The sequence below is a fragment of the Nostoc sp. LEGE 12454 genome, from assembly GCF_056620565.1.
This window is the reverse complement of the sequence record NZ_JBWQXL010000005.1, coordinates 1-230686: the sequence shown is the minus strand read 5'-3', so window position 1 is coordinate 230686 and position 230686 is coordinate 1. Positions and strand designations below refer to the sequence as shown.

Genomic DNA, 230686 nt, shown 5'->3' with positions numbered 1-230686 from the left:
GCCACAGCCGAGTCATCATATCCAGCAGCATAGAGGTATTTTCCATCGGGGCTGACAGTAATGGAAGAGACACCACCAAGCCCATCGACACTACTGATACCATCTTTTTGAACTTCTACAAAACTTAGTTTGCCTGTGGTTGTATCCCGCTCAAACACAGCTACAGCCGAGTCATCATATCCAGCAGCATAGAGGTATTTTCCATCGGGGCTGACGGTGAGGGATTTAGCACCAGCAAGTCCATCGACACCATTTGTATCATCTTTTTGAACTTCTACAAAACTCAGTGCGCCTGTGGTTGTATCCCGCTCAAACACAGCAACAGCCGAGTCATCATATCCAGCAGCATACAGGAATTTGCCATCGGGGCTGACGGTGAGGGATTCAGCACCACCAAGCCCATCGACACCATTTGTATCATCTTTTTGAACTTCTACGAAACTCAGTGCGCCTGTGGTTGTATCCCGCTTAAATACCGCTATCGCCGAGTCACTATATCCAGATGCATACAGAAATTTTCCATCGGGGCTGACGATGAGGGATTTAGCACCAGCAAGCCCATCGACACCATTTGTATCATCTTTTTGAACTTCTACAAAACTCAGTGCGCCTGTGGTTGTATCCCGCTTAAATACCGCTACAGCTGAGTCACTATATCCAGATGCATACAGGAATTTTCCATCGGGGCTGACTGTGAGAGATTCAGCACCAGCAAGCCCATCGACACCATTTGTATCATCTTTTTGAACTTCTACAAAACTCAGTGCGCCTGTGGTTGTATCCCGCTCAAATACCGCTACAGCCGAGTCATCATATCCAGTAGCATAGAGGAATTTTCCATCGGAGCTGATGGTGAGGGATTTAGCACCAGCAAGTCCATCAACACCATTTGTATCATCTTTTTGAACTTCTACAAAATTCAGGATTTTCTGCGTCATATTTCCCTTGAGATTGCAAAATAGTTTGTAAAAGTAATATTCTTTTCTAGCAAAGACAAGAATGTACTATATAGCTTATTGTCTGATTTTTATTAAAGCCTCAGTATATATACTAAGTAATTTTCAGCTTTTAACTGATGTAAGGGCTTTATTGGCGATTGAATTTATACATACAGCAGTTCTCTTTTGCATGAGGTACAAAGTCACTAGTTTTGAGGCAGGAGGCAGAAGGCAGTTCTTGCTGGAGGGAGAAGAATAATTTGATTTGTGAATCCTTGGTTCTGTACCTCATTTAGTTGCAAAGTGCTGTATATAGTTGAAGTTATTATCTGCAAATAAAACAACCCCATCCCGGAAGCGAGATGAGGTTGAAAGCTATAACTATTTCTGCAAATTTAGATGTCTACAATAGCTCGATCTATACAAGCCCTCATCTTTTCAGATAGAGTTCGGACATGGGGTTCTCTAAAAATAGAGTCGTGGTTTCCTGGAACATTTTGAATATCCAAACCTCCTAAGACCATTTCACTCCAACCCATTTGGGGGTCAACCTCCCGTTTTTCCAATGCAACGCGCTCTTCTGCTCGGAATACAGTGACTCGACCTGGATAAGCTTTTAGAACGTATTCTCTGGCTGCCTGTTTATTGGCTTCTTCGATTGTTAATTTACGGTAGTTATAAGGTACAGTCCGCCAGATTCTTAAGGAAAATTTAAAGATCAATTTTCGGAACTTTTCTTGAAGTTTATACTTCAGCCAAGAGCTTTTGTTCCTGATTTGCTCAAGCACGTAATTAGTCCCAAGTTTTGTCAGGTTGTCCCAATGCTGAGAAACTCGCTTTTCTAACGGCGCTTGTTTAATATAATTTGGCCCTGTGGTATCAAATAAAGCTAACAGAGCTACTTTTTGACCTTGCTTTACGAGTTGTTGAGCTATTTCCCAAGCTACTAGTCCACCAAAGGAGGAACCACCCAAAAAATAAGGGCCTTCAGGTTGAATAGTTTGTATCTCTTTGATGTAATGAGCCGCCATTTCTGTAAGCTTGGTAAAGGGAGCTTCTTTCCCACTTAATCCTCGTGCTTGTAGTGCATAAAATGGCTGATTTTCACCTAAATGAATTGATAAATCTCGGTAGTAGAGGACACTTAAACCAATTGCATGGATGCAAAAGAGAGGTGGCTTAGAACCGTTGGGTTGCATTGGTACTAGTGATGACCAAGGCATCGGTTTTTCTGAGTTGGTACTAGTATTACTCTCAACCTGATTATGGCTTTCTGGCAAAAATCCTTGCTGGCGAATAAAATTAGTTAATTGCTCAATGGTTGAAGATTGCAAGAGAATAGCTAAAGGCAGATTTAGACCAAATGTCTTTTCAATCTGAGAAAACAGGTGTACTGCAAGTAGTGAGTTTCCACCCAAATCAAAAAAGTTGTCTTTTATGCCAATGGGATGAATACCTAAAATATTTTCCCAGATTTTAGTTAACTGAAGTTGTAATGGATCTTCTGCTGTGGCAAATATTTTTTCTATTTTAGAATTAGTTGGATTCAGCCCAGATAAGGCTTGGCGATCGATTTCCCCATTAGCATTTAATGGCAGAGAATCGACTATGAAAAAAGCAGAAGGCAACAAATGTTCAGGTAACTTTTGCTGGAGAAAACTCAGCAGTTGCTCACTTCCAAAAGTTTCTCCTTGTTTGGGGACAACATAAGCAACTAAACTTTTATCCCCAAAAACATCTTCTTTGGCAATCACCACAGTTTTCTGAACGCCTGGATATTGACCTAAAATTGTTTCAATTTCAGCCAACTCAATGCGAAAGCTGCTAATTTTTACCTGATTGTCTAAGCGGCCCAAAAACTCAATGTTGCCGTCACTTAAGTAGCGTCCTAAGTCACCACTTCTGTAAAGGTATGCTCCAGATTCGCTGCTAAAGGGATTGGGGATAAATTTCTCAGATGTTAATTCGGGACGATTAAAGTAGCCTTGCGTAACACCGATACCGCTGATGTAGATTTCACCAGTCACGCCAATAGGGAGGAGTTGCGATCGCCGATCGAGGATGTAGATTTGAGTATTGGCGATCGCTTTTCCTATGGGAATTTCTGACCGAGTGTTACTGGATTCGGTGGCAGTTTCCGGATCGTAAACTGTGGCGGTTAAAGTTGTTTCTAGCGATCCATAAGCATTCAGCCAGCGTACTTGCTTGCCAACTTTTTCTACCCAAGTTAGATAAGCCTGGCGTGAAACTTTTTCACCACCAACTATGACTAAGCGCAAGCTGGCTGGTAAAGTTTGTGGAGATATAGATGGCTCTTTAATTAACTCATACCAAAAAGCAGTAGGTAAATTGACAACGGTAATCTGTTGTTGAGCAATGAATGGGAAAAACTGCGTCGTCGAGTTTTGTAGCTCTTGAGGCTGGAGAATTGCAGTAGCACCAGTAATCCAACTGGGGAAAAGTGATTCAATGAAAGTATCGCAGCTGATACTAGGTATGAGTAGTAGGCGATCGCTCTGAGTCAACTCCCAAGTTTGGCTTATTGCCAAGCTGTGGCTGACAAGATTATGGTGGGTAATAGCTATACCGTTGGGTTTTCCATTGCAGCCGGACACATACATTACACAGGCGAGAGTCCGATCTGTGCCATAACTTTCTGGATTTTCAGTCACGTGTACGGCAATAACTTTCCAATCACTATCCAAACAGATAGCTTGTGCTTGATGCTCAGAGAGTTTCTCAACTAATGAGCTTTGGGTTAACACCAAAGATATTTGGGCATCTTCTAAAATGACAGCCAGACCATCTTGCCCAGATGTCGGAGCGATGGGTACGTAAGTTCCACCGACTTTCAAAATACCCAACAGCCCCACAATCATCTCCAGGGAAGGCTCTAGATAAAGACCGATGAGTACCCCAGATTCTACCCCTAAAGTTTGCAAATAGTAGGCTAGTTGATTTGCCCGCTGATTAAGTTCGTGATAAGTTAATTGCTGATTTTTAAAACTTACTGCAATATTATTTGGAGTTCTTTTAGCTTGAGTTTCAAACCAGTGATGGATACAAGTATGCTGGGGATAATCAGCTTGTTTGCTATTCCACTCAACTAACAATTGATGTTGTTCAGGTGCTGTCAACAGGGGTAATTCAGCAATCGGGCGATCGGGATTAGCAACAATACCTTCGAGTAAAGTTTTGAAGTGTCCTAACATCCGCTCTATTGTACTAGCATCAAACATCTCGGCATTGTAATCAAATACCATGCCCAGACCATTATCTTGTTCCCGCAAGACCAATGTCAGATCGTATTTGGTTTTGCCATGATAGATGTAGCCAAATAGAGAAGTGATAGTCAAATCAGGTAGTTGCACTGATGCCATGCCACGACCATTCGACCAAGGAGGATTGAGGGAAAATTTTACCTGGAACAGAGGCGAACTATTGCGACTTCGCTGTTCTGGTTTAAGTTCTTCAATTAGCTTTTCAAAGGGTAGGTCTTGATGGGTGTAAGCCTCTAAACAATCCTTACGCACTCGGTCTAATAATTCTCGGAAAGTTGGGTTGCCTGCAAAGTTACTCCGCAATACAAGAGTATTAGAAAAAAATCCAATCAGCCCCTCAGTTTCAACTTGTCCTCGACCTGCACTTGCAAAGTTAATTAGTAGGTCTTCTTGTCCAGAATAACGGTAGAGCAATAGCTCGAATGCTGCCAGTAGAGTCATGAACAGGGTGACACCCCATTTTTGACTCATGTCTGTTAGGGCATGGTTCAGTGACTTTGATAGCAGCAGGGCAGCGCGATCGCCTCGATAGGTTTGCACTCCTTGAGGACGGGGGCGATCGTAAGGTAACTCAATGATCGGTAAATTGCCTTCTAGCTTTTGCTTCCAGTAGTTTACCTGTGACTCTAAAACCTCTCCCTGGAGCCATTGATATTGCCAATTGGTAAAATCAGCATACTGCACTGGTAAGGGAGTTAAAGGGGAAACCTGGCCTGCTGATAATGCTTTATAGATGGTAATCAGGTCTTGATAGAACAGATCGGATGAAGCTCCATCACAAACTATGCAGTGCATATTCCAAATTAGCAGATGTTCGCGATCGCTTAATCGCAGCAGTAACACCCGTAAAATTGGCCCATTGCCTAAATCAAAGGGTTGATGAGCTTCTTTAGTTGCCAGTAGGTGAGCTTCCGCTTCTCGTTGTTCATCTGGTACTTGCCGCAAGTCAATTATTGGCAATGTCAAGGAAACATCGGTGGCGATGACTTGAGTGGGCTTTCCATTGACTGCTGGAAAAGTTGTCCGCAGAACTTCATGGCGACGAACGACTTCTCTTAAACTTTCCTCTAAGACAGCAACATTCAGATTCCCCGTAAAACGCACGACAACTGGCATATTATTTGAGGAACTATCAGGTTCAAACTGATGGAGGAACCATATCCGTTGCTGACCAAAGGAAAGCGGCAAGTTGCCATTCCGTTCACAAGCGACAATTGGGGGAATCTGTGAACTGGCGGCTGTGTTAATTTTTCGGAGAAAGTTGATGATTTCGGCTTTTTGAGTCTTTAACTCGGTTAGCAATTCCGGTGTGAGACTATCTTTTGCAGCCCGATAGCGTAAGCGATCGCCTTCTAGCCAAAGTCTGACATCGCGCTGACGTAGCTCAGATAGTAGTTCATCTAATGTTTTCATAGCTCACCTTCCTCGTAATCATCAGCTGTTTCACTCTCAGCAGCCTGAACACCTTGGGTTGCCCACCGCAGAGTCTCCACTCGTTCAGCCAAATCTGCTACTGTTGGTAATTCAAATAAATTGGACATCAGAATTTCTGCTTGCAAGGCTTGACGGACTCGAGAAACCACTTGAATTCCTAGTAGAGAATATCCACCCAATTCAAAAAAGTTGTCGTTAATCCCAACCTGTTTGACATTAAGAACCTGCGCCCAGATATCTGCAATCTGCTGTTCAATGGGAGTGCGAGGCGCTACATAATTCGCCTCTAGTTCCGGGCGGGAAGCATCTGGTTTTGGCAATGCCTTGCGATCGACTTTGCCATTGGGGGTTAACGGCATAGCTTCTAGTGCCATAAAGATTGTTGGCACCATAAAGTCAGGAAGTTGTTGTTTCAAAAATCGACGCAATTGCGAAATTACTTCCAAGCTATCTTGACCAGTTTCGGCAACAATATAACCGACTAAACTAGTTTCATTAGGAATGTCTTCTCGAACAATTACAACAGCTTCTTTTACTGCTGGATGTTGCAGGAGTGCGGTTTCAATTTCACCCAATTCTATGCGGAAACCACGCAATTTTACCTGATAGTCGATACGACCCAAGTATTCAATATGTCCATCTGGTAAATAACGAGCCAAATCTCCAGTTTTGTATAAGCGCGATTCAGGGTTTGGGCTGAAGGGGTTAGAAATAAATCTTTCAGCAGTAAGTTCGGGACGATTCAGATATCCTCTTGCTAGTCCTTCGCCACCAATATACAACTCACCTGATATACCAATGGGAACGGGTTGTAAATGGGAGTCTAAAATGTAGATTTGCGTATTAGCTAGAGGGCAACCAATGCCTATTGGTTTATTTGCCAGTGTCACCTTGTAGCCTGTTGACCAAATCGTTGTTTCTGTGGGCCCGTACAGGTTCCACAGACAAGCTCCCTTCGGTAATAATTGATTTGCGAGGTCTCTAGGTAAGGCTTCACCTGTGGAAATCATCTTCAGTTGAGGACTACCTTGCCATCCGGCTGCCAGTAATAGCCGCCAAGTAACTGGTGTCGGTTGCATAAAGGTTGCCTTGGAGGTGGTTAGGGCTTTTAACAGTTGTGTACCATCAGCCGCAACTTCACGACTCACCAACACCAACTTCGCACCTACAGACAGGGGTAGAAAAATTTCTGAAACGGCAATATCAAAGGATAGGCTAGTAACAGAGAGGAGAGTATCCTCAGCAGTTAAACCGGGTTCTTTAGCGATCGCATTCAGGAGATTAACAGCGCTCTGATGTTGAATTTGAACGCCTTTCGGTTGACCTGTCGAGCCAGATGTATAGATGACGTAGGCTAAGTTATTGCAAGTGACGTTATGTGTTGGGTTATCTAACCCATAATTTATAGATTGCCAGTTGCTATCAAGGCAAACAATCTCTGCTTGATGGTTTGGTAGCCCCGACTTTAGCTTCTCTTGCGTTAGTAGCACTGACACCTGAGCATCTTGCAGCATGAAAGCTAAACGTTCTTGAGGATAAGCATAATCTAATGGTACATAAGCTCCCCCGGCTTTGAGAATGCCTAAAACTCCTACAACCATTTCCAAGCTGCGCTCGACACACAGACCAACCAGAACTTCTGAACCGACTCCTAAGCTTTGGAGATAATGGGCTAGCTGATTGGCTCGCTGATTCAGTTCGCGGTAGCTAATTTGTTCATTTTCAAAAACTACAGCGATCGCATCTGGAGTCTTTTCCACTTGAGTTTCAAACAGCTGATGAATGCAGATATTTTGGGGATAAACTGTTTGAGTATTGTTCCATGTTGCTAATAACTGTTGCTCAACTGCTGGCAAAATTGGCAATTTAGCAATAATTTGATTAGGGTTAGCAACTATGCCCAACAACAAAGTTTCAAATTCTGCCATCCGGCGGCAGATAGTATCAGCGTCAAATAAATTAGTGTTGTACTGGCATTCCAGAATAAGTTCACCATCCGATTCCGTAGCATTGATAAACAGTTCAAAATTCTCGAATGCGCGGGGATTGGAGAAAAATTCTACCTCTAAATCGACAAAGGGAAGTCGAGCGTTGTCTAAAGCTTGATCGACATTAAATACAATCGGTACTAAGGGAATACGGCTGGAATCCCGTGGTAATACTAATTTTTTGACCAGACTGCCAAAAGTAAATTGTTGATGGTCATAAGCATCTAAGACAGCCGATCGCCGCGTTTGCAAGTAATCGCTGAAAGATTTTTCGCCATTAATCTGGCTACGCAATGGTAGTAAATTTACACAGTGACCTACAAGATTATATTGCCCCAAAGCAGCTTGTCCGGCGGCTGGAATACCTACAACTAAATCATTTTGTCCTGTCAAACGGTGCAACCAGACCTCGAATCCTCCCAGGATCGTAGTCATAAAGCTACAACCAAGTTTTGTTCCTAATTGTTTCAGGTTGGCAACTAATTCGGGACTTAAATGCCAATCTTCACGGGCAGCATTAAAGGTTCTGAGTGGTGGACGGGGGCGATCGCTAGGAAAATCCAGTACAGGTACAGAGTCAGCGAATTGTTGTAACCAGTATTGTTCTGTGGCGATCGCTTCTGGACTATCCGCCTCTTCTTCCTGCAAAATCGCATATTCACTTAAATAGTCTGGTTCTTCTAATTCAGGAACAATACCCTGTTGCAAGCCAGAATAAAGTTTACCCAAATCTGGCATCAGCACCGCCCAAGACCAACCATCACAAATAATATGATGGGCTGTCAAAATAGCTAGATGCTCCTGCTGTTGCAATTTGACAATTTTTGCCCGAAATAGAGGCCCATGTTCCAAATCAAAAGGTTGCTCTACCTCTTGTCGCAAGATACTAGCTAATTTTTCCTGTTGTTCCTGTGGTTCTACGTTAGACAGTTCAATAATAGGGATTTCAATTTGCCGAGAAGCAACAATGCAGAGTGTATTGCCATCGGTGCTAAAAGTTGTCCGTAGTGCTTCATGACGTTGTACTAACTTTTCCACCGCAGATTGGAAAAGTTTGACATCAAGTTCGCCTTTTAGTCGCAGAGATTGAGACTCATTATAAGCACAATTAGCAGCATCGCCCATTTGCACAGAAGCCCAAATTTCTTTTTGTGATTCTGTGGCGGGGGCGGTTAGAAGTAATTCTCCATTTGCAAATGGATCAAAATCAACCGCAGTTAATGTTGATTGGTAATCTACAGGTGATAAGGTCATAAAACTCTATTATTTTCTCAGTTTATTGAATGTGGATAAATCTCAATCTTTTTTAAATTACTGACTTTAAATACATTGTTTAGCCAAGATTGTAGATTTTAAATAATTACGCGCTGGTACTTCTACAAATCTATATGTCAATGATGCAGCCAATAAGACAATCATAAGAAATACTCCTAAAGATGTCAACGATTGATATTCTGTGAATTCTTTGCCAAAAACATCATGAAATTTATAAAACCAGAAGAATTTTAACAATTCTTGAACAAACCAATGAACCATATAAATTGAGTAAGATATAGTGCCGACATATAGCATTAACTGTGAATTGAGAAACTTTGATATTAGACTTTTGTTGTTGATAGATACAGATAAAATCAGTAGAGAAAAAGCTGGTAAAATTAGCCAATCATGAATGTTACGAAAATGATGCCAGTAGTAATGCATAATCAAAATTATCCAAGTTATAGCTATAATTGCCAGGAAATTAAGATTAAAATACTTTTTATAATTCCCTCTATGATAAATTTTGTAAGTTATAATACCAAGGATGCATTCTAGCCCACATCTAGCTATCGAAGGTATGCCAATAATAGTATCTAAATTTCCACGGGTAAAGGTGATTAGTAGTAATAAGCAAAAGAGAGTAGAACTATAAATTATTAAATCAATTTTGGATTTATTTCTTAATAAAAGTAATAATAAAGTTGGAAATATGCAGTAAATAAAAAACTCCACACTTATTGACCAAGCTGGCTCATTCCAATAGGTATTACACCATAATAAAGGTGGGCACTTTATGTCAAATGCTTGGAGAAGAAAAATATTGGAAAAAAGAGCCGTTAAGTTAAATTTACCAGTAAAAACAGAAGTGTTTAGGAAAAGTAATTTTACAACCTCTAATCCAACAAATAGAGAAATAATAAATATATGCAGAGGATAAATTCTAGCAAAACGCGAGAATAAATATGAACGATAGTTTTTTAAACTGACTTTTAGACAAAAAGTCTCTGCATAAACGTGGGTCATAATAAAACCACTTAGAATAAAGAAAAAGTCAACCCATAAATATCCATTTTGAAAAAAATTAGTATAGGCTGATAAAGTTGAACCTGTTTTCGGTAAACCGTAGTAAGAAAAATGGTGTATAACAACAACCAAGGCTGCAATACCGCGTAAAGAAGTGAGCGATTTGATGTGTTTATACATTGAGATTTTTGGTTTTAGTTTCTACCTATAGCAATCCTATTTGAATTGTGAAAATTATTTTGATAATCAGATGCGTACTTGCTTTATGTTGGCTACATAAAGGATGTAACAAGCGCTTAATATGTATAAAAACAAGCTACGCGAAGTATCTAAAAGAAAAGATTTCACAAATGATTTAGAATTGCTATAGAACACCGATTCAGTATTCAGGCTAATTAATAATTAGTCATTTGAGAAAAATTAGATTTTTTTCACAATCTTGTCGATAAATTGTTTTAACTTTCCCTCAATAGATTTGAGTTTTAATACACCAGAGCGCAGGATCGTAAATTTACTTTTCGGTCGGCGATCGGATAGAAGACCCAGAGCAAAAATTTTGATCCGGTCTTTCAAAGCAGATTTATCTGGTGGAGTGGGTTTTAATCCCAGTCTCCGTAAGTAGCTGTTGACTTGATATATTCTGGCTTTGAGATCGTAAGGTCGCAGATAAAAGAGGATACTCAAAGCTACAGAGACATTATTACCATTTTTAGCCCAATGGGGTGCCAATATCGGATGATGGAGTCCCTTGCCTGGTTGCAAATGGTAAACCTTTGCTTCACTTTGATTCTCCTCTTTATAATTTGCTACGTTCAGGTCGCCTACATAAAATTTTTCAATTTCCTCTTCGCTCAGTACAGAGCGATCGCTTTGATTGAAGAGGCTCATATCTTTCTCGCCCTGAATTTGAAACAGGAAATTCAACTCACTATCGATATGGTAAGGTGTAATAGAATTTGGGGAACCAATAAAGATGTAAGCACCTAGCCACGTCATCTGCTTTCGAAGGGGTTTACCTGTAAGAGTTTCGAGTTCAGTGATAATCTGGTTAACCAAGGCAGCATATTCTGGGTCTACTTGAACATCTTCAAGCATCACCCAAGAATCCGATTCACCAATATGTGCGATCGCCTCGTTAATTTGCTTGATTCCAGGTCGCTGATTCCACTTTTGCTCAACAGGGACTTTGCTGATATAAGACTGGATTTTATTTGTTCTACCCTGACTTAGCATGGTATTTGCAAGCTCAACTAAGCGCGGGATCTCAAATAAAGGATGTCCTGCAAGGTTATGCGAAAACATGAAGTGAGAAGAGTTGAAGTTTTCCCGGAAGTTTGAAACATCAGTTTCAATGATTTGTTCAGGAAGCTTCGGATCGGACTTAATAGAACTTGGTTCAAGTAAATTATCAACTGACATACAAAAATGGATGAGTATTTACTATTTGCAAAAATTACTAACGCTTACTACACTTGATTTTTGAAAGCACTTCAGAAAACACTTGCGACTTGTAAATATTTCCCAGGACGCTCGGTATCGGGGATATACCAAGCGGGGTTTCCTTGGGGATCTCGTCCTAATTTGGCATCAGGTTGTGGAGGACGATTACGTAAACTGTTATTGGTTTCGCGGTTTGTTACTTCTATGGGTGGTGCAGACAAAAAGCCAGCAGACTGCATTTCGGCAATACTTTCTTTAAAGGCTGCCATTACGAAAGCCAGATCGGCTTCAGAATGGGCTGTCGTCAAGAAGCAAGGACGGTGATCCCAAGTATGCACTCCCTTATCCCGCAGCAAGTAAAACAGTAAATCTCCGTAGGGAAACTCTGGTAAAGACTTCACCATGAACAAAGAGCCGAAATTATAAGCTGTAAACGGAGCCTGAACTTGCTGGAAATAGCCCATAAGTTCCGCTACAAACTTATCGGTTCTGGCATTGAGATTTTGCTGCAAGCTGGGGCCATTCTGTTTTAAATGCTGAAGTACTGCTTTAGCGGCTGCTAGTGCTAAAGGATGGCGGACGAAAGTACCGGCGAAGTAAGTCACGCCTACTTCTGGAACGGAGTCATCGCCAAACTGCCAAAACCCACCATCCAAAGCATCCATATATTGTGATTTGCCAGCAATGACTCCAATTGGTAGCCCACCGCCCACAATCTTACCGTAGGTTGCTATGTCTGCCTTGATACCGAAATGCGCTTGAGCGCCACCTGGATGAATTCTGAATCCGGTAACGATTTCATCAAAAATCAGGGCAATACCAGCTTCTTCCGTAAAATCACGCAATTGCTGGAGGAATTCTTTAGGCTGGTATTCAGGGCGGCGGCTTTGCACAGATTCCACCATCACTGCTGCTAACTCATCAGCCCGACTTCTGAGGATTTCTAGAGACTCAGGTGAATCGTAGTCCACTACCAAAATGTTCTCTACCATTTCCGGTGGGATACCAGGGGCAGCGGGAATTGACCGGAGTTTCTTTGTACCCCGAACAATTACTTCATCCAAAATACCGTGATAAGCTCCAGAAAAGATAGCAATCAAGTTACGCCCTGTGATGGTGCGTGCCATCCGCATCGCTCCCAGAACCGCTTCCGAACCTGTGTTGCAAAAGGCTGCTCGGTCAAAGTTGGTCAACTCACACATCAGCTTTGCCACTTCTCCAACTAAGGGAGTTTGCGGCCCAATTTCCATGCCGAGTTTGAGTTGTGCTTCAATTGCCTCGGTAATGAAAGGTGGCGACCAACCAAACAAATTCAACCCAAAGCCATTGCTTAAATCGACATATTCATTACCATCAACATCCCAAAGTTTAGAACCTGAAGAACGAGACGCCACGATGGGGTAAACCATCTCTTTCATCGTCGGGTTAAACCCAGAAACAGTTCTGGGATCTGCTAAGTAAGGGCGATGAGTTTGAGTATATTCTTTGGATTTTTGAGTCCGTTTTGTATATCTTTGGATAATTTTGTCTAGATGAGTGCGTTGTTGCACTGTCAAAGTTTTAGTCTGGGTCTTTTCAATTCGAGCAGCCGCACCAAATGCCTTTTTAGCACCATTTGACTCTGTTTCTACTGATGCTGATTCTTTGCTGGTTTGGGTTGGCGGGACAGATACAGCATTTTGTGGCTTGACACCATTATTTTGAGATGTCGCCGCAGGTACAACTGGGATTGTTACAGATTGACTGCTATTACCCAATAGCGCCAATTGCTGGCTCATAATTTGTAGCTGCTGATTAATTACATTTTCTAGGATGCTACTAGATGCAGCAGGTTGAGGGGAAATCTTAGGTGCAGATCCATTCGATCCATTTGTATGAACTTCATGAACTACCAAAGTGCTTGTAGGTGTAGGTTCTGGCAATGGGGCTTCTGGAACGATATCTGCAACGGTTTCTGTTAATCCTAATGCGGATAAAGTTTCGGCAGACAAGGCTGAATTGATAAAGTCGGCCAGTGTTCCTAAATTGGGGTAAATTTCTAGTAACTGTCTAAGTGTGACTTTGACTTGAAATTTTTTCTTTAACGCTAGCCCGACTTGTGTCAGAGATAAGGAATCTAATCCCATTTCTAAAAATGTTATCGAGTCGTCAACACTAGCAATTTCCAATCCTGAAGTTTCTTCGATAATTTCTTTGAGCAGGGGAATAAGCTTTTGCTGAGGGGATGTTGTCATAATTTGGGTCTTTTCTAATAATTGAGGATTTAAAAGTTTGGGAGTTGCTGCACGATTGGGATGAGGTGGAGGATCGATCCAGAAGCGTTGGCGTTCAAAGGGATAAGTAGGTAGAGGAATTCGTTGTCGCGTTTCCCTTTGATAGAAGTTGCTCCAGTCAATAGATACTCCTGCTAACCACAGTTGTCCTACTGCCTTGAGTAATGCCGTCCATTCGGCTTCGTTCTCGGCGTTATCACCCAGAGAAGGAATCGCTATCTGTTGTTTAATATCTTTTGCTTGTTGGCGGGCTAAGGTCGTAGTTGTGATTCGCGGCCCTACCTCTAACAGTAGGCGTTCTGGCTGCTGCCATAGAGTTTGTACGCCCTCTGCAAATCGCACAGTCTGACGCAGATGTGTAGCCCAATACATCGGATCGGTTGCTTGCTGGGCTGTAATCCAGTCGGCGGTAACTGTGGAAACAAAGGGAATTTGAGGTGGTGATAATTTAACTTTCCCAACTACCTCAGCAAAGGGGTGAATGATGCTATCCATCATTGGGGAGTGGAAAGCGTGGGAAGTGTGTAAATGGCGACAGATAACTTCTTCGCTTTCTAGTTGTTTTTGCAGAGATGCGATCGCCTCTGTGGGGCCAGAAACTACACACAGAGAAGGGCCATTAATTGCAGCGATCGCTAGTTCTGGACTCAATCGCGGCTCTACCTCTCTGGCTGGTAGGCGCACTGAAAGCATAGCCCCTGCTGGTAACTCCCACATTAAGCGACCGCGAGTTGCAACCAACATCAGCGCATCTTCTAAGGTGAATACACCCGCAATACAGGCGGCGACAAATTCACCAATACTGTGACCAATCATCGCTTGGGGTTTGACTCCCCAACTTTGCCATAGTTGCGCTAAAGCGTATTCAATGACGAATAGTGCTGGTTGGGTAAAGCAGGTTTGTCGCAATGAGATAGCCGCAGTTTCGCGTAGGCGTAGCCCGCCGTAGGCATCGCTCGGTGCTGGATAGATGATTTCTCGTAAATCCCTGCCCAGCATAGGCTTAAGCATTTCAGCACATTCATCTACTGCTTCCTGGAATACAGGTTCGTGGTTATAGAGATTCAGTCCCATGTTCACATATTGCGATCCTTGTCCGGGGAACATGAAGACAACGCCTGGATTGCGGATTTCTATGTGACGGGTATTTACTTGATTTGAATCTAAAGATTGGAGGGCTGCGATCGCATCTGTAATATCGTGACAAACTACACTACGTCGGTAGTTAAAAGCTTTGCGCCCTCGCTGTAGGGTATAAGCTACATCAGCTAAGTTAATTTCGGCATTGTATTGTAAATGCTGCTGTAAATTCGCGGTTGCAGCCTCTAAAGCTTTACTAGTTTTTGCCGAGAGTAACAATAGCTGCTGTGGGCGAGAAGATCCGGAACTTTGGATTTGTGGCGCTTCTTCTAGCACAATATGAGCATTAGTCCCGCCGACACCAAAAGAACTCACACCGGCTCGTCGCGGAGTTTCACCCTCCGACCATTCAGCTAGTTTGGTATTTACATAGAAAGGGCTGTTGGCAAGGTCAATCTTGGGATTGGGAGCCTCAAAATTTAAACTAGGTGGAATCTTTTTATAATGCAGGGCGAGAGCGGTTTTAATTAACCCTGCTACTCCAGCCGCCGCAACTAAATGTCCAACATTGCTTTTAAGAGAGCCGATCGCACAAAATTGTTTAGCATCTGTATGCACCCGGAATGCTTGTGTCAGCGCTTCAATTTCAATCGGGTCGCCTAAAGGTGTAGCTGTGCCGTGAGCTTCAATATAAGAGATGGTTTCTGGGTGAAAGTTAGCGTAAGCTTGCGCCATTGCAATAGCTTCTGCTTGTCCGTCTACACTGGGAGCCGTAAAGCTTACCTTATCAGCGCCGTCATTATTGATACCAGAACCTCGAATTACAGCATAGATGCGATCGCCATCATTGAGTGCATCTTCTAAACGCTTGAGGACAACTACTCCTGCGCCATTATTGAACATTGTGCCCTGAGCGCTGGCATCAAAAGGACGACAATGCCCATCTCCAGAGAGCATACTGCCTTCTTGTGCCACATAACCGCTGTTTTGGGGTGTAGTCATAGATATACCACCAGACAAAGCCAAATCGCACTGATAGCTGGTTAAGGCTTGACAAGCTTGAATGACTGCTACCAAAGAAGTGGAACAGGCTGTATTGACGCTGACGGCTGGGCCTTTGAGGTTGAGTTTGTAAGCAGCACGGGTGGTTAAAAAGTCTTTTTCATTGGCTAACATCGTTTGGAACTCACCGATGCGATCGACAATTTCCATACGACCAGCAATATGGTTAGCAAAATAAGTATTTTGACCGCAACCACCGTATAAACCAATCAAACCCTCAAAAGACTCTGATTCATAACCAGCATTTTCTAGGGCTTCATAAACCAACTCTAGGAATACTCTAGCCTGTGGGTCCATAACCACAGCTTCAAGTGGATTAATGCCAAAGAAAGCGGCATCAAAGGTTTCTCCCCCAGGAATTATCCCTCTAGCTTTTACATAGCTAGGATCTTTGCAAAGGTTAGGATCGATACTAGGGTCTAGTTCTTCATCTTGAAAGAAAGTCGTTGATTCTAATCCCTCGCACAGATTGCGCCAAAATTCATCGACATTTCCAGCGCCAGGAAATCTTCCTACCATACCAATAATGGCAATACCATCACTAGGATCTTGGTTATCGGATGCTTGCATATTTACCATTGCTTAAACACCTTGTTGATGATTACGGCGACGAGCACGAGCTGCTTGTTGGCGTTGGGCGCGATTTTGCAGCTTGTCAGAAGACGGTTGGCTGTTCTGGTTTGAATCCAAATAGTTTGCTAAAGAGCCAATTGTTGAATACTGAAATAACTTCACAGCGGGTAGCTCAATACCAAGTTCCTGTTTTACTCGCGCAGCAACTTGGAGAATTGAGATTGAAGTTGCTCCCAAATCAAAGAAATTATCATCAATCCCAACGCGATCGATTTTCAGCAATTCGGATAAAATACCTGCAAGCAGACGCTCTAAATCGGTTTGCGCAGCAATGTACGCTTGTTCCAGTTGCGGACGTTCTCTACTTGGTGCTGGCAATTTATGTCTATCTACTTTGCCATTTGCAGTCAAAGGCAATGACTCTAACATCACAAATGCTGATGGCACCATGTAATTAGGTAGCCGCTGTTGTAAGAAATCACGTAATTTATTGTGCGTATATCCACTGTTATAGTGAGGAACAATATAAGCCGTTAACTGTTTTTCACCTGCTTCATCCTGACGAGCTAAGACGACAATTTCCCGAACGTCAGGATGTTGTGCAATTTCTCGCTCAATTTCCCCTAGTTCAATTCGGAAACCGCGAATTTTTACCTGATTGTCAATCCGACCTAAGAACTCGATATTGCCATCTGGAAGATAACGAGCTAAATCTCCAGTTTTGTAAAGGCGCGTTGCTAAATTGCCATCAAATGAGTGAGAAATGAATTTTTCGGCAGTTATATCTGGGCGATTTAAATAGCCTCTAGCTAACCCATCACCACCAATGTATAATTCACCAGCTTCTCCAATTGATACTGATTGGAGGTTGTTATCTAATATATAAACTTGGGTGTTAGCAATTGGGCGACCAATAGGAATAGAGACATCAGGTTGCAGTGGGGCTGTTATCGGATGGCAGCAGGTAAAAGTTGTATTCTCAGTTGGCCCATAACCATTAATTAGTTGACAGTTCTCTACTGTTTGGAGAAACTTCTGCACATGGGGAACAGATAAGACATCACCACCCGCTAAAAGTTGATGTAAGGATTTTAAAGCATCAATTTTTTCATCCACTATCAGGTGAAATAAACCGGCTGTCAGCCAAAGAGTAGTAATTTGGTATTGCTGAATAATCTGCCCTAATTCTTCTAAAGATGGTGTATTAGGAGGGTAAATTACTAGTTGTCCACCATTAAGTAAACAACCCCAAATTTCAAAAGTGGAAGCATCGAAGGAAATAGGAGCAAGTTGCAGAATTACTTCTTCAGGTGTGAGTTGAGCATAATTAGTTTCTTTGACTAACCTAACTACACCACGATGGATAACGCTAACACCTTTGGGTGTACCTGTAGAACCTGATGTATACATGACATAAGCCAAGTTATCAGCAGTGACACTAGTGCTTAAGTTATCTTTTTTATTTAGGGCGATTGTATTCCAATCTGCATCTAGGCAAATTACAAGTGCTGTGTGAATAGGTAATTTGGCAACTAGTTCTTTTTGAGTTAATAGTACAGATACCTGGGTATCTGACAGCATGAAAGCTAAACGTTCTTGTGGATACCCTGGATCTAATGGTACATAAGCTCCACCTGCTTTAAGGATAGCTAAGAGTGCTACAACCATTTCTAAGGAGCGCTCTATGCAGATTCCTACAAGAATTTCTGTTCTTACCCCTAATGATTGTAGATGTTTTGCTAGTTGATTAGCACGATTATTCAAATCTCTATAGGTAAGATGCTGATTATTAAAAATTAGTGCTACAGCATCAGGTGTTTTTTCTACTTGTGCTTCAAACAACTGATGAATAGACGTTTTTTGAGGATAATCAGTTTGAGTATGATTCCACTTTATTAGTAAGTTATTTTCAGATTCTTTCAAAATAGGTAATGTTAAATTATCTCGTTCTAAGTTGTTTTCTGATGATGAAGGTTGACCATTAGTCATCAGTAATTCATTTTTATTTTGAGCCAATGAATTAGTTATTAGTTTCATTTTTCAATTGAAGCAAAAATATTTATATCAATGAATAACAAGGAATTGGGTGGATTTAAATTTAAGATGAGATGTTTATTTTCCGTATTTAGATAAACAGATACAATAAAAAGTTTAAAAGTGTTTTTATATGTTTGACTCCTAGTGTTTTCACGTAGGATTTATGGTTACATTGTTAGCCTTAAATTTATATTAAAAGCTAATTTGACAAAAAATTATGCCGCAATCCTACAATATTTGTGTGAAAGGGCACTAACTCTAAGATTTAGTTCTCTCATTCTGACCTATTTCCTCCAAATCGCAGTTATTTCCAGTACATCTTCATTGAAAATTAAAACTTTAGAGATGTTTGCAATGGGAATATTAACTGTACGCAGGCTTATTTTGAGATAACAAGAAGAATTAATACCTTGAGGAACAAGGAATACTGCGATTTTAGCAACTGATAAGTAATGTAAACTCTTCGAGGTAGGTTGGACTCCAGCGAAACGAGAATAGGGTGAGCATTACAATGCCCACCCCACAATAACCAACTATTTGCTGTAGTCTACGTAATTGAAAATCGCTGTTTTAACTGATAGTTATTTCTGCCGTGCTGCACTAGGTCAACAGACTAAGCCACAACACTAGCAGAGAAAGCGAAGTCATTTGCTGTCAGGTTAGTTGAGGTAATTTGTAGTAATGAAGCTAACTCTGTATTTCCGATTTTTACGATAGTGTCAGCACCCTGTTGCAATAGGGTTAGAGCACTAAACTGAGTGACACCAATCCCGCCCAGCCCGATTTTATCAATACCGATCGCAAAATCAGTCACAATGTTTTTACTGGTTGGCAGACTGGCGTTAGCAATCCAGAATTGATCGACACCAGCACCACCATTCAGGCTATTACCACCTTGCTGACCAGCAAATAGCACATCATCACCATCACCACCAGAGAGCGAATCATTCACACTGGAGAAGAGTTTGTCATCTCCAGAGCCAGCGTAGAGACGGTGATTGCTACCTTGACTCTTGAGGGTGTCGTTACCTGAGCCACCAAAGGATAATTGACGCGAACCTTCAACTACTGTCAAAGTATCATTACCTGCTGCCCCAAGTAAATTATTAGTACCATTGGCTTCTACTACGGTAACTTCGTCATCACCAGCACCACCATCAGCATTAGAGTTGTTAGCAGGGCCATTTGCGCCAATTAAGACTCGATCGTTACCGTCTCCTGTGGACACCGAGGAGTCACTACCGACTACCACAGTGTCTTCACCGTTTCCAGTCTGAATTGTGTTACCTTTAGTACCCTTTACAAAGTCTGCTCCATCACCTGTGAATAAGGTTTGAGTTGGCTGAACGGTAATATCATCGCTGGTAGTGGAGCCAAAATTAATTTCTTCAGCTTGAGGTTGACCTAAACCAGGAGCAAGGTTAAGGGGCTTCTCTAACTTCAGTTGTAGAATCTCATTGTTGTCTATGACAGGATTTTGAGGATCGTTTCCAGGACGACCTGTAGAGAAGGGATAGTTGTTGTCATTGGCTACCAAAATGGTGTTTTTGTCAACAACCAGAACATTTTCAATGGTTTGGAATGGGAAGTCGAAGGTGGTCTTACCATCCCCATTCAGGTCGTTGGGGTCTTGGATATTTAACAAGTCTGCAACTTCTTCTTTAGCGACATAGCCATTAGAATCTGTTTTAGACAAGTCTATTTTGTAGATCCTCTTAAATTTAGCCGCAGCCCCCTGATTGTTATCCCGTTCAATGACTAGGTACTCATTATCATTAATGACTGCTAAATCCCCGATCGCATTTGACGGATTATCCAATCTGTAGTACCGTAACCGATCGCTGTATTTGTGGCTAGCAAGATCGAATTCGTTAATCCGCAAAGCACCAAGAGTATCGCCTTGAACCGTACCCTCTAGCAGCATATAGAGTTTGGTTTTGCTGGCGTTGATTGCTCCGCCTTCAAAACCTTTGGAACTAGCTAAGTTAGCAAAAGCATCTCCTGAAAGTACATCTGGGTTTTGTGGCGATCGCACTATATTATATTGAGGATCGTCTCTGAGGCGATCGCGTACTTCATCGGCGATATCTGGGAAATCTGAGAAGAGTGCATCTACCCCTAATTGATAGAACTGCTGAATTTCTAGTGCTAGCTTGCCTTTGTAATCTGCTGCTAAGTATTGATCTTCCGCCCGAAAGGTGTAAGGATGAACCTGCAATCCTGCATTGTGAGCATCTTGAACTAATGTAGAGGGAGGTAATGTTGTCTTATCAGCATCATTAACCGCTCCATCTCCATTCACATCATCGGCTTTGCCATCACCATTAGCATCAGTACCTTTGACGCTAACAATCATCCGCTTCCAAGGGCCAATGCCATCGGCATAAGTGGCAACTTCAGCCAAGCCTTCTGGTGTTCGCAAGTCGCCATAAGTCCGAGTGTCACCACTGACTTTCAAATCATAAGGCTGACTCTCGATTATCTTGCCGTTGATGTCAATGTCACTGGCATCTAGAAGTTGGACAAGTGGAATATCAACCCCTGCCACAGGCATGATCCGATCGTGCAGTTCTTTGAGATTACTCACTTCAAAGGACTGGATGAAGATACGATTGGGGTCAGTAAAGTTATTTGCCTTCAGCGCATCAATTAGTAACTGACTGATGTTTCTGTTAACTTTTTCTGTAGTGCCGACATAGGTGGCTTCATTGGCCAAATAGGTCGGATGCTTAGTTTCAGGGTAGATGCCAATTTTGTTACCTGTCTCGGCTTCTACTTGCTTAACCAAGTTGATGACTTCCGTGAAGGTAGGAATTTCAAATCGATCGTCAAAGGAATGATCGCGGAAAGGTAGACGTTCTTCTGCTCGTAGAGTCTTGATTTCAGCTAAGGTGAAGTCTTCAGCAAACCAACCTGTAATTGTGTTTCCATCTAAACTTACCGTTTTCTTGCGATCGGCAAACTCTGGATGTTCGTAAACATCTGTGGTTGTGTTGCTGAAATTGACAGTGCTATCAGCGTTCAAAACTGCTAAAGCAGGCTCATGGCGAGCAATTAGCACACCATCTTTTGTAACTACTAAGTCAGGCTCAATAAAATCAGCACCGCGCTCAATTGCCTGTTTATAAGACTCCAAGGTGTGTTCTGGACGATAGCCACTTGCACCTCTATGACCAATCACTTGAGGTGCTTCTCCATCTAAAGTCTTGAATTGCTCGGGTGTCGCAATGGGAGCTTCTAATAACTTACCAGTGGCATCAAAATGTAGCAGATAGGGGCCAAACTCATCTCCAACCCAGATTGTCCCGTCTTTATCAAAGACGAATGACTCTACATCAAAGTCTGCACCAGTCAGTAATCTTCCAGTAGTTCCCTCGTTAACTATTTCAAAAGGAACTTTATTGTTAGGGTCAGACAGTTGAATGTAATCTAAAACTTTAACGCTGCCATCGCCATTTTCTGTTCCCTTAAAATTTGGGTCTAGACGGTTGATCCGCAACAGAAAGTCTTCACTATTATCTTTGCTACCGTAACCATTGTCTGATAGGAAGTAGAAAGAGTTGCTGTTAGCAAATTGAACACCACTGAAACCCTGTATTGGCTGTCCTGGAAACGGCCCAGTTCTGCCGTTAGCGGAAATATCTTTACCAGAAGCTGGCCCATCACTAAAGGTATCAGCAGGTAAAGAAGCAAAACCGACTAACTCAACTTTTGGCTTTATTGAAGCAAACATCGTTTGGTATATGTGGGTTTGATCGTTTAAACCCGCAATTCCTGTAATATCAGATCCGTAGGCGTTATAACCTTTACCTACCAAGCTATTTAACACTTTAGAACCAGCACCTTGGTAGTAAACAGGTACCGGACGGTTAGTGTGAGTTCCCCAACCATACTTGACATTGGGATCAGACCCCCAGTAATGTCCAACTTCTGCTGGAGTATCCAAATTGGTTAATGCTTCAGCACCTTGATTTTTTACTAAAGTCGGAAAATTACCGTCGAGAGTTAGGTAGTGATCGTGGTCAGCCGTAACGATTAGTAGGTTTTCATCCCAACCACCATTGTTATCGATCCAGTCAATCGTAGATCCGACTGCTTTATCAAAGTCCAACACAGTGCCGATCAGGTTGTCCATGTTGTTATCATGGGCAGACCAATCGATATCGCCACCTTCAACCATTAACCAGAAACCATCGGGGTCTTTACCCAATACATCTAATGCAGCACTTGTCAAGTCATTGAGAGTTGGGTTTTCGTTAACCTCTTTGGCAATGAAAGATGCATCCGTCTCTCCGGGAAGCAATGGACGCGTGGTGTCCACTTTGGTGTTATCACCTTGGTTAGTGAAAACGCTGAACATATCTAAACCAGTGGTGCTGTAGTCGCCGTTGGCAGAACTTACAGGCAAGTTACCATTTTGACCACGCGCACCGTACAGCCCGAAGAGGCGATCGCCTTTTTCTGGATCGATTGTTGCCGCAGTTTCAGCTAGTTTCTGGGCGGCATTCTCACCCCGCTCTAAAAAGGTGTAATCGTAGAGGTTGTTTGTTGGTTTAGTGCTAAGTTCTGTGTAGGTAGATTGGCTAATGTATTCATTGCTCGTATTCGGCTCAACCCCTGCTGGTAATAAGTCTCCAGGAGCAGAGAGTGGGTGTCCACCACCAAGTAATACTGTTGGTTGATAGACACGGAGTTGCTGTTGCAAGATGTTGTCTAATGCCGGATAATCAGCATCATACTTGCTGCGACGGTTAACGTTGGCAGCAGCTGCACCAGGTGTTGCATGGTCAATGGGAACTGAAGTTACCAAACCAGTGGATTTACCAACTTGGTTTGCAGTTTTGAGAATTGTTTCTAGAGGATTCTCGAAAATATCAACGGCAATAGCGTTGTTGTAGCTCTTGACTCCAGTGTATAGAGTTGTCGCGGTATTTGCAGAGTCAGGATAGCTGTACTTAATATATTCAGGGTCATTACCGGGAGTCCAAGGGTTCACACCACCTCTGGTAGGGTCATAACCTACTAGGTTCCCAACAGCACCATCACCGACCTTTGCACCACCTGTTGGGGTATTGCCTGGGTTAAAAGTTGGATCGAAGGTGAAACCAGGGCGAACCTGGCTCTCTCCTGTAATCGGATTAGTACCGTCAAGGGCTGAATTACCAGTGCTAAAAACTCTATTACTATCGGCGATCGTTGTCCCGTATGTGGTTGCCAAACCGTAGCCTTGGAGTGTTTGAAAGTTGAGTCCTTGACCCTTACCTTGTGTATAAAAATCACTCAGATTAGCACCTGTCTTACCATTTTGAATCTCTTTGTAGATGGACGCAGCACGAGCCATTTCCCAGCCCATACCATCCCCAATCATAATGATGACGTTCTTAGCCATGAAAGAGAATCTCCCTGTGTTTAATTGTTGAGATGGTCTTGGCTCTAGTGGAATCAAAAAAGTAATATGGTGAGGAAAAACTAATAGTTTTAGGCTTCAAAGATGTAATTGACTTGTAAGCTTGTTGAATCTTAACTATTAAATGTAGACTACCCCTACAATTGATATTTCACTAGAGCATTTTGGTATCAAAATTAACGATTAAAATTGCATATTAATTAACATACATACCCAAAGTTGTGAAAAAATTGTGGACTGGTTAAGAAATCTTGTATTGCCATTTTTTAGCTAATATGTTATGTACAAAATCATGCATAGTTTTAATGATGTAAAAAAGTTTTTTGCGTCAGATACTCATTTATTTCTAATCTTTATCTTTAGACACTTTCGCAATAATTAAATACAGCTTCATTAACTTTGACTGTGTAATGAAGCTGTAAAAATCACGTTATGCAAACAAGCTAAACTACACTAGCAGAGAAAACGAAGTCATTTGCTGTGAGGCTAGTTGATTTAATTCCAACTAATGAAGCCAATTCTGTATTTCCAGTTTTAACTAAGGTGTCACGACCCTGTTGCAATAGGGTTAAAGCACTAAATTGAGTGACACTAATACCACCAATTCCAATCACATCAATTCCTGGGGTAAAGTCAGTGACGATATTCTTGCTATTTGGCAGACTGCCATTAGCAATCCAGAATTGGTCAGTATCAGCACCACCACTCAGGCTATTACTACCCTGTTGACCAGCAAATAGCACATCATCACCATCGCCACCAAACAGAGAGTCATTGACATTAGAGAAGAGTTTGTCATCTCCAGAACCACCGTAGAGACGGTTATTGCTACCGTTACTCGTTAGGGTGTCGTTACCTGAGCCACCGAATAATGATTGACGAGAACCTTCAATTACTGTGAGAGTATCATCACCTGTTGCCCCAAACAAATTATTACTACCACTGGCTTCTACGACGGTAATAACATCATCACCACTGCCACCGTCGGCACTGGTATTTTGAGCCGGGCCATTTTGACCAATAAATATGCGATCGCTACCATCTTCCCCGGAAACTGAAGAGTTATTCCCTGCAAGCACTATGTCATCTCCGTTTCCAGCCAGAATTGTGTTACCTTCAGCACCTTCTACAAAGTCTGCTCCATCACCTGCATTCAGGTTGCCATTTGCTGCAAACCCTTGGAAATACAACCCAGAAAAACCACCCAAGAAAATATCTTGATTTTCAGAGGTCGTACCTAACTTTGGTAGGTTTTCAAATTCATAGATAGTCAACTTGGGTTGGGCAACAGGGTTGCGGGGATCGTAACTAGTGGTGTCGATATTTAAAGAATTGGGGAAGGCATTGGCAATATTTTCCCAAGGCACCAGCTTAAAGTTAGAGTTGACGTTTTCGCCATCGATGGTCTTGGCTGGGTCATTGGAGCCATCTTGAGTAACAAATAAACCAAATGGGAAGTTAGGCCCCAGTGGCACATTAATTACATCAGCCCCATCTGACTCTTGCACGCTGTCAATTGACCCATTGTTACCAATGGCAAAGTTACCCACGTATTCGTTGTTACCTTCACGTGTGTAGGCAACAAAAGTGCTATCGCCTTGACTCGATGCTAGCAGGTAGCCTGTGCCGTTTTTGCCGTAATAAATAGTCAACCCTTCGGCATCATCGCTAAGGTGAGAACCACCCTCAAAACGAACGCGATCGATCGGCTTGCCTGTTGTGCCACCGTCCGGTTCTGCCTGGAATTTCCAGATGCCCACATCTTCTTGGGCGATGTAGAGAAAGCCGGTTTCTTGGTCAACCACCATCCCCTCTGTTTGGGGAGAACGCCCTTCTGCGGTAGGCGAGGGGATGGTGAACTCCCGCACTAATTCCGCTCCAATTTTGCCATTTCCTTTGTCAATCAATTTGAATTGAGCTATGTCTCCAGTTTGGCGGCGACTGGTAAAGACATAGTAATCATTAGTTACAGCGCTACGGTATAAGGTAACTCCGTAAGAACTGCGAGTTGATGCGGAATAGGGAGGTTCAAAAGGTGATGTTTGAAAGATTGTACCAATATTGCTATCGGTGATATCTTCCAAGTATTGTCCGGGGGTGGTGGGGTTGGGGTTGATTTTGAAGATTGCTAGTTTATCATTGTTGCGATCGCTAGCTACGGCAATATCAACAGATTGATTGCCTAATTTGAAACCGTATTGCAAGTCAATATTGTTGTAGCGAATGCTACCAGGATTAACGGTTTGCAACAAATTACCAGACAAGTCATAAACCCGCAGTCCAGCATTTTTGACTGAGGTTAATACTAGGCTCTCGGAAGCATTTGTGGCGTTCACATAGATAGCAGGATCGTCAGCATCAGCACGTCGATCTACTGGTAGGGTTTCATCGTCCAATAAATCGGGACGAGTTTCTAATCTGGGTGCAGCAGTTGGAACTAAGTCTGCATCTAACGTGAGAATTTGGGTAAATTGGCTTTGGTTGAAGTTGTTATCACTTACCAGCACAATCGACTGGCTACCATCTGCTAGTTTGGGGCCAAAGGTAATACCCTCGATGTTATCTGTACCGTTAGGCAAGTTTAAGTCATTTAAATTCAACAGCAGTCGTTTTTGAGCAGGTGCGATCGCTGCTAGTTGTTTAGCACTCAAATTATTGAGAGAATCGTAGAAACTAATGTCAGTTGCACCTTGCAAAGAAACTTCGTAGATTTTAATGGTGTTGCCTACACCTTGGGCAAAGGAACGTTCTAAGGCTAGTAGTGTGCCACGATTATCTATTGCTAATAAATCTGTCAAACCATTGTCAGCCGAGCCTGTGCTAGGGTTGGGTAGTTGAGCGATCGCATCAGTAATATAAAGGTATTCTTTTTCTGGTTGTCCAGTAACCAGATTATATTGCAGAATCCGGGAAGGGCTGCCACTGGTGAGCGAGGCCTTTAATCCATCTTGGGACAGCGCGTTTTCAGTCGCAGTGAATAAGGTTTTCTCGTCGGGTGTAATGGTGAGGCTTTCAAAGGCTAAGTTATTGTAAACACCTGATGTCTGCGTATTGCCGACATCGATAACACCATTGCCGTTGGTGTCTTCTAGCACTGGCAGGAACTTTTTGGGGACAAATAGCGATCGCACTTCTTGCCCTGTGGTCAGCGAAAACTCTTTAATAAAGGGATTGGTAACGCGACCAGCAGCAGGGTTGACTTCGCCCTCGGAAGAGATAAAGACTGTACCATTGTTGGTTAAAGCAATGCCTTCTGTGTCGAGGCTGTTGGTTGCAAAAAAGTTGCCGTTGATATCTTTTAGGGGCGTAACATTAGTAAAATTCACCCCGGAATCGGTGGCAGTGAAGGTATAAAAACGCGCAGGGGCAACTTGGGAGCGATCGTCTGAGATTGCATAGTAGCGGTTGTTAACTGTATCGTAGGTGACACCAGAAAGTCCCCCTAATGGAGTCGGTGTTCCGTTCACAGTTCCCGCCGCGCCAGCAGGAATAAAGCCTGTGGTAAAAGTACTCTGCCCCACAAATCTTACATTGGGAATGGTTTTAACTGGTTCCGTTGCTCCGGTTTGCACATCTGCGAACACCAAGCGATGGTCAGAACTGGGGAAGGGAAAAGTACCTACCAAAGGAAACGTTGAATCAGTATTTAGAGACCAAAATACTCCTGAGTTGGCAATTGTCAGGTTAGCTGAGGGTAGCACGTAGTCAGTCCGCAGGTTTCCGGGAGTGTTATCAGCAAAGTCTGCGGTGTCAAAGCTAGGATTACCCTTTTGGCTAGCGTTTGCACCAGCTTGTAAGTCTGCTTGTTGGCGCGCACCCAGACTGGTGGGAGCATTATTTTTAGGGAGATTAAACCGAGCCACGCTAGGGTCATGATCGCTATCCTGGTCGGCAAACTCTGAGTTGATGTGAACTACATCATAACCATCCAGCTTGTTGAGCAAGTTGTTACTAACTAAAACGTGGTCAAGGGTTTGGGCGTTACCTTCAAAGTTGTAGGTGTAACGCTCATTTTGCGGCAGAGTTTCAATTAAGGAAGTCAATCCAGCGCTTTCTAGGGTGTTGACGGGGTTGGAAAATTCAAAGTCATTTAAGTCACCCGCCACTACTACATTGGCATTGGGGGCGATCGCTAAAATAGACTCGACAAAGTTTTTCACCACGGTAGCTTGTTGGTGGCGTTGGGTTTCACTAGCGAGAGTTGGTGGTTGATTCGGGCCAAATAATGGTTGGTCGCCACCTTTAGAATTAAAGTGGTTGCCAATTACATAAATATTTTCACCGTTGAAAGTAAATTCACCTACTAACGGCTTACGACTGCTAGTAAAGGCGGAGTTGGTGGGGTCGATTAAACCAGGACTATAAGAAACTGTAGGAACACCAGAGACATTGGTAACTGTGGTGCTGGTAGTGGAAGTACCACCAGGGCGATTTACAAAGCTGACACGATTAGGATTAAACAAGAAACCTACCCGGATATTTCCACCAGGTTCACCGCCGTTCGTATCGTCTACTGGGTTAATTTGGCGATATTGATACGTGGGGCCACCAGCAGATGTAATTGTATCAATTAACTTTTGGAAGGTAGTGCTGGCATTAACGACGCTATCATTTGTTGCACCATTATTGTCCTGAATTTCTTCGAGACTAATGATATCTGGTGATTTCAGGTTATTGACAATGCGGCTGGCAAGGTTGTTAAACTTGGTTGCACCATCGGCGGGGTCAAGGTTTTCGACGTTGAAGGTAGCAACTGTTAGTTGGTCAGTGGTGGGAGTTAAATTAGTAACTTCCTTGGTCAGCGTGTTGGAAGTCACTGTCACTGAGGTGGGCAGAACTTCGTAGTTGCTGAAACTATAATCAACCACACCCGTAATCGTGCTGAATGTCGCACCGACGTTAACCTGCGGTGAGCTACCAGAAGTAAACAGGGCATCATCAATTTGGATACGCTCTGGATTGAAATCATTGGAACTAATCGCGACACCACCGCGTGCTGTGCGTCCGGTGGCATTAACGCCATTGTCTGCCAGTAACCAAATCTCCCCAAAAGAATTAGTCGGGCTAACTGCTACAGGATTATTTACCTGTACTCGCATTGCTTCCAAACTTTCGTAGAAATCAATGCCATCCTGGGCGGGGTCAAAGGTGGTCGTTCCAGTTTCGATATTACCAGTAGTATCGTTATCAATTACCGATGTTGGAATGGTTCTGCCGCCATTACCCAAAATTGTGGCAGATGGTAAAGCATTGCCGCTGGAGAGTTTGGCAATCGTGGGGCTAATAATTTCAGTAGTAGTCAGGTTGGCGCTGGTAGCACCACCAGGACGGAACTCGCTCACCGTACCGTCAACTAGTACAGAGTCGCCCACTTGCACAGTTGGTGCTGATGAGGTGAAAACAAAAATACCTTCCGAGGTGCGATCGTCGCTATCTGGGTTGGGGTCTTGCAAATAAAAGCCATTAGATTTTAGGACTGTGACAATTCCCCCTACATCAGCGACTTTTTGCCCGTTTAGCCCAGAGATGTGAGATGCGCCCTGGATGTCGTGAATGCGAGGAGTAAAGACTACAGCGCCGAGTGTAATGGTATCGGTGCGGAACTTTTTGAAATTGTTCTCTGATAAATCTTTGGCTGCTGTACCGTCGTTGTAGAGAATGCTGTTGCCAATAGATGATGCGCGACTAGTGCCGTCAATAGCACTAAAGCGAACTACAGTACCAGTGGCAATTGTCTGAGATCCCGTATTCCATACAAAGGAAGATTCAGCGTTACCAATAGCGGTTGGACTCGAAGCTGTGCCGTCACTAAAATAAATAGTTGTATTCGGGTCTATGTCTACAAATGTGACAATAGACCAGCCATTTCCATCGGCATTGAAAGAGATAAAAGCAATATCGCCTTGTGTCAAAGCCATTAATAACGTCTCCTTCAATTTATTTTTTATTATTTTAGAACCGCCTGAAAAACCAATATTCAGGAATAATTTGCAAACGTAATCAAGTCACATTGATAATCGCAATATCACTATCAAAAAAATATTTTGTAGTAAAAAAAGCTACGTAATTCACTAGTATTAATCCATATTCAGCAACCTCAAGTTATCTCAGTAACGTTAAGAAACCGCTAGCAAAAGGTTAAAACAACAAATATTTAGTGGTGAATTGCTTTCAGAATATACTGCTGAATTTAGCTCCCCGACTTATTCAAGAAGTCGAGTGGACAACAATTTTACGCCCATAAAAAAAGGCGGACAAGATGTCCGCCCCACAATAGGTAGTTGGATATTTTTTATTTGAAAGTCATTTTGTATTAAAAGCCACTCTTGCTTACCGGAATTTACCAGGGCTTAAACGAACACCGTTAGGTTGAGACTGACGACGAATTGCTACTCCACTCCGCAAATTGTTTCCAGTACCACCATCTTGACGATCGAGGAAAGGTTTTAGATTAATTGCACTTCTAGATGAACTCACCCGATTATTGCCACCGCCTAGAAGTGTGCGTCCTAAATTATATAATTCGTTGCTTCCACTACTGCGATCGCCATAAGTGTTAACGGCTATAGTCTGTTGTCCACTGTCAGCAGTAGTCAAGTTCTGAAAAATGCTATTGCGGATAACAACAGGATCTTTTCCACGGGGGACTGTCAGCACAATTCTACAGGTTGGATTAGCTTCAGTTGTGACGCAGACAGTATTTTCGTTATTTTCTACGGATGTCTGAAGTTCTTGTAAACCATCTGGGCGATAAAGTTCCAAACGACTGGCAATTGCTGTACAACGCCTTTGTGCGTCCCAACCACCACCTAAAGCCGCAGGTGCTGCCCAAGCAAAAAATTGTCCTGGTTGACTTTGTGGCTGATACATGACGGTGTACTGTCCATTATAAGTTTGACAGGTAAACCGAGTTGTACCATCAGCGGAGGGTGAAGGTGGTACACCTGTGGATGTGTCTATTGGCACTGGTGCTGATGTGCCACCTGATGGTACTGTTGGTACTACTACACCATCGCCATTAGAATCATATTGCGCCATTGCTGCCGAATTGCCCAGACACAAAGATAAGCCAAGACCGCCCAAAGATATCAACCGCAGCATTTGTGATGACATAAATCATCCTCCAGGAGAAATAAGTAGGGAATTGATAGTTTAAGTGACGAATAATTCTGGCTTTTGATTCAGCAAAAACCTATTTTTTTCCTCTCGTGCTTTTTTTTGTGCGATTAGCTTTTTCACCCGTGCTTGAATTTCTGTATGATGCCCCACTCCTCGATCGGCGTAACGGTTGTAGCACTTATTTGCTTAAACTAAGTCACTCAAATACTTGAAAATTTTATTTGTATATGCTAAGGCAAATTATTTGGATCGATACCTTGAGATTGTAGATAGGCAATTAGCCGTTCTTTTTGCTGGCGTTCCTGTTCGATTTGTTCCACTGCCCAAAGTAACAAATTACCTCCCTCATCCCACCAGCGCAACCAATAACCAGTTCTGGCTTCTTTTGTTCCTTGCCAAGTTCCCAGAAATAAACCCATTGAATCAATCCAATGACGACCATTTTCATCAGGTTGCTTTAACTCGTAGCGCCTGTTTTCGAGTTGGTAAAATTCTAATAAACCACCATTTGGGTCAAAGATTATGTAAATTGGGACTTGAAGAATCTGCTCGTAAAAAAACCATTTTCCTGGTGGATAGGTTCGTTTAAAAGAGTATTCTCCACCCTCAGTGTCAGAGAGAAATTCCATCACAATTGCTGGAATATTTCCATCTAAATTAGGTGTATAGCTTTTGCGTTCTCCTAAAACCTGATTTACCGATCGCACATAAACCCAGTCGGGTGCTTTAGCAACAAATTGTCCGTTTACCGTCGCACAAAGTCCAAAATTTGAGGCTATTAACATCTGCGGTTGGATGAAACCACTTATCTCAAGGCTTTCGCGCAAAGCCCCAGCCAATAGTGGCTGACCTGTATTTTCCACTGGTTCATCCTCTAGGTGAAAATCTGCGGGCAATGCTTCCCAAGATATTACCAATTCTGTTGAAGATTTAGCTTCACCGAGTTGGGTTGCCATAAACACCCCTTTTTATTGATTTGTCTTTATTTTATGGCTGACCAGTGGTTTGTTGCTGACCAGGCGATAAAAAAAGTTAGGATGCAGAGAAAATATGTTATTGATTTGAGCGATACAGCAACGAACTGTGATGCTTGGTCGCGCTTGGTGTTCGCCTTTGGGAGAAGACTCGCTAACGCACTTCTTTGACAATATAATACACTCGCCGTTTGGGATACATAAAACACAAAAAACCCCGGCTAATTTAGCCGAGGTAAAGTCGAGAAGTGAGATTAACGATGAGATACAGCGATACTGAAATCAAAAAATCTTAGCTAACACTCAAACCAACCAAAACTAAAGCGGTGACGATTAAAGTTGCAAAAAGACCCTGTAAAACGTATTTACGTTGTTCCCAAATTGCTGGGTACTCAGCGTAGTACATCTTGGGTTCTGCTGCGTAGTTGTTGAGAATGCCGTCTTCGTTAGTGGTGGTGTACATAGTTTTTTCTTTTCTTTGTTTTGTTATCTTATGTAACTAAATATAACAGTTTTGTTACAAATTGTTAACATGACTTGACAAATAAATACTGATGATAGATAGGCATAAAACTGACTTATCAGCATACCGCTGCGTTTAAGATACGTAAAAAACAAAAAACCCCGGCGAAACTAACCGGGGTAGCAGAGAGAAGTATGAATGACGATGAGATACAGCGATACTGAAATCAAAAAATCTTAGCTAACGCTAAAACCAACCAAAACTAAAGCGGTGACGATTAAAGTTGCAAAAAGACTTTGTAAAACGTATTTACGTTGTTCCCAAATTGCTGGGTACTCAGCGTAGTACATCTTGGGTTCTGCTGCGTAGTTGTTGAGAATGCCTTCTTCGTTAGTGGTGGTATACATGGTTTTTTCTTTTCTTTGTTTTGTTATCTTATGTAACTAAATATAACAGTTTCGTTACAAATCGTCAATAAGACTTGACAAAAAAAGACTGATGATAGATATAAAGCTAACTTATCTGCGATCGCGGATTCTGGCAAAGTGATTCGAGTCTGCCAACACCGGATGTCTCTTAACTCGTCGCTGCGCGTCTTTTTTTTAACTTGATTGCAATAAAAAACCCCCAGTAAATTGGGGGCATAAATTGTACTTGTGTGAAAAAGTCGGGCTAGACGTTTCTGAGGCTGCTAACCTTCCTTCGACTTGGCTGTGTCGGTGGCTCCAAATCAAGAGCGATCAAATCCTATAGCTGATTTGCTCTTTCTGCCTCCTTCAATTTTTAAGATTCCCTAAATATCTAACCCAACTACCATGAAGTCAGGCGGGTGTTCAACATTAAACTGGTAATATATCTCTCGTCGCTCTTGGGCTGGAAGAGTTAACAGCCATTCTAAAATCCCCATTTCACCGAGTTGAATTTGTGGGTTGCTGCGACTGAGGCGTACTTTAATTTGCTCGTTGCGGCTAACTGGCAATTGTTCAGTTAATTTTAGATTTACTTCTTTCTCTAGTAAGTTAGTAACAATCAACCGATAACTATAAGTAATCCGGCGCTGGTTGCTAATTAATCTTTTATCTACCAGGCGCTCAACTAAGTCGCGCTCAATTTTTAAACCTTCGTCAATTCCTAAGTTCAGTTTAAACTCTTGCCCTGGTGCAATATTTTCTAACTGAGTTGTCCCAATAAAAACGTTGTCGCGGAAAATATTCGCTTTGCCTGGTAACAAAGTCGCACCGTTGGGACTATTTTTCACATTCGCTTGTAGATAAGCAAAGCTTACCAAGCGCGGCATTGCTACATAATCGAAGCTACAAGGATAATCATCGTTGAAAATTGTAGTTTTATGGGGTGCGCCATCACTGGGAATATTACCACCACCATTCAGTTTAAAGGTAACTACACTTCCTTCTTTAGATACTTCTGCTGTAACGGTTTCTGCTAGGATAAGACTATCATCGGCAACTTCTTCTTGTTCTTGCCAATCAGCTCTGGCAGCAGAAGCAGGTGGTTCTGGTATGGTAGGTAGTAGTGGTGGCTCGGCAGCAAATCGTCTTCGCACTCTTCGGGGAAGTGGTGTATCAATATACCAGGGTTCAAGTTTGGGTGGAAGCGTACCTAATCCCGGTTTAGCGGTAGAAAGGGTGAGATTTGCACCAATCCAATCTTCGCCAGTGCTTTGAGTGATTTCTGCAAGGTAGCTCAAATGCACAATATCGCTGGTAGTGGTAAAGCGTAAGTCATAAAGCGGATTCCAGCTAGCGCGATTTACAATGTAGGATACCTCTAATTCAAATTCGCCTTCACCCGCGACTTCAACGGCTACAACTAAGCTAAAACTCTCTTTAGGATGGGGCGTTTGGATTATTTGTAATGAGGTCTGGAGTGCTTGCAGTTGTTTGTCTAATTCCTGCTGTTGAGTTTTGCACTCTCCAGATGCGATCGCATATTCACTATACTGGCTTCCGAGAAAGTTGAGGAAATCCAAAGTTTCGCTGAGACTGAGATTTTTCCGAGACAAACTCTGTGAAAAGGGTTCTTCTGTTTTTTCGCGTAAGCCGGCGATAAAACTAGATTGCAATGCTAAAGCATCCACCTGAGCTTCTAGGTGGCGTTTTTCTGCTTCTAATTGCTGAATTTGCCTGGTCAAATGTGCTACTCGTTCCGCTACAGGTTCAGTAGTGTAGATGCGATCGCTACTAACTCCCACCAAGCGCACCCCTACCGTACCTGTACCGCTAACCCGAACAGACTCAGTTTCTAGAGTCATTGGCACTGGGGTAATTACTAATTCCTGTTCAATTCCTGTTAAATCAACTACACCTCGTCGTGTAACCAATGCTCTGTCAGCATACACGGTAACAGCTACAATCTCGCTTTGTACTGTTTTGCGCCAAGATGGTATTTCCGGGTTAACCACTGCCAGTTTTCCCCCATTTTTAATGATTCTGCTGGTTAATTGTCAATGTTTCCCGGTCTAACAGTCAACCCCTTTAGAGAATTCGTAATTCATAATTACGAACTACGAATTACGAATTCTCTTATCCATGAATTGGTTCAAACGTGTTATGAGCGGTATCAGTTTTTTGCTCAACAAAATTCTTTGCCGCAGCTAGTAGATACTCATAATAGGCACGAGCGACGATAGATAGCTGCTTGCCAGATGGGTAAACCATGTACCAATGCCGCTGAATGGGGAAGTGCTGCACATCTAAAATGCTGAACTCTGAAGCGTCTGATAGTAAGGTATGACGGGATAAAACAGAAATTCCTAAACCACCTGCGATCGCTTGTTTAATTGCTTCGTTACTTCCCAATTCTAGCTTGACTTTTACTACTACCCCTTCTTCTTCAAAGAGCTTTTGGACGGCGCGACGAGTTCCTGAACCTGGTTCCCGCATAATAAAAGGTTCGTTAGACAGGCGTTGTATAGGAATATTTTTTTCTTTGGATAAAGGATGATTAGTCGGTGCAAAGACTATCAAAGGATTTTCTAGAAATGGTTCACAAGTCACATCTATATTGTCTGGAATTTGACTCATAATATATAAGTCATCCAAATTTTGACTCATCCGTTCTAAAATTTGCTCGTGATTTGTTACTTGCAGCGAGATATCAATCCCTGGATAAAGTTCGCAAAACGGCCCTAACAAACGTGGGATAAAATATTTTGCTGTTGTAATTACTGCCAAACGTAATTGTCCCTGTTTTAGCCCTTTTAAATCTGCCACCTTCATTTCATACTGGGCTATATTGTGAAAAATCTGCCGACAAGTAGCAAATAATTCCCGTCCTGCTTCCGTCAGATACAATCGCTTCCCGACTTGCTCAAATAATGGCAAACCTACCGATTTTGTTAGTTGCTTGATCTGCATAGAAACGGTAGGTTGGGTGAGAAACAATTCCTCAGCAGCACGAGTAAAGCTACTGTGCCGTGCCGCCGCCTCGAACACCTTTAACTGGTGCAGCGTCGCTTGGTTCAAGGGTGATTCTCCTATATATAGCGATTAATAGATATAAGACTAGTATTGCTGAACACTGGCAAATGATATAGTGATGCTCACAGAAAGTTACGAGTTTTATCATAGATAAAACTCTATTACTTATATTAAAAGAAAGGTATTTTATTTATGGATTGAAAAAGCTATTATTCAGAATAGCTAAAGCGTAAGATGCCTTCTATCTAAACGATGAATGCTGAATGATGATTTTACAAAATTCATCTATCATCATTCATCATTCCATAATTCTTCTTGAACTTTTGTCGGTAGCTTGGTTAAGTCTGGTAATCTTAGTACCTCAATTTCCGCAACTTGTTCTTTAATATTCACTGGCAAGTTTAACGGTTCGCGTTCTTCTATCCAGCAGCTTGCTAATGGCAAAGTTAACTCCATTTCGTCCAGCGGTCGAGGAATTACCATCACTGCATTCAATTCCCCAATGCGTTCTGCTTCAAACATTCCCGCTTCCACTGCTACTGCCACATTTGCTACAGAACCACGAATAATTGCTGTACACAAACCCCCACCAATTTTTTCATAAGCTGCTAAATGAACATCAGCAGCTTTGAGCATCGCATCACATGCTCCTACCATCGCGGGAAATCCTCGCGTTTCTACTAAACCAATAGCTTGGTTACTCAGACGGCTGGAATTGCCCTCTTGCATTAATTTAGTGAAACGAGTTGTAATGGGAAGCACTATATCTAGGTTGGGATAAGGTCGGGGAATCACCAAACTAGAAATCAACTGACCAAACTGTTCAGCTGTTTGCACGCCAGATTCTACCGCTAGACGCACGTCAGCAATGCCACCACGGACGATCGCAGTACAATAACCACCACCAATTTTTTCATACCCAACCAGGTGAACTCCCGCTGATTTCAGCATCATATCGGCCGTCCCAACGATCGCCGGAAAGCTGCGGGTAGAAACTAAACCCAAAGCAGTATCTTGAAAGGTTTCTTGACTACTTGCTCCCTGAATGCTACGAATCGACCGTTGATTATATGTTTCCATGATGAATTCTCCAAAATACGGAAAAAGCCGACAACTTACAATTAACACTTACTCTGACTAATCGTCAGGGTTTGGGTCGTTCAAGGATTGTCTATGAGGAAACAATGTAGTCAACAGTCTGCTTATGCTCCCTTGTCCATAAATTTGAGTCCCAAAACCATTAGGAGATTCTACAGCAGGCTGACTAGAGTCTGAATGATGTTCTGTTGACTCTTGGGATTCCCCCAAGTTGGAGTCAGTATCATTGGTCGGTTCCTCCACGGGAGGTGGCTGACTTTCGGGAGTGGCGGGAGATTTAAAATAAGAAATCGACTTGTTTTGTTTAAAATCTACAAAAGCCGAAGCTGAGAAGTTAGTTGAGGAAATTACCTTTTCCTGAACTCCACCAGAGCTATTTTCCTCTTCCTTTGATGGTGTATTTGTAGTAGAAGTTGGGTTATTTGTAGATGCTTCTAGCTGTTTTGTTGGCTCAATCTGCCGACTAGTGTCTCCTAAAATTGAACCGGGTGGTACTACTTGTTCGGGTTCAACCGAATAGTTAAAAACTGTAGTCGCTGAACCAATACAAGCATTTGCGCCAATTTTGCCTTTGCCAATCATCAAAAAACCGGCTCCCAGGTTTGCACCTGCTTCTACTTCTAGAGTGCCTTCATGGACTTGGAGAATTGCTCCCATGCCAATACAGACCCCTGGCCCAATGACGATATTGCTGTTTACAGCCGCTTGGAGGATTACTCCAGGTGCAAGTACCGCGCTTGGATGAATAGTCACCTCACCACTAATGTAAGTATCAAAGTTATTGCTGAGGCGCAGTAGCGGCACAGACATGGAAATTTTAACCTCGGAAGCCGGATGTAGTTCTGAGTGGTGAGTGGTGAGTGCTGAGTGCTAAGTAATTAGTATGTTCTAAAATCTGAGTTTACAGTTGGTGTGACTGGTGTCTTTAAAGTGTTAACTCAGCACTCAGCACTACTATGGTCGTTGAATAATCGTTTCTAATACGCGACGCTTGGCTTTGGGGTCAACACCAATTAAGCGCACATATTCCCCTTGGTATTCGCCGAGTTGTCTTTCTACGGCGGCGATCGCTTCTCTTTCTGAGGAGGCCTGAATTTGACCAGTACTAGTCCAGGAACCTGTACGGAACCGTCGTTGATCTACGTGTTCAATGCTAATTTTTGAGCCGCTAGCCAATAATTGCCGGAGTTGGTCTACTACTTCACTACTCAAGCGGGTAGCAGTAGCTGTGGTTGTGGCTGTAGCAGTAGTAGAGGATGCACTGCTAGTATATGATTTCTGACCGCCAGAGGAGGCTACTTGACCATTTGGACGTTGGATAATGGTTTCTAATACCCGCCGTTTGGCTTTCGGGTCAATACCAATTAAGCGTACATATTCCCCTGGATATTCGCCGAGTTGTCCTTCTACGGCTGCGATCGCTTCTCTTTCTGAGGAGGCTTGAATTTGACCGGTACTAGTCCAAGAACCTGTACGGAAGCGGCGCTCATCTACGTGTTCGAGGCTAATTTTTGAGCCACCAGCCAATAAGTGCCGGAGTTGGTCTACTACTTCAGAACTCAAGCGGTTGCTGCCAGCTGTTCCCGAAGTAGAAGGTGCTGTATTACTAGTAAATGATTTCTGACTACCAGAGGAGGTTACTTGACCATTTGGACGTTGAATAATGGTCTCTAATACCCGCCGTTTGGCTTTGGTGTCAATACCGATTAAACGTACATACTCGCCTTGATGGCTTGCTATACATTCTTCCAAAGCGGAGATGACTTGATTTGTAGAAGTTGCATCAATTGGCGTGCAACTAGTCCAGGAACCAGTGCGGAAACGACGCTCATCTACGTGTTCCATGCCAATTTTGTAACCACCTGCCAAGAGTTGGCGGATTTGCTCTAGAGTTTCGCCACTGACTTTGCCACTGCTAGAACCGTTACCATTACCATTACTGCTGCTGTAGCTTTGCTGGCTGTAACTGCTATTGCCACGACTAGCCGGAGCTTTAAAGCTGGTAGCTGGTTTTGCATCATCATCGGGACGTTGAATGATGGCTTCAAGCACACGCCGTCTATCTTTGTCAATGCCAAACAGCCTGACATACTCGCCGCTATGCTCATTTACACAGCTTTCTAATGCTGCGATCGCTTCACCGAGCGATCTCGGTTCGATTGGTTGGCAACTAGTCCAAGAACCCGTGCGGAAACGTCTTTGGTCTACGTGCTCCGTACCAATTTTATACCCTTGCCCCAATAGATACCGTAACTGATCTATTGTTTCTGCACCCAAGCTATTGCTCGACACTTCACTACTCCTTTCCAACTCTAAAACAGTAATACCATTACCTGTATAAGATTTAGCGTTCTCATCCCGGATGGGTGCTATACATTTAGTATCCGCAGCACAGAGATAACCAGCTCGTAATGCCTGATTAATCCCAACCACATGATGAGCAAATTCTTTATCCTGATCTTGCACATCTGGCAAGCGATCGGCTTGCTGCTGGCTGGTAATTACCGCTCCTGAAGGTACATACTTACCAGAGGGAATCTCTACGTCTTGAATCAAAGCGTGCATCATTACGATGCAACCTGCACCCACCCTGGCATTAAACACCGTAGAGCGAAAGCCAATGAAGGAATTATCACCTACATAAGCTGGCCCGTGAATTAGAGCCATGTGGGTAATGCAAGCGTTTTTACCAATCCATACTGAGTATTTATTTTGGTCATCGCCAATTACTCGGCCTTGCTCCAACCCATGAATGACAACACCATCTTGAATATTGGTGTTTTCACCCAGATAAAAAGGTGTGCCTTCATCCGCTCTAATCGTAGTCCCCGGAGCAACGATTACATTTGCACCTATTCGTACATCCCCAATCAGATTGGAGAATGAATGTACAAAAGCAGTTTCATGGATTTTGGGTTCAGCTAAATTCCTTGACCACGGGGTTGGGGGTGCCGCCGTGCTGCGGACTGCCATCGCGAGATTCCTCCTGTATTGTCATTTGTCAGTTGTCATTTGTCATTTGTCTTTTGTCATTTTTCGATAGCTAATGACTACTACTTCTCTATGAGAGGTTGCGCCAACGGCTTCGCTCAGTACAAGTGACTAATGACCAATGACTAATGACTAATGACTATCGATATTGATCTTTTTTGCTGTAAATTAGGCGATCTTCAACGTGAATGGTATCTATGATCGCCACTACTACTGCATCTAATGGACGCTGTTCATTTCCAAGTACTTGACGAGCAGCACTGCCACGACTGACAAGTACCCACTCATCTACTCCTGCTCCCACACTATCTGCTGCTACCTCATATTGTGGCAGGATGTTTCCGTCTTCATCCACTAATTGTAACAACAGTAGTTTTACACCTCTAAGACTTGGATCTTTTTGGGTGCTAACTACTGTGCCGCGAACTTTGGCAACTTGCATTACAAATTACGGTCTTCTACCAAAAGGACGAATTGCATTCACATTTTCCCGGAACTGCTCTACGTCTTCGGTATAACGAATTGGGAGGACGTATTCCAAGTTTTCGTGAGGACGAGCAATGATATGAGTAGACAACACTTGTCCGCCGTTGACTCGCTTTACAGATTCAACTCCTGCGGCCACAGAAGCTTGCACTTCCGAAACGTCACCCCGAACAATTACCGTCACCCGACCACTACCGATTTTTTCATAACCTACTAAAGTGACGCGGGCAGCTTTCACCATTGCATCAGCAGCTTCCACTACTGCTGGAAAGCCCAGCGTTTCAACCATTCCCACTGCAATTGACATTAGTTTTAATCCCTATTTCAAAGTTTTTAGCCTTGGACAAAAGTGATGCTCAATTAGACAAAGAGCGTTAATTACTTTGTTTAAACAGCTTTTAAGTACGGAATTGTTCCACCGCTTCTGTGTAACGTATCGGTAAGACGTATTCCAGGTTTTCGTGAGGACGAGCAATGATGTGAGTGGATAACACTTCACCACCAAAGACTCTTTTTGCCGCTTCAACCCCAGCTGCTACGGAAGCTTGCACTTCCGATACATCTCCCCGAACTATCACGGTGACGCGAGCGCTACCAATTTTTTCATACCCTACTAAGGTGACACGGGCGGCTTTCACCATCGCATCAGCAGCTTCCACCACTGCTGGAAAGCCCTTCGTTTCAATCATTCCAACTGCAATTGGCATCGCAGAACTCCTACAAAATTAATGCAATCTGTACTGTCGTTTGAATTTTTTGACGGGGAGAGCCTGATCTTATAGCTAAGAAAACACTTCCAAATTAAGCATAGGAAAGCTTGGCGTTCCTGGCAATATAAATTACTATAATAGTTTATGATAAGAAAGTTTTAAAAAACTTAACAAAAAGTTATCTAGGCTTCTGAGCAATTAAAGTTTACAGATTCCTTGAGCAGGCACTTATGCTTTATAATTTCTTTATCACATTTACAAAACGACATTCATAACCAGGGCTAATCCTATCCGATCAAAGGTAAGCAACGGCTGTATGTTTTACTGTATCTATCTTTTCTCAAATATTTCTAAGTGTACAATGACTAGGTGAAACATATATAAGTTTTTTAAATATATCGTATAAATTACTTTGGTTAGAGTAGAAATACAAATGTAAAAAGGTCAGTGATATTAAGGCAAGTAAATGCTTTTGCTTATGTAAAGTTATATTTTACTTATATTTAATAGGGTAGCATTAAGTAAAAGTACTTCTGGAAGTTCAGTTAAAATAATAGTAAAAAACATCGATAATTTTGGTAAATTAATTTTATTAAATAAACGATTGTTTGGAATTTTTTTAAAATAAAGGCTGAGTCATCAAGGGAAATTTAAATGGAGCAATTTCTATTTTCAACAAGTTGGTTTGTGCCTTTGTATAGCTTATCAGGCGCAATTTTGACATTGCCGTGGGGAATAGGAATAATTAAGCGAACAGGGCCAAGACCTGCGGCATACTTCAACTTGTTGACGACCGTTTTAGCTTTTTTCCATAGCCTGTTTGTATTTAAAAATATCTGGGATAGAGAACCAGAACACTTACTAATCAATTGGTTCAAAGTAGCAGATTTAGACTTATCTTTTTCCTTAGAACTATCGCCAGTTAGCATTGGGGCAACAGTTTTAATTACAGGGTTAAGCTTACTGGCACAAGTTTACGCTTTGGGTTACATGGAAAAGGACTGGTCGTTGGCACGTTTTTTTGCGCTGCTGGGATTCTTTGAAGCGGCGCTTAGTGGTCTAGCAATTAGTGATTCTTTGTTTCTCAGCTATGCCCTATTGGAAGTCCTGACGCTTTCGACTTACTTGCTGGTGGGTTTCTGGTACGCTCAACCACTAGTAGTAACGGCGGCGCGGGATGCATTTTGGACTAAACGGGTAGGAGACTTGTTGTTGCTGATGGCTGTAGTGACACTTTCTACCTTAGCCGGGAGTTTGAACTTTTCTGATTTATATGAGTGGGCGCAAACAGCTAATTTAAGTCCAATGACATCGACACTGCTAGGGTTGGCACTAATTGCTGGGCCTGCTGGTAAATGTGCGCAATTTCCACTACACCTGTGGTTAGATGAGGCAATGGAAGGGCCCAACCCCGCCTCGGTAATGCGGAACTCTCTAGTTGTAGCAGGTGGCGCTTATTTACTGTATAGATTTCAACCATTATTAGCGCTGTCGCCAGTTGCCTTGAATGCTTTGGTAGTCATGGGTACAGTAACGGCGATTGGAGCGACATTAGTATCCATAGCTCAAATTGACATTAAGCGATCGCTATCTCATTCCACCAGTGCATACATGGGATTAGTATTTTTAGCAGTGGGGTTACAGCAAGGAGGTGTAGCCTTGATGTTGCTGTTAGCTCATGCGATCGCTAAAGCATTATTATTCATGAGTTCTGGTTCAGTCATCTTGACTACCCAAAGCCAAGACTTAACAGAAATGGGCGGTTTGTGGTCGCGGATGCCAGCCACCACCACTGCCTTTGTGGTCGGTTCAGCCGGGATGGTAACACTCCTTCCCTTGGGAAGTTTCTGGGCAATGCTAGCGTGGGCTGACGGTTTTGTGAGTATTAGCCCTTGGGTAATTGGGGTTCTAATATTAGTCAATGGTTTGACAGCATTGAATTTGACGAGAGTATTTAGATTAGTCTTTTGGGGTAAACCGCAACAAAAGACCCGTCGCACCCCAGAAGTTGGTTGGCAGATGGCCTTACCAATGGTGTTTCTGACAGTGCTGACTCTGATTCTACCTCTGATGCTACAGCAATGGTACTTACTACCAGATTGGGAAAGTATTAATTGGTATGTGGTGTTAGCCTTGTTTAGTTCTACCGTAGCAGGGGTAGGTTTAGGGTGTACAGTTTATCTGCACAAAGCTTGGTCAAGATCCAGAATCTTGGCGTGGAGATTTCTACAAGACCTGTTAGGTTATGATTTTTATATCGACCGAGTTTATTTTGTAACCGTGGTAAGTGTAGTAGGACTGCTATCTAAAATTTCTGCTTGGAGCGATCGCTACTTGGTTGACGGTTTTGTAAACTTGGTTGGGTTTGCGACCATTTTCGGCGGACAAACCTTAAAGTACAGCATTTCTGGGCAATCTCAGGGCTATATGTTGACCATCCTAGCAGTTGTCAGCGTCCTGGGTTTTTTCATCAGTTGGTCATTGGGTTTATTAGATAAATTGCCTTTTTAAGAGTGCTGAGTGCTGAGTTAAGGAGTTAAAAATTTATTATTTTCTCCCTGCTCCCCAGTCACTGAGCGTAGCCGAAGTGCTGCTCCCCTGCTTCCCCTGCTCCCCTTACCTAAAGTCTATGCTTAGTGTTTTAATTCTAGTGCCGTTAATCGGCGCAGCTTTAATTGGTTTCTCCCCCTCAAGCATTAGTGGAAAATTCGCTCGTGTGGTGGCTTTGGTCTTTGCCATTATCGCTTTGTTGTGGACAATCGTATTAGTAAGTCAGTTCCATCCAGGAGAAATTACTCAACAGTTTGCTGAGTCTGTCCCTTGGGTAGATGCTTTAGGGTTAAACTATAACCTTGGGATAGATGGTTTATCTTTGCCATTGCTGGTTTTAAATGGATTGTTAACTGCCATTGCCATCTACAGCAGCGATGAATCGCTACAGCGCCCTAAATTTTATTACTCTTTGGTACTATTATTAAGCACTGGGGTGACAGGAGCCTTTCTAGCACAGGATTTACTGTTATTTTTCCTGTTTTACGAATTGGAACTAATTCCACTGTATTTGTTGATAGCTATTTGGGGTGGCGCCAAACGCGGTTATGCTGCGACTAAATTTCTTATTTATACAGCCGTTTCGGGAATCCTGCTCTTAGCAAGTTTCCTCGGTATGGTTTGGCTGAGTGGTTCCTCTAACTTTGCACTAGCAACCTTGAACGCGACAACTTTACCTCTAGGAACACAGCTTTTATTGCTAGCGGGAATTTTGATCGGTTTTGGAATTAAAATTCCTTTGGTTCCCTTTCATACTTGGTTGCCAGATGCTCACGTTGAAGCTTCTACACCGATTTCCGTGCTATTGGCTGGGGTGCTGTTGAAGTTGGGAACTTACGGCTTACTGCGATTTGGTATGAACTTGTTACCAGAAGCTTGGGCTTATGTGGCTCCTTGGTTGGCGACTTGGGCAGTAGTGAGTGTACTGTATGGTTCATCCTGTGCGATCGCCCAAAGCGATATGAAAAAAATGGTAGCATACAGCTCCATTGGACACATGGGTTACGTGCTTTTAGCGGCGGCGGCGGCCACACCTTTAAGTGTATTGGGTGCTGTGATGCAAATGATTAGCCACGGCTTGATTTCGGCAATGCTGTTTTTGCTGGTAGGGGTTGTGTATAAAAAAGCTGGAAGCCGTGATTTAGAAATCATCCAAGGATTACTGAACCCAGAACGGGGTATGCCAGTAATTGGTAGCTTGATGATTGTCGGAGTCATGGCCAGCGCTGGTATACCAGGAATGCTAGGGTTTATTTCCGAATTCGTAGTTTATCGGGGAAGTTTTCCAGTTTTTCCAGTGCAAACCCTGTTATGTATGCTTGGTACTGGTTTAACAGCAGTTTACTTCTTAATTCTTGTCAACCGCGCCTTTTTTGGACGCCTGTCTGCATCAGTTACCAACTTACCACGTGTGTATTGGAGCGATCGCATCCCAGCTGCAATTTTAGCTGTGCTGATTGTGATTTTTGGCATTCAACCTGGTTGGTTAGTGCGTTGGACTGAACCAACAATTACAGCAATGGTAAATACTCAAAACATAGTATTAGCAGTGTCTTTAGATAAAGCAATGGGGAATGGGGAGTAGGGAATGGGGAATTGGGAATGGGGAATGGGGAAAAGTTTTCCCAATGCCCAATGCCCAATGCCCAATGCCCAATGCCCAATGCCCCAATCCCTAAACTTTTTGGAGAGATGGCAATGGTAACTATTAAAAAAAAAGCTACTCACAATCCCTTAGCTGAGTATATTGAACGCTTACAAAAAGGAGATGCATTAGTCCCCGATAGTCCAGAGAATGTGCTGGAAGTTGTGGGTATTCTTAAAAGCTATGGGGTAGTTTTAGATGCTTACTCAAAAAATCTTAACTATATTGCCGAACATCAGTTTTTAGTATTTTTCCCATTTTTTAAATACTTTAATGGAGAGGTTTCTTTTCAGAAATTATTCCGTCACTGGTGGCACGATCGAATTAATTTTGAATATGCCGAATATTGCATGAAAGGCATGATGTGGCACGGTGGCGGCGGACTAGATACTTATTTAGATACACAAGAATTTCAAGAAAGAGCGCAAGCCGTTATTGCCGCAAAATTTAAAAATAATCCCTTTATTCTGGGTATTAACCAGCTGTTTCCAGATTTCTTAACAGAACAGTTGCGTGTCTCTGCTTATTACACCGGTTTAGGTCAATTCTGGCGAGTCATGGCTGATATGTTCCTCAATTTATCAGACCGCTATGACCGAGGCGAAATTAAATCGATTCCCCAAGTTGTAGAACACATTAAAGCCGGGTTAGTGGCAAATGCATCAAACCCAATTACCTATGCTGTCAAAATTCGAGGTAAGGTCTATGACATCATTCCCAAAAGCGTTGGTTTGACCTTCTTAGCAGATACAGCAATACCTTATGTAGAAGCAGTATTCTTCCGAGGAACTCCTTTCCACGGTACTGTTTCATACAATGCCCAAGGATATCAAATTCCCCCAGATCAAAGTCGATTTCAATATGGTGCATTGTATGCCGATCCTTTGCCCATCGGCGGCGCGGGTATTCCTCCTACCTTGTTGATGCAAGATATGCGTCATTATCTTCCAGAATATTTGCACGAAATTTATCGTCGCAGTCTTCGGGGTGAAGATGATTTGCGAGTTCAAATTTGTATGAGTTTCCAAAAATCGATGTTTTGCGTGACGACAGCAACGATTTTGGGACTGATGCCTCATCCTTTAGATAGTAAAGATCCAAATGAACAAAAAGGTAATCGAGTTTATTTAGAGAAGTGGATGAGTCGGTTACAAACTTCGCGGTTGCTGGATGTGAATAAATGACGGATGATTCCACCATTACTCACGAGGCATTCAAGCAATTCGAGCGCGACAAATTTTCTCTTGTAGCTCAAGAATACGATCGCGCGTTAGCGAAGCTCACCGGAGGTATCGCTGTTGTGACTTCTCAGGTAGATGAAGCCATCTTGGATGCCGTCGGAGCTAAGTCTGGTATTCGATTGCTGGATGTGGCTTGCGGAACTGGCTGGCTTAGTGCCGCAGCACTAAAGCGGCAGGCTATAGTCACAGGATTAGACTTTGCAGAGAAGATGGTGGCCATTGCCAGAGAGCGATGTCCTCAAGGGTCATTCCATCATGGGGATGCTGAGAACCTAACTTTCGAGCCGGGCCAGTTTGAGGTGGTGGTTTGTAACTTGGGTATTCTCCATTTCCCAAACCCAGAACAAGCGATCGCTGAATCCTTTCGCGTACTCAAACCGGGAGGGCGTTATGCTTTCACCTGCTGGACACCGCCAACGCGCAATCCGTTTATGGCTCTGATACTGGGTTCGGTGCAGACTTATGGCAGCATGGATGTGGATTTACCTTCTGGGCCTCCCCTATTTCGCTTTGGCGATCGCACTGAATGCGAAATGGTTTTAAGCGCCGAGGGATTCACTCAGGTGTCTGTCACAGAACTGCCCATCAAGTGGACTTTCTCTACACCTGAAGATGTGATGCCAAAGATTGTTGTAAGTTCGGCACGTCTGGGGTCGATGTTGGCAATGCAAAGCGATGAGCAACGGCGCAATATTGAAAACGCAATTATCGAGGGAGCCTCAAAGTATGTCACAGAAAATGGTGTGGAAATTCCCGCTTATGTAATGTTGGCTGTAGGTCATAAACCATAAGCTAGAACAACTTTTTTGAAATTGCTTGAATCCGATTAATTTAGCAATTTTTTAAGTGTTTTTCCATGACAAAATTTATCAGTTTTTGCCCTCTACGCTCTACTTCTTGCTTGTTGATAACAATAAATCCCTGACTCTTAAAAAAAGGTTTAGCTGTAATACTGGCTTCTGTAAATAACTTTTCCACCCCTAAAGACTGTGCTTTTAATTCAATCTGTTCTAAGATTTTCTTGCCAACACCTTTCCTTTGAAAATCTTTATGACAATAGAAACGGTCAATATGACCATTAGCCTCTAATTCTCCAAAACCAATAATTTTGTCTTGTTCTTCTGCGACATAGGTAAACTTACTTCCTAAACTTTTAATCCAAACTTCAATATCCATATTTGCTGGTGCCCAAGCATCTACTTGTTCTTGTGTGTAATCGTGAATATTCACCTCATGAATAGTCTCGTAGAACAATTTCATAATTTCTTTGGTATCAGATATTTCGTATATTCTTATTTTCATAAAGAAGGTAATTAATCACAAATAACTTTACTATAAATATTAGCCAATTAGGTTACAAACTTCGCGGTTGATAAGCTGTTGTGCTTTTAATTTGCACTTTGAGGCAGCAGAGGGGCTTCAGGTGCAGAGGAGAGGGTTTGCAGGTTTTACCTAAAAGATGATAATGCAACTTGTATGCGCGACAGCTTAGATGTGAATAAGTAGTTGATTTTTGATCAATATTATGCTTCTGGTTCAACACCGAGCGATCGCAATTGAGCAGTCAAGCGATCGGCTCTTTCCTCGCCAGTCAACAACAAATTACCTTGCAAATCCCACCAGCGTAGCCAAGGTAATTCCATATTGTAATATTGTCCCTGCCAAATTCCTAACTCAACTCCTAAAGGATGTATAGGATAATGTCCCCGTTCATTTGCAGTTAATAACTGATATTGTCCACCAATTAATTCATAAACTTCCACGCTGGCTTTATTCACTTCATAAATGCCGTAGAAGGGAGGACGAATCACCTGCTCATAAATCCAAAATTTTCCCTTCCAAGGAGTTTTGTCTCGCTCCTCACTACCATCGCCAGAGACAAATTCTAATGCAATTAATGGGGCAATAAACTCTCGCCAGAGTACATAAGACCTGCGCGTTTGCCCATTTAGAGTAGGTGGTACATTCCCTACATAAAACCAGTCGGGAGCTTCTGCGCCTTTTTCTGGGGGGTCAGTAATGCGCCAGTAGATACCGCTATCTTGACCAATACAGTATTGCCCATCAGGATGACGTTTTTGCAATATCGGTTTAATCGAGTCGGTTAGGAGAATGCTTTGGGGATGTTCCTGAAAGTTTTTCACGAAAGTACCGTCAGACTCAGGAAGTTGTGTATGGTCTGGGAACGGGGTGAGGGCGGTGGATGGATCGGTTGCAGAGGTCATAAGGCTACCTTTGCAGGAGTAAGGGTTGTTTTTTAGTTTAACAGTGGAAAGGGAAATGCCTGCGGTAGTCTACATCAACGCTCTCTAAATATTCTCTACCCATAAAAGATTACTTGCGTAGCTACTGGTTTTCAGTGCGTTGTAAAATTTTTCATCTGCTGTCACCATCTGGCATTGTTGCGTAATGGCAAGAGCTAAGTATAAACTGTCATACACTGCGCGATCGCTCTGAATGGCAATATCTAAAGCAAGTGGCATCAATGGCTGAGATAAGTACACCTCTACAGGAACTGCATTTAAATCTGTTAATGTTTGTCTTGCATTTTCAGCAGTGTCTTCACCGCGACGGACTCGTTTCCACAAGACATTTCCCACTTCTGGGAAGAAAAAATCTGGAACTAAGAAAGTATGGTTACTTGCTACTAAACGCCTAGCTGCATGAGAGTAGACTTCGGGGATGAACCACTTGATAGCAATGCTAGCATCTAAAACATACTGACTCACCGTTCTCTGTCCTCGCGGATAAGTTCAGTACTATCACTAAAAATTTTTCCTGTATATCTAACTTGAGAGCGTGCTATAGCTTCTCTGGCTTTTTCCATGTCGCCGCCAGTGTGATAGTGTGTCGCTTTTTCAGCCGCTTGTTGTAGGATCTGCTTTAATTCCTCTTGCAAAGACCTACCGTGTTGTTTGGCAAGAGTTTCTAGCTTTTCTAGAATAATGGGATCTAAATCTTCAACTAAGATTTGAGCCATAATTTCGTGGTAGTTTTTCGCTACTTTTATTCGAGATTTGAAATTAGTTTAGCAAGTATAGACGCAAAGAGTCTTATCCTGAGACATAAGGCTATTTGTGTAAAGTTAGGCTCCGGTTATTCAGGCTTTGTTATGTGAAAATTAATACAAATATTTTGGGAGTTGCAAAGATGGCTTGGGCAGCAGGTAATCAATTGCAAGGTGGTAAATATACTATTGAAAAAGAATTGGGAAGGGGGCGGTTTGGTATTACTTATTTGGTAAGAAACAGGAATAGCGATCGCCAAGTCATTAAAACCTTAAATGATGATTTACTAAATTCCCTGAACCAGTTGGAACGCGGACGACTGGAAACAATGTTTTGGCAAGAAGCGGTAAAACTTACTCAATGTAAACACAAACATATTGTGCAGGTTGCAGAACCGTTCAAAGAAGGAGAACACTGGTGTCTGGTAATGGAGTATGTAGATGGTGTCAGTTTAGCTGACCGTCGCCAACAAATACTTTCTGAAACAGAGGCTTTACGCTACATTCAACAAATTGGAGAAGCGCTGATTAAAGTACATGAAAATCGGTTGATTCATCGAGATGTGCATCCAGGAAATATCTTTTTGCGAGTGCGAGAAGGACAACCTGAAGCGGTGCTGATTGATTTTGGTTTAGCTCTGGATTTTGACCACATCTTAACCACAAGCCGAACCAAAGAAACTTCTGAGGGATTTACACCGCCTGAGCTTTACGCTCAACACACTAAACCAACTGGGGCGTATAGCGATATTTATTCTCTAGCAGCAACTCTCTATGTGCTTTTGACTGGAAAAACACCAGTCAGTGCGCTCAAACGTAAGGTAGACAACGCTCGTTTAGTAGCTCCGAAAGAACACAATCCTCAGATTAGCGATCGCACAAACCGAGCAATTTTAACAGGTATGAAGCTAAATCCTACAGAGCGATCGCAATCGATGCGGGAATGGCTCGATTCTTTGGGGTTAACTGAGGAAAACTCGCAGCCTTTAGTAATTGTACCACCTAACACTAACCCAAATTGGGAGCGAAACATCCAGTTTTGGGGAGTGGTGATAGCTGCGATCGCAGCAATTGGAACCTTACTTTCAGGCATAGTTGGTTGGATTCCTATTTTCCACCCATCTCCGTCTTCCAATCCACCATCACTGTCGCCCAGTCCGTCATCTAGCAAAACACCGTAGAATTAGCTAAACTCTCATTAAAACGCTTGCATTAAAGTAATTTTTTACTTAGAGGTATTCATGCCCTGGATAGCAGGACAACAATTGCAAAGTGGCAAATATGTAATTGGGCAAGTCCTGGGACAGGGGGGATTTGGGATTACTTATAAGGCTTTGCATGTTGAACTAAATCAGACAGTTGTAATTAAGACACCTAATGAATATCTCAGCCACGATCCGGAATATGAAAAGTACATAGAGAGATTTATCCAAGAAGGACGGATACTCGCACGCTTATCAGAAGACCCTCATCCTCACATTGTGGGAGTGATTGATTTGTTTCGGGAAGGTGCTACCCACTGTTTAGTGATGGACTTTGTTGAGGGAGAAAATTTGTTTGAGGCAGTCAAGCGTAGGGGGGCTTTATCAGAAGCAGAGATTCTACCGTGCATCTGCCAGATTGGGGAAGCTTTGAGCGTAGTGCATCAAGCAGGGTTAGTACACCGAGATGCCCACCCTGGAAATATTATGTTGCGGAGAAATGGCAGAGCAGTTTTAATTGACTTTGGAATTGCTAAAGAACTTTTGCCTAAAACCTTGAGTTCAAAGGGCATTGCAGGTAATGAGGGGTTTGCGCCCTATGAGCAGATGAGTAGAGGCAGTCGGGAGCTAACCGTCGATGTCTACTGTCTAGCTGCCACACTGTATTATGCGGTCACGTGTCAGCGCCCAACAACCTCTTTGGCTCGCAAGCTCGATAATGCTTCCCTGAAATCACCTAAACAAATTAATCCAAGCATCAGCGATCAATTAAATAAAGCAATTCTCAAGGGTATGGCACTGGAGGCAAAAGACCGCCCTCAGTCGATGCAGGCATGGTTGGCAATGCTAGAAGCATTAAAACCGACACCTCTACCTCCAGTTAAGCCAATTTATAAAAGAGAATTTGTTCGTCTCAAAGCCGAGTCAAAGGTACTTTGGGGCTGGTTGGGTGGTTCATTATTAGTACTTTATGGATTGATAGGCTATCTCATAACCGTACCTAATACTTCATTATGGGCTGTACTTGGGATTGTGTTTGCGGCTGTAGCTGTGGCTTGGGCTGGAGCTATCGCTGTGGATAGGGCTGGGGGTGGGGTTGTGGCAATGATTGGAACTGTGACGTTGATTGGGGCTGTGGTTGGTGCTATAGCTGTGGTTTGGGCTGGAGCGGGATCTGTGGCTGTGGTTGGTGCTATAGCTGTGGTTGTGGCTTGGGCTGGAGCTTGGGCGGAGAATGAGGCTTGGGCTGAGGCTGTGCCTGTAGGAGTTGCTGGGGCTGGAGCTTTGACTTTAGCTGGGGTTTTAGCTAGTACTGGTGCTGGGTTTTTGGCGGTTGCAGTACCTTTTTTTGTGTCTGTTGTTGTCAGTACATCAGGAAATGAATTACGAAAATTCTTTAGCAAGTTTCAAACTTGTATGATTTTGGTTGTCACTTCTAGTCTAGGCTTGGGTTTGGGATGGTTAGGACGTTGGATCTTTAACGCAGGCTCATAGCTTGATCAAGCTCCAAAAGCTAAGTAGCAAAGGATTTTGTAGCAATTTTTTGGGGTAGAGAAGCGATGTCTAAGGACAAGCCGCTACGCGTCTACGCACCTTTCACCTCATACCAAAATATTAAATTTCCCGCCTCAATACCAAACGCTGGTTTTAAGAGCGTTGTTATGGAAGATAAGCTAGGAAAATAAACTGATATCTACATTAAAATAGTCCGCCAACGCTTCTGCTTGAGTTTTACTAATGGTGCGATCGCGAAGCGTCTCCGTTCGCGCAGCGTCCCGAAGGGAAGGAGAATCGCCATTAACAATTTGCAAGGCAATTTCCAATGAACCAATTACCTCAGCTAATGCTTCGGTTGTAGTATCGCGTGCGTCCATTAGATGTACTAACATCGAATTGGGTGTACCTTGGAGAATTGGGTAATGGGTTTCTTCAACGATGTTTGACGACAACCTGCTATACGTCTACGGAATATTTCTAAACTCAAGCGATCGCTATTTAAATGTTATCTTTTTTCTATTGGTTCACCACCTAACCAAAAATCTCCCGAATTCAATTCGGGAGAGTGTCAAAAAACCCAAATGTATTGTCTTTATCAAATAACAACCTCTTGCTTAGGCTTCCGCACTGGACGCTTGCGTTCGCTGCGACGAACGCCCCCTGCCATTTTGTACTCATCGCTATTCTTGCCATACTTTGCAGCTACGCTGACTAACACATGTTCTGTTAGTTCCATCAGCGACTTTTCGGCTAATTCTAAAGCTCCCTGAGTTAGATCCACGGTGGAGAGGCTGGAGTTATAAACTTCCAACTTGTCCTGTGTTTTTTTGATGGCGGCAGCAAAGGTGTCAATAGTGACTCCATTACCTAAATCTAAGGTGGGATTAATCGATTTCAAACCCGCAATCCGACGCTGTGCTCTATCAAGTACTTTAGATCCACGTTTTGGACGTGACATAAATAACTTTCCTTTTCTTAATCATGCACTAGGATAAAAACTGACTTCTATCCTTGTCTTTACACCATTAGGATAAATAAAATTGGGGTGATTGACACCCGCAATATTCAGTATTGTTTAACCTATTTAGTACAAAAAAGCGTTAGATTTATTCCGTGAATTTATTGAGATTTATCCGAATTCAAGAAACGATCGCCCGAATTCAAGAAACGACCGCCCGAATTCAAGAAACGACCGCCCGAATTCAAGAAACGATCGCCCGAATTCAATAAACAATCGCCCGAATTCAAGAAACGATCGCCCGAATTCAAGAAACGATCGCCCGAATTCAAGAAACGACCGCCCGAATTCAAGAAACGATCGCCCGAATTCAAGAAACGACTGCCCGAATTTAATATCGCGCTTCTCGCTTGATTGCAATATCGAACTCCTATTTAATTTTTGCGAAGTTCGGTGCGCCTTTATCTCGCTTCGCTGATGAAGATTCCCTGCGATCGCCCTGATATCCTCACAAACCGCTATGCGTCTACGGAATATTTTTAAACTCAAGCGATCGCTGCTCACCAAAGCGATGGGTATTTTTTTAGTAGGAAGTCCCTTATTCTCTTAAGCATTATCATTATATAGTACAAGTATACTAACTAGCTGCTAAAATGCTTTAAAAGTCAGCTAGCCTTGCTTGAGGTAGTATGAAAAAAATCCCAGACACGGACAAAAAGCCCATTTTGCTGTTCCAGCCTACATTTGTAACTACTGCTATAGTGCCACTGCAACCCCAAGAAAAAAAAATCATCAGTGAACGGGAGCGTTTTATAACACAAGTCGAACGCATCAATCAGATGGCGGAAGAGTTAGAAGCAGCGATATTAGAGTTGAAAGCGATCGCTAACACAATGAATACTCAAAAACGTTACCCACTCATGATAAAGGAGATATGCAAAAATATTTGTCAGTATTTCGCAGTTAGCATCCCTTGGGTGAAACGAAAGTCTGACGAATCATTTGTTTTGACAACGCGAAAAGTTGATTTATTCCGAGCCGAAAGGGAAGCTGCACTGCTAGCAGAGCAACTTCGTCAGCAAACCAAAAAAAGATTAGCATCGCAGCGACACAGAAAAAACAAGAATGGGGCTGAAGCTGACACAAAACGCTTCTTCAAAAAGGTATTAGTCAACAAATCTTAAAATTATCAACATTCAACGGCATCTCACCCTTGAGGTTGTAACAGTTATGCTGATTGAAGTGGCAGAAGGAATTTCTTCCTCAAAATTGCTAGATATAGCCGTAGCCACATAGGTTAGGACAATGTTGATTGCTAAAACCTTTGATTTCACTGGGTTTATACTCAGCACTCAGCACGGGCTAAACGCCCCGCTACCGCTAACAGCACTTTGCTATACTACACTGCCATTATTTCTTTGCAACCATAGTTGGTGACAAAGAAACAAAGCCGCCCTAATATTTGCACTTCCGTAAAACCAGAGTGTAACATCAGGGACAATCAATCAGCGCCCAGAAGAGGTAAAAAGAAGGTGTTAAAGACACTTTTAGTAATTGCCATTGGTTTTTTACCGTCCCTGTTTTCCCTGTGGATGATCCGTAGAACCCAGCGATCGCGCTTGCGGATGAGGCAAGCAGCCATGAATTTTCCAGTGGCACAGGGACGGCACAACGTCAGACCTGTGGAAGGCGATCGCTATTATTTAGAAGGCGTGGGTTATCTGATTGGCGATATCAGCTGCAAGTTTAATGCTCGGTCTGGCTACATCCGCTGTGCTATCAACCCCGAAGGCCCGTGTAACGGTTGCCGTCACTACGAACCTAGAGAATTAACTGGTAATGAAAAAAGCACTTAAGATTCCTCACTCAATACTTAACCCACCTAAAATTACCTGGTTAACACACAGGCTCTGACGTGGATAGTTTTCCAGCGACTTTATAGCACTAAAACCAGGTAATGATAAAATCATTACTAATTATAATAATTTGTATTTACAAGCACTTTGAATATTTCTGTTTGCATGGTGAAATAAGAATGATTTAATAGAATTCGTGCAAAAGTGTAAATCTGCATAATTTTGTTTGCAGATTATAAACTTTACTATTAACTCTTGCCGAATATCTCATAACTAGATGATTATCCAACGATGAACAACGCGATCGCTCGGACAACAGCATTATTATCAACTTGTGCTTTGCTACTAACAGGCTGTGGTGGTGGCACTACCACAGTGACAAATTCTCCTACTAATAGTCCAAACAGTACCCCAAATAACACTGCAACCAATACCCCAGCAACAACGGCTACATTATCAAGTGCTATTCCTATTGGTATTGGTGTTGCCCAAACTAGCAATGTAGCATTACTGGGTCAAGAGCAAGTCGCTGGAGCCAAACTTGCTCAGAAGTATTTCAATAGTAAAGGTGGTGTTAATGGCACACCAATTAAATTAGTTTTTCAAGATACTAGCGGTGATGAAGCAGGAGCAATTAACGCTTTTCAAACTCTAATTAATAAAGATAAAGTTATTGGAATTGTCGGGCCAACTTTGTCACAGCAAGCCTTTAGTGCAGATCCGATTGGCGAACGGGCAAAAGTACCAATTATTGGACCATCAAATACTGCTAAAAATATTCCCGAAATTGGTGATTACGTTGCCCGTGTTTCTGCACCAGTTTCCATCGTTGCACCTAATTCAGTGAAAGCGGCACTTAAGCAAAATCCCCAACTGAAAAAAGTCGCAGTTTTCTACGCCCAAAATGATGCATTTAGCAAGTCAGAAACGGAAATATTTCAGCAAACAGTTAAGGATCAAGGACTGGAATTGGTAACAGTGCAAAAATTCCAAACCAGCGATACAGATTTTCAAAGTCAAGCAACCAATGCAATTAATCTCAAACCAGATTTGGTAATTATTTCTGGCTTGGCTGCTGATGGTGGTAATTTAGTTAGGCAATTGCGGGAACTGGGTTATAAAGGCTTAATTGTCGGTGGAAATGGTCTAAACACATCGAATTTATTGCCAGTTTGTAAAGCATTTTGTGATGGGGTATTGATTGCTCAAGCCTACAGTCCAGAACATCCAGGTGAAATTAACGCGGCGTTTCGTAAAGCCTATATTGAAGAATATAAAAAAGAACCACCCCAATTTAGCGCCCAAGCTTTTGCAGCAGTGCAGGTTTATGTCGAAGCACTCCAATCTTTAGATAAAAAGAGCAAAATCAACAAACTACAGCTACCAGAATTACGGACGCAGTTAAACAAACAAATACTTGAAGGAGCATACAATACACCATTAGGTGAAATTGGTTTTACTCCCACAGGTGAAGTTGTGCAAAAAGATTTCTATGTTGCTCAAATCAAAATGGAAAAAGATGGAAGTCAAGGTAAATTCACATTTCTAAAATAGCTGCTCCATGAATATCAATCTCTTTTTGCAGCAATTATTAAATGGGTTATCCATTGGCAGCGTCTATGCAATTTTTGCCTTGGGATATACCTTGGTTTATTCTATTTTAGGCATTATTAATTTAGCTCATGGCGCGATTTTTACCTTGGGTGCATATTTCACTTATGCACTTATGGGTGGGAACTTTGGATTTAATGGCTTACTGGCTAATGCAGTCTTGCCGATAAAATTACCATTTGCTATAGCCTTGATTTTAGGAAGCACCTTAGCAGGATTGGTAGGGGTAGTGATGGAACGCGTTGCTTTTCAACCTTTGCGGCGTCAAGGCTCCGATCCTTTGCTAACTGTTGTTTCCAGCTTGGGGGTAGCAGTGGTAATTGTGAATTTAATTCAATATTTAGTAGGTGCGGAAAGTTATACATACCCCGCAAATACTTATGGTAATTTGCCACCTGCGATTAACTTTGGTAGTCCAGAAAACCCAATTCCGATTCGTAGTGTTCAGGTGGTAATTTTTACTGTGTCAGTGGTAATTGTGGCAATTCTTACCTATTTTATCAATCGGACTAAATATGGTAAGGCAATGCAAGCGATCGCAGAAGATCCAACTACAGCTAGTTTGTTAGGAATTAATAGCGATCGCTTTATCATCCTAACATTCTTCATCAGCAGTTTTTTAGCAGGATTAGCAGGAACTTTAGTTGCTTCTAGTGTTAGTATTGCAGGGCCATATTTCGGCATTGCTTTTGGTTTGCGGGGTTTAGCAGTAATTGTTTTAGGTGGTTTAGGTAGTATTCCTGGTGCGGTGGTAGGGGGTTTGTTAATTGGATTAGTTGAGGCGTTTGTCCCTGCTGATTATTCTGGATATAAAGACGCAGTAGCCTTTGCAATTTTGTTTATCATGCTATTAGTTAGACCTCAAGGTTTGCTAGGACGGCGGTTTATTCAGAAAGTTTAAAGAGATGTAGAGCCATGAAAACATATACTAAACAAAAGTTAACTTTTGACCAATTTTTAGAACAGTGTCCAGAGTCAGGTTTATATGAACTTGTGGATGGAGAAATTGTAGAAGTGCGTGCAACCAGAAATCATGATGATGTCGCTGACTTTACGGCTGACTCTTTCAAAGATGAAATTAAACGTCTAAATCTTAATTACGTAGTAAAAAACACAGCAGTCTTTAAAACTATAACTGCTAATGGCATAGAACAAGGGCGCAAGCCTGATGTAAGTGTCATAGATAAAGATAAATGGCGCTCAAATCGTTCTGCTTATGCTGCACTTGAAGAACCTATCCAATTAGCTGTAGAAGTGACATCAACTAATTGGGAAGATGACTACATTGATAAATTAGATGAATATCAACGCTTAGGTATTACAGAATATTGGATTGTGGATTATTTAGCAATTGGGCTAAGAGAGTATTTGGGAAACCCAAAAGTTCCGGCTGTGTTTGTTTTTCTATTAGATGCTGAGGGTAAATACCAATGCACACATTTTAGAGGCTCAGAAAGAATTGTGTCACGAACTTTTCCTGAACTGACGCTGACAGCAGAGCAAATATTAACAGCTTAATAGTTGATAAAAGCGATAGTTTGATTAAGTTTAATCAAAATATATTAAATAAAATGGCTGATTTTTTCGCTACTTACGCTTCTTTGATTGTCTCTATGGTATTAGGGGCGCTATTAGGATTATCGCTTTACTTACCGCTAATGACAGGACAATTGTCTTTAGCTAGTCCAGGATTTTATGCTTTAGGTGGGTATATTGCAGCAATTTTATCTACCAAAGTTTTTACATCTAGCAGTAGTTTATTTCCCATTCCATTATTGTTATTGGAGATGTTAACTGCGGGTGTAATTTCTGGTTTATTAGGTGTAATAATAGGAATTCCAGCATTGAGATTGCGAGGAATTTATTTAGCGATCGCAACTATCGCTTTTGTGGAAGTTCTGCGCGTCATCTCCCTCAATTTAGATATTACAGGTGGTGCTGTTGGAATTTTTGGCATCCCTCAACCTTTCCAAACACAACTTGAATATTTATGGATTGCTTTGCCATTACTATTAATTAGTATGGTGCTACTTTATCGTTTAGAACGCATCCGCGTCGGCAGGGCTTTTATCGCGATCCGCGAAGATGAATTAGCTGCGGGTGCAATGGGAATCGATCCCACTTATTATAAAGTTTTGGCGTTTACATTGGGGGCTATGCTTGCAGGAGTTGTAGGTGCAATTAGCGCTCACTTCCTCAATACCTGGAATGCTCGTCAAGGTACTTTTGATGCCAGTATTATATATTTAACTTTTGTTTTAATTGGTGGTTCGAGAACTTTTTTAGGCCCGGTAATTGGAGGTATGGTATTTACAGCTTTACCAGAGATTCTGCGAAGCCTGGCTGATACTGGTGGTTTACCTAATTGGTTAGCACAGTTTTTGCGAGATGGTAGATTAATTATTTTTGGCTTTTTAATAGTAATAGGTACAATCTTTTTCCCCCAAGGGCTAATTACTCCAGATATTTTTCAAAGAAAAAAACGAACCGCCAAGCACGCAAAGGGCGCAAAGCAATAAGAGTTTCAGAGAATTATTGCGTAAGTCTTATAATTCATAATAATATGCGAAAATGTCACATAGCATTCCAGTAGCTAACAGCAATATTGTCTTAGAAGCAAGAGCATTAACTCGCCGCTTTGGTGGTTTAGTGGCGGTAAATAATGTATCTTTTAGTGTAAATCAACATGAGATTTTTGGACTAATTGGCCCTAATGGTGCTGGCAAAACAACACTGTTTAATTTGATTACTGCCTTTATTCCACCTTCTGGCGGTAAATTAATTTATCAAGGTACGGAAATTTCTCAACTGCGTCCTCATCAAATTGCTGCTTTAGGTATCGCCCGTACCTTCCAAAATATCCGCTTGTTTGGGGAATTATCGGCGTTAGAAAATGCGATCGTTGCCCGACATTTACACACTAAAAGTAATATGATTACAGGTGTTTTGGGATTACCACCAGCGCCTCGCGAAGAGCTAAAAACTAAGCAAAAAGCTTTAGATTTATTAGATTTGGTGGGATTAAGCGATCGCGCTGACGAAAAAGCCAAAAACTTTGCTTACGGCGATCAGCGTCGGCTAGAAATTGCCCGTGCTTTAGCATTAGAACCGCAAATTTTGCTTCTCGACGAACCGGCGGCGGGAATGAACCCCAACGAAAAGCAGCAATTAAGTGAATTTATTCGCAGTCTGCGCAATGACTTTAATTTGACGATTGTCCTTATAGAACACCATGTACCATTGGTTATGGGTTTGTGCGATCGCATTGCTGTATTAGATTTTGGTCAATTAATTGCCTTGGGTGAACCATCTGTAGTCAGAAACGATCCGGCTGTAATTGAAGCTTATTTGGGAAATGAATGAATTTATGTAGACAAAATTACCACAAATTCTTCTAAAGAACTCACAGCGATCGCGCTATCCATTAAATTTTCTAATTGCTCCACATTCTTGCCCTCAAGCCTTATTTCTGCCTCATGGGGAATTTCACCAAAGCGTTGTTCCAATACCCGGATTAGCTGCCGTAGCGCACCCTGCTGAATACCTCTTTGCTCAATTTCCTGATACCAAGGCGATTCTCGCAATACTGCCATATCCCACCTCATGATTTGTTGCACTAAAGGCGTGTCTAACACAAAGCTAGCAAAAAATGCCAGCAATGATTCTAATTGGTTCAACTGTGCATCTGCTCGTAGCGCCTGTAATGCGCGTTGCACAACTGATACCTCTCCCCCTCCTCGGAGGATTGGCACAAAGGGTAACAACGATGGTAGTGGTTGCTGAAACACTATTTCAACATCGATTTCCCACAAATTGATCGTGCGATAATCTTGGATAGCACGTAATCCCAAAAATTCCTGCTCGTAACTACTGACAATAGTTAAGCTGGATGAGGGCGGTAAAATATTGATCAGTACTGGGTAAGTTGGCAATCGGTAGCGTTCTTGTGCCAAGGCAGCGTAGGCTCTCATCCGTAGAGGCATCTGTGCCGTGTAACGCAACTGTAGTTCATTTAGTATTAGAAAATCTCCGTGAGTAGCACTGTATGCTTTCACTAACACATCTGTTTCGCGGCTAATCCAGTGAAACTCAGAGCCGAGAATTTCTCTCGCCACGACTTCAGGACGCTGTGTCACCCACTTTACCCATGCATCGGGAGCTAAATTAATTAGTCCTTTGCTACCAATATCTGCTACTTTTGCCACTGGACGCTTGATATCTTTATCAGTAATTAATGGTACATCATAAAGATTGCGGTATTATGGCGTTGGTTTGAAGTTGAAGCAATGTCTACGCACTGTTTTAAGAAATGTATGATTGATGTATCTTAGATTTTGAATCAACATTTCTGGATGTAAACCGCCCATGAAAGCCGATAGTAACCCAAACTATACAATTTTAGATGTTCAAGAACTTGATGTTAATTATGGCGGCATCCAAGCTTTAAAAAAAATTAATTTAATTATTCAAAAAGGCGAGGTAGTTACTCTAATTGGTGCTAATGGTGCTGGGAAAACTACCACACTCCGCGCTATATCTAAAGTAGTTAATCCTAAGAGTGGCGTAATTATCTATAATGGACATAATATTACTCGTCGCCAAACTCACGAAGTTGTACAACTTGGTATCGCCCATTGTCCTGAAGGACGCAGAGTATTAGCGCGGCAAACTGTATTTGATAATTTACTTTTGGGTGCTTATATTCGCTCCAATCAAGCCGAGATCAAAGCCGATATTCAACGCCAATTTGAGCTATTTCCCCGCTTGTCACAAAGACGCAATCAGCTAGCAGGAACCCTCAGCGGTGGCGAACAACAAATGTTAGCGATCGCTCGTGCTGTCATGAGTAAACCACAACTTTTACTTTTAGACGAGCCTAGCTTAGGTTTAGCACCTGCGATCGTCCGGGAAATCTTCTCGATTATTGAAAATCTTCGGGCTACAGGTGTGACTATTTTGTTAGTTGAACAAAACGCGAATTTAGCGCTGCAAATTGCCGATCGCGGTTATGTTCTAGAAGCTGGTTCTATTACCTTAACAGGGGCAGCATCAGAATTGATTAGTGATGAGCGAGTTAAAAAAGCTTATTTAGGATAAATATTATATTGATGTTTACATTATTTCCTTTTATTTCCCGAAACTCTATTGTTGTAACACCGAGAGAGTACCTTCTAGAATCACACTGAGCGGTGCAGTTAGTTCGCGAAGTAGACGTTCATCATTGGCATCAAAGGGGCTACCTCCTAGTTTATTAGTCAACACAACCACTGCAAAAACCAAGTGTTTGCTATTGAACATGGGTAAGCAAAGAATATTACAAGTATGATATCCAGTTGCTCGATCGATTTCTCTATAGAACTGAGGATTTTGCTGAACATCAGTTATATTTACACTCTCACCAGTTGTGGCAACATAACCACTAATACTAGCATTCATCGGTAGGAAAATTTCTACCGCTTCTTCATTTTCACTCCGGGAAACCTTAGACCAAAGCTGGTTTTTTTCCCGATCGACCACAAAGATAGTTGCTCGATCCGCACCCATAATTTGGGCAATTTTCCAGGCTAACGCCCTAATCACTTCCTCAATATTTGCTTTTAGCATTTGCTCGCTGAGAATATTCATTGCTTGCAAAACTTGTTCAAATTCTTCTTTGAGCTTCTGAAGTAAACTCAAAAACTGAGGGATTGTTAATTCTTCGAGCGTGCGGCTCAATTCCTCTTTTTTCGCTTTAACTAATGAGGTCGTTGTACTCTCAATGTCTAGAATTGCTTGCTCTGTAGGCGAGGCTAAACGGCCATCTTCTAAATGAACAATGCGATCGGCAATATCTAAAATCCGGTTGTCATGGGTTACTAGCAAAATGGTACAATTTTGCTGCTTTGCCAGTTTTTGCATTAGTTCCACCACATCTCGACCACTGGCTTTGTCTAGCGCTGCTGTTGGTTCATCTGCCAAAATCAGTTGGGGTCGGTTTACCAAAGCCCGCGCGATCGCCACTCGTTGTTTTTGTCCGCCCGATAACTGGTGCGGATAAGAATGAATCTGCTTTTGCAGTCCCACTTGCTCTAATATTGCTTGCGATCGCTCTTGCGCTTCTTCCATTGCGATCGCATCATTCAGCACCAAAGACATTTGCACATTTTGGTTTGCGGTTAGGGAACCTAGCAAATTATGAGCTTGGAAAATGAATCCTATCTGTTTGCGGACATTTTCCAGTAACCGATTACTCACTCCGCTTAACTCCTGTCCTAGTACTTGAAGGCTACCTTCCTGAACAGAACGCAATCCCCCAATTAAAGTCAGCAGTGTTGTTTTCCCAGACCCGGAGGGGCCGGACATAATCACAATTTCTCCAGGATAAATCTTTAGGGAAATATCAAATAATATTTGTTTGCGTAATTGACCCTTTCCATAATAATGATTGGTGTTTTTGATTTGAATAATTGGTTGGGTAGACATCAGTTTAAATCAACATCTATTCAAAATTTTTATTAATAAATATCAGCCGGATCTATCTTTTGCAGCTTTCTGGTTGCTATCAATCCAGAAATAACACACATTAAAACCGTTAAACATAGCACAAAGCTGATAACGTTAAAATTCATCTCTAATTGCAGCCCTGTAGCTGTAGTAATTAACTGATAAAAAATAAAGCTTAAGCAAAAACCCGGAAAAAAACCAAAAAAGGAAAGAATGATAGATTGGAGAAAAACAATACTAACAAGATAAAAATTAGAATGGCCAATGGCTTTCAAAGTGCCATATTGAGGTAGATTATCTGCAACATTACTATAGATAATGTTGTAAACTACGACAATACCAACCACAAAACCGATGATTGTTCCTAGTCCAAAAATAGCCCCAATTCCAGATGATTGCGTCCAATAATCTAGTTCTTTGGCAATAAAATGTTGTTTTGTGTAAACAACTATATCAGATGGTAAAGATTGATTCAAAAACTTTTCTAGGCGATCGCTATTCGTTCCTGGAGTCACTTTGATTAGACCAATATCAACGTCATTAAGCGATGAACGAAGCTTGGAATCAATGCCAGAAGGTCTAGTTGCAAAGATTCTTAGAAAATTAAGATCGCTGATAATTAAATTACCATCAGTTACAAAGTCAGCACCCAGTTCAAAGGTTCCAATTACTTTGACTTGGACACCAGAAAGCTCAGTTGTCAAACCCGGTTGCATAGAACCATAATCTTTGCGAGACTTGCTATCGGCCAATAGAGTGTTGGGCATTTTCAGGGCGAGTTCAGCCGCTTGAATCTCAGGTAAGAGAAAAACAGGATCGTCTAGATTAAATGCAAACACTCGGATAGACCTCTCCTCAGCAGTTCCAAAACGTCTCCAACTACCAAGAGTCATATAAAGTGGATAAGCTGCTGCAACGCCTTCAAATTGTCTAGCTTGATATAATCGACTTCGATTAAAAGTTTCGTCAATAACGGTAACATAGCGTCGCTGACTGAGCATGATTAAATCAGCATTGAATACCTGAATAAACGCAACGTTACTATTCAACATTGCATTCTGAAATCCGAGTTGGGAAAACATCAGAAAAACCGCAAACGCGATCGCAGCTAATGCTGTGAAAAACTGCGATCGTTGCTGGAGTAGGTTGCGCCAAGAAAGGGACAACTTAAAGAAGGCAACTCGAACCTTTTTCCTAGAAAACATCAGCGGGATCTGCAACTAACACTTTGCGAGCAACAACCAGTCCAGACGCACTACATGTCACAATCGTCAGAGCAAACACGAATAACATCCGACTAACAGTCATGGCGACTGGTAGTCTTGTGGCAATAAAAATGGCATGGTACATACCCAAAGCCAGAAGGCAACCGGGAATAAACCCCAACGTCGCCAGGACGATCGCTTGCTGAATAACCACCGTCAACAAATGCAGATTAGTATATCCAATGGCTTTTAAGGTTGCGTACTCATGCAAGCGTTCACTGACATCAGAACTCAGGACTTGATACACAATGGCAGTCGCAACTAGAAAAGCCATAATCACGGCAACACCAATGATATAACCGAGCGAAGTAGACTTAATCCAATATTCCCGATCTCTGGACATCGCTTCCTGACGACTGAATACTTTAATCGTTGCTGGCATAATTTGGCGCAAGTTTTGCACCACTTCATCAACATTTACACCAGGCTCAACTTTCAGCAAACCCAGACTTATATCATCCAGCGATCGCCCCGGATTAAGACGAATAAAATTTTGATCGCTAACAATCGCAGTACCATCAGCACGAATGCTGTTATTTAAGCTAAACAGCCCCACAATCTCAACTTGTCGTCTGCTCAGTTCACTTTTGAGACCCACTTCTCTCGGCCCAAATTCAGAACGTGAGAGGCTATTCATTAACAAGGTATCTTGGCGTTGCAGAGCTGGTAAAGACTGATAAACTTCTGGCACGCGAAACACAGCATCTCGATAATTAAACCCCAAAACCAAAAGCGCTCGTATTCGCTTTGTTTCTACATTGCGCCACGAGCCAAATGCCAGATAAAGTGGTCTGGCAGCAGCAACGCCATTCATCCCTCCCGCCTGATACAAATAACGTCGGGAAAAGGGTGGAACATAGGTGGACTCCGGCGACTTGGATGAAATCAATACAATGTCAAAATCGAGGCTCTCGTAGAGAAGCGTCGCTGCCTTCATCACTCCGCTAAAGGTTCCAAGTTGCATAAATACTAAGGAAACTGCAAAGCTGATGGCTGAAACTCCCACGCCTAAGCGAACTTTACTCTGCATTAAGTTACGCCATGCCAACGGGGGCCCTTTCCAGTGTTTGCGGTGCTGACGTTTAGTCACATTCCCTGACTCCTGATAATTTAGACATCTGCAAAAATTGTTAAAGTCTAAGTTCCCTGTTCTCTTTTGAAAAACGTTTAGCGAATTAATTTAAATCAATCTCAGTATCTACTTGCAGATTACTTAGATCGGAGACAAGTTTGCTTCGATCTAAGCGGATTTTCACTTCTACCACTCGGACATCTGATTTTGCTGTCGGATCGTCCCCAATAATGTCGTTTTTGAACACCAGTTGACCAATTTTTGTGACAGTGCCAGTCATTTTTTCTTCAAAAACCGGACTGGTAATCGTTGCTCGCTGTCCGACCTTAATCAACTTAACGTCTGTTTCAAACACCTCTGCTACTACATACATATTACGTGTGTTGCCCAGAGCGAGAAGGCCGCGATCGGAAATCACTTCCCCAGCCTGGGTGTTAATCTTCAGGACTTGACCGTTTTTAGGCGCACGGATAATAGTTTGCTCTAACTGTGCCTGGGCCAGTTTTAAATTTTGGATGGCTGAAGTCAACCCACTATGGCTAGCGACTCGCTTTAAATTCATCTCTGAGCGTTTGAGGTTCTCTTGAGCTACTTTGATATCCTCTGTGCGGGCCGTGGTTAATTGAGCTAACTTGGCTCTGACTTGACTTAAATTCTCCTGCGTTTGTGCAACCAGTAACTTCCTAATCTCATAATCTTCTTTAGGAACTGCACCTTCAGCATAAAGTTTTGCATAGCGATCGCGGATGAGAATTGCTTGATGCAACTCTGCTTGCGATCGGCGAATAGCAGCCTCTTGAGAGCTAATTTCTTGCAAACGAGGAGTAGAAATCTGATTAATCTGTGCTTGTGCCTGACTAATCTCAATTTTATTGAGGGAGCTATCTGTTTGTATCTGTTTTTGCACCTCCTCTAACTGGCTAGCAACCAAATTTCGTTTAGCCAGCATTTCTTGGTGACTTTTAAGATAAGCCAAAACTTGTCCGGCTTTAACCCAATCACCCTCAGAAACTTTTAATTTATCAATCTGTGCCCCCACCGGAACTGCAACCTTGGTAATCTCCCCCTCTGGTTCCAACCGTCCCAATGCCAAGACTTTTGTTTTTTCAGGGGGCAACGATAACGAAGATGACGAGGCCTTGTTAGCGGATGACTGGCTAGATACTTTAAACAGAAAAACGTATCCAGCCCCGATACTTAAGGCCAGTAGACCAGCAAAGATACTAAGATTGCGAGCAGTAACAGTAGGGGTCATCATAAGTAGTAAAAGTTACCAGTTCTTATTCGTTCTTCAAGTTCAGCCCCGATCGCTGAATTTCGCTTTTAAGTTCGTCTACAGATTGCTTGAGATTCAGAATTTCTTCAGATGTCTGTTCTTTAACTCCCCGTATTTGTTCTTCAGTGGTCATCACAATCCCAGCTTCCTGTTCCTGGAGCATTTCTTGTAAAAAGATGCTGAGAATTCCTCTAATCGGTTGCCACAACTGATGCCACCGTTTTTTGTCTTCTTGCAGCAGTTGAATGTATGTATCGAAGCTGTGAGGGAAAGGAATACCTCCCATAAATTCTGCTGCTCCCCCAAAATTCAGAGAGACACCGTGATTTCCCAGTCCGATTACGTGATGAACTTCTCCCACATGTTCGTAATTGCCTAAGTAAAGTTCCCCCACTCTTAAGCCATTGCCAGCAACCATACTTAAAGGGAAAGGAAGGCTAAAGGGTACCAGGGTAAACGGATCGAGTTGATTTTCGACGCGGTAACTAAATCCTTCTCCTAATTGTTCGTTGTAGTAATTGGCAAAATGCTGATTGCCAACTTTTACAGATCCAAAGGTGTATACTTTGACTCGTAAAGCTGACTCTCCTAAAGAACTAAAACGGCGTTTTAAGAACAGAGCGCCGAGTTGAGCTAAACCACCGCCCAAACTATGGCCCCCTACGTAAACCTCAAGGCGGCTGACGTTTTTAGGTATCTTAGATATAGAATTCAAGCTAGCACCAGCCTTGCGACTATTCGAGAATTCACTTACTTCTCTAGAGATGTCTTCAAAGTTCAAGAGTTCATCGCGGGCAAAACTCCAGGCTCGATTCAGGTTGCCGATCGCATCATAAGAGAAGACTTCCGAAATTAGTTTTTTTAATCGACGCTCAAAGGCCAGTCCGAATCGGATTCCTCCAGCCGCAGCAATGGCATGGGCAATGGCAATTTGTTTGCCAGGATTCAAGGTTTGAAATATCTCAAAATCTTGAGCATTAATTTGACCTAAGAGAACCTGAAAAAAGGCAGCAAGTTCATCTTTGATGGCTTCAAATCCTTCAAAAAATCCCCGTGCAACTTTGACTCGCGTATCTGGTAGAGAACCATAGTTAATTAATGACCAATTGAGATCGGTCAAAATATCCGTTAATTCAATTTGACCGCGATCGGTAACAATAGAGCCTCGAAAAATCACCGCAAATTGATTACTTTCTTCTCGTTTAAAAATGAAACCTCGGATATTATTTTCATTATTCTGCAAGCTATGAACTAATTTCCAGCCTTCATTCTTATACAGAGAGTTATAGATATCTTGGACTTCGGCATCTTCAACAGAGCCTCCTCCGACTTGAAATATTTCATAACTTCGTTTGGAGAACTTAGCCATTAAAATCGCTTCATCAAAGCTAAAACCACTGCGAAGCTTTAAAGGTATACTCATAATAAGTAGGTCGGTGTGAATATTGATGATTGGAATCGGGCAGAAGCCAGCTAGGCTAAAGGCAGAAGGAAAAAGAGTTTAAGGTATTTCATTTTTCTTTACATAGTTTGGTTTTTTGAAGTCGTTCTACTTATGTTTGAATTTTATCCTCTGAATATAGATAGGGACTTGATAGGATAATATCAGTTAGTGCTGTTTTATAACTATCAGTAATAAAATTGGAAAATTTGGTTATTATTTATTTTTATAAATCTCCTGACAGTATTATCAAGCTAATAGAAGACTGCTAGAAAAGGCAAAATCTACAACACCTCCATCTTTTGAACCTGCACGCGATCGAGACAAGCTTTTAGCTTTTCGGCAAGTACCTCTACATGGGGTGGGAGAACTAAATTCAGATGGTTTCCCGAAATTTGATGAATTTCAACTCCGCCGATTGCTAGATCGCCCCAGCCAAGGGTTGCGTCTTGGGGATTTTTTCCAGTTTGTTTGCTCGTCCGAAAGAGTGTAACTTTACCTGGATAAGGTTGCGGCTTGTATTTGAGGAGGGCTGAGTTGTTAGCTTGCATGACTTGGAATAGCCGTCGCGCAGCTGGTTGAAAAAGCTTACTCAGCCTGGACTGGTGGGCGACAACCTTAGCTATACTTCCTGGCTCAACCAAAAAATGCAATGGCTTTGAGGTCTTAGTTCCAATCTGTTGGGTGAGTTGTCGTTCTTCGACAGCAGTCAGAAAATGATCCACTGTTTCATCCAGATAAGGGCCAAGATTGCGAAGCACGGAATTCACCAGAAATTTAGCCATCTGGAAGAAATTCTGAGTGCGATTGTCGCAAAAAGCGGGAGTATCAATCAGTGCTAGTAAGACAATGGTCTGCCCTGCTTGCTGTAGCTGTTGGGCCATTTCAAATGCCACCAACGCACCAAAAGACCAACCTCCTAAACAATAGGGGCCTTCTGGCTGCACCTGTTGTATACCGTGGATGTACTCAGTAGCAATGTCTTCTATACAATCTTTTGATTTGCCTTCGCCAGTAATCCCCGCAGATTGTAGCCCATAGAAAGGTTGCTCTTGACCCAATAACTCTGCCAGGTCGGAATAAACGGAAGCGACACCCATCACCGGATGAATGCAGAAGAAGGGTAGCTTTTCACCTTGCTGCTGAGAATTGACTCCAGTCAATTGTCTGAGAATTTGAGCAGCGAGATTTCTGATGGTCACACCTTCGAGAAACTTGACCACAGGAACATTCACCCCTAGATCGACTTCGATTTGATGTTTAATCTCGATTGCAGCCAAAGAGTCGAGGCCTAGCTGATGCAAGGGTTGTTGGGGATGGAGTTTCGCCAAGTCAACTTTCAGTCCCCTTGCTAGTTTTGCTTGAATGTAAGACTCTAAGTGCTGCTGTCTTTCTCTGGGAGCGATCGCTAACAGTTCTGCTGCTGTGAGTTTATATTCGCTATCGCCGCCATCCCATTGGGGCAAGATGTCAGCAGCAATGATGTCCAAATTCCCTGTTTGAAATCCATTGCGGCAAGCAGTACGGGAAATCTTACCACTTGAAGTTTTGGGAATGCTGGCAGTCTTGAGCAGCAACACTGCATAAACTGATAACTCATGAACCTGTGACACCGCTTGGCGAATTGCCGCGATCGCTTCATTTGGATTGAGCTTTCTTAAGTAGGTTCGCTCGATTTCTTGAGCAACGACGATTCTTTCTTCTCCTTCTACCTCAATGGCAAACACTGCTCCACAGCCTTTTCTGAGAGCCGAATGACTTTCCTGCACCGTCAGTTCAATGTCTTGAGGATAGTAATTGCAACCTCGAATCACAATTAAATCCTTGAGTCGTCCGGTAACAAATAATTCACCATTATGCAAAAATCCCAGGTCGCCCGTTCGCAGAAACGAACCCCCGCCTGTATCGTCTAAACAGGCATAGAATGTTTCTTGCGTCTCTTGGGGTTTCTGCCAGTAGCCTTGAGCAATACTCGCTCCTGTAACCCAAATTTCTCCAACTGTACCATCTGGACATCTCTTGAAAGATTGCGGATTGGCGATCGCAATTGTTTGACCTAACCCCGTCCTCCCCTGCCCAACAATCTTGATACTATTCTGCTGTTGCTCTGCACACAGCGCAACTTGGTTTTGTTCGAGAGCAGCACTTTCTACATTACACACCGTTGGGTAGCACTCTTTTACCCCTCCGGAAATCAACAATGTGCCTTCAGCCATCCCATAGCAAGGATAAAAAGCTTCAGGGCGAAAGCCATAAGGCTCAAACTTGGTAGCAAATCGCTCTAGTGTTTGGGCACGAACTGGTTCGGCACCATTGAAAGCAACTTTCCAACTACTCAGATCAAGACCTACTAATTGTTCTGGCTGAATCTTCTGCACGCACAAGTCATAGGCAAAATTCGGCCCGCCGCTAATCGTCGCTTGATAGCGGGAAATTGCTTCTAACCAACGATAGGGCTTCTGCAAAAATGCAACGGGCGACATCAAAATTATTGAAGAACCGACGTAGAGGGGTTGGAGGATGCCGCCGATTAAGCCCATATCATGATAAGGGGGCAGCCAGGATACGCCTAAGTGGTTGGGAGCAGTTTGGAAAAGCTGATGAATCAGTTCTAAATTGTGTAGTAAGTTGCCATGACTGACCATAACCCCCTTCGGCGTACCGGTTGAGCCAGAGGTGTATTGCAAAAATGCGATCGCGTTTGGATCGAGTACGAGTTCGTGCCATAACTCTGCTTGCTGATTAGAAATTGTGTCTGTAGTTAAAATCTGTTTTGTGGTCAGGTCTGGATGATGCGTAAACTGAGTAGCGATGGTAGCGAGTAGGGAGGTTGTAGTTAGGGCAACCCTAGCCTGGGCATCTGCCATAATTGCCATCAGCCTAGAGATGGACTGATTTTGTCGAGGCGGATAAGCAGGAACGGCGATCGCACCAGCATATAAGCAGCCAAAGAAGGCGGTAATGAAATCAAGACCAGGCGGGTAGAGAAGCAGGACACGTTCATGCTTGGCACTGACAGTTTGCAGTTGCACCGCGATCGCTCGTGCCGATAGATCCAGTTCTCGATATGTGAGATTAATTACTTCCTGTTCTCCATCCACCACAAAACTATAGGCGAGGCGATCGGGCTGTTGTTCGGCGCGATAACGCGTCAACTCTACTAAATTTTTGATTGACAAACTGGATGTTAACAATTCATTGAATGCCATATTCAGCCCTCTCCAAAACCCGATCTGCTTTTGCTTGTACTCGTCTCAATACCGAACTGAGGCTAAAGTGTTAACTCCTCTATTTCCTCAACAAAATTAGCAATCTGAATAGTTGGGATCAAATTTTTCAAGATTAGTTGTTCGTGGCAAGCTTGAGCTAATTCCGCAATGCTAGGACTAGCAATAAACTGTTCGATTGGCAGTTCAATCTTTAAATTGGTGACAATGTGATTTCTCAGACTCACAGCCATTAGAGAATCGATGCCCATACTACTAAGTGGCTTTTGGACATCAAGGTGAACAGGCTCACACTCTAAGGCTTGGAGAATTTGTGCTTGAATATAAGTGCTTAATAAATCGGTGCGTTGGCTATTTGCCGCTACTGACCATTGCTTGATAATATCAACCCCAGAGTCGTTGAATATAACCGCACTAGAGGCTTGGGCAGTATTAGATTCTCCTAATCTATCTTGCCGTGAGGCTTCTGATTCCTGCCAGTAACGCTGTCGTTGCCACGGATAGGACGGCAAACGCACAAAACAACCACCATTAGGATAAAGAGCGTTCCAATCAATTGCATCTTCCAGGGTATAGCGCTCTGCTAAGGAATTCAGCATTTGAGCGCATTCACTACCAGAATTTTCCTCTACTCTACTGCTTTTTTGTGGCTCTACATAGCCTGAAAACATGGAGGGACGGCTTTCTTGTGTGAGAAAACCCACTAAATGCTCGGCAAGTTGTTTCTTAGAATCAACCACCATTGCCAAACGGTGGGAGTGATGGCTGCGGCGCAAACTAGTTGTGTAGCAAATGTCTGCCAAGGAAATTCCGGCGCTAGAATCCTGCGTTAAAAACTCAATATAAGCTTTAGCAAAGGCTTTCAGAGCCTCTGGGCTACGAGCTGACATTAAAAACAGTTGTGGTTGGTTAGCGATCGCAATATCACTTGGCAAGGATTCTACACCTTGCATAATCACATGAACATTCGTGCCCCCCAGGCCAAAACCATTCACACTGACGATCGGTGGTTGATTATCCTTATTTGTTAGTGGTTCTAAGGATTGTGGCACCCGCAACCGTAGTTCTTGCCAAGGAATTTTGGGATTGGGGGTTTGAAAATGGAGATTGGGTGGAATCTGACGATGGTTAACCGCCAACGCAGCTTTAATGAGTCCGCCAATGCCGGCAGCCGCTTCCATGTGTCCAATATTTGTTTTCACAGATCCGATGGCGCATTCATTGCCCAAAGAGCGATCGCTGCCGATGACAGCCCCGATCGCTTTGGCTTCAATCTCATCCCCCATCGGCGAACCGGAACCTTGAGTTTCTACATACTGCACCTGCTGAGGGAGAATTCCTGCCCGCTGATAGGCTTTTTGCATGACTGCCTGCTGCGCCAAAGCTTCGGGGGCTGTAAAACTGCTGCCGCGACCATTCTGGCTGACAGCACTGCTGCGGATCGTTGCATAAATAGCATCACCGTCAGCGAGGGCATGGGATAGCGACTTCAGAACAACAACCCCCACCCCTTCAGCCCGAACAAAACCATCTGCTGCGGCATCAAAACTCTTGCAACGGCCATCCGCAGACAGCAAAAATGCCTTACTCATGGCGATGCTGATTTCTGGCTTAAACATGACATTGACCCCACCTGCTAGGGCAAGGCTACATTCCCCATTCCAGAGACTAGAGCAAGCAAAGTGAACGGCGACTAATGATGAGGCACACCCAGCGTCAATCGGCAGACTGGGGCCTGTGAAGTCAAAGCAGTAGGAAATGCGATTTGGTACCAAGTTGAGGTTTGAGCTAACTATACTATGGGCATTAATCGCATCGCGATTGCGCTCATCCATTTGAATGTAACTGTAATCCCGGTTAAGCACCCCAATAAAAACTCCGGTATCACTGCCAGCCAGATGTTCCGGCACTTGTCCAGCATCCTCCAATGCCTCCCACGCCGTTTCTAACAAGAGTCGTTGTTGAGGGTCAATCCGAGCCGCCTCAGCGCCGGAAATCCCAAAGAATTTGGCATCAAACTGGTCTATTTGGTCGAGAAACCCACCCCAACGGCTGTACATTTTACCTGGTTCTACCGGATCGGGATGATAAAATTTGTTGACGTTCCAGCGATCGCTAGGGATTTCTGTAATCCCATCCCCGCTATGACGCAACAGGTTCCAGAAGCTAGCTGGGCTTTGGACACCTCCAGGAAAGCGACAACCAATACCAACGATCGCGATCGGTTCTTGATTCATATCCCACTCACTCGCCGATGAATTTCAGGCAAAAGCTGAACGCCAGATTCAAAATCAATAGCTCTGGCACCCAAGTAAAACACGTACATTGTCGTCAGCCAGTTGGTAAATTCCTGCTTAGAACCTAAGTGCCGCTCCAGATTCAGCATAATCCAGCCCATCTGCGACCAGGTTTGGTAACAGGTTGAGCAATCGGGATGTTCGCTGGTGCAGCATGTCCTGGTTGATTTGCCATCAGGATTGTAAGCACGAAAGTGAAGATTATAGGGTTTCCCATTTTTGAATCGGGCTGCATTCTCTGGGCGATTTTCACTAATGCTAGGACAGACATCATAGCCCCAGGTTTCGTCATACATTTGCCCTGTAGTAAATACTTGATTCATGTACGAGGTCATCAAGATGCGATCGGGATAGCGGGCAATCATTCGGTCGATTTCATGACGCACATCTGCAAACCCTTGTTCATTATCATAAACACCTCCTAATCCTGCCTTATCCCCGTAAAAGTTAAACATTACGCAATTGCCGTTTTCGACACATTGTTCAACAACCCGTTCGATTTCATGGGCGTTACCAGCGGTCGTTGTGTAGTACCAAAACGCTCTGCGATCGTCTTTGTAATTTTTGAGAGCCTTGCTGAAAACATCTAATTTGCCTCCTCCCCGCAGCTTTTTATCGGTTTCGCGATCGCCCCAAAGCGAAACACCAATAGCTGTATTTTCAAATCCCTCATAAGGAATTTTGATCGTTCCGTTTGTGACAACAATCATCCAAAAATTTTGCGCCAGCTTTCGCAATCGATCCAGCACTAGGGTAGGCTCACCCCCAACTGCCGTAATGTAATTGGTGCCCCTAGCTTTTTCTTGTGCAATTAATGCCTCAAATTCAGCATCATCTTTGGGTGCTGCATTTTGATCCAGGTCGTCAGTGAAAAAACAACAACCCTCACACCGCAGATTACATAGATGAGTTAAGTCTACGGAGATTCCTTTAATGGCACCCGCTTTTCTAATCTGTGCGAACAGGTGATACAGAAAGGGGTCTTCTAAATACTCCATTAAGGGATCTTGTACCTCAGTTTCTATTACCTGAGTAGCCATAGCAATTTATTTCCTTTGCGAAAAACTGACCAATATAGAAACGAATCGATCGTCAGTGATTAACAATTTGCTCGTTGATGAATTTCAGGCAAAAGCTGCACACCGGATTCAAAGTCAACCATGCGACACATCAGGTAAAACAGGTATGTTGTAGTGAGCCAGTTAGTAAATTCTTGTTTGGAACCGAGGTGTTGTTCCAAATTGATCGCGATCCAACCAATCTGCGCCCAAGTTTGGTAACAGGTTGAGCAATCCTGATTATCACCTGTGCAACAACGCCGAGTTGATTTCAGATCGGGATTATAAGCGCGATAATGGGGGTTATAACGTTTGCCATTTTTAATGCGGTTTTGATTAATTTCATGATCCACAGTGAGACTGGTGCAAACCTCATAACCCCAGGTTTCATCGTAAAGTTGCCGCGTGGTAAACACGTTGCTCATGTACGATGTCATGAAAATCTTGTCAGGGTAGCGGGCGATCGCTTTGTCAATTTCACGTCGCACATCTGCAAACCCTAGATTGCGATCGTAAACTCCTCTTAAGTTCATGCGATCGCTGTAAAAGTTAAACACGACGCGATTACCGTTGGCTACGCACTGCTCGACAACGCTAGCGATTTCATGGGCGTTACCCGGTGTGGTAGTGTAATACCAAATAGCACGCGGATCGTCTTTGTAGTTTTTTAAAGCTTTGCTGAAAACATCGAGTTTGCCACCCCCTCGGAGTGTCTTGTCAGTTTCGCGATCGCCCCAAAGAGAGATAGCGATCGGCATTGTTTCAAATCCCTCATAAGGGATTTTGATCAGGGCGTTGGTCACAACCATTAACCGAAAATTCTGGTAAAGCTTCTGCAATCGCTCTAGCATCAGGCTGGGTTCTCCCCCAACCACTGTAATAAAATTTGTTCCTCTGCCCTTTTCTTGGGCAATAAATGCATCAAATTCGGCTTCATCTTTAGGTGCTTTGAATTGATCCAATTCATCTAAAAAGAAATAGCATCCCTGACACCGAAGATTGCACGCATGGGTTAAATCAACTGATATCCCTCTAATTTGTTCAGCTTTTCTGATTTGTTTAAAAAGGTGATTTAAAAACGGATCTTCCAAGTATTCAATTAATGAATCTTGAACATCGGACTCGACAACTTGAGTAACCATTTCCACCTGCTTTTATAAAAAGGATTGGGGACTGTCTAAAGAGCAGAAAATCGTCCTTGCTTCAATCCCACGTTTTTAAGCGTGGGTTCATCCTGACTTGAAAAAGGGTGTAGGGTGTAGGGTGTGGGGTGTGGGGTGTAGGGGATATTCCTTTTTCATGCATGGTTGTGAAAATTGTTTCATTGAGACTGCCTCCTTCACCAACCGCCCTTTTATTGCGTAACTTTAACTTCTTGAGAAGCTTCGTCTTTAAACTTGGCAAACAGTTCCACCAAGTCATCGATTGTCTTAAAGCTAGAAACTTCTGTTCTAGGAATTTTAATTTTGAGTTCTCGCATACAAGCAGAAACAATTTCTACACCGTCAAGACTGCTGGCTCCATATTCTCCGATGGTTTTATGCGGATCTATTTCAACATTTTCCAGTCCATCTACGTTGAGCTTGATATGTTTAATTACGACATTTAATACTTGCTCTCGATCCATGATGTTTTGTCTCCTATATTGAAAATCAAAAAAAATCTAGGATAAATAGGCCGCTTCGATGTGTGCTAATGTACCTGGAACCCCAAAACAGATTTTGTGCATTAGGTGTTCGCGGGACAATGCTGCTTGGAGAGCTTGACGCCGAGGCAATGACAAGGTGTCTTTTACCATCTCCAAAACATGTCTGGGTTTTTCAGCGATTCTCCGTGCCATATCTAAGGCTAAAGTCATAACTTCTTCAGTTGGAACTATGTAGTTAAATAAACCTCGTCCCTTGAGTTCTTTGCCTTTGTAGAGCTTGGCGGTAAGGAGCATCTCGCTAGCAAAGTGATGTCCAACCATTGCAGGTAAGACAGATGAGATACCCATTCCAGGAGTAAATCCCAAATCTGTAAAATTAACTCCGTACCGACTGTTTTCGGATGCGATCGCCATATCGCAGTAGAGTGCTAACGCTAGTCCACCTCCCACAGCATGACCCTGCAAAGCTGCAATAATTGGTACGGGAAAGCTAAGTAGTTGGTTGGGCAGTGATAAATCTTTGACATCTGCATTGCCACTCACAACTTGTTTGATGGTGTCCAAGCTTGCTCCCGCACAGAAGACATCCGATCGCCCACTCAAAATCAAGACTTTCAGGCTCGGTTTTGTCGCTAGATGAGTCAGGGCTGTCATTAATTCATCACACAGTTCTTCGCTCAAACGATTTTCGTTTTCAGGGTCATCGATTTGCAGTTGGAAGATGCCGTCTTCTAGGTTGCCGAGCAAAACTTTAGACATGGGTTTTTCCCCTGTACTTTTGAAACCAAGGTGGCGAGAATCCCTCGGTGAAACTTTCAATTCCTTCTAAGGTCTCCGGTTGTGCTAACCATGAAACAAGTTGATTAAGAGCAATATTGGTTTGTCGCTGCAAATCTGACCCATAAAGTTGTTCAAAATATTGTTTACTTGCAGCGATCGCTTCTGGAGAAGAACGAAACAGCCGTTGTAATTGTCGGTTCAAGGTAGTAGCCATGCCTTCAGTTGCCACTTCATCTACTAACCCAAATGCTTTGGCTTCTAGGCTGTTAATTCCCCGACTGCTGAGGGTTAAATACTTAAGCTGTGCTATGGTCAGACGACGCAGTAAGAAGGGTGCAATCAGAGCCGGAATCATTCCAATGATGACTTCTGGCAACATCAATATTACGTTCTCGTTGGCAATGACCAGATCGCAAGCCGCAACTAAACCTAGTCCTCCACCTGTAACATTACTTTCAACGCAGGCGATTACAGGCAAGTGGGAATGACAAATTAATTGCAGACAATTTATAAAGGCTTGAAACAGTTCTATTTGAGGTTTTCCTCCCTGCTGTAATATCCATTCCAAGTCAAGTCCTTTGCAGAAGTCAGTTCCCTCAGCCCGAAGCACGATCGCCCGACAAGATGAATCGGCGATCGCAGCTTGTAACGCTTGACTAAGTTGATTAATTAAAGATGGATTGAGTACATTACCTGTTTGGGGCTGCACCAAGGCAATCTGGGCAACTCCTGAATCGATTTTATAGCGGATGGTCTCTACTATTAACTCCATTTATATTGCCTATAGTAATTTTCAACATTGCTTAACACAAGTAAACCTCGGCCTTTATAGCGTTTTTCATAGCGTTCATCTAAATAGTTTTCTAAGTTAAAGTCTCGGCGATCGCTATATTTTTCACGGGTCAATTCACTAGCTTCATAATCTGCAACAGATAAACGAAGTCGCTGATTAAGATGTTCGTCAATGTTGAGCGATCGGACAATTTCAGTTGCAGCCTTTCCAATAGTGGCGCTGTAGAATTCTGCTTGGCAGCCACCACCATAGGCAAATAGGGAAATGCGATCGCCCGGACTCAGATCCTTGGCGTAATTTAAAAGACTTAACAAACAAATGAAATTGGAACCCCCATACGAACTACCAATTTGTTGAGCAAAGTGTATACTCTCTGCAACTTTTGATTGAAAACTTAACTTAGCAGCCGCTTTCCCTACCGCTTCAAATCGGTTGAGTATGGTGCGATGTGCCTGAAACGTCATTGCTGGAAAGGGTGCATGATAAATGTGTTTTTTGAAATCAGCATCATAGTCTACAGAACCCACGATTTGCTCGTAGTGACTGAATGCTCCCTCCAAAGCATCTAAATAAGAGTAAAGACTCGTTTCACTTTTGATTACTTCGATGTTGAAAGTGGGGCGCAGGTAGTCAGAAATCTCCTTTGTCCAGTAACCCGCCTTATCCAATTCAATTTCGAGAATTTGTGGATTAGTACTAACGAGCATCGCTACTGCACCACCTCCGCAGATAAATTCCTGGTCAGTATTGAGCGTGACGCTGCTGAAGTCCGTGTTAATTACCAATGCTTTTTTCCCAGGTCTAGCCCCTGAAGCTACCCACGAAGCGGCCATTTTGAATGCCGCAGTGCCACCGTAACAGGCATGTTTCACCTCGAAGTTACGGCAATTAGGAGACAAATTACAAAACCGATGTACCCAGGTGGACAGGGATTTGCCACAATCAACCGCAGATTCTGTACCAACAATTAGTAGTTCAATGTCTTCTAGGTCTTGAGGTGATAAGAGTTGTTTGGCTGCATTCACCGCCAGAGTAATAGCATCTTCATAGACTGGATAAACCGATCGCGTTTTGCACATTAAACTATCGGCAATCTGCTGAAAGTTTTTACCACGCGCTTCGGCAAGATCGGCAATATCTAGATAGAACTGCCCTGAGTACAGATTGAGTTTCTCGATTCCTATAGGCATAGAATGTTGGCTAATTGCTGACAGGGAACAGTGGGATATTTTTTATTTGGGATTCCCTCAAAGGGAGTCAATCCAACAGCGTTGACGCTGGAAAGGATAAGTGGGCAGAGCAACTCGTTGTCTGGGAGAATCTCTATGAAATTCTGCCCAATTAATGTTTATACCCTTCATGTATAAGGTAGCTAGGCTGTCGAGGAGCGATCGCCAGTCATCATGCCCTTGTCTTAAAGAAGACAACCAAGCGGCAGTATTTTTAGGTAGACAGCGCTTACCCATACTTGCCAGAGTATCTGTTGGCCCAATCTCCAGGAAAATCTCATACCCTGCCTCTGCTAAGGTCTGGATACCTCCATCGAAACGCACGGGCGATCGCAGTTGGGAGCGCCAGTAGTTGGCATCTAGTACCCCTGGCTCGAATTCTCCCGAGAGATGAGAGATAAACGGTAGACAAGGGCGATGAAACTGCATTTTCCTCAAAGTCTGCTCAAAGGCATTTTGGATGGGGTCTACTAAGGGTGAGTGAAATGCGTGGGCAACATTCAACTCGCGAGTCATAATGAAATCCGATTCCAGACGGGCGATTGCTGCTGAAACCGCTTGTCTATCCCCCGCAATCACAGTTTGGCTGGGGCCGTTAAAGGCAGCAATGGCAACAGCATCTTGGTATGATGCGATCGCCTCTTCTACAATCTCCTTAGCTGCAAACACCGCCACCATTTGCCCTTCTCTGGGCTGTGTTGCCATCAGTCGTCCGGGTTCGGCGCTCAAGTACAGTCCTTCCTCCAAGCTGAATACACCTGTCACACAAGCAGCTACATACTCTCCGACGCTATGACCCATCACCGCATCGGGTTCAATTCCCCATGACTGCCACAATTTCACTAAGGCATACTCTACGGCAAATAGAGCAGGTTGGGCATAGGCAGTTTCATCTAGAAGATAAGGCGCTGAGTTTCTTTCCCCTAATGGATACAGTACTTCCAGCAGTGGCCGATCCAAATAAGAGCGTAAGATGCGATCGCAATCATCTAAGGCGGCACGGAAAATAGGTTGGCTGTTGTAAAGTTCCCATCCCATACCAACGTATTGCGAACCCTGTCCAGCAAACAAAAATGCAATCTTCGGTCTATTCTCCGGCTGTAGCCGTCCTGTTGTCTGTTTGCTAGTGGCGAATGTCCTCAGTTGGGAGATTAAATGAGGTAAATCGCCTGATGAAATGATGGCATGACGATAGTTAAAATGTGACCGACCGATATTAGTTGTAAAACAGATATCAGGAATCGATTGAGAAGCATGGTTTTCTAAACTATCTGCATAGTAACTTGCTAGTTCCCGTAACGCTATCTCAGTTTTTGCCGAAAGCGTCAACAGCGATTTGATATGTGAAGCTACTCCCTGCCCCTCTGCCCCCCTGCCCCTCTGCTCCCCTGCCCCTCTGCTCCCCTGCCCCCCTGCCCCTCTGCCCTCCTCTGCTGCTTCCAGTACTACATGAGCATTAGTGCCGCCAAAGCCAAAGGAATTAACGCCAGCAAACCGAGGCTTGATATCTATCGGACGAGCGATTGTAGGAATCAAGAATGGTGTTGACTTGATGTCAATATGAGGATTGATGGTTTTGAAATGGGGATGAGGGGGAATTGCTCCTTGTTGCAAACAGAGGACAGTTTTGATGAATGCGGCAATTCCACCAGCAGCTTCTAGATTGCCAATATTAGTTTTCACAGAACCAAGTCCGCAGGGTTGGTCAAGGGTTCGCCCCTGTCCTAGTACCCCTAAGATTGCTTGTAGCTCAATGGCATCACCCATTGGAGTACCCGTACCATGTGCCTCAACATAATCAATTTCATGGGATGCCACCTTCGCATTTGCCAGTGCTTGCCGAATCACTGCTTGTTGAGCCAATCCATTTGGTGCTGTTAGGCCAACACTGCGACCGTTGTGATTCACGGCGCTTCCCCGCAGTAACGCTAGAATGCGATCGCCATCTTTAACTGCATCTGAAAGACGCTTCAGGATAACTACTCCACATCCTTCTCCTCGGACGTAGCCATCGGCTGTAGCATCAAAGCTTTTGCAACGTCCATCAGATGACATCATTCCAGCCTGAGAAAAGGTAATATTCACCTCCGGTAACAACATAATATTCACACCGCCCACCAATGCGAGATTTGACTCTCGATGCCGCAGACTTAGGCAAGCGGTATGAATGGCAACCAGGGACGACGAACAAGCAGTGTCGATTGTGACGCTAGGGCCTCGCACATCCAAAAAGTAGGACAGGCGATTTGCCGCCATACTATTGGCAATTCCAGTTCCGGCTCTAGTGGGAATTGCGGTCATGGCTTTGTAATAATCACAAGTGGCAATTCCCACAAACACACCAGTCTGAGAACCAGCTAATTGTAAGGGGTCGTATCCAGCGTTTTCTAATGCCTCCCAACTTACTTCCAATAGCAGTCGTTGTTGGGGGTCAATACTAGCTGCTTCGCTTACGGAAATTCCGAAAAAGGCAGGATCGAATTGATTGATATTTGCTAAAAAGCCACCCCAACGGGTGTTAGTTTTGTCATAACTACTTAGATCGGGATCGTAGTAAGCATCTACATCCCAGCGATCGCTAGGGACTTCGGCGATCGCATCACCACCATTTTTGCATAACAGCCATAACTCCTCTGGAGAGTTAACTCCTCCAGGAAAGCGGCAACCAATACCGATAACTGCAATGTGTTCAGTTGCAGCATGTTCGAGGGTATTGAGCTTTGCTTGTAGGGCCGATAGCTCCAGCAATGCGCTCTGCATCAATTGTCCATAATCTCTGGTTTCTGAAGGACGACTCATAGCAGTTTTCCCTCTCTGATTGATGCTAGTTTTGCAGCCAGCAAATCTGCAATTTCGTCAAGCGATTGGTCGGGTGATGACAATTTCACTCTCTTTTGTAATGATTCTTGCAGTGAGGCTTGTTGCTCTAAATCTGAGTTAGAGGCTGATTCTTGTGGTTCTAAGAGCGACAACACTTGCGTTTCTATATAATTTGCCAACGCTGCCACCGTCGGATAATCAAATAGTGTGGTTGGGGAAAGGGAACAGCCTAAACTATTTTGCAATTGCTCTTTCAACTCCGTAGCAGTTAATGAATCCATCCCTAATTCAAAGAACCCTTGCTGCAAACCGATGGAATGGGGTTGCTTTAAGCCTAAAACTTTGGCTACTAGTGAGCGGACATGAGCTACTAATTCCTCCTGTCGCACTCGTACAGGCTTGGTTACTAGCGATTGGAGAAATGTTGATTGTGGCGTGTTGATGGTGGCAGCAATGGGCGATGGAAGATGATTGTGGTTAACTGGGTTATTGCTGCTTATGCTCTGAGCCAGGATGACAATCTGTTGGAATGAATCGCCGATCGCTTCGCAATCAGGCGCAAGATGCACAGCCTCTTGAAACCCACAATCAGACAACAATTCCAGCCAGTCAGTCACTGCTAACAAAGGGTAGAATGGTCGCAGATCGTAGTCTGAGAATTTCCACCACCCTGGCGTTAATCCAAAGACCAAATCTAACCAGCGTCGGGGACTTGTTCCCTCTAGCAACACTAATAATCCTCCCGGTGCTAATAGGCTGCGAACGTGACGTAAGGTTTGCTGTAAATCCTCGGTTGCGTGCAGGACATTTGCTGCCACAATGATGTCGTATTGATGGTTAGTAAATCCCTGAGATTGGGGGTCTTGTTCGATGTCTAAAGACTGATAGCGGACAAATGGGTAATCTCGGAATTTCTCTTGAGCCTTGGAAGTGAACCACGTTCCTAAGTCTGTGAAGACATATTCAGTTCGATCTGCTGGGAGATGAGGTAGGAGGTAAGCAGTTGTTCCGCCAGTTCCGGCTCCAATTTCCAAAATACGTACTGTAGCAGTGGAAATCGCGGTTGAGATTGCCTTTTGGACTAGCGCGTTCATCACATTTGCGCCGGGAGAATCCTGGTAAAGCTGGGTTAATGCTGTCAAATCGCCTTGGGGAAATAGCAACTCCAGTGGGCGAGTTTCACCTTGGAGTACTTGAGCCAGGTGCGAACCGCAACGCTCTAGCAGTGTCAGTTCTGCATTTGCTTGGGGATATTGCGATCGCAGTTTATGCAGTTGCGCTTCTGGTGTGGGTAACTCTAGTATTCGAGTTACTTCCCACTGATTACCAATTCGCTGAAGCATCCCCTCTTCAACCAGCATTTCTAACAGGCGCAAAGCGAGTTTCTGATGTTGCTCAATGACTCCTAGTTTGGTGAGTTGGGGGATGGAATAGCGATCGCCTAGCTGCAAATTCCACCCCATCTGCCGGAATGCCGCCACCACATAAAGGATACTTAGGGATTCCAAATTACTTAGGGCTTCCCCATAGTGTTTGAGACTGAGTTGGGCTGTCAATTCAGCCAACTGGGGCATGAGCAAACGCTTGATTTCTGCTGGCGGGCAGAGCGATTCTCTAGCAGTCACGTCACTAGATGCAGTTTCCATCCAGAAGCGCGATCGCTCAAAGGGATAATTGGGCAACACTACCCGACGATGTTGAGAGTCATGATGGCAGCCTACCCAATCAACTGATATTCCAGACTCGTACAAAGTTGCCAAACTGCACAACATCTGCTGTGAATTCGATTCCTTTTTGAGGCTGGGAAGCCAGATATTTTCCCTACCCGATAAGCACTGGCGACCCATTCCCAACAAAATCGGTTGCGGCCCTACTTCCAAATACGCTAATGCTCCCAGTTCTGCTAGAGTTGCCATTCCATCAGCAAACCGGACTGGCTGCGTTACATGTTTTACCCAATATTCAGGCGTGGCGATCTCTGCTTTTGCGAGTTTACCTGTGAGATTAGAAATAAAGCGAATATCGGGGTTTGGCGCACAGTAGTTTACTTGCTGGACAATTTGCTCAAACTCCGCCAGCATGGGTTCCATCAATGGCGAATGAAAAGCATGGGAAACCTCAAGTGGTTTTGTTTTCACTCCCTTTGCCTCTAACCTGGCCACAGCTGATGTAATAGATTGAGATCCACCTGAGATTATCAGATGTGCGCCGTTCATTGCTGCGATCGCCACATCCGAATACTCATCGATGATGCTCGATACTTCTTGCGACTGGGCAAAAACCGCTACCATTGCTCCCACAGACGGTAATGCTTGCATCAGTTTCCCCCGTGCGGCAATCAACTTCAGTCCATCTTCCAGACTGAACACTCCTGCTACACAAGCAGCAACATACTCGCCGATACTGTGTCCCATCACCACACTCGGTTTGATTCCCCAGGACTGCCATAGCTTAGACAATGCATATTCCAATGCAAATAAAGCAGGTTGGGTATAGGCGGTTTCGTTAATAGAAGCTTGAGTTGGGTTGTCTAACTCACTCGTAGGATATAGAACCTCTAACAGAGGTTGATTTAAGTATGGCTGTAGGATTTCAGCACAGCGTTCTATAGCTTGCCGGAAAACGGGTTGCGTGTTGTAAAGTTCCCGCCCCATACCGATATATTGCGAACCTTGACCAGTGAACAGGAAAGCAACTCCCTGACAACGATCGCCTGTTCTAGAAGGCGGTGAGTCATTAATGAACGCTGCGAGTTCCTCCCGAAGTTGCTCGGAGGATTCTGCAACCAGAGCTAGCCGATGGTTAAAATGCGATCGCCCGACATTGCTCGTATAACAAATATCCCCCAGAGCTACTTCTGAATGAAGCTCCAGAAACGCCACATACCGCCGAGCTAATTCCCGTAACGCTATTTCACTTTTTGCCGAAAGCGTCAGCACAGATTGGAGATGGAAATTTATTTCCCTGCCCCCCTGCTCCCCTGCCCCCCTGCCCCTCTGCCCCCCTGCCCCTCCGCCCTCTTCCGGCGCTTCCTCAAGAACAACATGGGCATTCGTACCGCCGAAGCCAAAGGAACTTACTCCTGCAAAACGTTGCTCTCCAACAGCGGACCACTTCTGAGTTTCGCGGGGAATTGAAAAAGGCGTGTCTTGGATGGAAATCTTCGGATTTAGCTCCTTGAGATGAAGCGTACCGGGAATCTCTTGATGTTGCAAAGCCAGTACAACTTTAATTAACCCTGCAATTCCGGCTGCTGATTCTAAATGACCAATATTAGTCTTCACCGAACCGATCGCACAAGGTTGGTTTGGAGAACGACCTGACATCAACACTGATTGCAAAGAATTAACTTCAATCGGGTCGCCCAAGGCTGTACCTGTCCCATGAGCCTCAACATAGCTAATCGCTGCGGGTGCGACTCCAGCATTAACAAGCGCCTGATGGATAACAGCTTGTTGGGCAATTCCTCTAGGAGCAGTCAGCCCATTGCTGTGACCATCCTGATTGACTGCCGATCCGCGAATCAGCGCCAGGATATTATCCCCATCTTTGATGGCATCAGTCAAACGCTTCAGCACTACGATTCCACAACCTTCTCCCCGAACATAACCATCTGCATCCGCATCAAAGGTTTTACAGCGACCATCCCCTGACATGAATCTTGCTTGGGAGAGGGCGATTGTCATTTGGGGGGTGAGAATTAAATTAACACCACCTGCCAAAGCCAAGTCACATTCCCCTAAACGTAAACTCTGGCAAGCTTGGTGAACTGCAACCAGAGATGAAGAACAGGCAGTATCGACTGCCCAACTGGGGCCGTGCCAATCGAACTGATAGGATAGGCGGTTAGCAGCAATGCTCAGAGCGTTGCCTGTGCTGGCATAGACATCAATATCAGACAACCGATCAAACTGGAATCGAGCATAGTCATTGGTACTGATGCCGATAAATACACCACTGTTGCTGCCTGTCAAGCGATCGCTTGCTAATCCAGCATTTTCTAAAGCCTGCCAACTCACTTCTAATAACAGCCTTTGCTGCGGGTCCATCCGCTCGGCTTCACGAGGAGAAATGCCAAAAAACTGGGGGTCGAATTGGTCAACTTGCTCAATAAATCCACCCCAACGAGTACTCATTTTCCCTGGTTGGGCGGGGATTGGGTTATAGAAAAGATGGGAATCCCAACGATTAGCGGGAATTTGGTCAATGGCACTTTCACCATTTCGTAGTAATTGCCAAAAGGCTTCTGGGTTATTAGCTTTGGGAAAGCGGCAGTCAAGACCAATAATCGCGATCGCCTCGACAGATTTGAAATTTGGTGTAGGTTCTGGAGATTCTCGCCGTTGGGATAAAGTTTGTGTGAGATAGGCTGATAGAGTTGCGATCGTCGGGTAATCGTAAGCCAAAGTAGGCAACAACTGACAACCTAACCAATCTTCTAAATCTGCCGACAAACTCACTGCGGCAATCGAATCTAACCCGTAGTAAGCAAACGATTCACGCGGATCTATAGATTGGGGTGCAATGTTTTGTCGCTGAGAAATCTTATTTACCAACCAGTCTTGAATTTCCGCCGCCCCCTTGTCTCCTGATTTGCGACTTCTCAATTCTCCCTGCTCCCCTGCTCCCCTGCTCCCTTGCTCCCTTGCTCCCTTGCTCCCCTGCTCCCCTGCTCCCCTGCTCCCCTGCTCCCCTGCCTTCCTCCACTCTCCCACCACTTCCAAAGTCCCCGCCAAAAATCCTGCGCGAGTGGCATAGCGTTGAATCTTCCCACTGGAAGTCTTGGGGATACTGGCTGGTTTTAACAGCAAGACGGCATAAACTTCTAACTCGTGCTGTGTTGTTACTGCTTGTCGAATGGAGCCAATTACCTCACTTGCATCAAGCTTCCGCACAGCAGTTCGCTCTACTTCACACGCCACAACGAGTTGTTCTTCACCGTCTATCTCAATAGAAAATGCGGCTACTCCCTGCCTTCCCAAAGCCGAATGACTATTTGTAACTGTGAGTTCAATGTCTTGAGGATAATGATTGTGTCCTCGAATAATAATTAAATCCTTGAGTCTTCCGGTGATAAATAGCTCGCCATCTTGTAAAAAGCCTAAGTCTCCTGTACGGAGAAACGGGCCTTCCCCTGTATCTGCTAAATAAGCTGCAAAAGTGTATTTTGTGTTCTCAGGTTGCTGCCAATAGCCTTGGGTGACACTCGCTCCCGCTACCCAAATTTCACCGACTTCATCTGGTAAACATCGCGTCAATAATTCAGGATGAGCGATCGCAATTTGGGTATCGCCCTGCTGGCTATTGCCACATCCAACTAAAAGCCGCGCCTTGGAATTCTCTGCTGTTGCCAGCACTACCCGATTTTGTGCCAGTGCGGTTGCCTCTACCTCGATCGTTATTGGCTGAGTGTGTGCCTCTACGGTAGTCACTTTCAGCGTTGCCTCAGCTAGCCCGTATGCTGGACAAAAAGCTGTTTCTTGAAACCCACAGGAGGCAAATGCTTTGGCAAACCGTTGCAGCGTTTCTGCTTTGACTGGCTCGGCACCGTTGGAAGCAACTTGCCAAGAACTGAGATTTAAGCTAGCACGTTGTTCTGCGGTAATCTTCCGAAGGCATAGTTCATAGGCAAAGTTGGGTGCGCTGCTATGGGTTGCCTGATAGCGGGAAATAGCTTGCAGCCAGCGAATCGGACGCCCAATAAAGGACACGGGCGCCATGATATAGCTAGGAAAGCCGTAGTACAAAGGTTGGAGTACTCCATAAATTAGCCCCATGTCGTGAAAGAACGGAATCCACGTCACCATCACGCTATTAGCTGTGTGATTCCAACCTTGGTCAATGTAGGCTAAATTGTGCAGCAGATTGCTGTGGCTGACCATCACTCCTTTAGGCATTCCCGTAGAACCGGAGGTGTATTGCAGGAACGCTAAAGTATTTCCATCAATATTAGGTGCTTGCCATTCCTGTGCAATCGCATCAGAAATCGCATCGCTGGCTAACAGTTTTAGAGATGCTAGTTCTGGATTGTCTGCAAAGTAGTTCTTAACGATTGGCAATAGTGCTGTTGTTGTCAGGATGGCAGTTGCTTGGGCGTCGGAAACGATCGCACCCAACCTAGCAATCGACTGATTTTGCCGAGGGGGATAGGCAGGAATCGCGATCAGACCAGCATATAAGCAGCCGAAAAAGGCAGTAATAAATTCTAAACCAGGTGGGTAGAGCAGGAGTACGCGATCGCCTGGCTTTGCAAATGTTTGCAAGTAGGTAGCGATCGCTCTTGCCTCTTTATCCAATGCTCCATACGTGAGTCTACTTCCCTCAGATTCACCATCTACCAAAAAGGTATAGCCTAGCGTCTGAGGTTGCTGAATAGCTCTGTAGCGCAATACGTCTACTAGCGTCTCACTAGTATGTTGTTTTTCCATGCATGGCTACTCCTAAAACCTGGAAATTGTTCAGATGATCGCTAATCTCTAGCCCATTGACAAGCAAAACCAACATCTGCGAGTAAATGAAGGTATTAAAGATTTATCAGACTGATGAAGCCATCAGTTTGATAAATTTTGGTGTTCTCCGAAAAATTTTAGTGTTCTCCAAAAAATTTTGGTGTTCTCCGAGAAAATCTTGGTGTTCTCCGAGAAAATCTTGGTATTGTTTAGAATACCAAGATTTCACTTTTTATGCACAAACTTTATAAATTCTCAACTATTTAAGGGATGAGTTTTATATCAAAATAACTTAATAGTTAGCGCAGGAGACTTGTGGAATTTCTATCTAATTAGCAGATGCATTCAATCAGTTAAGCAATTCCCATGCTAAATCTTAACCCTATAATAAAGCGACAGGTCTATTTATGATCCAACAATCTTATGAAGAGAATGGCATAGCAGAGAATCAACAGCTAATTGAGGAACTGAAGTCCCTGCGGCGAGAGGTAGCTGAATTAAAAACAGAAAAAGCTGCTTTCCAAGCTCAAAAAAAGCTGCTGGAGCATTCAGTAGCAACAATCATCCGCGCTTCACCCGAAGAAGAGATGTTGAAAGCTACTTTACAAGACACGTTAGATGTTTGTAGTCAGCTTACTGGTGCCCAAAAAGGCAGTCTGTTTTTACTCGATCGCCAGGGTGCTGTCATCGATAGTATCCTCACACAAAGAGAAACAGCACAAGCGGAGCGCGATCGCTTGATTGGTTGTGTTTTAGCACAGGGGCTTGCTGGTTGGGTATACAGACAGCGCCAGATAGGATTGATCGTAGACACAGAAACCGACGATCGTTGGTTGCAGTTGCCTAATCAGCCTTACACTGTACGTTCAGCATTAGCTGTTCCCATTCTCAGGAATGAAGAGGTGTTAGGCATTCTTACCTTGCTACACCAAGAACCGGGGCACTTTAGCCTAGAAATTGCCCATCTGATGCAGCTCACTGCTGACCAAATCGCTATAGTTTTAGAAAATGCCCAGCTTTATGGGAAAATTGAAACCTATTCCAAAGCACTCAACTACGAATTAGAAAAAGGGCGGCAAATTCAGAGAGATTTTCTACCCAACGAAATCCCACAGCTACCTAATTTAGAGATTGCCACGTTTTTCTCTCCTGCGCGTCAAGTTGCTGGAGACTTCTACGACGTTTTTATGCTACCTGGCGATTACTTGGGGCTAGTTATTGCTGATGTCGCCGACAAAGGTGTAGGCGCTGCGTTATTTATGGCTTTGTTTCGGAGCTTAATCCGTATTTTTTCGGGACAAATTAGTTTGGGCGGACTCTCTATTATTGCCAATGAGGCGGAATTATCGATTTTGCTGGAGTCAGAGATGGCAACCAATTTATACCAAATTAACCCCCTGAAAGCAGTAGCACTCACGAATAACTACATCGCCCAGCAGCACGCCCAGATGAGTATGTTTGCTACGCTGTTTTTTGGCGTGCTAGATCCGGCAAATGGCATTCTCACTTATATCAATGGTGGACACGAAACTCTGTTTGTTGTCGGTGAGACTGGTATCAAAGCCAGTCTCAACTCAACCGGGCCAGCAGTAGGGATGATGCCTAATATGAAATTTAAAATTCAACAAGTACAGTTGGAACCAGGCGATATTTTAATTGGCTATACCGATGGGGTAACTGAGGCACGCAGCCCCAGCGGTCAGTTTTTTACTGAAAAGCGACTGCGATCGCTCCTAGATCGATCTGCGCTTTTGCCATCTCTCTTGCTAGAGCGTATTACAACTGATTTGTTCGCTCACATCAGCAACGCACCTCAGTTTGATGACATCACAATGCTGATTGTGCAGAGAAAGGCACAAGACTAAAATTTCATCCTTTCACTCACCCCCAATCCGTAAAATATGGAACCTTTAACTGTGCCTGGAACACTGGACTCTTTAAAGGCGATCGCAGAATATGTGATGGCAGCAGCAATGCTAGCAGGTTTGGATAAAAAAACTTCCTATAGACTGCGTTTGGCAGTGGATGAAATCGCTACAAACATCATTAATTACGGCTATAAGGCAGCAAATCGCGAAGGCATTTTGATTTTAAAAGCCGATTTTGACGATCGCTCCTTGACCATTGCGATTAAAGATACTGGTGTTCCCTTCAACCCTACTCAGAAGTTAACTCCAGATGATTTGAACAAGTCGCTACAGCAACGACAGATTGGCGGTTTGGGAGTTTATCTAGCTCTTAACAGCGTAGATCGGTTTATTTACAAACAGGATGGAAACCAAAATTGCAATATTTTAATTGTTAATCGTGACGACGGATTGGGAACCAGTTAAGTAAGTTTGCAGAAATATTAATTATAAAAAAAAGAACAATGAATTTAACAAGATACAACAACAAAAGGAGTTACAAGTTAATTTATTTTTGTTTACATAGTTTTGTTTTTCGACACCGTTGCACTTCAAACCAAGTGAATTTTATCCAAAAATCTTCCTAAAACTTGCTAGCAAATATTTACAAAGCTTTAAGTTTAATCTTTCCAAATTCTCTTTTAACGTCACTTGTAACAAATGGTCACGAAGTTAGTAACTACGAAAAAATTTCATGTATTCTCAATATTCACAAGGTCGCGACCTTGAACAGCAAATATGTCAAAAACCGACCAAAAAACGCATATATAGCAGTTGCCTTGGTAGGTTAAGACATCAACCGATCGTCAAACCCCGACACCAAGGACTTTTAAGCCTGTTGCCTATTAGCTGTTGCCTGTTATATAAAATCACCAACTAATAGGGTTGCTTGTAGAAGTGAAGACATCCCGCAACAGCAAACGTGTCTAAGTTAGTTTGGAGCTTATGAATGTTGGAGAAAATTAGTACCCTCAATGGTTTTCAGGCAAACTTAGCAGACCAAGCAGCCCTGCAAGCAGCACTGGAAACTGCACTCCTGACCCATCCAGAAATTGAAGAGTGTCGGGTATTAATCCGAGAAACAGAAACCGCAGATATGTGGTTAGTTGCCTACATAGTTGCATCAGGAAAATGTTCGTTGGCACAACTAAATGCATATTTGCGGGTTCATTCGCCAAACACTATCCTGCCTCAATCCTACGTTTGGTTATCCAGATTGCCGCTCACCAGCGAGGGACTGATTGACGATCGCCGACTAACTGATTTGGTGGCGATCGATATCGATTTGGTACAGCGTTGGGAGTCGTCTTTGCGATCGCTCCCCTCGATTAACCAAGTCGCAGTTATCGTACAAGACCAGACGAAACAACTACCACCATTACACGTTTGGGATTTGCTAGGGAATCCACAAGCAACAAAGCTCAATTTTCAATTAGAGGATTCTAGAGAAAAACTAGAATCCGGTGGCGTAAATCAAAAATTTGAGTCTTCAAAATTTCAGATTTCTCACCCAAAAGCCAAAGCAATTAGTCATGGCGAACCTTTGCAAGTTGAAACAGACGCGATCGCTAACTTAGTGGAACTCCTCCAAAGGGCAGCGTTACAAACCTCAAAGGGAATTAGTTACATCCAACCGGATGATACTTGCCAAAATCAATCCTACGAAGATTTATTAGACGCAGCTCAACGGATTTTAGCGGGTTTAAGAAAGTTGGGGCTTGTGCCTCAAGATAGAATTCTCTTTCAATTTGACCAACCTCAAGATTTCATTCCTGCTTTCTGGGGCTGTATTTTGGGCGGATTCATCCCAATTCCTTTATCCGTTCCTCAGAGTTACGATCGCTCTCATGGTTTCGTTAATAAATTAGCTCAAATCTGGCAAAGGCTAGAACCCAGTTTGGTGCTGACTAGCGAGCGATTAGCACCCGAACTGAGAGGTTCCCTGGCAGATTTACCAGTTGAGAATTTGGCGATCGCTACCCTTGATGAGTTGCAATCTCACCATCCCGATCCTAACTGGTATGTTGCTGCCCCAGATGATTTGGCAGTACTGTTTCTCACTTCTGGCAGTACAGGTACGCCGAAAGCAGTTATGCAAAGCCATCGCAGTCTCATCTGTCGTTCGGCTGCGAGTGTCCAGATGAATGGGTTTACCCAAGAAGATGTTTCCTTAAACTGGATGCCACTCGATCACGTTGCCGGATTAATATATTTCCATATTCGGGATGTGTATGTGGGTTGTCAACAAATTCATGCCGTCACCGATTGGGTGTTGCAACAACCCCTGAAATGGCTTGATTGGATGTCTGATTATCGCGTGAGTGTGACCTTTGCACCGAATTTTGCGTATGGGCTAATCAACGCCGCCGAAGCAGAACTTTCTCAGGGGCATTGGGATTTATCATCAGTGCGATACATCTTCAACGGTGCAGAAGCCATTGTCGGCAAAACTGCGAGAAGATTTCTAGAATTGCTGACAGCGCACAGACTCCCGACTACGGCAATACATCCAGCTTGGGGAATGGCTGAAACTTGTTCGGGAGTGACTTACTCTCACAATTTTTCTGGCGAATCCACTACTAATGAAGATGCATTTGTAGAAGTTGGAGCGCCAATTCCCGGATTTTCTCTGCGGATAGTTGATGCTCAAGACCAGCTCGTTGAAGAAGAAGCCATCGGACGGCTGCAAGTCAAAGGACTGACAGTAACATCCGGTTATTTTGGTCAACCGGAACTGAATTTAGAGGTTTTTACAGAAGATGGCTGGTTCAAGACGGGAGATTTAGCTTTCTTGCGACAAGGACGTTTAACAATTACAGGCAGAGAGAAAGACGTTATTATCGTCAATGGACTGAATTACTATAGTCATGAAATCGAAGCAGTTGTTGAAGAAATTGCAGGCGTAGTTGTTTCTTACACTGCGGCAGTAGCTGTACGTGATGGAGAAAGTTCAGAACAGCTAGCTATCTTCTTCCATGCAGGTAACGCGAATGAAATGCAAATTTCAACGTTAATGCAAACCATTCGCCAAAAAATTGTCCAACGTTGTGGTATAAATCCCAGCTATGTGATTCCAGTTGAGAAAGCTGTGATTCCGAAAACGGCCATTGGTAAGATCCAGCGATCGCAACTGGTTAAACGCTTTGCATCAGGTGAATTTAAACCTATCCTCCGTCAGTTTGATATCCTCAGTGGCAATGCCAACACTATACCTGACTGGTTTTATCGCCGAATTTGGTGTGTTAAGCAGTTAAGTCACAAACATCGGGAGCCAGTTAAACTTCCGACTCAGAAATTCCTTGTGTTTCTCGATGGTTTAGGTTTAGGAAATTACCTGTGTACAGAACTCGAACGCCATAACCAACCTTATATCTGCGTTGCAGCAGGTACGGATTTTATCAAATCTGAGCGGGGCGATCGCTTTACCATCAATCCCGAAAATTCCGATCACTATCGGCGGTTGCTAGAGTCTTTGGCATCGGATATTCCCACTCAGATTCTCCATTTATGGACATATAACGAGTTTATCGGTCAAGTTTCTAGTCTAGAGGAACTAGAACGTGCCCAATACTTAGGGTTATATAGCATTCTATTTTTAGTCCAAGCCTTAGCAAATGCCAAGGAAAAACACCAATTACTAAATGTAAATATTCAGTTACAAGTCATTTCTAACAACGTCCAGTTAACTAGCAGTGATGATGCGATCGCTTATGAAAAATCTACACTTATTGGATTACTTAAAACAATTCCTTTAGAACTATCTTGGTTGCACTGTCGCCACATTGACTTAGAAATTGGGTCACTGGAAACAAATGCCAATTATGTTTTAAGAGAATTAAATATTACCAAAGGTGATGGTGAAATTGCTTATCGTCAAGGTCAACGGCTAGTCTCGTCACTTGCCAAAGTCGATATGCTTGTTAGTCCAACCCAGGAAATACCAATTAAACTAGGGCAGACTTATCTGGTAACAGGCGGATTGGGTGGAATTGGGACTTCAGTTTGCCAATATTTACTTCAGCAATTTGGTGTGCGATTGCTGATTGTTGGCAGAACAAACTTGCCACCAGAAACAGAATGGTCGCAGCATCTCGACGGGAATACAGCGATCGCCAAGCGATTGAAAAATTATCGATCGCTCATGGCAATAGGTGGTGATTTCTTATACAAGCCTGTTGATATCTGCGATCTAACTTGCTTGCAGCAGGCTGTTACTGAAGCAGAGTTGAGATGGAATCAACCCTTGGCAGGAATTATTCATCTCGCAGGTGAAGGCGATCTCAAACACCACTGGACGGTGATGGAAAATCACTGGATAGCTGTGGCTACACTAGAAAGCTTTCGTACCATGCTGCGCCCGAAAGTTCAGGGCACTTGGACGCTTTTTCAACTGATTCAGAATCGACCAGATGCCCTTTTCATCGGCTTTTCTTCTGTAAATAGTGTATTTGGGGGAGCAACCTTTAGTGCCTATGCTGCTGCCAACAGTTTTTTAGATGGTTGTTGTCAGTATCAGCAATACCATTACCATCCTGATACTTACTGCTTTAACTGGAGCCAGTGGGATGATGTTGGTATGAGCGAGGGAAACCCCATGCACAGCCGGGAAGCAGCTCATCGCTTGGGCTATCAGAGTATTACTCAAGAACAGGGTTGGCGTTCCTTACTAGCAGGTTTATCGCGTCATCAACCGCAGCTGATTGCCGGTTTAGATGGCAGCAATCCCCATATTCGTCGATATCTGAAGACAGAAGCCGATAACGTCCAGAAATTAACCGCTTATGTCAGCACTGTGGATGGTGCAGGGTTGCATGGTTGGGAGCAAACTTTGGGAGTTGGCGATCGCTTTGGGACTCCTAGCCATTGTGAAATTGTACAGCTTGCGGAAATGCCCTTAACACAAACGGGTACGATAGACATTGCCAAAATTATTGGCAGCAATCAGAAGCACAACCAACCTTGGCAAGTCGTTTTGCCCCAAACTGACATTCAACGCCAGATAGCTCAAATATGGCAAGACATACTGGGCATTTCTTCAGTGAGTATCGATCGCAACTTTTTTGAACTAGGTAGCAGTTCGCTCACCTTAGTTCGGGTTCACGATCGGTTACAAAAACAATTTGGGCAACATCTGTCACTGATTGACTTGTTCCAATATCCAACTATTCAGACGCTAGCAGAGTTTCTGAATCAAGCTCAAATGCCATTGCCGGAGCGATCGCAATTATCGCCATCCGATCGCGTGGGTAAGATGAAAAGTACCCAGCAATTAGAAATTGCCATCATCGGTATGTCTGGGCGTTTTCCAGGAGCCAAAACACTCGATGAATTCTGGGAAAACTGCTGTAATGGCGTGGAATCGATTTCATTTTTCAGCGATGAAGAACTGGAGTTAGCCGGAATCGATCCCTCATCCTTTAATGACGCCAATTATGTAAAAGCCAGTGGTATCTTATCTGACATTGATTTATTTGATGCGGCGTTTTTCGATATCTCTCCCAAAGAAGCCCAAATCATCGACCCGCAGCATCGTCTATTCCTAGAATGTGCTTGGGAAACACTCGAAAATGCTGGTTACGACCCTGCAACTTATACAGGGTCAATCGGGGTTTATGCAGGCATGGGGATGAATCTTTATGCAGGTCGAACCTACTGGAACCACAATCTTTACCCAAATCGGGAGCGACTAGAATACGTTGATGACTCGCAACTGGCGATCGCTAATGGTGCAGATTTTCTTCCCACGCGGGTTTCATACAAATTGAACTTGCAAGGACCCAGCGTCAACGTGCAAACCGCTTGCTCAACTTCTTTGGTTGCCGTCCATCAGGCGTGTCAGAGTTTGATTCAGGGAGAATGCGATATGGCTCTGGCTGGTGCTGCGGCGATCGCAGTACCCCAAAAATCTGGTTATCGGTATCAGCCAGGGATGATTCTTTCACCCGACGGTCACTGCCGAGCATTTGACGCTAACTCTCAAGGAACTGTTGGCGGAAATGGCGTTGGCATTGTGATGTTGAAACGATTGGCAGATGCGATCGCGGATGGAGATAATATTTACGCCGTCATTAAGAGTTCTGCGATTAATAACGATGGCTCCCAAAAAATCAGCTATACGGCTCCCAGCGTTCAGAGACAGGCAGCAATGATTGCCCAAGCGCAAGCGATCGCAGATATTAATCCAGAAACTATTACTTACATTGAAACCCACGGAACTGGAACGACTCTCGGCGATCCGATTGAAATTGCAGCGTTAACCCAAGCATTTCGTAGCAAAACACAGAAGCAACAATTTTGCGCTATCGGTTCTGTGAAGACTAACATCGGACATTTAGATACAGCTTCAGGCATAGCAGGATTGATTAAAACAGTTTTGGCACTCAAACACCGATTGCTACCGCCTAGCCTAAATTTTAAACATCCCAATCCCAAGATTGATTTTGCTAACAGTCCATTTTATGTAAATACAACTCTATCAGACTGGCAAACAGACCAAACGCCTCGGCGGGCTGGCGTAACTTCTTTGGGTGTTGGCGGTACGAATGTGCATGTGATTTTGGAGGAAGCGCCGGGGGAGAGGGGCAGCACTTCGGCTACGCTCAGTGACCAAGGGGCAGAGGGGCAGGGGAGCAGGGGAGTAGCTTCACACGTCTTGACGCTTTCGGCAAAAACTGAGACAGCGTTACGGGAATTAGCTCGGCGGTATGTGGGGTTTCTAGAGTCTCATTCAGAAGTATCTTTGAGAGATATTTGCTATACGAGTAATGTGGGGCGATCGCATTTTGATTATCGGCTGGCCTTGGTTGCCGATTCACCCGCACAATTGAGAAATCAACTCACAACATTTATTGCCGAAAATCAGCGCACTCGCTCTCAGCCTCCAGGGGTAGCTTTCCTGTTCACTGGGCAAGGTTCGCAGTATATCGGCATGGGACGAGAACTTTACGAAACCCAACCTGTTTTTCGGCAAGCCATAGAACGCTGTGCTGAAATTCTGAACTCGTTATTAGAGCAACCATTGTTAGAAGTGCTGTATCCATTAGGGGAAAGGGAAAAGGGAAAAGGGGAAAGGGAAAAAAATTTAGCGCGTCATATTCTAGATGAGACTGGCTATACCCAACCTGCCTTATTTGCTCTGGAATATGCATTATCTGAGTTATGGCAATCTTGGGGTATCAAGCCTAGTGTTGTTATGGGTCATAGTGTGGGCGAATATGTTGCTGCAACTGTTGCAGGTGTATTCAGTCTGGAAGATGGATTGAAACTCATCGCCGCACGGGGTAAATTGATGCAAGCACTACCGCAGACAGGGGCAATGGTAGCGGTATTTACGGATTTGGCACAAGTGTGTGCGGCGATCGATTCATTGCCGGAGGTGGCGATCGCTGCAATCAACGCACCAAGGCAAATCGCGATCTCTGGTACAACTGCGGCGATCGCATCGGCTGTGGCTATCTTAGAAGCCAGAGGAGTGCAAACAAAGTCACTGAAAGTTTCCCATGCTTTTCATTCGCCGTTGATGCAACCAATGGTGGCAGAGTTTGGGCAGATTGCTCGGCAAGTGAGCTACCGTACACCAAATCCGAATATTCGCTTTATTTCTAATATCACAGGGCAATTGGCAGGAGTGGAGATTAGCACGCCTGAATATTGGGTGCAGCATATTTTGCAGTCAGTGCAATTTGCTAACAGTATTGTCAGCCTGTCAGCGTTAGGAAATTTGGCTTGTTTGGAAGTGGGGCCGCACCCAATTTTGGTAAGCATGGGTCGTCAGTGTATCCCAGAATCACGACATCTGTGGCTGGCAAGCCTCAAATCGCAAGAATCAGATTGGCAGCAGATGTTGGGCAGTTTAGCGGCGTTGTATGAGCAGGGAATATCGGTGAACTGGTCGGAGTTTCATCGGGGATCTGAGCATCGGCGCGTGGTGTTGCCGAATTATCCCTTTGAGCGATCGCGTTTTTGGGTTGAACCAAACAATGTTCAAATCTCCTCAGCAAATCTCAAATCTTCTTATCCTCTGCTCGGTTCTAGATTGCACCTGGCAGACTCGAAAGAGATTCGTTTTCAGACGCAAATTAATTCTAATTTTCCTGCTTTTTTAGCTGACCATTGCATTTATGGCAAAGTAATCATGCCGGGAACTGCCTATCTAGAGATGGTTTTAGGGGCAGCAGCTAAGGTTTTGAAATCCAAAAATTTAATTTTAGAAAATGTCCTATATAAACGGGCATTAATCCTATCAGAAAATGAAAAAACACTCCAGCTAATTCTTCAGCCAACGGAACAACAGGGATATTCCTTTGAAATTTTTAGTTGTGAATTAGATGAGGAAGACTCTTCACCCTCTTGGATGCTGCATGTTTCTGGAAATGTCACCGCATCCAATCTCAAACCATCGATGGAACTTTCTGCAACGCACTGGCTCCACAAGAAAGTAGCTTCCCACAACCAAGCCGAACATTATCAACAATTTCTTCAACGGGGAGTTGATTATGGTGCTAGTTTTCGGGGAGTTAAACAGTTGTGGCTGGATTCAGAAGAAGTGATAGGGGAGATTGAGTTACCCCAAATATGCGTTTTAGAAACAGACACCTATCAGTTTCATCCAGCATTATTGGATGCCTGTTTTCAGGTTTTGCAAGCTAAATTCCCACAAGATAGTAGCAAAGAGTCTTATGTGCCGATCGCCATCAAGCGATTGCAATTTTGCGATCGCCCCAGTAACCGACTATGGAGCATCGGCAGAGTACATCCTAGCGAGAACAGTGGCAAAACGCTCATTAGCGATTTGCAATTAGTTGCAGATGATGGTGAGATTATAGCGGTTGTTGAAGGTCTGCAAGTTCAAAGGGTCGCTTCGGCAACATTGACAGTTTCTCCTCAAGTTCCCCCAGATTGGTTGTATCAAATCGAGTGGCGACCTCAAGCCCGAAGGGAGCGATCGCAGGTTACACAACAAAACTGGCTGATTCTAGCGGATAGTCAAGGTATAAGTCAGCAACTTGCTCAACGGTTTCTAGAACGAGGAGATACCTGTATCCTAGTTTTTCCCGGACAAAAATACGAAATGTTGAGCGAGTTCGAGTTTACGCTCGATACTCAAAACCCAGAACATTTTCAGCAGTTGCTTTCGGAAATCCTTAGCAAGCGATCGCATGTCTCAGGAGTGGTACAGTTGCCCTGCCTGGGAACTGAAGAAACTGCACCAACCTTAACGGTGGAAGATTTGGCAGCAGCAACCCGTATTAGCTGTGGCAGTACTTTGTACTTGGTGCAAGCTTTAGTGAAAACGATGGGTACAAAACCGCCTCAGTTATGGGTGGTCACTAAAGGAGCAGTTTCCGGTGGTGCTGGGTTAGTTCAATCGCCTCTATGGGGAATGGGAAAGGCGATCGTCAGAGAACACCCAGAACTCCAACTTCGCTTGGTGGATTTAGACACGCAAGAAAATAATGGGCTAAGTCAAAACCCTCTTGATGAAATGTTTGCAGAGTTGACATCACCCGATGAAGAGAATCAAATTGCATTCCGTAATGGGATGCGTCAAGTGGCAAGGCTCATTCCTTACCGTAATCCAAATCAAGCAGATATCCCCATCCATTCAGATAGTACCTACTTCATTACTGGTGGATTAGGGGGACTGGGACTGCTAATTGCCCATTGGTTAGTAGAACGTGGGGCAAAGCACTTAGTCCTCATGGGACGCAGGGGAACAAATGAACACAGCGATCGCCAGATTCAGCAACTTCAGGCGCAAGGTGTATCGGCGATCGCGATGCAAGCTGACGTATCTGTACAGTCACAGGTGGCAGAAGTATTGGCAGAAATTAGCCGCAGCCACCCGCCTCTACGGGGCATTATCCATGCCGCCGGAGTTTGGGATGACGGGGTTTTACTCCAGCAAACTTGGGAGCGCTTTCATCGAGTCATGGCACCGAAAGTCCAAGGTGCTTGGAATCTCCACACATTAACCCAAGACTTGCCGCTCGATTTCTTCATCTTGTTTTCTTCTGCCACTTCTGTTTTAGGTTCCGCCGGTCAAGCTAACTACTGCGCTGCCAATGCCTTTTTAGACGCTCTAGCACATTATCGTCATCAATTGGGGTTATCGGGATTGAGTATTAACTGGGGAGCTTGGGCTGAGATTGGTATAGCAGCAAAGCGTCAACTTGGCAAGCAACTGCAAGATCGGGGAATAGAAATGATGTCGCCATCCCAAGGTTTACAAGCTTTAGAGCAGAGCTTTTCCTGGGAGGTTGCTCAAGTAGGTGTGATGCCGCTCAATTGGCTGACATTTATGCAGCAATTCTCACCAGGGACTTGTCCGGCATATTTGGCATTTTCTCAGGTGGGGGTTGCTCAATCGGCATCACCACCGCCGATGGAAATTCAGCAGCAATTGCAAACTCATGACTTCGGTGATCGCTTGCAGATTTTAACCATTTACCTGAAAGAAAAGATTGCGAAAGTGTTGGGTTGTTCTGTGGAGCGAGTCGATGCCAGTCAGCCACTGAGCAAAGCCGGACTAGATTCTTTGATGGCGATCGAAATCCGCAATCGCATCATCACAGAACTGGGAATTGACCTTTCTTTAGAAAAGTTTGTTGAAGGTTCCAGCATCAACCAACTAGCAGACCTGTTATTGAAACAGCTAGCTTTACAGGGACTCAACGAAAATTCGGCGACAGAAATCACTGAGGATGTGGAAGAAATAATACTATGAACCTAAATGCCCTTTTAGCCGAGCTTTCAGACCGGGGAGTGAAATTATTAGTTGATGGGGAACAACTCCGCATTCAAGCGCCTAAAGGAGTTATCACTCCCGATCTACGGAATGCTTTAGCTAACAATAAAGTAGAGCTAATCCGGTTACTACATCAGAACAAAATCGGTGCTGCTTCCATCCCTTTGGTTCCAATTTCACAAACGCAAAATGTGCCGGTATCCTTCCAGCAGGAACGCCTGTGGATTTTGGCCCAGTTAGCTGCTGTAGAATCTGCTCATAATATTGCTCAAGCCTTGCGGTTGAATGGCGATTTGGATTTAAACTGCCTGGAAAAAAGTCTTAATGAAATTTTCCGTCGCCACGATGTCTTTCAGACAACATTTGGGGTGTGGGAAGGCAATCCCGTGCAAAATATTGCTGCACCAGAACCTTTTACATTATCTGTTTTCAGTCTTGAGCATTTAGATGCAACCGAACAATTAAAAACTTTCTGGCAACTTGCAGATGAAGCAGCCGAAGCTCCTTTTGATTTGGCGATCGCTCCTTTATGGCGGATTAAACTCATTCGCTTAAATGCACGCGAGCATATTCTCTTGCTCGTCATTCACCACATTGTCAGCGATATGATCTCAATGGGTTTATGGATTCGGGAACTGGCGACAGTCTACAGTCATTTCTACAAGGGACAGCCTTCTCCACTGCCAGAACCTGCGATCCAATATCGAGACTTTGCCGTATGGCAACGCCAGTGGCTCAACAATGATGCACTCAAAAACGAACTAGCTTACTGGAAACAGCAACTAGAGGGGGCATCATTTGAATTAAAGTTACCCATTGACCATCCCCGACCGCCACTCCAGAATTTCCAGGGTCGGCGAAAGTTTTTTAAACTCGATCCTGTTATGTGGGCTGCAATCAAACAACGAAGTCACGAACAAATGGGAATTACTTCCTTTATGACTTTCGTAGCGGCGTTTAAAGCTTTGATTTATTTGTGTTCTCAGCAGGAAGATATTTTAATTGGCTTTACCGCCTCTGGTCGAGTTCATCCGCAAGTGGAGTCGCTGATTGGTTTTTTTGGCTACCCTTTGTTGCTGCGTACAGATTTGTCTGGCAATCCCACTTTCGCCGAAGTACTCAGCCGAGTGCGATCGGTGTTGTTATCTGCTTATGCTCACCAAAATGTCCCCTTTGGTAAAGTCGTTGAAGTCATGGGGTCGAGTCGGGTTGCACAAGATACTCCCTTTTTTCAAACATTCCGCACCGGATTAAGCTATGTCAACAGCCAACTACCGAGCGACCTAACAAATTTACCCAATCTGACGTTTTCATTGATTGACGAGGGAATTTGGGGGCCTACTGATTTAGATTTATATACCTACATTTACGAAGTCGGAGCAGATTTACAAATAGGAATTGCATATAACACCGACATATTTGAAAGTGAAACAATCGACGCTTTTGGTAACGCTTTATTCCAAATTTTAGAACAATGGGTTGAGTCAAAAGATATTCGCCTCAATGAATTTAGATTACCAACAGACCTTGATAGAAAAGCAAGATTAGCCAGGAGTCGATACCAAAAACAAAAGCTGGCGATCGCAGCTACTTTTACTGCCGATTTAGTTGGAGATTCTCTAAATTTCTGGATGCGGCAACTCAATTTACCCTCAGAAATTACCTTTGCCCCCTACAATCAAGTTTTTCAACAACTGCTGACTCCTGATAGTCTGTTATCGCAAAATGAAACGGGAGTCAATATTGTTCTAGTGCGGTTAGAAGATTGGGTTAGGTCTGAGAATTCACGAGAGTTATCTAGTAACGAACAAAAAATTTCCATTGAGCGCAATACTCAAGATTTAGTTCTGGCATTACGTCAAAGCTGCGAACGTACTAAAATTCCCCATTTGCTTTGTTTATTGCCAAGTAATTCAACAATTGCTGATGCAGAAATAGCAATTTTTTTGCAATCAGTGGAAGCAAATTTATTAATAGAACTTGCCGATATTAGTGGAGTACATATTATTAATTATCAGGAGTTAGCAACAAGCTACCCGGTAACTAACTTCTATGATGCTTATAGCGATGAAATCGGACATATTCCATTTACGCCAGCATTCTTCACCGCGTTAGGAACAATGTTGGCGAGAAAAATTCACTGCCTACATAGACCGCCTTATAAAGTAATTGTCTTAGACTGCGATCAAACCTTATGGCAAGGTGTTTGTGGCGAGGATGGAGTTGAGGGCATTGTCATAGATTCATCCTATCAAGCATTGCAAGAATTTATGATTCAGCAGTGCGATCGCGGAATGTTGCTATGTCTGTGCAGCAAAAATAATCAAGCAGATGTCTTTGCTGTATTAGACCAACGCTCCGATATGCGGCTAAAGCGTCACCATTTGGCAGCTTGGCAGATTAATTGGCAGACTAAATCAGAAAACTTAAAATTGCTGTCTCAAGAACTAGGGCTGAGTTTAGATAGCTTCATTTTTATTGATGACAACCCCATCGAATGCGCTGAAGTCCGCTATCACTGTCCAGAAGTCTTAACCCTGCAATTGCCCACAAATGCCATTGAAATTCCCCAATTCCTGGCTCATACCTGGGCATTCGATCGTCTAAACATCACTGTAGAGGATCGACAGCGAACGATTGTTTACCAGCAAAATCGCCAACGTCAGCAAGCGGCAAACGAATCTCTCACGTTGCGAAATTTCCTCAATAGCCTCAATCTGCAAGTGGATATTATGGAAATGCAGCCCTCCCAGGTAGATCGTGTTGCTCAACTAACGCAGCGAACAAATCAATTTAACACCACCACCTTACGCAGAACGTCGGCTGAAATTAAAACCTTTTGTCTGTTAGACACTCATACTTGCTATGTTGTGGATGTAAAAGACCGCTTTGGGAATTATGGTTTGGTAGGAATGATGATGGTACAAACCACAGCGTCAGCCCTGGTGGTAGATACCTTATTACTCAGTTGTCGAGTGTTGGGCAGAGGAGTTGAGTATCAAATGCTCAATTTCCTGGGTAAAATTGCCCTGGCACGCGGACTGAAGCAGATCGATATTATTTACAAGCCCAGTTCTAAAAACCAGCCTATTGGGGATTTTCTAGAACAGTTGGTAGCAATTAACAAGGAATATTTAGCAGAAAGCTATTGCTATAAGTTATCAGCAGATGTTTGTCGAGCGATCGCTATTGCTTCTGAACGATTAGACAAAGAAGCAAAACATTCGGCATCTGAAGGCAGTTTAACGCAAAGCGATCGGGCAATACCCCAACAATCCGCCAATTACACCGCCTTATTCCAAAAAATTGCTTCAGATTGGCATACACCAGACCAAATTCTCCAGCAAATTGAGGAGTCTCAAGTTCAATACCAACAACAGCATCAGACATTTGTTGCACCCCGCACCGAAACCGAGAAACACTTAGCTGAACTGTGGCAAAACTTACTTCACAGATCCCCACTCAGCATCTACGATAACTTCTTCGATTTGGGAGGCAATTCTTTGTTGGCAGTGCAACTGCTGTCTCGGTTGCGAGAAACCTTCCATGTAACCATACCTATTCATCAATTATTGGAAGTTCCAACAATTGCGGGAGTGGCTCAAGTAATTGAAGCGATCGCTCAGACAGGAATGGCTGCTAATTTAGCGATCGATTTGGCAGCAGAGGCTGTCTTAGATCCGGCAATTCGTCCAACGACAGCATTCAAGTTTATCGCTCAACCCCAGGCGATTTTCTTAACTGGAGCAACTGGTTTTCTAGGTGCGTATTTAGTAGAAGAACTCCTGCAACAGACCACGGCTAATGTTTATTGCTTAGTGCGAGCGCAGAATCTAGAACAAGGCAGCCAACGTATCCAAAGCCATTTGCAAGCACATGGACTTTGGCAAGAACAGTTTCGCTCTCGCATCATTCCAGTCATTGGTGATTTGGCGTTGCCGAACTTAGGTTTGAACGAGTCACAATTCCATCAACTTAGCCATCAAATTGATGTCATCTATCACAATGGTGCTCTCGTCAATTTTCTTTATCCCTACACAAAACTCAAAGCAGCCAATGTACTGGGAACTCAGGCGATTTTGCGTCTAGCAGCTCAAACAAAAGTCAAGCCCGTACATTTTGTTTCGACGCTGGGCATCTTTTCTGCTTCTGCTTATGCAAATGCTAACTACATTCAAGAATCCGATGGATTGGCAGAATTTGAAGGGTTGCAAGGGGGTTATTTACAGAGTAAATGGGTGGCAGAAAAGCTAGTTATGCAAGCACGCGATCGCGGACTTCCTGTATGCATCTACAGACCTGGTGCAATTTCAGGACACAGCCAAACGGGAATCGCCAATGTGGATGACTTCTTTTGCAGCCTGACTAAAGGCTGTATCGAACTAGGTATGGTGCCGGATTTGGAATTTCCGCTCGATCTGACCCCAGTTGATTATGGTAGCAGGGCGATCGTTCACCTCTCTCAAAACCCTGACTCCTTCGGCAAGGCATTTCACCTTGTTTCTCCTGATTGTCTGTCTTGGCGTAATTGGTGTGACTTAGTTCGGTCTTTGGGCTATTCGCTAGAGCAAGTTTCTTACCATGAGTGGTATGCTAAATTGCTACACAATGCAGAACACAATATTCCAAATGCTTTACATGCTTTCCTGCCATTGTTAGACGAACAATTATTAAAGAACGTGCAGTTACCAGCATTTGATTGCCAAAATACATTGACTGGACTTACTGACACCAATATTATTTATCCAATAATAAATACCGAATTACTCAATATCTACTTTGCCTACTTCAAGAAAAGTGGCTTTTTGATTGAAGTTTAGCCAATACTTGTCGGTTAAGGGGGAAAGGGGAAGGGGGAAAGGGAAATTAAAAACCCTTAACCCTTACCAAAAACAAACTTTGGGTTCAAAATGCAAAACCCAAGTAGTATTGGGAGTTTAGCTTTCTCTTGCCTTCTGCCTTATCCCAATGACAAATATTTACACCCACCTACTTAAATCTTACTAAGAATTAATTTTATCTCAGAACTTTTAGTAGTAAAGCAGATATAAAATACCCCATCTTCTATTGGTTTTTCTAAAACTTTGGCATAAATATCAACGCTTAATTCTTTTGGAGAATTTGGTGATAAAACTAATTTAATATTACTGAATAAAGAAGGGATAATATCCTTTTCTATATCCTTGGGACGTACCTCAGCTCCCTTAGTGGAAAGTTTAAATAAACTGCCTTGAAAAAGATTTTTTTCAATGTGCTTTTCATCTAAAATTGTATATTCTATTGGTATTGCTTCAGCTAAGGGTAGTAATCTTTCTTCTTCTTGAGTTAGAAAGAGATTGTATTTTCCAATAATTCCCCTAACTTCATAAATATTTATCGGTAGTTTAATTCCTTTTACTTGTACTTGCTTTTGTCCGCCGACTTTAACAATTGACTCTACTTCTTTAAATGTCGATTCTGAAATAACAATCTGCCCTCCAATTGTATAGGATTCAATACGATAGGTGAGATTCACCTGGCTACCGACTACACCATATTTGGTTCGGATATAAGAACCAATATTTCCAACAACAACTTCGCCTGTGTTGACAGCTATTCCCATTTCTAATGGCGGCAGATCCCACTGCTGCATCTTTTCATTTATACTGACCATTGCTAACTGCATAGCGATCGCACAAGCAATAGCCCTTGTAGTGTCATCTTCTTTGGCAGTAGGCGCACCAAACAACACTAAAATACCATCACCCGTAAACTCATCAATGGTTCCTTGATATTGGGTAATGATATCTGCCATTGATGATAAATAAAAGTTGAGAACTTGAACAACCTTTTCCGGGGGTAATTGTTCAGAAATACTGGTAAATCCTCTTAAATCGGAGACGAGTATGGTGATTTTGCGGCGTTCGCCCCCAAGCTGTAAACCTTTTGGGCTTTCTAATAAGGTAGTGACTACTTCTTTGCTTAAGTAACGCCCAAATGTATAACGAATTTCTCCAGCAGTACGGGCGATGTAGACTGTAATAGCGATCGCAGATCCCAACAAAGCTAATAATGGTGGTACTACAGGTATCCACCAACTGGCGATAAAGGCTGCATAAGTAGTAGCTAATAGCAAACCTGCTGCCAAAATTGGACTACTTATTTTCTGGAGGGATAAAAATTTTATCCCGCCTGCATATCGCCATTGCCAAGTTAGACTTGCACCCACAAAAGACCAGAGAAAAATCCATCCTATTTCTATTGGTTGCGACCAACTCTTAATTAGTGGGCGACCTGCTGTAGCTGCACTGATAATTTGACTGGCAATATTCGCGTGAATCTCTACCCCAGGCATAGGTTCTGGAGAAGTCAACAAACCACTACTATAGGGAGTGAAGAATAAATCCTCAAAACTCTCGCTGACGTTACCAATCAAAATAATGCGATCGCGTCCCCATTCTGGTGGTACTTTATCTTCCAAAATATCTGTCATCGTGACTGTAGAAAAGCGCCTAGCTGGCCCCCTGTAATTAATTAAAATTTGGTAGCCACGGTCATCAGCTCGCACATAGCCACCATCATCAACAGCAAAGGGGATAAATCTTGTCTTTCCTAACTGCCAATTTTTTGTCTGTCCAGAAGTTTGGGGTGCAATACCTTCGGCATCAAGATAAAGTAAAGCTAAATATAATGCAAAACTGTAAATAGTCTCTCCATTTTTATCTGTTAAGTAGAGCAAACTGCGTCTTACCTTTTTATCTGGATCTAAAACCAAATCATTTGCACCTACTTGCCCTTTATCTTTGAGTGCTGGTGGTGGGTCAATTGGTTCGCGTTGGTTATCCCCTACCACTCTTTGAATACCGACTAAATTGGGGGTAGATGTAAATACTTGGGTTAATTCTTGATGTCCTGGTTCTACAGGTAAATCGCGGTAGATATCTAAACCAATAGCTCGCGGTTTCCTGGCTTTTAATTTTTGCAACAATTGAGCATACAGACCATCTGGAACGATTGGCTGACGAATTTTTTTCATGTCTGCAAGATTTACCCCGACAATGACAATCCGATCGTCGGGTGCTTCTTGGAGTCGCAGACGCATATATCCATCGAAAGCCTCCAACTCCCAAGGCTGCATTAAACCAGCAAACCGTAATAAGATGACTACACCAGCCACACTAGGAGTAGTAATCAAAACACCGCGCCATTGCCACAGTAGCTTTTTCCACTTTCTCCACATCATATTTTTTACACCAAAATTAATTTTTTAGGTTAGCAAAGTAGCCGTTTTAACTTTACAAACATATAAATGTACTGAGGTTAGCGATCGCTCGTGCAGCAGTCAAGGAAAGGTTCTTTGGCGATCGCCCCTAGACCGACTGATTGTAAAAGTTCTTCCCATTCAGTTGGCTTCTCGCGGCGCAATTGAGCAACAGTATTCAGTGCTTCCTGCCAAATTTGAGACTCTGCATAAATTTTTGCTTGTTCTAGAAGTCCTGCCCCAGCTAGCTGACTTTTCAGGGATGAACTTACTTCGGTACGCTGGAGCGATCCCTTGACAGATTCATCCTGAGAGCGGTCTTGAAAATCGCAAATCATCGTGAAGTACCATCGATAGTACTTGCCTATTTGGAGAGAAACATTTGCTGGTAATTCCAGTTTAATGATGCCAGGAGTACTAGGTAGTTTAAAAGTTGTCAGATAAACCTGATTTCCGGCTTCATCTGTCAAAGCCAATTCTCCAGATTGGGCAGTATTTTGAGGAATGTACCAATATAGTGTTGGATTGGCTGCAACCGTTTTCCCAAAATTATTTTTTGACGGCATCAAAGGCGTTATCGGTATTCCTCTCTCATCAATACAAGAAGAGCCACGCGTTCCTCCACCCAATGTTTGAGAGGGCGCTCCTCGGTCATCTACAGGTGGGAATTTGAGACTAACTTTCCACTCCAAGTTGGATGCCGATCGCCGTGATGGCAAGCTAGCAAAAGTGACAATGGTGGGAGAAAGTGCGCTAACAAGGATCGCTAAAAACAGAAAAGATTTTGGTAAATTCATGATCCGCGTAAGGACTTTGTTGGACGTAAATCTTTAAAACAGTAAATCAGTTTTTTCAGAAGTATCTGAAAAATACGCTCCCTTACCAGGGATTGCCAACGATCGTGAAACCGCTCCAATAGTAGGGATGAGTAAAGTCTTTGTCTCCTATCTGTCCTAACTCCGGCGGTAAAGGAAAACTTCTACTCGCTGTTACCAACCGACCCTTCTCTAGTCGCACCTGACCCTTGAGCATTGCTACCTGTGATTGTCGCAGAGCCTCGGCTTTGATGGGAGTTTCTTTCAATTTCTCGTAGAAACTTGTCATTAGTCCCATTGTGCTTTCATCGTTGACAGACCATAGACTGCCCATCGCTGATTTAACTCCTGCTAACACCGCCAAGCCTGCAAATCCCAACTCCGCTTCTGGGTTCCCTAATGCTGTACGACAGGCACTCAAAACTAATAGTTCCACTGGTGGCTGACTTAACTTCAACTGCTGCAATTGGCTAATTAGTAATTTGCTATACCAAAACTCAATATAGGATTTATTGATATTACCAGGCTGAAAGTTGGCATGGGTGGAGAAATGGACAATACCAAACGTCTGTAAAGCGCGGGCTTGTTTGAGCTTTTCCACGGTGAAGTTTTCGTTGAGGAAAGATTTGCCAGTCCACAATTGACTGACGATTAAAGACAACTCTACTGAAGCTGCTGGTAAGGGTTTTTGATCGGGGAAGCGATCGGCTCCCATTGCTAAAACTTGCTGATTTCTCACATCTGCATAGCGAGTATCAGTAAGTGATAGGCTGGGCATGAGACCAACGCTGTATCTTTCCACAATAAACCCTTGCCCGTCATGGAGGGCGGCGATCGGCAGGGAGCGTAAACCCGTGTCCATCAAAAAGCTGAGATTTGTGATTTTTTGAGCTTGTAAATCCTTCTCCAAAGGTTCAAGCAGCCACTTATAGAGCTTTTGAGCCAAAGGCAGGTAAGGGGGAGAGCGTTGAATGTTAGTGATAGCTGCTTGGAATTCTTGAGCGTTTTTGAGGACTTGCTCTCGCGTCGCTCCCTTAATCTGCCGTCTGATTGGTGTTCCAGAGGAAGTGACCATCACTAGCTCGAGCTGGTAGTTACCTTGAGCTTGTTGTGTAGTGGGTTGTACTTGCTGTCGGCGCTGCTCCAAACTTTGAGAATTGAACTCCCAGATAGGTTGCGGTTGCTTGGTAGCCTCCTGTTGTTGAGATTTGGAGTCTTGCTCGGTTTTGGGTTGAAACAAGACATAAATTAGGGCAGGTTTAACGCCAGTGGCTTGTTCAATTCGGCGCAGTATAGCTTGGGCTTCTTTTAGGGTTTTGATGCGGACATTGCTGATACCCAAATGGTTCTCAAAGGTCTTGGTGAAGACTTGCTCCAATTCTGGCATGTTGGTGTCAGTTGCTTGTGTGGAGGCGAAGCTTACTTCTGGTTGCTGGGTAAGAGGGAAGGGATTGGTGAGATCGACGGGATTAAAATTAATAAGTGGAGTCTCAGTTGGGGGTGGAGGGGGGATAATAGAAATTTTCCCACCAACGATCGCACCAGCTGTACCATTTACCGAGGCATTGCCAATCTGAAACGGATTTAAGCTGCCTCCTCCATGCCGGATCGTGATGTCTCCGCCACTGTTACCGCCAAGGCTGGAAATGCTAGCCAGACCGCTGTTGCTGTCGGTGAAGGTGTCTGTTACTCGGAAAAATTGTCTAGCGGTGATATCTATGTCACCACCTCTACCGTTTTTCCCACCTTGGGCGTTAATCTGGGTAGCTTGAATGTCACGGCTGGAGTCAAGGGTGACTTTGCCACCGTTGCCCAAACTACTGCTGGAATCAATTGCGCCAGTGGTAAGATTGGTGGCAGCTTTGGCGATGATGGCACCACCATTAACTCCTGAGCTGTTCAGGTTGCCCGTAGAAATGGCATCGCCGCTTTCTAGAGCGATCGCTCCCCCATTCCCAGTTGTAGAACTAGTGTTGAGAGTTCCCGTACTGGTATTGATATTGCCACTGGTGCTGGTTATTCTAATCTCTCGACCTTGGTTTACGACATCGCCAGTGGTAATGTTTTGGTTGGCTTGCAGGTTAAGGGTGGCATTGTCAGCTCCAGTGAGTTGAAATCCACTAGTGTTGATGGAACCTGAGCCAAAGGGCGATCGCAAAGTAACCGGATCGTTGAAAGTCACATCACCAGCCAACGTAATGGCACCGCTACTGTTATCCCGCCCGATAAATATTTGAGAAAAGCCATTTTGCCAGGTGTTTAATTTACTAGCATTTAGATTTAAACGGGCATCGTTAATGTTGCCACCCAAGGTAATGCCTAAGCTAGAAGTACGAGGCTGCAACTGAAGGATACCAGTACCTTTGATTTGGGTGGTGCCAAGGAAGTTTATTTCGTCAGCTGTGAGGGCGATCGTACCACTGCCTGTTCCAGTGGGGTTAATCGAACTGTTCTTAATGCTAATTCCTTCTGTACTGTTACTACTAGCGCCTTCTAAGGTTATATTTCCTGTTCCCGTCGATTCCACCTCTGCGCCGTTTTCCAGTAAAATACCGAAGTTACGATTTCCCTCTCCATTCCCGCCAGTACCCATGAGGCTGATATTTCCATTGGCTGAACTGACTCTGGAATTGGCACTGATATATATCCCCTCACTAATATCAGTCCCGACTCCGGCAATCCCCTCTAGAGTAATTGTCCCCGTTTTAGTCGCGGCGATGATGCTACTGTTTACTTCAATGCCGTCGTTGTCCCTACCTCCTCTGGCGTTACTAGTACCTTGGAGTGTAATCTTCCCAGTTCCAGTGGAACTCACCAGGCTATTGTTAAGCTGAATCCCGTTGTTGTTGTTTCCATTCCCGTAGCCTATGCCAGTTAAGCTGATATCTCCATTTTCAGCCATGATGCTGCTATTATTCAGCAAAATGCCTTTCTGCTCGCTAGCATCAGCATTATTTCCCTGACCTTTAATCGAAATATTGCCAGTACCAGAATTGAGAGTAGCTCCATCAAGGCTGACTCCAATGGGATTTGCTGCTGTTCCTTGTGCCGGCTCGTTTAAGGGGTTACTACTACCGCCCAGAACTATATTGCCTCCATTAGAATCGATCGCAGCACCGCTTTTGAGGGCGATCGCTCCTCCACTGATACCGTCTCGATCTGCATTGAGGGTGACATCCAACTTCCCCACACCACTGGCTGTTAGCTTGGCATCCGAGTTGATAAAAATACTGTTATTAGCTTCTAGCGTGAGATTTGCATTCCCAGCAGCCGTTGTACCGATGTTGGCATTGATGTTGATATTGCGATCGGCAGCTAATTTCAAGTCAGAACCGCTGTTCCATGAGATCGGATTGCTGACTGTAATATCTCCTTTACCAGCCAAACCCGATGTTGTCGAAACGGTAACATTACTCAAAGCTAGTTGATTTTGTAGCGTAGTCGAGTTGAGATTAGAAGAGGTTGTGGTGGTGTCAGCAAATATCCCCCTACCGAAGGTCATACTGGCGATATCCATCGCGTTGCTGATGGTGATATCAGTCGGATCTAGCAGGAGCGTGCCGACTTTACCCGCAGGCGAACGCAAATCAACCAAGCCTTGAAATAAGAGCAATCCTTTGCTAGATACTTCTACTAACCCGCCATTCCCAGTATTAAGCCCCCCGATGGCGTCGATCTTACCAAAGAACTGAGTATTATTATCTGACCAAACGATCGCCCGACCGCCATCACCGTTTAGCAGTGCGTTAGCATTAATTACCGAATCGCTGCTAACAAATGTCTGTAAGGCATTGGGCAAGATACCTTGACCTTTGTAGTCTCCCCCAATCCTGACGGTGCCGCCACCAGTTGTGCCAGAGGCATTAATGTTAGCACCAATCAATCCGACGCGATCGCCCAAGACGTTTACTGTACCACCTGTCTGCATAACTCCTGTATTAGAAACATCTAGGGTTCCAGAAGCGATCGTAGTTCCTGCGGCAGTTGGGATAGTTGTACCAGATCGTGTTAACTGCACTGTGCCAGCATCTAAATTAGCGATCGCACCAAGATTTAGTCCCTTAGACCCTTGGGTTAACAGCGTTGGCAAATCCAGAGGGTTAATTGCTTGGTGTTGGTCTGTTGTACTTCTTGGCAGTTCTAGTTCTAAACTCAGCAGGTTTCCTGCTTGAGAGATCCGAATCAGGTTTGTCCCTGGCACTGCTGCAAGAGTGATATTTCCGCCGGGTGCGCTCAATGTAGCCGTATTGATAATACTGCCACCGATTAAAGTCAGATTGTGTCCTTCTAAAACTGACAAACTACCAGCATTGATAATACTGCCAGGATTGGCGAAATCAAAGGCAAACCCAGAGGGATTACCATTTAAATTTGAGTAATCATTTTTACCGACTGCATTAAACCAAAGGCGATTATCAAAGCCAATTGCTGTAGCAGTCGTTACCGTAAAGTCAGCCGGAAGGTTAATTTGGGCATTCGATCCAAAGATGACTCCAGCTGGATTCATGATGAATAAGTTGGAATTTCCTCCAGTTACCTGAATCAGCCCATTGATGGTTGAAGGATCTCCGCCGACAACTCGTGTGAGAATATTATGAATATTGGGATTCGAGAGAAAATTGGCAATCTGCTCCTGATTGAGTCCAAATTTCTCCAAGCTGTGAAATAGGTTCGCCCGATCGCCAGAAAGCTTACCCCCTTGGATATCGATGCGGTTTCCCTCTTGAGTCACAACTGTCCCTGTCCCATCATTAGCTGGAACAATGGATTGTCCAAGTACGGGTTTGGCAGCAATGCTCCCCAACCAGAAGCATAGGGTAAGCACGATTGGCAATGAAGCATCCTGATTTTTAAACACCAGTTGCTTCTGCTGGCAAAGACGCTGTAAAAAGAAGTGCACAACTGCCTCGCCAACGTACTGCCTTGCCAACGTACTATTTCGTTTTGACTTTTGATTTTTTCTGTTCACTACCAATTCCCCAAGCTTAAAGTTGATAATTCACTTGGAAATAAAAGCCATCATCTTGAACGTTATTACTATGTGCGATCGCCATAATTCTAGTGGTGCGCTACACAAACTTTGCCTCGTAGCGAGCAGAGGGGAAAGAACACTTGCGAACTATCTTCTTTTTGTCCAAAGTCCAAACAGTAGATATCTCTAAAATAGTATCATTCTGTTATAGAAGAACATTACAGAGTTTTTTTTACACACAAATATGAGTGACATCCTAAATTATATTGAAGACAATCCTAAAAAACAAAGCTTTTGATTGGTTTGGACTATGAACAATTATAACAATTAATGTTAAATACACCGTGATTGTATCATAAAAAATAAGCTTTCTTAGAATTGAAAAAAGTGAAAATTATTGTTATATGAGGAGGTCGTAAACCAAAACTATCTATTAAAAAAAATCATTTTAAGAGGCTCGATCTTAACCTCTCACGAATACATACTGCGTCGTCTTGTAGTCTAAAGATTTACTTTATAAATGGTCTCTAGGCAGAAATATAGAAGATTATTTAACCAATAATATGATTTTAGCTCGAAAGTGAGGATCGCGTTTTAGGAACAGTCAATCGGGCGATCGCTCTCAGTCGTTGGTTCAACTATTTAAGCACTCAATTGCCCACATATTAACATTGTATTTGAGTAATTTATAATGCAGATAAATTCTTCCACTTTGAATGTAAATAGAATACTGTCTCCTGACGAACGCGTGTTTGAAATTGCAAATCAGCTTGGAGGCGCATTAATTAACGTCGTCATTAACCGTATTAGAGGACCCCTGAGTGCAGCCATTGTCAGACAGGCAATTGACTTGACTCAACGTCGCCACCCACGTCTAAATTGTCGGATCGTTGGTTCTACAGATTCCCCACGCTTTGAAGAGGGAGGCGTGACGATCCCGTTGCAACTAATACATAGCCAAAATGATAATCAGTGGCAAAATATTGTTTTGCAAGAACTAAATCAAAAAATTGAAAGCGACAAATATCTCATGCGTGCTGTATTGGTTCAGCCTGTTGGCGAACCAAAAGAATCAACAGTCAGCTTTTTGATTGTTACCCTACATCATGCCGTTGCAGATGGCACATTCTGCATCCGACTGCAAGCAGATATCTTGACGTACTGTCAAAAAATAGCAGAGGGACAATCTGTTGAAACAGTGGCGCGTTTGCCTGTGCTGCCTGCATTGCCAAAGCTTTTCCCTCCCTCAATGCAAGGATACAGTGGTGTAGTCAATACGATCGATTGTCTGTTGCGGCTTGTCAGCCAATATGTCGCCCATCGTCCCGAAACTTTAGGTTTTGAGCAGTATCAAACACCGGAATTACGCCGCGCTAACGTGGTTTATCGCCAACTTGATGAAACTTTCACCCAACGGTTCAATGAAGTTTATAGAAAGGAGAAAGCGAGCGAACAGAGTGCTTTGTGTGCTGCCATGATGCTTGCAGCCGCGAATAAAATAACAGGTGGAAAAAAGCGAGATATCTGTTTGAGTTGTCAGTCATTTGCAGACCTGCGTCGCCGCATCCAACCAATAATTAGTGATGAGCAGATGGGGTCTTTAGCTTCATCCACTGTTACATTTCACACCCTAAAACCAAGTATGTCCTTTTGGGATTTAGCACGCGATGTAAAACAACAAATCGCTACGAATATCCAGCGCAACGATCTATTTAGTATGATGCTAGCATCTGGACTGGCAGTGGCAACGAAGGGGATGCTCTTAAATCAAGTACTGGCTACTGTTGGAGTCACTAAGCTTGGTTTAGTTAACATTTCCGATCGCTATGGGGTATTTAAACTCGAAGAAATTAATGCTGTAGCTTCAGCATCGGTGTTTCCAGGTGTTTTTGTGGTTGAGGCATTAAGGTTCAAGAAAAATATGTTTTTGAATTTTATATTTTCTGAACCTTCACTCAGTCAGGAAACGATCGCGGCACTTGCAGACGATGCTATTGTCTACCTAGTTGATGCTTGTTCAGATTAGAGTTCCTGCCAGCGTAAATTTGTTTTTCTGGTAGTGACTAGTTGAGTTTCTCAGGAAGCAGCATCATATTCATCAACTATAAGTAGGCTTTGGTCAATTCCAGTTTTTTTGAGTGTTTCCAAGACCATTTCTTGCGGAGCAACTATGTAAATATTTGCATTAGCATCTATTGTGTGTTTAGCAAAAATGAGTACCCGTAGACCCGCACTGGCCATATATTCTAAGTCTTGCATCAACAACACGAGGTGTTTTGGATGCTCAACTGCTGCTTTCTCTACCTCTGTCTTGAAAATGGGTGCAGTCATTGCATCTAATTCTCCTGACAAAGTGATTTTAGCAACATCATTGCCGATCTCTAGTGTGACGCTGAAAGCCATAACTTTTTCCTCTATACTTGTTTATTTGAACCTATTCGTGAGATTTTAAGGTCGGAGACAATTTATCAACAAGCAATTATACTTAAAATATTGCTGGAAATTGGCGTTGGAAACATAATTTTTGAGCAGGTGATGCCTACTTTGGGCTATACCTACGCGTAAGGGACTTCCAACTCAAAAAAGATCCCATCGCTGTGTAGGCAGAGAGGCAGGGAGTTCTTAACAGTCTATACTTTGACGACGCGTTCAGGAGCTTGTTGGTGGATAGGCACTTGAATTATGAAATTAGTACCTTCCCCAAGGCTAGAAAAACATAGCAATTTCCCACCATGCTTTTCCGTAATGATTTGGTAGCTGATTGCCATACCCATGCCTGTTCCTTTGCCTACAGGTTTGGTAGTAAAAAATGGATCGAAGATCCGGCTTTGAACCGATTCTGGCATTCCTTGTGCATTATCAGCGATCGCAATTTCGATTGATTGTGAATCAACTACTGAAGTGCGGATAGTAATTTGACTGGGATTTTCTTGTATCTGTTGAGAGGTGCGCTTGATATCTGCTTCATCAAGGGCATCGATTGCATTTACCAAAATATTCATCAATACTTGGTTGAGTTGACCAGGATAGCATTCCACTTGCGGCAAGTTGCCATAATCTTTGATAACTTTAATTGCTGGACGGTCTGGTTTATCTTTAAGGCGATGTTGCAGAATCAAAAGCGTACTTTCGATACCTTCATGAATATCAACTGTCTTAAATTCCGCTTCATCCATACGCGAAAAATTCCGCAGCGATAGCACAATATTACAAATTCTTTCAGTCCCCATTTTCATTGAAGGCAGTATCTTTTGTAAATCTTCAATGAGAAATTCTAAATCGATTTCCTCTGCTAATGCTTGAATTTCTGGGTCATGACTAGAATAGCGTTCTTGGTAGAGATAAATCATCTGTAACAAGTTTTGAGTATATTCATCCAAGTGAGTAAGATTGCCGTGAATAAAGTTGACTGGGTTATTGATTTCATGGGCAATACCTGCTGCCAGTTGACCCAGACTAGACATTTTTTCACTTTGAACTACTTGTGCTTGGGTACGTTGCAATTCACTCAAGGCTGTTTTCAGTTCAACAGTCCGTTTTTCGACTCGCGCTTCCAGTTCTGCATTACTATTTTCTAAAGCCACAAATGATTCGCGCAATTGCCCTGCCATGTGATTAAAAGAGTGAGCAAGAGTGTTGAGTTCATCGATATTGCCCTCTTCGAGTGTCTGCTGTAAATCACCGAATGCTATTGCCTGGGTAGTCTGATTCAAGCGCAAGATAGGATGGGCAATCCAGCGTGAGGTAAATATGCCAATTGTCACTGCTACTATCAGCGCCCCAAAACACAGCAGGATGCTAATTTGGGTGTTGGCATGGATTTGCGCCATGTAAGTTTTTTCCGGAATACCAACTACTACCAACCAGTCCAAACCATGTTGGTCTCGCCAAGGTACAATATGTACGTAGAAATTTTCCCCTTGAACATTAACTTTCAGTTTTTGGGTATTGGTAATCGACTGGAAATTTGGAATGCGCTGCTGAAGCTGCTTGGCAATGTTTTGTACCGCCGGATTGGGGCTGTCGATCGCTTTAAGGCGTTTAATTTCGTTATTGACTACGGTAAAAGGCTTTTCTTGAGCAGAATTGGCAACCAACATACCATCACGCTCCATAATAAAAACTTGTCCGAAGTGGCTGACATTTAATTTTTGTAAAAATTCACTGAGTTTCAACAGGTGAATTTCAGCCCCGACAACACCAATCAGTTTTTTGCTGGCATCATAAATCGGACGACCTGCCGATGCCACAATATAGGGGGGATAAGCAGGATCGTAATAAGTATAAATGCGAACCCAGATAGGTTTACCGGCTTTCACAGGTTCAGTATAGGCAAGTTCATTGACAGTATCCCAAGTACTGGTCGTCATCACTTTGGTTGGGTTGCCATCATTATCTGTTAAGTAAGTTTTCGTATTTTTCGGCAGACTTGGAGTTTTGATCGCATTATCATCGATTGTCACCGTTTTGCCATCGTAACGGCCGGCTCCAGTTCCTTCTCCAGTTGCTAGGTTCAAGCTGATAAAAGTTAGGTCATAGGCTTGCATTTCATGCCAGAAATACTTGCCAACCTTGAGGCGATCGCGCACATTCAGCAATCCCATACGAATTGCATCCGCATTTAACTGGATAACTTTATGGGGAATTGACAGGTAAGCATCCAAATGTTGATTTACTTCACCACTGGTTCGTTCCATCAACTGATCCGCAAGATCGTTCACCGCTTTCTCGCCATTTTTAAACGACAGATACCCAACCAGTCCCACGATGCCAAAAACTTGCAACACAAAAGGAACGATCAGAACAAGGTGTAATGAAAATGCACGGACTTTGCTAGATGGATGTATCTTCATGAGTGGTAAATCTTGGTTCGCTCAGGTCTTGGCTTAACCTAGATTACCCATCACAAACTTCATACTATCAAATACCAGAAAAATCACTTAGTTGTATTTATACTATTTTTAAGATAATTTGTGCTTCATTTTTCCGAACTTTATCCTCAATCAAGCTCGTTCCTTGCCTCTGCGAACAAGATAAATACATCTGTGTCCCGCTATTTGAGATATTTAATGTGATTTACTCAGTATTAATATTTAGTAATTAAGTTTACTTAAATAATGCCACTTGATAAATGTTTCAGTAGAAAAACATTACTTTAATAATCTTAATGAAGTATGAATCTTTATAATGATTTAATATATACGGTAATACCACTCAAGCTTCTTGAATTCCTAAAACCTAATCTGGCAATCAAGAATGCCAAAAACTTCATAAATTAACTGTTTGCAAGTTAGGCCTGATATCGGTATTCAGAAATCTTTGGTAATCAACCAAACTAACTGAGTATCAATTTTGCCTTGCCTGTATTCAGAAATACTTGGCGACCGGCCCAGTGAAATACGTATTAATTTTACGTATCAATTTTGCTTGCTTTTGATATTGCCGCTAGTATCACCTTTTTTATATTCACAGCAGCTTTTGAGACAAATCGACCGACACTACTTCAACTCTTGAAAGGACTAAAATTGTGAACACATTCGATCGCCTAACTCAGCAGCTGAACCAACTGCTCGCTCAAGATTACCTGGCATTTAGTATTACAAAAAATCCTGTTGCACAAATGCTGAGTCAAGCAAGCTTTGCTCAGATTGCTTATATCATGCAGCAATATTCGATTTTTCCAAAGGAGTTGGTGGGTTTCATAGAGTTAGCAAGACAGAAAGCACTGGTAGCAGAATGGGATATTGTAGCCCAAGAACTCAAAGAAAACATTGCTGAAGAGATGGGCAAAAGTACACAAGGAATCTCTCATTACACGCTTTTAGCTGAAGGGTTAGAGCAAGGATTAAGTGTTCCTGTGAAGAACGCAACGCCATCGATCGCTACATCCAAATTGTTAAGAACTGTGCAATCGATATTTGACCAACAACTACCTAATGTGCTAGGGGCAACCTATGCACTCGAAGCAACCTCAATTCCGGAATTAACTCTGATCGTGCAACTTGTAGAGTGGTTGCTAGAAGGAGCAATGCCCAAAGATTTGGAATATTTCTTCAGCAAGCATTTAAACGAGTGGGAACTCGAACATGAAGCGGGCTTGAGAACATCTCTGGCAGCATATATCCAACCGGAACAATTTGGAGAGTTTTCAGCAGGGTTTCGGACAACGATCGATGCAATGGAAGCTTGGTGGCAGGAATTAGCGCAAGAGGCAATCTCATCTGAGGTTGTTCTGAGTACAGCGATCGCTCAACACTACTGATTAAATAGAACTTAACACTATGAATATCTTCACCCATACATCATTTGTGGATGAAACTCCTAATACTAATAAACCAAAATTTGGGCTACCTGGTGATTACTACTTTAGCGAGCAAATTTTTGCTTATGAGCAGCAAACTATCTGGCGTAACACCTGGCAGTTTGTAGCACGTGAATCCGATTTACCTAATCCTGGGGATTATTTAACTTGCCAAATTGGCGATCAACCCATGTTCGTGATTCGAGATAATAATGGTGAATTGCAAGCAATGCACAATGTTTGTCCGCATCGCGGAGCGCAGATGTTACAAGGGCAGGGTCATTGTCAACGGGTACGTTGTCCGTATCATGGTTGGAACTTCAATTATGAAGGCAATCTTAAAAGTTTACCTCGCGCTGAGTGTTTTCCCAATTTAGATAAGTCGGCTGTCTATCTAGCTAAGGGACGAGTAGAGACATGGGGCGGCTTTATCTTTGTTTGCTCAGAAGCAGAAGGCGAATCGTTAGTCAGTTATTTAGCCGGATTCTCAGCCTATTTAGAGCAATATAAGCACTCTTGGCAGGAACTTCAGCAGGTCGATCGTTGGTTTTATGAAGAGCCAGCCAATTGGAAATTTCCCATTGAAAATTATCTAGAGTGTTATCACTTGTCAGTTGTTCATGCCCAAAGTTTAAAATGTTTCGATCCAAAGAATATTATTTACACTGCAACTGGGCGACACTATCAGATATTTGTTCCTTTTACAGATGATGAATTTGTCAAAGATCACCCCGCTTTTTCAGGAGAACCAAAGGGACAATCGTATCAGGGCTTCATCTTTCCTAATATGATGGTGAATACTGCAAGAGACAAAGTTTCAGTTTTTCGGCTGACTCCTTTATCTCCCACAAGAACTAAGTTTGAGGTTTTTATTTATCAAACAAAAGCACAGATTGAAGAATTTCCTTATAAGCAGGATGAATTTCGACCTGAATTTGAGCGGGTGTTAAATGAAGACTTTGGGGTGGTGCGATCGCTACAAGCAAGCGTTCATTCCAAAGCTTATGGTGTACTTCAGTTTGCAGATATTGAATATGGAATTTCTCACTTTCATCAAGTTTTGTCGAAATACTAATTTGTCATCAATTGCAACCACAAATTGTTTATTTTTTCTCCCAAGTTTCACGCGCTTATCTTTTGAATTTATAACGATCTTTCAAGTTGGATTTTTTACCATAACCGAAGATTTAATTATGTCCCTCAGTATGAGTAAAGTCTAGCGATCGCCTCCCATTTTTCATCTCAATTAATACAAATGTTCTATCTTTTCTCCTTATCAGCCCCACTATCCATCACCAGTAGGAATCTTTAAAATTCATCCCAAAGAATCAGACGATCCCCCTTACCTGTGGTGGCAGACAGTCCTAAACTGAAGATGAGAGTTGAAAGGCAGTCGGGAGAAATTTTGTGAAGAAAGTATTATCAATCATTCTTGGTGGTGGCGCGGGTACTCGGCTTTACCCGCTAACCAAACTACGCGCTAAACCAGCAGTACCAGTAGCGGGGAAATACCGCCTAATCGATATCCCTGTCAGTAACTGCATAAACTCCGAAATATTCAAAATCTACGTCCTGACACAATTCAACTCAGCTTCCCTGAATCGTCACATCGCCCGTACCTATAACTTTACTGGCTTCAATGAAGGGTTTGTAGAAGTGCTAGCCGCACAACAAACACCAGAAAACCCCAACTGGTTCCAAGGTACAGCCGATGCTGTACGTCAGTACCTGTGGTTAATGGAAGAATGGGATGTAGAAGAATATCTAATTCTTTCAGGCGATCACCTCTACCGCATGGATTATCGCCAGTTTATCCAACGCCATAGGGAAACGGGAGCTGATATTACTCTCTCAGTCATCCCCATTGATGAGCGTCGCGCCTCAGATTTTGGCTTGATGAAAATTGACGATTCTGGTAGGGTAATCGATTTTAGCGAAAAACCCAAAGGTGAAGCGTTACACCAAATGCAAGTTGATACAAGTGTACTGGGATTATCAAAAGAACAAGCCCAGCAACAGCCCTACATCGCTTCAATGGGGATTTATGTCTTTAAAAAAGATGTTTTGTTCAAGTTGTTGAGAGAAGGTATAGAAAGGACTGATTTCGGCAAAGAAATTATTCCTGATGCCTCTAAAGATTACAACGTTCAAGCTTACCTTTTTGATGACTACTGGGAAGATATTGGAACAATCGAAGCATTTTACCATGCCAATTTAGCCCTAACTCAGCAGCCTCAGCCCCCCTTTAGTTTCTACGATGAAGAAGCGCCAATTTATACCCGTGCCCGCTACTTACCTCCAAGTAAACTATTAGAATGCCAAATCACAGAATCAATTATCGGCGAAGGTTGTATTTTGAAAAATTGCCGCATACAACATTCAGTTTTAGGAGTGCGATCGCGAATTGAATCTGGTTGTGTGATCGAAGAGTCTCTACTCATGGGTGCAGATTTTTATCAAGCTTTTGTAGAACGTCAATGTAATGTAGAAAAAGGTGACATTCCTGTAGGTATTGGTACTGACTCGATTATTCGCGGTGCTATCATTGATAAAAATGCCAGTATCGGGCACGATGTCAAAATCATCAATAAAGATAACGTGCAAGAAGCTGACCGAGAAAGTCAAGGTTTCTACATCCGTAGCGGCATCGTTGTCGTGCTGAAAAATGCTGTAATTCCTGATGGAACAATCATTTAGTCATTAGTCATTAGTCATTAGTCATTAGTCATTAGTCACTTGTACTAAGTTTCGACTGCGCTCAACTACCGCGTTCGCGTAGCGTCTCGTAGAGAAGCCGAAGTATTAGTCATTAGTCATTGGTTAATAGTTACAAGCAACAAAAGACAATGGACAAAGGACAAAGGACTAATGACTAAACTCATTTTGCTGATTGGTCTTCCAGGTAGTGGAAAGTCAACTTTGGCAAAACAATTACTGGCAGAATGCCCCCAAATGGCGCTAATTTCTACGGATGCCATTCGGGGGCAATTGTTCGGTTCCCAAGCCGTTCAAGGGCCGTGGCGACTGATTTGGCGCGAAATTGAGCGGCAATTTCAGCAAGCTATTTCCACAACTAATATAGCTATTTTTGATGCCACCAATGCCCAGCGCCGTCATCGTCGTGAAGTCATTACTTTCGCCCGTAACCAGGGCTTTACCCACATTAGGGGAATTTGGGTGGATACACCAGTTTGGCTGTGTTTGGCACGGAATAAAAGGCGATCGCGCCAAGTTCCAGAAGAAATTATTTTGCGGATGCACCGTCAACTCCGGGATGCTCCCCCAAGTCGGGAAGAAGGATTAGACAGCCTGAGCCGCTTATCAGAAAAATCGGAGTACGGGAATTGCGATTCCTTGGTGAGCGAGAACCACACTTGATTTTCTATATTTTTTGTTAATTTGAAATCATATTCTTTTTGTTTGGCACTATACCAGGCAAATTAAACATCTCTCTTCTTCAAAAAAAACATAACGGGAATTTCTATAGGAGGCTGGTAGATGGCTGCAACCGACTTCAAAGACTATTACGCTATTTTGGGAGTCAGCAAGACTGCCAGTTCGGAGGAAATTAAACAAGCCTTTCGTAAACTAGCCCGGAAATACCATCCTGATGTCAACCCAAACAACAAGCAGGCAGAGTCACGCTTCAAAGAAGTTAGCGAAGCCTATGAAGTTGTGTCAGACCCAGATAAACGCAAAAAATACGACCAATTCGGTCAATATTGGAAACAAGCTGGTGAAGGTTTCCCATCTGGCGGCGCTGCTCCCGATATGGGTAACTTTGACTTCAGTCAATATGGCAATTTTGATGAGTTCATTAATGAGTTGCTAGGACGCTTTGGTGGCCCTCCCCCTCGTGGTGCGGGTACGGGGCGCCAAAGTCAGGCACGAAGTCACTCTTACCGCACTTCTCCAGGTACCTCAACTCATTTTAGCAGCAGCTTTAACGATTTTGGGTTTCAAGATGGAGGTGTGGGTAGTACCCAGGATAGTGAAGCTGCGATCGCTCTAACTTTTGCTGAAGCATTTAATGGTGTGAAAAAGCGCTTCAGTTTAGGTAATGAAACAATAGATGTCAACATCCCATCTGGGGCTAAAACTGGTACTCGCCTACGGGTGCGGGGCAAAGGTCAAATTAACCCCATGACTCAACAACGGGGAGATTTATACTTAAAAGTCGAACTTCAGCCGCACACCTTCTTCCAAATGGAAGGCGATAACTTGGTATGCGAAGTGCCAATTACACCAGATGAAGCGACTCTGGGAGCGTCTATTGATGTACCCACTCCTGATGGTTCAGTGAATGTCAAACTACCAGCAGGAGTGCGTTCTGGTCAATCTCTACGTTTACGTGGCAAAGGTTGGCCCCTCCCCAAAGGTGGACGCGGCGATCAGTTGGTGAAAGTGGCGATCGTTCCACCAAAAGACCTCAGCCAACAAGAGCGGGAATATTATGAAAAAATCCGGGCTATACGTACTTATAATCCCCGTAGTCATTTGAACCAATTCAAGCTTTAATAAGCAAAAAAAGAATCGCCATAATTAAAATCTCGTCATTACCCACATTTTGGTAACAGTCAAAGTATTATGCGAAACCACATCCTGTCTAGAACTTAAGTTCTGCGGCTCAGAGCTACTGTTCGCTCAAGTGGACTCAATCGTGTTCGGGTGAGTGTTTAACCGAACTTCAGATAAATTGTTGTTTAGTCCAGTTAAGAGAACTTGAACTATTCGCCTTGGAATTGTATTTCGAGGCACAATAGTTCTACTTGGTATTCAAAAGCCCACTGATTCCTTATTTTAAGTAGTTCGATTTTATATAAAAATTGTATTTTTATATTGTCAGAAATCTGATGATTAAATTGCTAAAAACAAAGCTAAATAATGTTGTTAGGGACTTGCGTAAAAATAAAGTACCAATAAACCGAGTTTCGACTGCGCTCAACTCTCGACATTTGGGGGTTGAGCGCAGTCGAAACCCGCCTGGTTGGGACACTATTAACCCGCAGATCCCTTATCTTTTAATTCTTAACTTTTTTGATACCGCATACCTGGTAGTTGCGAAATAAAACCCATAAGTTCCAACTGTAACAAAGCACCGGAAACTGAGCCAGCAGCCATACCGGTTTGTTGGACAATAAAATCAAAGGGCAAAGCATCACTTGCGATCGCATTCATTACCCTTTGCAATTCTGGTGATAAAGTTGGTAAACTTAACTGCTCTGGTGGTGTAGAAGCCTCAATTGCATCAATTTGTGGTATTGCTCCTAGCATTGTTAACAGTTCGTCTAGTTCTTTAAGAATGAAAGAAGCTCCCTGACTCAGTAATTTTAAGCACCCTTGGGATGGATAATCGTCTAGTCTTCCAGGTAATGCATAGACATCTCTACCAAATTCATTTGCGTAGGTAGCAGTAATTAACGCACCAGATTTTAAAGGCGCTTCCATTACTAAGATGGCGCGGCTTAAACCTGCAATAATCCGGTTGCGACGGGGAAAGTGAGTCCGATCGGGTGGGGTTTTTGTGGGGTACTCACTTACGACTAACCCAGCCGTCAAAATTTGCTTGTACAAATCCCGATTTTTATGCGGATAGATGACATCAACACCAGTCCCCAAAACTGCGATCGTTCGTCCACCTGCTTTCATGGCGGCGATGTGGCTTTCGGTGTCAATTCCCTCTGCCATACCAGAAACGACTGTAAAACCATTTTTAGCCAAAGCTGTACTAATTTGGCGAGTCCAACGGATACCATATTCTGAAGGTTGGCGGGTTCCGACAATCCCAACCATTGGTTTTTGTCCGAGATTTTCTTGGAGTTCGACTTCACCGCGATAGTACAAAATTGGCGGTGGACTCGGAGTTTCTAGCAGTAAGCGGGGATAATCTGCATCTGCTGGCGTCCAGAAATGAGAATTTTCCTGCTGGTGCTTGGTGAATAGTTGTTCTGGGTGCAAACGCGATCGCTGTTGTACTACTTTTTCTAATGTCTGAAAACCAAAACCTTCTACTTCTCCTAACTGTACCTTAGTAGCGTTCCAAGCTGTTGCCAGCGTGCCAAAATGCTGTTGCAACCGTCGCAGTAATACTGGCCCAATTCCGGAAATTTGCGCCCAAGCTAGCCAATACGCGCCTTCTTCTACCACCGTTCTATCCTCACGCCACTGGATTGAGTATTCCCAAATTAGGGTTGGCTGTTGATGGAGTAGGGGCGATACTGTGCGGTTAAGGCAAGAGACGCGATGAATCGCCGTCTCTACAAAGACCTCTTTCCCAATTCCCCTTGACTTTTGACTCTTGACTCTTGACTATTAACTATTGACTATCTATCTTCTTATCCTGTGTGATGAAATATTTCTATCGTCTTCTAATAAGCCTATCTGGGTGCTTAATATTTTTACTGGTACATAGTGGACTTGGTTTGTTGCCTAGTTTGGCAGCCGAAAAAGTTACTGTCAGGTACGGATTGTTTGAGCAATCGATCCCGGTGGCAGATATACGCAATTATGACAAGACACAAAAGGTTTCTGGCGATCTGAAATCTTTTCTAGATTACCTCAGCGCTGAAGAGAAACAGAAATTTCAAGAAGCCCTTCAAGTGAAAATGTCGCTTGATATTGTGGCTTTAGATAAGCTGGTAAACACAGGAATGGGCAAGCAAATTTTATCTTTTGCTTCCCAAGCGATCGCTCGTCGCGATCAAGCTAGTATACAAGCACTACGATCTGCCCTGATCATCGGAGCAAGATCGCCAGAAGGTCTAGGAATAACCAGCTTTCTCCAAGCCTATCCCAGCGATCAACTAGTTATTGAGGTGTCAAAGATTAAGAAGTTAGTCGGTATGGCAAATTCCTCTGCTAGTTCTGCTGATGCGCCGCCGAAAGATGACGTAAGTTCTTCACCTTTAGGGAAAGTTGCCCTACAATATCAAACACTCGCCGCCCAGGATAAACAGTTCTCAGGTTGCTTATTTGGCGATTCTATTTCGGCTGGACTTGGCAATACTCTTGGGAGTGGTACTTTTAATTTTGGGTTAAATGGTCTGAGTACAATCTCATTACTAGAACAACTCAAAAGTTTAATTCCTACCAAGGTGAAATGCGAAAAAGCCATTATTGCCATAGGTGGAAATGATGCTTTGTATAAAATTAGTGATGAATTATTTAGCAAAAATCTCCAAGAGGCGATCGCACTTATCCGCACAATAGGAGCTAAAGAGATTTTTCTAATTCCGGCTTTTTATTCGACAGTGGCAGCAAGCTCAGATCCAACTGTAGCAGCCCCACTTGCTAGAGTTGAACAAATTAATGTTCTGATTAATCGAGTGGCTGAAACAGAAAAAGTACCAGTTGCCGCAGCCGGACTAGCACCATTATATGAAAATAATGTTCTTAAAGAAAATTTCACCAGTGATGGCGACCATCTGAATGCAGAGGGTCTGAAAATTTATCGGCAAGCATTATTACAAATCTTGGGTAAGTAATACCATTTTGAATTTTAGATTTGGGATTGACTGAAAAACCCCAAATCTAAAATTTAAAATTAAATGGCTACCGAAGCCAATCTTTCTGCTGTATTACTGTTAGGCTTTCCAATTCAAAAACCGTGCATAAAGATAAGCTATACCTTCATCAATAACCATCCGCACGCCTTCGCTTGAATTCCACCATTTGTTTGGATTATAATCTTGTGTTGTCGCAGCAATCACACCAACATTAATTTGAGGGTTAAGTATTTTTTTAAAAAGAAACCAACTCCTACGGGCATGAACGTCCAAGGAAAAAAGATTAATCGATTCTATCTTTAAATTTGAATTGGATAGCCAACGCTCAAATTCAGCAGCAGATGCATAACTACGATCTTTAACCACAAAAGGTGTCGGAACGGCTACTACTTTTTCTGCTTCTAAACCGAGTTTTATGAAGGTGTCAGCCGATACGTCTGCAAAGTTCTTGTATCCAGTAAGATAACTTCCTTTTCCTAATGTACCTCCGGTAGTAATTATTTGATGATAAGAACCGTTTTGAAATTCAGTCAAAGCTTCTTCTATAGCGTAATCTGGTAGCCATCCTTCAACAACTAATACTTCTGCTGATTGGATCGGGGAAGTTACGGCGAGAAATGAGTGTACATGACTAAAAATGAAAAATATTAAATAAACAATCAAAGCGATCGCAATCGCCCACCCTTGAGCCGTAAGTGTCCACATTTCTTGGCGTTTGATTAGTTTGATTTTGGGAAATTTTTGACACCGACGATTTTTTATCCGCATTAACCCTTCGCTAAACGTTGTTCTTTCAAGTAGGTAAACACAGATTTATCTCCAATATCAGCAGGAATTGCTTGGACTGTCTTTCGCAGGGCAAACACTAAAAATAATATCGCCCAAGTTCCTAATAAAATGCTTTCTGCCTGAGTTGGTAAAATTCCTACCAAATGTCCTAACAACAGTAGCGGTACAATCGGAGTTAATACTTTGGTTTCCAGGCGATTGAAGCAAAAAGCCTCTTTAAAATAAATACCTGTCAAAGCTACGAAGATAAAACCAACTCCAAATAAAGTAATTGGCTGATTGTAAACAGCAAGAGCTAAAGGTTCACTACTAGCGATCGCCAGAATCACTGATGCGATATTACCAATCGCCCAAAAAACTTGCAACGTTCGGTGCAGTGATGCCATATAGATATGGATGGTAAATAAACTTACACCAAGCGCGAGGCTAAAACAAGCATATAGAGGTGTCAGTAAAGTTACAACAGTTGGGTTATTGTTGAGTAAAATCAAGGCGCTGCCGATGGCAAAGCTCAGTGCTGCTACCATTAATCCAGCACGATAGATAATTACGCCAGTGCGATCGCTCTGAGTAATTGTAAATTCCCCAAACTGACCTTGATAAACTTCTGGTGCAGAGAGTGTTTGTGTAGTCATAGCTAAGAATATAATTATGATTTTCTAGTAGAGTACAACAGGAAATTGCTCAAAGGTTACTTTTATTATTATGAGCAATAAGGCGAACTTCATGTCACCATTCCTAAACTTACATCTTTTAGCAGTTGCTTTCTGGAAATTTTTGTCGAATTGCCACTGCCTACGGTGAATGAAAATGCTTGTTTTTAAGTGGTGTGTAGTTGCCTATCCTCCTTTTTATATCTAGAATTTTCCCTTTTCTTTGACTTCCCCACAAATCAGCAACAGGCACTTTGCAGGCTGGTGATTTTTCACTGTCTTAACTTTAGCAAGATTCACTGGTCTGATTTTCTTAAAAAAACAAGACTTCTAACGGATCTTGTAAATTAATCTGTAATTGTGAGTGAGCATATCCGCAATTAATAGCAATTTCTACCCAACCGTGACTGCCAACTAAAGCTATTATCTCTCCCACTTTTACCTCACTGTAAGTTTCACAGCCTGGTACACTCAATCCGGCAACTTGCACATACCAACTTTTGCCTTGCACGTAACTCGCTGGAATGTTACTCACTAAGTTGCCAAAGCGATCGATATATTGAATGCAACCGACTACACCAGTGGTTGTCTGCTTGCAGTTGCCTATATTCAGGTTTACCAAACTTACTGGATCGATTTCTTGCCCTAGCTGTTTGAGGGGGACACCACTAGCAAGATTAGCTGCCACTGGTGCAAAGATATCCCTACCGTGAAAAGTCTTGCTTGGTTGAGGAGTGCGCCAATAATTAAGATTTGTAAGTTCGACGGCTGCGATCGCAGGGCTTTGACTGAGTACCCCGCTAAAGATACCATTATCTGGGCCGACCAAAAACCCTTGAGCAAATTCTACTGCGATCGCCCGCCGCTTGCTTCCCACACCCGGATCTACTACCGCCAAATGCACTGTCCCAAGTGGGAAATGGGCATAAGCATTCATCAGGCTAAATCTGGCTGCGGCGATGTCTTGCGGCGGAATTTGGTGCGTTAAGTCTACCACCGTCAGTCTGGGGTTGATTTGGGCTATGACTCCCTTCATTATGCCTACATAAACATCGCGATCGCCGAAATCGCTCAGTAAAGTCACAAGTGGTTGTTCATCTATCTGGTTATTAGACATATTTTGGTAAAATTATATAAAAAATATATTTTCTGTAGCAACAGCTACAAAATGTGTGCTATGTTAAGAATACAAGACATAAATTGAAAAATTAAACTAGGTAATCACTATGAGTCAAAATAGACTACAAAGTTTGAGCAAGTCACGAGAAACTCACAGAGCGAATATTCAAAGAAGCCTAGAGCATCGCTTGGAAATAGCTAGAGCAAAAGGCGACGAACAGCTAATTCGTCAACTGGAAGCTGAAATGAGGTATTCCAGCTAAATCAAGTTTTCATTGTTCATAGTTTTGTTGTGCAACCCGCTACGGCGGGTTTTTTTTGTTTTTAGGGGGGTTTTCTGGCAATTCTGGTAAAAGCTTATCACCCTTACTCAAGCGACGAGATTGATTCCACTAAGCGAAAGTTCGTTCAACAATTTCTCAAAGGTATTGGTGAAGCGATGTCTATGATGGTCACTGAGCGGCTGGTGAGCGGAGTCGAACCATGCCGTACCACTTTGTGGAAGCAAGCTACGCGCAACGTCTCGTAGAGAAGTTCGGGCTGCGCCTACGCTCCTGTATCCGAATAATTAGCAGAACTTGAAACACCGCAATTAGTGAGTAATGTTGCAAAGTAGACTGCTCCCGTCATGAATTAGACCACTCCCATAAGTTCGGGAGCTACTCCCATAAGTTCGGGAACTGCTCCCATAAGTTCGGGAGCCACTCCCATAAGTTCGGGAACTGCTCCCATAAGTTCGGGAGCCACTCCCATAAGTTCGGGAACTGCTCCCATAAGTTCGGGAGCCACTCCCATAAGTTCGGGAGCTGCTCCCATAAGTTCGGGAGCCACTCCCATAAGTTCGGGAACTGCTTCCATAAGTTGTGAGACTGCTACAGTCGCAATATTGATAACTACAGGTTAAGTATGGTGACACCAACTTCAATATTGCTGATGATACCTTAAGCATTCAAAGGTAAGGGTACGCAGTCATGTGCCTATACCGCGTATTGCATTCAAAATTTTTATATTTTCCTTATTTTGCCAAAATCCGAAATATTGCACAGCAAACTTGTATAAAATCTCAGTGATACCAATTCTCTAAAATCCGTCACCAGATTCAAACCCCCAAACCCAGATTTAATATGACTTTCTGAATTACGAATTACGAATTACGAATTACGAATTAGTGATTATGCCGCCAGACTACTCCGGTCAAAATCTTCGAGGTCGCTCTTTTAAAGGTCAAGACTTGACTGGAGTCAACTTTAGTAAGGCAGATATTCGAGGAGCAAACTTTACCGAGGCTATTCTCAAAGATGCTGACTTCACGGGTGCCAACGCTGGGCTACAGATACATTGGGTAATTAAATTGCTAATAATATTACTTTTATTATCAGCATTATCAGGATTTGCTTCGGAGTACGTTATATACGGACTTTATTGCTTGATTGACCCTAGTCAACCTTATACAAGAACGGCTAGTGTCGCTACTTTAGTAGTACTTGTATTTTTCTTTTCTCTGACTATTTATAAAGGTTTAGATATATCTCTAAACATATCAATCTTTGTTAGTGCGATCGCTAGTTCCGTTGTCACCGCTACTATTAGCACCATTGTACATCTTCATGGTAACAATATGAGCAATGGTGTTTCATTTGCTGGTGCTATTGCTGCTGCTATTGTTGATGCTGGCGTTATTGATGGCGCTATCATTATTTTTGGTATAAATAAAGTTAATATTTATAATTTCGTTAGAGTTGCTTTTATTGTCGGTTTTGCTGCTTTCTGTAGTTCCAATATCGTAAGTGAAACAAGAGATAAAATTGATATTTTGTCTTTTCGTACCGTAACTGGCATAGTGATCGCCTTTATTATGTCATTAAGTATTTATATCGCATGGAATGCAATGAAAGGAGATGAAAGATATGACTTGATTCGTAAAATAGCAATAGCCTTTGCAGCTACAGGTGGAACCAGTTTTCGTAATGCCGATTTAACAAACGCTGACTTGACCGGCGCAACTCTCAAAAACACAGATTTCAGAGAAGCAAACCTGACAGGTACTTGTTTCTCTGAAGCCAAAAAACTTGACTTAGCCAGACTTGACAAGACTATATTAACTAATCCAAATGTTCTCAACTTACTTGTCACTGGTGATGGTAGAGGAAAATCTTATTCTGGTGCTAACCTTAAAGGCGCTAATCTTAAAAGTGCTAATTTAAAAAAAGCAAATCTAAAAGGCGCTGATATCGGTCAAGCCACGTTACAAGGAGCTTGTTTAGAGTGGGCAAACTTAACTCTTGCTCAAGCTGTTAGCACTAATTTTACCAATGCTAAAATGACTGGTGCTTGTATTGAAGCCTGGAATATTGAAAGTACAACTAAGTTAGATAATGTAGATTGTCGTTTTATATATCTTCTTGAAAACCCGAAGCCAGAAACAGATGACTGCGAACGCCGTCCTAATAGTGGCGAATTTCAACCAGGAGAATTTACTAAACTATTTGAAGAGGTTTTAAATACTGTTGATTTTATTTTCCGCAACGGGATAGACTGGAAAGCATTTGTTAGCGCCTTCCAAACAGTGCAAGACCAAAATGCAAACACAGAATTAGCTCTACAGAGTATTGAAAATAAAAGTGATGGGGTTGTTGTCGTTAAGGTTGCTGTACCTGTTGATGCCGATAAAGAAAAGATTCATAGCGATTTTACACAAAATTATCAACTGGCACTGCAAGCTGTAGAAGAAAAATATAAAGCACAATTACAAGCTAAAGATGAGCAAATAGTTATCTATCGCCAACAAAGTGGAGAAATGGCAGAGATTGTAAGATTATTAGCGAATAAGCCGATTAATGTTCAAGTTGACAATAAAGTTGAGAATAAAAATATGACTAACAGTAATGATGCCAGCCGCAAAATTGAAATTGGCAGTGTTGGCAGAGACTTTAATGCTAGTGGACAAGCTTTAAATTTAGGTGATATTAGCGGTACGGTAACAAATACCATCAACCAGTTACCAGCGTCTCCCGAACCAGAAAAACCGGGAATTAAGGAATTGTTAACGCAATTGCAAGCAGCAATTGAGGCTGATACAAACTTACTGCAAGAAGATAAAGCTGAGGCATTAGAGCAAGTGAAAGCTTTAGCAGAAGCCGGGAAAAGTCCCCAAGAGGGGGCGATGCAAAAGGCGGCGAAAACGGCTATGAAGATTTTGAAAGGGACAATTTCTAGTTTACCCAGTGCTACAAAGTTGGTTGAACAGTGTAGCAATCTGTTGCCGTTGATTTCAAATTTTTTGGGTTTAGGTTGATCCGTCGGTGATTCAAATCGCGGGATAATATAGCGATGTCTACGACGGGCTACGCCTACGCTCGTTTGTATGCAATAGACTTTGACCTCACTTCCATTCCTCTCTCCTCTTAGGCTACAGTGTACACACAAGTCTTCTAGAGTTGCCCCACAAGCTTTTGATCCCCCCAACCCCCCTTAAAAAGGGGGGCAAAAACTTCTCAAAGTCCCCCTTTTTAAGGGGGATTTAGGGGGATCTAACGTCGTTTTGTATCTTGTACAGAGATATGCGTACACCGTAGCCTAAGAGGAGAGAGGCTTTGAATCTTACTCCCCTTCCCTTATAGGGAAGGGGTTGGGGGTTAGGTCTGTATTGGACTCAACTGATAAATCGCACCTTTTGACCCTATTGAAGTCAGAGATTAAGGTAAAATTATAAGTAAAAGTATTAAGAATTTTAAAGAAAATAATCAATGTCCAGCATTTCTATTGACAAAAGTAACTCTCATGTCACCGTTATCGGTGCAGGAATAGGTGGACTGACTGCTGGAGCATTATTAGCTCATAGAGGTTACAATGTCTTAATTTTGGATCAAGCCCTCGTACCAGGAGGCTGTGCTTCGACCTTTAAACGCCAGGGATTTACCTTTGATGTGGGAGCAACTCAGGTAGCGGGGTTGGAACCAGGGGGAATTCACCACCGGATTTTCTCAGAATTGTCAATAGATTTGCCACAAGCAACGCCTTGCGACCCTGCTTGTGCGGTGTATTTACCTGGGGAAACCACACCCATCAACGTTTGGCGCGACCAAGAGAAATGGCAAGAGGAACGACAAAAACAGTTTCCTGGTAGCGAACCATTTTGGCAGTTGATGGCAACCTTATTTGATGCTAGTTGGGAATTTCAAGGACGCGACCCGGTACTACCACCGCGTAATTTATGGGATTTGTGGCAGCTAACTCAGGCGGTGCGTCCGAGTACATTAATTACCGTACCCTTCACCTTGTTTACGGTAGGAGATGCTTTACGGTTATGTGGATTGGGAAATGACCGACGGCTGAGAACTTTTTTGGATTTGCAACTGAAGCTATACTCCCAGGTGGATGCAGACGAGACAGCATTGCTTTATGCCGCAACGGCGTTGAGTGTATCCCAACTGCCCCAAGGATTGTTTCACCTCCAGGGAAGTATGCAAGTATTAAGCGATCGCCTGGTACAATCCTTAGAAAGAGATGGCGGCAAGTTATTGATGCGCCACACTGTAGAAGAAATTAAAGTAGAAAACGGCAAAGCTACTGCTGTAGTTATTAAAAATCAGAAAACTGGCGAAATTTGGACAGAAGCAGCCGACCACATAGTTAGCAACGTCACCGTGCAAAACTTGGTGCAATTATTGGGAGAACAAGCGCCATCTGGTTACAAAAATCGGGTGGAAAAACTGCCCCAAGCATCGGGTGCTTTTGTGGTTTATTTGGGTGTAGATGCCAGCGCGATTCCGCCTGAATGCCCTCCCCACTTACAATTTCTGTACGATGCTGATGGCCCCATTGGCGAGAATAATTCCCTGTTTGTTTCCGTCAGTCATCCTGGAGATGGTCGCGCACCGGAAGGGAAAGCGACAATTATCGCTTCTTCATTTGTCGATCCCGCACAGTGGTGGCAAACTGATGATTATGAAGGACTAAAAGAAAAGTTTACCCAAGAAGCGATCGCTCGTCTTGCTCAATACTTCTATCTCAAACCAGAAACGATTATTCATCAAGAAGCCGCAACACCCCGCACCTTTGCCCATTTTACAGCCCGCGATCGCGGTATAGTTGGCGGTATTGGTCAAAGGATTCCCACCTTTGGCCCCTTTGGATTCGCCAATCGGACACCCATCCAGAATTTGTGGTTAGTTGGTGACTCCACCCATCCCGGCGAAGGTACTGCTGGGGTGAGTTATTCTGCGCTAACAGTAGTCAGGCAAATTGAGGCGCAATAACTTATCAAATACCAATAATTAAAAAGTCTTCCTTCCTTAACAGGCAAGTCATACTTATAACCGATGGCAAACAGGACACAAAACTGGTCAAATTAAGTTATTGTTGCGAATGCTGGAGTAATGACAGACAGCGTTTTAATTCTTGGTGGACGGGGGCGGATTGGTAGCAGTGTTGCTCAGGATCTCGCTACCCATACGCAGGCTCAAATTACGATTACTGGACGTTCTGCGGAGTTTGGGAAGGCTGTTAGCTTGTCTTCAGGAGGACAAGTGCAGTTTTTGGTGTTGGACTTGGCAGAAGTTGACAAGTTGCGAGATGCGATCGCAAACTCTAATTTAGTCATCCATTGTGCCGGGCCATTTCACTATCGAGATACTAATGTTCTCGAAACCTGTATTGCTCAAGGCGTTAATTATGTAGATGTCAGCGACCATCGTTCTTATACCAGCAAAGCTCTCAAGTATAATGAACAAGCTGCTGCTGCTGGCGTGACAGCAATTATTAATACTGGCATTTTCCCTGGTATTTCTAACAGCATGGTACGTCAAGGTGTTGAACAATTTGATAAACCAGAAAAGATCCATTTAAGTTATTTAGTTTCCGGTTCTGGCGGTGCTGGCATTACAGTGATGCGAACAACTTTTCTTGGGTTGCAGTATCCTTTTGAGACTTGGATAGATGGAAAATGGAAGATAATTAAGCCTTATAGTGAAAGAGAATTAGTTGAGTTTCCACCGCCTTATGGACGCACTGGAGTTTACTGGTTTGATATGCCAGAAACCTTTACACTGCCCCATGCATTCCCATCAGTGAAAACTGTAATTACTAAGTTTGGTTCCGTTCCAGATTTTTACAATCACCTAACTTGGATTGCTGCACATATTTTTCCCAAGTGGTTAATGCAGCGTCGTTACATGATTGAATTTCTGTCTCATGTCAGCCATTCAATGACAGATGTCACTAATAATTTTAGTGGAATTGGAGTAGCAGTTCGTTCTGAGGTTACAGGGCAGAAAAATGGTGAAACAGCCGTTTATTGCTCAACTGTAGTCCATGAAAATACAGCTGTGGCTTCTGGTTGCGGCACAGGTAGTATTGCCCAGTTATTGCTAGAAGGTAAACTCAAGAAACCAGGTGTTTTTGCTGTGGAAGAAGCACTACCAACAGATTTATTTGAAGAGGTAATGCAAAGCCGAGGAATAAAAATTAATCGCAGTTGGTCATAAATGTCTATCCGATAAGAAAGTAAAATATCAGTCTACTTGAGCAGACTTGAGCTATTATTCCAGAATTGGAGTTCTACACGGTAGTTAGTAAGCACGAAAATTTGGGACTATAGCGATTCTCATTTTAAACAGGTATACGGGTAAGATTACACAACTTTGTGCTACTACTAAATCATTTGTAAACCACGAGATCCTCGACTTCTTAGAGAAGTCGAGGATTTTAGTCTTGTCGATAATATTACTATAAAAACTAAAAATTAATATACCTTGAGATAGAAGAAAGAACTGTACCTAAACACTTAGGATGCCTGTGAGCCTAAGATATTTAATCTATCTTCCACCTCAAAAGGCTCATAACAAAAAGATTAGGAGATTTTTTTTCATGCAAAAAATTCTATTAAGTTTAAAACAAGCATTACATTCAAGCTTTTTGGTTATTATCTTGATGGTTTTCATCAGCTTGTCAGGTTCTTTCATTTTTGTTCAGCAAACTAGTCATGCAACTACTCTTGAAGAATTAAAACTAATACCTCCAGAGTATAAACCAAATTCTGAAGAAAAAATTAATCGTGCTAATGAATACGATCCAGGTGTTGGCATTCAAGAACAAGACAGACAAGAAGCTTATGAGCAAGCAAAAAAAGATTCAAAAAACCTCACTACTATAGAGAAGACTTACGAAAGAAATTTAAAAGCTGAACAAAAACAAAATCCCCCAGAAAGTTTTGGTGAAAAAGCGAAAGAAGTTATTGAAAAAGTGACAGGTAAATAGGGAATATAGACCTAACCCGAACTCCTTTCTTACAAAGAAATCAGAATTTAAGACTCAAAGCGCCTCTCCAGTTTGAAGCAAGTTCATAAAACTAAATTGTAGTGACTTTCCACACAGTCGCTACAATTTAATTTTTTTTACTCAAATTCATCTATTGTGGTGGGAGCAGTAGTCTTTTGATTGTTAGCAAAATTGCGCTCATACCACTTCATTAATGGAGTTGAACTAATGCCATGCACAATTACCGAGGCCACAATAGTAGTGTAAGTTATCCAAGCAATTTGTTCGGCTGCCTCACCTTTCAAACCATGACCAAAGGCATAGGCTAGATAATATAAAGAACCAACACCGCGAATCCCAAACCATCCAAATAACAATCGAGTTCCTGGGTGGAAGGTTCGGCGGCGTGAATCTAGAGGACGTTTACCTATTGTGCTAATCCAAACTCCTAAAGGTCTGACGATCAAGAATAACAAAATTATCACTAATAAAGATTGCATACCATAATTGAGTATTGGTTTCAATAATAATATTGAACCCAATAGTAAAATTGTCCCAACTTCTAGTAGCTTTTCGATTTGCTCAACAAATTCTAATTGTTGTATCGGTTTTTCAGAATTTCTGTAACTGCGTTGGACAACTAAGCCAGCAACAAATACCGCCAAAAATCCATAGCCATTAACCATTTCTGTTAACGAATAAGTTAGTAGAATTGTGCTGATAGCAATAAAATCTTCCATTAACTCATCAGCACGACGGCGTTTTTGAACTTTTTGTTCAATCCAAACTATAGATTTGGCAACAACAATCCCCATAATAATGCCAGATGCGATCGCCCATATTAAATCAACTGTAATCCACTGTTGAAACCAGTTACCCCAGTTGTCATCTTCTAAGGCATGAATGCCAAAATAAACGAAGGGAAAAGCTAAAGCATCATTTAATCCACCTTCAGAGGTTAAACCAAATCTCAACTCATCTTGGTCATTTATACTGGTCAATTGTACTTCTGATGCTAATACTGGATCTGTCGGTGCGAGAATTGCTCCTAATAAAATTGCTTCTCCCCAATTCATTCCTAAAAACAATTTACCCACAACAGCCAGAGCAAAAATTGAAATTGGCATCAGAAATACAATCAATCGCACTGTAATATCCCAAACCCCCAACTTTAGAGGCCGAACAATTCTTAAGCCGCAGCTAAATACAGAAATAATTACGACAAGTTCTGTTATTCTCTCCAGCAGTTCGGTGTTAAAAACGTCATCCCGACGTAATTGAATCAGCCCTAAGCCATAAGGGCCTAGAAAAATACCAACCACTAGGTAGATGATGGCAAAAGAAAGGGGTAAGCGAGTAATCCAACCCGACCCTAAAGTTACCATCAGTAAAAGTAGACCAATTACAAATAGGTCAATAATATAGATATCTACCATATAGCGATTTACATAAATATAAGGTGTTGCTTTGTAAGCTTAGTTGCAATAGCTTTGTATTAGAATTTACCTATGGACAGATTTTCTAGGATTAGGAATTTAGAGACATCAGTAAATTGGAGAAGAAAAGAATAGATAAATTTGGCGTTGGCTTTGCCCATCATAGACATTGCGCTTTGATTATTTGTTATAAGTCCTTTAACTAATCGGATGTAGCACGGGAATATAGCTAAGACACATTTATACGCTCTATGCAAGGCCTTGCGCCCCTACGGCACGTGTGGTTCAAGTACATGAAAACTGCTGTAAGACCGTAGAGGGGAGGGGTTTTTGAGCTTTCCGCATAGATTAGGGAATATAGCAATTAGCTGGACATGATATATTTCCTACTTTCTGACTCAGAGATCGCCCAATTTAGTACAAATATACTATAATAGATATAGCGTCCACAAAGCCTAGCCAAATGCATAATGGCTCTGTGAAAACCTTCTGGAAGATGGATTCAAGGGTTAGTTCGATGATGAAGCATTATATTCTCAACCTCAATCCGACTGCCAAGCATGAATGGGATCGGTGTATTTTACGTGACCCGCTGACTGCCAAACGCCCAGACATTGCTAAACTCATTGCCGAAGCAGTTGGTGCTGATACAGGTAGTTATTTGGTCAGTGTGAATATTGAAGTTCAAGTTTTGCAGCAAGCGGCAGTACCTCAAGCCGAACAACTCTCGCTTTCATTTCCAGAGGTGAGTGTGCCCTCACAACCACAACTGCGGGAAGCAGCTTGAGCCAAAGTTCAGAATTTAGCAGAAAATAATTAGCCTGCTTATGCAGGCTTATTTTATTAGCCGCAGACTTCAATCTGACGGCTAAATAATTCATGGGTATATGGGCGGACTTAATCTTCAAAGGCAAAATTAATTGGTGTTATTCAAAAGACATCTTCAGAAATGAATGACGATCGACATTCATTTCCACTCCTATGTCTAAAGCTAATTTGAAAAACTTGGTGAGGTACAGATAATCGTAAAGGCACAACATATTGTGCCCCTACCCATGTACTTCATTTACCTGAAATACCCTGTATAAAGATGAATGAGGTTTAAATTTCAAATTTTTTGATAGTTTATTTGAACTTGATTTTTGCTAAATTTTCGGAAGAAGACTGTAAATAATTAGTGGGAAATAATTGGCACACCTGCACTTCAGACATCGCTTTTCCTCCCCTAATTCAATACATTTGGGCTATAATATATATATAGCTTCCACCAAGCTGAGTTAAGTGTAAAACTGCTCTGTGACAGCCTTTTGGTAAATGGATTCAAGGGTTTGTCTTATACTTAAACACTACATTATTGACCTGAGAGGAAAATTATTAAATGATGCAACTGAGTCATTATCCAGCTGCGATCGCACAAGCTGCTCAACGGGCTAATGAAATAGATTCTCAGTTGATGGCAGTGCAGCATCAAGTTAACCGATTTGAAGGCAATGCAGACCGCATCGCCGCCTTTGAGATGGATTTGAAGAATGATGCTCAACGCAAGGCTCGCCGCTTTGAGGTGCTGCTTGTGAATCAGGAATATCAAAAGGCAATAGACACTCAAATTCGATTAACTGTTGATAAAGCCAATGCGATCGCTCATTTGGAATATCTGCGTAACCAGTTTAGTGTAGCTAAGTTGGAAGCAAGATTAGCGATCGCTCAACAACTTTCTGATTTTGAGTCTCGTGAATTAGTTGGTTTGTAATCACACCCACCAACCCCAGATTTACATCTGGGGTTATCTAAACAAAATCGGCGATCGTAGATTAGGCAAATAATTATAATCTGTGGGACAGTAATTGGGAAATTTGCTGATTAATAGTTGCAACATCAAAACGCCGACTAGCAGTAGTCCTGGCATTATTGGCTATAGTCGCAGTTATTTCTGTCTCCTGTAAGCAAGTGATAATTACTTGTGCAAGTTCCTGGGGTTTTCCTGGTGTCACTAAAAAACCATTAAGTCCATGTTCTACTAACTCCATTGCACCCCCAGCTTTGGCTGCAACGACAGGTTTTTCACATAACATCGCCTCTACAATCACTCTACCAAAGGGTTCTGGCGAAGTAGAGGTATGTGCCACCAAGTCACAAGCTGCCATTAACTGGGGAATATCAGAACGAAATCCTAAGAATTTGACGCGATTTTCTAATCCCAGTTCACTAACTTGTTGGTGTAACTTTTGGACATAATCTTGTTCGCCAAACAGTGCATCACCCACTAAAATTGTTATCACATCATGGGGGCATTTAGCAAGGGCATCAATTAAAATATGCTGGCCTTTCCAAGGTGCAAGACGGCTAAAGTGTCCAACAACAAATTTCCCTTCTAATCCTAACTGTTGCTGTAATTGTTTAATATCAGACTCATCAGTTTGATAATTTTTGGGATTAAAGCCGTTATAAACAACTTCGATGATATCTGGGCGTCCTCCTGCTTGTACAAAAGCAGTTTGACTAGCTTGAGAATTAGCAATTACTAATGATGCAAAACGATTTGCTAAATTAACAGCAATGTGAAGATTAGTTGGGCTAAAATGTTCTTTGGAAAGAATATCATGTAAATGATAAACCAGAGGGCGACGACTGAAAAAACTTGCCAATGCACCGACAACTAATGCTTTTTGGGTGTTGGCATAGATTAAATCGTATTCACGTACTTTTTTAACTACCTTAGTAATCAGAGGTGCAAGTTGTCCCAAACTCTTGAATCCTTGTAGCCAACTGCTTTCTTTGCGAACTTGGATTGCTTGAGTTGCGAGAACTTCTACTGGGATATGATTTTGTTGTAGTAAATCTTTGAACGAGCCATCTGCAAATAAACCCACTAAAGCGCGATCGCCATAAGGTTTAGCAATATCTATTAAACATAATTCGGCACCGCCTGGTTTACCGCTTTGATCTAAGAAAATAATTCTCATTAAACTTGTATTTTATCTAATTTGGCTTATGTAGTATCCCTAGAATTTATTAAACTTACTTGTTTAAGCTAATAAAACATTCCGTATTTGCTGGGCAATTTGATTCCAGTCGTAGTGTGTGGCCGCGTACTGGCGACAGGCCAATCGTGAAGGTATGGGGATATTACCCAAAAGTGCTTGTTCTAATTTTTCAGCAATGGCTGATGCTTCTGTTGAAGTCGTAATTAAATCTGGTGAAAATTCTGATAAAATTTCTGGCATTCCCCCAACTGGAGTACATAAAACAGGAGTACCACAGGCTAGAGACTCAACTATTACTAATCCAAATCCCTCAAAAGATTGGCTAGGCATAATAGTCAACTCAGCCGCTTGATAAGCTATAGGTAATTGCTCATCAGGGAGAAAACCTAAAAATTTAACGTTGTCATCTAGTCCTAATTCTGTAGCCTGTTGTTGTAGCGCAGCTTGGATGTGACCGCGACCTGCGATCGCTAGCCAAACATCTGGTATTCTGGGCTTAATTATAGCCAGAGCTTGCAATAATTTGTCAACTCCGGTTCGATGTACTAAACGGCGTGATGTGAATATAATCCGGCGATTATTAGGCCAACCTAGCTTTGCACAAGCCTCTTGGGGTGATAAATTTGGTTGAAACCAATTAATATCAACTCCACCAGGAATAACATGAATTTTGCTCCACGGTACTTGATATTTATCATGTAAAATTTTACCAAAAGCTTTGCTCAAAACAATGAAGCGATCGCAGCGATTATAAGTGTTTTGTTCTATTAGCCAGTGTTTGATTAAAAGACTGAGGTTTTTGTTAACTACCTCTTGCTGACTCTCAGAAGCCCAAGGGCCATGAAAGTTAAAAGTAACTGGTACTCCCTTTGGTAAAATATCTAAAATTGGAAAGCTGTATAATGCAAAGTGCAAATTAATAGCATCTGGTTTGCTAGTTCTTGTTTTCTGGAAATTCGTGCGAATTGACCATAATCTTTGCCAAATAGCACTATCGGGACTCGCCAAATTAGTCAGCTTAATCGGCGAATTTAGTTCAGTTTCTGGTAAACCGACTCCGCATAATTCAATCCGATCGTGATTTGCAGCTAATTTATGAGTTAGTTCATAAATATACCTTTCTAATCCTCCGGGACTTTTGGGAAACCAGCCTAATCCCAGAGTGAGAATAGATGCAGATGATGAAGTAAAATTTTTTGGTTTATTTTCCACTAATGTATCTCCTATAAATATACTAAAACAAGCGCACATCTGCGCGCTTTTACATCTGTATTTAAGCTTGAATCAATAGAATTTATGAATCCACATTACCAATAATAATTCTTATATATAAAACCAATTTATAAACTATTTATATACCAACGTCAACAAGGATTTAAATCTGTGTTTTTATTAACTAGATAATACTGAGTTAGCTATATATGATACCTATTAATTCAGAAATGTGAATGCTATATAGGGAGAGAACAAAGCTGGTATAAAGCAAGAAATATAGAAACTTTTTTGTATTAATATTTACCATTAGGATGTAAAAATAAGTAAAGATTAATACCTTAACTCGACTATATCCATTCTTGTCGCAACCCAAACATAGACCGGATCTTAACCACTTCAAAATAGTTATATTTTTTTACGGATTTCAGAAACAATGATTGTATATAAATAATTAAAGCCTAAAAATTATATGATAAATAAATTACTGACGCAGTTAAAAAAACTCCGTCCTCATCTCAATCAACACATCAAAAAATTATCTAATACTAGATATTTGCAAAGAAATAAAACTTTCAACTTCTTACTCAGTCTGACTATTGGAGTCATTGTTACTACCCTTGGAATTACAACAGACTGGGCGACAACTGGAACACGCACGCTTACACATAATACTATTGGTAGCGAACATCTGTGGGTACAAAATAATACTAAAATACCCACGCTTACACACAAAATATCGTCAATAAATAATACTATTGGTAGCGAACATCTGTGGGGACAAAACAATACTGAAATACCCACGTTTACACACAAAATATCGCCAATAAGTAATACTATTGATAGTGAAAATTTCCGGATACAAAACAATACTGAAACACCCGCGCTTAACTACAAAACATCGTGGATAGGTAATACTATTGGCAGTGGAAATCTGCGGGTACAAAACAATATTGAGGGCATGTATGTTGCTCCTGATGGCACAGTTTATACCAATAGCCATTGGGATGAGGCGGCAATGGAGGCAGGAATATATAAAGATGGTAAGGTTATTGCTGCCCTTGGGGATACTCACGGCTGGAGTCGTGGCGGTGGCAAAGCTGTAACCGCAAATAGTAAATATGTTTACATTGCCATGACTCAAGGTTCGAGGGGCGATACAAAAGAAGATTATCCGCCAGAAGGAATAACTTGGTATAGCGTTAGACGCTATGACTTATCAGGAAAACCTGCGCCGTTTCCGAATGGGCGTGGTTGGGATAAAAGTATGTTGATTACCAGTACTAAAAGTGAAGTGACTGGATTAGCAACTGTGGGAAGCGAGTTGTATGTGAGTGATTTTGCTGCTAACCGCATTCGTGTTTATGATACTGAGACGATGAAGCAACTCCGCAGCTTTACCTTTGCTAATCCGGGAGCAATAACTATCGATCCACAAAAAAATCTGTGGATTATTCAAAGTAAAAGTGGTGGTAAGCCTGCAAAAATTCTCCATTATTCCCAAAGTGGAAAGCAATTGCCCCAACAGATTGCAGATATCGTCGAACCAACTGCGATCGCTATTAATCATCAAGGTAAGCTGTTAGTAGCAGAAAATGGCCCGCGTCAGCAAATGTTGACTTATGAGATCAAAGATCGACCAGTGCAGGTGAGTAGTTTTGGTTCTAAAGGCGGTATCTATGCAGGAGTTCCTGGTGAAGTTCGAGATTTGAAACTTTACGGACTTACCGGAGTTGGTACAGATGCTTCCGGCAATATCTATATAAATAGTAATGGTTTCAACAAATCAGGGACAGATTTGCGGAAATTTTCGCCATCGGGAAAACTAATGTGGCGATCGCTGGGATTGATATTCGTCGATAATGCAGATGCCGATCCTAAAACTGATGGTGTAGATTTATTCACCAAACAAGAACACTATCTGATGGATTACAGTAAGGCTGCTGGTAAGCAATGGAATTACAAAGCCTACACCTTAAATGCTTTCAAATATCCTCAAGATCCACGTCTGCATACATCACCAGATGGAACCTTTGTTCGCCGCATTCAAGGGAAGCCGTTTTTGTTCCTCACAGATATGTATAACAGCTTTCTGCAAATCTATCGTTTTAATCCCGCCACAGATGGTAAAGTTGCTATCCCCGCCGGCATGTTTGTTGGTACTAATAGCGCAGATAAACCATTTTTCACTGGAAATTGGCCGCCACATCAACCAGAACAGGGAGAATGGATCTGGCGCGATCGCAACGGTAATGGCAAATTTGAAAAGAACGAATACGATCGCAGCAAAGATTATCCTCATCTCGGCGGCTGGTGGGTAGACAGCAAAGGAGATGTTTGGAAAGCTTTGCGAACAGAAGATGGCATTCGACATTATCCTCTACAGGGAATAGATCCTAAAGGCAACCCCATTTACAGCTATAGTTCGATGAAAAAGCAAACTACTCCCAAAATATTTAACGACTTGCGGCGGCTCGAATATTTCCCTGAAACAGATAGTATGTATTTGTCAGGCTTTACGGTAGATCGCCCTGCATTTGGTGACGATGCTGGAGTTGCTGGATCTGAGATTGCCCGTTTTGACAATTGGAGTAAAGGGAATCGTACTCCCAAATGGCGGATTGTAATTCCCTACGACAGCACCGGGAAGCGTGAAGTGTCTACAGCAGCAATCAGTGTGGCGGGAGACTATGTATTTGCCGTGACAGTCAAAACCGCAGAGGTATATGTCTACAATGCCAAAACGGGAGCGCAAGTACAACAGTTAAAACCAGGCCCAGAAGTTGGCAGCGAAAGTGGCTGGATTGATATACCCTACGGGATTCGCGCTTTTCGGCGTTCCAATGGTGAGTATTTAGTATTTGTGGAAGAAAATTGGAAAGGAAAAGTGATTATGTATCGGCTGGCGGGGTGAGTATTTACAGCAATTACGACATAACGCAGCTTTCAATACTGCTCGGTTAAGAATTTTAAACTGGAATTTGGTTTGGGGGAAAAGGGAAAGGGGGAAGGGGTAAAGGTATGGAATTTTCCCTTCCCCTTTAACCTTTAACCTTTCCCCAGTCTAGTATTGCTATATGTACAAAAATATGTGATTAAATATATCGCAGATTTAGTGTCAATTATTTTGTCATTTTCTATTTAGCCTTCACCCGCGCCTGCTTCACCATTGCAATCAAAGTTTGATGAGCATCTTCCGCATCTACTAAAACACGATCGAATTGAATGCGAACTGGTACAGTTTCCCCATTTACTTGCGCTGTTAAATCCATACCCTGTGCATCAATTGACAGCATTTCGGCTGCGATCGCATCTGTTAAACCACCAAAAGCTTTAGCATAAATAACTACAGCATCAGCATGATCGTCATTCATGTGCTTGCAGATGCGCGAACTAATTTCAGCAGAAAAACCATTAGACATTGTGAACTTAAAAGTGATGAATATGGCAAGAGCCTAAATTCTCAGCTAAGTAGTTTAAATTAGCAGAAAAAGCTAGTCTTACACGATCATTATTATAAGTTATATCTGAAAAACAATTGCTGTTGTATATATTTGATAAGTTAAGTTTATTACTAGTACAAAAATTAAATTAAAATAAGCATTATCCAGTATTTTTACCTTTCATTGCGGAAACCAGACAGCGTAAACTGTAGCAGAAGTATTAGCCAAAATTATTGCAGCTAAGAGACAATGAGCGAAACTAGCCCCAGACGAATTGTAATTGGGGATGTGCATGGACACTATGAAGGTTTAATGACACTGTTGGAGGCGATCGCCCCCACGTCAGAAGATCGAGTCTATTTTCTGGGAGACTTAATCGATCGCGGCCCTCACAGTGCACAAGTAGTTAATTTTGTCAAGCAAAATAACTACTCATGTTTGTTGGGAAATCATGAGCAGATGTTACTAAGCATTCTGACCAATGAAAGGACTTCCTCTTCGACGATGCAAGCATGGCTGTTTGGTGGAGGGCAAGCTACCGTGGCCAGTTACCAAGAGGCTCCAATTCCTGATGACCATCTGGATTGGTTAAAAGCTTTGCCTACATACCTTGACTTGGGAGATATTTGGTTAACTCATGCTGGTGTTGACCCTTCCAAGTCGGTGGCAGAACAAACTGCCGATGAACTGTGCTGGATACGAGAGGAATTTCACAGCATTGAAAAACCCTACTTTCCAGATAAGCAAATTATCATCGGTCACACCATTACCTTTACCCTGCCAGGTGTTTCTCCTGGTAAACTGGCCCAAGGAAAGGGATGGCTAGACATAGATACTGGCGCTTATCATCCCCGGAGTGGCTGGTTGACTGGACTAGATGTGACAAATCAGTTGGTTTATCAAGTTAATATCTTTAAAAACTATATCCGTACCCTGCCTTTAGAAGAGGTTGTAAGTACAGTCGATCCAGCCAAAATTAAAGTCGATCGCCGCAATAGGAATTGAGGAATATTTGAAATGAGGGGGAGAAATCAATTAAAAATTCAAAATTTAAAATTCAAAATTAAAGAACTTCTGCCCCCTGCCTGGTTGTTGAGCGTAGTCGAAATACTGCCTCCTGCCTCCTAACTCCTGCCTTCTGCCTCCTGCCTCCTGCCTCCTGACTTCTATCTCCTCTTTCCCAATTCCGTTAAGACTTCGCTAATGGTCGAATATTTGCTTTATAACTAGCATTATCCAAGCCAGATTTTCCATTACTAGGTTGAGAGTTAATTGCACGTCTGAGGGCATCAATGCGATCGCTGGTTCCGGGGTGTGTACTCAAAAATGTCGGACTGGAACCACCCTTTTTCAGCAGCTTTTGCATAAAAGAGACCATTGCTGACTGGGCATAACCAGTACGTGTCAAAGTTCGTAGTCCTCTTTGATCGGCCTCAAATTCATTTTTACGACTGCGTGGTAAGTCTCGCGCTATCTGTACACCAATTTGCACTGCGGAATTTCGATCTAAGCCAGCCGCCGTTAATAGACCACTTTCGAGGGCTTTTTGCTGCATCTGCTTGACTACGTGTTTCCCGCCAATATGACCAATTTCATGAGCGAGTACACTTGCCAGTTCCGCTTCATTGTCTGCGGTTTTCAGCAAACCCGTGTGGACATATACATAGCCGCCCAAGGTCGCAAAGGCGTTAATAGCGTCATCCTCAACTATTTGAAAAGTATAGGGGAGATCGGGGCGATCGCTATTCGCTGCTAAACGCCGACCAACTTGTTCTACATAACGATTCACTTCGGGATTGCGGTAAAGTCGGACTTGACTGCCGACCAATTCCTGATTAATCTGCTTACCAAGATCAACTTCTTGATTAGGGGATATATTAGAAAGCTGAAATGCCTGAACTCCTTGGAGTAAAAGAGGCAAGAAATCTAAAGTTCTTCCAGGCAAGGGTGTACTCAGGCACAGACTCAGGGCGACTACCACTGAAATTAGGGGATAAAACCAGCGACGCCGCCATACACGGTAATTTGCAGCAAAACCTTTCCAATTGAACATAATACGCTTTGAAGATTATTTCGGAAGAACATAAAATGAGGGGACAAATTATGAGACGTATTTAGAGTATTCTAAGTTGCATTCTTAACTCAATATCAAAGGAGTTGTTATACAGATAATCTTGACTCAAATCTACCGAACTGCGGGAGGCTAGAGATTCTCTCTAGAGATAGGCCTAAACACTAGATTTTACTTTTTAGGCGCGTGAGTATTACAGCAGAATTCAGAATTCAAGAGTCAAACACGCTTTATACATGAGTAAGAGACTTAGCTTGTGTACCTTACTTTCCTTGAAATCTGCTATAACAGGTAAAACTTTCAGGGTTAGCTGCCGCTCCTCGGAAATTACGAACTCGTGATAAACTGTCGCATAACTGCAACCCTTGAATACTTTGAGTTATTACCAAATAGGGAAAACTACTATTTCCATCGAAAACTTTCTGGCTACAATCCATTACTTCGCTATTACCTCGGAAAACTTTTTATGGCTATTTTAGATTCAAAAGGTCGCTTGTTTGGCAAATTCAATCTCCTAGATATAGGTGCTGTACTGGTAATTTTGCTAGTTATCTTTGGCATCTTTGTTTTTCCTGGCACTTCTGGTTCTGTTGCCCAAGTTGGCGCGAAAACAGTACCCATAGAAGTAGACTTAGTAGTTCGTGGTTTAAATGTACGCGACCCAGGAAAATTAATCGACAATGGTTTAAAAAAAGGTGGAAAAACCAATGTGATTATCCGCAATCAGCCTTACGGACAGATTGAAATTAAATCTATTCAACAGCTACCTAGAACAGTCAATGTTTTCCAACCGGATGGCACTGTTAAAGAACTGCCAGATCCCAAGAGCAATAATTACAGTACAGATTTTCTTTTGACTTTAGATGGCAAAGCTCAAGTTACTGAAAGCGGACCAGTTTTGGGTAACAGTAAAGTTAAAATTGGGATGCCATTTGAGTTAGAAGGCTTTAACTACAACTTCAATGCAACTGTCATTGATATCAGATTGAAAGACAAATAATATCACTTTTGTTGATAATATTTTCTCTAGAAATCTGATTAAACATCTGGTGAAAAAGAATAGACCTCTTGCATAAATCAAAAATAAAGAACCCCACCCCAAAGCATCGGGAGAGGTTGTGGGTGGGGTGTTAGAGACTTTTGCAAGAGGTCTGAGGTCTAATGTAGAGACGCGTTAGTAAAGCAAGGCGTTCGCGGAGCATCTCGTAGAGAAGCCCAGTCCAATTTTGCATCTCTACTACTCATGTTAATTAAGATGTTAATTAAGCAAAGGCAAAAATTTGCGAATTAACCCGATTGTCACTGCTGGCAATTCCAACTGTGGTGTTAATCCAACATCTTCTAATTGTTGAAAAAATCGGATTGCTTGGGGATTGATTTCAGCAAGGCGGCGACCAATTGAGGGGCCTGTAAATTCTGACTTTTGCCCCCAAATAATCGCGGTGGGAGTGGTTAATTGTTGAATGTAAAGGGATAAATCAAAGCACAAATCGCCACGAACAAAGGACAGTGCTGCATACTCAGCATTAGGCTGTTGGGCAGATTCTAGATAAGCATCTACAATTTCTTGGTAGACTCGATTGGATTGAGCAAACTGCCTTTGTTCTAAGAAGCCGCGAATACCACCACTAGTAGCAACTCCAGTGTTGTAAAGTAAACGATCGACAATCGGAACGCTAACTAACTGGGCAAAAAAACTACGGGAGTAGTCTTCGCCAAAGTCGGAAAGTCCGGCGGGCGTGGTAAGAATTAAAGATTTGAATAAATCAGGACGATCTGCTGCTACCCGAATTGTAAATGCTGCGGTCAAAGAAGAAGCGATCGCTGTTACTGGCCCAGTACAAGTCTGCTCGAAAAACTCCCGAATCGCGGTCAAATAATCCTCAATTTTATAACTCCGTGCTGGATGTTCAGACCTACCCCAACCGAGCAAATCTGGCGCAATGACCCGATATTCAGCCGCAAAAGCCGGATAAACTTTCGACCACTCATAAGCAGAAGACCCGCCACCAAAGCCGTGCAGGAATACCAAAGTTTCGCGATCGTCTTTGGCAGTTCTATCATCCTGCCAAGGTGCTCCAGTAGCAGTGTAATATACCATTCTACCTAGTGAGGTATCTATAGAACGTTGTTCAAATCCTAGTGGTTGAAACATAAGTATTTTTTTTGTTGGCTGTAGTGATTCGTTGGCACAAGTAAGACAAGATACCTGGGGTGCAGGCACACAAAGAGAAGATTCAGTAATTTCTCCGCCTCCCCTTTCTTCACCTAGATGTTTACTGCACTCAGTGCTGAGTAAATTAAAAAGCACTTAATATTTGTGTACTTAGTCAGAGCAACGTCATTTCTAGGCAGTGTTTTAACTCAGCACTGTTCATGTGTCTAGTTCAAACTCCCCACTCATTGTTATTATCAGCGAACCAATCACTCTCAGACTTCTCGCTAGCGTCAGATTAAGTAGATATAAAATTACTGGATTACTTGTAAAGATTTGGTGCTTTTTTTCATAAAAATAAAGTAACTGAACGTTGAAATTACTGTTTTATAAGGGTTTTTCATGGTAGCGAGGCTCGCTCCAGCGTGAATCCAGCATAAGTTTTTATGGTAGTCTATCAAAAAACCGATAAATAATTTTGACCGTCAACACGTCAAAAATAGTTAAAACGCTTATTTTAATAAGCTGTTAATTCTACTTAATATATGTAGAAACACAGCTTCTGATGTATAACTAATCTGATTATTATCTAAGTAACAGTAAGGCGGGATGTCATGGTAAAGCAGGCTACTCTTCAATCAAATAAATTACCAACGATTGAAGACGCTAAATTTGCGCTTGACAACTTTAATATACAAAACGAAATTAAAGCTTCAGCTAGACGGGGTGAGGTCGAACCAGCTCTAGATGCTGCCAGACTAACTGTACCTACTTGTATTTGTTTAGACTTAGAAGACTTGAAGTGTTTTGAAGCGGTAGAGCGTCAATATGAACGTTGGGGAGTCATTTTTCACAATTCTCTAGCAATACAGCCATCAAATCCAGCATTTCCAACCTATTCAGGGCTAATAGTCTTGATGGGAGCGCCCAAAAGCGGATTTTTAGAAGCTACTTTCTTGCGTCCAGTGAACTCGGTTAGTGCCTTTGTTACTAGTTCGCAACGGCTAGTGCTTTCCGCCTACGATCGCGATCGGCAACTACTCGCTCAAACTGCACTACCAGGCTCTAATCTTGCCAATTCCGACTCGCCAATTTCCCCCAATACCTTATTATCTATAAATGTGAATAACATTCACAGCGTTACCTTTTGTACTTTTGATGGGCAATTCACCCTTGATAACTTTCGTTTTTGTCTTTAAGTAAGACTTACGTATAAGATACCCTTGCTCTGAGCGATTGAAAATGGTATGTTAATTGGCGCTGTGCTGTATTAGTCTACTATCCGTCTATAAAATCGGGCATTTTATGGTTTGAGCCTTCATCCTTTCTTCATCCATAGTAAAACTTATACAATAGGTAATTTCGTAATCAAGTAGGTAAACACTGTGGCACAGGCTTCGTCTTCTTGGCAGCAATTGATCAACCAAATCCCCAACTGGAACTGGTCGCTTCCAAAATTCAAGACAAAGGGAGCCATAAAGCAGCAAACATTTAAACGTTTCTCTGGCCCTGGGGGCTTTCTTGGGTTCCTGACAATTATCATCGCCATGTTGTTGTGGAACTGGAAACTGCTACTGGCTCTCTTAATCGGCATTGGAGTAATGGTATTGGTTTACTCAATGCAGGAATGGGACTGGCAATTGCGCTGGTCTAAAATACGTAAGTTCTTAAATAGTTCAAATCGTCGGTTAGTTTTAGCAGTCATCAGTGGTGGTATTGCTACTGTCAGCACTTACATGGCAGCGGCAATATGGGTCGACTCTCACAGTCACTGGATTGCTGCTGGTGCGATCGCGCAAGGTGTGGGAACCCTGTTAACTTTAATTTTATTGGTATGGCAAATTGTCAACTTCTATGAAAATCGAGAAGAAGACCACCTCGATCGGTTGTTGATGAATTTAACAGAAAAAGATCCATTGAAGCGATTGATTGCTTTAGGTCAACTAAGTAAATTCATCAGCCGTAAGCGAGTTGACTCTTCAGTGCAGCAAGAGATTGTCCAATGCTTGCAACTCCTACTCAGTCGAGAGGAAGAAGTTGTAGTGCGAGAGGCAGCTTTTAAGAGTTTACAAGCCTGCGATCGCCTACAAGTGCTACCCCTGAAAACAGCAGTACCTTTCGTACCCGTATCATCAAAAGTCAAACACCACGTTTATTAGTTATTTGTCCTTTGTCCTTTGTCCTTTGTCCTTTGCAAATGACTAATGACTAATGACAAATAACTATTTTCGAGACAACGTTCCATTGCGAACTTGCACTATCGGATGATTGCAGCGCCGTACCAATTGTTCATCGTGGGTAGTAACAATTACCGTAGCTCCAAAGGAATTTAACTTCTGGAGAATCTGGATTACTTGCCAGGAATTATCTGGATCGAGATTTCCAGTAGGTTCATCAGCCAACAGTAAAGGTGGCGTACCAACGATGGCACGAGCAATACTCACCCGTTGCTGTTCTCCTCCAGACAGTTGATCTGGAAAACAATCAGCTTTACTCAGCAAACCTACCAGCTTTAAGGTTGGTTCTAAACGTCGTTGAATTTCTTTACGGGTATACCCTTGAGCTTGCAGCACAAAAGTGACATTTTCTGCTACTGTTCGTTGGGTAATCAGTTTGTAGTCTTGAAACACAATACCAATTCGTCGCCGCAATAATGACAAGCGATCGCCCCGCAAATCCGCTACATTACATTCATCAATAATTACTTCTCCCTGTGTAGGCAACTCCTGGCCATACAGCAGTTTCAAGAGCGTTGATTTACCAGAACCACTTGGCCCCGTGATAAACAGAAATTCTCCCTTTTTTACCTCAAGGTTTGCATTTAATAAGGCGTGAGTGCCGTTAGCATAAGTCTTGGTTACAGATTGCAATTGTACCTTTGTAGTAGTATTGCTACCGTGCTGTTGAGTTTCACTGTCCTCTCCATGAACAGAAAAGTCTTTCTTAACTTGAGTTGTTAATACTGGCATTGTTAAATTTTCCTCATACCCACAACCAAACAGTTTGCCTGCTTAAATGTGACATTCTCCCCAAAATAAGGATTCCCAGGTTTCGCCTGGGAATTTAAATTTCAACAAAGAAAATTTAAATTTTTTTTAAGACTTTAATACTAACTAAGTAAGAACACTCAGAACTTAGAACTCAGAATTCTGAATTCAGCACTCAGCACTCAGCACTCAGCACTCTTAACCCGCATTTCTCACAAGCTTATGAAGCGTTTGATAATGAGTAATAAGTAATGGGTAATGAGTAATAAGTAAAAGAGCAACAGGCGCAATACCAGTGCAAGAACTTGTACATTCTTACTCACTACTCATTACTCCTTACTCACTACTCATTACTCCTGCATTCGAGGTGTGGTGAGAAATCCGGGTTAACTAATCGCACCCTTTGCTGTCAAACGATAAACAAACGCTTTCACAGCAAACGCCGGCAAAGCCAACATCCGCCGCCAGCGCCAAGGTTCTTGATAAAGGCGATACAACCATTCCAAATTATTATTTCCTAACCAGGCGGGAGCGCGAGCTTTAGTTCCCGACCAAATATCAAAACTGCCACCAACGCCAATCCAAATTGCTTGGGGACACAAATGGCGGTTTTCGGCAATCCATAACTCTTGACGCGGCACTCCCAAACCAACAAAAATCACTTGTGGCTGCAATTGAGCCAGAGTTTGTCGCAATTGTGCTTCTTCTTCTGGAGAATGGTAGCCTGAGTGAGTGCCGACTATATTCAAATCTGGAATTTGCTGCTGCCAAAAATCTGCCGCATTTGCGGCCACTCCAGGCGCTCCTCCATAGAAAAATATCTTTGTCCCTGTCTTCTGTTGCCCAAGTGCTTGCAAAAGTTTTTCTGCTAATTCAATCCCTGGAAACCGCTGCACTTTTTGCCATAACAGCCATCGTAAATACAGAACAACCCCAGCTCCATCTGGAATCACCAGTTCAGCATTTTTAATCACCTGAGCTAATAATTGATTTCGCTCTGCCTGCATAGTCATTTCTGCATTGAGCGTTACGACATGAGTTCCTCTGCCTGTGTGCAGGCATTCTAACAACCAGCCTGGATAGTCAGCCATCACATGAACTGGTATTCCCAACACTGAAAATGCTTGATTGCCGTTAGACATAGCCTATTCTTAAGTAATACTCACACCAGATTTTGCATGAATGTTAAGTTTATCAAATTTTTTTATATTAGAACTTAGGCAAAAGAGATTCTCCTATGCCCGGCAACGAGAGAAAGCATAATTAAACTAAATAGACATAAGAGTGAACAAGAATGTACATACGTAGCACTGCTAAGTATATAAGGGTTTTAGGTAATACATAATTAATTTCACTTTTATGTCTATTAATCTTGGGCGCTTGTACTTGGGCTGAACCAGTCCAACTTTTATTGTTTCAGTGTAATATTCACTCAGTATAAAACGCTCAACTCGCAACTCTGGTTCCGGGAATAGAAGCCCCCACTATACTGCTTGCAGTTAGTGTGGGAGTATGTCACGAAACTCGACTTTATGGTTATAGTGTAACGGGCTGAAGTTGGCTATGAGTAAAATTCGTATCGCTCTGATTGAAGACCATGACCTAACTCGTGTGGGTATTCGTACAGCACTACAGCAAAAGGATGAAATTGAAGTTGTAGGTGAAGCTGCTAATGCTGCTGATGGTCTAAAAATGTTAAAAATGCTACAACCAGATATTGCCATTGTCGATATTGGTTTACCAGATAAGGATGGCATTGAGTTAACACGGGAGGTAAAATCTACTACTAATGGCCAGCAGCTACTTACAAAAGTATTAATTTTGACGCTGCGGGATAACAAAGAAGCGGTGTTGGCAGCTTTTGCCGCTGGTGCAGACTCTTACTGTATGAAAGATATCAAATTTGATAATTTGCTGGAAGCAGTACGAGTAACTTACAATGGCAACGCCTGGATCGATCCAGCGATCGCTCGGATTGTATTACAACAAGCGCAACAAAATCCTCAAAAGTTGGAATCGGCTTTGGTCGATTCCAAGACTATTGCTCCTAACCCAGATTCTTTTGAGAATCTGGAAGAAATTCAACCTTACACCCTGACAGAAAGGGAATTGGAAGTGTTACAGTTGATTGTCGAAGGTTGTAGTAATGCAGTAATTGCGGAAAGACTTTACATCACAGTTGGCACTGTTAAAACTCACGTTCGCAATATTTTGAATAAGCTATGTGCCGATGACCGTACCCAAGCAGCAGTCCGCGCCTTGCGTTCTGGGTTAGTTGGATAAATTTAATTTTGGTGTGGATCGATTGAGGATAATCAAGGGAAACTCACAACTTTGAAAAGTTATATTTTCAAAGTGAATGGCTTCTCTGGTTTTCTCTTATTTATTAGGTGGGAAAAACATCATGTTATCTCGCCATTCAAATATATAAAAATAAAAGTCAAATATGGCTGAGATTGGTACGGACAAACCTAAGCTCATGGTGGTAGATGATGAGCCAGATAACCTAGATTTACTCTACCGCACTTTTAGGCGAGATTTTCAAGTATATAAAGCCAATCATGCCTTTGGTGCTCTGGAAGTCTTGGATCAATTTGGCGAAATGGCGGTAATTATTTCTGACCAAAGAATGCCAGAAATGAACGGGACTGAATTTTTTAGTCGCACCGTAGAGCGCTTTCCAGACACGATTCGGATTTTGTTAACTGGTTTTACTGATGTTGAAGATTTGGTAGATGCGATTAACTCCGGTCAGGTATTCAAGTACATTACCAAACCCTGGAATCCAGAACGGCTGAGAAGCTTAGTTGAGCAAGCCACTGATACATATCGCCTAGTTAAGAAGCGCACCCAAGAGTTGCGTCGCTCCCTACGGCGAGAATCTTTGTTTAATGCGGTAACAACAGCAATTCGGGAATCTTTAGACTACGATAGTATGCTGCAAAAAATTGTCGCAACTATTGGAGAAACATTTGAAGCTACCAGTTGCTTGCTCAAACCAGTGGAGGGCGATCGCCTCACACAAGACGAGTTTTTCTACCGCGATCCGAAATCTGATGTATTAGATTCCTTCTTCGACTCCAGTGTTTTAATCGAAAAGGTGCTGGAAACGCGTCATTATCAACTCGCTCAAGATATATATAACGGTAATCCTAGTCACCACCTAGTTGTGCCACTAAGCTACCATCAGCATCTGTTGGCTGTGCTGACCCTGCACCAATGGGGACGCGATCGCCCTTGGGAAGACGAAGACATCCAACTAATTGCAGGTGTTGCCGAACAAGCAGCCTTAGCCCTCTCTCAAGCAAAACTCTACCAACGCCTCCAAGAAAAGCAACAGCAAATTCACACTGAGTTAGAGGTGGCTCGCCAAATTCAATACAACCTGCTACGCCAAAGTTTACCTGACATTAAAGGTGTGAAGGTACAAGCGTGCTGCTATCCGGCGCGCGAAGTAGGAGGCGATTTTTTTGAAGTTTTTGTCCATCCTAAAGGCGACTTGTGGTTGGCAGTGGGTGACGTTTCTGGCAAGGGCGTCCCAGCAGCTTTATTTATGGCTAGTATTATTTCAGTTTTGCGCCGAGAATTATCTCAAGAGACCCCAGCAGAGCCGCATGTGGTCATGCAGAACCTCAACCACGCTCTCAGTGAAGATTTAATTAGCAACAATTATTTTGTCACTCTTGTGTTAGCTTGTTATACCCCTAGCACAAAAGAACTGGTCTACACTAATGCCGGTCATATTTATCCAATATTATGGTCACGCCAAGGTGCTTTAGCCGAAAATCCTAATTACCTGAAAGTTCGCAGCGTTCCTTTGGGGATTTTGCCTAAGTGGCAGGCACAGTCTGGTCGTTTGGTTCTCGCTGCTGGAGACACATTGTTACTAGCCAGCGATGGCATTACAGAAGCAATGGTATCAAATAATCCCGATCCAACAGTAAAAACTGAAGCTGGGGTTGAGTCAGTAAACCGTTCGATGCTGAATCAAGATGGTCTTTGGCAACTCTTACAACAAGAGCAACAACCACTTTCTCTTAACCATTTACTAGCTCGCATCCAGGCAGATAATCACGTTCAAGAAGACGATCAAACTATACTTTCACTGGAGATTTTGTAAGTCATGAAAAGTGAGCTTCATGTACCAAGCGACCTGAATTTTCTGAATATTGTTGAAAACTGGTTGTTGGGATGTTTGAAAATTCAGCTAGGGGAATCTGTAGATTGGTCGCGGCAATCAAGTCGTTTGAGACTGGCTTTAGTAGAAGCCTACTCTAATGCAGTCCGTCATGCCCATAAAGACCAACCAAATTTACCCATTTTACTGCGTTTAGAAGTGAAAGACCGGGATTTTGCTCTAGAAATTTGGGACTACGGCGAAGGCTTTGACATGTCTAACTACTACGCTCCAAACCCGATGGAAAAGCAAGAAGGTGGTTATGGTTGGCTGATTATGAATCGTCTCATGGATAAAGTAGATTACAAATTGCAGGTTAATGGTGCCAACTGTCTGAAGTTAGAAGCTACTTTACCCGAATTAGTCAAATAGACTGCTATTTATGAGTCAGAATTCAGAATTCAGGAGTCAAAATAAAGCCATTAATCCTGTGTGAGTAGGTGAGAAATATTGGTTTAAAATTTTGCCCTTGGTAGTTATTTGCTATTTACTTTTCACGACGTAAAGTAAGTAACTCTTGGGGGGAAGCTAAAAGTTTGATTCTAGTATAAGAAATTTGCCGTTGTTGGTTGAGGATAAATAGCCACAAGACATTGACACTACACCACGAAGTTTGTGCTTTGCCTGTTACCTGGACTTGGATATCACCATTTTCTAAAGTCTCGACTATTCCTGTGTTCGGGTAAGCTTTGATGTTTTGACCTTCTTGTTTTAAGTAGGCTGCGATCGCATCTGTCCCCACAAGATCGGATTCAAATGGCGGACGCATCACACCATCTATCGCAAATAAGGCAGCAGTTGCCTCAAATTCTCCTGCATTTAAGGTTTCAAAATAACGCAGTACGCTTGATTCTGTAATTCCCTCAATCTGGAATTCTTCTTTCAACTGCGCTGGCGATATAAATTCAGCAGAGGTCATAAAATTACCTGTATTACGCTATCTGAATATTAATTTCAGTACAAAAATAAGTAAAAAAAAAGCTGCTATTGAGATAGATTGCTACATCTTAATAAATCTTCCTAACGATGGAAGTTTTGAACTACTATGCAGTTTAAGACAGGCTATATATCGGGCAGTTAATAAATCTTAATTAAAGGTATTAGCTGCATCATATATAATTAAAACGCCTTTATTTGGGCAAAATCCAGATAAAAAATGAATCAGTATTCTGTAACGAGCAGCAGTCTGGTGAAAGAAAAAGCCAGCGAGTTGGGCTTTCACAAAGTTGGAATTACTGCTGTAGATCGGGTAAATGCCACAGAAGCGCAGAGGTTGCAAGCATGGATTGAACTAGGTTATCACGCTGATATGAAATGGATGGCTAATCCCAAGCGTCAGGATATCCGCTTAGTGATGCCAGAGGCGCGATCGCTAGTGTGTGTAGCGCTGAATTACTACACACCACATCAACGTCCTGAAAGTGAGGAATACGCCAAAATTTCTCGTTATGGTTGGGGAAAAGATTATCACAAGGTAATGCATAAAAAACTCAAGCAGCTTGCCAGATGGCTAGAATCACTTAATGAAGGTGTCTTGGCTCGTTATTATGCAGATACTGGCCCGGTGCAAGATAAAGTGTTGGCTCAACTTGCTGGAATTGGTTGGATTGCCAAGAATGGTAATGTTATTACACGGGAATATGGTTCTTGGGTATTTTTGGGAGAAGTGTTGACCAATTTAGAATTAGAGAGCGATCGCCCACACACAGAACACTGCGGTAGCTGTACTCGTTGTCTTCAGGCTTGTCCCACAGGTGCAATTATTCAGCCCTTTGTCGTCGATGCTAATCGCTGCATTGCTTATCATACCATTGAAAATCGTGACAAGGAATTGCCAGAGGCGATCGCATCTAATTTGCAAGGCTGGGTTGCTGGTTGCGATATTTGCCAAGATGTTTGTCCTTGGAATCAACGTTTTTCCCAAACAACTGATATTGAAGAGTTTCAGCCAAATCCAGTGAATATTGCTCCCCACCTGCTAGAATTAGCCCAAATCTCAGATGAGGATTGGGATAAACGATTTCCAGCATCTGCCTTGCGGCGGATTAAGCCAGAAATGTTACGACGCAACGCCCTAGCTAATCTTGACGCATCCAGGCAGAAGAATGACCCAGAAAGTAATTATTTTTGATTTTGATGGCACAATTGCTGATACAGTAGATGCCCTTGTAAGTATTGCTAATCGTTTAGCTATAGACTTTGGTTATAAACAAATAAGCCCAGAACAATTAGCCTTTCTCAAAAACTTAACATCTAGGGAAATCATTAAGTATTCAGGAGTTTCTCTATTTAAGATCCCTTTTCTAGTTAAACAAGTTAAAGGGGAATTAAAAAACAAAATACCAGAATTAAAGCCCATTCTGGGTATTAAGGAAGCATTAACAGAACTCCAAAATCAAGGATATAAACTGGGTATTATCACTTCTAATTCTAAAGAAAATGTTACCCAATTCCTCACAATCAATGATTTAAATCACCTATTTGATTTTATTTACTCAGGAATTACAATTTTTGGCAAAACAACTATTATAAATAATGTCTTGAGGCAAAAGCAACTCAAACCTCAAGAAGTTATTTATGTTGGAGATGAAACCAGAGATATAGAAGCATCAAAAAAAGCAAATATCCAAGTGATTGCAGTCACTTGGGGCTTTAACTCACCGGAAGTACTAGCCAAGCAAAATCCAGATTATTTAATTCAGCAGCCTAGCGAACTACTAGAAGTGATGAACAGTCGTTAATTAATAAATAGTTAAAAGCGGATTAACAATCGATCTAAACAGTAGAGTGGGCAATGTCTACTAATACCGAGAACCTCAATTTTCATATTGATGACATTGCCCATCTGACAAAATAGCAAGATATCAGGAAAAATTAATTTTTCCGTTCGCCCTTTTCTAAAGCTTGTTTTACTAAATCATCACTGACATTAGTTGCATCCCCAGTCTCAGAATTCCCAACTTCTTTTGCTGACTCTAGAAAATCATCGGGATTGCCAGTTGACTGTGTTTGAGTTTTTGTCTCTTGTGGCTTAGAGGTTTGATAGTTAGGTGCAGTCGCTTCTTCGGCTGCTGCTGCACCTTTACCTGTGCGATCGACTTCGCTCACGCTAAATTTTTGTGCAGCTGCATAATCAGCATCAAAATCCACCGTTGGCGCTTTTTCTTCACCACTAGCTATGCTTTCGGCAGCTAATTGCGCATCCTGGGTGGAAGCTTCATTTAAATTGGGCTTTACTTCTTGATCGGGCATAATTAAAACCTTTAGGTAAATTTTTTATTGTTTACTTAAGCAATCATAGCAAAGCAACTGGTTGCTTTCTTGCTTCCTATAGAGAGACTTTTACCTCTATTAAAAGGTAGATTAAAGCTGCAATTTTACATAAATTTAACTCTTTCTATCGATAGTAGAATCTGATTGTCGAACTCTGGTAACAATTAGCTTGGCCTATAAAATTATTTTGGAGACAAATAATAATGACTGCAAGTTACGACAAAACTATTTCTCAAGCCCAGAGCAATGAAACTCAAAAATTGGTGGATCGGTTTAACGCCTTAGATACCGATGCCAAATTAGCTTGGTTCTATTTTGTTTATAAAAAAATGGGTGATTCGATCACGCCAGCTGCGCCCGCTGCGGCTGAACCAGAGTTAGCACCACTTCTGCTCGGAGATTATTTTAAATTATCCGATGAGCAGCAACTAGATATTATGCGGGATATCGTTAACCGCAAAGACACAGAATATTCTCGTGCTTATGGGGCGATCAAAGAAAACAACCAGCTGTTAGTTTGGTATGCTTGGGCGGTAGCTATGGGGGATACGGTGGTTGGAATACCGTCTAGTTACCAGCCAAGTAAGGCAGTTAACGATCTGCTTTCCGAAATTGAAGGACTAGATTTTGAAGAGCAAATGTCAGTGTTTCGGACAATAGCTGGTGAAGTGGGTTACACCGATGTTAAACCAATCGAAACGCAAGCAGAAACTGGAAAAACGTCAAGTTTGTAATCAGCTTTGGCGATTAGAAGTCGCGGCTACACAAACTAAAGTCCGCCTCCGCGGACTTTAAGAACCTACGAGACAGCTAACTGACTCAAGTCGGCTGGGGTGAGGTTGGAGTGTACTACTTGACCATCGCGGAACCAAACGATGCGCTGGGTTTGACGGGCGACTTCTGGTTCATGTGTCACCATGACAACTGTGATTCCACTGGCATTGAGTTCGCCAAAAATATCTAAGACTTCTTGAGTTGTGCGCGAATCAAGTGCGCCTGTAGGTTCATCGGCGAGGAGTACCACGGGACGATTGACGATCGCACGCGCGATCGCTACTCTTTGTTGTTGTCCACCAGATAGTTGAGTGGGTTTGTTGTTGAGGCGATTTGCTAAACCTACTCGTGTCAAGGCTTCTGTTGCGCGATCGCTTCTTTCTTTAGGACTCACGCTAGCATAAACCATTGGCAACATCACATTTTCTAATGCTGTGAGTTGGGGTAATAAATGGAATTGTTGGAAGACAAAACCCAGCTTTTTATTACGGATATGTGCCAGAGATTTATCATCCATTTGCGCCACATCAATATTATCTAAGTAATAATGTCCGCCTGTGGGTCGGTCTAGACAGCCGATAATATTCATCGCTGTGGATTTACCTGAACCAGAAGGCCCCATAATTGAACAATATTCGCCCTCGTTGATAGTTAAATTAACATCGTTAAGTGCTTTGACTTCAGTTTCGCCACTGCCATATATTTTAAAGATATTCTCCAAACGAATAATTGTTGATTTAGGGACGGGATTAGGAACTAGAGAATCGGTAATTGAAATCGTGTTTGCCATAAGAATTTATTATTAGTTGGTAGAGATGCAATTATTATAAAAATTTTGTTAATCCATAAGGCGGGCTAACTAAGGAATCATTGCTACCTTAATTACTTTACGCGCCTTCATATCAGAAAACACCTGTTCTAAATCTTTTAATGGTCGTTGTTCGCTAATAAGTAACTCAAAGGGAATTTTGCGACTAGCTATGAGTGCAAGGGCCGATCGCACATACTCTGGTGTATTATGAAACACGCCTTTGATAGTAAGTTCGCTATAGTGTAGCTGTTCTGTATTTACGCTAATAGTGGTATCCCGTGGACATCCACCGAATAAGTTAACAGTTGCACCAGGACGGGCGCAGGCGATCGCAGTTTCCCAAACACTTGGGACACCAGTAGCTTCAATTACTACATCTGCGCCCCATCCTTGGGTAAGTTCTTTCACTACACTGGGAATCTCTGGATTTTGATGATAATTAAAGGTCTGGGTTGCACCCAATTTCTGACCAATTTCTAGTCTGTGGTTATTACCTCCCCACAACAAAACCTCAGCTTTCTCACTCAACGCCGCCACAAACATCAACCCGATCGCTCCATCTCCCAAGACGACTACTTTATCTTTGGGCTTAATATTAGAACGCGCTACACCATGCAACACACAAGCTAAAGGTTCCGTCATCGCTGCCAATTCCCACGGCAACTCATCGGGAATCTGCAACAAATTATGTTCTACTATCGGTGCAGGAATTTTTAAGTATTGGGCAAAAGTCCCATTATTCCAGGTCAAATTTGGACATAAGGAATATTCTTTATATTGACAAAAAAAGCACTTCATGCATGGAGCGGAATTATTCGCAACAACGCGATCGCCTACTTGCCAATTTGTCACCCCAGCACCCACAGCAACAATTCGCCCAGCAGCTTCGTGACCAAACAGCGTTGGCGGTATCAGCATCCTGGCATGACCACCACGCCGCCAGACTTTCAAATCTGTACCACAAGTTGTTGCTGTCCCCACTTGGATTACAACTTCGCCAGCCACCGGAGTAGGGTCAGAAACTTGCTCTAGGCGTAAATCTTCTTGACCATAAAGTAACGCTGCTAACAAAACTTTAAACCTATTAATTAGCTCCATCCGATTTTACCAGTTGGGGCTTATTGATAGGTTTAAACTAAATCAGTATTGATTTTTAGTAGGTTTTATATGTTAAAAAACTAGGTATTCACCGCTGGCTGAGGAACTACTCCAGTGTTCCGGGTTTCCACATTAGGCAGGCGAGTTGCAGTTAATAGCGGTACTTCTTGTCGGCACGACAGGCAAAACCAATATAGTTCACCATGACGGGCATGACGCAGGAGGGAACCACCGCAGCATGGGCAAGTGTTGGCTCTCGTACTCATACCAATGTTCTCCTTAAAAAAATTGTTGTTTTAAACTAAGTCAAAAAAGCAGTTGATTAAAACTGAATGTTAGCTGCATGAATGCGGCCATTCGATTCTATGCGGTCTTTAATAATTTGTCTGTAAACAGCTTCATATCCGTTAACCATCTGGCTAACACTAAAGTTGTTTTCTACATGTTTTCGACAGGTTTGACGATTGAGTTCCAAAGCTGGTGGAATCATTGCTGCCATTTCTGCGTAGCTATTGCAGATAAAACCTGTTTTACCGTGGGCAATAACTTCAGGTACGGAGCCGAAATTCATGGCAATTACTGGCGTACCAGTTGCCATTGATTCAATCATTACTAAACCAAAAGGTTCTTGCCAGCTAATGGGGAAAAGAGTTATCGCAGCATTACCCAGAAGTTGAGTTTTTTCAGTGTGGTTAATTTCACCGAGATATTCGATTTGCTCACCATCTATGTGAGGGACAATCTCTTGTTCAAAAAACTCCGAGTTTTCTGCATCAACCTTTCCTGCCATCTTCAAGCGCCAACCACTTTGTTTAGCAATGGCGATCGCATGGTGCGGGCCTTTATCTGGCGAAAAACGGCCTAAAAATACTAAATATGGAGGTTCTAAGGGTTGAGCTACAAATGGGTAATCTGCTAGCTCAATTCCGTTATAAACCGTGCCAACATAATTAAGATCGATTTGACGCTGCGAGTTACTAATGCTGATGTATGGTTGCTTTTGGTAGTAGCTAAATGCGTGACGGTTGTCAGTTGTAAAATTATTGTGCAGGGTGTGGACTGTAGCAGTTGCTGTTATCAAACTCGCTAAAGGTAATGCCGAAATGCCTACATGAGAATGGATAATATCGAATTGGTCGGCACGCTGGTAAACTTGGCTTAGTTCTAGCATTTCGTACACTGCATACTCTTTCACATTTGGGTCTAAGCGTAATGCACGTGGATAAACTGCTTCTAAATGAGCCAAAGTTTGAGAATCGCCAGAGGCAAATAAAGTTACCTCATGACCGCGACGAACAAGTTCATCAGTCAAGCGACTCACTACCAGTTCTATTCCTCCATAATTAGGAGGTGGAACCCTTTCCCATAAGGGGGCAACCTGAGCGATTTTCATAAGTTTTTCTGGTTCAGTCTATGAAATTGTCCTCAATAATGATCTAGTTCATTATTTTATGAGTAAAGAGCATTTGCACTTACTCTTTTGACATTTAAATTAACCTAACAGGCTATCAAAAGCGCAATAACGGTTAACCGCACCGCAAATTTTTTACCAACAAATCTAACTGACTATCGGCAAAAGTCAATTCTGAGCTACACTTCTAACCGTATAGCTAACCTATTATTTGTTGCATCTGTCTTGGGGATCATAAAGAGGTAGAATGTTTTGTAGTAGAACTTACAAAATTGAATATTTGGTAGCTGACAATACTAAAATATTCAATGGGATCAAGCCATTAAAGCTTCATTTAAAGGTAATTGGGAAAGATAACAAAAAATATAAATATTAAGTAATTGTACAATAATTACATAATTTGTAATTAGTAATTTACAAAAATTCTGATAGTTAACTAATGAAAATCGCTACTTGGAACGTCAACTCAATTCGCACTCGCCTTGAACAGGTTATCGATTGGTTAACCCTAAATCCCGTTGATGTTCTCTGCTTGCAAGAAACCAAAGTTGTGGATGCGGAATTTCCGCGATCGCCTTTTGAGGAGTTAGGGTATAACCTTTATATGTCAGGACAAAAATCTTATAATGGTGTAGCTCTGATTAGCTGCCAGCCACTTCTAGATGTCAGTAGCGGGTTTAGGGCGATTTTGCCAGATTTACATCACGAATGGGACGAGCAAAAGCGCGTGATTACAGGTGTAATTGATGGTGTGCGGATTGTAAACTTATATGTTCCTAATGGCGCAGCGGTAGGAACGGAGAAATACGAATACAAACTGCGCTGGTTGACAGCGCTACACGAGTATTTGCGATTGCTGGTATTGTCAGAATCTGCAATTTGTGTGTGCGGCGACTTCAATATCGCCTTGGAAGATAAGGATATTCACGAGCAAGTGAGTACAGAAAATCACATTATGGCAACAGAAACAGAGCGCCAAGCCTTACGGGATATTCTGAAATTGGGATTTGCCGATGCTTTTCGCAAATTCACTACAGAAGGTGGAAATTATAGTTGGTGGGATTATCGCTCCGCCGCTTTTCGTCGTAACTTAGGTTGGCGAATTGACCATCACTATCTGACGCCCATCCTCTATGAGCGTGCTACAAGTTGCATTATTGATGTCGCACCCAGAAAGTTAACTCAACCTAGCGACCATGTGCCGGTAATTGTGGAATTTTGAATTGGGTATAGAGAGGAGGCAGAGGGGCAGAGGGGCACAGGGGGAAAAGACCTTTTCCCCCTGCCGTGAATCAGAGCGGAAAATGGGTTTGAGTACATCGACTTATTATAAGTTATAAGTAGTTCTCGTACCCTACGGGAAGCTAGCCCAACAGGTGGGGTTAATCCCTTTTCTGTTTTTATTTTCTCCCCCCTGCTCCCCTGCTCCCCTGCCTCTTTCTCACTCCCCATCAATTTAACGGCTTATATATATCCTCAGAACTGGGATTGAGATAAGGACGCTGCAAATCTATTAGATGCCGCGTAAAGTGTTGGTCAATAACCCTCATCCGTTCCTCCATTGCATTTTTACCTTTTTGCCAAGCTTCCAACAACGCATTTGCGACGATTTGGCAACGGTTCATCCCAAAACTTTCTTGTGCCGCAAATTTTTGGGTTGGTTCTTCAGCTAAACCTAACCCTGGAGCTAAAAATTTGGTAAACAAGGGAATTTCGGGCTGGAAATGGGATTGATTTTCGATATAAACAGTCTGAAGGATTGTGCGGATTGCTGGATAGTCGGGGAGTTCAAAGTAGAGTAGCCCCGAATCATAGCGTCCGTATGCAGAAGGGTTGTGGAGAACCTGAAAACTAAAGGGAATCGAGGCTGCATTTAGTTGCAGCGTCAAGCTTTCCATGAGAGCGATCGCACCAGATGCCGTAAAGTTAAAGTAGATTCGCCCTGCTCCTAAATCGGCGTCTGGGTTGCTTTGCCGTTCCTGCCCAACATTGCTAACTGCTAAGTAAGAGCCATTTTGCAGTCGATTTTTGGGCATCCAGATTGCTACCATATCACCCACTTTGGTAGATTTCTTACTGGATTCTAGATGGCAATCTGGCTCAACATAAAGTGTTAAACCGCCTTTAGTCACAGCCATAGTCCCATCAGGTTCTTTCCGCAATACCTGCCATCGAGGGTCAAAGTAACCTATGCCGTGATTACTGGCGTGCAGTTGCTCGTAAAAGTCCCAGTCAATCTCCAAAATAGAATTATCTGCTAAATTATGCTTTTGCGGTTGATTAGTATTATCAGTATTGACTGCCAAAGTACTTTGCAGGGAGCCATTGTAATAGATTCCATAGAGAAAATTTCGCAGCAGGAGAGTCAGGTACTTCTGTTGTAAATCGACGGAATTTTGCTGAAATCTATCGGCTATTTTAGTCGGCAGAGCGAAGGGTTGATAATTGGGATGGTAAATACAAAAATTTGACTCAATCTGGATATTCTGAGCAATATCAAATAGAGAATTTAGCGATTGATTGATAGAGGAATTTAGCATTAATCCATTCAGAAATCAAACTTTAATAAAATAGAATTCAGGAGTCAGAATACAAAATTCAGAATTGTGTGTTCTTCTTCAAATTGTTCTAATCCTTACTACTAACAACCACGCAGCCGAGTTTTTTCGTAATAAATCCGAAGTAACTGCTGCTCCTTTACAGGCTGAGGAAATTTATGAATATTTGCCACAGGATTCAGGATTTCTGACTCTGACATTCCAAAGATTGTCAATACAGCTTGCTCTGGCATTACAAGTAAACTTTTAGCTACTTGCAGCATACACAGTTCAACATTATTAAAGTGTTTCCGGCACGTCATCATCTGCTGAATTTGATGAATTAGTGCCAGTCCCGCAAACTGGATAACCAGCGAAATAAAGTCACTGCGGTATTCTAAAATCATTGGGAAAGCATTTATATAAGCCCTAATTAAGGCAATAATTGAAGGTTGTAAAATCTCTAATGGTGTTAACGCCAAATGTAGAGATTCTTCTAACTCAATGGTGGGGTCTACTACTAGACTCTTAAGCCAAATTCCTAAATAGCTTGCCAGTAAAGTTCCTAAATCAAAGGCTGGGTCTCCCCAAGAACAAGCTTCCCAGTCAATTAGTCGTACAAGACAATTGTCTAGTTGCTCCCACCTGGAATGCACCAAAATGTTGTTCAATTTCAGGTCGTTGTGAGTTAAGCAGCAAGGATTCCAGCTATATGCCAAATCTGCGATCGCAGATTCCAAACTCTCGTATTGTTGATAAAGAACATAGAATTTTAGTGCATCTGTGGGAACAGTCCCAAAAATCTCTGGCCCAATCGACCCTACCCCTTGGGCTGGATTGTAAAACCCGTAGCGAAACTCTCCTTGGGGAGCAGTTGCCATAAAATCCCGATATTCTCGGCGGTTGTAGGTGGCGCGATGCAGTCCCGCCAAAGTTGTGCCGATGGCAGAAGCAATTTCTTGTGGAAAAATCTCATTCTTGTGGTAGAATGTCGCAAGCTCTAGATATTCATTCAAGTAGCTACGGACAAGAATTGAATTTTCTTCGTCAAAATGCACTACCAATGGCGCAATCGCTGAAGTATTACCTAGAACTGGAAACTGTTGTAACAACTGGTGAAACAGCCACTCCTGAAACAATTCATGAGGCGCGCCGTCATTGTTGTTAACGTTACGTTCTTGTTTAATGAGCAGTTGGCGATTATCTGCTAAAGTCACTAGTAAATTGAAATTGTTCTGACTACTTCCTGGCAACTCAGATTTGTCTGATGGGCCATCTTCTGAGCTACACAGACCCGCGTCTTGCAGATACTGGATAACGTTATGAGAAGACAGTGATAATACCATGTATTATTTCCTACTTCATTAAATTACTTAAACTTATCGTGTCAAATTTGCTTGGTCTTAAGAGTTTTTAGTAGATAGGAACTTAATGCAAGAAGAGAGATGTGAATAACAATAAAGATTTCTACAATCTACTAATATCTCATATTTGGGAGAAAAACTTGCCAAAATGGCACCAAGTCCTTTGCAATTCCTTTAAAATTGGCTGCCAGATACCGTGACATCTTTACAAAGAAAGGCAGAGGGTCGAAGGCAGGAGGCAGAAGGTATAGGTAGTATAAATTACAACTTTAGTCCTGGGTTTAAAGCCCAGTTTTAACAGATAATTATACCGAGACTGTTTGCAGCGAGGTATAAAACGTCATTGTTTCAATCCCACTCTTTTAAGGGTGGGTTGCCTCCTGCCTCCTGCCTTCTGCCTCCTGAAACTTTATCAGCATAGTTACTTAGATACATCTAGAGTAAGTTTTGTGGTAGAGCCTTTTTTTGTGGCAAAGAAGCATCCCCAGCAAAAAACTTATAGGTAGCAGATGTTGTTCGATGTTCAGTAGTCATCCTGAAAGCAGCGAAGAATTTGAGTAATCCTTCGCGGTACGAAGCACGTGATTCAACAGTATTACTTTTATTTATCATCACAAAGCCAAAAAAACCGGAGTTTTTTAGCAATTAATAATTATTTTTTGATTTAATTTTCAGAATTGATGCCTGTAAAGCCTGTTATCACGTTATTTTCGTCACCTACAAATTGTAGATGACTATGGGCGATCGCAAACAAAGCCTACATGAGCGCACCTTATGTAAGTGTACTTTTGTCAAGCTTGAAACACGGCATTTTTCAAGTATGATTTGTGATTACCAGTTGGCGGATAACTTTTAAAACTTTAACCTGAGAATGCACAAGCTTATTTTGGATGGAACGCGTTGTTAAAACCGGATTGGGTTGGCGTATTGGCTGGAACCCCGATACACCTGAGTTTAAAGGTTTAGTTGGTACAGATGATTGGGCAATTGAGTTAACCGAAGCCGAGTTAAATGATTTTTGTCGTCTACTAGCACAGCTAGCAGACACCATGAAGCAACTCGCAACTGAATTGATGGAAGAGGAAAAAATTACTTGTGAAGCCGAAAGCGATTTATTATGGATGGAAGTGGAAGGCTATCCTCATGATTACAGTCTGCGCTTCATCTTGAATACAGGGCGATGTGTAGAAGGTAAATGGAATGCTTCTGCTGTTCCAGATTTACTGCAAGCTAGTGGGATGCTTAAGGTTTTTTAAAATTGCCTCTTGATTATCCTATAGTTTTGCTATATGATGGGAATTCTGACCGGGGCGTAGCGCAGCTTGGTAGCGCGCCACTTTGGGGTAGTGGAGGTCGTGGGTTCGAATCCCGCCGCTCCGATTGATGATAAGCCATACCTGCTAGTCTTTTTAAAAGATTAGCAGGTTTTTTCATAGCTTTTTCCTGAAAAAACCGAACCGAACAGTAAATAGGGATGTTATACCAATTTGAAAAATGATTGCGACAGATGGAAAACTGAAACACTTATCGAATGGATGTTTCACAATCCAAAATCTAAAATCGTTCGACTGAGCGACTTGCCTTGACTTGTGCCGAGCCTGTCCTGAGCGTAGCCGTTCGCGTAGCGTCTCCGACAGGAGAAGGGCAAAGCCGAGGTAGCGAAGTCGAAAGCAGCCGAAGTCTAAAATCCAAAATGGTATTACCTGCACAATCAAATTTTCTCAATGATAAGTAATTAGGCGGACTTAATATAAAATCTCTAGCAGATTAGTAGGTAGATTGGCATGAGTGAAAGTACAGAAACGATTTTCAGCAAAATCATTCGTCGGGAAATTCCCGCTGATATTGTTTATGAGGATAATTTAGCCCTAGCATTCAAAGACATCCATCCCCAAGCGCCCGTTCATATCCTCGTCATTCCCAAAAAACCCATTGCTACACTAGCTGAGGCTGAATCTGAGGATCATGCTGTGTTGGGGCATCTTTTGTTAACCGCTAAACGCGTTGCAGAAGAAGCTGGATTAAAAAATGGTTATCGAGTTGTCATCAATGCTGGTGATGACGGCGGTCAAACAGTCCATCACTTACATTTGCATATTTTGGGAGGACGGCAGTTAAATTGGCCTCCTGGTTGATTAGAGGCAGGGGGTAGGGTAAAAGGTACAAACTGAGTGGAATTGTGGGCAAAAGCACCCCTTTTCCCCTGCTTTCTAGTATCAAGGATCGTAGTGCTGAATTCTGGCAGCGCGTTTTCACTTGACTGTGCGGTAGTGTAAAAACAGATCGCTTCCAACCTGACGAGTTTCTATGAGTTCTAGATGAGGAGCAGCATAGGGAAGAAAACCCTCTCCCTCCACTGGGCTAGGGGCGTGCTTTCCCCCAAAAATGAGCGGCCAAATGGTCAACCACCAATCATCAATTCGCCCTGCCTTAACTAAAGCCGCTGTTAAAGAGCCACCTCCCAAAGCAACAACTTTGTGAATACCCCGCTCTGCCATCAAGGTGTAGGCCCGATCCCAGTCCAGGTCTGTATCTCCCAAATCAATTAATTCAGCCAGTTTTTGCAAAGTTGTTGTATCAGAACTGCGTTCTATAGCAGTCCGTGTGGTAAATATCCATCGCTCAATGTCCTGACTCAAAAAAGGCAAGTCCGGCGATAAGTTAAGGGAACCTGAAACAACGCAAGTAATCGGCTGAGGAGACTGACCCCGAACCTCACGTGCTGCCAACAGTTCGCGATCGCTAATTGTAAAGGCTCCCCCCTCAGCCCGAATTGTCCCTGCTCCTACCAGCAATAGATCGGCAAGGGAGGCTTGATATTCCAAGTGTGCTAGATCGACTACATCGGGTTCACGAGGCGCTTTCGGATCTACGGCACTAATTTTTCCATCGGCCGTCATCGCAAGAACCACAGTTGTTTGGATGGTTGACATGATTATGTTGTAACGATTCTTTATAATTTTACCTTTTTGAATCCTCTCCATACTTGAGAGTGAATAGTTGTTGCGTTGTGCTTTAAATTACTTGGTGAACTATGGCTCAAGGTGCTAAAAAACTGTTGTTGAATGATTCTCTCTACACAAGAGTTTTTTTACACCTCAGAAACTATCATGCCTAAACACATATCTGCAATCGTCGTATTTGTCTTAATTTTAATTTTGGGGTTTGCATCTCCAGTTCAAGCTGCAACTCCCCGTTCAACTTGGGTGGTGAATGAAATTTACCAATATAATCATCCCTTTGCTTCTCAATTGCCTCAAGAACTGGCAACAAAAATGCAAAAGATGACAGCTAAAGATAGCTTTTTCTCCTTTTATCGGGGGACGGCTCACATTTTTTATCGTGATATGCAGACCTTACCAGGTTCACGATTTGTAAATTCTTCAACTTCAGCCGTCTGGTTAGAAGGAGATATGCATCTGCAAAATCTTGGAGCGATAAGAGATAGCAAAGACAACAACGTTTTTGACACCACCGACTTTGATGAAGGCTATCTTGGCCCTTACGTTTGGGACTTGCGACGGATGGCAGTCTCCATTCTGTTGGTAGCTAAAAACAATGGTCTTAACTCAACTGATGCTGAGGATGTTGTGCGAAATTTCTTGGATGCTTACTTCAATAAGATGAATGACTTTAAGGGAAGCAATGATGAACTGTCATATCGTTTAGAATCCAGCAATACGAACGGTGTGGTCAAAGATTTAATTCAAAAGGTATCAGAGAAGAGCCGTTCTAAGTTTTTAAAAAAGTATACAGTGCTAAATAACAGTAATAATCGCCTCTTCAAGACAGCCTCAGAACTCCAGCCTGTATCCAGCAGCGCCTATTCTGACATTGCTGGAGCTATGAGCAACTATATCGCCTCAATTCCTATCAGTAAGCGGTACAACGACAGTTACTATACTCTCAAAGACATTCGGCTTAAATTAGGTTCAGGTGTTGGTAGTCTTGGGAAGTACCGATATTACTTGCTGATTGAAGGGCCAAGTTCAGCAACCGACGACGATCGCATTTTAGAGATGAAGCAAGAAGGCAGTAGCGCAGTTGCGATCGCAGTTCCAGGTTTGCTGCCGAGTTCAGTCTACGGAAACCAAGAAGGGGCAAGGGTGACAATCGCTACGAAAGCGATGTTATCCAATCTCGATCCCTTGGTTGGCTATACTACTGTCAGTAGCATCCCCTTTATGGTGCGTGAAAAATCACCCTATCAAGTGGACTTTGACTATAAGTTGTTAACCAGTAAGTCAAAATTCATAGATGCGATGGGGTACGCAGGGAAAGTGGTTGCCAAAAACCATGCAATCTCCGATCGAGACTACGATGCTGCGATTATTCCTGTCAGCGTTGACAAAGAAGTGACTGATATTGTGAGTGGTAATAAAGCTGTATTCAAAGACGAAATTTTTAACTTTGCTGCGGACTATGCAACTCAAGTCGAATATGACTACAGGAGTTTTGTAGATGCTTATAAACAAGGGGTAAAACTCTACTAGAACATCAAACAATTGCTCCAATCAATTCACCTTATATGTACATCTTACCTAGTCTAGGTTTCGGTTTTTTTCGTAATTGTGCTTTTTTTAATTCGGGATTTGGGTCTTGTTAAATATCAACCCAAATCCAGACACTGAAGAACTTTAGACTTATGTTCACACCCAGCTTGACATTTTGGCATAGGTGCGGAATGTCGTAGACATTGCTTTAAGTTGTCACCAATCTACAGAGCATGGGAACGAGGATAGCTTACAGCCAAGCGCGATCGTATTGAACAGGCCAGAGTTTATCGTGTCCCAGTTGTTTGGCTGCCAGATGCGGCCAGTAAGGATTGCGGAGTAGTTCGCGTCCTAACAGGACTATATCAGCGACTTCTGTACGAATAATCTCGTCAGCTTGTTCAGGGGATGTAATTAAACCCACGGCTCCTGTATGAATATTAGCTTCGCGGCGGATGCGTTCGGCAAACTGAGTTTGATAACCAGGTTTAATTGGGATATGAACGCCCGGTATGATACCGCCTGATGAATTGTCGATCAGATCGACTCCTAGAGACTTGAGTTTGTCGCTTAAAGCAATACTTTGCTCAATGTCCCAGCCATTGTCTACCCAATCGGTGGCCGAAATGCGTACCCAGAGTGGATGTGTTTGAGGCCAAACCTCTCGGACTGCTTGAACTACTTCTCTGAGCAGACGAGTCCGGTTTTCAAAGCTGCCACCATAATCATCTTGGCGGTGGTTAGAAAGGGGTGAAAGAAATTGGTGCAGTAGATAACCGTGGGCAGCATGGATTTCCACTACCTTAAAACCAGCTTGGAGAGAACGTTTGGCTGCTTGAACAAAGGCGTCAATAATTTCTTGAATTCCCTCAATATTTAAGGCTTCTGGAACTGGGCTATCTTCGCTAAAAGCGATCGCACTACTCGAAACTAAGGGACGCCAACCTTCCTGAGATTCATCTAGTGCTTTCCCTCCCTTACTCGGTTTGGCAGTGCTGGCCTTTCTACCTGCATGAGCAAGTTGAATACCTGCAACAGCGCCAAAGTTATGGATCAATGCCACAGTCTTGGCTAAAGTTTCGATGTGTGAATCCGACCAAATTCCCAAATCTTGCGGGCTAATGCGTCCACGCGGCTCTACAGCTGCCGCCTCTGTGAACACTATACCTGCACCGCCAACTGCGCGAGAAGCTAGATGAATAACGTGCCAATCATTAGCATATCCATTTGTACTGGAATATTGACACATCGGTGAAACGGCGATGCGGTTGCGAAAAACAACTTCACGAATCTTGAATGGTTCAAATAGATGTGCCATTAATCTTGATTCCTTCTCTTGCTACGTAAAATAAATTGGGGAGGGATTTGCAGCATGAATTCGATTTTGCATTAATTAAATAGAGAAGTCAAAATTCAGAATGCAATCAGTGGGAAATTTAGACCCACCACTTGATAGTTTCCCAGCAAATTTTGAATTTGCTAGGAGACTTAAACCCTTACTCTCAGAGCCGAATTTACCGCCGTAGATATCGCAGTAGTTCTTGCGTAGGGCAGTATTCCTCCAGCCAACGCTCTCTAAAAGACGCGCTTGCTAGCTTGCAACTTTTACAGAGTACGCGGACTCGCTACCGCTACGCTATCCTGCCTTACGCAAGAACTACCTCTTTTGTTAAATATTTTTTGAATGACTAGAGTCATCATAGAGATTTGGATAAATAGGCCGATCGTCAGGCTTTTGAGACTGCAATTCCCAGATATCGCGTTTTTCTAGCTCTCGATCCACTAATAACTGTAGATGGTCTGGTAATTTAGTTGTTTGCCAAATTGACCAAATTTCTTCACCAAATAATTCTTTTTCAAATTTTCCAGAAAACATGATTTGACCTCCACGAATGTTCAAGTTTAAGTTTAGTAACTCCTAATTTCGGAAAGACGAAGTAACAAAATTGTCATTCTTCATTCTTTCGCTATCTTTAAAATACAGGTACTATTCGCCCTTAATACTGCTTGTTAAGAAAATCTCTAACTTGTGCATATTTAAGTAACTTTTCATTACGGATATTGTCGATGGTATCGCGTCCTGTGAGGGCAATAATCTGTTGAAAAAAGGCGAGCGGATGAGCGCGATCGCTACCAATTTGTCTACTCAAAATTAAATACAAATCCAGGGTTAGAAATCAGCAAAGTTGCTTGACTAACAGCTTACAGAATAAACTTTTTGCATAAATCAAATGTCCTCACCCTCAATCTCTCTCCCAAGCTGGGGAAATTACCTATCAAGCCCATAGAATCATGAGCTTCTTATAGCGCGACGATTAGGACGCCCTTCGTCATCTACGAGACAACCAGTCGCAGAGGGTGCTGTGTACCGCAGTAGCCTTTATCTACGAGTATCACTCTTACCCCTTGAGCAGCATTCCAAGTTGCCCAAGTTGCTGATGGGCCACCGCTTATGACTAGAACATCAGTCTCTAAATTCAGTTGCGAAGTCGAACTATTGCCTGACTCAGATTGATATGTATTCACGATTACATCTCCTAAAAAGTTTACTTGGCACTAAATTTTGAGTTTATTGGCTAATCCACCTAATTTTTTGACAAAGTACGATAAGCACATCAATTTACCGTATTATACAGTTATGAGATTTACATAGATTCTGCTAAAAAACAAGAGGTTATTAAAATTTGTTGATATTACCTTGAATAAAATGCAGCCTGTGGCGAAAACTTTCTCAAAAAAATAAAGGACAAGAACTATACTTGTCCTCAATGGTTAAAATAATATATCCTGCATCGAATAAGAGTTAGATGAGACAGGGCAAAACTTTTAGCTTAACAAGCTTGCTATGCATATTATAGTTAATATACAAAGTACGTATTAGACTTTGGATAAAAAAGTAACTTGTTGGCGTAAACTCCACGCGAACAAAACTAACAATTAATCTTGCTTATAGTTCAATCCGCTTGGGTTAAGGGTTATTGGTGTAGATAATTGGTTTTTCAAGACGCGATAAATCGCGTCTCTACATCCGGGTTTTGGGTTTATCTGAACTATATTGGCTGACAGTTTTCTGCAACAAAGAATTGAGTAACGAGATTCTCTACAATCTAGTTGCTCAATTAAAACTTAACGAAATAAGTATTTGTTGGTAATGTTTGGGCAGTTCCTACATTTGTAGCCAAGTCATTTATTTTATTATTTGTTTTGATTACTGCAAACTTATCAGTAAATAGCAATACTTCACCATTTCCCGGTGTTACCCAAGCGTGGCGAGTCATTAGGTTTTTGGAGACAACTAAAAAAGATGCATCTCCACGGTAAGCTGAGATGGGTTTACCCATGAAGGTTTGATTATCTCTATTGGCGATCGCATAAGCAGCAGAAGAACCCACAAAAATTTTACTGCCATCTGAGTAAATAGTTTTAGGGAAATTGCTAGCGCCGTCTCCCATCCCCGCAGTTGTAGGCCTTCTTGGAACACTTAGCTGTCCACGCTCGACAGTAAAATTAGTCAGATTAACAGTCCCTATATAAACCTTTGTCTCATCACGGGTTTGTGCAGCATTGGTATAGGTGTCTGTGGTGATCAAAGTCTTTGTTAATAAGTCTTTGCCATTCCACCTGTAGATTGAGTTTCCCCCATAAACTGAACCGAGGACATAAAGCTTGTCTTCAAAAATATGTAATCGGTTAAGTCTTGTATCTGCCATATCGTTAGCAAGAGTGGCAGAATTGTAGCCCCAAAGCTTGCCTTGGTTATTTCCTGCTGAATTTGCCAAAGCAAATATTTTCGCTCCGTCGAAAACCATCCGGTAAAGAAAAGCTATCTGGACGGGAATACCTAACCTCTTTTGTTGCTGATAGCCACTAGTGTAGAGATACCCGTTTTTATACTCAAAATCCATTACCTCAGTTACGCCATAGCTTTGTTTGGCTTTAAAGTTGAGGTTTTTGTCATAAATTGATAGAGTATTTGCAGATTGGTAAATAATCCAATTTTGCAAAAATTTTACCCGTGTCTTTGAATTAGCTGTATTGCTAACTATTTTTTGCCTAGTTCCGTCAGTTTTGATTTTTACTAGTCCTGTTGGAACAGCTAAGACATAAGTTTTGCCGTCAATTGCTACAATGTCACGAGCATCATAATTAGAGTTTGGGATTAGTTTTTTCGTCCCATTACTTTCTACTTCCCATACACCCTCAGTATTGATGACCGCAACTTTGCTGCCGTTAGTGCAAGCTGCTCTTGGCGAAGAGATATTAAGATATGTAGCTAAAGCGGGGGTAGAGTAATCAAACATTGTACAGTTCAGATAAAGTGGACTGAAAAATATTGGCGCTCAATTAAGAAAAAGATTTTGCGAGTTTTTGCGCGTTTTTAACCTAAACTCGTCTTCAAAAGTGCAGAAAATATCGGCTACAGTAAACTCAAACTCAAAGGTTGAGTAATCCGCAAAATATGCATATCTGCAAACATCGGTAAAATTAGAATTTGAGTTGTTTATGGTTATGTCGTAGCGATAACCTGTTAATTGGGGGAAAGTAACTTCAATTAATTTGCCTCTCAGGCTGCTTTCTAATTCGACAAATACTTCACGGACACTTTCTGCCCTAGTTCACCTATCTTCTTTAACATCCCCTCAATCTTTTGCATAGCTAGAGATGAAGGCTTGGCATGTCCTTTTTCCCAACGGTTTACCGTCGAATAATTTATATCTAAAGATGCTGCAAACTGTTCTTGGGTAAGACCAGTTATGCCACGAAGTTCACGGATGAGCTTTCTAACTTCCGGTTGCTTGATTAGCAAAGGTTTCTTAATAGTCATTTAGCTAAGAACGCACCTGTTAATCTGGCGAGTTATATGTATTCCGCTACATCCTATTAGGGCTAATGCTGAATTGATAGGCGAAAATATACTAGATTTTTTATACTTTCTTGATTTGCTAACCAAGTAATTACACGTGCGTAGATACGGTATTTCCTAATGAAACTTTCAAGGAATCAATTACGCAACGAAATAAGCATCCTGTTGTCAAGAAGCAGTTAAAATTAATATCTGATAAATAAAAAGTAAATAAAAAGCCGCGTAAATGTTCTGATATCATGTCCGCTTGATTACTTATTAAACCCGAAGAACCCCACCCCGCCAAAGCTACGCTTCGTCTCCCCTCCTCGCAAGCGGGGAGGGGAATAAGGGGTGGGGGGTGGGGTGCAATGACTGTGGTCAGGGACTTCCAAGAAAGCTATAGAAGTTTCATTTCCCCAAACCCAGGTGATTTTGTAATGCTTGGCGCATCACTTCTACAGGCAAATTTTCCTGCTGCAACCAGATTTTTAATGCTGCTACCCCTTGTTGAACTAGCATTTCTAATCCATCGATCGCAATTGCGCCTTGTTTTTCAGCTTGCTGGAGAAATTGCGTTGGTTTAGGAATATATATTAAATCGTAAGCGATCGCACCCATTGGTAAATTTGCGATTTCTTCTACACTCAAAGGCGATTCATCAACTTTGGGATACATTCCAATCGGAGTTGTATTTACTAGCAGATTTGCTTGAGGAATTAGTTTTGGTAATTTCTCCCATTGATGAACCTGGAATTTCTCAGCTAGGGATGAATTGCTCCAACTATTGCGGAATTCTTCTAATCTCTGCATATTGCGCCCAACAACATGAATTTGGGCAAAACCTAACTGAGTACAACCTGCGACAACTGCTCTAGCTGCACCACCATTGCCTAAAATTACCGCTACTTTCTGACTCCAATCTTGTTTATATGTTGTCTGCAAAGGGGCAATAAATCCTTCTATATCTGTATTTGTGCCTACCCATTTGTTATTTTGGCGGCTAACAGTATTCACGGCCCCAATAGTTTGAGCCAGGGGTGTAATTTCTGAGAGTAGGGGAATGATTGCTTGTTTGTGAGGTATTGTCACACTAAAGCCAACAACCCCAACAGCCGCGAAACCTGCGATCGCCACCTCTAAATTCTGTGGTTCAATCGGAAAAGGTAGATAAATGTAATCTAATCCTAATTGTGCGATGTCTTCTCTACGAGAGGCTTCGCCAACGACGAGCTGCGCTAACGCTGCATTATGCATCACTGGCGACAGCGAATGCTCCACCGGATGCCCAATTACCCCTAGTAGCTTAGTTTTACCTGTAATTTCTTTTGTCATTAGTCATTAGTTACTTGTACTGAGTTTCGACTGCACGGAAATCGAGCGAAGTCGAGATTCAACTACCGCATAGTCGTTGGCACGGCCTCTCCAAAAGTTGTATTTGTCATTTATCCCCACTCCTCCCCTGCCCCCCTGCTCCTTACCTAGCTACAATTATTAAAAGCTCCTTAACATTTCTTTAAATCATGCAGGCAACTACAGCCTCCTCTACAACTCCAATTCCTGGCAAATATTGGCAGTGGCGCGGGCACAACGTTTACTACGTGCGTGCGGGAGAGAAACAAACCCAACGTCCGCCCTTGCTTTTGGTACATGGATTTGGTGCTTCCACAGACCACTGGCGCAAGAATATCACAGGATTGTGTCAAGATTTTGAAGTATTTGCGATCGACCTTTTGGGATTCGGGCGATCGGCAAAACCAAAATTGCAGTATAGTGGCGACTTGTGGCGCGACCAACTCCATGATTTTATCAGCGAAGTGATTGGTCAAAAAGCAGTATTAGCCGGTAATTCTCTTGGTGGTTATGCTTGCTTATGTGTTGCAGCCCAACGTCCTGACAGTGCGGCTGGATTAGTGTTGCTCAATAGTGCCGGGCCTTTTAGCGAAAGCCAGGCGACATCTGAACCGGAAGCTTTGCAAAGCGAAATTCAGCCACCCAAAAAACCCTCTTCTTTAGAGAAACTTCTGGGTGACTCAGTTAAATGGATGTTTCAACAACCTTTAGCTCAGTTTCTGTTATTTCAATACGTGCGACAACGTTGGGTAATTCGCCAAACTTTAGAAAAGGTATATCTTGATAAAAGTGCAATTACAGACCAATTAGTAGAAGAAATTTCTCGTCCTGCTTTTGATGCGGGTGCGTTGGATGTATTTGTTTCAGTTTTTAGCAGTCCTCAAGGGGAAAAAGTTGATGTACTACTAAAGCAATTAACTTGTCCTTTATTGATGTTGTGGGGAGAAGCCGATCCTTGGATGAATACTAGAGAACGTTCTCCAAAGTTTCGTCAATATTGTCCTGGATTGACAGAGTATTTCTTAACAGCAGGTCATTGTCCTCACGATGAAATACCCGATAGAGTAAATCAAATTTTACGCGATTGGGTTTTGTCTAAGTAATTAAGCATGAATAATTAAAGGTTTGTAGTAAGCGGCTTCAGCTGCTTACTACGAATAAACTTATTTAAAAACGTAAGATTTAATTTCTTGCTCTATTTGGTCACTAATAATCTCAGTTCCCATACCGATTTTATCGAGGTTAACCCTCACAAAATTTGTTTTGTCTTCTTTTGTAAACTTTTTATTATTATCTGAGTCTTTAAGAATTTTTAGAAAAATGGCATTTTGACCTGGAACAACAACCCAACTGATGATTCGTGTATTATTTGGGGTAATTTGCTGGAGGTTCTTACCTGATAAATCAGAAAGATAGCCAATAGTAGCATCTTCGCTATTAAGTTTTTTATCTATATTTGTATCTTGGTCAATGATTTTATATAACCAAACTCTTGTCGTGAGCTTATTTGCCGTTTTTACTTCCAATAAATCGAAGGAAGCGATAATGGCTTTTTTATTTAATAAAAGATGAGCTTCACCATCTTGCTTTTGATAAAAGATGATGTTATACAATTGATTATTTCTTTCTTTTTCATAAGAACGTGAAAGGTTTAAATCAACTCCTTTATCTTCATTCTGCTCTGCAAGACTAACAGGAATCATCAGATAATCTGATTGTTCTTTAATAATTAAATCGCCATAGATAAGATTTTGTTGTGGCTTCGGTTTTTCAGTTCCTTTTGCCTGTTCTGCATTTTTACTAACAGAAGATTTACAGGAAAAAGAAAGGGCAGCTACAATCATAGCTGTAGTAATCTTATTTAAAAAGCGATAATTTCTCATCAAATTTTCCTTGCAGGATATGTTGCTGTCTTATTTTATTCGCTGCTGGAAAATTAGCTAGAGTCCAATACGCTTCAATTGAGTTCAGCTAAGACTAAAAATTATACTGATGTAGGTTGGATTTCGTTTCTCAACCCAACAAAGCCCCACCGATAATCCCTGCCATACTGAGAAAATCATATTACAATAAAATGCCAAAAACCTGGTCAAGGTTGACCAGGTTTTATCGAGTTTACAGGTTTCAAATTTTAAACTAATTAACTAACTGAAGGTTAATAACTAGGGTGGACTAAAAAACTAACAAACTCAGCATTCTTGCGTTTTTCCGCTTTAGGATTTGGCTTTGCCTTCTACATTAGGCTTTTTGCCACTTCTATTACATTTGATATGCTGAAATTTGCTTGGGCTGATGACAAGGGGACACTAAGTCATTACCCTTTTTGTTTAGGTTTTATTTTGTTTGGTGTCCTACTATCTAACTTATCACTTAATTTGTGAGTTGCAACCCTTGGTTTACGAAAGTTGACGTTTTGTTAGATTTTGCAATCTAGAGCCATAAATTTGATCCCCAGCCCTCTTGTGAAGAAAGTTATAGGGATCTTGGCTAGATTAAGCATAGCAACCAAACTGCATTGTCATCAATTCCACATAATCTGATTGTCATCCAGATGGTCGGTGACAATACGGCCAATGGCATCAATTTCTGCCAATTCGGCGGTAGAAAGCTTGATTTGGGCGGCTAATGCATTGTCTCGTGCTTGTTCGGGATAACGCCCTCCAGCGATCGCATTTGTTTGAGGTTGGGCAATTAACCAGGCTAAAGCTAACTGAGCAAGGGTACAATTATGAAGAAGGGCTATAGGACGCAGTTTTTCTAGCGCTTGTTGGGCACGTTCAAAGTTCTCGCCTTGAAACAGTTTATTTCTAGCACGGTTATCTGTTGGGTCAAATTTATGACCGAGAGCAAATCTTCCCGTTAACAACCCCTGTGCTAAAGGCGAATAAGCAAGGATAGAAATATTGTTTTCGATACAATAGGGCAATGCATCTTGTTCTACCTGTCTCCAGAATAAAGAATAGGGTGGTTGTAAACTATCAATACGTCCATAACTTGCTGCTTCTGCTAACTGGGCGTGAGAAAAGTTGGAAACACCGATCGCTCGAATTTTACCTTGCTCTTTGAGCAGGTTAAGAGCTTTCATAGTTTCTTCGATAGGTACTATTTCACTATTGAAAGCACCGGAGGGCCAATGTATTTGGTAAAGATCGATGTAATCAGTTTTCAGGTTAGTTAAGGAGCGATCGCAAGCTTCAATCACTTGTTCATACTTTAGATGGTTAGCAAAAACTTTCGTGGCATATTCCACGCGAGTTCGCACATCAGATAAAGCTTCAGCAACAATTCGCTCAGAGTGTCCTTCACCATAAGCTTCAGCAGTATCAATTGTCGTGATGCCAGCTTCATAAGCGGCTCGAATAGTTTTAATCGAGTCAGCATCCTCAATTCCCACCCACATTCTTTTACCAGCTTGCCAAGTTCCCATCAGAATGGGTGTGATTTTGACTTCACTTGTACCTAGCGATCGCTTTTCCATAACTGCTTCCTAATTCATTTCCTTGGACAGGTTCATACTTTATCAGTCTTAGCTTTAAATTAAATCAGAGTTACTGTAGATGCCGATGGAATTGACTACAACTTTTCATGCTCTCAAAGAATGGGCAGTTGCCATAAATGCCTTGGAAAGTGGCAATACAATTATGTTGCTCCGCAAAGGCGGTATCCACGAACGAAATGGACATTTCCAAGTTGCTCAAAAGCAAATTCTGCTTTATCCTACTTATGAACATCAACAAGCTTTCATGCTGAAAGCTGAATATGCGAATAATGTCTATCCAGTAACATCAGGCTGGCATCCTGAAACAGTTCGCATTGGTAGTTGGGCTGAAATTACAGATATTTTGCCCTGTAGTGACGAATCTATTGTCAACAACTTACTTCCCTTCCATATTTGGAACGAGCATTTTATTAGCGATCGCCTCAAATGGAAAGCACGTCAGCCCCTTTATATTCTCCTCCTACGGACATATAAACTACCGCAAGAGCAAGAAATCCCCTATTACGCCAAATACGCTGGCTGCAAGTCATGGATTGATTTAGATCGAGAAATTCAGTTGCAAACAGCAGAACCAGTTTTATCTAACTTTGCATACAGCCAACTAGTAGAGACAATTCGCGAGATTGTCGGCGATAAGTTGTATGCTCCATCCTTCTAATAACCCAACTTGTTGCCCAAATCCCCGACTTCTTTAAAAAGTCGGGGATTTAAATTTAGCTTATAGATAAGAGTGTTTAATCAACGAAACTTTATAACTAACTTCTAGAATCTGCGCTTATATATCTCAGCAGAAAAACAAATAGTCTAATTCCGAGCCTCAGCCAAAATAGTAGTGATTGTTACACACGATCGCAAAAAACGCGGATAACATGAGAAAAATCTCACCCAATAAACAAGGTGAGCCAAGGCTGTTTATCTTTATGTCCCGTTAGCAGCTGTCTTCCAGGCTATGAGTTATTAAGCAATTATCTCGCAGTGGATAGAACTTAATTACATTTTGTCTAAAGTATTAGGCAAAAATTATCCCCAAGGGTGATAATTAGCTTGACAAAGATCAGCTATTATGCATTATTAGCTAAAAGCAAAGGAGTTTGCAATGCATCGACAAATGTGCTGGTTATCTAAGTCTGGTGGTGATGGAGAGAAAATTTTGTATTTGCAGACAGAACCTAATCAACCTTGGCGTCCTTACACAGCTTTTGGACATTTTGCAGTCCCAGATTATCAAATACCAGGTGGCTCTAAAGGCTGGGCAACTTATCAAAAACTTTTGAAAGCAGGTTGGACACTAGTACCTAGCGCACGCGCAAACGAGTTTGGCAGCAGCAGCTACGCAGAGTCAACAATCCAAAATCAATAGTCATTTATCATTTGTCATTTGTCATTTGTCATTTGTCATTAGTTATTTTTTGCGTCCCCGCGTCTTCCTCATAAACCTCTGGGGGAACCTTCGCCGCGAGGATCGGCAGCTCCTTCTAAAATTCCATCAGATGTAACAGCGATCGCGTTACCATTACCCCAAGGAGTAGTTTCCTTAATTTTGTGCCCCCGACGGCGTAAGTCTTGCAAAGTCAAAGCATCCAAGCCCCAGGATTCAACGCGTAACTCATCTGGCAGCCATTGATGATGTATGCGTGGAACAGAAATAGCCGCACCAACATCCATGTTGTATTCCAGCACATTCAGGATTACTTGCAAAACCTGGGTGATGATGGTGCTACCACCAGGCGCACCCACTGCCATCCGAAAATGACCATTTTCTGTGACAATTGTGGGAGTCATGCTGGATAGGGGAGTTTTGCGGGGTGCAATGCTGTTGGCATCATTACCAACCAAACCAAAAGCATTAGGCACTCCTGGCGCAGCGGCAAAATCATCCATCTCATTGTTGAGAATAATTCCAGTTCCCGGTGTCACCACACCAGCACCAAAACTGAGATTAATGGTGAAAGTCAGACTGACGGCGTTATGTTCTTCATCCACAACATTCAGATGAGTGGTTTGGAGAGATTCATGCGGAAGACAAGAGGATGAAGGAAGACGCAGACATTTTGAATTTAAATCTCCTGGCTTGACTTCGGTGGAAGGTCGAGCCATTTGCATATTAATTTCTTGACGGCGTTTTTTGGCGTAAGCTGGACTGAGCAGTTCTTGTACGGGGACTTTGACAAAATCAGGATCGCCTAAATATTTTGAGCGATCGCTATAAGCAATCTTCATTGCTTCTACCATTAAATGTATCGCGTCTGGATGATGCCATCCCAAAGATTTTAGATCGGTGTCACCGATAATATTTAAAATCTGCAATAGGTGAACGCCTCCTGATGATGGTGGTGGCATTGAGCAGATTTTAGCTTTGCGGAAGTTGCCACAAACGGGAGTGCGCCAGATTGGTTTGTAGGCTTTCAGGTCTTCGAGAGAAATTAAACCACCATTTTTTACCATATCAGAAGCGATCGCACGAGCAATACTTCCGGTGTAAAAACTTTGGGGATTTTCGGTAATTGCTGTTAAAGTGCGTGCCAAATCGCGCTGCACCAGTTTTTCCCTTGGTTGATAAAATTCCCCATTGCGAGTGAAAATTTCTCGCGCTGCGGGATTCTTGAGAATTGCTTCCTGGCGCTGGTTGAGCCTTTCAGTTAGCGCATTGCCAAGAATAAAGCCATCTTTAGCGAGTGCGATCGCAGGTTTCATTACCTCTTGCCAAGAAAGCTTACCATAGCGACGATGTACTTCATAAAGTCCTGCTACCGTTCCTGGTGTCGCTACTGCCAAATAACCATTAATACTTGCATTCGGACGCACCTTTCCTGCTGCATCCAAATACATATTTCTTGTAGCTTTCAGGGGTGCGCGTTCGCGGAAATCTAGCGATTTCATGTCGCCAGTTTTCTCAGAGTGCATCAGCAAAAATCCGCCGCCGCCGATTCCCGCCGAAAAAGGCTCAACTACAGAAATTGCAAAGGTTGTGGCTACAGCTGCATCCACTGCATTACCCCCTTTGCGTAACATCAAAATTCCTGCTTCACTTGCTAGGGGATGGGCTGAAACCACCATTCCCTTCTTGCTGCGTAGGGGTAAAGTTAAAGCAGCTGATGCTACTTGGCTGTAAAGCAAGATGGTGAAAGAAAAGATGACGCTCGCAACTCGCTTGGGTTTAGCAACAGCAAGCTTTTTTATACCATTTCTCATAAAATCTTATACATATTTAGCATCTCGGTGTACTTAATTTATCAGATTTTGATTACCATTGTTTGCGTAGCTTGCCGCTGTAGGCATCGCTCTCCTACCCCCGCTTGAACGATTATAAATATGAAGAGTATGCAAAGATTTTTTGAAAAGATAGACATCTAAGTAAATATTCGATATTTAATTATTGTCAGGTTATTTTGATATTTCCTATTTTCCAGATAGAAATTCAAGGGCGATGCTTACCGTTGTAAGCATCGCTGACAACGAATGCATAAAGATTTCCTGTTTTATGCTGTCTTAAGTGTTCCCTATCTATTTTGAAGCTAGTAAGGCTTATGCGTTGACAAACCAACTAAATTTTGTACAGTGCTTAAGACTTAAATAGTCCTCAATACTCGGATAGTAATGTTTGCAAGCGAATTAAAGGGGAAATCTTTAATGAATAATTTGCGACTCTATCTAAAGACTGAATCAAGTATTCCGAAAGCTTCAACTTTTAGCACATTATTTGTGCGATCAAACAGCACTAACTCGATTATTGACAACTAAAGTTACTTCACAATCGATTCAGGTAGGAAAAACTTATGGCAATTATTATTGGAACCAGCGGTAACGACACCCTACAGGGCGCTTTAGATTACTACGATAACTACGACACCCTAACTGGTGGCGGTGGCAACGATATATTTTTTTACGGCGGCTCAAACTACATTCATACGATCGCCGATTTCGGTGGAGTAGGTAAAGGAACAAACCCAACAGCAGCAGTCATTGCCGAAGTGGATACCCTAAATTTCTACCTCTATAGTGGCTTCACTGCCCAAAACTTGCTCCTCACCCAGAATGGCACAAGTTTGTCAATCAGCTTTCAAGGGTATGGTAATACCGGATTTATCCTAGAAAACTTTGCCCTGTCCAACCTTGATAACCTCAGCAAATCCACTGGGGGCACTGTCGATTTGGGCAATATTCTGTTTTATGGGCAAACTACTATCACCGACAGCTTTGATGTCTTCGATGCCAACTTCACCCAAAGCACTGTCTTTAAAAAAAACACAGTCACCTTCCTAAACGACCTAGACAACAATGTTAGTGGATTTGACAATTCAAATGATGTCATCAATGGTCAAGGGGGTGATGACATTATTGAAGGCTTGAGTGGCAATGACATTTTGAGGGGTGGCAATGGCAATAATACCCTCAACGGTGGTGTTGGTGACGATACTTTGTATGCTGAATCCCCCTCAAGCAATAATCTGCTTAATGGTGGCAATGGCAATGATTTTCTGACAGCCTCTGGCAGCTACAAGTACTTCGCCTACTCACCAGGCTACGATAGTCGCTCTTTAGGCAATAATACCCTCAACGGTGGTGTTGGTGACGACTCTTTGGATGCTAGCGGTTCATTAGGCGATAACCTCTTAGATGGAGGCGACGGCAATGATTCTCTCTCCATCTCTGGAAGTGGAAGCAGTGGGGAGTATTCAGCGTCTATCTCTGGCTCAGATGGCGATAACACCCTCAACGGTGGTGCTGGTGATGATATCTTGAGTGCTAGTGGTTCATCAGGCAATAACCTGCTTTTTGGAGGCGATGGCAATGATTTTCTAGACATCTCTGGCTATTTTTACCAATTTTCTGATGTTTACTTCAACTCTGGCTCATCTGGTAAAAACCTCCTCTCTGCGGGCGATGGCAATGATACTCTAACAGCCTCTGGTGCCACTGGTAATAACACCCTTAATGGTGGGAATGGCGATGATAGCCTTACAGGCGGTGGTGGTAAGGATAGCCTCACAGGCGGCGGTGGTAAGGATAAATTTGTTTACAAAGGCTTAACCAACGACACGAATAATAGTGGTAGAATCACCGACGCGATTAATACTGGCACTACTACAATAGCCGATTTTACTGGAGTAGGTGAAGGAAGAAACCCCACAGCAGCAGTCATTGCCGAAGTGGATACTCTGATATTCCAGGACAATAGTGGCTTCACAGCCAAGAATTTGCTTCTCACCCAGAATGGCACAAGTTTGTCAATCAGCTTTCAAGGGTATGGTGATACCAGATTCATTCTGGAAAACTTTGCCCTGTCCAACCTGGATAACCTCAGCAAATCCACTGGGGCCACTGTCGATTTGGGCAATATTCTGTTTTATGGGCAAACTACTATCACCGACAGCTTTGATGTCTTCGATGCCAACTTCACCCAAAGCACTGTCTTTAAAAAAAATACAGTCACCTTCCTAAACGACCTAGACAACAATGTTAGTGGATTTGACAATTCAAATGATGTCATCAATGGTCAGGGCGGTAATGACATTATTGAAGGCTTAAGTGGCAATGACATTTTGAGGGGTGGCAATGGCAATAATACTCTCAACGGTGGCGATGGCAATGATACTCTCAATAGTGGCACCGGCAATAACACCCTCAATGGCGGGAATGGCAATGATTTTTTATATTTCTACTCCCTATCTACATTAGTGACTCAAACAGTAGACGGGGGAACAGGTAATGACAGCTTGTCTTTCAGTTATAGCAGTGCTACCACCGGAATTACTTCGACTTTCAATCCGACTACTAACACTGTAGTAATTTCGACGACACCGGACACAAGAGTGTTTAGCTACAAGAATATCGAACAATTAAATATCACGGGTACAGACTACGATGATTATCTTGTGGGAAGCAATGGTAATGATACGCTCCGCTCAGGCAATGGTAACGATACAATAGATGGCGGCGCTGGTGAAGATTTCTTAGATATTAGTCTTTCAACAGGGAATCACCTCCTCAATGGAGGCAATGGCAATGATTCTTTACAGGCCTTGATTTACTTTTACGACGAATTTGGAAATTCTGTTGACAATATCGTATCTGGCGATAACACCCTCAACGGTGGTGTTGGTAACGATACATTGAATGTTTACAATTCAAGAGGCAATAATCTATTAGATGGGGGCGATGGTAATGATTCTCTGATAGCCTATTATACCTCAGGTAATAACACCCTCAACGGTGGTGTTGGTGACGATACATTGGATGTTAGCAGTTCTTCAAGTGCCAACATATTAGATGGGGGCGATGGTAATGATTCCCTGATAGCCTCTGGTGCCATTGGTAATAACACCCTCAAAGGTGGCAATGGTGATGATACCCTTAGAGGTGGCTATGGCGATGCTATCATCATCGGTGGCAACGGTAACGATCGGCTCTTTGGAGAAGGTGGTACTGATACCTTTGCTTTCAGTAGTTTCGATGAAGGTCTCGATCTGATACGTGACTTCGGTGCCGTTAATGAACCAAATGAACTAATTCAGGTGTCGGCTGCTGGTTTTGGTGGCGGTTTATCAGCAGGTGTACTTCAGGCAAGTCAGTTTACACTTGGAGAATCTGCAACCACTACCAGCCAGCGATTTATTTATAACTCCACTACAGGTGCATTGTTCTTTGACTCTGATGGTAGTGCAGGCGCATTTACTCAGGTACAATTTGCCGGATTATCTCCTGGGTTGTCACTAACGAACAACAATTTTGTGGTTGTTTAATCGTTATTTGAGTTTCATCACTTAGCCGCAAAGGACAAAAATAATCTAAAGACTGAATAAGGTATGCTGAAAGCTTCAACTTTTGGCAGATTATTTGTGCGCTCAAACAGCACTAACTCGATTATTGACAACTAAAGTTACTCCAAAAATCGATTCAATCAGGAAAAACTTATGGCAATTATCATTGGAACCAACGGTAACGATACCCTACAGAGCGCTTCAAATTACAACGATGACACTCTAACTAGTGGCGAGAAGTACAACACCCTAACTGGTGGCGGTGGCAATGATATATTTCCTGACGGCAACTTAAACTTAATTAATACGATCGCCGATTTCGGTGGAGTAGGTAAAGGAACAAACCCAACAGCAGCAGTCATTGCCGAAGTGGATACCCTAAGTTTCCAGAAATCTAGTAGCTTCACTGCACAAAACTTGCTCCTCACCCAGAATGGCACAAGTTTGTCAATCAGCTTTCAAGGGTTTGATTTTTACAAATTTATCCTGGAAAACTTTGCCCTAGAAACCCTGGATAACTTAAGCTTATCCACTGGAGCCACTGTAGATTTGGGCAATATTCTGTTTTATGGGCAAACTACGATCGCCGACAGCTTTGATGTCTTCGATGCTAACTCCACTCAAAGCACTGTTTTTAGAAAAAACACAGTCACATTCTTAAACGACCTAGACAACAATGTTAGTGGATTTGACAATTCAAATGATGTCATCAATGGTCAAGGGGGTGATGACATTATTGAAGGCTTAAGTGGCAATGACATTTTGAGGGGTGGTGCAGGTAATAATACCCTCAACGGTGGTGTTGGTGATGATACTTTGGATGCTGACTTCCCCTCAGGCAATAATCGGCTTTTTGGTGGCGATGGCAATGATTCTCTGACAGCCTCTGGCAACTACAGCATCTTTCTCTATTCCGGCGGAAATTTCGATGATCGCTCTTTAGGCAATAATACCCTCAACGGTGGTGTTGGTGATGATACTTTAAATGCTAGTGGTTCATTTGGCGATAACCTTTTAGATGGTGGGGATGGCAATGATTCTCTCTCCATCTCTGGGAGTCAAAGTACTGGCGAGGCCAGATCGGATAACTCTCGTTCAGATGGCAATAACACCCTCAACGGTGGTGCTGGTGATGATACCTTAAGTGCTAGTGGTTCAAATGGCGATAACCTGCTTTTTGGAGGCGATGGCAATGATTTTCTTGATATCTCTGGCTATGCTTACAATGTTTTTGTCGACTACTTCGACTCTCGCTCATCTGGCAATAACCTCCTTTCTGGGGGTGATGGCAATGATACTCTAACCACTGGTAATAACACCCTCAACGGTGGTAAAGATAGCCTCACAGGCGGCGGTGGTAAGGATAAATTTGTTTACAAAGGCTTAAGCAACGACACGGCTAATCCTTACAGAGGCAACGACGCAATTAATACTGGCACTCATACGATCGCCGATTTTACTGGAGTAGGTAAAGGAACAAACCCCACAGCAGCAGTCATAGCCGAAGTGGATACTCTGATATTCCAGGACAACAGTGGCTTCACTGCCGACAATTTGCTTCTCACCCAGAATGGCACAAGTTTGTCAATCACCTTTCAAGGGTATGGTATCAGATTCATCCTGGAAAACTTTGCCCTAGAAAACTTGGATAACCTCAGCAAATCTACTGGAGCCACTGTAGATTTGGGTAATATTCTGTTTTATAGGCAAACTACTATCACTGACAGCTTTGATGTCTTCGATGCCAACTTCACCCAAAGCACTGTGTTTAAAAAAAACACAGTCACTTTCCTAAACGACCTAGACAACAATGTTAGTGGATTTGACAATTCAAATGATGTGATCAATGGTCAAGCAGGTGATGACATTATTGAAGGCTTAAGTGGCAATGACATTTTGAGGGGTGGCGATGGCAATGATACTCTCAATGGTGGCGATGGCAATGATACTCTCGATGGTGGCGATGGCAATAACACCGTCAATGGCGGGAATGGCGATGATTCTTTAAATTTCTACTCTTTATCTACGTTAGTGACTCAAACAGTAGACGGGGGAACAGGTAACGACACCTTGTCTTTGAGTTATAGCAGTGCTACCACCGGAATTACTTCGACTTTTGATGCGACTACTAACATTGGAGCAATTTCTTCAACGGCGGACACAACAGTGTTTAGCTACAAGAACATCGAACAATTAAATATCACAGGTACAAACTACAATGATTATCTTCTGGGAAGCAATGGTAATGATACGCTCCGTTCAGGCAATGGTAACGATACAATAGATGGCGGCGCTGGTGAAGATTTCTTGGATATTAGTTTTTCAAAAGGAAATCACCTCCTCAATGGAGGCGATGGCAATGATTCTTTACAGGCGTCGAGTCAAATTTACGGCGAATTCGGAAATTACGTTGGAAGTAGCGCCCTTGGCAATAACACCCTCAACGGTGGTGCTGGTAACGATACATTGAATGTTGAGAGTTCAGGAGACGATAATCTATTAGATGGGGGCGATGGTAATGATTTTCTCTATATCCCTTCTTTCACTACCTCTGGTAATAACACCCTCAACGGTGGTGTTGGTAACGATACATTAGGTGTTTACGGATCAACAGGCAATAATTTATTAGATGGGGGCGATGGTAATGATTCCCTGATAGCCTCTTATTCCTCAGGAAATAATAACACCTTCAAAGGTGGCAATGGTGATGATACCCTCAGAGGCGGTGAGGGCGATGCGATCATCATCGGTGGCAAGGGTAATGATAGGCTTTTTGGGGAACGTGGTACTGATACCTTTGCTTTCAATAGTTTCGATGAAGGTCTCGATTTGATACGTGACTTCGGTGCGATTGATGAACCTAATGAACTAATTCAGGTGTCGGCTGCTGGTTTTGGTGGCGGTTTATCAGCAGGTGTACTTCAGGCAAGTCAGTTTACACTTGGAGAATCTGCAACCACTAGCAGCCAGCGATTTATTTATAACTCCACTACAGGTGCATTGTTCTTTGACTCTGATGGTAGTGCAGGCGCATTTACTCAGGTACAATTTGCCGGATTATCTCCTGGGTTATCACTAACGAACAACAATTTTGTGGTTGTTTAATCGTTATCCTCTATTTGCATGGACAACAGTAGTACAATGTCTAAACTAGTTTTGAGGGTTTGTAGTAAGGACTTTAGTGCTTAAAGGATAAGGACTAAAGTCCTTACTACGAACTTACTTACCCATCAATTTAAACTTGGCAGACTAGTAGGGTGCGTTACGCTAACCCTTAAATTACGAATTACGAATTACGAATTACGAATTACGAATTACGAATTACGAATTACGAATTATTTTAATCCCTTCGATTTGCGAAACTCCTGGACAACATCTTTAATATCACGTAATTCCCCCTCAACTAAATAGTTTAACTGTCGCATTTCATCTGCCGAAATCTTTCCAGCGAGGGAAGCGATCGCTGTTCTTAATTCGGGATATTTTTTTAAGGTTTCTTGTCGGACAATTGGTACAGTTTCGTAAGGTGGAAAATAATGTTTATCATCTTTTAGTACAACTAAACCCAAACGAGAAATCTGTCCGTCAGTGGAATTACCCGCTACCATATCCACTTGTTTTTGAATCAAAGCACGATATATTAAACCCAAGTCCATAATTTGGGGAGCTTTTGCAAAACGTAAATCGTAAGTTTTAGCTAATCCTGGGAAACCATCTTCCCGTTCTAAGAATTCGTAGCCGAAACCACCACGCCACTGCGGTGTATATTGAGTAGCTTGGGAGAGAGTTTGAATATTGTTGCGTTTGGCATCTTCACCCCGAATAATCATCGCAAAAGTGTTTTCAAAACCCAAGCTAGGCATCACTTCCAGATTGAACTGCTGGGCATATATTTGTTTTATTATTTCGTAAACTTTTTTGGAGTTATTAACTGGTTTTTGCTTCAAAATTGCAGTCAAAGCTGTGCCTGTATACTCAATATAAGCATCAATTATCCCAGCCTTAATAGCGTTATGACAAACAAATGAACCACCTAAACGGGGACGACGAGCTACTTTTAAATTAGTTGTTGCCTCGATTTGCTGCGCTAACAATTCACCTAAAATATCTTGTTCGGTAAAATCTTTGGAAGCAACAACTATATTAGCATCGTTATTACTATTGATATTTCCCGTGCAGCCAGTAATGACCAGTAACAAAGCAAAAGTTAAAAAGCACAATGCCAAAAATCTTTTCATTACTTAACTTTTAATTTTTAATTTATTCTCCATCAAGCCAATTGCGAAGTCAGCCAATAATGCAATTGCCGCCGCCGGAACTGCACCAGCTAAAATTAACTGATTGTTCACTACTGATATGCCGCGAAAAATAAACACTCCTAAACCACCTGCACCAATTGCGGCTGCAATAGTTGCAATACCAATGGCAATGACTGTTGCTACTCGTACTCCTGCCAAAATGACTCCCAGTGCTAAGGGAATCTCAACTTGTAATAATAATTGTCTATCTGTCATTCCCATGCCTCTCCCAGCTTCTCGAATCGCTGGATCTACGCCAGTAATACCTGTGTAAGTGTTACGAATTATCGGCAGCAGGGAATATACAGTCAGAGCAACAATTGCTGGTACTGCGCCAATTCCGCCAATTATGGGAACAGGAATGAGTAAGCCAAACAGCGCCAAACTGGGAATAGTTTGAAAAATATTTGCTATGCCGAGAATTGGTTGGCGGAGATAGGTTTTACGTGTAATTAAAATACCTAGTGGAATGCCTACAAGGATGGCAATTCCAATGGCAATGCCTACTAAAAATAGATGTTCTAGAGTATGCTGAAGAATTTCTGGGGCATACTTAACCAGGAAGAAATTTTTCATAAAGTATCTTGCAGGGAACGCAGACATTGAAGAAAGGCGAGACTTTCTGGGTGTTGCGATCGCATAAATTCATCTTTCGTCCCCAATACTACCAATTCTCCGCCAGACATTAAACCAATTCTTGATGCCAAAACCAAAGCTTCTTGAATATCGTGGGTGACAAACACAACAGTTTTACCTAACTCTTGCTGCAAATGTCGAAACTCTTGTTGCAGTTCTAGCCGCGTAATTGGATCGAGTGCGCCAAAGGGTTCATCCATCAGCAACACTGGCGGATCTGCTGCTAAAGCCCTGGCTACCCCGACTCTTTGCCTTTGTCCTCCCGAAAGTTCGTGCGGGTAACGCCCAGCGAATTGTGCTGGTTCTAAGCCTACCAATTGCAACAGTTCATAAACCCGCATTTTAATTTGTTTTGGTTGCCAGCCTTCTAAAGACGGAACTAAACCCACATTGCGTTCAACTGTGAAATGAGGAAATAAACCAATTTCTTGAATAACGTAACCAATTTTTCGCCGCAGTTTAATTTCATCCCATTCAGTTGTGGGAATGCCATCAAATAAAACTTCGCCTTGTGTAGGTGTAAATAGGCGATTAATTAACTTCATTGTTGTAGTTTTGCCGCTACCACTGCGCCCAAGTAATACCAGCGCTTCTCCTTGGCGGATGGTGAAATTGAGATTTGACACCATTGGGCGATGGTTGCGGCTAAAAGTGACATCGCGGAATTCGACGGCAGTTTGGTTATTTTGCGGCATGAGTAGCTTTTGGTGGACGCTAGCTATTGTAGTGCTGATTTTGCTAGCTTGCTAACGCCCATTTGCTTTTCCTAAAATTAATCTGAGTGGCGATTTTCTCCAAAGTAGGGAGTACCTAAAGCTTTCGGGGGTGTAGATTTCCCCACCAATCCTATTAATGCTAATAAAGCGATCGCATAAGGTAGCATTACTAAAAATTGGTAAGGTATATTTGCCCCTAATGCCTGAATTCGCAGTTGTAAAGCTTCTGTAGCCCCAAACAGCAAACAAGCCAAAGCACTACCTACAGGATGCCATCTGCCAAAAATTAATGCTGCGATCGCAATAAATCCTTTACCAGCACTCATCCCTTCGGCAAAAAATCTTACTTGTACCAGAGTTAAATAAGCACCTCCTAAACTCGCAAGAGTGCCACTAATCACCACTGCGATATAACGAACAAATGGTACGGAAATTCCAGCCGTTTCAGCAGCTTTCGGAGATTCACCCACTGCCCGCAATGTCAATCCAAAGCTAGTTTTAAATAAAATGTATGTAGTTAAAATAACTAAAATAAATAGTAAATATACTAAAAAATCTTGTTGAAATAGTAGCGGCCCGATCAGGGGAATATTAGCTAAACCAGGAATCATAATTGCCCCGATTCCAGGTAACTGCTGCGTACTACTGCCACTAAACACTAACCGTGCCAAAAATGATGTTAATCCAGATGCAACAAGATTAATTGCTAGCCCAGATACCAATTGATCGACACGCAAAGTTACACATAGAAAAGCATGGAGTAGTCCGACTAATCCCCCAGAAATCAAGGACGCGAGGATACCAAGCCAGGGATTACCAGTGTAGAAAGTAGCGGCAGCACTAGTAAAAGCACCCGTAAGCAACATTCCTTCTAAGGCGATATTTAACACTCCCGATCGTTCCGAGTACAATCCTCCAAGGGCTGCAAATGCTAGGGGGACGGCTAGACGTAAAGTAGCTACCAAGTAATCAGAGAAGAAGTTGAGATTATTCATAGAGTTATACCATTGTAGAGACGCGATTCATCGCGTCTTTACCCAAGGATATGTTGCAATCATTAATTGAATTGGTATGATTTTTAAACGCAAAGGTTCGCGGAGGGAAGCGCAAAGTATCGCAGAGTTTTCTTTGTGTTCCTCTGCGTTAAACCTTCGCGTCCCTTTGCGTTTTTACTCTTATTTCTCTTTCCAGCGCGAAACCGATCGCAATAAATAACACCATAAACCCCTGAATCGCGTAAACTACAGTTACCGGGACACCTGCACTACGCTGCATCACATTTGCACCACTGCGAAGGGCTGCAAAAAACAAAGAAGTTAAGACTACACCGACAACACTACCACGACTTAAAAAAGCGATCGCAATGGCATCAAATCCATAACCTGGGGAAACTTGTTCAAATAGCCGATATTTCAACCCCATCACCTCACAACTCCCAGCTAACCCAGCTAACCCACCCGCACAAGCCATCACCAGCATAATGGTACGTTCAACAGATATGTGGGCATAACGGGCAGCAATCGGGTTAAATCCCACTGCTGTAATTTGATAACCTAGAGGCGATCGCACTAACAATACCCATAAAATACCTGCGGCAATTAAACCGAATAAAATCCCAGCATGGGCGAGGCTTTGGGGTAAGATAATCGGCAAACGCGATGTTTTGGCAATTAATGGCGAATAAGGACTAGGCGCACCTGTTGCCATTAATGGATTTTGGACGAGGTAGCTAACTAAATTCACTGCAATATAGTTGAGCAACAAGGTAGTAATTACCTCATTCACTCCACGCATGGCTTTGAGATAACCAGGAATCCAACCCCAAACTGCACCAAAGAAAAATCCTGCTAAAAGTGCTAAGGGGATATGAATCACCGCTGGTAATCCTTGCACATATAACCCAATTAAAGTACTTCCCAACGCACCCAGATAAATTTGTCCTTCTCCACCGATATTAAATTGCCCAGCCCGCAACGCTACTAATACGCCTAAACTGGTGAATAATAGCGGTGTCATTTTGGTGAGGGTGTTACCAAATCCAAAGTAGGTAGAGAGAGATTCTTGAAATAGAATGCTGTATGCAGTGATGGGATTTGCCCCAGCAATCAGCATGAGGATAGCACCAACAATGAGGGCAGAGGCGATTGCAATCAGCGGTGATAGTATGGGCAGCAATCTAGGATGAATCCGATTAATTAGTGTCAGCACGAGCCTAACCCAATAGAACGCTTGCACTGAAGCATAACTGGGAACATAGAAAATTGCATTTTGAAACTTTCCTAAAGCGATCGCCTTCTCTACATTTCTCAATAAACCTCATCATGAGTGCCAATATCGATTAGCACGATCGTATCTTCAGCCTCATCAGGATTGGGCTGAAACGTGTAGATAATACGGCAATCATACTCTACCCAACAAGCCCATAAACCCTCTAAATCACCTTTTAACTTATGTGATTTTAAAGTAGGTGTAAATGGATCGGTTACAAGTAATTCCAAAACTTCAAAAATTGCTTCTTCTAAGCGAGGATTTTTACGAATAAGTCGTTTAAAAGCACGCTTAAAGCTACTATCCCAAACAAGAACTCTCATCCTTCACTTAGCAAATCAGCCCGCAGATCCTCGATATTACCATGCTTGGCTGTACCTGTTCTAATTGCTTTCAGGGTTTGTGCAGCATTTGCCGCAATTTCTTTACGCCGTTGTTCAATGCGTCTTTTAGAAATTAGTTCGAGTAGTAAATCTTGCTCTTCGGTTGACAGAGCCTCTACATATTCAATGACTGTCTGAAAAGATAGAGAGTTGCTCATCAGCAATATTGATATCTTTGAACAATTAGGCACTTTCTCATTTTATTGCATTTCTCGATCGCAATGGGCACAAAATAATTCGTAATTAATTAATTCCCCCAGCCATCAACAAACCAATTTCTTCCACCTTCGCCGTGGCTGCATCCAAAATCGCCACAAACTCACCTCTGTAGATTACGGCAATGCGATCGCTCATTGCCATCACTTCTTCTAACTCAGTAGAAATATACAAAATTGCCGCACCGCGATCGCGTTCTGTTAAGATTCGAGACTGGACGGCTATTGTCGCCCCGACATCTAACCCCCTTGTAGGTTGCATAGCGATAATTAAAGCTGGTGTTTGCGCCAGTTCTCGCGCTAACACCACTTTTTGTTGATTTCCTCCCGAAAGCTGACTTACCAAGATATCTTTCCCTGATGCTCGAATGTCAAACTCTTGCATTGCAGCTTGGGCACGATTTGCGATCGCTTCTGGTTGTAACAAAAAACGGTGACAAAATGGCAGATATTTAAAAGCTTTTAAAATCAAATTTTGGGCGATGCTAAATTGCAACACCAATCCCATTGTCTGCCTATCTTCTGGAATATAGCCTACTGAGGAATGCTTGGGCGTAAACTCAATTTTACCATGCTTAATAGTCCGCACAAAAGCGATGGCATCAGCTAATTCTCGCTGTCCATTGCCATCGACACCAGCAATTCCTAAAATTTCTCCCGCCCGCAGTTCAAAAGATACATTATTTACAGCCAGAATATTTCTTTTATCAGCAACTTGCAAATTTTGCACCGATAGGATGATTTCTCCTGGCAATGTCGGACTTTTATTTAACTGTAAAGCTACTTCCCGTCCTACCATTAATGTTGCTAACTGTTGAGGTGTCGCCGCTTTAGTTGATGTTGTTGCTACTACCTTTCCCTGGCGCAAAACTGTGACTGAATCACAGAGATTCATTACCTCTTCTAATTTATGACTGATAAAAATGATTGTGTTACCTGCGGCTGCCAATTGGCGCAAGATAGTAATTAATGATTCTACTTCTGGCGGTGTCAAAACTGCTGTAGGTTCATCAAGAATCAACAACTTTGCTCGACGGTAGAGAACTTTGAGAATTTCTACCCGTTGTTGTGCGCCAACAGATAAATTTTCAACTTTGGCAGTGGGGTCAATTTCTAATCCATAAGCTTGGGATAAGGTGGCGATTTCTTGCTGTTTATCTTCTAGATTTAGCCGCCAAGTTTTCTCCATCCCTAAGATGATATTTTCTGTGACAGTAAGTTTCGGTACAAGCATGAAGTGTTGGTAAATCATGCCAATCCCTAATTTAATTGCCTCATTTTGTGAAGTGATTTTTATTGGTTGTTCTTGAAGATAAATCTCACCAGCATCAGGTTGATAGAGTCCACTAATAATATTCATTAAAGTGCTCTTGCCTGCGCCATTTTCGCCTAGTATTGCATGGATCGTTCCAGATGCAACAGAGAGATTGATATTGTCGTTAGCGGTAAAAGACCCAAAGCGTTTGGTAATATTGTTTAAGCGTAAATAGTTCATATTCACAAAACTCATAGCTCGTAGTGAGCACTATAGTATACCTCTTGCAAAAATCCCTAACCCCTCGCCTTGCCCCCATTGTAGAGACGCGATTCATCGCGTCTAAAATACCGGCCCATTAGACAGACGCGGTAAATCGTCGCGCATTAGACAGACGCGATAAATCGCCGTCTCTACAAAGACAATTATTCCTGTTTTTTAATCTAGTCTGCTAAAGCTATGTTGTCGTTTTCTTCAAGCAACGCGTATCCTTACCAGCCTCTTTACAGTCTTCAAAAACAATTTTCTTATTAACAATTTCTTGGTTTGCATTCAATACCTTTTGCTTAACTGCTTCCGGTATGATTGCTCCGAATTTACCTAAAAATAAGATATCTGTTCTTTCTAACCCAATTGTATATATTTGCCCTTTAATTTGTTTTTGTTTAGCTAATTCTCCTATATAAGCTATGGCTAAATCTAAGCGTTTGACAGGGCTGGTTAAGACAGCTTTTGGTGCAACATCTAATTGATCCTTGGTGTTACCAAAAGCATATACTCCTTTTTCACCTGCTGTTTGTAAAACTGCGGCTGAAGCATTATCTAACCATTGATAGATGACATCAGCCCCGGAAGAAATTAATGCCAGAGTCGCTTCCTTCGCTTTTGAAACATCATTCCAATCACCTGTAAAAGTAGAAGTAATTTGGATATTTGGTTTAACAGACTTTGCTCCTAATTCAAATCCCCGTAGTTCTCCCTCGGTAGCGGGAAACTTCTCTCCAGCAATATAAGCTAATTTATTAGATTTAGTCACAGAAGCACCGATAATGCCACACAAATAACTAGCTTGTAGGTGATCTATTCGTAAAGAAGCAATATTCTCACCCTTGAGATTACCATTTACTCCCACAAAAAATGTGTTGGGGAACTGTGAGGCGACTTGTTCAATTGCGGCATCAAATTGTCCGCCATGCGCGAAGATGAGATTGTAGCCTTTACGAGCAAAATCTGTTAATACTTCTGTTTGATCTGCTTGTGCTACTTTTTCGACATAGGCGGTTTCTGCACCTAGCTTTTGTTTTGCTAGATTGATTCCTTCATAACCAGATTGATTCCAGCCTTTATCGGTAATCGTGCCAGGGAGAGCGATCGCTATTTTAAACCCTTCAGCACCACCGGTTGTTGTAGCTGTTGGTGTCGTCTGATTGCTGCAAGCTTGCAGCAGTAAACTAGTACTAAACCCTGCTGAACCGAGCAAGATAAATTCACGCCGACTAAAGTTTGTTGTCATACCTCGCCTTCAGATAGCTTTTTGAGTTATTTCAACACTCTAAAGTCGGAGGTGGTACTTTGGAAACAATTTTTCCCGGATTTATTAAAGACGCGATAAATCGCCGTCTCTACAAGAATCAGTCTTTTGTAGAGACGGCGATTCATCGCGTCTATTGCATTTTATGCAGTTTTAGCATTTTCATCAGATGCTTGTTCTGCAACATTTTTCAAGCGGCTCGATCTGATTTTGCGGATGCGATCGCTATAGCGAACACCACCCGCCATTTCATATTCGCGGCTGTCTTTGCCGTACTTGATACCAACTACCATCAGCATCTTCTCAGAAAGCTGACTCAAGTTTTTTTCCATCTCTTCAATTTCAGTTTTAGAAGAGTCAACTACAGACAGAGCAGTATTATAAACATCAATTTTGTTGCGTAATTGGTCGATTGACTCAACTAATTTTTCTAGACTATAATCTTCATCAAATTTGATGCTTGGAACAATCGATTTCAGTCCAGCCGATCTTAACTGAGCTTTTTCTAAAACACGGGATGTACGTTTTTTACGAGACATAAAACTACTCCTTTAAAATTCTTATAGAGCTAGCTTGCCTCAATTAAACTGCATTCTGGTTCAGCAAAACTCGCAGTTTTTGTAATAAATTTTTCAAGTTATAGCAGTAAAATTTCGGAATTTTATTACTAGATATTGGTATTTATATAGATAATTGTCTAAGCTTCATCAAAACTTTAAGGGACACTGCTCCCACAAGTTGCGAAGCTGCTTCCACAAGTTCTGTAGCTGCTCCCACAAGTTCTGTAGCTGCTCCCGTAAGTTCTGTAGCTGCTCCCACAAGTTCTGTAGCTGCTCCCGTAAGTTCTGTAGCTGCTCCCATAAGTTTTGTAGCTGCTCCCGTAAGTTGCGAAGCTGCTTCCATAAGTTTTGTAGCTGCTCCCGTAAGTTGCGAAGCTGCTCCCGTAAGTTGGGGAGTACGTAGGCAAAAAGCTTGTAAACGATCGCTTTATTCTGTAAGAAAGAGTGATATAAGCGATGCCTACGGCGGTAAACTACGCAGTTTGTAGAAGGGCGATCGCCATTACCATATAGTTTGAACAAGATATTGTGTAATTTGCCGATCAATTGTCACAATTGGCAAATTCTCTACTTGGCTTTGAGCAATCAAAATCCGATCAAATGGATCTCGGTGGATATTTGGTAAACTAGCAACTTGCAAAACATGGCTCATTTGAATAGATAAACTTTCAAAGCGATTGATTGCCAGACGAGTTGGAATATATTGTTCTACAGGTTCAGGTAAAGTCAGTTTCCCTAATTTATTTTTGATGACAATTTCCCATGCACTTACCACGCTCAAAAATAGGATGTTACCTGAATCAGCAATTACGTTACGAGCATTGGCAGATAATTGAGGATCATTTGTTACCCACCAAATGAATGCATGGGTATCCAGTAAAGCTCTCATTACTAAACGAGGTTAGAATTTTCAAAATCACTCAATATTTCTTCTGGTAAAGGCTCGTTGAAATCTGGTGCAATAAACACTTTACCTTTATCTAAGCCTGGAATGCGAGGAGAACTGGTATTTGTAAGAGCAACTAGACGTGCAACTGGAATCCCCTGTTCAGCAATCACGACTTCTTCACCGAGCAATACCTGACTCAGAAGTTCGCTAAATTTGGCAGTTGCTTGGGCAACGTTGACAGTAATAGTCATCTGCCTTGGTAATTAATTCCTAATATTCTTTACGATAACACTAGATGAGTGGGCGATCGCGATCGCAGTTTAGCAAATCCAATTGCTGCGCCGCATCACTGGCGATCGCTCATCAAGAGTCTAGACAATTTCTGTGATGATTTTATGACTAATTGCGATCGCTCACTCATGGACACCAAAGAGAGTTTGTAAATTCGATACCTGATTGATGGTTGAGTAGCTGTAAAAGGCGATCGCACTTCGTTTAAAACTATAAATACTGCATATCTATGTCTCCGTGTCTCCCCGTCCCCGTATCCCCGTGTCTCTTTACCGCCACCATCGCCCCACATCTACAATTGCACGGGCAATTTCTGCTGTTGCTGCTTCACCACCTAATGCAAAGATAACTGGAAATAATGCTTGAATATCTTGCAGCAAATTATGCCGAATGCGAAGGGATAGCTGATGAAGTGTATCTTGCCAAAAAGGAAAAAGTTCGGCAGCTGGCATTTGTGACAAACAGGAAGCTAAGGCACTCAAGGCATCGGCACGAGAATCCTCATCCTGAATCGCCCTGGCAGCAGCAAGGGCTTCTGGCCAAACTTCTGGCAGTTTCTCAGCTAAGGCTCTCAAGGCATTGGCACGAGAATGCTCATCCTGAATCGTCCTGGCAGCAGCAAGGGTTTCTGGCAATAACTCTGGTGGCAGTTTCTCAGCTAAGGCATTCAAGGCTTTGGCACGAGAATGCTCATCCTGAATCGCCCTGGCAGCAGCAAGGGCTTCTGGCAATAACTCTGGTGGCAGTTTCTGGGCTAAGGCACTCAAGGCTTTGGCACGAGAATGCTCATCCTGAATCGCCCTGGCAGCAGCAAGGGCTTCTGGCAACAACTCTGGTGACAGTTTCTGGGCTAAGGCACTCAAGGCATCGGCACGATAATCCTCATCCTGAATCGCCCTGGCAGCAGCAAGGGCTTCTGGCAAAACTTCTGGCAGTTTCTGGGCTAAGGCACTCAAGGCATTGGCACGAAAATCCTCATCCTGAATCGCCCTGGCAGCAGCAAGGGCTTCTGGCAAAACTTCTGGCAGTTTCTCAGCTAAGGCACTTAAGGCATTGGCACGAGAATGCTCATCCTGAATCGCCCTGGCAGCAGCAAGGGCTTCTGGCAATAACTCCGGTGGCGGTTTCTCAGCTAAGGCTCTCAAGGCTTCGGCACGAAAATCCTCATCCTGAATCGCCCTGACAGCAGCAAGGGCTTCTGGCAACAACTCTGGTGGCAGTTTGTCAGCGAAGGCTCTCAAGGCTTCGGCACGAAAATCCTCATCCTGAATCGCCCTGACAGCAGCAAGGGCTTCTGGCAACAACTCTGGTGGCAGTTTGTCAGCTAAGGCACTCAAGGGTTCGGCACGATATCTCTCATCCTGAATTGCCCTGGCAGCAGCAAGGGCTTCTGGCAATATGTCTGGCATTTTGTCAGCTAAGGCACTCAAGGCATTGGCACGATAATGCTCCTTCTGAATCGCCCTGGCAGCAGCAAGGGCTTTTTGCAGTGCTAATTTTTGAAGATTTGGTGGCAAATAATTGACTAGTTTTGTCAGCGAGTCGATTTTATTTTCTAGTTGTGGTTTTTGCAGGGCATAAGCTAGTCCTTGTTCGGGAGTCCACATCTTGTTTTTGACCAACGCTACCAGCAGATTTGCTGGTAGATTATCTGCCAAACTATTCATCGATGCAGTAATCAAAGCATAACGCCACTGCAAGCTTAGTGTTGATTCAGTCCGATTCGCTTCTGCTAGTTCCCAGGCACGAGAAATATCTGTGATGTAACCGCCAGTTTGTGCCAATTTCTCCCGCACTTCATACCAGCCATTGCTTCCAGTTCCCGACTCTTCCCGCAATAACTGGTGAATCTCTTCTAACTGTCCAGCCTTTTCCAAATGCCAAACTAAATACTGATGAATGTAACCATCATCGAGTAAAGTATGCCATAAACCATTCTGGGTTTTCTGCCGATACTTCTTTAAAAAAGCAGCGTGAACATCAGCAAGGTTTAAACCCAACCCAGCCAAATCTCCTCGGCGCTTTGGCTCAGAGGGAGCAGTTAACAAATTACAAGCTAAATCGTGGAATAAGTCATGTAAGCGATAGGTAGGCATACCATCAGCAAGCGGTACTCCTGTTAATAGCAATGCTTTATTCCGTAAATATTGCAACATCTTGGCAGCATCACGCTTATCCATCTGCCACAGCGTTGCCGCCATCATCTTATTAATGTTGACATCCTCCGGCAACACCCCTAACCAAGAGAAATGCTGCTGCTTTTCTGGTGGCATTCTCTTGACACTCAAATTTAATGATGCCGTTAAACTCAGGCGTTTTAAACTAGCCTCATCAGTAATTTCTTCGGCTTCCGGTCGGTCAAAACTTGTTAATCTGGCTACTTCTTGCTGAATATCCGCCAACAGTTCATTCCAAGTCGTACCACAGGCAACTTCGGCGGCTGCAAGTTCCAATGCTAGAGGAAGATAACCAACACCTTTGGCTAAATTTTCTGCTGAGTGACGTTCTGTGCCTGTAATCTCGCGTCTTAATTTCTTGGTCAGCAATTCCATTGCCTGGTCTGGTTTCATTATATCCAGACTGTAGATGTTGGCTGCTAAGGCATCGGCAATGTGACCTTCACGAGTAGTTACTAAAACTTGACAACGCGCCCCACCAAAATTAAATGCTTGTGCATCTTCGGTATTCCAAGCATCATCCACCACCAGCAACACAGCTTTGTCATAAAGCAGAGTCCGCAAATGCGAGGAAGTTGCTTCTACACTTGTAGGTTTAAAGCTATAGTCTCCTAATGCTTGCACCCAGCCACTAAGTAAAGAAAGGACATTGGGTTGTTGACCTAATGTTGCCCAAAGAATGCCATCACAAAAACGAGATTGTATTTCTGGATTATGGGCTAAAGCCGCAGCTAAAGTAGATTTGCCCACGGAACCCAAACCGTGAATCGCAGTAATTACTAAAGTGCGACTATCAGACGATGAACCATTTAAAAGACGAGTCTTTAAATCATCGCTGTACTCTGGGCGTTCTACAAAGTATGTGGGTAAAGGTGGGGCTTGAAATATACTTGTGTTACCTAACCCCCTAACCCCCTTCCCTACAAGGGAATGGGGAAAATTCAAAGCCTCTCTCTCTGTGGGGGAGAGGTTTGGAGAGGGGTTATTTAATTTAGATTTCTCTGGTCTACTACTTTCCCAAGCCTCATCAAACCGTTTTAAGTTCCTTTCCCTATCTCTTGACCATAGCTTGAGTGTAAAGTGCCATTCCTCAACACCCTTGGTTTGCAGACGGTTATCTTCCAGAATCTTCAAAAAATCCTTCAGCAAATTCAGCGCTTCTCGAATTTGCGCTTTAGTTAACTTGCCAGAATATTTGTCTTTTTGCGTCAGCAACTCCAACGTGACTAACGTAGTCTGCACAGTCAGCTTGGGGTTAGCGCTGTCTGCTTCTTTCCAGTCGGACTCAATTTTAAAGTTACCATCCTCAAATTCCCCATCGACAAAACAAAGTAACGCCTCTAGCAGACGCTTGACTCGCTTTTGAATCTGAGGCCCATAGGTAGTTCGTGGCATTACATCCAAAAAATTGAGTAAGAAGTTTGGGGCTACCCCAGATTGAAACTACCACCCCAAACTCATGTAATCCAGATTCTAAGGCATTTTCAGCGACATTGGGGTATTTGCTTAGGGACACAACCCCAAAGAGAAGCTTTATCTATTAACTCTCAATACGGTTCGGTTAACGTTTTCATATTTTAAAGATCCCCCCAACCCCCCTTTTTAAGGGGGGCTTCTAAACCTCTTATACCCCCTTTTGAAGGGGGTCGCCGCAGGCGGGGGGATCTTAACCGAACCGTATTGTATCAACTCTTTGGGGTACAAACAAATGCAAGGCAAACGTCAAAATATTCTCAGTAAAACCATAGCTTTGTTGCTGGCAATGCAACTATTCTTGATTGGTTTACAAGCTAAAAGCCGAATCGACCAAGGTAACTCATCCCTTGAGGCGTTGATTTGGATGATTCAACAGTATATTCCAGTGCTGGTTAAAATTCGCAGCTTGCAGGATAAAAGGGAGAAAAACGATTCTCCAAAGCTCAAAAGTAAAAGATAAAATCGTAGGGTGTGTTAGGCAAAACGCCGTAACGCTCCGTCTAAGTTCGTTCTTCCATGCCGAAGATACGCCGAAAAACTGACTGCATCAAACTAGGAGACAAGTGATAAACTGCTTTCCAAAGGTTTGTTGTGCCTACCATGACATCAGAACGCCGATCCTTTACTGCTTCCCAAATTGATTTTGCTACATCTTCAGGCTTTTCTAGTACAGGAATTTGAATTGCTTTATCTACCAACTCAGAACGCGCTTCGGCAGTTTCCTCGTTCTTACCGCGAAAAATTGCCCGTTCCATCATTTGAGTAGTGATAAAACTGGGATAAATTCCGCTAACGTGAATCCCTTTAGGTGATAACTCTGCGTGTAGCGATTTTGTCAACCCTGTGATGGCATATTTAGTGGTTGTGTAAGGAATTTGGTAAGGAATCGGTTCTATACCACCAATAGAACTGACGTTAACAATGGTTCCTTTGCGACGTTCTGAGAAATGGGGCAGGATGGCATTAATAGTATGGATGTAGCCCCACAAATTGGTATCAATCATCTGATGCCAATCATCTAAGCTAAAATCCTCGACGGGCCCTAAGCAAAAGATACCTGCATTATTAATTAATACGTCTATGTTACCAAAATGTGCGATCGCCTTCTGGATCAGGTTGTTTACTTGTAAAGGATCTTTCACATCTGTTGAAATAGCGATCGCTTCTCGTCCAAGTTCCCGTATCTGTGCAGCAGTAGCTTCTAAACGGTCAAGTTGACGGGCTGCCAACACAACATCATAGTTGTGACGGGCGAATAATAATGCTGTAGCTTTGCCAATCCCTTGAGATGCGCCTGTAATAATTACTGTATTTGTCATAATGTCAGTTGCTTTTTCTTGTGCGTCTTAGAGGTTGTTTTAAAAATGGTACACAAGCTATCCAAAACTTTAAATCCTCCTTTTTCAGGAGGATTTTGAGAAGCTTATATTGGTATTGAGCCGAGATCCGAATAAAATTTATACCTGGCTGACACTACTAACTCGCCACAGCGATCGCAATTAGCGCGTAGTTGTGTCCCGCAAGGATAACAATACTTAGCTTGAACGGTATAATAAATTGTTAGGCCCTGCTGCATCTCCTTCACCATAGCTCTTATGTCAGATCAACCTGCACCAGAAATCGAACTGCTCCGTGCGGCTTACGCGGCCTTCAACGCGCGAGACATTGACGCTGCCCTTGCCCTCATGACTCCAGACGTGGTTTGGCCGAAAGCTTTCAAAGGCGGTTTTGTCCGTGGGCCTGAAGAAGTTCGCGCTTACTGGACGGAGCAATGGAGCGAGATCGATCCGCACGTCGAGCCGGTTTCCTTTTACTCGGAGGAGGCCGGACACATTTTGGTCGATGTGCATCAGGTCGTGCGTGACTTAGTTGGAGCAGTTCTTGCCGATGAGCACGTAGGCCATCGATTCACCCTTGAACACGGCTTGATTCAAGTCATGGAAGTGTGTCCACTTCCATCGTCCACCCCAAAAGCCTAACCACGCGCTCCAGCAAACAGGACATTGAGCCGATTAATCAACAACGCCAATTATTGCTGCGTTCTAATTTCCTTGAGTAACGCCTCATCAGAATATTCTTCTTCCCATTTACCCTGTAGCTTCAGCCGTACAGACTGTGCGCCGCCACTAGGAGTACAGACAACCCAGTAAGTATCTGGTTCTCCTTCGACCTTAGCTGCATCTTCAGCTTTTGAAGTATCAGAAAGACCTGAAAATGCTTGAATACAAGTCCATGTAATTCCATCTGAATCTTTAATTTCTCTTTCCATGTCTATTTTTAGTTAACGTGAACTGGGTAAAATTTCTGGGCGATCGTCCAAACTGAGGAGGAATTGAATTAAATCTGTCTGTTCTTGAGTGGTAAAGCCAGCTTTTGCATCTACCCAATAACCATGACCTCTGCCGTCTACATTCGACTTTTGCAAATCTGGATTAGCTTGGTTAGCTGCAACCATTGTCTCACGAAGATTACGATCGACTAACACCCGTAAGCTTGCTTGTGCATCGGGTAAAATATTTTGCATTAATGTACCAGCCATCCCAAGTTGCTCAGAATTTGCCACCACAAATCGTCCGTTTTGTTCATCTTGCTTTAATGCTGAAGCACTAGCAGCCACGCCACCATCATGTAAATAAGGCGCAGTTAGATACAACCCAATCAAGCTTGGTACTTTATAACCACCGACTGGATTATTGATACCAAAAGCTAACTGTTGTGCTTTTTGTGGCGTAATATCTGTAGGAACTTCTAACACTGGAGGATTAGACGGCAAGGGAACAGAGACACTGTTAGGGTAAGTTTGGGGTGTGGTGAAGTTCTTAGCGAATGGCGCTAATGTCGGGGCGCGTGATGGTTGAGTCCCAATCTCGTTTTGAGCGATGACATCATGATTTGTAAAGTAGCGTCCACTATGACAGTCTATGCAGCCAGCACGATTAAATACAGCCGCCCCTTTTTCTAGAGATGCAACATCACTAACTTGAATCGGTGGTGGTGCCAGAGTATTTTGCCAGGCAGACATCGCATTCAGCTGTTCGCCAACGGGGAAGTCAGGAGAAGATGCCATTAAACCATCTAACATAAACGGCGAACCTTTGGGATATCCAGGCATCCGAATTACTTGATTAATTGCAGGTTCCCCAGGAGTGGGATCGATTTTGTCGAAAAATTCTGATGGTTTTGCATCTTCAGGTAATCTAAAAGCTGGATTTGCGGCATTTTGCAGAATCACGCCTAAATAGGTTTCCTTATCAATTCCTAATGTGGATTGACTGGTATCAGCGCCATTTGTCCCATCTGAGTTTGTGGCGTGAACGTTGCTATTTAAGGTAGTCAAACCGTGAAACCAACCAACTGCTGAATGACCACTCCAACCGTAAGGCCAAGCATCAAAAGTGTAAGATGATGGGATTTGTGAGGGATTGTTTACTAGAGTGCCAGTGGAATCAAAGCTTCCAGGCGGCCAAGTTAGGAGTTTTGCATCAACTGCATCTTCTAAAGTTTTGGCATCTGGTAAGCGGGATTCTTTACCGTCAGCGTTAATGTAGGTATGCTCTCCCGCCGGAATTTGAGTAGGATTAACATCTGTTTGGCGAAACATGGCTGCGGAATTAGTGGCAAATGCTAAAACCAAACCCGTATTAACGTCATTGTTTGGTGCGCCTTCTAAGATCCGTCCAGTCTTATTGTCAAGTGTGGCGTGACATAAAGCACAGGTAATACCAAATCTCAACTTACCTTTAGTGAAGCTGGCACGCATACCCAGTGGTACAAGGGAATTTGCGGGTACGTCTAATCCTGTATTCAAAAGTGTGCCAGCTTTAAAAGTGCGTCCACCGATTGTTACATCTTCATTTATAGGAATTCGGAGATTGGTTGTATGCTTACCGCCAAGTTTAGCGATCGCCTGACCCACGGTTATCATATTAATCGGGCCGTTCAGCGCCCCAACCACATCAGTTTGGAAAATTTCATTCCCAAAAGTTTCTGAGTAAAAAGCATCCCGCCCCAGCTTTAAAGTTTCCTCAGTAACAGCATAAGCCCCATTTTCAGGGGATAGTTGTTTGCGTCCATTTTCTGTATTTAGTAAACGTGTTGCCTCTTCTTTATTAATCGCGTATCCCAAAACATCATAAGAACCAACTTCTTGAGGTGCAGCCTGGGTTACAGGTGTAAAAGTCTTATCTAAACTAGGAGTTTTACCTAAAACAAATTCTAGTCTGGAGGCGAAGAAGCTAACAAAAATAACTAAAAATAACAATATACCAATAGTTCCCCATCTATTTTTTTGAGGCTCCACTTTCGGAGGATTGGAATCGATAGCGATCGCTGGGTCAGTTTTCATAGTTTTGATGTCAAGAAGAAGGGTGTGGGGTGTAGGGTGTGGGGTGTAGGGAAGACGGCATTGGTAGGGGTACAAGCCCCTACCAATACAATCGTTTTAAAAAACGGGGCTTCAGACGAAGAAGGTTGTTGGGGCTATTTCTTCCCCCATACCCTACACCCTACCCCCTACACCCCCGCCCCAACGGGGCTTAGTCACGAATGAAACGCTTTATCCGGTGCTGATTGAGTAAACCACTCCATAGCTCTTTCGGCGATCGCAGTCGGAACTGTATGGAACCCGTTGAACTCACGGTATTCTAGGTCATAGCCTGCTTGTTTTAACTGCTGCACAATCCGGCGACTGCACCGTTCAATTGGTAACACTGGATCTGACTTTCCATGAGAGATGAACAGACGCGGTTTCCCGGATTGGCTAGCAGGAGCCATGAATCCAGGTGAAAAAGCAATAATGTGGTTAAACAGGTCGCCATTGGTAATGCCAACCGAAAGGGCATAGGAAGCACCATCAGAGAAACCAGCGATCGCTACCTGGTTCGGAGCGATCGCGTAATGACTGAAAGTTTGTGCTAATGCTTGCTCGATAAAAGCAATATCAGGGCCATAGCCACCCCGAATAATGTCCCAAGTTTGTTGGCGTGAGTCTACTGCCAACAGAATTGTTTCAAAGCGATTTGCCAGATGACGGAGGATTTTTAGCGCACCCTCCGCATCGCCTCCGGCTCCATGCAATATCAACACCAGGGGAGCGGGCCGATCTGCTTGATAGGTTTCAGGTACATAAACAAAACCATCTCGCTGCCCATCCAGCCCTAGTGGGTGTAACCCGGTCAAAGCGGTTGTTGTGGGGCGAGTTGGGCGGGACAACAACTGTCCTTCAGTAGCTCTAGAATCAACTTGCTTTGAGCTTTCCATAACTAATAAGTTCCGCTTTTGGCAATTGGATAGTTGAGAGGCAGCGAGTGGTATAAATCATCTCTGCTAACCCAAACCGGAGTATTTGCCGTCGTGTCTTCCGGCGATCGCGTCAATCAGCAACTATCTGCTGATTTATTGGCTTCTGTTTCATTGCTTTGCTTCAGAAAGAGAAATTATTTTTCTACCACCAAAGCTTATTGGATACAGATGTTAAAGATTTTTTAATACATTAACGCCGCTCACTTTAGCTGGTATGAGAATGCTGTAATAAGCAGCTGCGATCGCTGCTAATCTATTGAGCAAGACATTGTAATCAAACAATGGCATTAAACCGAAAAATGTCTTACCCAAGGGCAACAATCCTATGACAGCCAGCAAGGCATAAGAAATTAGCACTGCTGTAACAAGTAATTCCAAAAAATCCTACAGCGCAGCGTACAAGCTTATACAAAAACTTAGTGGTAATTGCACCAAAGATATAACCAAAACCCGCAGAATAAGCGCCAGTAGATTCATCAAGTGGAATAAAATATTTGCTCGTTCCTGGTAATAAAACTAAAGCTGCTATAAAGCCAGATCAACCTATAAATAAGCAATTTCCATAGCCAAAGCAATGTAACGCTCTGTCATTTTTGCAGCGTTGATATTTTCCATTACAGTCAATCATTGTAATTCTATTAGTTAATACTGAGATACTTAAGGTTGTAACCCAAAAAAAACTTTTTATAATCTATCAGAAGTTTCAGCGTTAAATTAAGCTTTGTACACCTAGAGTAATAAATTAAGATATTAGCCCCGCTGAATTTTGGCAAATTAAATCATTAGTCTGCCTACATACAGCCTTTGGTGTAACCATCAAGGGCATTGCATACAGCGTTAGGTTAAATACTGGACACAGGCACAACTACCGATTTTTAACTTAATTATTTGCTTGAATAATTACTATATAATCGTAGTCTTTTTCTTTTGTATCGGTAATCACATATAAACTTAACTTTGACGATTATTTATATATGCCTTCAAATACTCCATAGCTAGAGGCAAAGATTTACTGATAGAAGTAGCTTTGATAAAAGCAGATAAAAAAGTTACTCGCCTCTAACTACACTTTAGATTAGAGGCTTTCTCATAATTCGATTTTCCAAAGCAATGGAAGGCCTCAGATTATATCGGGTTCCTGAATAATTAACTGAATTAGCTCACATTTTAGTTGGCACATTGAGCAATTAGATCGCAAAAATTAATATTAACGTGAGTTCGACGGCTCATATAGTGTTTGTCTAAATTAGCTGAATAAAAAGACCTCTCCCTGGTTTTACTAGGCAAAACCGTCCCTCTCCGACTCGGAGAGGGACAGACTTGAACTAAAGTTCAAGGCAGGGAGAGGTTCGTTGAATTCACGTCATGTTAAAACATTAAGACTCTATCTCTGCTAATTCTAACCACCGTTCAGTCGCCACATCGATCGCGTGCTTGAGATTTTCCACCTGATTATAGAGTTTCTGCACTTCGCTATAATTACCCGGTGAGACATTCCCTAGTGTTTTCTCGGTTTGCGCCTTCTCAGCCTCTAACTCGGCAATTTTACCTTCCAACTGCTCAAATTCTTTTTTCTCCCAATTGGATAATCTCCGTCGCTTGGTATTCTCTCCATCCTTGGGTGAAGCCGCACCATTTTGGACTTCGACATTTTTGGGCTTTTCCTTAGCGTTCGCAGCTTGTTGCTGTGCTTCTTCAGCCTTCTTATAGTCGAGATAAATCGAGTAATTACCTGGATATTGCCTCAGATTACCGCCTTCCTCAAAGGAAAATACTGTGTCGATAGTGCGATCGAGAAAGTAGCGATCGTGAGAAACTACAATTACACACCCGGCAAAATCTTCTAAATAATCCTCCAATACTGCCAATGTCTGAACATCTAAATCGTTTGTCGGTTCATCTAAAATTAAGACATTGGGCGCACCCATCAAAACCCGCAACAGAAATAAACGGCGTTTTTCACCACCCGAAAGTTTACTAATTGGGGCATACTGCTGATTACCAGGAAACAAAAACCGTTCCAACATTTGCGAAGCGGTAATTTGAGTACCATCGGTAATTTTGACAAATTCTCCTTCTTCTTTGATGTAGTCAATCACGCGCTGACTTTCGTTCAATGCTGTGAGCAATTCTTCCGAATGCTGGTCAAAATAACCGATGTGAACTGTAGTACCAATTTCTGCAATGCCGGAATCTGGCTTAACCCGTCCAGTAATGATATCCATTAAAGTCGATTTACCAGCACCATTAGCGCCAATAATGCCAATGCGGTCTTCTGGACTAAATTCGTAGGTGAAATTATTAATTAGAGTGCGTCCATTGTATGCCTTAGAAACGTTATCTAATTCAATAACTTTTTTCCCAATGCGACGACCAACTGTCGAAATATCAACTTTACCCTGAACTTGTTTAAATTCAGTATCCCGCAGAGCGTGAGCGCGGTCAATTCTCGCTTTTTGCTTGGTACTTCTGGCTTTCGGCCCTTTTTTGAGCCATTCCAACTCGCGCCGCAACAAGCCTTGGTGTTTGCGTTGACTACTTACAGCAGATTCTTCAGATAAGGCTTTCTTTTCGAGGTAATATGAATAGTTACCTGTATAGGTGTAAATGTCGCCTCGGTCGATTTCAATAATCCGGTTGGTAACGCGATCTAGAAAATAGCGATCGTGGGTAATCAGAAACAATGCGCCGCGATAGCGATTTAAATAACTTTGTAACCACTCTACAGAAAGAGCATCAAGATGGTTTGTCGGCTCATCCATGAGCAAAGCATCTGGTTCTGATAGCAAGGCTGATGCTAAAGCAATGCGCTTGCGATAACCTCCAGATAAAGTACTTATCTTGGCATCAAAATCAGAAATTCCTAATTTTGTCAGAATGATTTTGGCATTAGTTTCTAATTCCCAAGCACCACTCGTATCCATCCGTTGCATCACCACAGAAAGGCGAGACATCAGTTGACTATCATCTGGATAGTGAACCAATTTATCAGAAAGTTCTTCATACTCGCGTACTAAAGTCGTATGTTCGCCACTGTCAGCGAAAACTTGCTCTAAAACTGTGTGATTTTCATCTAAATCTGGCAGCTGTGGTAAGTAGATAATTTTAGAACCGGAGTTCATTAAAATTTGACCGCTATCAATGGATTCTAACCCAGCGATCATTTTTAATAAGGTTGATTTACCAGAACCATTAGTACCAATTAATCCAACTTTATCAGTAGCATCAAGGCTAAAGCTAGCATCTTTTAAAATTTCCTTGATGCCAAAGTCTTTTTTTACTGATTGTAGTGTAATAATACTCATAAGATTGAAGTCATTAATTATTTTTCATTAGTGAGTAGGTAAGGTATTTGCCTTACCTACATTCGCAAAATTCTATACAAATAAGTCCAAGGGAAGGTGTCCATACATTTCGTTGATTCCATCTTCGTCATAAGACTGGCAAGATACTAATACACCACGATGATGTCCATCATAGGAATCAAGATAACACAAGCCGTTTTTACCATTTAATTTGATATAAACTGGGCCTTCGGGTGTCAGTAAATTATTTGGCGGTTCATAACCCAAAGCCAGAGAATAGGTTTTCATCGCCAATATTCCTTCTTCTGCCGTATCAGCACAAATTCCTAATATTTGGTAATCAGTAAGCTTAGTGAGCAAAATTAAGGCATTACGAACTACAACTTTTTCTGATGAGTTGAGGATAGGGGCAATGTCTAGACAGTTGAATTTGTTCAGTAATTTTTTCGCTTCTTCGGCAGTGAGATTTTGAGGATTGGGGGTTGACATAAACTTCGACTATTATCTGGTTGGTTTTTCTGTGGTGTTTGAGTTGGGACTAGTACCGCAAGGCGGAAGTCAAAAGTCACTCATGCTTGAATTTTAGGCTTTCTGGCTGTAATGAAATGGGACGTTTCCACTGACCTGTACTAACCCAACTTATACCATTTTGGATTTTAGGTTTTGAATTGGAAATAGTCCAATGTATTGTATAATTTGTCTGAGGTCAGAGCAAATTCCATAATTTTAGACCTTGCGATCTCATGCCCACTTCCCTTTTACGGTTGATTTTGGACGTTCCCAAGGTTGAATATAAAGGGTACGCCATTTTTTGAGTCATTACCCATAACCAAGACTTTCGGCATCTGAGCGCCGCCTGTCTTCCAAGCTTCAATTGCTTCTTTTTGCAGAACCAACTGTCCTCCTTGGGCTTTGAGTGTCTCTGCTAAGAGTCTTTGAGCTTCTGCCCTACCTTTGGCACGATTAATGTCTGCTTGTGCTTCTTGTTCGGCTTCTCGTGCTACGTAAACGGCTCTTTGCGCTCGTTGTTCAGCAATTTGCTTTTCTTCGACTGCTCTGGCAAATTCTGGTGAGAATGCTAAATCAACTACGCTAGTATCTAACACAATTATCCCATATTTATCTAAGCGATCGCCTAATGCTTGATCGAAGTCTTCTTTCAATTCACTTCTTTTGGTAATTGCTTCCTCTACTGTTCTTCTAGCTGCGGCAATTTTAAATGCTTCTTGTGTCTGAGGGGCAATGATTTTTGATACAATATTCTCTAATGTTCCTTGTTTTCTTCTAACTTCAACTACCTTTATCGGATCGAGGCGGAAGTTAATTGCAAATCTCGCAGATAAATTTTGCAAATCTTTAGTGGAACTCTCTGCTGGTACTTCAAATTTTTGCACCGTCAAATCATACACATCTATCACGGTGATAAAAGGCGGTTTTACGTGAATACCTTCCAATAAAGCGCCATCTCTCGCTTTACCCAAGATGCTGATTACTCCTGCTTGTCCTGGGTTAATAATGATAAAGGAATTTAGCCCAATAATCACCAGTATTGCTAACACAATTCCCAAAACTGTGGTTTGCCAATTACCAAATTGCTGATTTTTCAAATTCCTTTCTCCAATATTTAGTTAGTTATTTGTCATTGGTCATTAGTTATTTCTTATTCCCCTTCTGCTCCCCTGCTCCACTGCCCCCCTGCTCCCCAGTCCTTGAATAAACTCAGTTACTAGTTTCCCATTAGTCTGTCTGAATCAATCTTCAGACTCAGGACTTAGGACTCAAAACTTTGTTCCGTGGTAATATCAATGACACGAAACCGCAAAAAACCGTGGCTACTGTCTTAAAATCTCATCGGGCATCAAGAAGGCGTAAACATTCAACGCATCCTCTCCAGCGTTTGCTGGAGTATGGACACCAGTATCGTAAACAAATTTGGCTGGCGACTACTTATTCTACCCTCAATAAATTTTTCGATTTGGCACCACCCGGCTTAATTGGCGTGGCGGTGGATGTGGTAGTTAAGCAACAGGATTCCATAATTGCCCAGTTAGGGGTACGCGATGTCTTTGCACAATTTTTGATTATTTCTTTCCTCACTGTCATCATTTGGATACTAGAATCGGTTTTTGAGTACGCCTACGCTCGACTTTGGCGGAATTTGGCTCAGAATATTCAGCATGACTTGCGTTTGGATGCATACAAACATTTGCAAGAGTTGGAATTGGCTTACTTTGAAGAACGCAGCACTGGCGGTTTAATGTCTATCCTCAGTGATGATATTAACCAATTAGAGCGGTTTTTGGATGGAGGAGCGAATGATATCATCCAAGTTTCTGCAACTGTTTTAATTATTGGCGCTGCTTTCTTTATTTTGGCCCCTAGTGTAGCGTGGATGGCTTTGTCACCGATGCCATTTATCCTCTGGGGTTCTTTTGCTTACCAACGACTACTTGCGCCTCGCTACGCTAATGTCCGCGAAAAAGTAGGTTTTCTTAATTCGCGTTTGTCAAACAATATCAGCGGAATTACTACTATTAAAAGTTTCACTGCTGAAGCTTATGAAGCTTATCGTCTGGAATTAGATAGTGACGCCTATCGCCACAGTAACTCTAAAGCAATTGCTCTTTCTGCTGCTTTTGTGCCGTTAATTCGGATGCTGATTTTGGTGGGTTTCACGGCATTACTATTGTATGGCGGGATGGCAGCAGTTTCGGGAAAAATGTCTGTAGGTACTTACAGCGTATTAGTATTTTTAATCCAACGATTATTGTGGCCTTTAACTAGATTAGGCGAAACTTTTGACCAATATCAAAGAGCAATGGCTTCTACTAATCGAGTCATGAATTTGTTGGATACTCCTATCGCCATTCATACAGGTGATGTAGCTTTACCTGTGAATGAAGTGCGCGGTGAAGTGCAATTTAAAAATGTTTATTTTGCCTATAAAGATAGATTTGCAGTTATTAAAAATCTATCTTTGGATATTCCGGCAGGGAAAACTATTGCAATTGTTGGTTCCACTGGTTCTGGTAAAAGCACTTTAGTCAAACTCTTGTTGCGGTTATACGAAGTGCAGGCTGGAAGCATTACTGTGGATGGTATTGATTTGCAAAGTTTGAATTTAAAAGATTTGCGCCGCTGCATTGGTTTGGTGAGTCAAGATGTGTTTCTATTTCATGGCACTGTAGCGGAGAATATTGCTTATGGCAGCTTTGAGAATACAGAGCAAGAAATTATCACGGCGGCGAAGATAGCCGAGGCGCACGAATTTATTATTAACTTGCCCCAAGGTTATGAAACAATTGTGGGGGAAAGAGGACAAAAGTTATCTGGTGGACAAAGACAACGGATTGCGATCGCTCGTGCTGTTCTCAAAAATCCCCCCATTCTGATTTTAGATGAAGCTACCTCGGCGGTGGATAATGAGACAGAAGCGGCAATCCAGCGATCGCTAGAACGGATTACAGTAGATAGAACTACAATTGCGATCGCTCATCGTCTTTCCACCATCCGCAATGCCGATTGCATTTATGTCATGGAACATGGGAAATTAGTAGAGTCGGGAACCCATGAGCAATTGCTGGAGAAAGACGGGATTTATTCCGGCCTCTGGCGTGTACAGTCAGGTTTGAGATAAGTTTCGCCTATTGTCTGTGTCTTCATTACGAATTATTTATGTTTTTTGGTAATAGTCAACCAGAATCAGGTGATACTAAGTGGCGTCGCCAGTTGGATAAGTTTGTCAAAGCAAATCAGCAAGAGTTGGCAGCGCTGTTTTGGGGATTGTGGTTAGCAAATGGTGACAGTCAGGGTACTGTTGGTATTGATTTGCAACCAACGCCGCATTTTGTTTATTGTCCGAAAGAACAGATAGAGAATTTAAATATTAGAGTTGAGAATCGGCTTCAGGAAATTTTGGGGATTGTGGAGAATCACAAACCGGATGTGGAAGTTGTGATGATTGGGATTGGGAAGGGGGAAATTAAGTTAATTCAGTTTGCACCGGAACCAGCGCCACCGATTTGTTTTGAGCAAGTTGGGAAGGATGTAGACGGGTTATTGGATGTGCTGGAAGAGAGGATGAGCAAGGAGATTGTTTTTTAACTTGCATATATTGCGCGGTAGTTTAGTAATATTTGGTAGATTGCACCTCATTTTACACTCTGAACAAGAGCGATCGCCCTTACAACACCATCATTTCACTTCAGAACAAGAACGCTCTCGTTTGGAACAAGAATATTATCATTGAAAACAAGAACGTTCTCATCTAGAACAAGAACATTCTCGTTTAAAACAGGAACGTTCTCATCTGGAACAAGAACATTCTCGTTTAAAACAGGAACGTTCTCACTTGAAACAGAAACGTTCTTGTTTGAAACATGAAACTTCGAGTTCAGAACACGAAACTTGGAGATCAAAGCTTGATTGATGAGGTTGGGAACATGAATTTTGCTATTGTGAAGTGAGGCGATCGCGTAAATATGCTAAATTTTCACGAATAGTAACAGTATTGGGATGATTCACTCCTAACTGTCGCTCACAAATATTTAAAGTGTGGATGTATAAGAGTTCGGCTTCGCTGTATCTGCCTTGGTAATAGTAGAGTTCTGCTAGGTTGCTGAGGCTATTGACGACAGAAGGATGTTCTTCTGGCAGTAGTTTGCGCTTCATTGCCAAAGATTGGATAAGCAAGGGTTCGGCTTCGCTATATCTGCCTTGGCAACGGTAGAGGTACGCTAGGTTGTTGAGGCTAAGTGCAACATGAGGATGTTCTTCTGGCAGCAGTTTGCGCCTCAGTGCCAAAGCTTGGATGTACAAGGGTTCGGCTTTGCTGTATCTGCCTTGGAAGTTGTAGAAATATGCTAGGTTGTTGAGGCTAGTGGCGACAGAAAGATGTTCTTCTGGCAGCAGTTTGCGATACAGTGCCAAAGCTTGGATGAGCAGGGGTTCGGCTTCGCTGTATCTGCCTTGGGAGTTGTAGAAATATGCTAGGTTGTTGAGGCTTTGTGCAACATCAAGATTTTCTTCTCCGAGCAGTTTTAGTGACAGTCCTAAAGCCTGGATGAGCAGAGGTTCGGCTTCGCTGTATCTGCCTTGATGACGGTAGAGATTAGCTAGGTTATTGAAGCTTTGTGTAACATCGAGATTTTCTTCTGGCAGCAGTTTACGGAACAGTGCCAAAGATTGGATGTACAAGGGTTCGGCTTCGCTGTATCTGCCTTGTGAGTTGTAGAGATTAGCTAGATTGTTGAGGCTAGAGGCGACATCAAGATTTTCTTCTGGCAGCAGTTTACGGAACAGTGCCAAAGCTTGGATGTACAAGGGTTCGGCTTCGCTGTATCTGCCTTGAGAGCGGTAGATTTCTGCTAGGTCGTTGAGGCTAGCGGCGACAGAAGGATGTTCTTCTCCCAAGCGTTTTTTGCTAGCTTCTAGACACTGCTCATACCAAGGTTCAGCCTGAGTATATAATCCTTGACCTTGATAGAATCGAGCGTTACCGATGAATGCCCATATTAAATCACTATCGCTGAGATACTGAATGAGATTGTTCGCAACTTCAGCTATGTGAGGTATGGCAGAGGAGACATCGTTAATTTTCTTGAGGGTGGGCGAGTAAGGAATATCTTTGGCAACTGCCACTATTACCCGACAAACGGAACGCTTTAATTCCTCTGCCTGTTCTAAACCTGTAAGCTGATATTGGAAAAACTCGCGCAATAGTGGATGCAATTGGTAAACTCCCTCATCTTTACGTTGAAGTAAATGCAAATTCAATAACTTATCATCTCGAATTTCCTCTAACTCTTCCTCGTCTTCCTCTGGTAAACATTCTTCCACCAAATCCCAAGCTATAGGCGCGGCGGAAAATAAACTCAATAAACAACCCAACTGCTTGTCATCATCGTTTAATTCCTGCCAACTCAACTCAAAAGCAGCTAACACACCCCGTTGTGCTGTCATATCGCCTTCTGGTTTATCCCAGGCGGGTTGTTCAAGTCGCTTTTTCTCCAACCGTCGCAACATTTCTGTTAAAGAAAGGTCTGGTTTGCGCTTGAGATATCGCCCAACTAATTCCAAACCTAAAGGCAAATATCCCAACCATTCACACAACTGATTTGCAACAGCCAATTCTTGCTCAATTCGCTGTGGTGTTTCTTTAAAAAATGACTTTAATAACTCCAGCGCTGCTTCTGGTTGCAATACATCTAGAGATAATTTCTTTATAGATGCTCCTAAGTATTGGCGCGTGGTAATCAACACTTTAAACCGGGAAGATAACGAGGGTAAGTAAGGCTTAACCTGCTGAAATTCCCCAACATCGTCTAACACTAGCAGCACATTACCCTTGCGCCAATTCCGAAAGCAGTATTGCACTTGGGCGAGGACATCTAAACCTTCTGGTGGATTTAAATCAAGATGAGTTCTGACAAACTCCACAACTTGAATGCCTACATCACCAGATTTTGCCAGCAACCAGCAAATTCCACCCTTATAAGTTTCGCGGTGATTCCTGGCATATTGTAGGGCAAGTTCTGTTTTACCAACTCCACCCATGCCAGCAACAGCAGCTATAACCACCTGTTCATTTTCCTGCAAAAGTTGGTGGAGATTTTGCAGGTCTTTTTCACGTCCAACAAACTCCACCACACCACTTAAGGGTAAATTTTGCGGTATTTCGGTAGCGAGATTTGACTTTACCTGTTCTTCTCCAGGCGAATGCAGTCAGAAAATATTAGTACCAGTGAAAATATTTCCTTGAAAAACGTTTTTAATAGAGTCAGCTAACTTTGTAGAATTAATGATGGTTGCTGGTTGTGAGTTGAAGTCATTTGCTAAAGCTTGGACTTTTGACGCTACTTGAGGATCGGCGTTTACTGCGGCTTCCACGTCCCGCACTGATTGAGCAATTTCGGTATCTGTGTCTGCTGCGGCTTTCAACTCCAGTACCGCTTTACCATAATCTAACGGTGGCTGTGGATTTTCTGGTGTCGCCTCTGCTAACAAGGGCAATTTATTTTTATGACGTAGCTGTGCGATTAATTTACCGCTTGCTTCTAACCCTGCTTCCCCAAGCTTTTCGCCAGTTTTTTCTAAAGCTTTAGTTAAAACTATAGTAGCGATCGCAGTTGCAACAGCCGTTAGTGTTACAGGTTCCATAATTTTATGAATAACAACCGAAATTCCACTGAAAGCTATTCTAGCCTAGCCTGATTGCCACATTTCCTAATTTTGTCTGTATAAAGACGGTTTTTAACGTTAAGTTGACTTTTACAAAAACTGATGCAATTTGATACCCAACTGCTACCTCAAATTAATAGTAAATCCCTCAGAGAAAATGGTAAACAATATTATGTAGATGCCAAGGGAAACCGCTTCCCTAGCGTTACCACAATACTTAATATCACCAAACCCCAAGCAGACAGAGACAGATTATTAAATTGGAAAGCGCGTGTTGGAACAGAAGAAGCCACCCGCATATCTACAAACGCCAGTCGTCGGGGAACCCAAACACACAAACAAATTGAGCGCTACCTCCTTGGACAAAATCCTGTTTGTCCGGAAGCCAGTCGCCCTTATTGGGAAAGTATCAAGCCAGTTTTAGAAGAAATCGACACAGTGAGACTTGTAGAAGGCTCTGTTTTTCATTATGATTTGAGCTATTCTGGCAAAGTAGATTGTATTGCCAGTTATCAAGGTATCCCCTGTATTTGCGAGTGGAAAACAGCAGACAAACCTAAAGGTTCAATTGAGCATTTATACGAACATCCACTGCAACTTACAGCATATATTGGAGCAACTAACAACTATTATCGACATTATGGCATTCAGCTAAATCATGCTTTGTTGGTAGTCGCAATTCCAGAGATGCCAGCCGAGGTATTTTGGTTTGAACCAGCAGCGATTAAAGATTACTGGCAGCAATGGGAAAAAAGAGTCGCCGAATATTGGGAACGCAGAAGTGTTTGGAGTTGATGAGTAGGATTCTGGTTCCAAGATGCGGTAAGTGCCTTGATTTAGATTGCTGCGATCGTGGTTAAATAAATACTGCCAATCATGCATTGCCTCCTACCCACTTCGAGATGTGGGACGAAAGGGACTTAAATGCATCTTGTTAAATCAGTTTCTAGGGTACCAGGTAAAGTAATTGTTTCATAATATTTATCTTGTTCATCCCAGTAGCCGCATATTTTATAATCAGATAGTATTAGATGTTTTTTAAGAAGATTATTAGCATCTAAAGTTTCTAATATTTCAGTTAAATCTCACCAAACTTGATGATTTTGTAATTCAAGTTTTGTCATAGTTATTACCCCATAGTAGGGTGGGTATTTTAATCCCCACCCTAATTGCTTAAACTAACGCTGGTGTATTTGCACGCTTAACTTGAGGTGTAGCAACCATCCTCATTCCGGCTGGTGCAGCTAAAGTTAACCCACGGCGCACAGGACGCACGGGACGTTTATTCACTAGCGAAACTTGAAATTCTGACAAAACAGTTGCCAAGACAATTTTCATTTCATACTGAGCAAATGCCATTCCAATACAGCGACGATTACCGCCACCAAAGGGTAAATATTCATAAGGTGAATATTGTCTTCCTAAAAAGCGTTCTGGTTTGAACTGCTTGGATTGTGGATAAACTTCTTCCCGATGATGCGCTAAATAAATACTGGGGACTATTAACGTTCCCTCTCGCAGTTCGTAACCCATAATTGTAATAGGGGTTTTCACTATCCGCGGGAAAGCAGTCATGACAATTGGGTAAAGTCGCAATGTCTCTTGGTAAACTGCTGTTAAATAGGGCAATTTAGCTACACTACTCAAATCAGCGTTAACTCCAATGGTGTTGAGTTCCTGTAACAACTTCTCACGCACCTCTGGTAAACGATCGATCCAGTAAAAAGCCCACGTCAATGCTGAAGCGGTAGTTTCATGTCCTGCAACTAGCAACGTCATTAACTCGTCGTGTAATTCTTCATCTGACATCCCTTGACCATCGTCATAACGAGCCGCCATCATCAAACTTAGGATATCTTGGCGATTTCGATCGAGTTCAGCCCGACGTTCTCGAAGCAAAGCATAAATCAGGCGATCGATTTTTTGCCGTTGTTGCAGAACCCAGCCCCACGGACTCCACGCACCGAAATCTTTTTGCATGAACTGAAAAAAGAAGGCGCTGGACATTAGAGGCGAAGTGATGAAGTCTAGTAAGTCACTTAGCGATCGCCTCAGTTCCTCAAACAGTTCTCCATCATTCAAACCAAATACAACCCGGAGAATAACACGCAAGGTGATTTCTTGCATCGACTCACGGATCTTAAAAGGTTTACCAATTTGCCATTCATTAGTCACCTGTCGGGTTATTTCCCGAATTTCCTCGCCGTAAGCCCGCATTCTTTCGCCGTGAAAGGGAGGAGCTAATAGTTGCCGTTGGCGTTGGTGGCGATCGCCATCCGCTAACATAAAGGAGCGATCGCCAAGTAAAAATTTTAGCCCTGTGTTCCCCCTGCCAACTTCAAAATGCCTGGAATCAGCAGTAAAAATCTGCTCAAGGGCTTGGGGTTGACTAAAATACACAAGATGGTTATCAGAGCTACTACTCCTGATGGTGAAAGTGTCACCGTAGATTTGAGCAAAATCATCCACATATTTCACTGGCTGAGTAATAAACTTGATCATCCGCAGCCAGCGCGGCATTTGAGGCCCATCGGGCAAATTGTAAGTAGTTGTCATAGAATTTTGTGGAGTTGATGGCTTCTGAATTTTATTGTTACGACTTTTCATGTTACTTAGGGTTACAGAAAGCGGTATATTCATGATTGGGGACTAGAGACTGGAGACTGAGAACTGAAAAGAAGATAAAGAGGATAATAATAACTCTTGTACAGACGCGATTAATCGCTTCTCTACTCCTAACTCAGCACTCAGCACTCAGAACTCAGCACGGGCTAAACGCCCCGCTACCGCTAACAAAAGGCAGCATCGGAAGTAAGCAGTGCCAAAAATCATCGCTATTCTCAACGGTAAAGGAGGAGTCGGTAAAACGACTACCGCAGTCAATCTGGCTGCAAACTTTGCGAAGAAAAAAAAGGTGCTGCTGATTGATGCAGATATTCAAGGTTCTGCCAGTTGGTGGTTTGGGCGCAGTCAGCAGGGAATGGGATTTGATTTATCTCAAGAAACCGATCCTGCACTTTTAGGTGATTTAGCAAAGATAACAGGTTACGATTTAGTAGTGGTGGATACACCTCCCGCCCTGCGCTCTGAAGCATTAGTGGCGGTAGTTGCGATCGCAGATTATCTAGTTTTGCCGACACCCCCATCTGCAATGGATTTAGCAATCCTCGTGGAAACAGTCAAGGAAGCCGTCATCCCTGTGGGAACCCCCCATCGGGTATTGCTCACCAAAGTCGATACCCGCAGTTTGGGGGAAGCACAAGAAGCAAAAAACACTCTGACTCGCTTAGGTATTCCTACTTGTAATACCTTCATCCGTGCTTATAAAGCTCATGAACGAGCAGCACTGGAAGGTGTAGCGATTACCCAATGGCGAGGAGGAAACGCACGGGAGGCGGAATTAGACTACCGCCGTGCAGCTGATGAATTACAGCGTGATTGGAGAAAATAAGAATGGCTAGGAAACAAAGTCTCTCTGACTTACTACAAGAAGAGGCGCAAAAATTTACACCCCCAGAAGGTGAATCTGCGATCGAAGTTACAGCAGAAAAAATTGTCGAAGAACAAGCTTCAGATGATGAGGAATCTTTAGGACAATTACTTGAGCCAACTTCTACTAAACGCAGTCCTACTAAGGCTGATTTAGAAGCAACTGTCAAAGAGTTGACAAGTAATCTAGAAACAAGCCACAAAAAAGAAGCATCTCTCGGACAAGAAGTTGCTGATTTGCAATCAAAATTATCTAAACAAAAAACATTTGTATCAGAACAAAAATCATTACTAGAACAGCTAACCAAAGAACTTGATGAGACCAAAAAAACAGCGCTGCAACTTGCAGAAGCAAATTCCCTGCTTATAGAAGAAATTAATTCTTTAAAACAAAAAGCAGAACAAAAAGTAGAACCAAAAGTAGAACAAAAAGTAGAAGAGAAATCTAAACTTGTTGTCAAAGAAACTAGCGCGATCAGACCAGTAAAAGACCATTACAATCCACTTAACTACAAAAAATCACATCGTTCATCGGAAACACTAGCTCAAAATCAACCTCAAAATCAGCCGAATGAGTATCCCGATAGTTCTAATGAGATGTGGTTACTTGACTAAAGTTAGTTAATGGTACAAATCAAAATCTATGGCACTGCTTCATTTATCCGTCATTCTCGCAGTGCCATTTCTGACGCAATTCATTCTTGTGTTGTTGAAGCTCTAGTATATCCTCAAGACAAGCGTACCCATCGGTTCTTTCCTCTCGAACCCGATGATTTCGTCTACCCTGTAGGACGTTCAGAGAAATACATCATCATTGAGATTAGTATGTTTGAGGGACGGACTATTGAAACGAAAAAGAAACTAATTAAGTTGTTGTTTTCCCGCTTATCCGAACAAGTTGCAATTGCACCTATAGATATAGAAATCACGATTACAGAAACCCCAAAACACAATTGGGGTATTCGGGGAACAACAGGAGATGAATTAAACCTAAATTACCAAGTGCAAGTGTAAATCTTTGGAGCTTGTAGGATGGGCATTATAATGCCATTACAATGCCCACCTTTATGCAAGACAGATTTGCGTTAGCGTTCACGAAGCGTCTCGTAGAGAAACTCACCGTTCGCGTAGCGTCTCGTAGAGAAGGTATCGCTCTAGCTACATTCCTTAAAATTCTGTGAAAGTAACACGATTAAAGAGAAAAATAGTAGCTCTCACAGAAGCTATTAGCAACAGATGAAAAACTTTCCAGATTAGGGTTACAGAAAAATTATTGAGACTTGAGCTATCTTTCAACTCGAAAGTCTAAAATATGCTGCGCGGTGATTTGTGGTTGTTCCAAGTGAGGGAGATGACCGCAATCTTGAATCCACGTGAGAGTACTGTGTGGAATTGCCCTTTTAAATCTTATGGCATCCTTAGTACCCAAAATTTTATCAGAATCGCCCCACAAAATTAGCGTTTGTTGCACAATTTTTGATATGGCTGTGAATCTAAAAGCACTGTAACCACCACTTTTAGTGAAAGAAATCAGAGCTTGATGCCAACTCGGCATTTGTAGGTGTAATCCACTACAACATAGCGCATCAATAGAGGCAAGAGTTTGATTTTTATATCCAATGCGAGAAATGCGATCGCGCACCTTCATATTACTCAAAAACCGAGTTGCTAAATAATCTAAAGGTGGAAACATGAATTTGCTCAATGGCGAACCACCTGCTAACCCCGCACTGTCAATTAACACCAGCTTTTTGACGACTTCTGGGTAAGCCAATGTAAAATCAATCGCCGTCGCACCCCCCATCGAAGCACCCACTAAAATTACAGGTTGGTTAATTAGGCTTTTCCAGAAATAATAAAGATGGGTTTTAATTGCAGTTGGGCTATAGGCAATTCCTGAAAGTCTATCTGTAAATCCAAAACCCAACAAATCCACTGCCCAAGTTTCATTATCTTCAGAAAGCAGTGGCAAAAGCCGCCGAAATTCTAATACAGAACTGTCAAAACCGTGAATTAATAAAATCGGAGTTCCACCACACCCTTGCTTGACATAAGTTGTGGTAACTGCTTGATTAGTTAAAGGAGTAGCGATCGCAGTTGTTTGAATACTCCGAGCTAGTGCGATCAAAGTAGGTTCTGTGAGTTGCTCAACTGCTGTAGGAAGAAAATTCGGAAACATAAATTTCAGTTTATCGTACTAGCTTGCTTCCACCCATAACTAATTTTGTTAAACAATAAAGTTACACAACCTAAGATGCTGAAGTATTATTTGTAATATATATATAAAACATAAGCCAGGGACTATCAAAATATTCTAACTCCCAACAGACATGATTAATGGCGTCTCTATTACCCCAAAAAAATATGGCATGGCATCAAAGAAAGTTTTCCAAAATGTCAAAATGGGGACTAAAGCCACGTACAATTAAAATCGCTTATCCCTTAATCCAGGAGCTAATGCCATGCCAATGGCGGTTGGCGTAATTGAAACTTTAGGTTTTCCGAGTGTCTTAGCAGCAGCAGATGCAATGGTCAAAGCTGCCGCAGTTACAATTGTGTATTATGGTCAAGCGGAAAGCGCTCGCTTGTTAGTCGCCGTCCGGGGACACGTTTCTGAAGTAAATAGAGCTGTTGAAGCCGGAATCGCAGCTGGAGAGGAAGTAAAGGTTGGTACAGTAATTACCCACTACATCGTTCCCAATCCTCCAGAAAATGTCGAAACCATATTACCAATCCATTTTACTGAAGAATCAGAACCTTTCCGCATCTTCTAAGCAATTTTGCTATCAAAATCTGTAGCGAAGCTTCGTACAATTAACTTGTAGCCCCCAGTTTGTTCATACAGGAGATTAATAATGTCATTACAGGCAGTTGGAGCACTTGAAACTAAAGGTTTTCCTGCGGTGCTAGCAGCAGCAGATGCTATGGTAAAAGCTGGTCGAGTTACCCTTGTTGGTTATATCAGAGTAGGTAGCGCTCGTTTTACAGTTAATATTCGTGGTGATGTTTCTGAAGTAAAAGCCGCTATGGCTGCCGGTGTTGAAGCCGCAGAAAATGTTTATGGGGGTACACTTGAATCCTGGGTAATTATTGCTCGTCCCCATGAAAACGTTGAAGCTGTTCTGCCAATTGGTTATACAGAACAAGTCCAAGGATATCGAGAATCTGTAGAAAATCCCATTGTTAGATCGAACAATCGATAGATTTAACCTCCAGCGGGGGAATTTAAAACAAAAACTTCCCATAAATGAATTTAAAGAGAAGTTTTTTGTCAGGCTTCTGACTATCAAAACTTTAGAGGATTACATTCCTTCTGTTTTCAGATTTTGCATAAGTTGAATTTTGAAGCAGAGGGAAAGCAACAGTTAGAGTCAATAGTCAAAACCAATATTGACTGTTGACTGTTCATTTTTAGAAATATAAAAGTTTTAAAAATAACTTACCAATATAAAAGGTGTAGTTTTGACTGAACTAGTTTAAAAAAGATAAATTTGCCTATCAATTCCTACTATTATTTTATACAACGACTTCCCAAACATCTTTTGAAACAATAATTACCGTATATACACTTAATTAAATCAACAAATCTCACAAAATATAACTTAGTACGATTCAGTGAAAGCCCAATCCTCTTTCAAAAGCAGGGAGTTTAGCCAATTTCTTAAGGGGGATTAGGGAATCTTCCAGGGCAAAATGTCATTAACACTAAGTATATTGAAATTAAACTAAATATTATACGACGTAAGGGTTTGTACAGAGTTGAAACTTATACTGGTGGAATAACGTCCAACTTTGAGTTAAATTATATTCGTTCCTCGGATCTGTTACAAAATGTCAGATTTACCCAATCCATTTTGTGAAAGGTGTATCCTCCCCACTTTAAGCAGATTTCTGTTCTCAACTAAAAAACATAACTTTACAAAAAATTTAAATTGGTAGAATGCCCCAAATGCTTGATACATATTGGGTTTGGACTTTTTAAAGTAAAACTAAAACATCAATGTAGAAATTTCTGCATAATTTTAGTGAATCCAGACGTAATAAAAGTAGAATCACTGAGCTATTTTCATGAAATTCATGAAATTCATGAAATCTGGGGCAGCTGCCAGTTAAACAATTAGCGGGACTTAAACAAAAACTAAGCCCAAATAAAGCCTAAACTGGCTTTATAAGCAGCAAACACGTCACGGTTAAGGGTCAACCAATCGAAAAATCGATAAGACATAGCTGTTTTAAAAGCTTCTAAAG

The 230686-nt window shown here is 42.6% G+C and carries 168 protein-coding genes, 1 tRNA gene and 4 pseudogenes (1 of these 173 cut by a window edge); 65 read left to right on the top strand and 108 right to left on the bottom strand.

The window, feature by feature from the left end:
- From AC1F2U_RS07800 to AC1F2U_RS07750, 11 genes and pseudogenes are all read right to left on the bottom strand, one after another.
- Positions 1 to 938 carry the 5' portion of a beta-propeller fold lactonase family protein gene (locus AC1F2U_RS07800; protein ID WP_480260584.1) on the bottom strand. 1501 nt of this gene lie to the left of the window's left edge, so the window shows 938 of its 2439 coding nt (coding positions 1–938); its start codon is at positions 936 to 938; its stop codon lies beyond the left edge, outside the window.
- A 395-nt stretch (positions 939 to 1333) separates the two neighbouring features.
- Complete coding sequence (locus AC1F2U_RS07795) at positions 1334 to 5632, bottom strand: amino acid adenylation domain-containing protein (RefSeq protein ID WP_480260583.1); 4299 nt, start codon at positions 5630 to 5632, stop codon at positions 1334 to 1336.
- A pseudogene (locus AC1F2U_RS07790) lies at positions 5632 to 8895 on the bottom strand (non-ribosomal peptide synthetase); the annotation flags it as partial. The gene AC1F2U_RS07795 and the pseudogene AC1F2U_RS07790, both read right to left, overlap by 1 nt.
- A 66-nt stretch (positions 8896 to 8961) precedes the next feature.
- Positions 8962 to 10104, bottom strand: coding sequence for an acyltransferase family protein (locus AC1F2U_RS07785; protein ID WP_480260582.1), 1143 nt, complete (start codon positions 10102 to 10104; stop codon positions 8962 to 8964).
- A 240-nt stretch (positions 10105 to 10344) separates the two neighbouring features.
- Complete coding sequence (locus tag AC1F2U_RS07780) at positions 10345 to 11343, bottom strand: cupin-like domain-containing protein (RefSeq protein ID WP_480260581.1); 999 nt, start codon at positions 11341 to 11343, stop codon at positions 10345 to 10347.
- 71 nt (positions 11344 to 11414) lie between these two features.
- A complete protein-coding gene (locus tag AC1F2U_RS07775) occupies positions 11415 to 16358 on the bottom strand; it encodes an aminotransferase class III-fold pyridoxal phosphate-dependent enzyme (protein WP_480260580.1) in 4944 nt (1647 codons plus the stop codon).
- Positions 16359 to 16361: 3 nt separating this feature from the next.
- Positions 16362 to 18389, bottom strand: a complete 2028-nt coding sequence (locus AC1F2U_RS07770) for a non-ribosomal peptide synthetase (protein ID WP_480260579.1) — start codon at positions 18387 to 18389, stop codon at positions 16362 to 16364.
- A 613-nt stretch (positions 18390 to 19002) separates the two neighbouring features.
- Positions 19003 to 23778 (bottom strand): esterase-like activity of phytase family protein, encoded by a 4776-nt coding sequence (locus tag AC1F2U_RS07765; protein WP_480260578.1) that lies wholly within the window; start codon positions 23776 to 23778, stop codon positions 19003 to 19005.
- Between the two features lie 461 nt (positions 23779 to 24239).
- Positions 24240 to 29714: a phytase gene (locus AC1F2U_RS07760; RefSeq protein ID WP_480260577.1), complete on the bottom strand. Its 5475-nt coding sequence runs from the start codon at positions 29712 to 29714 to the stop codon at positions 24240 to 24242.
- Positions 29715 to 30126: 412 nt separating this feature from the next.
- Positions 30127 to 30909 carry a COP23 domain-containing protein gene (locus tag AC1F2U_RS07755; RefSeq protein ID WP_480260576.1) on the bottom strand — a complete coding sequence of 261 codons (783 nt, stop codon included), beginning with the start codon at positions 30907 to 30909 and terminating at the stop codon, positions 30127 to 30129.
- Positions 30910 to 31145: 236 nt separating this feature from the next.
- Entirely contained in the window at positions 31146 to 31871 is a 726-nt protein-coding gene (locus AC1F2U_RS07750) for a Uma2 family endonuclease (RefSeq protein ID WP_480260575.1), read from the bottom strand.
- A 33-nt stretch (positions 31872 to 31904) separates the two neighbouring features.
- Here AC1F2U_RS07750 and AC1F2U_RS07745 point away from each other — a divergent pair, with 33 nt between their 5' ends.
- The gene (locus AC1F2U_RS07745; protein WP_480260574.1) at positions 31905 to 32060 is read left to right on the top strand and encodes a hypothetical protein; all 156 of its coding nucleotides are present in this window, start codon (positions 31905 to 31907) and stop codon (positions 32058 to 32060) included.
- A gap of 121 nt (positions 32061 to 32181) precedes the next feature.
- On the opposite strand, the gene psb34 (AC1F2U_RS07740) is transcribed toward AC1F2U_RS07745, so the two are convergent.
- The 11 genes and pseudogenes from psb34 (AC1F2U_RS07740) to AC1F2U_RS07690 form a co-directional block, all read right to left on the bottom strand.
- Positions 32182 to 32352: a photosystem II assembly protein Psb34 gene (psb34, locus tag AC1F2U_RS07740; RefSeq protein ID WP_289798921.1), complete on the bottom strand. Its 171-nt coding sequence runs from the start codon at positions 32350 to 32352 to the stop codon at positions 32182 to 32184.
- Positions 32353 to 32588: 236 nt separating this feature from the next.
- Positions 32589 to 32759: a photosystem II assembly protein Psb34 gene (gene psb34 / locus AC1F2U_RS07735; RefSeq protein WP_143873969.1), complete on the bottom strand. Its 171-nt coding sequence runs from the start codon at positions 32757 to 32759 to the stop codon at positions 32589 to 32591.
- A gap of 386 nt (positions 32760 to 33145) precedes the next feature.
- Positions 33146 to 34774 (bottom strand): mucoidy inhibitor MuiA family protein, encoded by a 1629-nt coding sequence (locus AC1F2U_RS07730; protein WP_480260573.1) that lies wholly within the window; start codon positions 34772 to 34774, stop codon positions 33146 to 33148.
- A gap of 121 nt (positions 34775 to 34895) precedes the next feature.
- Positions 34896 to 35837: a LysR substrate-binding domain-containing protein gene (locus tag AC1F2U_RS07725; protein ID WP_480260572.1), complete on the bottom strand. Its 942-nt coding sequence runs from the start codon at positions 35835 to 35837 to the stop codon at positions 34896 to 34898.
- Positions 35838 to 36083: 246 nt separating this feature from the next.
- A complete protein-coding gene (gene ccmO, locus AC1F2U_RS07720; RefSeq protein WP_480260571.1) occupies positions 36084 to 36872 on the bottom strand; it encodes a beta-carboxysome assembly protein CcmO in 789 nt (262 codons plus the stop codon).
- Between the two features lie 57 nt (positions 36873 to 36929).
- Complete coding sequence (gene ccmN / locus AC1F2U_RS07715; protein ID WP_480260570.1) at positions 36930 to 37700, bottom strand: beta-carboxysome scaffolding protein CcmN; 771 nt, start codon at positions 37698 to 37700, stop codon at positions 36930 to 36932.
- A 144-nt stretch (positions 37701 to 37844) separates the two neighbouring features.
- Positions 37845 to 38090 (bottom strand): annotated as a pseudogene (locus tag AC1F2U_RS07710) (RuBisCO small subunit-like domain-containing protein); the annotation flags it as partial.
- Positions 38091 to 38198: 108 nt separating this feature from the next.
- Positions 38199 to 39863 (bottom strand): annotated as a pseudogene (gene ccmM, locus AC1F2U_RS07705) (beta-carboxysome scaffolding protein CcmM); the annotation flags it as partial.
- Positions 39864 to 40020: 157 nt separating this feature from the next.
- A complete protein-coding gene (ccmL, locus tag AC1F2U_RS07700) occupies positions 40021 to 40323 on the bottom strand; it encodes a beta-carboxysome shell vertex protein CcmL (protein ID WP_229460483.1) in 303 nt (100 codons plus the stop codon).
- A gap of 6 nt (positions 40324 to 40329) precedes the next feature.
- Positions 40330 to 40674 carry a carbon dioxide-concentrating mechanism protein CcmK gene (locus tag AC1F2U_RS07695; RefSeq protein ID WP_010995041.1) on the bottom strand — a complete coding sequence of 115 codons (345 nt, stop codon included), beginning with the start codon at positions 40672 to 40674 and terminating at the stop codon, positions 40330 to 40332.
- 91 nt (positions 40675 to 40765) lie between these two features.
- Positions 40766 to 41074: a carbon dioxide-concentrating mechanism protein CcmK gene (locus tag AC1F2U_RS07690; RefSeq protein ID WP_012410633.1), complete on the bottom strand. Its 309-nt coding sequence runs from the start codon at positions 41072 to 41074 to the stop codon at positions 40766 to 40768.
- Positions 41075 to 41731: 657 nt separating this feature from the next.
- Here AC1F2U_RS07690 and AC1F2U_RS07685 point away from each other — a divergent pair.
- The 4 genes from AC1F2U_RS07685 to AC1F2U_RS07670 all read left to right on the top strand — a co-directional run bounded on the left by AC1F2U_RS07685 (position 41732) and on the right by AC1F2U_RS07670 (position 47304).
- Positions 41732 to 43588 (top strand): NAD(P)H-quinone oxidoreductase subunit F, encoded by a 1857-nt coding sequence (locus AC1F2U_RS07685; RefSeq protein WP_480260569.1) that lies wholly within the window; start codon positions 41732 to 41734, stop codon positions 43586 to 43588.
- A 118-nt stretch (positions 43589 to 43706) separates the two neighbouring features.
- Positions 43707 to 45212 (top strand): NADH-quinone oxidoreductase subunit M, encoded by a 1506-nt coding sequence (locus tag AC1F2U_RS07680; protein ID WP_480260568.1) that lies wholly within the window; start codon positions 43707 to 43709, stop codon positions 45210 to 45212.
- A 113-nt stretch (positions 45213 to 45325) separates the two neighbouring features.
- Positions 45326 to 46456 carry a CO2 hydration protein gene (locus AC1F2U_RS07675; protein WP_480260637.1) on the top strand — a complete coding sequence of 377 codons (1131 nt, stop codon included), beginning with the start codon at positions 45326 to 45328 and terminating at the stop codon, positions 46454 to 46456.
- Complete coding sequence (locus AC1F2U_RS07670) at positions 46453 to 47304, top strand: class I SAM-dependent methyltransferase (RefSeq protein WP_480260567.1); 852 nt, start codon at positions 46453 to 46455, stop codon at positions 47302 to 47304. Before AC1F2U_RS07675 ends, AC1F2U_RS07670 begins: the two co-directional genes overlap by 4 nt.
- Positions 47305 to 47344: 40 nt before the next feature.
- Here AC1F2U_RS07670 and AC1F2U_RS07665 read toward each other — a convergent pair whose 3' ends face one another.
- From AC1F2U_RS07665 to AC1F2U_RS07650, 4 genes are all read right to left on the bottom strand, one after another.
- A complete protein-coding gene (locus AC1F2U_RS07665; protein WP_480260566.1) occupies positions 47345 to 47815 on the bottom strand; it encodes a GNAT family N-acetyltransferase in 471 nt (156 codons plus the stop codon).
- Between the two features lie 221 nt (positions 47816 to 48036).
- Entirely contained in the window at positions 48037 to 48738 is a 702-nt protein-coding gene (locus tag AC1F2U_RS07660) for a Uma2 family endonuclease (protein ID WP_480260565.1), read from the bottom strand.
- Positions 48739 to 48822: 84 nt separating this feature from the next.
- Positions 48823 to 49242, bottom strand: a complete 420-nt coding sequence (locus AC1F2U_RS07655) for a type II toxin-antitoxin system VapC family toxin (RefSeq protein ID WP_334985750.1) — start codon at positions 49240 to 49242, stop codon at positions 48823 to 48825.
- Positions 49239 to 49493, bottom strand: a complete 255-nt coding sequence (locus AC1F2U_RS07650; protein WP_480260564.1) for a FitA-like ribbon-helix-helix domain-containing protein — start codon at positions 49491 to 49493, stop codon at positions 49239 to 49241. Before AC1F2U_RS07650 ends, AC1F2U_RS07655 begins: the two co-directional genes overlap by 4 nt.
- A 170-nt stretch (positions 49494 to 49663) precedes the next feature.
- Here AC1F2U_RS07650 and AC1F2U_RS07645 point away from each other — a divergent pair, with 170 nt between their 5' ends.
- Both AC1F2U_RS07645 and AC1F2U_RS07640 read left to right on the top strand, forming a co-directional pair.
- Complete coding sequence (locus AC1F2U_RS07645; protein ID WP_480260636.1) at positions 49664 to 50701, top strand: serine/threonine protein kinase; 1038 nt, start codon at positions 49664 to 49666, stop codon at positions 50699 to 50701.
- A 60-nt stretch (positions 50702 to 50761) separates the two neighbouring features.
- Positions 50762 to 52216 carry a serine/threonine protein kinase gene (locus AC1F2U_RS07640; RefSeq protein WP_480260563.1) on the top strand — a complete coding sequence of 485 codons (1455 nt, stop codon included), beginning with the start codon at positions 50762 to 50764 and terminating at the stop codon, positions 52214 to 52216.
- A gap of 179 nt (positions 52217 to 52395) precedes the next feature.
- Here the strand turns inward: AC1F2U_RS07640 and AC1F2U_RS07635 are convergent, their stop codons facing one another.
- Complete coding sequence (locus AC1F2U_RS07635; protein WP_480260562.1) at positions 52396 to 52671, bottom strand: hypothetical protein; 276 nt, start codon at positions 52669 to 52671, stop codon at positions 52396 to 52398.
- A gap of 143 nt (positions 52672 to 52814) precedes the next feature.
- On the bottom strand, positions 52815 to 53177 hold the full coding sequence (locus AC1F2U_RS07630; protein WP_480260561.1) for a hypothetical protein: 363 nt from the start codon (positions 53175 to 53177) through the stop codon (positions 52815 to 52817).
- Positions 53178 to 53866: 689 nt separating this feature from the next.
- On the opposite strand from AC1F2U_RS07630, the gene AC1F2U_RS07625 reads away from it, so the two are divergent.
- The 7 genes from AC1F2U_RS07625 to AC1F2U_RS07595 all read left to right on the top strand — a co-directional run bounded on the left by AC1F2U_RS07625 (position 53867) and on the right by AC1F2U_RS07595 (position 60007).
- The gene (locus tag AC1F2U_RS07625) at positions 53867 to 54361 is read left to right on the top strand and encodes a hypothetical protein (RefSeq protein WP_480260560.1); all 495 of its coding nucleotides are present in this window, start codon (positions 53867 to 53869) and stop codon (positions 54359 to 54361) included.
- Between the two features lie 348 nt (positions 54362 to 54709).
- Entirely contained in the window at positions 54710 to 55033 is a 324-nt protein-coding gene (locus AC1F2U_RS07620; RefSeq protein ID WP_480260559.1) for a DUF6464 family protein, read from the top strand.
- A gap of 291 nt (positions 55034 to 55324) precedes the next feature.
- Complete coding sequence (locus AC1F2U_RS07615; RefSeq protein WP_480260558.1) at positions 55325 to 56587, top strand: ABC transporter substrate-binding protein; 1263 nt, start codon at positions 55325 to 55327, stop codon at positions 56585 to 56587.
- A 7-nt stretch (positions 56588 to 56594) separates the two neighbouring features.
- Positions 56595 to 57545 carry a branched-chain amino acid ABC transporter permease gene (locus tag AC1F2U_RS07610; RefSeq protein WP_480260557.1) on the top strand — a complete coding sequence of 317 codons (951 nt, stop codon included), beginning with the start codon at positions 56595 to 56597 and terminating at the stop codon, positions 57543 to 57545.
- Between the two features lie 14 nt (positions 57546 to 57559).
- Positions 57560 to 58162 (top strand): Uma2 family endonuclease, encoded by a 603-nt coding sequence (locus AC1F2U_RS07605; protein ID WP_480260556.1) that lies wholly within the window; start codon positions 57560 to 57562, stop codon positions 58160 to 58162.
- 53 nt (positions 58163 to 58215) lie between these two features.
- A complete protein-coding gene (locus AC1F2U_RS07600; RefSeq protein ID WP_480260555.1) occupies positions 58216 to 59163 on the top strand; it encodes a branched-chain amino acid ABC transporter permease in 948 nt (315 codons plus the stop codon).
- A gap of 52 nt (positions 59164 to 59215) precedes the next feature.
- Positions 59216 to 60007, top strand: a complete 792-nt coding sequence (locus AC1F2U_RS07595) for an ABC transporter ATP-binding protein (protein WP_480260554.1) — start codon at positions 59216 to 59218, stop codon at positions 60005 to 60007.
- Between the two features lie 2 nt (positions 60008 to 60009).
- Here AC1F2U_RS07595 and AC1F2U_RS07590 read toward each other — a convergent pair whose 3' ends face one another.
- The gene (locus AC1F2U_RS07590) at positions 60010 to 60849 is read right to left on the bottom strand and encodes an Rpn family recombination-promoting nuclease/putative transposase (RefSeq protein ID WP_480260553.1); all 840 of its coding nucleotides are present in this window, start codon (positions 60847 to 60849) and stop codon (positions 60010 to 60012) included.
- Between the two features lie 160 nt (positions 60850 to 61009).
- Here AC1F2U_RS07590 and AC1F2U_RS07585 point away from each other — a divergent pair, with 160 nt between their 5' ends.
- Positions 61010 to 61741 carry an ABC transporter ATP-binding protein gene (locus AC1F2U_RS07585; protein ID WP_480260552.1) on the top strand — a complete coding sequence of 244 codons (732 nt, stop codon included), beginning with the start codon at positions 61010 to 61012 and terminating at the stop codon, positions 61739 to 61741.
- A 45-nt stretch (positions 61742 to 61786) separates the two neighbouring features.
- Here AC1F2U_RS07585 and AC1F2U_RS07580 read toward each other — a convergent pair whose 3' ends face one another.
- From AC1F2U_RS07580 to AC1F2U_RS07510, 15 genes are all read right to left on the bottom strand, one after another.
- Positions 61787 to 63106: an ATP-binding cassette domain-containing protein gene (locus tag AC1F2U_RS07580; RefSeq protein ID WP_480260551.1), complete on the bottom strand. Its 1320-nt coding sequence runs from the start codon at positions 63104 to 63106 to the stop codon at positions 61787 to 61789.
- Positions 63107 to 63138: 32 nt separating this feature from the next.
- Positions 63139 to 64332, bottom strand: coding sequence for an ABC transporter permease DevC (gene devC / locus AC1F2U_RS07575; protein WP_480260550.1), 1194 nt, complete (start codon positions 64330 to 64332; stop codon positions 63139 to 63141).
- Positions 64322 to 65482 carry an ABC transporter permease DevC gene (gene devC, locus AC1F2U_RS07570; RefSeq protein WP_480260549.1) on the bottom strand — a complete coding sequence of 387 codons (1161 nt, stop codon included), beginning with the start codon at positions 65480 to 65482 and terminating at the stop codon, positions 64322 to 64324. The genes devC (AC1F2U_RS07575) and devC (AC1F2U_RS07570) overlap by 11 nt, the downstream gene beginning before the upstream one ends.
- A gap of 85 nt (positions 65483 to 65567) precedes the next feature.
- On the bottom strand, positions 65568 to 66722 hold the full coding sequence (locus tag AC1F2U_RS07565; protein WP_480260548.1) for a hypothetical protein: 1155 nt from the start codon (positions 66720 to 66722) through the stop codon (positions 65568 to 65570).
- Positions 66723 to 66744: 22 nt separating this feature from the next.
- Positions 66745 to 68163 (bottom strand): lipase family protein, encoded by a 1419-nt coding sequence (locus tag AC1F2U_RS07560; RefSeq protein WP_480260547.1) that lies wholly within the window; start codon positions 68161 to 68163, stop codon positions 66745 to 66747.
- A 302-nt stretch (positions 68164 to 68465) separates the two neighbouring features.
- Entirely contained in the window at positions 68466 to 71390 is a 2925-nt protein-coding gene (locus tag AC1F2U_RS07555; protein ID WP_480260546.1) for an AMP-binding protein, read from the bottom strand.
- A 62-nt stretch (positions 71391 to 71452) separates the two neighbouring features.
- Positions 71453 to 73645 carry a type I polyketide synthase gene (locus AC1F2U_RS07550; protein ID WP_480260545.1) on the bottom strand — a complete coding sequence of 731 codons (2193 nt, stop codon included), beginning with the start codon at positions 73643 to 73645 and terminating at the stop codon, positions 71453 to 71455.
- Positions 73642 to 74745: a radical SAM protein gene (locus AC1F2U_RS07545; RefSeq protein ID WP_480260544.1), complete on the bottom strand. Its 1104-nt coding sequence runs from the start codon at positions 74743 to 74745 to the stop codon at positions 73642 to 73644. Before AC1F2U_RS07545 ends, AC1F2U_RS07550 begins: the two co-directional genes overlap by 4 nt.
- 59 nt (positions 74746 to 74804) lie before the next feature.
- Positions 74805 to 75905, bottom strand: coding sequence for a radical SAM protein (locus AC1F2U_RS07540; RefSeq protein ID WP_480260543.1), 1101 nt, complete (start codon positions 75903 to 75905; stop codon positions 74805 to 74807).
- Positions 75906 to 76117: 212 nt separating this feature from the next.
- On the bottom strand, positions 76118 to 76390 hold the full coding sequence (locus AC1F2U_RS07535) for a phosphopantetheine-binding protein (RefSeq protein WP_480260542.1): 273 nt from the start codon (positions 76388 to 76390) through the stop codon (positions 76118 to 76120).
- 36 nt (positions 76391 to 76426) lie between these two features.
- A complete protein-coding gene (locus AC1F2U_RS07530; protein WP_480260541.1) occupies positions 76427 to 77170 on the bottom strand; it encodes a polyketide synthase in 744 nt (247 codons plus the stop codon).
- Positions 77163 to 77963, bottom strand: coding sequence for an enoyl-CoA hydratase/isomerase family protein (locus tag AC1F2U_RS07525; RefSeq protein ID WP_480260540.1), 801 nt, complete (start codon positions 77961 to 77963; stop codon positions 77163 to 77165). The genes AC1F2U_RS07530 and AC1F2U_RS07525 overlap by 8 nt, the downstream gene beginning before the upstream one ends.
- Positions 77954 to 79174, bottom strand: coding sequence for a hydroxymethylglutaryl-CoA synthase family protein (locus AC1F2U_RS07520; RefSeq protein WP_480260539.1), 1221 nt, complete (start codon positions 79172 to 79174; stop codon positions 77954 to 77956). The genes AC1F2U_RS07525 and AC1F2U_RS07520 overlap by 10 nt, the downstream gene beginning before the upstream one ends.
- 57 nt (positions 79175 to 79231) lie before the next feature.
- A complete protein-coding gene (locus tag AC1F2U_RS07515; RefSeq protein WP_480260538.1) occupies positions 79232 to 82012 on the bottom strand; it encodes a type I polyketide synthase in 2781 nt (926 codons plus the stop codon).
- Positions 82009 to 88461, bottom strand: coding sequence for a beta-ketoacyl synthase N-terminal-like domain-containing protein (locus tag AC1F2U_RS07510; protein WP_480260537.1), 6453 nt, complete (start codon positions 88459 to 88461; stop codon positions 82009 to 82011). The genes AC1F2U_RS07515 and AC1F2U_RS07510 overlap by 4 nt, the downstream gene beginning before the upstream one ends.
- Before the next feature lie 428 nt (positions 88462 to 88889).
- Between AC1F2U_RS07510 and AC1F2U_RS07505 the strand changes: the two genes are divergently transcribed.
- From AC1F2U_RS07505 to AC1F2U_RS07490, 4 genes are all read left to right on the top strand, one after another.
- A complete protein-coding gene (locus tag AC1F2U_RS07505) occupies positions 88890 to 90347 on the top strand; it encodes a PP2C family protein-serine/threonine phosphatase (protein WP_480260536.1) in 1458 nt (485 codons plus the stop codon).
- A gap of 36 nt (positions 90348 to 90383) precedes the next feature.
- Entirely contained in the window at positions 90384 to 90815 is a 432-nt protein-coding gene (locus AC1F2U_RS07500) for an ATP-binding protein (protein ID WP_480260535.1), read from the top strand.
- Positions 90816 to 91338: 523 nt separating this feature from the next.
- Complete coding sequence (locus AC1F2U_RS07495) at positions 91339 to 101115, top strand: SDR family NAD(P)-dependent oxidoreductase (RefSeq protein WP_480260534.1); 9777 nt, start codon at positions 91339 to 91341, stop codon at positions 101113 to 101115.
- On the top strand, positions 101112 to 105956 hold the full coding sequence (locus AC1F2U_RS07490) for a thioester reductase domain-containing protein (protein WP_480260533.1): 4845 nt from the start codon (positions 101112 to 101114) through the stop codon (positions 105954 to 105956). The genes AC1F2U_RS07495 and AC1F2U_RS07490 overlap by 4 nt, the downstream gene beginning before the upstream one ends.
- A 173-nt stretch (positions 105957 to 106129) precedes the next feature.
- On the opposite strand, the gene AC1F2U_RS07485 is transcribed toward AC1F2U_RS07490, so the two are convergent.
- From AC1F2U_RS07485 to AC1F2U_RS07475, 3 genes are all read right to left on the bottom strand, one after another.
- A complete protein-coding gene (locus AC1F2U_RS07485) occupies positions 106130 to 108358 on the bottom strand; it encodes a CHASE2 domain-containing protein (protein ID WP_480260532.1) in 2229 nt (742 codons plus the stop codon).
- 77 nt (positions 108359 to 108435) lie between these two features.
- Positions 108436 to 109173 carry a DUF928 domain-containing protein gene (locus AC1F2U_RS07480; protein ID WP_480260531.1) on the bottom strand — a complete coding sequence of 246 codons (738 nt, stop codon included), beginning with the start codon at positions 109171 to 109173 and terminating at the stop codon, positions 108436 to 108438.
- Positions 109174 to 109255: 82 nt separating this feature from the next.
- Positions 109256 to 114160 carry a CHAT domain-containing protein gene (locus AC1F2U_RS07475; protein WP_480260530.1) on the bottom strand — a complete coding sequence of 1635 codons (4905 nt, stop codon included), beginning with the start codon at positions 114158 to 114160 and terminating at the stop codon, positions 109256 to 109258.
- A 694-nt stretch (positions 114161 to 114854) separates the two neighbouring features.
- Between AC1F2U_RS07475 and AC1F2U_RS07470 the strand changes: the two genes are divergently transcribed.
- Complete coding sequence (locus tag AC1F2U_RS07470; protein ID WP_480260529.1) at positions 114855 to 116189, top strand: phthiocerol/phthiodiolone dimycocerosyl transferase family protein; 1335 nt, start codon at positions 114855 to 114857, stop codon at positions 116187 to 116189.
- A gap of 50 nt (positions 116190 to 116239) precedes the next feature.
- Here the strand turns inward: AC1F2U_RS07470 and AC1F2U_RS07465 are convergent, their stop codons facing one another.
- Both AC1F2U_RS07465 and AC1F2U_RS07460 read right to left on the bottom strand, forming a co-directional pair.
- The gene (locus AC1F2U_RS07465; RefSeq protein ID WP_480260528.1) at positions 116240 to 116566 is read right to left on the bottom strand and encodes an STAS domain-containing protein; all 327 of its coding nucleotides are present in this window, start codon (positions 116564 to 116566) and stop codon (positions 116240 to 116242) included.
- Between the two features lie 227 nt (positions 116567 to 116793).
- Positions 116794 to 119016 carry a sensor histidine kinase gene (locus AC1F2U_RS07460; RefSeq protein WP_480260527.1) on the bottom strand — a complete coding sequence of 741 codons (2223 nt, stop codon included), beginning with the start codon at positions 119014 to 119016 and terminating at the stop codon, positions 116794 to 116796.
- Positions 119017 to 119690: 674 nt separating this feature from the next.
- On the opposite strand from AC1F2U_RS07460, the gene AC1F2U_RS07455 reads away from it, so the two are divergent.
- The 5 genes from AC1F2U_RS07455 (at position 119691) to AC1F2U_RS07435 (ending at position 124982) form a co-directional block, all read left to right on the top strand.
- Positions 119691 to 120425 carry a DUF3865 domain-containing protein gene (locus AC1F2U_RS07455; protein WP_480260526.1) on the top strand — a complete coding sequence of 245 codons (735 nt, stop codon included), beginning with the start codon at positions 119691 to 119693 and terminating at the stop codon, positions 120423 to 120425.
- Positions 120426 to 120444: 19 nt separating this feature from the next.
- Positions 120445 to 121539 (top strand): aromatic ring-hydroxylating oxygenase subunit alpha, encoded by a 1095-nt coding sequence (locus tag AC1F2U_RS07450; protein WP_480260525.1) that lies wholly within the window; start codon positions 120445 to 120447, stop codon positions 121537 to 121539.
- A gap of 332 nt (positions 121540 to 121871) precedes the next feature.
- Positions 121872 to 123161 (top strand): glucose-1-phosphate adenylyltransferase, encoded by a 1290-nt coding sequence (locus AC1F2U_RS07445; protein ID WP_480260524.1) that lies wholly within the window; start codon positions 121872 to 121874, stop codon positions 123159 to 123161.
- A gap of 171 nt (positions 123162 to 123332) precedes the next feature.
- Entirely contained in the window at positions 123333 to 123842 is a 510-nt protein-coding gene (locus AC1F2U_RS07440; RefSeq protein WP_480260523.1) for an AAA family ATPase, read from the top strand.
- 120 nt (positions 123843 to 123962) lie between these two features.
- Complete coding sequence (locus AC1F2U_RS07435; RefSeq protein ID WP_480260522.1) at positions 123963 to 124982, top strand: DnaJ C-terminal domain-containing protein; 1020 nt, start codon at positions 123963 to 123965, stop codon at positions 124980 to 124982.
- Positions 124983 to 125492: 510 nt separating this feature from the next.
- On the opposite strand, the gene dprA is transcribed toward AC1F2U_RS07435, so the two are convergent.
- Complete coding sequence (dprA, locus tag AC1F2U_RS07430; RefSeq protein ID WP_480260521.1) at positions 125493 to 126611, bottom strand: DNA-processing protein DprA; 1119 nt, start codon at positions 126609 to 126611, stop codon at positions 125493 to 125495.
- 278 nt (positions 126612 to 126889) lie between these two features.
- On the opposite strand from dprA, the gene AC1F2U_RS07425 reads away from it, so the two are divergent.
- The gene (locus tag AC1F2U_RS07425; protein WP_480260520.1) at positions 126890 to 127948 is read left to right on the top strand and encodes an SGNH/GDSL hydrolase family protein; all 1059 of its coding nucleotides are present in this window, start codon (positions 126890 to 126892) and stop codon (positions 127946 to 127948) included.
- Between the two features lie 99 nt (positions 127949 to 128047).
- Here AC1F2U_RS07425 and AC1F2U_RS07420 read toward each other — a convergent pair whose 3' ends face one another.
- From AC1F2U_RS07420 to AC1F2U_RS07410, 3 genes are all read right to left on the bottom strand, one after another.
- Positions 128048 to 128737, bottom strand: a complete 690-nt coding sequence (locus tag AC1F2U_RS07420) for a YdcF family protein (protein WP_480260519.1) — start codon at positions 128735 to 128737, stop codon at positions 128048 to 128050.
- The gene (locus tag AC1F2U_RS07415) at positions 128737 to 129393 is read right to left on the bottom strand and encodes a DUF2301 domain-containing membrane protein (protein WP_480260518.1); all 657 of its coding nucleotides are present in this window, start codon (positions 129391 to 129393) and stop codon (positions 128737 to 128739) included. Before AC1F2U_RS07415 ends, AC1F2U_RS07420 begins: the two co-directional genes overlap by 1 nt.
- 331 nt (positions 129394 to 129724) lie before the next feature.
- Positions 129725 to 130528, bottom strand: a complete 804-nt coding sequence (locus AC1F2U_RS07410) for an SAM hydrolase/SAM-dependent halogenase family protein (RefSeq protein WP_480260517.1) — start codon at positions 130526 to 130528, stop codon at positions 129725 to 129727.
- Between the two features lie 109 nt (positions 130529 to 130637).
- Here AC1F2U_RS07410 and pirA point away from each other — a divergent pair, with 109 nt between their 5' ends.
- Complete coding sequence (gene pirA / locus AC1F2U_RS07405; protein ID WP_292738868.1) at positions 130638 to 130793, top strand: arginine synthesis PII-interacting regulator PirA; 156 nt, start codon at positions 130638 to 130640, stop codon at positions 130791 to 130793.
- A 370-nt stretch (positions 130794 to 131163) separates the two neighbouring features.
- Here the strand turns inward: pirA and AC1F2U_RS07400 are convergent, their stop codons facing one another.
- On the bottom strand, positions 131164 to 131388 hold the full coding sequence (locus AC1F2U_RS07400) for a hypothetical protein (protein WP_480260516.1): 225 nt from the start codon (positions 131386 to 131388) through the stop codon (positions 131164 to 131166).
- Positions 131389 to 131704: 316 nt separating this feature from the next.
- Here AC1F2U_RS07400 and AC1F2U_RS07395 point away from each other — a divergent pair, with 316 nt between their 5' ends.
- From AC1F2U_RS07395 to AC1F2U_RS07380, 4 genes are all read left to right on the top strand, one after another.
- Positions 131705 to 133825 carry a pentapeptide repeat-containing protein gene (locus tag AC1F2U_RS07395; RefSeq protein ID WP_480260515.1) on the top strand — a complete coding sequence of 707 codons (2121 nt, stop codon included), beginning with the start codon at positions 131705 to 131707 and terminating at the stop codon, positions 133823 to 133825.
- 451 nt (positions 133826 to 134276) lie between these two features.
- The gene (gene crtD / locus AC1F2U_RS07390; RefSeq protein ID WP_480260514.1) at positions 134277 to 135788 is read left to right on the top strand and encodes a C-3',4' desaturase CrtD; all 1512 of its coding nucleotides are present in this window, start codon (positions 134277 to 134279) and stop codon (positions 135786 to 135788) included.
- Positions 135789 to 135908: 120 nt separating this feature from the next.
- Complete coding sequence (locus AC1F2U_RS07385; RefSeq protein WP_480260513.1) at positions 135909 to 137015, top strand: saccharopine dehydrogenase family protein; 1107 nt, start codon at positions 135909 to 135911, stop codon at positions 137013 to 137015.
- A 382-nt stretch (positions 137016 to 137397) separates the two neighbouring features.
- Positions 137398 to 137787 carry a hypothetical protein gene (locus AC1F2U_RS07380; RefSeq protein WP_480260512.1) on the top strand — a complete coding sequence of 130 codons (390 nt, stop codon included), beginning with the start codon at positions 137398 to 137400 and terminating at the stop codon, positions 137785 to 137787.
- A gap of 137 nt (positions 137788 to 137924) precedes the next feature.
- Here the strand turns inward: AC1F2U_RS07380 and AC1F2U_RS07375 are convergent, their stop codons facing one another.
- The gene (locus AC1F2U_RS07375; RefSeq protein WP_480260511.1) at positions 137925 to 139223 is read right to left on the bottom strand and encodes a cation:proton antiporter; all 1299 of its coding nucleotides are present in this window, start codon (positions 139221 to 139223) and stop codon (positions 137925 to 137927) included.
- A gap of 517 nt (positions 139224 to 139740) precedes the next feature.
- Between AC1F2U_RS07375 and AC1F2U_RS07370 the strand changes: the two genes are divergently transcribed.
- Entirely contained in the window at positions 139741 to 140010 is a 270-nt protein-coding gene (locus AC1F2U_RS07370) for a hypothetical protein (protein WP_069069307.1), read from the top strand.
- Positions 140011 to 140601: 591 nt separating this feature from the next.
- Positions 140602 to 140973 carry a hypothetical protein gene (locus tag AC1F2U_RS07365; protein ID WP_480260510.1) on the top strand — a complete coding sequence of 124 codons (372 nt, stop codon included), beginning with the start codon at positions 140602 to 140604 and terminating at the stop codon, positions 140971 to 140973.
- 73 nt (positions 140974 to 141046) lie between these two features.
- On the opposite strand, the gene AC1F2U_RS07360 is transcribed toward AC1F2U_RS07365, so the two are convergent.
- Together AC1F2U_RS07360 and AC1F2U_RS07355 are read right to left on the bottom strand one after the other, a co-directional pair.
- Positions 141047 to 142186: a glycosyltransferase gene (locus AC1F2U_RS07360; RefSeq protein WP_480260509.1), complete on the bottom strand. Its 1140-nt coding sequence runs from the start codon at positions 142184 to 142186 to the stop codon at positions 141047 to 141049.
- A 63-nt stretch (positions 142187 to 142249) separates the two neighbouring features.
- Positions 142250 to 143419 carry a glycosyltransferase family 4 protein gene (locus tag AC1F2U_RS07355; RefSeq protein ID WP_480260508.1) on the bottom strand — a complete coding sequence of 390 codons (1170 nt, stop codon included), beginning with the start codon at positions 143417 to 143419 and terminating at the stop codon, positions 142250 to 142252.
- Positions 143420 to 143891: 472 nt separating this feature from the next.
- On the opposite strand from AC1F2U_RS07355, the gene AC1F2U_RS07350 reads away from it, so the two are divergent.
- Entirely contained in the window at positions 143892 to 146333 is a 2442-nt protein-coding gene (locus AC1F2U_RS07350) for an NHL repeat-containing protein (protein ID WP_480260507.1), read from the top strand.
- A 223-nt stretch (positions 146334 to 146556) separates the two neighbouring features.
- Here AC1F2U_RS07350 and AC1F2U_RS07345 read toward each other — a convergent pair whose 3' ends face one another.
- Complete coding sequence (locus tag AC1F2U_RS07345) at positions 146557 to 146841, bottom strand: DUF2470 domain-containing protein (protein ID WP_480260506.1); 285 nt, start codon at positions 146839 to 146841, stop codon at positions 146557 to 146559.
- A 270-nt stretch (positions 146842 to 147111) separates the two neighbouring features.
- On the opposite strand from AC1F2U_RS07345, the gene AC1F2U_RS07340 reads away from it, so the two are divergent.
- Positions 147112 to 147867 carry a metallophosphoesterase family protein gene (locus AC1F2U_RS07340; RefSeq protein ID WP_480260504.1) on the top strand — a complete coding sequence of 252 codons (756 nt, stop codon included), beginning with the start codon at positions 147112 to 147114 and terminating at the stop codon, positions 147865 to 147867.
- Positions 147868 to 148051: 184 nt separating this feature from the next.
- On the opposite strand, the gene AC1F2U_RS07335 is transcribed toward AC1F2U_RS07340, so the two are convergent.
- On the bottom strand, positions 148052 to 148915 hold the full coding sequence (locus AC1F2U_RS07335) for a M48 family metallopeptidase (RefSeq protein ID WP_480260503.1): 864 nt from the start codon (positions 148913 to 148915) through the stop codon (positions 148052 to 148054).
- Positions 148916 to 149399: 484 nt separating this feature from the next.
- Between AC1F2U_RS07335 and AC1F2U_RS07330 the strand changes: the two genes are divergently transcribed.
- Positions 149400 to 149933: a DUF4330 domain-containing protein gene (locus AC1F2U_RS07330; RefSeq protein WP_480260502.1), complete on the top strand. Its 534-nt coding sequence runs from the start codon at positions 149400 to 149402 to the stop codon at positions 149931 to 149933.
- A gap of 258 nt (positions 149934 to 150191) precedes the next feature.
- Here the strand turns inward: AC1F2U_RS07330 and AC1F2U_RS07325 are convergent, their stop codons facing one another.
- Positions 150192 to 151088 (bottom strand): alpha/beta fold hydrolase, encoded by an 897-nt coding sequence (locus AC1F2U_RS07325; RefSeq protein ID WP_480260501.1) that lies wholly within the window; start codon positions 151086 to 151088, stop codon positions 150192 to 150194.
- A 614-nt stretch (positions 151089 to 151702) separates the two neighbouring features.
- On the opposite strand from AC1F2U_RS07325, the gene AC1F2U_RS07320 reads away from it, so the two are divergent.
- Entirely contained in the window at positions 151703 to 152287 is a 585-nt protein-coding gene (locus AC1F2U_RS07320) for a hypothetical protein (RefSeq protein ID WP_480260500.1), read from the top strand.
- A 186-nt stretch (positions 152288 to 152473) separates the two neighbouring features.
- The gene (locus AC1F2U_RS07315; RefSeq protein ID WP_480260499.1) at positions 152474 to 153247 is read left to right on the top strand and encodes an armadillo-type fold-containing protein; all 774 of its coding nucleotides are present in this window, start codon (positions 152474 to 152476) and stop codon (positions 153245 to 153247) included.
- 63 nt (positions 153248 to 153310) lie between these two features.
- Here AC1F2U_RS07315 and ftsE read toward each other — a convergent pair whose 3' ends face one another.
- Positions 153311 to 154057 (bottom strand): cell division ATP-binding protein FtsE, encoded by a 747-nt coding sequence (gene ftsE, locus AC1F2U_RS07310; protein ID WP_480260498.1) that lies wholly within the window; start codon positions 154055 to 154057, stop codon positions 153311 to 153313.
- A gap of 404 nt (positions 154058 to 154461) precedes the next feature.
- The gene (locus AC1F2U_RS07305) at positions 154462 to 155217 is read right to left on the bottom strand and encodes a WecB/TagA/CpsF family glycosyltransferase (RefSeq protein ID WP_480260497.1); all 756 of its coding nucleotides are present in this window, start codon (positions 155215 to 155217) and stop codon (positions 154462 to 154464) included.
- Between the two features lie 421 nt (positions 155218 to 155638).
- On the opposite strand from AC1F2U_RS07305, the gene AC1F2U_RS07300 reads away from it, so the two are divergent.
- From AC1F2U_RS07300 to AC1F2U_RS07290, 3 genes are all read left to right on the top strand, one after another.
- On the top strand, positions 155639 to 156358 hold the full coding sequence (locus AC1F2U_RS07300) for a response regulator transcription factor (protein WP_194046450.1): 720 nt from the start codon (positions 155639 to 155641) through the stop codon (positions 156356 to 156358).
- Between the two features lie 163 nt (positions 156359 to 156521).
- Positions 156522 to 158195 (top strand): SpoIIE family protein phosphatase, encoded by a 1674-nt coding sequence (locus AC1F2U_RS07295; RefSeq protein ID WP_480260496.1) that lies wholly within the window; start codon positions 156522 to 156524, stop codon positions 158193 to 158195.
- Between the two features lie 3 nt (positions 158196 to 158198).
- Entirely contained in the window at positions 158199 to 158624 is a 426-nt protein-coding gene (locus AC1F2U_RS07290) for an ATP-binding protein (RefSeq protein WP_480260495.1), read from the top strand.
- A 115-nt stretch (positions 158625 to 158739) separates the two neighbouring features.
- On the opposite strand, the gene AC1F2U_RS07285 is transcribed toward AC1F2U_RS07290, so the two are convergent.
- On the bottom strand, positions 158740 to 159171 hold the full coding sequence (locus AC1F2U_RS07285) for a ketosteroid isomerase family protein (RefSeq protein WP_480260494.1): 432 nt from the start codon (positions 159169 to 159171) through the stop codon (positions 158740 to 158742).
- 237 nt (positions 159172 to 159408) lie between these two features.
- Here AC1F2U_RS07285 and queG point away from each other — a divergent pair, with 237 nt between their 5' ends.
- Together queG and AC1F2U_RS07275 are read left to right on the top strand one after the other, a co-directional pair.
- Complete coding sequence (gene queG, locus AC1F2U_RS07280) at positions 159409 to 160383, top strand: tRNA epoxyqueuosine(34) reductase QueG (RefSeq protein ID WP_480260493.1); 975 nt, start codon at positions 159409 to 159411, stop codon at positions 160381 to 160383.
- Complete coding sequence (locus AC1F2U_RS07275; protein WP_322697244.1) at positions 160358 to 160993, top strand: HAD-IA family hydrolase; 636 nt, start codon at positions 160358 to 160360, stop codon at positions 160991 to 160993. The genes queG and AC1F2U_RS07275 overlap by 26 nt, the downstream gene beginning before the upstream one ends.
- A gap of 133 nt (positions 160994 to 161126) precedes the next feature.
- On the opposite strand, the gene AC1F2U_RS07270 is transcribed toward AC1F2U_RS07275, so the two are convergent.
- Positions 161127 to 161504 carry a hypothetical protein gene (locus AC1F2U_RS07270; protein ID WP_480260492.1) on the bottom strand — a complete coding sequence of 126 codons (378 nt, stop codon included), beginning with the start codon at positions 161502 to 161504 and terminating at the stop codon, positions 161127 to 161129.
- Between the two features lie 224 nt (positions 161505 to 161728).
- On the opposite strand from AC1F2U_RS07270, the gene AC1F2U_RS07265 reads away from it, so the two are divergent.
- Positions 161729 to 162259, top strand: a complete 531-nt coding sequence (locus AC1F2U_RS07265; protein WP_480260491.1) for an orange carotenoid protein N-terminal domain-containing protein — start codon at positions 161729 to 161731, stop codon at positions 162257 to 162259.
- Between the two features lie 65 nt (positions 162260 to 162324).
- On the opposite strand, the gene AC1F2U_RS07260 is transcribed toward AC1F2U_RS07265, so the two are convergent.
- The 4 genes from AC1F2U_RS07260 to AC1F2U_RS07245 all read right to left on the bottom strand — a co-directional run bounded on the left by AC1F2U_RS07260 (position 162325) and on the right by AC1F2U_RS07245 (position 165601).
- Positions 162325 to 163089 carry an ABC transporter ATP-binding protein gene (locus AC1F2U_RS07260; protein ID WP_334837062.1) on the bottom strand — a complete coding sequence of 255 codons (765 nt, stop codon included), beginning with the start codon at positions 163087 to 163089 and terminating at the stop codon, positions 162325 to 162327.
- Between the two features lie 69 nt (positions 163090 to 163158).
- Entirely contained in the window at positions 163159 to 164181 is a 1023-nt protein-coding gene (locus AC1F2U_RS07255) for a zinc-dependent alcohol dehydrogenase (RefSeq protein ID WP_480260635.1), read from the bottom strand.
- A 107-nt stretch (positions 164182 to 164288) separates the two neighbouring features.
- Positions 164289 to 164474 carry a hypothetical protein gene (locus AC1F2U_RS07250; RefSeq protein ID WP_104909358.1) on the bottom strand — a complete coding sequence of 62 codons (186 nt, stop codon included), beginning with the start codon at positions 164472 to 164474 and terminating at the stop codon, positions 164289 to 164291.
- A gap of 56 nt (positions 164475 to 164530) precedes the next feature.
- A complete protein-coding gene (locus tag AC1F2U_RS07245; protein WP_480260490.1) occupies positions 164531 to 165601 on the bottom strand; it encodes a glycosyltransferase family 4 protein in 1071 nt (356 codons plus the stop codon).
- Positions 165602 to 166058: 457 nt separating this feature from the next.
- On the opposite strand from AC1F2U_RS07245, the gene xth reads away from it, so the two are divergent.
- Positions 166059 to 166841 (top strand): exodeoxyribonuclease III, encoded by a 783-nt coding sequence (gene xth, locus AC1F2U_RS07240; protein WP_480260489.1) that lies wholly within the window; start codon positions 166059 to 166061, stop codon positions 166839 to 166841.
- A 229-nt stretch (positions 166842 to 167070) separates the two neighbouring features.
- Here the strand turns inward: xth and AC1F2U_RS07235 are convergent, their stop codons facing one another.
- Entirely contained in the window at positions 167071 to 168159 is a 1089-nt protein-coding gene (locus AC1F2U_RS07235) for a T3SS effector HopA1 family protein (RefSeq protein WP_480260488.1), read from the bottom strand.
- A 101-nt stretch (positions 168160 to 168260) separates the two neighbouring features.
- Entirely contained in the window at positions 168261 to 169502 is a 1242-nt protein-coding gene (locus tag AC1F2U_RS07230; protein WP_480260487.1) for a phosphotransferase family protein, read from the bottom strand.
- Between the two features lie 908 nt (positions 169503 to 170410).
- On the opposite strand from AC1F2U_RS07230, the gene AC1F2U_RS07225 reads away from it, so the two are divergent.
- The 3 genes from AC1F2U_RS07225 (at position 170411) to AC1F2U_RS07215 (ending at position 171655) form a co-directional block, all read left to right on the top strand.
- Entirely contained in the window at positions 170411 to 170776 is a 366-nt protein-coding gene (locus AC1F2U_RS07225) for a DUF1818 family protein (protein WP_480260486.1), read from the top strand.
- Positions 170777 to 170826: 50 nt separating this feature from the next.
- Positions 170827 to 170900: transfer RNA gene (locus AC1F2U_RS07220), tRNA-Pro, on the top strand.
- Between the two features lie 404 nt (positions 170901 to 171304).
- Positions 171305 to 171655 (top strand): histidine triad nucleotide-binding protein, encoded by a 351-nt coding sequence (locus tag AC1F2U_RS07215; RefSeq protein WP_480260485.1) that lies wholly within the window; start codon positions 171305 to 171307, stop codon positions 171653 to 171655.
- A 117-nt stretch (positions 171656 to 171772) separates the two neighbouring features.
- Here AC1F2U_RS07215 and AC1F2U_RS07210 read toward each other — a convergent pair whose 3' ends face one another.
- A complete protein-coding gene (locus AC1F2U_RS07210) occupies positions 171773 to 172453 on the bottom strand; it encodes a RibD family protein (protein ID WP_480260484.1) in 681 nt (226 codons plus the stop codon).
- A gap of 177 nt (positions 172454 to 172630) precedes the next feature.
- Between AC1F2U_RS07210 and AC1F2U_RS07205 the strand changes: the two genes are divergently transcribed.
- The gene (locus AC1F2U_RS07205) at positions 172631 to 174013 is read left to right on the top strand and encodes a DUF2252 domain-containing protein (protein WP_480260483.1); all 1383 of its coding nucleotides are present in this window, start codon (positions 172631 to 172633) and stop codon (positions 174011 to 174013) included.
- 250 nt (positions 174014 to 174263) lie between these two features.
- Here the strand turns inward: AC1F2U_RS07205 and namA are convergent, their stop codons facing one another.
- The 7 genes and pseudogenes from namA to AC1F2U_RS07170 all read right to left on the bottom strand — a co-directional run bounded on the left by namA (position 174264) and on the right by AC1F2U_RS07170 (position 180191).
- The gene (namA, locus tag AC1F2U_RS07200) at positions 174264 to 175331 is read right to left on the bottom strand and encodes an NADPH dehydrogenase NamA (protein WP_480260482.1); all 1068 of its coding nucleotides are present in this window, start codon (positions 175329 to 175331) and stop codon (positions 174264 to 174266) included.
- A gap of 351 nt (positions 175332 to 175682) precedes the next feature.
- Positions 175683 to 175889: a hypothetical protein gene (locus AC1F2U_RS07195; RefSeq protein ID WP_480260481.1), complete on the bottom strand. Its 207-nt coding sequence runs from the start codon at positions 175887 to 175889 to the stop codon at positions 175683 to 175685.
- Positions 175890 to 176010: 121 nt separating this feature from the next.
- Entirely contained in the window at positions 176011 to 176163 is a 153-nt protein-coding gene (locus AC1F2U_RS07190) for a hypothetical protein (protein WP_480260480.1), read from the bottom strand.
- Positions 176164 to 176377: 214 nt separating this feature from the next.
- Positions 176378 to 176539: pseudogene (locus AC1F2U_RS07185) on the bottom strand (pyridine nucleotide-disulfide oxidoreductase); the annotation flags it as partial.
- 593 nt (positions 176540 to 177132) lie between these two features.
- Positions 177133 to 178314: a hypothetical protein gene (locus tag AC1F2U_RS07180; RefSeq protein ID WP_480260479.1), complete on the bottom strand. Its 1182-nt coding sequence runs from the start codon at positions 178312 to 178314 to the stop codon at positions 177133 to 177135.
- Between the two features lie 275 nt (positions 178315 to 178589).
- Positions 178590 to 178838, bottom strand: a complete 249-nt coding sequence (locus AC1F2U_RS07175) for a helix-turn-helix domain-containing protein (RefSeq protein WP_480260478.1) — start codon at positions 178836 to 178838, stop codon at positions 178590 to 178592.
- A gap of 429 nt (positions 178839 to 179267) precedes the next feature.
- Positions 179268 to 180191, bottom strand: coding sequence for a shikimate dehydrogenase (locus tag AC1F2U_RS07170; protein ID WP_480260477.1), 924 nt, complete (start codon positions 180189 to 180191; stop codon positions 179268 to 179270).
- 188 nt (positions 180192 to 180379) lie between these two features.
- On the opposite strand from AC1F2U_RS07170, the gene AC1F2U_RS07165 reads away from it, so the two are divergent.
- Positions 180380 to 181312 carry an alpha/beta fold hydrolase gene (locus AC1F2U_RS07165; protein WP_480260476.1) on the top strand — a complete coding sequence of 311 codons (933 nt, stop codon included), beginning with the start codon at positions 180380 to 180382 and terminating at the stop codon, positions 181310 to 181312.
- A 60-nt stretch (positions 181313 to 181372) separates the two neighbouring features.
- Here AC1F2U_RS07165 and AC1F2U_RS07160 read toward each other — a convergent pair whose 3' ends face one another.
- Positions 181373 to 182092 carry a hypothetical protein gene (locus tag AC1F2U_RS07160; RefSeq protein WP_480260475.1) on the bottom strand — a complete coding sequence of 240 codons (720 nt, stop codon included), beginning with the start codon at positions 182090 to 182092 and terminating at the stop codon, positions 181373 to 181375.
- Positions 182093 to 182730: 638 nt separating this feature from the next.
- Positions 182731 to 183687: an aldo/keto reductase gene (locus tag AC1F2U_RS07155; RefSeq protein ID WP_480260474.1), complete on the bottom strand. Its 957-nt coding sequence runs from the start codon at positions 183685 to 183687 to the stop codon at positions 182731 to 182733.
- 79 nt (positions 183688 to 183766) lie between these two features.
- Here AC1F2U_RS07155 and AC1F2U_RS07150 point away from each other — a divergent pair, with 79 nt between their 5' ends.
- A complete protein-coding gene (locus AC1F2U_RS07150; protein WP_480260473.1) occupies positions 183767 to 184366 on the top strand; it encodes a DUF1802 family protein in 600 nt (199 codons plus the stop codon).
- A gap of 438 nt (positions 184367 to 184804) precedes the next feature.
- Positions 184805 to 185068 carry a hypothetical protein gene (locus tag AC1F2U_RS07145; protein ID WP_292785151.1) on the top strand — a complete coding sequence of 88 codons (264 nt, stop codon included), beginning with the start codon at positions 184805 to 184807 and terminating at the stop codon, positions 185066 to 185068.
- 68 nt (positions 185069 to 185136) lie between these two features.
- Here AC1F2U_RS07145 and ggt read toward each other — a convergent pair whose 3' ends face one another.
- A complete protein-coding gene (gene ggt / locus AC1F2U_RS07140; RefSeq protein ID WP_480260472.1) occupies positions 185137 to 186900 on the bottom strand; it encodes a gamma-glutamyltransferase in 1764 nt (587 codons plus the stop codon).
- Positions 186901 to 187484: 584 nt separating this feature from the next.
- On the opposite strand from ggt, the gene AC1F2U_RS07135 reads away from it, so the two are divergent.
- Both AC1F2U_RS07135 and AC1F2U_RS07130 read left to right on the top strand, forming a co-directional pair.
- Positions 187485 to 190451 (top strand): beta strand repeat-containing protein, encoded by a 2967-nt coding sequence (locus AC1F2U_RS07135; RefSeq protein ID WP_480260471.1) that lies wholly within the window; start codon positions 187485 to 187487, stop codon positions 190449 to 190451.
- A gap of 171 nt (positions 190452 to 190622) precedes the next feature.
- Positions 190623 to 193574: a beta strand repeat-containing protein gene (locus AC1F2U_RS07130; protein ID WP_480260470.1), complete on the top strand. Its 2952-nt coding sequence runs from the start codon at positions 190623 to 190625 to the stop codon at positions 193572 to 193574.
- A gap of 230 nt (positions 193575 to 193804) precedes the next feature.
- Here AC1F2U_RS07130 and AC1F2U_RS07125 read toward each other — a convergent pair whose 3' ends face one another.
- From AC1F2U_RS07125 to AC1F2U_RS07055, 15 genes are all read right to left on the bottom strand, one after another.
- Positions 193805 to 194707: a glycine betaine ABC transporter substrate-binding protein gene (locus AC1F2U_RS07125; protein WP_480260469.1), complete on the bottom strand. Its 903-nt coding sequence runs from the start codon at positions 194705 to 194707 to the stop codon at positions 193805 to 193807.
- 3 nt (positions 194708 to 194710) lie between these two features.
- Positions 194711 to 195343, bottom strand: a complete 633-nt coding sequence (locus AC1F2U_RS07120) for an ABC transporter permease (protein ID WP_194045566.1) — start codon at positions 195341 to 195343, stop codon at positions 194711 to 194713.
- Entirely contained in the window at positions 195340 to 196098 is a 759-nt protein-coding gene (locus AC1F2U_RS07115; RefSeq protein ID WP_480260468.1) for an ATP-binding cassette domain-containing protein, read from the bottom strand. Before AC1F2U_RS07115 ends, AC1F2U_RS07120 begins: the two co-directional genes overlap by 4 nt.
- Positions 196099 to 196175: 77 nt before the next feature.
- Positions 196176 to 197114: an ABC transporter permease gene (locus AC1F2U_RS07110; protein WP_480260467.1), complete on the bottom strand. Its 939-nt coding sequence runs from the start codon at positions 197112 to 197114 to the stop codon at positions 196176 to 196178.
- 148 nt (positions 197115 to 197262) lie between these two features.
- Positions 197263 to 198327 (bottom strand): ABC transporter permease, encoded by a 1065-nt coding sequence (locus tag AC1F2U_RS07105; protein ID WP_480260634.1) that lies wholly within the window; start codon positions 198325 to 198327, stop codon positions 197263 to 197265.
- Between the two features lie 98 nt (positions 198328 to 198425).
- A complete protein-coding gene (locus AC1F2U_RS07100; protein WP_480260466.1) occupies positions 198426 to 198710 on the bottom strand; it encodes a type II toxin-antitoxin system RelE/ParE family toxin in 285 nt (94 codons plus the stop codon).
- Positions 198707 to 198928, bottom strand: coding sequence for a hypothetical protein (locus tag AC1F2U_RS07095; protein WP_480260465.1), 222 nt, complete (start codon positions 198926 to 198928; stop codon positions 198707 to 198709). Before AC1F2U_RS07095 ends, AC1F2U_RS07100 begins: the two co-directional genes overlap by 4 nt.
- An 85-nt stretch (positions 198929 to 199013) precedes the next feature.
- Positions 199014 to 200480, bottom strand: a complete 1467-nt coding sequence (locus tag AC1F2U_RS07090; RefSeq protein WP_480260464.1) for an ABC transporter ATP-binding protein — start codon at positions 200478 to 200480, stop codon at positions 199014 to 199016.
- 217 nt (positions 200481 to 200697) lie between these two features.
- Positions 200698 to 201753, bottom strand: a complete 1056-nt coding sequence (locus tag AC1F2U_RS07085) for a BMP family protein (protein ID WP_480260463.1) — start codon at positions 201751 to 201753, stop codon at positions 200698 to 200700.
- Between the two features lie 161 nt (positions 201754 to 201914).
- Complete coding sequence (locus AC1F2U_RS07080) at positions 201915 to 202310, bottom strand: hypothetical protein (protein WP_480260462.1); 396 nt, start codon at positions 202308 to 202310, stop codon at positions 201915 to 201917.
- A gap of 142 nt (positions 202311 to 202452) precedes the next feature.
- The gene (locus tag AC1F2U_RS07075; protein ID WP_480260461.1) at positions 202453 to 202674 is read right to left on the bottom strand and encodes a hypothetical protein; all 222 of its coding nucleotides are present in this window, start codon (positions 202672 to 202674) and stop codon (positions 202453 to 202455) included.
- A gap of 159 nt (positions 202675 to 202833) precedes the next feature.
- Positions 202834 to 203220, bottom strand: coding sequence for a type II toxin-antitoxin system VapC family toxin (locus AC1F2U_RS07070; protein ID WP_480260460.1), 387 nt, complete (start codon positions 203218 to 203220; stop codon positions 202834 to 202836).
- Positions 203221 to 203222: 2 nt separating this feature from the next.
- Positions 203223 to 203471, bottom strand: a complete 249-nt coding sequence (locus AC1F2U_RS07065) for a type II toxin-antitoxin system Phd/YefM family antitoxin (RefSeq protein WP_292740764.1) — start codon at positions 203469 to 203471, stop codon at positions 203223 to 203225.
- Between the two features lie 95 nt (positions 203472 to 203566).
- The gene (locus AC1F2U_RS07060) at positions 203567 to 203803 is read right to left on the bottom strand and encodes a hypothetical protein (protein ID WP_480260459.1); all 237 of its coding nucleotides are present in this window, start codon (positions 203801 to 203803) and stop codon (positions 203567 to 203569) included.
- Positions 203781 to 207083 (bottom strand): NB-ARC domain-containing protein, encoded by a 3303-nt coding sequence (locus tag AC1F2U_RS07055; protein WP_480260458.1) that lies wholly within the window; start codon positions 207081 to 207083, stop codon positions 203781 to 203783. The genes AC1F2U_RS07060 and AC1F2U_RS07055 overlap by 23 nt, the downstream gene beginning before the upstream one ends.
- Before the next feature lie 313 nt (positions 207084 to 207396).
- On the opposite strand from AC1F2U_RS07055, the gene AC1F2U_RS07050 reads away from it, so the two are divergent.
- The gene (locus AC1F2U_RS07050; protein WP_480260457.1) at positions 207397 to 207624 is read left to right on the top strand and encodes a hypothetical protein; all 228 of its coding nucleotides are present in this window, start codon (positions 207397 to 207399) and stop codon (positions 207622 to 207624) included.
- 40 nt (positions 207625 to 207664) lie between these two features.
- On the opposite strand, the gene AC1F2U_RS07045 is transcribed toward AC1F2U_RS07050, so the two are convergent.
- Positions 207665 to 208483 (bottom strand): SDR family NAD(P)-dependent oxidoreductase, encoded by an 819-nt coding sequence (locus tag AC1F2U_RS07045; protein WP_480260456.1) that lies wholly within the window; start codon positions 208481 to 208483, stop codon positions 207665 to 207667.
- A gap of 276 nt (positions 208484 to 208759) precedes the next feature.
- On the opposite strand from AC1F2U_RS07045, the gene AC1F2U_RS07040 reads away from it, so the two are divergent.
- On the top strand, positions 208760 to 209143 hold the full coding sequence (locus AC1F2U_RS07040) for a nuclear transport factor 2 family protein (RefSeq protein ID WP_480260455.1): 384 nt from the start codon (positions 208760 to 208762) through the stop codon (positions 209141 to 209143).
- Between the two features lie 50 nt (positions 209144 to 209193).
- Here AC1F2U_RS07040 and AC1F2U_RS07035 read toward each other — a convergent pair whose 3' ends face one another.
- The 7 genes from AC1F2U_RS07035 to AC1F2U_RS07005 form a co-directional block, all read right to left on the bottom strand.
- The gene (locus AC1F2U_RS07035; protein WP_480260454.1) at positions 209194 to 209433 is read right to left on the bottom strand and encodes a hypothetical protein; all 240 of its coding nucleotides are present in this window, start codon (positions 209431 to 209433) and stop codon (positions 209194 to 209196) included.
- Positions 209434 to 209445: 12 nt separating this feature from the next.
- Positions 209446 to 211509 (bottom strand): hypothetical protein, encoded by a 2064-nt coding sequence (locus AC1F2U_RS07030; RefSeq protein ID WP_480260453.1) that lies wholly within the window; start codon positions 211507 to 211509, stop codon positions 209446 to 209448.
- Between the two features lie 194 nt (positions 211510 to 211703).
- The gene (locus tag AC1F2U_RS07025; RefSeq protein WP_480260452.1) at positions 211704 to 212423 is read right to left on the bottom strand and encodes an alpha/beta hydrolase; all 720 of its coding nucleotides are present in this window, start codon (positions 212421 to 212423) and stop codon (positions 211704 to 211706) included.
- Positions 212424 to 212636: 213 nt separating this feature from the next.
- Complete coding sequence (locus tag AC1F2U_RS07020) at positions 212637 to 212843, bottom strand: DUF4383 domain-containing protein (protein WP_480260451.1); 207 nt, start codon at positions 212841 to 212843, stop codon at positions 212637 to 212639.
- 998 nt (positions 212844 to 213841) lie between these two features.
- On the bottom strand, positions 213842 to 215770 hold the full coding sequence (locus tag AC1F2U_RS07015) for an ABC-F family ATP-binding cassette domain-containing protein (protein WP_480260450.1): 1929 nt from the start codon (positions 215768 to 215770) through the stop codon (positions 213842 to 213844).
- 72 nt (positions 215771 to 215842) lie between these two features.
- A complete protein-coding gene (locus AC1F2U_RS07010) occupies positions 215843 to 216259 on the bottom strand; it encodes a DUF1824 family protein (RefSeq protein WP_181930446.1) in 417 nt (138 codons plus the stop codon).
- A gap of 269 nt (positions 216260 to 216528) precedes the next feature.
- Positions 216529 to 217377 carry a prohibitin family protein gene (locus tag AC1F2U_RS07005; protein ID WP_334704993.1) on the bottom strand — a complete coding sequence of 283 codons (849 nt, stop codon included), beginning with the start codon at positions 217375 to 217377 and terminating at the stop codon, positions 216529 to 216531.
- 221 nt (positions 217378 to 217598) lie between these two features.
- On the opposite strand from AC1F2U_RS07005, the gene AC1F2U_RS07000 reads away from it, so the two are divergent.
- The 3 genes from AC1F2U_RS07000 to AC1F2U_RS06990 are packed head-to-tail and all read left to right on the top strand — an operon-like array spanning position 217599 to position 220019.
- On the top strand, positions 217599 to 219407 hold the full coding sequence (locus AC1F2U_RS07000) for an ABC transporter ATP-binding protein (RefSeq protein ID WP_480260449.1): 1809 nt from the start codon (positions 217599 to 217601) through the stop codon (positions 219405 to 219407).
- 38 nt (positions 219408 to 219445) lie between these two features.
- Positions 219446 to 219874 (top strand): beta-carboxysome assembly chaperone CcmS, encoded by a 429-nt coding sequence (gene ccmS, locus AC1F2U_RS06995; RefSeq protein WP_480260448.1) that lies wholly within the window; start codon positions 219446 to 219448, stop codon positions 219872 to 219874.
- Between the two features lies 1 nt (position 219875).
- Positions 219876 to 220019 (top strand): hypothetical protein, encoded by a 144-nt coding sequence (locus AC1F2U_RS06990; RefSeq protein WP_480260447.1) that lies wholly within the window; start codon positions 219876 to 219878, stop codon positions 220017 to 220019.
- A gap of 203 nt (positions 220020 to 220222) precedes the next feature.
- Here AC1F2U_RS06990 and AC1F2U_RS06985 read toward each other — a convergent pair whose 3' ends face one another.
- Both AC1F2U_RS06985 and AC1F2U_RS06980 read right to left on the bottom strand, forming a co-directional pair.
- A complete protein-coding gene (locus AC1F2U_RS06985; protein WP_480260446.1) occupies positions 220223 to 222418 on the bottom strand; it encodes a tetratricopeptide repeat protein in 2196 nt (731 codons plus the stop codon).
- Between the two features lie 75 nt (positions 222419 to 222493).
- Positions 222494 to 222928: a hypothetical protein gene (locus tag AC1F2U_RS06980; RefSeq protein ID WP_480260445.1), complete on the bottom strand. Its 435-nt coding sequence runs from the start codon at positions 222926 to 222928 to the stop codon at positions 222494 to 222496.
- Positions 222929 to 223051: 123 nt separating this feature from the next.
- Between AC1F2U_RS06980 and AC1F2U_RS06975 the strand changes: the two genes are divergently transcribed.
- A complete protein-coding gene (locus AC1F2U_RS06975; RefSeq protein ID WP_480260444.1) occupies positions 223052 to 223744 on the top strand; it encodes a PD-(D/E)XK nuclease family protein in 693 nt (230 codons plus the stop codon).
- A 378-nt stretch (positions 223745 to 224122) separates the two neighbouring features.
- Here AC1F2U_RS06975 and AC1F2U_RS06970 read toward each other — a convergent pair whose 3' ends face one another.
- Positions 224123 to 225505, bottom strand: a complete 1383-nt coding sequence (locus AC1F2U_RS06970; RefSeq protein ID WP_480260443.1) for a cytochrome P450 — start codon at positions 225503 to 225505, stop codon at positions 224123 to 224125.
- A gap of 262 nt (positions 225506 to 225767) precedes the next feature.
- On the opposite strand from AC1F2U_RS06970, the gene AC1F2U_RS06965 reads away from it, so the two are divergent.
- Genes AC1F2U_RS06965 through AC1F2U_RS06955 form a run of 3 tightly spaced genes read left to right on the top strand, consistent with a single transcriptional unit; the run spans position 225768 to position 227452 of the window.
- Entirely contained in the window at positions 225768 to 226400 is a 633-nt protein-coding gene (locus AC1F2U_RS06965) for a ParA family protein (RefSeq protein WP_322671549.1), read from the top strand.
- 2 nt (positions 226401 to 226402) lie between these two features.
- On the top strand, positions 226403 to 227053 hold the full coding sequence (locus AC1F2U_RS06960; protein ID WP_480260442.1) for a hypothetical protein: 651 nt from the start codon (positions 226403 to 226405) through the stop codon (positions 227051 to 227053).
- A 9-nt stretch (positions 227054 to 227062) separates the two neighbouring features.
- The gene (locus AC1F2U_RS06955; protein WP_194044651.1) at positions 227063 to 227452 is read left to right on the top strand and encodes a tautomerase family protein; all 390 of its coding nucleotides are present in this window, start codon (positions 227063 to 227065) and stop codon (positions 227450 to 227452) included.
- Between the two features lie 271 nt (positions 227453 to 227723).
- Here the strand turns inward: AC1F2U_RS06955 and AC1F2U_RS06950 are convergent, their stop codons facing one another.
- Positions 227724 to 228617 carry an alpha/beta fold hydrolase gene (locus tag AC1F2U_RS06950; RefSeq protein WP_480260441.1) on the bottom strand — a complete coding sequence of 298 codons (894 nt, stop codon included), beginning with the start codon at positions 228615 to 228617 and terminating at the stop codon, positions 227724 to 227726.
- Positions 228618 to 228900: 283 nt separating this feature from the next.
- Between AC1F2U_RS06950 and AC1F2U_RS06945 the strand changes: the two genes are divergently transcribed.
- Together AC1F2U_RS06945 and AC1F2U_RS06940 are read left to right on the top strand one after the other, a co-directional pair.
- Positions 228901 to 229212 (top strand): BMC domain-containing protein, encoded by a 312-nt coding sequence (locus AC1F2U_RS06945; protein WP_335007084.1) that lies wholly within the window; start codon positions 228901 to 228903, stop codon positions 229210 to 229212.
- A gap of 81 nt (positions 229213 to 229293) precedes the next feature.
- Complete coding sequence (locus AC1F2U_RS06940) at positions 229294 to 229641, top strand: carbon dioxide-concentrating mechanism protein CcmK (protein ID WP_292721114.1); 348 nt, start codon at positions 229294 to 229296, stop codon at positions 229639 to 229641.
- Positions 229642 to 230686 lie beyond the last annotated feature (1045 nt).

What these genes read in the sequence shown, in the direction of transcription:
- AC1F2U_RS07795 (WP_480260583.1), bottom strand. Translation starts at nt 5,632, where the DNA reads ATGAAAACATTAGATGAACTACTATCTGAGCTACGTCAGCGCGATGTC.
- AC1F2U_RS07785 (WP_480260582.1), bottom strand. Translation starts at nt 10,104, where the DNA reads ATGTATAAACACATCAAATCGCTCACTTCTTTACGCGGTATTGCAGCC.
- AC1F2U_RS07780 (WP_480260581.1), bottom strand. Translation starts at nt 11,343, where the DNA reads ATGTCAGTTGATAATTTACTTGAACCAAGTTCTATTAAGTCCGATCCG.
- AC1F2U_RS07775 (WP_480260580.1), bottom strand. Translation starts at nt 16,358, where the DNA reads ATGGTAAATATGCAAGCATCCGATAACCAAGATCCTAGTGATGGTATT.
- AC1F2U_RS07770 (WP_480260579.1), bottom strand. Translation starts at nt 18,389, where the DNA reads ATGAAACTAATAACTAATTCATTGGCTCAAAATAAAAATGAATTACTG.
- AC1F2U_RS07765 (WP_480260578.1), bottom strand. Translation starts at nt 23,778, where the DNA reads ATGGCTAAGAACGTCATCATTATGATTGGGGATGGTATGGGCTGGGAA.
- AC1F2U_RS07760 (WP_480260577.1), bottom strand. Translation starts at nt 29,714, where the DNA reads ATGGCTTTGACACAAGGCGATATTGCTTTTATCTCTTTCAATGCCGAT.
- AC1F2U_RS07755 (WP_480260576.1), bottom strand. Translation starts at nt 30,909, where the DNA reads ATGTCATCACAAATGCTGCGGTTGATATCTTTGGGCGGTCTTGGCTTA.
- AC1F2U_RS07750 (WP_480260575.1), bottom strand. Translation starts at nt 31,871, where the DNA reads ATGGCAACCCAACTCGGTGAAGCTAAATCTTCAACAGAATTGGTAATA.
- AC1F2U_RS07745 (WP_480260574.1), top strand. Translation starts at nt 31,905, where the DNA reads ATGGCTGACCAGTGGTTTGTTGCTGACCAGGCGATAAAAAAAGTTAGG.
- psb34 (WP_289798921.1), bottom strand. Translation starts at nt 32,352, where the DNA reads ATGTACACCACCACTAACGAAGACGGCATTCTCAACAACTACGCAGCA.
- psb34 (WP_143873969.1), bottom strand. Translation starts at nt 32,759, where the DNA reads ATGTATACCACCACTAACGAAGAAGGCATTCTCAACAACTACGCAGCA.
- ccmO (WP_480260571.1), bottom strand. Translation starts at nt 36,872, where the DNA reads ATGGAAACATATAATCAACGGTCGATTCGTAGCATTCAGGGAGCAAGT.
- ccmN (WP_480260570.1), bottom strand. Translation starts at nt 37,700, where the DNA reads ATGTCTGTGCCGCTACTGCGCCTCAGCAATAACTTTGATACTTACATT.
- ccmL (WP_229460483.1), bottom strand. Translation starts at nt 40,323, where the DNA reads ATGCAAGTTGCCAAAGTTCGCGGCACAGTAGTTAGCACCCAAAAAGAT.
- AC1F2U_RS07695 (WP_010995041.1), bottom strand. Translation starts at nt 40,674, where the DNA reads ATGTCAATTGCAGTGGGAATGGTTGAAACGCTGGGCTTTCCAGCAGTA.
- AC1F2U_RS07690 (WP_012410633.1), bottom strand. Translation starts at nt 41,074, where the DNA reads ATGCCAATTGCAGTTGGAATGATTGAAACGAAGGGCTTTCCAGCAGTG.
- AC1F2U_RS07685 (WP_480260569.1), top strand. Translation starts at nt 41,732, where the DNA reads ATGGAGCAATTTCTATTTTCAACAAGTTGGTTTGTGCCTTTGTATAGC.
- AC1F2U_RS07680 (WP_480260568.1), top strand. Translation starts at nt 43,707, where the DNA reads ATGCTTAGTGTTTTAATTCTAGTGCCGTTAATCGGCGCAGCTTTAATT.
- AC1F2U_RS07675 (WP_480260637.1), top strand. Translation starts at nt 45,326, where the DNA reads ATGGTAACTATTAAAAAAAAAGCTACTCACAATCCCTTAGCTGAGTAT.
- AC1F2U_RS07670 (WP_480260567.1), top strand. Translation starts at nt 46,453, where the DNA reads ATGACGGATGATTCCACCATTACTCACGAGGCATTCAAGCAATTCGAG.
- AC1F2U_RS07665 (WP_480260566.1), bottom strand. Translation starts at nt 47,815, where the DNA reads ATGAAAATAAGAATATACGAAATATCTGATACCAAAGAAATTATGAAA.
- AC1F2U_RS07660 (WP_480260565.1), bottom strand. Translation starts at nt 48,738, where the DNA reads ATGACCTCTGCAACCGATCCATCCACCGCCCTCACCCCGTTCCCAGAC.
- AC1F2U_RS07650 (WP_480260564.1), bottom strand. Translation starts at nt 49,493, where the DNA reads ATGGCTCAAATCTTAGTTGAAGATTTAGATCCCATTATTCTAGAAAAG.
- AC1F2U_RS07645 (WP_480260636.1), top strand. Translation starts at nt 49,664, where the DNA reads ATGGCTTGGGCAGCAGGTAATCAATTGCAAGGTGGTAAATATACTATT.
- AC1F2U_RS07640 (WP_480260563.1), top strand. Translation starts at nt 50,762, where the DNA reads ATGCCCTGGATAGCAGGACAACAATTGCAAAGTGGCAAATATGTAATT.
- AC1F2U_RS07630 (WP_480260561.1), bottom strand. Translation starts at nt 53,177, where the DNA reads ATGTCACGTCCAAAACGTGGATCTAAAGTACTTGATAGAGCACAGCGT.
- AC1F2U_RS07625 (WP_480260560.1), top strand. Translation starts at nt 53,867, where the DNA reads ATGAAAAAAATCCCAGACACGGACAAAAAGCCCATTTTGCTGTTCCAG.
- AC1F2U_RS07615 (WP_480260558.1), top strand. Translation starts at nt 55,325, where the DNA reads ATGAACAACGCGATCGCTCGGACAACAGCATTATTATCAACTTGTGCT.
- AC1F2U_RS07610 (WP_480260557.1), top strand. Translation starts at nt 56,595, where the DNA reads ATGAATATCAATCTCTTTTTGCAGCAATTATTAAATGGGTTATCCATT.
- AC1F2U_RS07605 (WP_480260556.1), top strand. Translation starts at nt 57,560, where the DNA reads ATGAAAACATATACTAAACAAAAGTTAACTTTTGACCAATTTTTAGAA.
- AC1F2U_RS07600 (WP_480260555.1), top strand. Translation starts at nt 58,216, where the DNA reads ATGGCTGATTTTTTCGCTACTTACGCTTCTTTGATTGTCTCTATGGTA.
- AC1F2U_RS07595 (WP_480260554.1), top strand. Translation starts at nt 59,216, where the DNA reads ATGTCACATAGCATTCCAGTAGCTAACAGCAATATTGTCTTAGAAGCA.
- AC1F2U_RS07585 (WP_480260552.1), top strand. Translation starts at nt 61,010, where the DNA reads ATGAAAGCCGATAGTAACCCAAACTATACAATTTTAGATGTTCAAGAA.
- AC1F2U_RS07580 (WP_480260551.1), bottom strand. Translation starts at nt 63,106, where the DNA reads ATGTCTACCCAACCAATTATTCAAATCAAAAACACCAATCATTATTAT.
- devC (WP_480260550.1), bottom strand. Translation starts at nt 64,332, where the DNA reads ATGTTTTCTAGGAAAAAGGTTCGAGTTGCCTTCTTTAAGTTGTCCCTT.
- AC1F2U_RS07565 (WP_480260548.1), bottom strand. Translation starts at nt 66,722, where the DNA reads ATGATGACCCCTACTGTTACTGCTCGCAATCTTAGTATCTTTGCTGGT.
- AC1F2U_RS07560 (WP_480260547.1), bottom strand. Translation starts at nt 68,163, where the DNA reads ATGAGTATACCTTTAAAGCTTCGCAGTGGTTTTAGCTTTGATGAAGCG.
- AC1F2U_RS07555 (WP_480260546.1), bottom strand. Translation starts at nt 71,390, where the DNA reads ATGGCATTCAATGAATTGTTAACATCCAGTTTGTCAATCAAAAATTTA.
- AC1F2U_RS07550 (WP_480260545.1), bottom strand. Translation starts at nt 73,645, where the DNA reads ATGAATCAAGAACCGATCGCGATCGTTGGTATTGGTTGTCGCTTTCCT.
- AC1F2U_RS07545 (WP_480260544.1), bottom strand. Translation starts at nt 74,745, where the DNA reads ATGGCTACTCAGGTAATAGAAACTGAGGTACAAGATCCCTTAATGGAG.
- AC1F2U_RS07540 (WP_480260543.1), bottom strand. Translation starts at nt 75,905, where the DNA reads ATGGTTACTCAAGTTGTCGAGTCCGATGTTCAAGATTCATTAATTGAA.
- AC1F2U_RS07535 (WP_480260542.1), bottom strand. Translation starts at nt 76,390, where the DNA reads ATGGATCGAGAGCAAGTATTAAATGTCGTAATTAAACATATCAAGCTC.
- AC1F2U_RS07530 (WP_480260541.1), bottom strand. Translation starts at nt 77,170, where the DNA reads ATGTCTAAAGTTTTGCTCGGCAACCTAGAAGACGGCATCTTCCAACTG.
- AC1F2U_RS07525 (WP_480260540.1), bottom strand. Translation starts at nt 77,963, where the DNA reads ATGGAGTTAATAGTAGAGACCATCCGCTATAAAATCGATTCAGGAGTT.
- AC1F2U_RS07520 (WP_480260539.1), bottom strand. Translation starts at nt 79,174, where the DNA reads ATGCCTATAGGAATCGAGAAACTCAATCTGTACTCAGGGCAGTTCTAT.
- AC1F2U_RS07515 (WP_480260538.1), bottom strand. Translation starts at nt 82,012, where the DNA reads ATGAGTCGTCCTTCAGAAACCAGAGATTATGGACAATTGATGCAGAGC.
- AC1F2U_RS07510 (WP_480260537.1), bottom strand. Translation starts at nt 88,461, where the DNA reads ATGGAAAAACAACATACTAGTGAGACGCTAGTAGACGTATTGCGCTAC.
- AC1F2U_RS07505 (WP_480260536.1), top strand. Translation starts at nt 88,890, where the DNA reads ATGATCCAACAATCTTATGAAGAGAATGGCATAGCAGAGAATCAACAG.
- AC1F2U_RS07500 (WP_480260535.1), top strand. Translation starts at nt 90,384, where the DNA reads ATGGAACCTTTAACTGTGCCTGGAACACTGGACTCTTTAAAGGCGATC.
- AC1F2U_RS07495 (WP_480260534.1), top strand. Translation starts at nt 91,339, where the DNA reads ATGTTGGAGAAAATTAGTACCCTCAATGGTTTTCAGGCAAACTTAGCA.
- AC1F2U_RS07490 (WP_480260533.1), top strand. Translation starts at nt 101,112, where the DNA reads ATGAACCTAAATGCCCTTTTAGCCGAGCTTTCAGACCGGGGAGTGAAA.
- AC1F2U_RS07485 (WP_480260532.1), bottom strand. Translation starts at nt 108,358, where the DNA reads ATGATGTGGAGAAAGTGGAAAAAGCTACTGTGGCAATGGCGCGGTGTT.
- AC1F2U_RS07480 (WP_480260531.1), bottom strand. Translation starts at nt 109,173, where the DNA reads ATGAATTTACCAAAATCTTTTCTGTTTTTAGCGATCCTTGTTAGCGCA.
- AC1F2U_RS07470 (WP_480260529.1), top strand. Translation starts at nt 114,855, where the DNA reads ATGCAGATAAATTCTTCCACTTTGAATGTAAATAGAATACTGTCTCCT.
- AC1F2U_RS07465 (WP_480260528.1), bottom strand. Translation starts at nt 116,566, where the DNA reads ATGGCTTTCAGCGTCACACTAGAGATCGGCAATGATGTTGCTAAAATC.
- AC1F2U_RS07460 (WP_480260527.1), bottom strand. Translation starts at nt 119,016, where the DNA reads ATGAAGATACATCCATCTAGCAAAGTCCGTGCATTTTCATTACACCTT.
- AC1F2U_RS07450 (WP_480260525.1), top strand. Translation starts at nt 120,445, where the DNA reads ATGAATATCTTCACCCATACATCATTTGTGGATGAAACTCCTAATACT.
- AC1F2U_RS07440 (WP_480260523.1), top strand. Translation starts at nt 123,333, where the DNA reads ATGACTAAACTCATTTTGCTGATTGGTCTTCCAGGTAGTGGAAAGTCA.
- AC1F2U_RS07435 (WP_480260522.1), top strand. Translation starts at nt 123,963, where the DNA reads ATGGCTGCAACCGACTTCAAAGACTATTACGCTATTTTGGGAGTCAGC.
- AC1F2U_RS07420 (WP_480260519.1), bottom strand. Translation starts at nt 128,737, where the DNA reads ATGCGGATAAAAAATCGTCGGTGTCAAAAATTTCCCAAAATCAAACTA.
- AC1F2U_RS07415 (WP_480260518.1), bottom strand. Translation starts at nt 129,393, where the DNA reads ATGACTACACAAACACTCTCTGCACCAGAAGTTTATCAAGGTCAGTTT.
- AC1F2U_RS07410 (WP_480260517.1), bottom strand. Translation starts at nt 130,528, where the DNA reads ATGTCTAATAACCAGATAGATGAACAACCACTTGTGACTTTACTGAGC.
- pirA (WP_292738868.1), top strand. Translation starts at nt 130,638, where the DNA reads ATGAGTCAAAATAGACTACAAAGTTTGAGCAAGTCACGAGAAACTCAC.
- AC1F2U_RS07400 (WP_480260516.1), bottom strand. Translation starts at nt 131,388, where the DNA reads ATGGAAGCAGTTCCCGAACTTATGGGAGTGGCTCCCGAACTTATGGGA.
- AC1F2U_RS07395 (WP_480260515.1), top strand. Translation starts at nt 131,705, where the DNA reads ATGCCGCCAGACTACTCCGGTCAAAATCTTCGAGGTCGCTCTTTTAAA.
- crtD (WP_480260514.1), top strand. Translation starts at nt 134,277, where the DNA reads ATGTCCAGCATTTCTATTGACAAAAGTAACTCTCATGTCACCGTTATC.
- AC1F2U_RS07385 (WP_480260513.1), top strand. Translation starts at nt 135,909, where the DNA reads ATGACAGACAGCGTTTTAATTCTTGGTGGACGGGGGCGGATTGGTAGC.
- AC1F2U_RS07380 (WP_480260512.1), top strand. Translation starts at nt 137,398, where the DNA reads ATGCAAAAAATTCTATTAAGTTTAAAACAAGCATTACATTCAAGCTTT.
- AC1F2U_RS07375 (WP_480260511.1), bottom strand. Translation starts at nt 139,223, where the DNA reads ATGGTAGATATCTATATTATTGACCTATTTGTAATTGGTCTACTTTTA.
- AC1F2U_RS07370 (WP_069069307.1), top strand. Translation starts at nt 139,741, where the DNA reads ATGATGAAGCATTATATTCTCAACCTCAATCCGACTGCCAAGCATGAA.
- AC1F2U_RS07365 (WP_480260510.1), top strand. Translation starts at nt 140,602, where the DNA reads ATGATGCAACTGAGTCATTATCCAGCTGCGATCGCACAAGCTGCTCAA.
- AC1F2U_RS07360 (WP_480260509.1), bottom strand. Translation starts at nt 142,186, where the DNA reads ATGAGAATTATTTTCTTAGATCAAAGCGGTAAACCAGGCGGTGCCGAA.
- AC1F2U_RS07350 (WP_480260507.1), top strand. Translation starts at nt 143,892, where the DNA reads ATGATAAATAAATTACTGACGCAGTTAAAAAAACTCCGTCCTCATCTC.
- AC1F2U_RS07345 (WP_480260506.1), bottom strand. Translation starts at nt 146,841, where the DNA reads ATGTCTAATGGTTTTTCTGCTGAAATTAGTTCGCGCATCTGCAAGCAC.
- AC1F2U_RS07340 (WP_480260504.1), top strand. Translation starts at nt 147,112, where the DNA reads ATGAGCGAAACTAGCCCCAGACGAATTGTAATTGGGGATGTGCATGGA.
- AC1F2U_RS07335 (WP_480260503.1), bottom strand. Translation starts at nt 148,915, where the DNA reads ATGTTCAATTGGAAAGGTTTTGCTGCAAATTACCGTGTATGGCGGCGT.
- AC1F2U_RS07330 (WP_480260502.1), top strand. Translation starts at nt 149,400, where the DNA reads ATGGCTATTTTAGATTCAAAAGGTCGCTTGTTTGGCAAATTCAATCTC.
- AC1F2U_RS07325 (WP_480260501.1), bottom strand. Translation starts at nt 151,088, where the DNA reads ATGTTTCAACCACTAGGATTTGAACAACGTTCTATAGATACCTCACTA.
- AC1F2U_RS07320 (WP_480260500.1), top strand. Translation starts at nt 151,703, where the DNA reads ATGGTAAAGCAGGCTACTCTTCAATCAAATAAATTACCAACGATTGAA.
- ftsE (WP_480260498.1), bottom strand. Translation starts at nt 154,057, where the DNA reads ATGCCAGTATTAACAACTCAAGTTAAGAAAGACTTTTCTGTTCATGGA.
- AC1F2U_RS07305 (WP_480260497.1), bottom strand. Translation starts at nt 155,217, where the DNA reads ATGTCTAACGGCAATCAAGCATTTTCAGTGTTGGGAATACCAGTTCAT.
- AC1F2U_RS07300 (WP_194046450.1), top strand. Translation starts at nt 155,639, where the DNA reads ATGAGTAAAATTCGTATCGCTCTGATTGAAGACCATGACCTAACTCGT.
- AC1F2U_RS07295 (WP_480260496.1), top strand. Translation starts at nt 156,522, where the DNA reads ATGGCTGAGATTGGTACGGACAAACCTAAGCTCATGGTGGTAGATGAT.
- AC1F2U_RS07290 (WP_480260495.1), top strand. Translation starts at nt 158,199, where the DNA reads ATGAAAAGTGAGCTTCATGTACCAAGCGACCTGAATTTTCTGAATATT.
- AC1F2U_RS07285 (WP_480260494.1), bottom strand. Translation starts at nt 159,171, where the DNA reads ATGACCTCTGCTGAATTTATATCGCCAGCGCAGTTGAAAGAAGAATTC.
- queG (WP_480260493.1), top strand. Translation starts at nt 159,409, where the DNA reads ATGAATCAGTATTCTGTAACGAGCAGCAGTCTGGTGAAAGAAAAAGCC.
- AC1F2U_RS07275 (WP_322697244.1), top strand. Translation starts at nt 160,358, where the DNA reads ATGACCCAGAAAGTAATTATTTTTGATTTTGATGGCACAATTGCTGAT.
- AC1F2U_RS07270 (WP_480260492.1), bottom strand. Translation starts at nt 161,504, where the DNA reads ATGCCCGATCAAGAAGTAAAGCCCAATTTAAATGAAGCTTCCACCCAG.
- AC1F2U_RS07265 (WP_480260491.1), top strand. Translation starts at nt 161,729, where the DNA reads ATGACTGCAAGTTACGACAAAACTATTTCTCAAGCCCAGAGCAATGAA.
- AC1F2U_RS07260 (WP_334837062.1), bottom strand. Translation starts at nt 163,089, where the DNA reads ATGGCAAACACGATTTCAATTACCGATTCTCTAGTTCCTAATCCCGTC.
- AC1F2U_RS07250 (WP_104909358.1), bottom strand. Translation starts at nt 164,474, where the DNA reads ATGAGTACGAGAGCCAACACTTGCCCATGCTGCGGTGGTTCCCTCCTG.
- AC1F2U_RS07245 (WP_480260490.1), bottom strand. Translation starts at nt 165,601, where the DNA reads ATGAAAATCGCTCAGGTTGCCCCCTTATGGGAAAGGGTTCCACCTCCT.
- xth (WP_480260489.1), top strand. Translation starts at nt 166,059, where the DNA reads ATGAAAATCGCTACTTGGAACGTCAACTCAATTCGCACTCGCCTTGAA.
- AC1F2U_RS07235 (WP_480260488.1), bottom strand. Translation starts at nt 168,159, where the DNA reads ATGCTAAATTCCTCTATCAATCAATCGCTAAATTCTCTATTTGATATT.
- AC1F2U_RS07230 (WP_480260487.1), bottom strand. Translation starts at nt 169,502, where the DNA reads ATGGTATTATCACTGTCTTCTCATAACGTTATCCAGTATCTGCAAGAC.
- AC1F2U_RS07225 (WP_480260486.1), top strand. Translation starts at nt 170,411, where the DNA reads ATGGAACGCGTTGTTAAAACCGGATTGGGTTGGCGTATTGGCTGGAAC.
- AC1F2U_RS07215 (WP_480260485.1), top strand. Translation starts at nt 171,305, where the DNA reads ATGAGTGAAAGTACAGAAACGATTTTCAGCAAAATCATTCGTCGGGAA.
- AC1F2U_RS07210 (WP_480260484.1), bottom strand. Translation starts at nt 172,453, where the DNA reads ATGTCAACCATCCAAACAACTGTGGTTCTTGCGATGACGGCCGATGGA.
- AC1F2U_RS07205 (WP_480260483.1), top strand. Translation starts at nt 172,631, where the DNA reads ATGCCTAAACACATATCTGCAATCGTCGTATTTGTCTTAATTTTAATT.
- namA (WP_480260482.1), bottom strand. Translation starts at nt 175,331, where the DNA reads ATGGCACATCTATTTGAACCATTCAAGATTCGTGAAGTTGTTTTTCGC.
- AC1F2U_RS07195 (WP_480260481.1), bottom strand. Translation starts at nt 175,889, where the DNA reads ATGTTTTCTGGAAAATTTGAAAAAGAATTATTTGGTGAAGAAATTTGG.
- AC1F2U_RS07180 (WP_480260479.1), bottom strand. Translation starts at nt 178,314, where the DNA reads ATGTTTGATTACTCTACCCCCGCTTTAGCTACATATCTTAATATCTCT.
- AC1F2U_RS07175 (WP_480260478.1), bottom strand. Translation starts at nt 178,838, where the DNA reads ATGACTATTAAGAAACCTTTGCTAATCAAGCAACCGGAAGTTAGAAAG.
- AC1F2U_RS07170 (WP_480260477.1), bottom strand. Translation starts at nt 180,191, where the DNA reads ATGACAAAAGAAATTACAGGTAAAACTAAGCTACTAGGGGTAATTGGG.
- AC1F2U_RS07165 (WP_480260476.1), top strand. Translation starts at nt 180,380, where the DNA reads ATGCAGGCAACTACAGCCTCCTCTACAACTCCAATTCCTGGCAAATAT.
- AC1F2U_RS07160 (WP_480260475.1), bottom strand. Translation starts at nt 182,092, where the DNA reads ATGAGAAATTATCGCTTTTTAAATAAGATTACTACAGCTATGATTGTA.
- AC1F2U_RS07155 (WP_480260474.1), bottom strand. Translation starts at nt 183,687, where the DNA reads ATGGAAAAGCGATCGCTAGGTACAAGTGAAGTCAAAATCACACCCATT.
- AC1F2U_RS07150 (WP_480260473.1), top strand. Translation starts at nt 183,767, where the DNA reads ATGCCGATGGAATTGACTACAACTTTTCATGCTCTCAAAGAATGGGCA.
- AC1F2U_RS07145 (WP_292785151.1), top strand. Translation starts at nt 184,805, where the DNA reads ATGCATCGACAAATGTGCTGGTTATCTAAGTCTGGTGGTGATGGAGAG.
- ggt (WP_480260472.1), bottom strand. Translation starts at nt 186,900, where the DNA reads ATGAGAAATGGTATAAAAAAGCTTGCTGTTGCTAAACCCAAGCGAGTT.
- AC1F2U_RS07135 (WP_480260471.1), top strand. Translation starts at nt 187,485, where the DNA reads ATGGCAATTATTATTGGAACCAGCGGTAACGACACCCTACAGGGCGCT.
- AC1F2U_RS07130 (WP_480260470.1), top strand. Translation starts at nt 190,623, where the DNA reads ATGGCAATTATCATTGGAACCAACGGTAACGATACCCTACAGAGCGCT.
- AC1F2U_RS07125 (WP_480260469.1), bottom strand. Translation starts at nt 194,707, where the DNA reads ATGAAAAGATTTTTGGCATTGTGCTTTTTAACTTTTGCTTTGTTACTG.
- AC1F2U_RS07120 (WP_194045566.1), bottom strand. Translation starts at nt 195,343, where the DNA reads ATGAAAAATTTCTTCCTGGTTAAGTATGCCCCAGAAATTCTTCAGCAT.
- AC1F2U_RS07115 (WP_480260468.1), bottom strand. Translation starts at nt 196,098, where the DNA reads ATGCCGCAAAATAACCAAACTGCCGTCGAATTCCGCGATGTCACTTTT.
- AC1F2U_RS07110 (WP_480260467.1), bottom strand. Translation starts at nt 197,114, where the DNA reads ATGAATAATCTCAACTTCTTCTCTGATTACTTGGTAGCTACTTTACGT.
- AC1F2U_RS07100 (WP_480260466.1), bottom strand. Translation starts at nt 198,710, where the DNA reads ATGAGAGTTCTTGTTTGGGATAGTAGCTTTAAGCGTGCTTTTAAACGA.
- AC1F2U_RS07095 (WP_480260465.1), bottom strand. Translation starts at nt 198,928, where the DNA reads ATGAGCAACTCTCTATCTTTTCAGACAGTCATTGAATATGTAGAGGCT.
- AC1F2U_RS07090 (WP_480260464.1), bottom strand. Translation starts at nt 200,480, where the DNA reads ATGAACTATTTACGCTTAAACAATATTACCAAACGCTTTGGGTCTTTT.
- AC1F2U_RS07085 (WP_480260463.1), bottom strand. Translation starts at nt 201,753, where the DNA reads ATGACAACAAACTTTAGTCGGCGTGAATTTATCTTGCTCGGTTCAGCA.
- AC1F2U_RS07080 (WP_480260462.1), bottom strand. Translation starts at nt 202,310, where the DNA reads ATGTCTCGTAAAAAACGTACATCCCGTGTTTTAGAAAAAGCTCAGTTA.
- AC1F2U_RS07075 (WP_480260461.1), bottom strand. Translation starts at nt 202,674, where the DNA reads ATGGAAGCAGCTTCGCAACTTACGGGAGCAGCTACAAAACTTATGGGA.
- AC1F2U_RS07070 (WP_480260460.1), bottom strand. Translation starts at nt 203,220, where the DNA reads ATGAGAGCTTTACTGGATACCCATGCATTCATTTGGTGGGTAACAAAT.
- AC1F2U_RS07065 (WP_292740764.1), bottom strand. Translation starts at nt 203,471, where the DNA reads ATGACTATTACTGTCAACGTTGCCCAAGCAACTGCCAAATTTAGCGAA.
- AC1F2U_RS07060 (WP_480260459.1), bottom strand. Translation starts at nt 203,803, where the DNA reads ATGTGGGGCGATGGTGGCGGTAAAGAGACACGGGGATACGGGGACGGG.
- AC1F2U_RS07055 (WP_480260458.1), bottom strand. Translation starts at nt 207,083, where the DNA reads ATGCCACGAACTACCTATGGGCCTCAGATTCAAAAGCGAGTCAAGCGT.
- AC1F2U_RS07050 (WP_480260457.1), top strand. Translation starts at nt 207,397, where the DNA reads ATGCAAGGCAAACGTCAAAATATTCTCAGTAAAACCATAGCTTTGTTG.
- AC1F2U_RS07045 (WP_480260456.1), bottom strand. Translation starts at nt 208,483, where the DNA reads ATGACAAATACAGTAATTATTACAGGCGCATCTCAAGGGATTGGCAAA.
- AC1F2U_RS07040 (WP_480260455.1), top strand. Translation starts at nt 208,760, where the DNA reads ATGTCAGATCAACCTGCACCAGAAATCGAACTGCTCCGTGCGGCTTAC.
- AC1F2U_RS07035 (WP_480260454.1), bottom strand. Translation starts at nt 209,433, where the DNA reads ATGGAAAGAGAAATTAAAGATTCAGATGGAATTACATGGACTTGTATT.
- AC1F2U_RS07030 (WP_480260453.1), bottom strand. Translation starts at nt 211,509, where the DNA reads ATGAAAACTGACCCAGCGATCGCTATCGATTCCAATCCTCCGAAAGTG.
- AC1F2U_RS07025 (WP_480260452.1), bottom strand. Translation starts at nt 212,423, where the DNA reads ATGGAAAGCTCAAAGCAAGTTGATTCTAGAGCTACTGAAGGACAGTTG.
- AC1F2U_RS07015 (WP_480260450.1), bottom strand. Translation starts at nt 215,770, where the DNA reads ATGAGTATTATTACACTACAATCAGTAAAAAAAGACTTTGGCATCAAG.
- AC1F2U_RS07010 (WP_181930446.1), bottom strand. Translation starts at nt 216,259, where the DNA reads ATGTCAACCCCCAATCCTCAAAATCTCACTGCCGAAGAAGCGAAAAAA.
- ccmS (WP_480260448.1), top strand. Translation starts at nt 219,446, where the DNA reads ATGTTTTTTGGTAATAGTCAACCAGAATCAGGTGATACTAAGTGGCGT.
- AC1F2U_RS06980 (WP_480260445.1), bottom strand. Translation starts at nt 222,928, where the DNA reads ATGGAACCTGTAACACTAACGGCTGTTGCAACTGCGATCGCTACTATA.
- AC1F2U_RS06975 (WP_480260444.1), top strand. Translation starts at nt 223,052, where the DNA reads ATGCAATTTGATACCCAACTGCTACCTCAAATTAATAGTAAATCCCTC.
- AC1F2U_RS06970 (WP_480260443.1), bottom strand. Translation starts at nt 225,505, where the DNA reads ATGACAACTACTTACAATTTGCCCGATGGGCCTCAAATGCCGCGCTGG.
- AC1F2U_RS06960 (WP_480260442.1), top strand. Translation starts at nt 226,403, where the DNA reads ATGGCTAGGAAACAAAGTCTCTCTGACTTACTACAAGAAGAGGCGCAA.
- AC1F2U_RS06955 (WP_194044651.1), top strand. Translation starts at nt 227,063, where the DNA reads ATGGTACAAATCAAAATCTATGGCACTGCTTCATTTATCCGTCATTCT.
- AC1F2U_RS06950 (WP_480260441.1), bottom strand. Translation starts at nt 228,617, where the DNA reads ATGTTTCCGAATTTTCTTCCTACAGCAGTTGAGCAACTCACAGAACCT.
- AC1F2U_RS06945 (WP_335007084.1), top strand. Translation starts at nt 228,901, where the DNA reads ATGCCAATGGCGGTTGGCGTAATTGAAACTTTAGGTTTTCCGAGTGTC.
- AC1F2U_RS06940 (WP_292721114.1), top strand. Translation starts at nt 229,294, where the DNA reads ATGTCATTACAGGCAGTTGGAGCACTTGAAACTAAAGGTTTTCCTGCG.